177 protein-coding genes, 5 tRNA genes, 3 rRNA genes, 1 other RNA gene and 3 pseudogenes (1 of these 189 cut by a window edge) are annotated in these 230,686 nt (G+C 59.5%); 81 read left to right on the top strand and 108 right to left on the bottom strand.

Translation table 11 applies throughout. The annotated features are described in order from the left end of the window. Positions 1-2,340, bottom strand: partial view of a phosphoenolpyruvate--protein phosphotransferase gene (gene ptsP, locus LOY70_RS04185; protein WP_265033644.1) — the 5' portion only. The gene continues 525 nt to the left of window position 1, outside the view; only the first 2,340 of its 2,865 coding nucleotides appear in the window; it begins with the start codon at positions 2,338-2,340; the stop codon falls past the left edge of the window. Between the two features lie 288 nt (positions 2,341-2,628). On the opposite strand from ptsP, the gene cra reads away from it, so the two are divergent. Both cra and LOY70_RS04175 read left to right on the top strand, forming a co-directional pair. Beyond that, entirely contained in the window at positions 2,629-3,624 is a 996-nt protein-coding gene (gene cra, locus LOY70_RS04180; RefSeq protein WP_265033642.1) for a catabolite repressor/activator, read from the top strand. 3 nt (positions 3,625-3,627) lie between these two features. Next, a complete protein-coding gene (locus LOY70_RS04175) occupies positions 3,628-4,404 on the top strand; it encodes a TatD family hydrolase (protein ID WP_265033640.1) in 777 nt (258 codons plus the stop codon). 124 nt (positions 4,405-4,528) lie between these two features. Here LOY70_RS04175 and LOY70_RS30090 read toward each other — a convergent pair whose 3' ends face one another. From LOY70_RS30090 to LOY70_RS04155, 4 genes are all read right to left on the bottom strand, one after another. After that, positions 4,529-5,233 (bottom strand): methyl-accepting chemotaxis protein, encoded by a 705-nt coding sequence (locus tag LOY70_RS30090; RefSeq protein ID WP_405045652.1) that lies wholly within the window; start codon positions 5,231-5,233, stop codon positions 4,529-4,531. A 1,597-nt stretch (positions 5,234-6,830) separates the two neighbouring features. Further along, the gene (gene ampE / locus LOY70_RS04165) at positions 6,831-7,667 is read right to left on the bottom strand and encodes a regulatory signaling modulator protein AmpE (RefSeq protein ID WP_265033636.1); all 837 of its coding nucleotides are present in this window, start codon (positions 7,665-7,667) and stop codon (positions 6,831-6,833) included. Then, a complete protein-coding gene (ampD, locus tag LOY70_RS04160) occupies positions 7,664-8,224 on the bottom strand; it encodes a 1,6-anhydro-N-acetylmuramyl-L-alanine amidase AmpD (RefSeq protein ID WP_123342819.1) in 561 nt (186 codons plus the stop codon). Before ampD ends, ampE begins: the two co-directional genes overlap by 4 nt. Positions 8,225-8,288: 64 nt before the next feature. Continuing rightward, positions 8,289-10,502, bottom strand: a complete 2,214-nt coding sequence (locus LOY70_RS04155) for a DUF1631 domain-containing protein (protein ID WP_265033633.1) — start codon at positions 10,500-10,502, stop codon at positions 8,289-8,291. A gap of 269 nt (positions 10,503-10,771) precedes the next feature. Between LOY70_RS04155 and nadC the strand changes: the two genes are divergently transcribed. Beyond that, positions 10,772-11,620 carry a carboxylating nicotinate-nucleotide diphosphorylase gene (gene nadC / locus LOY70_RS04150; protein WP_265033632.1) on the top strand — a complete coding sequence of 283 codons (849 nt, stop codon included), beginning with the start codon at positions 10,772-10,774 and terminating at the stop codon, positions 11,618-11,620. Positions 11,621-11,774: 154 nt separating this feature from the next. Here the strand turns inward: nadC and LOY70_RS04145 are convergent, their stop codons facing one another. Further along, entirely contained in the window at positions 11,775-12,080 is a 306-nt protein-coding gene (locus LOY70_RS04145) for a DUF6388 family protein (protein WP_123416431.1), read from the bottom strand. A 370-nt stretch (positions 12,081-12,450) separates the two neighbouring features. Between LOY70_RS04145 and LOY70_RS04140 the strand changes: the two are divergent. Together LOY70_RS04140 and LOY70_RS04135 are read left to right on the top strand one after the other, a co-directional pair. Then, positions 12,451-12,675, top strand: a pseudogene (locus LOY70_RS04140) (type II toxin-antitoxin system HicA family toxin); the annotation flags it as partial. A gap of 15 nt (positions 12,676-12,690) precedes the next feature. After that, positions 12,691-13,032, top strand: coding sequence for a type II toxin-antitoxin system HicB family antitoxin (locus LOY70_RS04135; protein ID WP_265037966.1), 342 nt, complete (start codon positions 12,691-12,693; stop codon positions 13,030-13,032). Between the two features lie 24 nt (positions 13,033-13,056). Here the strand turns inward: LOY70_RS04135 and LOY70_RS04130 are convergent. From LOY70_RS04130 to rlmE, 16 genes and pseudogenes are all read right to left on the bottom strand, one after another. After that, a tRNA-Thr gene (locus tag LOY70_RS04130) sits at positions 13,057-13,129 on the bottom strand. Positions 13,130-13,233: 104 nt separating this feature from the next. Continuing rightward, a pseudogene (gene pnp, locus LOY70_RS04125) lies at positions 13,234-15,364 on the bottom strand (polyribonucleotide nucleotidyltransferase). 193 nt (positions 15,365-15,557) lie between these two features. Then, positions 15,558-15,827 carry a 30S ribosomal protein S15 gene (gene rpsO, locus LOY70_RS04120; protein ID WP_003177875.1) on the bottom strand — a complete coding sequence of 90 codons (270 nt, stop codon included), beginning with the start codon at positions 15,825-15,827 and terminating at the stop codon, positions 15,558-15,560. 139 nt (positions 15,828-15,966) lie between these two features. Then, complete coding sequence (gene truB, locus LOY70_RS04115; RefSeq protein ID WP_123342824.1) at positions 15,967-16,884, bottom strand: tRNA pseudouridine(55) synthase TruB; 918 nt, start codon at positions 16,882-16,884, stop codon at positions 15,967-15,969. A 4-nt stretch (positions 16,885-16,888) separates the two neighbouring features. Beyond that, positions 16,889-17,290 (bottom strand): 30S ribosome-binding factor RbfA, encoded by a 402-nt coding sequence (gene rbfA / locus LOY70_RS04110; RefSeq protein WP_003177871.1) that lies wholly within the window; start codon positions 17,288-17,290, stop codon positions 16,889-16,891. Positions 17,291-17,449: 159 nt separating this feature from the next. Next, positions 17,450-19,978, bottom strand: a complete 2,529-nt coding sequence (gene infB, locus LOY70_RS04105) for a translation initiation factor IF-2 (RefSeq protein ID WP_123342825.1) — start codon at positions 19,976-19,978, stop codon at positions 17,450-17,452. Positions 19,979-20,005: 27 nt separating this feature from the next. Beyond that, positions 20,006-21,487: a transcription termination factor NusA gene (nusA, locus tag LOY70_RS04100; RefSeq protein WP_003197716.1), complete on the bottom strand. Its 1,482-nt coding sequence runs from the start codon at positions 21,485-21,487 to the stop codon at positions 20,006-20,008. A gap of 59 nt (positions 21,488-21,546) precedes the next feature. Next, positions 21,547-22,005 carry a ribosome maturation factor RimP gene (gene rimP / locus LOY70_RS04095; protein ID WP_025211790.1) on the bottom strand — a complete coding sequence of 153 codons (459 nt, stop codon included), beginning with the start codon at positions 22,003-22,005 and terminating at the stop codon, positions 21,547-21,549. Positions 22,006-22,145: 140 nt separating this feature from the next. Further along, positions 22,146-22,222: transfer RNA gene (locus LOY70_RS04090), tRNA-Met, on the bottom strand. A 97-nt stretch (positions 22,223-22,319) separates the two neighbouring features. Continuing rightward, positions 22,320-22,405, bottom strand: a tRNA-Leu gene (locus LOY70_RS04085). A 21-nt stretch (positions 22,406-22,426) separates the two neighbouring features. After that, positions 22,427-22,810: a preprotein translocase subunit SecG gene (gene secG, locus LOY70_RS04080; protein ID WP_025211789.1), complete on the bottom strand. Its 384-nt coding sequence runs from the start codon at positions 22,808-22,810 to the stop codon at positions 22,427-22,429. Positions 22,811-22,814: 4 nt separating this feature from the next. Next, positions 22,815-23,570 carry a triose-phosphate isomerase gene (gene tpiA / locus LOY70_RS04075; RefSeq protein WP_265033604.1) on the bottom strand — a complete coding sequence of 252 codons (756 nt, stop codon included), beginning with the start codon at positions 23,568-23,570 and terminating at the stop codon, positions 22,815-22,817. Between the two features lie 66 nt (positions 23,571-23,636). Further along, positions 23,637-24,974, bottom strand: a complete 1,338-nt coding sequence (gene glmM, locus LOY70_RS04070) for a phosphoglucosamine mutase (RefSeq protein ID WP_265033603.1) — start codon at positions 24,972-24,974, stop codon at positions 23,637-23,639. A 16-nt stretch (positions 24,975-24,990) separates the two neighbouring features. Beyond that, on the bottom strand, positions 24,991-25,842 hold the full coding sequence (folP, locus tag LOY70_RS04065) for a dihydropteroate synthase (RefSeq protein WP_265033601.1): 852 nt from the start codon (positions 25,840-25,842) through the stop codon (positions 24,991-24,993). 8 nt (positions 25,843-25,850) lie between these two features. Continuing rightward, entirely contained in the window at positions 25,851-27,761 is a 1,911-nt protein-coding gene (gene ftsH / locus LOY70_RS04060; protein ID WP_123342829.1) for an ATP-dependent zinc metalloprotease FtsH, read from the bottom strand. A gap of 192 nt (positions 27,762-27,953) precedes the next feature. Next, a complete protein-coding gene (rlmE, locus tag LOY70_RS04055) occupies positions 27,954-28,604 on the bottom strand; it encodes a 23S rRNA (uridine(2552)-2'-O)-methyltransferase RlmE (protein ID WP_025211785.1) in 651 nt (216 codons plus the stop codon). A gap of 106 nt (positions 28,605-28,710) precedes the next feature. Between rlmE and LOY70_RS04050 the strand changes: the two genes are divergently transcribed. Continuing rightward, positions 28,711-29,019, top strand: coding sequence for a YhbY family RNA-binding protein (locus LOY70_RS04050; protein ID WP_003197704.1), 309 nt, complete (start codon positions 28,711-28,713; stop codon positions 29,017-29,019). A 10-nt stretch (positions 29,020-29,029) separates the two neighbouring features. Here the strand turns inward: LOY70_RS04050 and LOY70_RS04045 are convergent, their stop codons facing one another. The 8 genes from LOY70_RS04045 to grpE form a co-directional block, all read right to left on the bottom strand. Beyond that, on the bottom strand, positions 29,030-29,434 hold the full coding sequence (locus tag LOY70_RS04045) for an MFS transporter (RefSeq protein WP_265033596.1): 405 nt from the start codon (positions 29,432-29,434) through the stop codon (positions 29,030-29,032). A gap of 28 nt (positions 29,435-29,462) precedes the next feature. After that, complete coding sequence (greA, locus tag LOY70_RS04040; protein WP_033046390.1) at positions 29,463-29,939, bottom strand: transcription elongation factor GreA; 477 nt, start codon at positions 29,937-29,939, stop codon at positions 29,463-29,465. A gap of 2 nt (positions 29,940-29,941) precedes the next feature. Beyond that, positions 29,942-33,163, bottom strand: coding sequence for a carbamoyl-phosphate synthase large subunit (carB, locus tag LOY70_RS04035; RefSeq protein ID WP_123342831.1), 3,222 nt, complete (start codon positions 33,161-33,163; stop codon positions 29,942-29,944). A 105-nt stretch (positions 33,164-33,268) separates the two neighbouring features. After that, positions 33,269-34,405 (bottom strand): glutamine-hydrolyzing carbamoyl-phosphate synthase small subunit, encoded by a 1,137-nt coding sequence (gene carA, locus LOY70_RS04030; RefSeq protein ID WP_265033594.1) that lies wholly within the window; start codon positions 34,403-34,405, stop codon positions 33,269-33,271. Positions 34,406-34,661: 256 nt separating this feature from the next. Further along, positions 34,662-35,468, bottom strand: coding sequence for a 4-hydroxy-tetrahydrodipicolinate reductase (gene dapB, locus LOY70_RS04025; protein ID WP_265033592.1), 807 nt, complete (start codon positions 35,466-35,468; stop codon positions 34,662-34,664). Between the two features lie 9 nt (positions 35,469-35,477). Continuing rightward, a complete protein-coding gene (gene dnaJ / locus LOY70_RS04020) occupies positions 35,478-36,602 on the bottom strand; it encodes a molecular chaperone DnaJ (protein ID WP_003177841.1) in 1,125 nt (374 codons plus the stop codon). Positions 36,603-36,923: 321 nt separating this feature from the next. Next, on the bottom strand, positions 36,924-38,840 hold the full coding sequence (dnaK, locus tag LOY70_RS04015; protein ID WP_265033588.1) for a molecular chaperone DnaK: 1,917 nt from the start codon (positions 38,838-38,840) through the stop codon (positions 36,924-36,926). A 102-nt stretch (positions 38,841-38,942) separates the two neighbouring features. Beyond that, positions 38,943-39,509, bottom strand: coding sequence for a nucleotide exchange factor GrpE (gene grpE, locus LOY70_RS04010; RefSeq protein ID WP_025211777.1), 567 nt, complete (start codon positions 39,507-39,509; stop codon positions 38,943-38,945). Positions 39,510-39,749: 240 nt separating this feature from the next. Between grpE and recN the strand changes: the two genes are divergently transcribed. After that, positions 39,750-41,423, top strand: coding sequence for a DNA repair protein RecN (gene recN / locus LOY70_RS04005; protein ID WP_265033585.1), 1,674 nt, complete (start codon positions 39,750-39,752; stop codon positions 41,421-41,423). 75 nt (positions 41,424-41,498) lie between these two features. Here the strand turns inward: recN and fur are convergent, their stop codons facing one another. After that, positions 41,499-41,903, bottom strand: a complete 405-nt coding sequence (gene fur, locus LOY70_RS04000) for a ferric iron uptake transcriptional regulator (protein WP_003197684.1) — start codon at positions 41,901-41,903, stop codon at positions 41,499-41,501. Between the two features lie 97 nt (positions 41,904-42,000). On the opposite strand from fur, the gene LOY70_RS03995 reads away from it, so the two are divergent. After that, positions 42,001-42,528, top strand: a complete 528-nt coding sequence (locus LOY70_RS03995) for an outer membrane protein assembly factor BamE (protein ID WP_123342835.1) — start codon at positions 42,001-42,003, stop codon at positions 42,526-42,528. Between the two features lie 59 nt (positions 42,529-42,587). Here LOY70_RS03995 and LOY70_RS03990 read toward each other — a convergent pair whose 3' ends face one another. From LOY70_RS03990 to LOY70_RS03980, 3 genes are read right to left on the bottom strand one after another with little or no spacing between them, the layout of a single operon-like run. Continuing rightward, complete coding sequence (locus tag LOY70_RS03990; RefSeq protein WP_265033512.1) at positions 42,588-42,890, bottom strand: RnfH family protein; 303 nt, start codon at positions 42,888-42,890, stop codon at positions 42,588-42,590. Further along, the gene (locus LOY70_RS03985; protein ID WP_025211773.1) at positions 42,887-43,330 is read right to left on the bottom strand and encodes a type II toxin-antitoxin system RatA family toxin; all 444 of its coding nucleotides are present in this window, start codon (positions 43,328-43,330) and stop codon (positions 42,887-42,889) included. Before LOY70_RS03985 ends, LOY70_RS03990 begins: the two co-directional genes overlap by 4 nt. A gap of 7 nt (positions 43,331-43,337) precedes the next feature. Next, complete coding sequence (locus LOY70_RS03980) at positions 43,338-44,741, bottom strand: sodium-dependent transporter (RefSeq protein WP_265033510.1); 1,404 nt, start codon at positions 44,739-44,741, stop codon at positions 43,338-43,340. Between the two features lie 118 nt (positions 44,742-44,859). On the opposite strand from LOY70_RS03980, the gene smpB reads away from it, so the two are divergent. Then, positions 44,860-45,342, top strand: a complete 483-nt coding sequence (smpB, locus tag LOY70_RS03975; RefSeq protein WP_042730880.1) for an SsrA-binding protein SmpB — start codon at positions 44,860-44,862, stop codon at positions 45,340-45,342. 172 nt (positions 45,343-45,514) lie between these two features. Here the strand turns inward: smpB and LOY70_RS03970 are convergent, their stop codons facing one another. Then, positions 45,515-46,282 (bottom strand): FCD domain-containing protein, encoded by a 768-nt coding sequence (locus LOY70_RS03970; RefSeq protein WP_025211770.1) that lies wholly within the window; start codon positions 46,280-46,282, stop codon positions 45,515-45,517. Positions 46,283-46,545: 263 nt separating this feature from the next. On the opposite strand from LOY70_RS03970, the gene LOY70_RS03965 reads away from it, so the two are divergent. The 10 genes from LOY70_RS03965 (at position 46,546) to LOY70_RS03920 (ending at position 58,385) form a co-directional block, all read left to right on the top strand. Next, positions 46,546-48,240 (top strand): lactate permease LctP family transporter, encoded by a 1,695-nt coding sequence (locus LOY70_RS03965; protein WP_265037964.1) that lies wholly within the window; start codon positions 46,546-46,548, stop codon positions 48,238-48,240. Between the two features lie 150 nt (positions 48,241-48,390). Further along, positions 48,391-49,215, top strand: coding sequence for a (Fe-S)-binding protein (locus tag LOY70_RS03960; protein ID WP_265033505.1), 825 nt, complete (start codon positions 48,391-48,393; stop codon positions 49,213-49,215). After that, the gene (locus LOY70_RS03955; protein ID WP_265033503.1) at positions 49,212-50,681 is read left to right on the top strand and encodes a LutB/LldF family L-lactate oxidation iron-sulfur protein; all 1,470 of its coding nucleotides are present in this window, start codon (positions 49,212-49,214) and stop codon (positions 50,679-50,681) included. Before LOY70_RS03960 ends, LOY70_RS03955 begins: the two co-directional genes overlap by 4 nt. After that, a complete protein-coding gene (locus tag LOY70_RS03950; protein WP_265033501.1) occupies positions 50,678-51,349 on the top strand; it encodes a LutC/YkgG family protein in 672 nt (223 codons plus the stop codon). Before LOY70_RS03955 ends, LOY70_RS03950 begins: the two co-directional genes overlap by 4 nt. Continuing rightward, on the top strand, positions 51,346-54,156 hold the full coding sequence (locus tag LOY70_RS03945) for an FAD-binding and (Fe-S)-binding domain-containing protein (protein ID WP_265033499.1): 2,811 nt from the start codon (positions 51,346-51,348) through the stop codon (positions 54,154-54,156). Before LOY70_RS03950 ends, LOY70_RS03945 begins: the two co-directional genes overlap by 4 nt. Before the next feature lie 125 nt (positions 54,157-54,281). Continuing rightward, positions 54,282-54,572, top strand: a complete 291-nt coding sequence (locus tag LOY70_RS03940; RefSeq protein WP_265033497.1) for a hypothetical protein — start codon at positions 54,282-54,284, stop codon at positions 54,570-54,572. 94 nt (positions 54,573-54,666) lie between these two features. Beyond that, positions 54,667-55,064, top strand: a transfer-messenger RNA (tmRNA) gene (gene ssrA / locus LOY70_RS03935). A gap of 183 nt (positions 55,065-55,247) precedes the next feature. Next, positions 55,248-56,504 carry an integrase domain-containing protein gene (locus LOY70_RS03930; protein ID WP_265033495.1) on the top strand — a complete coding sequence of 419 codons (1,257 nt, stop codon included), beginning with the start codon at positions 55,248-55,250 and terminating at the stop codon, positions 56,502-56,504. A gap of 167 nt (positions 56,505-56,671) precedes the next feature. Further along, a complete protein-coding gene (locus tag LOY70_RS03925) occupies positions 56,672-57,832 on the top strand; it encodes an STY4528 family pathogenicity island replication protein (RefSeq protein WP_265033493.1) in 1,161 nt (386 codons plus the stop codon). Positions 57,833-58,139: 307 nt separating this feature from the next. Then, positions 58,140-58,385 (top strand): hypothetical protein, encoded by a 246-nt coding sequence (locus LOY70_RS03920; protein ID WP_265033491.1) that lies wholly within the window; start codon positions 58,140-58,142, stop codon positions 58,383-58,385. A gap of 189 nt (positions 58,386-58,574) precedes the next feature. Here LOY70_RS03920 and LOY70_RS03915 read toward each other — a convergent pair whose 3' ends face one another. After that, positions 58,575-59,441, bottom strand: coding sequence for a DUF5677 domain-containing protein (locus LOY70_RS03915; RefSeq protein ID WP_265033490.1), 867 nt, complete (start codon positions 59,439-59,441; stop codon positions 58,575-58,577). Between the two features lie 320 nt (positions 59,442-59,761). Between LOY70_RS03915 and LOY70_RS03910 the strand changes: the two genes are divergently transcribed. The 4 genes from LOY70_RS03910 to LOY70_RS03895 all read left to right on the top strand — a co-directional run bounded on the left by LOY70_RS03910 (position 59,762) and on the right by LOY70_RS03895 (position 62,609). Further along, positions 59,762-60,319, top strand: a complete 558-nt coding sequence (locus tag LOY70_RS03910) for a hypothetical protein (RefSeq protein ID WP_265033488.1) — start codon at positions 59,762-59,764, stop codon at positions 60,317-60,319. A 6-nt stretch (positions 60,320-60,325) separates the two neighbouring features. Beyond that, positions 60,326-60,766 (top strand): type II toxin-antitoxin system YafO family toxin, encoded by a 441-nt coding sequence (locus LOY70_RS03905; protein WP_072432035.1) that lies wholly within the window; start codon positions 60,326-60,328, stop codon positions 60,764-60,766. A gap of 58 nt (positions 60,767-60,824) precedes the next feature. After that, positions 60,825-61,046 carry a hypothetical protein gene (locus tag LOY70_RS03900; protein ID WP_265033485.1) on the top strand — a complete coding sequence of 74 codons (222 nt, stop codon included), beginning with the start codon at positions 60,825-60,827 and terminating at the stop codon, positions 61,044-61,046. Positions 61,047-61,535: 489 nt separating this feature from the next. Continuing rightward, positions 61,536-62,609 (top strand): DUF6516 family protein, encoded by a 1,074-nt coding sequence (locus tag LOY70_RS03895; RefSeq protein ID WP_265033483.1) that lies wholly within the window; start codon positions 61,536-61,538, stop codon positions 62,607-62,609. A 246-nt stretch (positions 62,610-62,855) separates the two neighbouring features. Here the strand turns inward: LOY70_RS03895 and LOY70_RS03890 are convergent, their stop codons facing one another. After that, the gene (locus LOY70_RS03890; RefSeq protein ID WP_265033481.1) at positions 62,856-64,778 is read right to left on the bottom strand and encodes an ATP-binding protein; all 1,923 of its coding nucleotides are present in this window, start codon (positions 64,776-64,778) and stop codon (positions 62,856-62,858) included. A 222-nt stretch (positions 64,779-65,000) separates the two neighbouring features. Further along, entirely contained in the window at positions 65,001-65,717 is a 717-nt protein-coding gene (locus tag LOY70_RS03885; RefSeq protein WP_265033479.1) for a hypothetical protein, read from the bottom strand. A gap of 1,057 nt (positions 65,718-66,774) precedes the next feature. Here LOY70_RS03885 and LOY70_RS03880 point away from each other — a divergent pair. The 4 genes from LOY70_RS03880 to LOY70_RS03865 all read left to right on the top strand — a co-directional run bounded on the left by LOY70_RS03880 (position 66,775) and on the right by LOY70_RS03865 (position 71,921). Then, positions 66,775-67,638 (top strand): integrase domain-containing protein, encoded by an 864-nt coding sequence (locus tag LOY70_RS03880; protein WP_265033477.1) that lies wholly within the window; start codon positions 66,775-66,777, stop codon positions 67,636-67,638. A 414-nt stretch (positions 67,639-68,052) separates the two neighbouring features. Continuing rightward, the gene (locus LOY70_RS03875; RefSeq protein ID WP_265033475.1) at positions 68,053-69,420 is read left to right on the top strand and encodes a TraI domain-containing protein; all 1,368 of its coding nucleotides are present in this window, start codon (positions 68,053-68,055) and stop codon (positions 69,418-69,420) included. Between the two features lie 244 nt (positions 69,421-69,664). Beyond that, entirely contained in the window at positions 69,665-69,982 is a 318-nt protein-coding gene (locus LOY70_RS03870) for a hypothetical protein (RefSeq protein ID WP_265033473.1), read from the top strand. 394 nt (positions 69,983-70,376) lie between these two features. Further along, positions 70,377-71,921, top strand: a complete 1,545-nt coding sequence (locus LOY70_RS03865; protein ID WP_265033471.1) for a hypothetical protein — start codon at positions 70,377-70,379, stop codon at positions 71,919-71,921. Between the two features lie 585 nt (positions 71,922-72,506). On the opposite strand, the gene LOY70_RS03860 is transcribed toward LOY70_RS03865, so the two are convergent. From LOY70_RS03860 to LOY70_RS03830, 7 genes are all read right to left on the bottom strand, one after another. Further along, complete coding sequence (locus tag LOY70_RS03860; RefSeq protein WP_265033469.1) at positions 72,507-74,660, bottom strand: SEC-C metal-binding domain-containing protein; 2,154 nt, start codon at positions 74,658-74,660, stop codon at positions 72,507-72,509. A 635-nt stretch (positions 74,661-75,295) separates the two neighbouring features. Continuing rightward, complete coding sequence (locus LOY70_RS03855; protein ID WP_265033467.1) at positions 75,296-76,618, bottom strand: purine-cytosine permease family protein; 1,323 nt, start codon at positions 76,616-76,618, stop codon at positions 75,296-75,298. Between the two features lie 111 nt (positions 76,619-76,729). Then, the gene (locus LOY70_RS03850; protein ID WP_265033465.1) at positions 76,730-77,704 is read right to left on the bottom strand and encodes a biotin-dependent carboxyltransferase family protein; all 975 of its coding nucleotides are present in this window, start codon (positions 77,702-77,704) and stop codon (positions 76,730-76,732) included. Further along, positions 77,701-78,573, bottom strand: a complete 873-nt coding sequence (locus LOY70_RS03845; protein ID WP_092173235.1) for a 5-oxoprolinase subunit B family protein — start codon at positions 78,571-78,573, stop codon at positions 77,701-77,703. The genes LOY70_RS03850 and LOY70_RS03845 overlap by 4 nt, the downstream gene beginning before the upstream one ends. Next, a complete protein-coding gene (locus LOY70_RS03840; protein WP_265033462.1) occupies positions 78,570-79,943 on the bottom strand; it encodes an acetyl-CoA carboxylase biotin carboxylase subunit in 1,374 nt (457 codons plus the stop codon). Before LOY70_RS03840 ends, LOY70_RS03845 begins: the two co-directional genes overlap by 4 nt. A gap of 10 nt (positions 79,944-79,953) precedes the next feature. After that, positions 79,954-80,199, bottom strand: coding sequence for an acetyl-CoA carboxylase (locus LOY70_RS03835; RefSeq protein ID WP_092474930.1), 246 nt, complete (start codon positions 80,197-80,199; stop codon positions 79,954-79,956). A gap of 94 nt (positions 80,200-80,293) precedes the next feature. Continuing rightward, positions 80,294-81,052 carry a 5-oxoprolinase subunit PxpA gene (locus LOY70_RS03830; protein ID WP_123342860.1) on the bottom strand — a complete coding sequence of 253 codons (759 nt, stop codon included), beginning with the start codon at positions 81,050-81,052 and terminating at the stop codon, positions 80,294-80,296. A 125-nt stretch (positions 81,053-81,177) separates the two neighbouring features. Between LOY70_RS03830 and LOY70_RS03825 the strand changes: the two genes are divergently transcribed. Continuing rightward, positions 81,178-82,095, top strand: coding sequence for a LysR family transcriptional regulator (locus LOY70_RS03825; protein ID WP_123416380.1), 918 nt, complete (start codon positions 81,178-81,180; stop codon positions 82,093-82,095). Positions 82,096-82,285: 190 nt separating this feature from the next. Here LOY70_RS03825 and LOY70_RS03820 read toward each other — a convergent pair whose 3' ends face one another. Then, on the bottom strand, positions 82,286-83,203 hold the full coding sequence (locus tag LOY70_RS03820) for a LysR family transcriptional regulator (RefSeq protein ID WP_265033457.1): 918 nt from the start codon (positions 83,201-83,203) through the stop codon (positions 82,286-82,288). Between the two features lie 186 nt (positions 83,204-83,389). Between LOY70_RS03820 and LOY70_RS03815 the strand changes: the two genes are divergently transcribed. From LOY70_RS03815 to LOY70_RS03785, 7 genes are all read left to right on the top strand, one after another. Next, positions 83,390-84,910, top strand: a complete 1,521-nt coding sequence (locus LOY70_RS03815; protein WP_265033455.1) for an ABC transporter substrate-binding protein — start codon at positions 83,390-83,392, stop codon at positions 84,908-84,910. Between the two features lie 104 nt (positions 84,911-85,014). After that, complete coding sequence (locus LOY70_RS03810) at positions 85,015-85,932, top strand: ABC transporter permease (protein WP_265033453.1); 918 nt, start codon at positions 85,015-85,017, stop codon at positions 85,930-85,932. 9 nt (positions 85,933-85,941) lie between these two features. Next, positions 85,942-86,844 carry an ABC transporter permease gene (locus LOY70_RS03805; RefSeq protein WP_092344584.1) on the top strand — a complete coding sequence of 301 codons (903 nt, stop codon included), beginning with the start codon at positions 85,942-85,944 and terminating at the stop codon, positions 86,842-86,844. A gap of 16 nt (positions 86,845-86,860) precedes the next feature. Continuing rightward, entirely contained in the window at positions 86,861-87,877 is a 1,017-nt protein-coding gene (locus LOY70_RS03800; protein ID WP_265033450.1) for an ABC transporter ATP-binding protein, read from the top strand. Next, a complete protein-coding gene (locus tag LOY70_RS03795; RefSeq protein ID WP_265033448.1) occupies positions 87,874-88,863 on the top strand; it encodes an ABC transporter ATP-binding protein in 990 nt (329 codons plus the stop codon). The genes LOY70_RS03800 and LOY70_RS03795 overlap by 4 nt, the downstream gene beginning before the upstream one ends. After that, complete coding sequence (locus tag LOY70_RS03790; protein WP_265033446.1) at positions 88,860-90,284, top strand: M20 family metallopeptidase; 1,425 nt, start codon at positions 88,860-88,862, stop codon at positions 90,282-90,284. Before LOY70_RS03795 ends, LOY70_RS03790 begins: the two co-directional genes overlap by 4 nt. Next, complete coding sequence (locus tag LOY70_RS03785; RefSeq protein ID WP_265033445.1) at positions 90,281-91,435, top strand: M20 family metallopeptidase; 1,155 nt, start codon at positions 90,281-90,283, stop codon at positions 91,433-91,435. The genes LOY70_RS03790 and LOY70_RS03785 overlap by 4 nt, the downstream gene beginning before the upstream one ends. Positions 91,436-91,682: 247 nt before the next feature. On the opposite strand, the gene mdeB is transcribed toward LOY70_RS03785, so the two are convergent. Then, positions 91,683-94,379 (bottom strand): alpha-ketoglutarate dehydrogenase, encoded by a 2,697-nt coding sequence (gene mdeB, locus LOY70_RS03780; RefSeq protein WP_265033443.1) that lies wholly within the window; start codon positions 94,377-94,379, stop codon positions 91,683-91,685. Positions 94,380-94,630: 251 nt separating this feature from the next. Further along, positions 94,631-95,647 carry a 1-aminocyclopropane-1-carboxylate deaminase gene (locus LOY70_RS03775; protein ID WP_123342874.1) on the bottom strand — a complete coding sequence of 339 codons (1,017 nt, stop codon included), beginning with the start codon at positions 95,645-95,647 and terminating at the stop codon, positions 94,631-94,633. Positions 95,648-95,847: 200 nt separating this feature from the next. On the opposite strand from LOY70_RS03775, the gene LOY70_RS03770 reads away from it, so the two are divergent. From LOY70_RS03770 to LOY70_RS03745, 6 genes are all read left to right on the top strand, one after another. Beyond that, on the top strand, positions 95,848-96,357 hold the full coding sequence (locus tag LOY70_RS03770; RefSeq protein ID WP_265033441.1) for an Lrp/AsnC family transcriptional regulator: 510 nt from the start codon (positions 95,848-95,850) through the stop codon (positions 96,355-96,357). Positions 96,358-96,541: 184 nt separating this feature from the next. Further along, positions 96,542-97,057 (top strand): sigma-70 family RNA polymerase sigma factor, encoded by a 516-nt coding sequence (locus tag LOY70_RS03765; RefSeq protein ID WP_025211730.1) that lies wholly within the window; start codon positions 96,542-96,544, stop codon positions 97,055-97,057. Further along, positions 97,044-98,027, top strand: coding sequence for a DUF4880 domain-containing protein (locus LOY70_RS03760; protein WP_265033438.1), 984 nt, complete (start codon positions 97,044-97,046; stop codon positions 98,025-98,027). Before LOY70_RS03765 ends, LOY70_RS03760 begins: the two co-directional genes overlap by 14 nt. A gap of 121 nt (positions 98,028-98,148) precedes the next feature. After that, on the top strand, positions 98,149-100,521 hold the full coding sequence (locus LOY70_RS03755) for a TonB-dependent siderophore receptor (RefSeq protein WP_265033436.1): 2,373 nt from the start codon (positions 98,149-98,151) through the stop codon (positions 100,519-100,521). Between the two features lie 268 nt (positions 100,522-100,789). Next, on the top strand, positions 100,790-101,068 hold the full coding sequence (locus tag LOY70_RS03750) for a type II toxin-antitoxin system RelE/ParE family toxin (RefSeq protein ID WP_092462993.1): 279 nt from the start codon (positions 100,790-100,792) through the stop codon (positions 101,066-101,068). Between the two features lie 8 nt (positions 101,069-101,076). Further along, positions 101,077-101,382, top strand: a complete 306-nt coding sequence (locus tag LOY70_RS03745; protein WP_025211727.1) for a HigA family addiction module antitoxin — start codon at positions 101,077-101,079, stop codon at positions 101,380-101,382. A 121-nt stretch (positions 101,383-101,503) separates the two neighbouring features. On the opposite strand, the gene LOY70_RS03740 is transcribed toward LOY70_RS03745, so the two are convergent. Further along, positions 101,504-102,985 carry a leucine-rich repeat domain-containing protein gene (locus LOY70_RS03740; protein WP_265033433.1) on the bottom strand — a complete coding sequence of 494 codons (1,482 nt, stop codon included), beginning with the start codon at positions 102,983-102,985 and terminating at the stop codon, positions 101,504-101,506. A 488-nt stretch (positions 102,986-103,473) separates the two neighbouring features. Here LOY70_RS03740 and LOY70_RS03735 point away from each other — a divergent pair, with 488 nt between their 5' ends. Next, entirely contained in the window at positions 103,474-103,746 is a 273-nt protein-coding gene (locus tag LOY70_RS03735; protein WP_265033431.1) for a hypothetical protein, read from the top strand. 102 nt (positions 103,747-103,848) lie between these two features. Here LOY70_RS03735 and LOY70_RS03730 read toward each other — a convergent pair whose 3' ends face one another. From LOY70_RS03730 to LOY70_RS03685, 11 genes are all read right to left on the bottom strand, one after another. Beyond that, positions 103,849-104,112, bottom strand: coding sequence for a hypothetical protein (locus LOY70_RS03730; protein ID WP_265033429.1), 264 nt, complete (start codon positions 104,110-104,112; stop codon positions 103,849-103,851). Positions 104,113-104,341: 229 nt separating this feature from the next. Beyond that, on the bottom strand, positions 104,342-104,644 hold the full coding sequence (locus tag LOY70_RS03725; protein ID WP_025211724.1) for a DUF600 family protein: 303 nt from the start codon (positions 104,642-104,644) through the stop codon (positions 104,342-104,344). 362 nt (positions 104,645-105,006) lie between these two features. After that, complete coding sequence (locus LOY70_RS03720; protein ID WP_265033425.1) at positions 105,007-105,477, bottom strand: hypothetical protein; 471 nt, start codon at positions 105,475-105,477, stop codon at positions 105,007-105,009. Between the two features lie 167 nt (positions 105,478-105,644). After that, a complete protein-coding gene (locus LOY70_RS03715) occupies positions 105,645-106,100 on the bottom strand; it encodes an SMI1/KNR4 family protein (protein WP_265033423.1) in 456 nt (151 codons plus the stop codon). A 13-nt stretch (positions 106,101-106,113) separates the two neighbouring features. Then, positions 106,114-106,323 carry an HNH endonuclease gene (locus LOY70_RS30085; protein ID WP_413776625.1) on the bottom strand — a complete coding sequence of 70 codons (210 nt, stop codon included), beginning with the start codon at positions 106,321-106,323 and terminating at the stop codon, positions 106,114-106,116. Positions 106,324-106,778: 455 nt separating this feature from the next. After that, positions 106,779-107,000 carry a hypothetical protein gene (locus tag LOY70_RS03710; protein WP_265033422.1) on the bottom strand — a complete coding sequence of 74 codons (222 nt, stop codon included), beginning with the start codon at positions 106,998-107,000 and terminating at the stop codon, positions 106,779-106,781. Beyond that, positions 106,997-107,221, bottom strand: a complete 225-nt coding sequence (locus tag LOY70_RS03705) for a hypothetical protein (RefSeq protein ID WP_265033420.1) — start codon at positions 107,219-107,221, stop codon at positions 106,997-106,999. The genes LOY70_RS03710 and LOY70_RS03705 overlap by 4 nt, the downstream gene beginning before the upstream one ends. Before the next feature lie 140 nt (positions 107,222-107,361). Then, the gene (locus LOY70_RS03700) at positions 107,362-107,652 is read right to left on the bottom strand and encodes a hypothetical protein (protein WP_265033418.1); all 291 of its coding nucleotides are present in this window, start codon (positions 107,650-107,652) and stop codon (positions 107,362-107,364) included. After that, entirely contained in the window at positions 107,649-117,179 is a 9,531-nt protein-coding gene (locus LOY70_RS03695; RefSeq protein ID WP_265033416.1) for a hemagglutinin repeat-containing protein, read from the bottom strand. The genes LOY70_RS03700 and LOY70_RS03695 overlap by 4 nt, the downstream gene beginning before the upstream one ends. Positions 117,180-117,218: 39 nt before the next feature. After that, a complete protein-coding gene (locus LOY70_RS03690) occupies positions 117,219-118,925 on the bottom strand; it encodes a ShlB/FhaC/HecB family hemolysin secretion/activation protein (protein ID WP_265033414.1) in 1,707 nt (568 codons plus the stop codon). Between the two features lie 292 nt (positions 118,926-119,217). Further along, the gene (locus LOY70_RS03685) at positions 119,218-119,808 is read right to left on the bottom strand and encodes a hypothetical protein (protein WP_265033412.1); all 591 of its coding nucleotides are present in this window, start codon (positions 119,806-119,808) and stop codon (positions 119,218-119,220) included. 368 nt (positions 119,809-120,176) lie between these two features. Between LOY70_RS03685 and katG the strand changes: the two genes are divergently transcribed. Continuing rightward, a complete protein-coding gene (gene katG / locus LOY70_RS03680; protein ID WP_265033410.1) occupies positions 120,177-122,441 on the top strand; it encodes a catalase/peroxidase HPI in 2,265 nt (754 codons plus the stop codon). 151 nt (positions 122,442-122,592) lie between these two features. Here katG and LOY70_RS03675 read toward each other — a convergent pair whose 3' ends face one another. Both LOY70_RS03675 and LOY70_RS03670 read right to left on the bottom strand, forming a co-directional pair. Then, entirely contained in the window at positions 122,593-123,441 is an 849-nt protein-coding gene (locus LOY70_RS03675) for a phosphatase PAP2 family protein (RefSeq protein WP_265033408.1), read from the bottom strand. 24 nt (positions 123,442-123,465) lie between these two features. Then, positions 123,466-124,137: a histidine phosphatase family protein gene (locus LOY70_RS03670; protein ID WP_265033406.1), complete on the bottom strand. Its 672-nt coding sequence runs from the start codon at positions 124,135-124,137 to the stop codon at positions 123,466-123,468. Positions 124,138-124,300: 163 nt separating this feature from the next. Between LOY70_RS03670 and LOY70_RS30080 the strand changes: the two are divergent. Together LOY70_RS30080 and LOY70_RS30075 are read left to right on the top strand one after the other, a co-directional pair. Next, positions 124,301-125,413, top strand: a pseudogene (locus tag LOY70_RS30080) (methyl-accepting chemotaxis protein); the annotation flags it as partial. Between the two features lie 42 nt (positions 125,414-125,455). After that, on the top strand, positions 125,456-126,319 hold the full coding sequence (locus LOY70_RS30075) for a methyl-accepting chemotaxis protein (RefSeq protein WP_371857826.1): 864 nt from the start codon (positions 125,456-125,458) through the stop codon (positions 126,317-126,319). A gap of 55 nt (positions 126,320-126,374) precedes the next feature. Here the strand turns inward: LOY70_RS30075 and LOY70_RS03660 are convergent, their stop codons facing one another. Continuing rightward, the gene (locus LOY70_RS03660; protein WP_265033403.1) at positions 126,375-126,794 is read right to left on the bottom strand and encodes a type II toxin-antitoxin system VapC family toxin; all 420 of its coding nucleotides are present in this window, start codon (positions 126,792-126,794) and stop codon (positions 126,375-126,377) included. Then, positions 126,791-127,036 carry a FitA-like ribbon-helix-helix domain-containing protein gene (locus LOY70_RS03655; RefSeq protein ID WP_092146225.1) on the bottom strand — a complete coding sequence of 82 codons (246 nt, stop codon included), beginning with the start codon at positions 127,034-127,036 and terminating at the stop codon, positions 126,791-126,793. Before LOY70_RS03655 ends, LOY70_RS03660 begins: the two co-directional genes overlap by 4 nt. Positions 127,037-127,277: 241 nt before the next feature. Between LOY70_RS03655 and LOY70_RS03650 the strand changes: the two genes are divergently transcribed. Genes LOY70_RS03650 through LOY70_RS03635 form a run of 4 tightly spaced genes read left to right on the top strand, consistent with a single transcriptional unit; the run spans position 127,278 to position 140,860 of the window. Continuing rightward, entirely contained in the window at positions 127,278-129,809 is a 2,532-nt protein-coding gene (locus tag LOY70_RS03650) for a Tc toxin subunit A (RefSeq protein ID WP_265033398.1), read from the top strand. 34 nt (positions 129,810-129,843) lie between these two features. Continuing rightward, entirely contained in the window at positions 129,844-133,602 is a 3,759-nt protein-coding gene (locus LOY70_RS03645) for a neuraminidase-like domain-containing protein (RefSeq protein ID WP_265033397.1), read from the top strand. Beyond that, complete coding sequence (locus LOY70_RS03640) at positions 133,599-138,074, top strand: SpvB/TcaC N-terminal domain-containing protein (protein WP_265033396.1); 4,476 nt, start codon at positions 133,599-133,601, stop codon at positions 138,072-138,074. Before LOY70_RS03645 ends, LOY70_RS03640 begins: the two co-directional genes overlap by 4 nt. Beyond that, positions 138,071-140,860: an RHS repeat-associated core domain-containing protein gene (locus LOY70_RS03635; protein WP_265033394.1), complete on the top strand. Its 2,790-nt coding sequence runs from the start codon at positions 138,071-138,073 to the stop codon at positions 140,858-140,860. The genes LOY70_RS03640 and LOY70_RS03635 overlap by 4 nt, the downstream gene beginning before the upstream one ends. A 6-nt stretch (positions 140,861-140,866) precedes the next feature. Here LOY70_RS03635 and LOY70_RS03630 read toward each other — a convergent pair whose 3' ends face one another. The 4 genes from LOY70_RS03630 to LOY70_RS03615 all read right to left on the bottom strand — a co-directional run bounded on the left by LOY70_RS03630 (position 140,867) and on the right by LOY70_RS03615 (position 145,080). After that, on the bottom strand, positions 140,867-141,235 hold the full coding sequence (locus tag LOY70_RS03630) for a glyoxalase superfamily protein (protein ID WP_123417347.1): 369 nt from the start codon (positions 141,233-141,235) through the stop codon (positions 140,867-140,869). Positions 141,236-141,368: 133 nt separating this feature from the next. Further along, positions 141,369-142,841, bottom strand: coding sequence for an N-acyl-D-amino-acid deacylase family protein (locus LOY70_RS03625; protein ID WP_265033391.1), 1,473 nt, complete (start codon positions 142,839-142,841; stop codon positions 141,369-141,371). 1 nt (position 142,842) lies between these two features. Next, positions 142,843-143,703 carry a MurR/RpiR family transcriptional regulator gene (locus LOY70_RS03620; protein WP_265033389.1) on the bottom strand — a complete coding sequence of 287 codons (861 nt, stop codon included), beginning with the start codon at positions 143,701-143,703 and terminating at the stop codon, positions 142,843-142,845. Between the two features lie 27 nt (positions 143,704-143,730). Continuing rightward, positions 143,731-145,080, bottom strand: a complete 1,350-nt coding sequence (locus LOY70_RS03615; protein ID WP_025211690.1) for a gluconate:H+ symporter — start codon at positions 145,078-145,080, stop codon at positions 143,731-143,733. Between the two features lie 399 nt (positions 145,081-145,479). Here LOY70_RS03615 and LOY70_RS03610 point away from each other — a divergent pair, with 399 nt between their 5' ends. Next, positions 145,480-146,925: a SulP family inorganic anion transporter gene (locus LOY70_RS03610; protein WP_265033386.1), complete on the top strand. Its 1,446-nt coding sequence runs from the start codon at positions 145,480-145,482 to the stop codon at positions 146,923-146,925. A gap of 123 nt (positions 146,926-147,048) precedes the next feature. On the opposite strand, the gene LOY70_RS03605 is transcribed toward LOY70_RS03610, so the two are convergent. The 3 genes from LOY70_RS03605 to LOY70_RS03595 all read right to left on the bottom strand — a co-directional run bounded on the left by LOY70_RS03605 (position 147,049) and on the right by LOY70_RS03595 (position 149,623). Then, entirely contained in the window at positions 147,049-147,942 is an 894-nt protein-coding gene (locus LOY70_RS03605) for an NAD-dependent epimerase/dehydratase family protein (RefSeq protein WP_265033384.1), read from the bottom strand. Between the two features lie 102 nt (positions 147,943-148,044). Beyond that, complete coding sequence (locus LOY70_RS03600) at positions 148,045-148,956, bottom strand: LysR family transcriptional regulator (RefSeq protein WP_265033382.1); 912 nt, start codon at positions 148,954-148,956, stop codon at positions 148,045-148,047. A gap of 76 nt (positions 148,957-149,032) precedes the next feature. Beyond that, a complete protein-coding gene (locus tag LOY70_RS03595; RefSeq protein ID WP_265033380.1) occupies positions 149,033-149,623 on the bottom strand; it encodes an NAD(P)H-dependent oxidoreductase in 591 nt (196 codons plus the stop codon). A 198-nt stretch (positions 149,624-149,821) separates the two neighbouring features. On the opposite strand from LOY70_RS03595, the gene LOY70_RS03590 reads away from it, so the two are divergent. After that, complete coding sequence (locus LOY70_RS03590) at positions 149,822-150,136, top strand: putative quinol monooxygenase (RefSeq protein ID WP_265033378.1); 315 nt, start codon at positions 149,822-149,824, stop codon at positions 150,134-150,136. Here the strand turns inward: LOY70_RS03590 and LOY70_RS03585 are convergent. Next, positions 150,126-150,890: a sulfite exporter TauE/SafE family protein gene (locus tag LOY70_RS03585; protein WP_265033376.1), complete on the bottom strand. Its 765-nt coding sequence runs from the start codon at positions 150,888-150,890 to the stop codon at positions 150,126-150,128. The genes LOY70_RS03590 and LOY70_RS03585 overlap by 11 nt on opposite strands. A gap of 205 nt (positions 150,891-151,095) precedes the next feature. Here LOY70_RS03585 and LOY70_RS03580 point away from each other — a divergent pair, with 205 nt between their 5' ends. Together LOY70_RS03580 and LOY70_RS03575 are read left to right on the top strand one after the other, a co-directional pair. Further along, entirely contained in the window at positions 151,096-151,977 is an 882-nt protein-coding gene (locus LOY70_RS03580) for a LysR substrate-binding domain-containing protein (protein ID WP_265033374.1), read from the top strand. Positions 151,978-152,075: 98 nt separating this feature from the next. After that, positions 152,076-152,420, top strand: a complete 345-nt coding sequence (locus LOY70_RS03575; RefSeq protein ID WP_024781087.1) for a cupin domain-containing protein — start codon at positions 152,076-152,078, stop codon at positions 152,418-152,420. 114 nt (positions 152,421-152,534) lie between these two features. Here LOY70_RS03575 and mmsB read toward each other — a convergent pair whose 3' ends face one another. Beyond that, positions 152,535-153,422: a 3-hydroxyisobutyrate dehydrogenase gene (gene mmsB, locus LOY70_RS03570; RefSeq protein WP_265033361.1), complete on the bottom strand. Its 888-nt coding sequence runs from the start codon at positions 153,420-153,422 to the stop codon at positions 152,535-152,537. A gap of 10 nt (positions 153,423-153,432) precedes the next feature. Beyond that, the gene (locus tag LOY70_RS03565) at positions 153,433-154,959 is read right to left on the bottom strand and encodes a CoA-acylating methylmalonate-semialdehyde dehydrogenase (protein WP_123417359.1); all 1,527 of its coding nucleotides are present in this window, start codon (positions 154,957-154,959) and stop codon (positions 153,433-153,435) included. A 139-nt stretch (positions 154,960-155,098) separates the two neighbouring features. On the opposite strand from LOY70_RS03565, the gene LOY70_RS03560 reads away from it, so the two are divergent. Then, positions 155,099-156,046 carry a LysR family transcriptional regulator gene (locus LOY70_RS03560; protein WP_265033359.1) on the top strand — a complete coding sequence of 316 codons (948 nt, stop codon included), beginning with the start codon at positions 155,099-155,101 and terminating at the stop codon, positions 156,044-156,046. Here LOY70_RS03560 and LOY70_RS03555 read toward each other — a convergent pair. From LOY70_RS03555 to LOY70_RS03495, 13 genes are all read right to left on the bottom strand, one after another. Then, the gene (locus tag LOY70_RS03555; RefSeq protein WP_265037962.1) at positions 156,043-156,495 is read right to left on the bottom strand and encodes an OmpA family protein; all 453 of its coding nucleotides are present in this window, start codon (positions 156,493-156,495) and stop codon (positions 156,043-156,045) included. The genes LOY70_RS03560 and LOY70_RS03555 overlap by 4 nt on opposite strands. 72 nt (positions 156,496-156,567) lie before the next feature. Beyond that, positions 156,568-157,818, bottom strand: coding sequence for a diguanylate cyclase domain-containing protein (locus LOY70_RS03550; protein WP_123342904.1), 1,251 nt, complete (start codon positions 157,816-157,818; stop codon positions 156,568-156,570). Further along, a complete protein-coding gene (locus tag LOY70_RS03545; protein WP_265033356.1) occupies positions 157,815-158,390 on the bottom strand; it encodes a YfiR family protein in 576 nt (191 codons plus the stop codon). The genes LOY70_RS03550 and LOY70_RS03545 overlap by 4 nt, the downstream gene beginning before the upstream one ends. Before the next feature lie 139 nt (positions 158,391-158,529). Further along, positions 158,530-160,620: an exodeoxyribonuclease V subunit alpha gene (recD, locus tag LOY70_RS03540; protein WP_265033354.1), complete on the bottom strand. Its 2,091-nt coding sequence runs from the start codon at positions 160,618-160,620 to the stop codon at positions 158,530-158,532. Further along, the gene (recB, locus tag LOY70_RS03535) at positions 160,617-164,306 is read right to left on the bottom strand and encodes an exodeoxyribonuclease V subunit beta (protein ID WP_265033352.1); all 3,690 of its coding nucleotides are present in this window, start codon (positions 164,304-164,306) and stop codon (positions 160,617-160,619) included. Before recB ends, recD begins: the two co-directional genes overlap by 4 nt. Then, the gene (recC, locus tag LOY70_RS03530) at positions 164,303-167,755 is read right to left on the bottom strand and encodes an exodeoxyribonuclease V subunit gamma (protein ID WP_265033350.1); all 3,453 of its coding nucleotides are present in this window, start codon (positions 167,753-167,755) and stop codon (positions 164,303-164,305) included. The genes recB and recC overlap by 4 nt, the downstream gene beginning before the upstream one ends. A 155-nt stretch (positions 167,756-167,910) precedes the next feature. Further along, positions 167,911-168,026: ribosomal RNA gene (gene rrf / locus LOY70_RS03525) — 5S ribosomal RNA — on the bottom strand. Positions 168,027-168,176: 150 nt separating this feature from the next. Beyond that, positions 168,177-171,068, bottom strand: a 23S ribosomal RNA gene (locus tag LOY70_RS03520). Between the two features lie 246 nt (positions 171,069-171,314). Then, positions 171,315-171,390 (bottom strand) — tRNA-Ala (locus LOY70_RS03515). A gap of 10 nt (positions 171,391-171,400) precedes the next feature. Further along, a tRNA-Ile gene (locus tag LOY70_RS03510) sits at positions 171,401-171,477 on the bottom strand. A 123-nt stretch (positions 171,478-171,600) separates the two neighbouring features. Continuing rightward, positions 171,601-173,137: ribosomal RNA gene (locus LOY70_RS03505) — 16S ribosomal RNA — on the bottom strand. Together the 16S, 23S and 5S rRNA genes with 2 tRNA genes alongside form the textbook arrangement of a ribosomal RNA operon. 604 nt (positions 173,138-173,741) lie before the next feature. After that, positions 173,742-175,235: a CoA-acylating methylmalonate-semialdehyde dehydrogenase gene (locus LOY70_RS03500; protein WP_025211667.1), complete on the bottom strand. Its 1,494-nt coding sequence runs from the start codon at positions 175,233-175,235 to the stop codon at positions 173,742-173,744. Positions 175,236-175,307: 72 nt separating this feature from the next. Then, positions 175,308-176,657, bottom strand: a complete 1,350-nt coding sequence (locus LOY70_RS03495; protein ID WP_265033348.1) for an aspartate aminotransferase family protein — start codon at positions 176,655-176,657, stop codon at positions 175,308-175,310. A 122-nt stretch (positions 176,658-176,779) separates the two neighbouring features. Between LOY70_RS03495 and LOY70_RS03490 the strand changes: the two genes are divergently transcribed. The 6 genes from LOY70_RS03490 (at position 176,780) to LOY70_RS03465 (ending at position 183,200) form a co-directional block, all read left to right on the top strand. Next, positions 176,780-177,700: a LysR family transcriptional regulator gene (locus LOY70_RS03490; RefSeq protein WP_025211665.1), complete on the top strand. Its 921-nt coding sequence runs from the start codon at positions 176,780-176,782 to the stop codon at positions 177,698-177,700. Positions 177,701-177,828: 128 nt separating this feature from the next. Beyond that, positions 177,829-178,479 (top strand): TetR/AcrR family transcriptional regulator, encoded by a 651-nt coding sequence (locus LOY70_RS03485; RefSeq protein ID WP_123345002.1) that lies wholly within the window; start codon positions 177,829-177,831, stop codon positions 178,477-178,479. A gap of 7 nt (positions 178,480-178,486) precedes the next feature. Beyond that, entirely contained in the window at positions 178,487-179,068 is a 582-nt protein-coding gene (locus tag LOY70_RS03480; RefSeq protein WP_265033345.1) for an IMPACT family protein, read from the top strand. A 533-nt stretch (positions 179,069-179,601) separates the two neighbouring features. After that, on the top strand, positions 179,602-181,155 hold the full coding sequence (locus LOY70_RS03475; RefSeq protein WP_265033343.1) for an ABC transporter ATP-binding protein: 1,554 nt from the start codon (positions 179,602-179,604) through the stop codon (positions 181,153-181,155). 12 nt (positions 181,156-181,167) lie between these two features. Next, a complete protein-coding gene (locus LOY70_RS03470) occupies positions 181,168-182,274 on the top strand; it encodes an ABC transporter permease (protein ID WP_265033341.1) in 1,107 nt (368 codons plus the stop codon). Then, the gene (locus LOY70_RS03465) at positions 182,274-183,200 is read left to right on the top strand and encodes an ABC transporter permease (protein ID WP_265033339.1); all 927 of its coding nucleotides are present in this window, start codon (positions 182,274-182,276) and stop codon (positions 183,198-183,200) included. The genes LOY70_RS03470 and LOY70_RS03465 overlap by 1 nt, the downstream gene beginning before the upstream one ends. Positions 183,201-183,276: 76 nt before the next feature. Here LOY70_RS03465 and LOY70_RS03460 read toward each other — a convergent pair whose 3' ends face one another. After that, on the bottom strand, positions 183,277-183,705 hold the full coding sequence (locus LOY70_RS03460) for a hypothetical protein (protein WP_265033337.1): 429 nt from the start codon (positions 183,703-183,705) through the stop codon (positions 183,277-183,279). A gap of 80 nt (positions 183,706-183,785) precedes the next feature. Between LOY70_RS03460 and LOY70_RS03455 the strand changes: the two genes are divergently transcribed. The 3 genes from LOY70_RS03455 to LOY70_RS03440 all read left to right on the top strand — a co-directional run bounded on the left by LOY70_RS03455 (position 183,786) and on the right by LOY70_RS03440 (position 186,455). Continuing rightward, positions 183,786-184,136, top strand: coding sequence for a MerR family transcriptional regulator (locus tag LOY70_RS03455; protein ID WP_123345008.1), 351 nt, complete (start codon positions 183,786-183,788; stop codon positions 184,134-184,136). 24 nt (positions 184,137-184,160) lie between these two features. After that, the gene (locus LOY70_RS03450; RefSeq protein WP_265033335.1) at positions 184,161-184,847 is read left to right on the top strand and encodes an SDR family oxidoreductase; all 687 of its coding nucleotides are present in this window, start codon (positions 184,161-184,163) and stop codon (positions 184,845-184,847) included. Between the two features lie 249 nt (positions 184,848-185,096). Beyond that, positions 185,097-186,455, top strand: a complete 1,359-nt coding sequence (locus LOY70_RS03440; RefSeq protein ID WP_265033334.1) for an 8-oxoguanine deaminase — start codon at positions 185,097-185,099, stop codon at positions 186,453-186,455. Between the two features lie 124 nt (positions 186,456-186,579). Here LOY70_RS03440 and LOY70_RS03435 read toward each other — a convergent pair whose 3' ends face one another. Beyond that, positions 186,580-187,671: a calcium:proton antiporter gene (locus LOY70_RS03435; RefSeq protein ID WP_265033332.1), complete on the bottom strand. Its 1,092-nt coding sequence runs from the start codon at positions 187,669-187,671 to the stop codon at positions 186,580-186,582. 290 nt (positions 187,672-187,961) lie between these two features. Between LOY70_RS03435 and LOY70_RS03430 the strand changes: the two genes are divergently transcribed. The 3 genes from LOY70_RS03430 to LOY70_RS03420 all read left to right on the top strand — a co-directional run bounded on the left by LOY70_RS03430 (position 187,962) and on the right by LOY70_RS03420 (position 191,192). After that, positions 187,962-189,044: a BMP family ABC transporter substrate-binding protein gene (locus LOY70_RS03430; RefSeq protein ID WP_265033330.1), complete on the top strand. Its 1,083-nt coding sequence runs from the start codon at positions 187,962-187,964 to the stop codon at positions 189,042-189,044. Positions 189,045-189,190: 146 nt separating this feature from the next. Next, entirely contained in the window at positions 189,191-190,156 is a 966-nt protein-coding gene (locus tag LOY70_RS03425) for a 2-oxoglutarate and iron-dependent oxygenase domain-containing protein (protein WP_265033329.1), read from the top strand. A gap of 82 nt (positions 190,157-190,238) precedes the next feature. Then, the gene (locus tag LOY70_RS03420; protein ID WP_003197486.1) at positions 190,239-191,192 is read left to right on the top strand and encodes an adenosine deaminase; all 954 of its coding nucleotides are present in this window, start codon (positions 190,239-190,241) and stop codon (positions 191,190-191,192) included. A 119-nt stretch (positions 191,193-191,311) separates the two neighbouring features. Here LOY70_RS03420 and LOY70_RS03415 read toward each other — a convergent pair whose 3' ends face one another. The 3 genes from LOY70_RS03415 to LOY70_RS03405 form a co-directional block, all read right to left on the bottom strand. After that, positions 191,312-192,694 (bottom strand): MFS transporter, encoded by a 1,383-nt coding sequence (locus LOY70_RS03415; RefSeq protein ID WP_265033325.1) that lies wholly within the window; start codon positions 192,692-192,694, stop codon positions 191,312-191,314. Positions 192,695-192,792: 98 nt separating this feature from the next. After that, on the bottom strand, positions 192,793-193,524 hold the full coding sequence (locus LOY70_RS03410; RefSeq protein ID WP_265033323.1) for an ArsR/SmtB family transcription factor: 732 nt from the start codon (positions 193,522-193,524) through the stop codon (positions 192,793-192,795). Between the two features lie 222 nt (positions 193,525-193,746). Further along, on the bottom strand, positions 193,747-194,676 hold the full coding sequence (locus LOY70_RS03405) for a LysR family transcriptional regulator (protein ID WP_265033321.1): 930 nt from the start codon (positions 194,674-194,676) through the stop codon (positions 193,747-193,749). 113 nt (positions 194,677-194,789) lie between these two features. On the opposite strand from LOY70_RS03405, the gene LOY70_RS03400 reads away from it, so the two are divergent. Together LOY70_RS03400 and LOY70_RS03395 are read left to right on the top strand one after the other, a co-directional pair. Continuing rightward, entirely contained in the window at positions 194,790-195,803 is a 1,014-nt protein-coding gene (locus tag LOY70_RS03400) for a zinc-binding alcohol dehydrogenase family protein (RefSeq protein WP_265033319.1), read from the top strand. 218 nt (positions 195,804-196,021) lie between these two features. After that, positions 196,022-196,192: a hypothetical protein gene (locus LOY70_RS03395; protein ID WP_185045991.1), complete on the top strand. Its 171-nt coding sequence runs from the start codon at positions 196,022-196,024 to the stop codon at positions 196,190-196,192. A 1-nt stretch (position 196,193) separates the two neighbouring features. Here the strand turns inward: LOY70_RS03395 and LOY70_RS03390 are convergent, their stop codons facing one another. Beyond that, entirely contained in the window at positions 196,194-197,384 is a 1,191-nt protein-coding gene (locus LOY70_RS03390; protein ID WP_265033317.1) for a multidrug effflux MFS transporter, read from the bottom strand. A 95-nt stretch (positions 197,385-197,479) separates the two neighbouring features. After that, positions 197,480-197,677 (bottom strand): heavy-metal-associated domain-containing protein, encoded by a 198-nt coding sequence (locus LOY70_RS03385; protein WP_265033315.1) that lies wholly within the window; start codon positions 197,675-197,677, stop codon positions 197,480-197,482. Between the two features lie 148 nt (positions 197,678-197,825). On the opposite strand from LOY70_RS03385, the gene LOY70_RS03380 reads away from it, so the two are divergent. From LOY70_RS03380 to cueR, 3 genes are all read left to right on the top strand, one after another. Beyond that, entirely contained in the window at positions 197,826-198,209 is a 384-nt protein-coding gene (locus LOY70_RS03380; RefSeq protein ID WP_265033313.1) for a hypothetical protein, read from the top strand. 109 nt (positions 198,210-198,318) lie between these two features. Continuing rightward, positions 198,319-200,712: a heavy metal translocating P-type ATPase gene (locus LOY70_RS03375; protein ID WP_265033311.1), complete on the top strand. Its 2,394-nt coding sequence runs from the start codon at positions 198,319-198,321 to the stop codon at positions 200,710-200,712. Further along, a complete protein-coding gene (gene cueR / locus LOY70_RS03370) occupies positions 200,709-201,122 on the top strand; it encodes a Cu(I)-responsive transcriptional regulator (RefSeq protein WP_265033309.1) in 414 nt (137 codons plus the stop codon). Before LOY70_RS03375 ends, cueR begins: the two co-directional genes overlap by 4 nt. 883 nt (positions 201,123-202,005) lie before the next feature. Here cueR and LOY70_RS03365 read toward each other — a convergent pair. Then, positions 202,006-202,899, bottom strand: coding sequence for a PA4780 family RIO1-like protein kinase (locus LOY70_RS03365; protein WP_123345023.1), 894 nt, complete (start codon positions 202,897-202,899; stop codon positions 202,006-202,008). 225 nt (positions 202,900-203,124) lie between these two features. Beyond that, entirely contained in the window at positions 203,125-203,916 is a 792-nt protein-coding gene (locus LOY70_RS03360; RefSeq protein ID WP_265033307.1) for an AraC family transcriptional regulator, read from the bottom strand. A gap of 79 nt (positions 203,917-203,995) precedes the next feature. Here LOY70_RS03360 and LOY70_RS03355 point away from each other — a divergent pair, with 79 nt between their 5' ends. Next, positions 203,996-205,024 (top strand): bile acid:sodium symporter family protein, encoded by a 1,029-nt coding sequence (locus LOY70_RS03355; RefSeq protein WP_265033306.1) that lies wholly within the window; start codon positions 203,996-203,998, stop codon positions 205,022-205,024. On the opposite strand, the gene LOY70_RS03350 is transcribed toward LOY70_RS03355, so the two are convergent. Beyond that, positions 205,011-206,288, bottom strand: a complete 1,278-nt coding sequence (locus tag LOY70_RS03350; RefSeq protein ID WP_265033304.1) for an acetyl-CoA C-acetyltransferase — start codon at positions 206,286-206,288, stop codon at positions 205,011-205,013. The two genes, LOY70_RS03355 and LOY70_RS03350, sit on opposite strands and share 14 nt — an antisense overlap. 143 nt (positions 206,289-206,431) lie before the next feature. Between LOY70_RS03350 and LOY70_RS03345 the strand changes: the two genes are divergently transcribed. Beyond that, positions 206,432-207,784: a 3-oxoacyl-ACP reductase gene (locus LOY70_RS03345; RefSeq protein ID WP_265033303.1), complete on the top strand. Its 1,353-nt coding sequence runs from the start codon at positions 206,432-206,434 to the stop codon at positions 207,782-207,784. A 2-nt stretch (positions 207,785-207,786) separates the two neighbouring features. Further along, positions 207,787-208,641 carry a MaoC family dehydratase gene (locus LOY70_RS03340; RefSeq protein WP_265033301.1) on the top strand — a complete coding sequence of 285 codons (855 nt, stop codon included), beginning with the start codon at positions 207,787-207,789 and terminating at the stop codon, positions 208,639-208,641. 398 nt (positions 208,642-209,039) lie between these two features. On the opposite strand, the gene LOY70_RS03335 is transcribed toward LOY70_RS03340, so the two are convergent. Genes LOY70_RS03335 through LOY70_RS03320 form a run of 4 tightly spaced genes read right to left on the bottom strand, consistent with a single transcriptional unit; the run spans position 209,040 to position 211,299 of the window. Then, positions 209,040-209,597, bottom strand: a complete 558-nt coding sequence (locus LOY70_RS03335) for a DUF4136 domain-containing protein (RefSeq protein WP_265033299.1) — start codon at positions 209,595-209,597, stop codon at positions 209,040-209,042. A 20-nt stretch (positions 209,598-209,617) separates the two neighbouring features. Next, positions 209,618-210,235: a DUF4136 domain-containing protein gene (locus LOY70_RS03330; RefSeq protein ID WP_025211635.1), complete on the bottom strand. Its 618-nt coding sequence runs from the start codon at positions 210,233-210,235 to the stop codon at positions 209,618-209,620. Between the two features lie 12 nt (positions 210,236-210,247). Further along, the gene (locus tag LOY70_RS03325; RefSeq protein WP_265033296.1) at positions 210,248-210,997 is read right to left on the bottom strand and encodes a methyltransferase; all 750 of its coding nucleotides are present in this window, start codon (positions 210,995-210,997) and stop codon (positions 210,248-210,250) included. Then, a complete protein-coding gene (locus LOY70_RS03320) occupies positions 210,994-211,299 on the bottom strand; it encodes a MazG-like family protein (RefSeq protein ID WP_058543880.1) in 306 nt (101 codons plus the stop codon). Before LOY70_RS03320 ends, LOY70_RS03325 begins: the two co-directional genes overlap by 4 nt. Before the next feature lie 165 nt (positions 211,300-211,464). Between LOY70_RS03320 and LOY70_RS03315 the strand changes: the two genes are divergently transcribed. Then, the gene (locus LOY70_RS03315) at positions 211,465-211,758 is read left to right on the top strand and encodes a hypothetical protein (protein ID WP_025211633.1); all 294 of its coding nucleotides are present in this window, start codon (positions 211,465-211,467) and stop codon (positions 211,756-211,758) included. A gap of 235 nt (positions 211,759-211,993) precedes the next feature. Then, positions 211,994-213,343 carry an MATE family efflux transporter gene (locus LOY70_RS03310; protein WP_265033292.1) on the top strand — a complete coding sequence of 450 codons (1,350 nt, stop codon included), beginning with the start codon at positions 211,994-211,996 and terminating at the stop codon, positions 213,341-213,343. Positions 213,344-213,347: 4 nt separating this feature from the next. On the opposite strand, the gene LOY70_RS03305 is transcribed toward LOY70_RS03310, so the two are convergent. From LOY70_RS03305 to LOY70_RS03280, 6 genes are all read right to left on the bottom strand, one after another. Continuing rightward, a complete protein-coding gene (locus LOY70_RS03305) occupies positions 213,348-214,145 on the bottom strand; it encodes a DUF4123 domain-containing protein (protein ID WP_265033290.1) in 798 nt (265 codons plus the stop codon). After that, positions 214,142-215,452: a type VI secretion system Vgr family protein gene (locus tag LOY70_RS03300; RefSeq protein WP_265033288.1), complete on the bottom strand. Its 1,311-nt coding sequence runs from the start codon at positions 215,450-215,452 to the stop codon at positions 214,142-214,144. Before LOY70_RS03300 ends, LOY70_RS03305 begins: the two co-directional genes overlap by 4 nt. Positions 215,453-215,713: 261 nt before the next feature. Further along, complete coding sequence (gene speA / locus LOY70_RS03295; protein ID WP_025211629.1) at positions 215,714-217,627, bottom strand: arginine decarboxylase; 1,914 nt, start codon at positions 217,625-217,627, stop codon at positions 215,714-215,716. Between the two features lie 211 nt (positions 217,628-217,838). Beyond that, on the bottom strand, positions 217,839-218,210 hold the full coding sequence (locus LOY70_RS03290; RefSeq protein ID WP_265033286.1) for a translation initiation factor Sui1: 372 nt from the start codon (positions 218,208-218,210) through the stop codon (positions 217,839-217,841). Positions 218,211-218,378: 168 nt separating this feature from the next. Then, a complete protein-coding gene (locus LOY70_RS03285) occupies positions 218,379-218,936 on the bottom strand; it encodes an NUDIX hydrolase (RefSeq protein ID WP_123345037.1) in 558 nt (185 codons plus the stop codon). A 3-nt stretch (positions 218,937-218,939) separates the two neighbouring features. Then, positions 218,940-220,007: a DUF2333 family protein gene (locus LOY70_RS03280; protein WP_025211626.1), complete on the bottom strand. Its 1,068-nt coding sequence runs from the start codon at positions 220,005-220,007 to the stop codon at positions 218,940-218,942. A gap of 286 nt (positions 220,008-220,293) precedes the next feature. Between LOY70_RS03280 and gcbA the strand changes: the two genes are divergently transcribed. From gcbA to accC, 5 genes are all read left to right on the top strand, one after another. Beyond that, on the top strand, positions 220,294-221,964 hold the full coding sequence (gene gcbA, locus LOY70_RS03275) for a diguanylate cyclase GcbA (protein ID WP_123345038.1): 1,671 nt from the start codon (positions 220,294-220,296) through the stop codon (positions 221,962-221,964). A gap of 1,450 nt (positions 221,965-223,414) precedes the next feature. Further along, on the top strand, positions 223,415-223,963 hold the full coding sequence (locus LOY70_RS30070; protein ID WP_413776636.1) for a methyl-accepting chemotaxis protein: 549 nt from the start codon (positions 223,415-223,417) through the stop codon (positions 223,961-223,963). 313 nt (positions 223,964-224,276) lie between these two features. Next, positions 224,277-224,729 (top strand): type II 3-dehydroquinate dehydratase, encoded by a 453-nt coding sequence (gene aroQ / locus LOY70_RS03265; protein ID WP_003197425.1) that lies wholly within the window; start codon positions 224,277-224,279, stop codon positions 224,727-224,729. A gap of 48 nt (positions 224,730-224,777) precedes the next feature. Then, positions 224,778-225,242, top strand: coding sequence for an acetyl-CoA carboxylase biotin carboxyl carrier protein (accB, locus tag LOY70_RS03260; protein WP_025211623.1), 465 nt, complete (start codon positions 224,778-224,780; stop codon positions 225,240-225,242). 17 nt (positions 225,243-225,259) lie between these two features. Next, positions 225,260-226,621, top strand: a complete 1,362-nt coding sequence (gene accC, locus LOY70_RS03255; protein WP_025211622.1) for an acetyl-CoA carboxylase biotin carboxylase subunit — start codon at positions 225,260-225,262, stop codon at positions 226,619-226,621. Positions 226,622-226,702: 81 nt separating this feature from the next. On the opposite strand, the gene LOY70_RS03250 is transcribed toward accC, so the two are convergent. Further along, complete coding sequence (locus tag LOY70_RS03250; protein WP_265033278.1) at positions 226,703-230,671, bottom strand: dermonecrotic toxin domain-containing protein; 3,969 nt, start codon at positions 230,669-230,671, stop codon at positions 226,703-226,705. Between the last annotated feature and the right edge of the window lie 15 nt (positions 230,672-230,686).

The following is a 230,686-nucleotide window of genomic DNA, read 5'->3' as shown; positions in this document are numbered from 1 at the left end:
GATTCGCAACGGACGGTTGTCCGCCGAACGCAACAGGGCACGCAATTGCGCTTCCATGACCTGCGGACGTTGCAACGTCAGGCGAATACCCCGCACGCCGAGGAATGGGTTTTCTTCTTTCGCGATCGGCCAGTACGGCAGCGGTTTGTCGCCGCCGACATCCAGGGTGCGCACCACCAGCGGCCGACCGCCCAGGCCATCGAGCACCTTGCGGTATTCGGCTTCCTGGGTCGCTTCGTCCGGCGCCTGGGTGTGGGCCATGAAAATCAGCTCGGTGCGCAACAGGCCGATGCCTTCAGCGCCCTGCTCCACCGCGCTGGTCACGCCGGCGCTCTCGCCAATGTTGGCAAACACCTCCACGGCGTGACCGTCACGGGTCAATGCCGGCTGGTGGCGCTGTTCGGCGGCAATCTTGAGGCGCTGCTCGCGGGTGTCGCGTTCTTCGGTGGCCCGTTGCAGGGTGGCGGCATCGGGGTCCACGTGCAGGCGACCGCGCTGGCCGTCCAGCAGCAAGGGCGTGCCCGGCGCCAGCAACAACACCGCCGGCCCCGCCCCCACCAACGCTGGAATGCCCAAGGCCCGGGCAACGATGGCGCTGTGGGCGGTGGCGCCGCCGCGGGCGGTCAGAATCCCGGCCACCCGGGCCGGGTCCAGGCGGGCCACGTCGGACGGGCCGACTTCGTCCATCACCAGGATGTAGGGTTGATCGGGTTCGCTCAGGGTTTCGACGCCACACAGCTGCGCCAGCACCCGACGGCCGACGTCTCGCAGATCGGCGGCCCGTTCGGCCAGCAAGGCATCCTGCAAGGCTTCCTGCTCTTTGGCGGCGGCTTCGATCACGCCCATCCACGCCGCTTGCGCACTCTCGCCCAGCTTCAAGCGAGTGTCGACTTCGTCGGTCAGTTCCGGGTCGTCGAGCATTTCCTGGTGGGTGATGAAGATTTCGCGGATGGCCTTGGCCTTGGCCCGTTCGACCAAGCCTTCGATATCGCGCCGTACCTGGTTCAAGGCATTTTGCAGGCGCTCGCGCTCGATGGCCGCGGACTCGCCGCGCAGCGGGTAATCAATGGCCTGCAGCACCTGAATGTGGGCCGGACCGATGGCAATGCCGGGCGCCGCGGCGACGGCCTGGATCAGGCTGCCGGATTCGGGGGCCAGCATGACGGTGGCGACTTCGGCCATCGCCGGTTCTCGCGGCGTACTTGGTGGTGGCAACGGTTCGACTTCTTCGCCAAGGCCTTCTTCGATGGCCGCCAGCAGCGCCGGCAATGCGTCGTTGGCAATGCTCGGTTCGGCGATGAACTCCAGGACCTGTCCACGCCGGGCGCCCAGACTCAGCAACTTGCTCAGGCTCTTGACCGACACGGCGCTGTCCTGACCGTCGACGATGCGCACGCGGATCTCGCCGTCGAAACTTTTCGCCAGTTGCGCGAGGATCTTCGCCGGCCGCGCGTGCAAGCCATGGGCGTTGGCCAGGCCGATGCGCGCGCTGGGCCAGTCGGCGGGCAGTTCGCCACCGAGCACTTCGAGAACCTTGCGGCTGCTGGTGGCGCGACCCAGTTCATGGCCGCGGCCCTCGATCAACAGCGCGCAGAGCCGTTCCAGCAAGCTCTGGTGAGCCTCGCCGAGGCTGGCGAGACAGAACAGGCCACTCAGGGGTTGACCGAGGTAGCGGATGGGTTTGTCCGGCGTGACGAAAGCCAATCCCGGGCGCTTGACGGTCTGTTCACTGTGCAGCCACCACAAGCCGTCGCCCAGGGGCAGCGCCTCGACTTGCTGCAAGACACCGGCAAAGCCGTTGCTCACGCAGTCGGCCTGGCGCAGCAGTCGGGCACCGCGCCACACCAGCTCTTCGAAATCGTCAGCCGACACGCCGAGACCGATCATTTGCGCATCCAGGGCCAGCTCCTGCGGCGCGCCTTGCAGCAGCTTCAACAGGGCTTCGGCGGAGCCGGCACGGCGCAGGGCCTCACCCAGGTCAGTCTCGCCGAGGGCGCGGGTCAGCAGTTGCAGCAGGCGCAGGTGTTCGTCGGACTTGGCCGCAATGCCGATGGCCAGGTAAACGATCTGGCCATCGCCCCAGTCCACACCTTCCGGGAATTGCAGCAGGCGTACGCCAGTGGAATAAACCAGGTCACGGGTTTGCGGCGTGCCGTGGGGAATGGCAATACCTTGGCCAAGAAAGGTCGAGCCCTGGGCTTCGCGGGCCTGCAAGCCAGCCAGGTAGCCGTCAGCCACCAGGCCATCGGCCACCAGTTTGTCAGCGAGCAGTTGCAGCGCAGCGTCTTTATCCACAGCGGTCTGAGCCATGGATATCTGCTCTAGAGTGAGCTCGAGCATGCTTTCTCCTTTTTGGCGTCCGGTTGGCGCCAGGTATTGTTTTGAATGAATCAGCTTAGCGTTGCAGGACGGTTTTTGGCGCTATCGCGGCAGACGGGCCAAAAATCCTGCTAACCTTGAAAATACGCTTGCTGAAACGTTTAATCTAGAAAGATTGGCACGTTACTCGATAATCTCTCATCCTTGAAGTGCAACTTGTCGTAAGCGCTTGGACGGTGACCATCAGCTTGAATCGGGTAGGATGGCCCTTATTGTCGGGGCGAACTCGAAAAAATAAGGAAAACCGGGTTGAAACTCAGTGATATTGCCCAACTGGCCGGTGTATCCGTGACCACCGCCAGCTATGTCATCAATGGCAAGGCCGAACAGCAACGCATCAGCAACGCCACCGTCGAGCGGGTGCGAGCGGTGGTCAAGGAACATGGCTTCACGCCCAATCCCCAGGCCGCCGGGCTGCGCAGCCGGCACACGCGTACCTTGGGGTTCATCCTGCCGGACCTGGAAAACCCCAGTTACGCGCGTATCGCCAAGCTGCTGGAACAAGGCGCACGGGCGCGGGGCTATCAGTTGCTGATTGCCAGTTCCGACGATGCGCCCGACAGCGAGCGACAACTGTTGCAGCTGTTCCGCGCGCGCCGCTGCGATGCGCTGATCGTTGCCAGTTGCCTGCCGACCGGGGACGACAGTTACCGCCAATTGCAGGCCAAGGGCATTCCGATCATCGCCATCGACCGGGTGATGGAGCCTGCGCATTTCTGTTCGGTGATCAGCGACGACCGTCAGGCCAGCCTGCAACTGACCCGCAGCCTGCTGGAGACCCATCCGCGGCAAATCGCGCTGATCAGCGCCCGCCCCGAGTTGAGCATCAGCCAGGAACGGACCGCCGGTTTTAACGAAGCGCTGGCCGGCTTCGAAGGCCAGGTGTTGATCGAGCATGGCGAATCGTTCAGCCGTGAATGTGGCCGCCAGTTGATGGATGAAATGCTTGCGCGCCTGGGGCACCTGCCCGATGCGCTGATCACCACCTCCTATGTCCTGCTGCAAGGGGTGTTCGATGCCCTGCACGATTTCCCGCTCAAATCGCGCCCGCTGCGCCTGGGCACGTTCGGTGACACGCAGTTGCTGGATTTCCTGCCGCTGCCGGTCAACGCCATGTCCCAGCAGCATCAACTGATCGCCGACAAAGCATTGGAACTGGCACTGGCGGCCATCGAAAACGATGACTACCAGCCTGGCGTCCAGGCCATCGCGCGGACGTTCAAGCAGCGCATTCACCAAGGCTGAAGCATGGAGTTGATCGACACCCACACCCACCTGGATTTCCCGGACTTCGACGCGGACCGCTCGGCCCTGCTGGCCGAGAGCCGCGCCTTGGGCGTCCGGCAGATGGTGGTGCTGGGGGTGTATCGAGATAACTGGCAGCGGGTCTGGGACCTGGTGCAAAGCGACCCGGACCTGCACGCTGCCTTGGGCCTGCATCCGGTGTACCTCGATCAGCATTGCCCCGAAGACCTGGCACAATTGCGCGAATGGCTGGCCCGCCTGGCCGGGCATCGGCAATTGTGTGCCGTAGGGGAAATCGGCCTCGACTACTACATCGAAACCCTCGACCGTGAGCGCCAGCAAACGCTGTTCGAGGCGCAACTGCAGTTGGCGGCGGAGTTCGAACTGCCGGCGCTGATCCACGTGCGCCGCAGCCATGCTGCCGTGATCGCGACCCTCAAGCGCTTCGGCCTGGGCCGCAAGGGGATCATCCACGCGTTCGCCGGCAGCCTTGAAGAGGCCCGCGAATACATCAAGCTCGGCTTCAAGCTCGGCCTGGGCGGCGCCGCGACCTGGCCCCAGGCCCTGCGCATGCACCGGGTGCTGGCGAAACTGCCGCTGGAAGCGGTGGTGCTGGAAACCGACTCACCGGACATGGCCCCGGCGATGTTCCCCGGCCAGCGCAACAGCCCAGCGCATTTGCCGGCCATTTGCGAGGCGCTGGCGCAGATCATGACGGTCAGTCCAGAACAACTGGCTGAGGCCAGCACCACCAACGCCCGCGATTTGTTCAACTGGTAAAAACCCTGTGGGAGCGAGCTTGCTCGCGATAGCGGAGTGTCAGTCGACAAAAGGCTGTCTGACACACTGCAATCGCGAGCAAGCTCGCTCCCACATTGGATCGGCGGCGAACGCCGTTCTGTAGCTACACCCGAAACGCATTGATCAACTGCTTGAGCTGCACCACCTGGGCGGACAGTTCGCGGCTGGCGTCTTCGGTCTGGTGCGCACCTTCGGCGGTGCGTTCGCCGGCACGGTTGATCTCGACGATGTTCTGGTCGATATCGTGGGCCACGGCCGTCTGCTGCTCCACGGCGGCGGCGATCTGCTGGTTCTGGTCGACGATCATGCCGACGGCGCCGAGGATATTTTCCAGTGCCTGCTGGACCTTTTCCGACTGACCGACCGTGCCGCTGGCCATCTCATGACTGCTGCCCATGGCCTTGACGGCGGCGCCCACGCCACCGTGCAGCCGGCTGATCATCGCTTCGATCTCTTCGGTCGATTGTTGGGTCCGCTTGGCCAGGGTCCGCACTTCGTCGGCCACCACCGCAAAACCGCGCCCTTGCTCGCCCGCCCGGGCCGCTTCGATGGCGGCGTTGAGGGCCAGCAGGTTGGTCTGCTCGGCGATGCTCTTGATCACATCCAGCACGCGGCTGATGGCCTGGCTGTCGATCGCCAGTTGATTGATCACCTGCACCGACTGATCGATCTCGCTGGCCAACCGGGCGATGCTACCCTGCTGGGACTCCACCAGCCCACGCCCGCTAAGGGTCTCGTCGTTGACGCTGTGAGCACTGCTGACCGCCGCGGCGGCACTGCGGGCGACCTCCTGGGCCGTCGCCGACATCTGGTTCATCGCCGTGGCCACCAGTTCGATCTGGCTGCGCTGGCCGGCGACGGCCTGGTTGCTCTGGGCCGATACCGCTTCCACCTGCCCGGCCTGGCGCTCGACTTCGGCGACGGTCCGGCCGACCTGTTCGATCAGGTCATGGATTTTCTTTACGGTGCCGTTGAACACTTCACCCAACTCGCCCAGCTCGTCCTTGCTGCGGGCCACGAAATTGACCGTCATGTCCCCCGCCGCCACCTTGTCCATCATCTGGCCCAGGTGCTGGAGCGTGGTGCGGGTCGACGCATAGAAGCCGGCGTACAGGTAAAAAATCAGCAGGAATACGGCCGCCAGGGCCACGGCTTGCAGCACCATGTGGCTGCGATTCTGCTCCAGGCGCTGTTGCAACTGGACACCCAGGAAGCCCTGGGTCGCTTCGTTCAGCCGGTAAGTCTGCTCCATCAGGCCGCTGACCTGGTCATAGAACGCCGGCCACGGCGCATCGAGGGTGTCGGCCATCACCACCTGCTCCTCGATCAGCTCCGAGACCTTCTTGAGGGTGCTCTTGCTGCCGTCGGCCTGAGCGGCAAGGGCTTGCCCGGCGGCCTTGCTGGAGCCCAGGGCATCCTGCAGTTTCACGTCGTATTCGCCCTGGAGCTTTTCGATCTGCGCCAGCAACTCGTCGAAGCGGGTACTCGAGGCTGAATTGAGAAAGCCCAGCCCCAACGATGACGCGCCCAGTGCCCGGCCTTCGCCGAGAGTCTGGGTGACCTTGGGGGTCATGCCGATGATCAATTCGCTGAGCTGACGGATGTCGCCCTGGTTGTCGCGGCTCAAGCCCGCCTGGCTCGCGATAATCTGACTGAACATCTGCGCGTTGTTGAGCAACTTGGCGATCGCCGCGCTTTTGCTTAGCAGGGAGTTTTCCGCCTGCTGCGCCTTGAATGCCGCAATCATTTCGTCGCGCTTGGCATCGAAGGCGCTGACCTGTTCGGCCTCGACAGCCATCGCGGTCATGCCCTGCAAGCGCGCCAGCACCTGCTGCTCAAGGCTGCCGATCTTCGCCTCCACGTCACCGGCCTTGCCGGACTGTCCGAGGCTGGCGTTGATCTGCACCAAATTATTCAGGGTTTCCAGGTCCCGGCGCAGGGTCAGGCTGCTGCCCAGCAGGTCGAGGCTTTGCAGCTCCACGTGGGTGCCCTGGAACTCTCGATAGGATTCGCGCACCAGAAAGAAATTGGTCACCAGCATCGGCAGCAGAAACAACACGCTGATCAGGCTGAACTTCATGCCGAAGCTCAGGCGGTTCATCAGCGCGACGGCGGGCCAGAGCAAACTCTTCACAAGGAAGCCTCCCGGTAAGTGTTCTTATTTTTATGAGTTCGCGCACGGAGACAGCAGAAAGCCACTATTGGGCGCGCTGCTTCTGTATAGCCTAAATCGAAGGGGAGATTTGTAACTTAAGGTTAACGAGCGACCTGCCCTTTGTGGCGCGGGGATTTATCCCCGCTGGGGCGCGGAGCGGCCCCTGGCATTTCTAAGTTGAATCAATGGGTCTGCTATGCAGCCCAGCGGGGATAAATCCCCTCACCACAATGGCATGACCTTGCTGTTCTTAAGCCAGCACCGTCCACAACGCAAATCCGGCATACCACAGCACCGCCGAGCGCAGCAGCAACTCCCAAAGCCTATCCAGGCTGTTGATGCCATCCGGCCCGGCCACGGGCTTGGGAATCTCGCCAGCCACCAGGCCTACCTTGTCGATCAGATGGGCCGCGCTGATGTTCCAGTTCAACAGCTCATGCAGCATGACTCGGCTGACCGCGACGAAATTGCCCACCAGGGCGAAGCTCGCCGCCAGCAGCCGCACCGGCACCCAGTCGAAGGCATGGCGCATCTGCGCGGCGCGCTCGACCACACCGGGGTTCTGGCTGTGCTCGGCGGCCAGTGCCAACAGGCGATAGCTCAGGGCCGCGACCGGCCCCAGCAGGAAGTACCAGAAAATCACCGCGAAAAAGCTCTGGTAAGCCTGCCACAGCAAATACCCCTGGACCCGCTCCAGCAACTTCTCGCCGTCATCGGCTTCGATGTCCAGGTCGCGCTTGGCCACATGGGCTGCCGCTTGCAGGTCTTCCCGACGCCACGCATCGCGAAAGGGCCCCAGGTCTGCCAGCAGATCGCCGCGCCCCAGGCTGTAAATCACCACCAACAGATGCACCGGCAAGGCCAGCAGACCATAGGCCACCGGCTCCAGTACCCACAGCAACAATGCCAGCAGGGCCACGGGCAGCAGGACCATCACCACCAGGACGAGCCAAGGCCGGTTGACCCAGCGTGGGCTCGCCTCGAGCTTGTTCAGTTCGCTCAACCACCCGCCGTCGCGCTGGACCCGCTGGCGCAAGGCCGAGAACTTCTCGATCCAGACCGCCAGCAGCAACACCAGAAAACTCATTGTCCTTCCCCTTCTGTCAGGGCCGCGCGATAGCGTGCCCAGTCGAATGCCGGTCCTGGATCGGTCTTGCGCCCCGGAGCGATGTCGCTATGCCCACAGATACGCTGCACCGTGATCGCCCTGAACGCCGCCTGCAACTGCCGGGTCAGCTCCACCAACGCGACATATTGCGCGTCGGCGAAAGGCAGATCATCGGTGCCCTCAAGCTCGATGCCTATGGAAAAATCGTTACACGTTTCCCGTCCTTCGAAGCACGAGACACCCGCATGCCAGGCGCGGTCCAGACAGGAGACAAACTGGGTGACGGCGCCGTCACGCTCGATCAGGAAATGCGCAGAGACGCGCAAGTCGGCGATACCGGCAAAATAGGGATGTTCCGTGACATCCAGACGATTCTGGAAGAATTCCTGCACCTTGCCCGTGGCGAATTGTGCCGGCGGCAGGCTGATGTTGTGGATCACCAGCAGGGAAATCTCGCCCTCGGGGCGCGCATTGAAATTGGGCGATGGGCAATGACGCACGCCATCGCACCAACCGCTCGCGGAGTCCAGCTGCATACAGGTTCCTTGGAAGACGACCGGGAATGTCGTCAGTATGCCGTGATCGGGCCAGGCTGCGCGATCACTTGCCGCGATTGAGCTGACGCAAATTGCCCAGCACCGACTCCAGTGCCCGGTCGAACAGCAGGGTGTCGTCCAACAGGCGCACCGCGCCCCGGCGAAACTCCAGGGCCAGGCTGGTGCGGCTGTGCTCCTGCACTTTCAGGCCGGTGCGGTTGACGAAGATGTACTTGCCGGTGGCCTCGATGATCGCCGCCAGTTTGCAACGCAGGCTGTTGTCATCGTCTTCCTGGAACTCCACCCAGCTTCCCAGGCGCAATTGGTCGACCTGCATCAGGCCCACGTCATCGGCCGGCAAGCGTACCTCTGCGTTATCCGCCGGCGCATGCTGGGCGGTGCGCAGGACAATTTTCTCGCGCACCTGGACCATGACCGGCGAATTGAGCGACTGAGCCGGGTCCGTTGCCTGCCCCACCTGCTCAAGGGCCCGAACATGCAAGGCTTCCAGCTCGCTGAAAAACTCGCTGGTGGCAAACGGGTCGAACGCCGAACGGTTCAGGCCGTCGCGCAAGGCCTTGAGCAGTTCCGGCACGATCGCCAGTAAACGCAGGCCGGCGTCTGGCTCGTCGTGATGCTGGACACTCCAGATCAGCTGCTCCAAGGTCGCTACGTCGGCCTGCCACTCGGCTGAATACTTGCCGTGCTTGAAACAGGTCAGTAACAACACCTGGCTCCAGGCCTGCTGCACGAACTCCACCACGGCGAGTGGCAACACCTTGCCCAGCATGACTTGGTTCAACGCCCCTTCGACGCGCAGGCGAGCCAGCTCGGCCTTGGCCCGTCCCTCTTCAGCGTCACGAATGCGCTGTTCAAGCAACTCACTGCGGCGCCGCTCGTCACTGGTGAAGGCCAGGAAGTCGGCGAGCAGTTCGGAGAAAATCGCCGGGTCATCGACGAAGTCATTCAACAGGCGCTGCACCACTTGCTCGATACGCAGATAAAGGCTATCGCGCTGATGATCGTCGCAAGCGCCCCAGCCCATGGCCGCCGCGGCGATTTCATTGAGCAGCCGTCGGGCCGGATGATTGCCGCGACTGAAGAAACTCTTGTCCTGCACCGCGACCTTGAGCATCGGGATCTGCAGACGGCCGATCAGGGCCTTGAGGGAGTCCGGCAGGTTATGGTCGTCGAGGATGAATTCGAACATCATCGAGATCAGATTAATGACGTCTTCGTCGGCGCCCTCGACCACCCGGGACTTGCCGCTCCTGACACTGACCCGGGTCAGCAGTTGTTCGAGCTGGCTACGCAAATCGAACTCGTCATGGACGGTGGGCGCGGGGACGTATTGTTGCAGGTGGGAGAGCAACCGCAGCAGGTCACGGGTCGAGATCGGCTGGGCCGCTGCGCTGGCCTCCAACGTAGGCGCCACGCTGCCACGCACCTGCAGCAAGAGTTTCTGCAACGCAGCGAACACCTCCTGCACGCTGTCATCGACCTCCGAAGCCTTGGGCCTGGGCGCGCTATCGACCTTGGGCGCAGGGTTATCGTCGATACGGTCCGAAGCACGTCGGGAAAGCGAAACCTTGAGGTCCGGCAAGATACCGGTGGCCGCCAGCAACTGATTGGCCTCGCCATAGAGCGGGTCGCATTCGCTGAGCACATAGCGCTCGAATAGTTTGAGCAGGATCAGCTTGACCTTGATCCCTACGCCCAGGTTGCGCCCGGCCTGTAGAAAATTCTCACACAGCCGCGCGGGGTTCAGGGGGTTCTGCTGATTCGTCAACGGCCGGTCCAGCAGCACGCTGAGGCGTGCCGTCAGTTGATCGAGCGACACGCCATCACGACCGAGTACTCGTGTGACCATGGCCTCAACGGCCAAATGGCGCTCCAGGTCGTCATGCGTTGCCTGAGCCTGGGGACCTGGCGCCAGCACGGGCACCAAGGCGGCTTGCGTCAGGTCGTATTGGACGAGGCTGACGAACGCCTCGAAAAACTGCTCGATAAACCCGCGTTCAATACTCTTGCGTTTCAGGCGCAGGTCCCGCATGGCTTCGAAGAACAGGTTCTGCTCGACATCATTGCGTGCCCGGTCGGCCATTTCGAACAGCGTATCGTCGGCGTTATCGAACAGCCCTTGCAAGCCAAAGCGCAACTGCTGGGCAGCCTTATCGCGAACCTGCAACAGAATCACAGGCAGGCGGGCGAGCGGCGAATGATTCGCCTGATCGGTAGAAGCCTTGTGCAAAGGCACTACATTCCCGTCGTTATGCATCCTGGCCCCCTGAAACGGCATTCTTCGGTTCGCTACGTCAAAGCTATGACGTCAATCGAAAGGCGGATTATCTGGCAAAGAATCCCGTCATACCAGCAGTACTCTGTGACCCAGCTCGAAATACTTCGCAATAAGTGACCGATCAATCGAGGAAATGTTGCGAGGATGCGACCAAATGCAGGTTTCGACGACGGCAGCAGACATCTGGCGCCTTGGGTTCGCTCGCAGCCTGGCCCTATAATCGGGCCACTTTGTTTGTGGAGCCCGTTATGCCGAACCTACGTCTTGCCGATCTGACCGCCGAAATCGAAGCCAACGTACGCCGTGCGTTGCTCGAAGACATCGGCAGCGGCGACATCACCGCACAACTGATCCCCGCCGAACGCCTGGCCAAGGCCACCATCATTACCCGCGAAGCCGCGACCATCAGCGGCACCGCCTGGGTCGATGCCGTGTTCCGGCAACTGGACCCGCGTGTCGCGGTGCATTGGCAAGTACATGACGGCGACCGGGTGAACCCCGATCAGGCGCTATTCCACCTCGAAGGTCCGGCCCGCTCGCTGCTGACCGGTGAACGCAGCGCGCTGAACTTCCTGCAAATGCTCTCGGGCGTTGCCACCCGGGCCCGCTACCTGGCCGACTTTGTCGCCGACACCCAGGTCAAGCTGCTGGACACCCGCAAGACCCTGCCTGGGCTGCGCCTGGCCCAGAAGTACGCCGTCACCTGCGGCGGTTGCCATAACCACCGCATCGGCCTTTACGATGCGTTCCTGATCAAGGAAAACCACATTGCTGCCTGCGGCGGCGTTGCCCAGGCCATTGCTGCCGCCCACAAGATCGCGCCGGGTAAACCGGTGGAAATCGAAGTGGAAAGCCTGGCGGAATTGAAAGAAGCGTTGGCGGCCAACGCCGACATCATCATGCTCGACGAGCTGAGCCTGGACGACATGCGTGAAGCCGTACGCCTGAACGGCGGCAAGGCGAAGCTGGAGGCCAGTGGCGGGATCAACGAAAGCACGTTGCGCCCGATTGCCGAGACCGGGGTGGACTACATTTCCATCGGGGCGATGACCAAGGATGTGAAGGCGGTGGACCTGTCGATGCGGCTCAGTATCTGAGGAGCAGTGGGGAGCTTCAAGCTGCAAGCTTCAAGCGGTTCGACGCTTGCCTTGCAGCTTGAAGCTTGTAGCTTGTAGCTTGTAGCTTGTAGCTTGTAGCTTGTAGCTTGTAGCTTGTAGCTTGTAGCTTGTAGCTTGTAGCTTGTAGCTGCTTCTAAACTACAAGATTATTCATCTCGCAGTATTCATCCCATTCCACACCCAACACCTCGGCCGCTTCCTTGTGCAACGCAAAGCGCTGCTCCTCGAACTCTTCAGGCGTGCTGGTGTACTTGAGCGTCAGCTCCCAGGGCTGCAGCCCCTGGGCTTCGGCTTCGTCCTCGAACGCCCACTGGATCTGGTCTTTCTGATCGTCGGCGGGCAAGTCCTTGATCTCTTCCAGCAACTGGGGCGCGTCCAGTACGTATTTTTTCAGCGCTTCTTCGTGCCTGGCTTCCTGGGTCAATTCTTTAACGGTCATGGCGTTCTCGCTGATCTGGGGAATGGAAGATGGATCTGGATCATCAAGGATCTCTCTGACGCAGAAAACCGTTTAAAAGCCCGGTTTATTTGGCCTTCAGAACCATTCGGGGATCATCTGAAAACAAAGGTGTTTGATTTTTTGGGACAAGGAATCCTAACAGAGACGCAAGCCAGTGCAACAACCGGAATCGAATAGAGGAACGAGGTATGCGCCCGGTTACAGTTTCTCGTTTCCATGGGCGGGGATTAACCCCTTATAAATATTCCATTACTTCGGCACTGAGGCTCGATGACCCAAGCCTTCTCATTGACCGCCCCGACGCCTGCAACTATATTCAGTCGCAACGAAAAGCGCTCATGTCAAAAAAATGAAAAAAAACCTCGCAAAGCTGCTCAATGAACAAAGCTCATTCACTTGGCCGCAACTCATCACCCTATTACGTCGCTTGGGTTACTCCCAACTGGAAGGCTCGGGCAGTCGAGTTAAATTCGATAATGGCGACCCAAGTGCAATGATCAACTTACACAAGCCGCAGCCAGGTAATGAGCTCAAAATGTATGTAAGACGCCAGATTATTGAACAATTGAAAAACAGGAGGCCTGATCCCATGAGCACCCAGCTACATTACAAGGGCTACGTGGGCTCAATTGAAGCGAGCACCGAAGATAAGTGCCTGTTCGGAAAGCTCTTATTCATTCGGGCGCTGGTGAGCTATGAGGGACAAACGGTGGCCGAACTAGAAACGGCTTTTCGCGAATCCGTAGATGATTATCTACAGACCTGCGAGCGGCTAGGTCAGAAGCCGGAAATACCCTGCAAGGGATCGTTCAATGTTCGCATCGGCCACGATCTGCATTTGGCAGCGGCTTTGGCTGCGACTCGTCAAAATGTGTCGCTGAATGACCTGACACGCCAAGCACTGAACGAATATCTACAGCATCACGCATAAAAAGCGCAGGCGAAAAAAGTTTTTTGCCCGAGACAGGAATCGAACCTGCGACCTTCGCGTTACGAGTGCGCTGCTCTACCGACTGAGCTACACGGGCGGTGGCTAAACCTAGCATCGTCCCCTGTGGCCAGGCAAACCCGCGACACAGGGATTTTCGCCACACAGCAAAAACGCCCCGAACCAGTCGGGGCGTTTGCTTGTTCAGCGGCTAAGCGAGGGGGTGATTAAAACGCCCGATGCCTTGGCTGCTGCGACGTCCTTGATGGACAGCTTGATACGGCCGCGGTTGTCCACGTCCAGTACCAGCACTTCCACTTCCTGGCCTTCTTTGAGGATGTCGGTCACTTTCTCGACGCGAGCATCGCTCAGCATGGAGATGTGAACCAGACCGTCCTTGCCCGGCAGGATGTTGACGAAGGCACCGAAGTCGACGATGCGCTCAACCTTGCCGACGTAGATCTTGCCGATCTCGGCTTCGGCGGTGATGCCCAGGACGCGCTGGCGTGCCGCTTCTGCCGCTTCCTTGGTTTCGCCGAAGATCTTGATCGAACCGTCGTCTTCGATGTCGATCGAAGCCTTGGTTTCTTCACAGATCGCACGGATGGTCGCGCCGCCTTTACCGATGACATCACGGATTTTGTCGGTGTCGATTTTTCATCGCGATCATGGTCGGAGCATTTTCCGACAGCTCGGTACGGGACTGACCGATGATCTGGTTCATCTGGCCGAGGATATTCAGGCGCGCTTCCAGGGCTTGGCCCAGGGCGATTTCCATGATCTCTTCGGTGATGCCCTTGATCTTGATGTCCATCTGCAGCGCGGTAACACCTTTGGCGGTACCGGCTACTTTGAAGTCCATGTCGCCGAGGTGATCTTCGTCGCCCAGGATGTCGGTCAGGACGGCGAATTTCTCGCCTTCTTTAACCAGACCCATGGCGATACCGGCAACCGGTGCCTTCATTGGCACACCAGCGTCCATCAGGGCCAGGGAAGCGCCGCAGACCGAAGCCATGGAGCTCGAACCGTTGGACTCGGTGATTTCCGATACCACACGAATGGTGTACGGGAACACGTCGGCAGCAGGCAGCATGGCCTGGACCGAACGACGGGCCAGACGGCCGTGACCGATTTCGCGGCGACCTGCGCCACCCATGCGACCACACTCGCCCACCGAGAACGGAGGGAAGTTGTAGTGCAGCATGAACGGGTCTTTCTTTTCGCCTTCCAGGGTGTCCAGCAGTTGCGCGTCACGGGCGGTGCCCAGCGTGGCAACGACCAGGGCCTGGGTTTCGCCACGGGTGAACAGTGCCGAACCGTGGGTCTTCGGCAGAACGCCGACTTCGATGTTCAGCGGACGTACGGTGCGGGTGTCGCGACCGTCGATACGCGGCTTGCCGTTGACGATGTTTTCGCGAACGGTGCGGTATTCGATTTCACCGAAAGCGGCTTTGACTTCAGCGGCAGATGGCTGGCCTTCTTCACCGGACAGTTTGGCAACCACCTGGTCTTTCAGCTCGCCCAGACGCGCATAACGGTCGGCCTTGACGGTGATGGTGTAGGCCTGGGAGATCGCTTCGCCGAACTCGGCACGGATAGCGCCCAGCAGTTCGGTGGCTTCGGCTTGCGGAGCCCAGGACCAGGTTGGCTTGGCGGCTTCGGCGGCCAGTTCCTTGACGGCGTTGATCACCACCTGGAACTCGTCGTGGGCGAACAGTACGGCGCCCAGCATCTGGTCTTCGGTCAGTTCCTTGGCTTCGGACTCAACCATCAGCACGGCTTCGGAAGTACCGGCCACGACCATGTCCAGGCTCGAGGCTTTCAGTTGCTCGTAGGTTGGGTTCAGCAGGTAGCCGGTGCTTTCGTGGAACGCCACGCGGGCAGCGCCGATCGGGCCATCGAAAGGAATGCCGGAGATGGCCAGGGCAGCCGAGGTACCGATCATCGCAGCGATGTCCGGATCGGTTTTCTTGCTGGTGGAGACGACGGTGCAGACAACCTGCACTTCGTTCATGAAGCCTTCTGGGAACAGCGGACGGATCGGACGGTCGATCAGTCGGGAAGTCAGGGTTTCTTTCTCGGAAGGACGGCCTTCGCGCTTGAAGAAACCGCCAGGGATCTTACCGGCAGCGTAAGTCTTTTCCTGGTAGTGAACAGACAGAGGGAAGAAACCCTTGCCTGGATCGGCTTGCTTGGCACCGACAACGGTCACCAATACGCTGACGTCGTCGTCAACGGTGACCAGCACTGCGCCGGAGGCCTGACGGGCGATACGGCCAGTCTCGAGGGTAACGGTCGACTGACCGAATTGGAATTTTTTGATTACCGGGTTCACGGTGTCCTACCTTCTTTGTGGCTCTTGGGGAACTTGTCTTCTTGCGAAATTCTTGGGCAATGTCGGGAGTCGGCCCAACCCTTGTCCAGGGTAAAACGTGTATCCAGATAAAACTTGAGGCTGGGAGCCTGCCATGGCCAGCGGGAATCCCACCGGCACACGGCAAACAACCAACCTCTAGCGCAATCGCTGATTAGCGACGCAGACCCAGGCGACCGATCAGAGTCTGATAGCGACCCAGATCCTTGCCTTTCAGGTAGTCCAGCAGCTTACGGCGCTGGTTTACCATGCGGATCAGACCACGACGGGAGTGGTGATCTTTACCGTTGGCCTTGAAGTGACCTTGCAGCTTGTTGATGTTGTGGGTCAGCAGTGCAACTTGCACTTCTGGCGAACCAGTGTCACCAACAGCTTGCTGGTAGTCAGCTACGATTTGTGCTTTTTCTTGAACGTCGAGAGCCATGAGGCAATCCTTTTATCAGGAAACCACCCAAGGGCGGTTTCAACAGGCCAGGGACAAATCCCTGTATCTATAAATGAGTAGTGACCGTGCCTGTTAACAGCCACACTCGCCAGCCTGTTGTTACGCAGGCTGGTTCCGGTCATTCCGACCGAATCAGTCGACGCGGCGCGATCCGCCCGTCTTCGCTCACTTCACCGATACCGATGAAGCGACCATTGTGATCCTGTACCCGTACCATGCCGAACTTCGGCGCATCCGGGGCGCGTACCGGCTGGCCGTTGAGCCAGTAGAACGCGCTGTGTTCCGAGAACTGCAACAGCGGCCAATCCAGCAACCCGCTGTCCGATGGCATCAGGAAACGGTCGACCGCTTCGTTGCCGCCTTCGGCATGTACCGCTTCGAGCTCTTCCAGGGTGACCGTCTGGGCCAGCGTGAAAGGCCCGGCCTGGGTCCGTCGCAATTCTGCCACGTACGCGCCACAGCCGAGCTGCTCACCGATATCCTCCACCAGGGTGCGGATATAGGTGCCTTTGCTGCAATCCACGGCGAGCCGTGCAGTATTACCGTCAAAGGCCAGCAATTCCAAGCGCGCAATAGTAACAGAACGCGGTTCGCGCTCCACTACTTCGCCTGCACGGGCCAGCTTGTACAACGGCTGGCCATCACGCTTGAGGGCGGAGTACATCGGCGGTATCTGACTGATTTGCCCGCGAAAATGCGGCAATACGGCCTCGACATCCGCCTGACCAACGGTCACCGGGCGCTCCAGCAGAACCTCACCTTCGGCGTCCGCCGTGGTGGTGGTCTTGCCCAGTTGCGCCAGGGTTTCATAACCCTTGTCGGAATCGAGCAGGTATTGAGAGAACTTGGTCGCTTCGCCGAAGCACAGCGGCAATACGCCAGTGGCCAGCGGATCGAGGCTACCGGTGTGCCCGGCCTTCTCGGCATTGAGCAGCCAGCGGACCTTCTGCAACGCGGCGTTGGAGGTGAACCCCAACGGCTTGTCGAGCAGGATGATGCCGCTGACGTTACGACGGATACGTTTGACCTGAGCCACCGAATTACTCCTTGGTGTCTTCAGGTTCAGCCGCAACCGGGTGCTGACTGTCTTCAGCCACGGCGCGTTCAATCAACGCCGACAGGTGCGCACCCCGCACGACGCTTTCGTCGTAGTGGAAGTGCAACTGTGGGACGCTGCGCAACTTCATCTCCCGGGCCAACTGCATGCGCAGGAAACCGGCGGCGGAGTTGAGCACCTTGATGCTTTGGGCGATTTCTTCGGCGCTGTCCTGGCCCATCACGGTGATGAAAATCTTCGCATGACCGACGTCACGGCTGACTTCCACTGCGGTAATGGTGACCAGGCCGACGCGCGGGTCTTTGACTTCGCGGCGGATCAGCTGGGCCAGCTCGCGCTGCATCTGATCACCGATTCGTTGGGTACGGCTATATTCTTTTGCCATGTCTTGTTACCTGTTACTGCCCCACGGTCAAACCCGTGAGGTCTGAAAGCGGCAAACGCCCGGCCTGACAAAAGCCAGACCGGGCGTTGCGTTTAGAGTCCACCCACGAGGCAGTGCGTATTCACGCGGCTGCCCGGTGTGGCTCTTGAAGTGCGCGAGTCAGAGGCTGCGAGCAACCTGGACCTTCTCGAAGACTTCGATCTTGTCGCCGACCTTGACGTCGTTGTAGCTCTTGACGCCAATACCGCATTCCATGCCGGCACGTACTTCGGAAGCGTCATCCTTGAAGCGGCGCAGGGATTCCAGCTCGCCTTCGAAGATAACGATGTCTTCACGCAGTACACGGATCGGACGGTTACGGTGAACGACACCCTCGATCACCATGCAACCGGCGATCGCGCCAAACTTCGGCGAACGGAACACGTCGCGAACTTCGGCCACGCCCAGGATGTTCTCGCGAACATCGCTGCCCAACATGCCGGTCAGGGCTTTCTTGACGTCTTCGATGATGTCGTAGATCACGTTGTAGTAACGCATATCCAGGCCTTCCTGCTCGACGATCTTGCGAGCGCCAGCATCGGCACGCACGTTGAAGCCGAACAGTACAGCGTTGGAGGCCAGTGCCAGGTTGGCGTCGGATTCGGTGATACCACCAACACCGCCACCGACCACGCGCACTTGCACTTCGTCGTTACCCAGGCCGTTCAAGGCGCCGTTCAACGCTTCCAGCGAACCACGGACGTCGGATTTGAGGACGATGTTGAGCGTCTTCTTCTCTTCCTGACCCATGTTCTCGAAGATGTTTTCCAGCTTGCCGGCGTGAGCGCGAGCCAGTTTGACTTCGCGGAACTTGCCTTGACGGAACAGAGCCACTTCACGGGCTTTCTTCTCGTCAGCCACAACGCTCATCTCGTCGCCAGCATCCGGGGTGCCGTCCAGGCCGAGGATCTCGACCGGAATCGCAGGACCCGCTTCCTTGATGGACTTGCCGTTCTCGTCGAGCATGGCGCGCACACGGCCATAGTTCGAGCCGACCAGCACCATGTCGCCTTGGCGCAGGGTACCGTCTTGAACCAGGACGGTCGCAACCGGGCCACGGCCCTTGTCGAGACGGGACTCAACGACCACACCACGGCCTGGGGCCGAAGGTGTAGCGGTCAGTTCCAGGACTTCGGCTTGCAACAGAACGGCTTCGAGCAGTTCGTCAACGCCGGTACCCATCTTCGCGGAGACCGGTACGAATGGAGTGTCGCCACCCCACTCTTCGGAAGTCACACCGTGCACCGACAGTTCGCTACGGATGCGATCGAGGTCGGCACCCGGCTTGTCGATCTTGTTCACCGCAACCACCAGAGGCACGCCAGCTGCCTTGGCATGCTGGACCGCTTCGATGGTTTGTGGCATCACGCCGTCGTCCGCCGCAACCACCAGGATCACAATGTCGGTCGCCTTGGCACCACGGGCACGCATCGCGGTAAACGCGGCGTGACCCGGGGTGTCGAGGAACGTCACCATGCCGCGGTCGGTTTCAACGTGGTAGGCGCCGATGTGCTGGGTAATGCCGCCAGCCTCACCTGCCGCAACCTTCGCACGACGGATATAGTCGAGCAGGGAGGTTTTACCGTGGTCAACGTGGCCCATTACGGTCACGACCGGTGCACGGGAAACCGCCTCACCTTCAAACTTCAGGGACTCGGCCAGGGAATCTTCCAGGGCCGTGTCGCTGACCAGGGTCACTTTGTGGCCCAGCTCTTCGGCAACCAGTTGGGCAGTTTCCTGATCCAGTACCTGGTTGATGGTGGCCGGCGTACCCAGCTTGAACATGAACTTGATGATTTCAGCAGCCTTGACCGACATCTGTTGGGCCAGATCGCCCACAGTGATGGTCTCGCCGATCTTCACTTCACGCACGACAGGGCCGGTAGGGCTCTGGAAACCGTGGGCGTTGCGTTTCTTCAGCTTGGCCTTGCCGCGACCGCCGCGACGGAAGCCATCGCTTTCTTCGTCGGTGGTACGTGGCGCAACGCGTGGTGCCGGCGCCTTTTCCTTGACCGAGGCACGATGAGGAGCGTTTTTGCGCTCGCCATCGCCACTGCCACGACGGTTGTCGTCGGCACGCGGTTTGTCCGGACGACGCTGTTCATCGCGCTTGCGGGTATCAGCCGCAGGTGCAGATGCAGGCGCTGCCGCCACGACCGGTGCGCTTTCACGCACAGGCTCGGCGACTGCGGCAGGCGCCGCAACGGCTTCGACCGGAGCGGATTGCGCAGCAGCAGGCTGGCGACGCGCTTCTTCTTCGGCGCGACGCTTGGCTTCTTCTTCAGCCTTCTGACGGGCAGCATTTTCTACTGCGCGACGTTCTTCCAGTTCGCGTTTGCGCTCGGCTTCGATTTCTTCCGGGCTGCGCTGTACGAAGACTTTCTTCTTGCGTACTTCAACGCTGATGCTTTTGCTACCGGCAACACGCAGGGTGCTGGTGGTTTTACGCTGCAGAGTGATCTTGCGCGGTTCTTCCACTTTCGCCTTGTGACTGCTCTTCAAGTGAGTCAGCAGGGACTGCTTCTCACTGTCGGTCACATGTTCCTCGGCGGCGGTGTGCGGCAGACCTGCCTCACGCATCTGCTGCAACAGGCGCTCTACCGGTGTTTTGACCTCATCGGCCAGTTGTTTCACCGTGACTTGCGTCATGCACTTCTCTCCTCAGGCCGCGCCTAATTACTCGAACCAGTGGGCTCGGGCGGCCATGATCAACTTGCCGGCACGATCATCGTCAATGCCGTCGATGTCGAGCAGATCGTCAATAGACTGCTCGGCCAGGTCTTCGCGGGTAATTACGCCGCGCACCGCCAGTTCCATCGCCAAATCCTTGTCCATGCCCTCAAGCGAGAGCAGGTCTTCGGCCGGATGGGCGTCTGCCAGCTTTTCCTCAGTAGCGATAGCTTTGGTCAACAAACGATCCTTGGCCCGAGCGCGAAGCTCGTTGACGATTTCCTCGTCAAAGCCGTCGATGTTGAGCATTTCTTCCACCGGTACGTAGGCAATCTCTTCCAGGCTGGTAAAGCCTTCATCCACCAGCACCTGTGCCAGCTCTTCGTCGACTTCCAGCTCGTCGATGAAGTTGCGCAGGATGTCGCCGGTTTCAGCTTGCTGCTTAGCCTGGATGTCCGATTCGGTCATCACGTTCAGGGTCCAGCCGGTCAACTGGCTGGCCAGACGCACGTTCTGACCACCGCGACCGATGGCCTGAGCGAGATTGTCTGCGCCAACGGCGATGTCCATGGCATGGGCATCTTCGTCAACGATAATTGCCGCCACTTCAGCTGGCGACATGGCATTGATCACGAACTGAGCCGGGTTGTCGTCCCACAGGACGATGTCCACGCGCTCGCCGCCCAACTCGCCGGATACGGCCTGGACACGCGAACCGCGCATGCCAATGCAGGCACCTTGCGGGTCGATGCGTTTGTCCTTGGAGCGGACCGCGATCTTGGCACGCGAACCCGGATCACGGGAGGCAGCCATTACTTCGATCAGGCCTTCAGCAATTTCCGGCACTTCGATGCGGAACAACTCGATCAGCATTTCCGGCGCAGTACGCGACAGGATCAACTGTGGGCCGCGGTTCTCGGTGCGGATTTCCTTGAGCAGCGCGCGCAGGCGCACGCCAACCCGGAAAGTTTCGCGAGAAATGATGTCTTCACGGGCCAGCAACGCTTCGGCGTTGTTGCCCAGGTCGACGATCACGTTGTCGCGGGTGACTTTTTTCACGGTGCCGGAGATGATTTCCCCCAGGCGCTCGCGATAGGCGTCGACGACTTGTGCACGCTCGGCTTCGCGAACTTTTTGCACAATGACCTGCTTGGCAGTCTGTGCAGCGATGCGACCGAACTCGATGGACTCGATCTTTTCTTCGACGACATCACCGACCTTGGCGCCAGGATGCGTTTCTGCAACCTTGCTTGGCCAGGTTTCGATAGCCGGATCGTCCAGGTCGGCTTCTTCGACCACCGTCCAGCGACGGAAGGTCTCATAGGCACCGGTGTGGCGATTGATTTCCACACGCAAATCAACTTCGTCTTCAAACCGCTTTTTAGTGGCAGTGGCCAGGGCCAACTCCAGCGCTTCAAAAATAACGTTAGCCGGTACGCCCTTTTCATTGGATACCGACTCAACAACCAGCAGTACTTCTTTGCTCATCGTACGCCTCGCCTTTCGCAAGCCATTGGATCCGCGGGATCCGCAGTATCTGGCACGTATCAGTCAAAACTGGGAATAATGTTGGCCTTGTCGATCATATCGATCGGCAACAGGAACTCATGGTCTTCTACCTGCACCACGACGTCCTGCTCTTCTACACCGCGCAGAAGGCCTTGAAAGTTGCGTCGGCCTTCGAAGGGCGAGCGCAGCTTGATTTTCACTTGTTCACCGGCAAACGAAGCGAACTGTTCAAGGGTGAACAGAGGGCGTTCCATGCCAGGCGAGGAAACTTCAAGGGTGTATTCGGAGGTGATTGGATCTTCGACATCCAATACACCGCTGATCTGACGGCTGACGATGGCGCAATCATCCACCAACACGCCGCCTTCCTTATCGATATAAACGCGCAACAGTGAGTGGCGACCTTGAGCCGAAAACTCAATACCCCAGCATTCATAGCCAAGGGCCACGACCACCGGGGCCAACAAGGCCTGCAACTGTTCTAGCTTGCTCGACACCTGAACCCCCTCGTGCATGTTTGTGCATGCTGTGCAAATAAAAAAAAATGGGCGAATCGCCCATCCCTGAAACGCCGTCGAACAGCGGCGTTATAAAGTGTCCAGCTAACAAAAAGCCCCTTGGAAGGGGCCCCTGAAACTGGTTGCGGGAGCCGGATTTGAACCGACGACCTTCGGGTTATGAGCCCGACGAGCTACCAGACTGCTCCATCCCGCGACAAAGCTGGGGCGGAAGTATACGACCGATCCCTTACAGGGTCAATGTAACCCTTCCACCTACAAGAAAGCCCGCAATCGCGGGCTCTCCTGATAATTGGTACCGAGAAGGGGACTCGAACCCCTACACCCTATGGGCACAACCACCTCAAGGTTGCGTGTCTACCAATTCCACCACCTCGGCAATACAGCGTTTGAAACCTTCTTACTTCTGCTCTTGAGCTGGAGGCACGTCAGTCGCCGGATTGGCCGACTTTTGCTCTTGAAGCACCGGGACATCATCAGAAGCCGGTTGTTGCTTTGGCGCTTCCAACACCGCTGGGTTTGGCAAACCTACTTGAGTCAGCTCATGAGCTTTCTCTTTAGCAAAGTAACCTAACCCCAAGCTGGTTATGAAGAAACCGGCGGCGAGTATAGCAGTAAACTTACTAAGAAAGGTAGAGGAACCTTGGCTTCCGAATACAGTATTTGAAGCACCTGCACCGAAAGACGCACCAGCATCCGCACCTTTACCCTGCTGCAGCAATACGAGAGCAACTACACCCAGCGCGCCCAGCAGATGAAAAACGACTACGACTGTTTCCAGCATTTTTTCAGTTTCCCGCGGCGCGACAGATCGCACCGAACTCATCTGCATTCAGGGACGCTCCACCAATGAGCCCCCCATCGATATCCGGCATGCCGAACAGTTCGACCGCATTGGCCGCCTTCACGCTGCCGCCGTATAGAAGTCGCACACCTCGTGCCACTTCAGAATTCTCTGCCGCCAACTGCGCGCGGATGGCGGCGTGCACATCCTGCGCTTGTTGCGGCGAAGCAGTCAGCCCGGTGCCAATGGCCCAGACTGGCTCGTAGGCAATGACTGCCTTTGCAAAAGCATCGACACCCAGCTCTTCGATGATGCCACCCAGCTGACGCCCGACAACTTCAAGAGTCTTTCCGGCCTCGCGCTGTTCCTGGGTTTCCCCTACGCACAGCACCGGGATCAGACCACAGGCCTGAGCCGCAGAAAATTTGCGAATCAGGGCCTTATCCTGCTCGCCCATGATCTGGCGACGCTCGGAGTGTCCAATCAGGACCAGGGAGCAACCTGCATCCACCAATTGACTCGGCGCAATCTCACCGGTCAACGCGCCTTGCATGGATTCCACCGCAGAGTTCTGCGCGCCGACCGAAATCGACTTACCCTTCAAGCCATCAATCACTTGATTGATATACAAGCAAGGCGGGAATACCGCGACATCAACACCGCTTGGCAAGGCCAGATGACGAAGGCCTTTGATCAGCTCAGCGACGCTGGCGCGGGTACCGTGCATCTTCCAGTTACCAGCTACCATAGGGCGACGCATGCTGTACCTCGTCGGTCAAAGTGGGCGCAGATGTTACCCAACCGATTCATGACTGGCAAGCCGAATTCAGGCAGAAACTTCAGTAACCAGTTTTGCCAGCTCTTCGGCGTAACCGCGAACTTGCGCTTCATCCTCACCTTCGACCATGACGCGCACCAAAGGCTCTGTGCCGGACTTGCGCAACAACACGCGCCCACGCCCGGCCATCGCCTCTGTCACACGCTCGCTGGCCTGCATGACCTCTGCATGTTCGAGAGGGTTTACACCGCCACCGAAACGCACGTTGATCAACACTTGCGGGCATTTACGCAATGCCTGGCGCGACTGTGCGAGCCCTTCGTTGCGCGCCTTGAGTGCCATCAGCACCTGCAGGGCCGCAATGATCGCATCACCGGTGGTGGTATGGTCGAAGCACACGATATGGCCGGAGTTCTCGCCGCCGATCAGCCAGTTGCGCTCCAGCAGCTCCGAGATCACATAGCGGTCGCCCACATTGGCTCGCACAAAGGGAATATCCAGGTCCGCCAAGGCCAGCTCGAGTCCGAGATTGCTCATCAGCGTACCGACCACTCCGCCCTGCAGCTTGCCGCGCGTGTGCAGATCGCGGGCGATGATAAATAGCAGCTCATCGCCATCGACGACCGTACCGGTGTGATCGACCATCAGGACCCGATCACCGTCGCCATCGAAAGCAATCCCCAGATCAGCGTGCTCAGCCAGCACCGCAGCCTGCAACGCCTCGGTATGGGTGGAACCACAGTTGTGGTTGATGTTCAGCCCGTTTGGCTGGGCGGAGAGCACGACCACTTCGGCCCCCAGCTCGCGAAATACGCTCGGCGCGACTTTATAGGTCGCGCCATGAGCACAATCGACGACGATTTTCAGCCCCGAAAAGCTGGTACCGGTCGGCACACTGCCTTTGCAGAACTCGATGTAGCGCCCCGACGCATCGTTGATCCGCGACACTTTACCGATCTTGCTCGACTCAACCACAGTCATCGGCGTATCCAGCAGCTCTTCGATCATCAGCTCGATTTCATCCGGCAGCTTGGTGCCCTGGCCGGAGAAGAACTTGATGCCGTTGTCATCATGGGGGTTGTGCGAGGCACTGATCACGATACCCGCCTGCGCCTGGAACGTGCGCGTCAGGTACGCGATGGCAGGCGTCGGCATCGGCCCCAGCAGCATTACATCGGCCCCCGCCGAAGTCAGGCCAGCCTCCAGAGCCGATTCGAACATATAACCGGAAATGCGCGTGTCCTTGCCAACCAGCACCTTGCAGGCGCCCATTTTGCGGAACGCCATACCAGCCGCCCAACCGAGCTTGAGCATGAAATCAGGGGTAATGGGGTATTCACCGACCCGACCACGGATACCGTCGGTGCCAAAATATTTCTTGCTCATAAGTGCTCCGTCATTCTTATTCGGCTGAATCCACTGCTGCGATCATCCGCACAACATCCATTGTTTCGGCCACATCATGCACCCGCAATATGCGCGCACCTTTTGCGATGGCCAAGGCAGCGAGCGCAAGACCACCATAAAGGCGTTCTCCCACCGGACGACCCAAGGCATTGCCTATCATGCTCTTTCGCGAAACCCCGACCAACAGGGGGCGCCCCAGGGCATGCAAGGCGTCCATGTGCTTGAACAGGCTTAGATTGTGAGCCAGCGTCTTGGCAAAGCCAAACCCTGGATCAAGAACGATCCGTTCGACGGGAATGCCCACCGCCACGCACTGATTCAAACGCTCCGCCAGAAACTCACCGACTTCCCTGGTCACGTCCTGATAGTGCGGGTCATTCTGCATGGTGCCGGGCTCGCCGAGCATATGCATCAGGCAAACCGGCAACCCGGTGGCCGCCGCGGCATCCAGGGCGCCATCGCGCTGCAGGGATCGCACATCGTTGATCAGGCCCGCACCCAGTCGCGCAGTCTCACGCATGACCGCCGGCGTGGATGTATCGACCGAGATAATGACATCGAGCTCGCGATGTATGCGCTCGACAATCGGCGCGACGCGTTCCAGCTCTTCGGTAGGCGAGACCGCTCGCGCGCCCGGACGGGTCGATTCGCCGCCGACGTCGATCAGCGTCGCACCGGCCGCCACCATCGCCTCGGCATGCCGCAGCGCAGCATCGAGCTGGCTGAACCGTCCACCATCGGAAAAGGAATCGGGCGTGACATTGAGAATGCCCATGACATGCGTATGGGCCAAATCAAGAACCCGGTTGCCGCAAGGCAACCGGGTCGAGGACTGAACAGAAGTCATTTCAAGCCTTAAACGTCAGCAGCCGGACCGCCGATCGGGGTTTCGGGCCGCTCGCCCTGCACTGCCGGAGGCGTACCCGAGGTACCGGTGCCGCCGGACCAATCGCGAGGTTCGCGAGGCACACGGCCCGCCATGATGTCGTCGATCTGCTCGGCATCAATGGTTTCGTACTTCATCAGGGCATCGGCCATGGCATCGAGCTTGTCACGGTTGTCCGTCAGGATCTGCCGGGCGGTGCCGTAACATTGGTCGATGATGCTGCGGACTTCAGAGTCGATCAGCTTGGCCGTCTCACCGGAGAAACTGGCATGCTGGCCACCGCCGCCACGACCCAGGAACACTTCGCCCTCTTCTTCGGCATACATCAGCGGCCCCAGCTTCTCGGACAGGCCCCACTTGGTGACCATGTTCCGGGCAATCTGGCTGGCACGCATGATGTCGTTGGATGCGCCAGTGGTCACACCGTCGAAGCCCAGCGTCATTTCCTCGGCAATACGGCCGCCGTACAGCGAGCAGATCTGGCTGATCAACGCGCGCTTGGACAGGCTGTAGCGATCTTCTTCCGGCAGGAACATGGTCACACCCAAGGCACGACCACGCGGGATGATCGAGACCTTATAGACAGGATCGTGCTCAGGCACCACGCGACCGACGATCGCATGACCCGCCTCGTGGTAGGCCGTGTTCTGCTTTTCTTTCTCCGACATGACCATGGATTTGCGCTCCGCGCCCATCATGATCTTGTCCTTGGCCAGTTCGAATTCTTTCATTTCAACGACGCGCTTGCCGGTACGAGCGGCAAACAGCGAAGCTTCGTTGACCAGGTTCGCCAGGTCGGCACCGGAGAAACCCGGCGTACCACGGGCAATAACGGCCGGAGCGACGTCGTCACCCATTGGCACTTTGCGCATGTGGACCTTGAGGATCTGTTCACGACCACGAATATCCGGCAACCCCACCACAACCTGGCGGTCGAAGCGACCAGGACGCAACAAGGCAGGGTCGAGCACGTCCGGACGGTTGGTGGCGGCAATCACGATGATGCCGTCATTCATTTCGAAACCGTCCATCTCGACCAGCAACTGGTTGAGGGTCTGTTCGCGCTCGTCGTGACCGCCACCCATGCCAGCGCCACGATGGCGACCCACGGCGTCGATTTCGTCGATGAAAATGATGCACGGTGCGTGCTTCTTGGCCTGCTCGAACATGTCACGAACACGGCTGGCACCCACGCCGACAAACATCTCAACGAAGTCGGAACCGGAAATCGTGAAGAACGGCACCTTGGCTTCGCCGGCAATCGCCTTGGCCAGCAGGGTTTTACCGGTACCCGGCGGGCCTACCATCAGCACGCCGCGTGGAATGCGGCCACCCAGGCGTTGGAACTTGCCTGGATCGCGCAGGAATTCGACCAGTTCACCGACCTCTTCCTTGGCTTCATCGCAACCCGCGACGTCGGCCAGGGTAGTTTTTACCTGATCTTCAGAGAGCAGCCGGGCCTTGCTTTTACCGAAGCTCATCGGTCCGCCCTTGCCGCCCGCACCACCCTGCATCTGGCGCATGAAGAACATGAACACCGCGATGATCACCAGGATCGGGAAGCTGGCAACCAGGAGCTGGGTCCAGATGCTTTGCTGCTCAGGCTGCTTGCCTTCGACCACGACATGATTGTCCACCAGGTCGCCGATCAGGCCGTTGTCCTGGATCGCCGGACGAATGGTCTTGAAGCTGTCACCGTCGGTGCGCTTGCCGGTAATCACATAGCCATCGACGGCTACGCGCTCGACCTTGCCATCCTTGACCTGCTGGATGAAGTCGGAATAGTTGAGGGTCTGCGGCTCGTTAGGGCTGGAGAAGTTGTTCATCACGGTCACAAGGACAGCGGCGATGATCAACCACAGGATCAGATTCTTTGCCATATCGTTCAATTAACTACCCTCTGAAGCAAGCTCCGCTATTGGCGCGCGCTTCGCATGATATTCACCGGCCTAACTTACTACATTACCTACGACTCTGGCAGGCGCCGTCTGTAACCCTTTGTGAAACTTTGACCGCGTAATTTTCGTTACACGACTTTCGCAATGCGAGACAAAAAAAACTATCGACCCGTATTAAAGACGCTCATCGCTGGCTGCGCCTTCAATTCCGCGAAAGCCCCGCGCCAGCAGATACTGCTCGCGAGAGCGGTCGCGCGACGACAATGGCTTGCGCATTTGCACCTTATCGAACAGTTTGCGCATGCCTTTGTGGTACTGGTCGAAGCCTTCCCCCTGGAAGACCTTGATCAAAAAATCGCCACCCGGTCGCAAAACCCGCCCGGCAAGATCCAGGGCCAGCTCGCTGAGGAACATCGCACGAGGCATGTCGACAGCCGCTAATCCACTCATATTGGGGGCCATATCGGAAATCACAAGGTCCACCTGCGTATTTCCGACAGCCTCCAGAATTTTTGCCAGCACGGCGTCTTCGGTGAAATCGCCCTGGATGAAGGTCACATCAGGGATGCTGTCCATTTCCAGGATATCGGAGGCGATCAACCGCCCCTGGCCGCCGATCAGACGACTGGTCACCTGGGACCATCCACCTGGCGCAGCGCCGAGGTCAATCACGGTCATGCCTGGACGGATCAGACGATCCTTTTCCTGGATCTCCAGCAATTTATAGCTGGCACGCGAACGATAGCCGTCTTTTTGCGCCATTTTGACGTACGGATCGTTGAAATGCTCTCTGAGCCAGTTCTGGCTAGTCTTGGAACGGGCCACGGGCCACCTCTAAAAATAAAACGGGTCGTGATTAAGTGGGCGGTCCCGGACTCGCTCGGGTAAACTGGCCGCCGCTTTTTACAAGATCAGACGCAGGGGTCAGATTATGCCGCTCACTCAAGAGCAGAAGAAACAATACAAATCCATTGGCCACCATCTGAAACCGGTTTTGACTGTGGCTGACAACGGTTTGACTGAAGGCGTACTCGCCGAACTGGAACGCGCATTGAGCGATCACGAGCTGATCAAGATCAAGCTCAACATCCTCGACCGCGAAGCCCGCCTGGCTGCCGTTGCCGAACTGTGCAAGACCGGCAAGGCAGACCTGGTACAGGTCATCGGCAAGATGGCGCTGATTTATCGCAAGAATTTCAGCGTCAACAAGCAACTGTCGAACGTTCACCGCTTCAAGTGACACCAAAGGGTCAAGGGTGTGCTTCGCGCACCCTGCCACCCCATCCGGGCACCGGCTGCATCACCAGCACCAAACCGGAAAAACCCAGCACCAGGTAACTGAATACCTGCCACTGGCTCGCTTCCGGCCAGCCGAGACGCACCGCAAAAAACATCCCACACGCGTACAGCGACATGAGCAGCAATTGCCCACGGATGTCACGCCATAGACTGGCAAGGCCCTCGGCCTGAACCAGCACCAACGCCTGAAACACCACACATGCCGCGGAAAACCCCACCAGCAGCGCCGTCAGCATGCCTGTGATTTCATCGATGAGCAGCGGTGCCAGGCCGATTCGACCCAATACCGGCATCAGACCGACGTGCAACAGCCAAAGACCGCCCACCCACAACATCTGGGTGAGCTGCCAAATCATGGCGCCGGCACGTAGCGGGCGCCTTCGTTCAGATATGACGGACTTCGACAATCTCATACTCGATGACGCCGCTCGGCGTCTTCACAGCCACCACATCACCCTCTTCCTTGGCAATCAAGGCGCGAGCGATAGGCGAACCAACGGAAATCTTGCCGAGCTTGATGTCTGCCTCGTCCTCGCCAACGATCTGGTAAGTGACGCTTTCATCGGTCTCGACGTTAGCGATTTCCACGGTGGTACCAAAGATCACCTTGCCGGTGTGCGGAATCGTCGTGACATCGATGACGACCGCGTTCTGCATGCGGCCTTCGATGTCACGGATACGCGCCTCGACCATACCCTGCTGCTCGCGAGCAGCGTGGTATTCGGCGTTTTCCTTCAGGTCACCCAGCTCCCGGGCCGTACCGATGTCCTGGCTGAGCTTTGGACGAACGACCTTGGTCAGGTGGGCGTGTTCTTCTTCCAGGGCCTTCGCGCCCTGAACAGTCATCGGGTACTTGGTTATGCTCATGCCTTCAATCCTGCATGTAGATCCTGCAAGCGACGTACGGTCTTCTCCGGACCGAACTTGAGCGCTTCGCAGATCGCTTCGCCCGCAGCAATGGTCGTGGTGCAGTAGATCTTGTGCTGCAGCGCATTGCGACGAATGGAATAGGAGTCGGCAATCGACTGACGACCTTCCGTGGTGTTGATGATCAGCGTGACTTCGTCATTCTTGATCATGTCGACCACGTGCGGACGCCCCTCGGTCACCTTGTTCACGCGGCGCACTTTCAGGCCAGCCGCTTCGATCAGCTTGGCGGTACCGGCCGTGGCGACCACTTCAAAGCCCAAGTTGATCAGATCACGAGCCACGCCTGCAACCAGTGGCTTGTCGTCATCACGCACGCTGATGAACGCCGTGCCGCCAGTCGGCAGCACTTCGCTGGCGCCCATCTGGGCCTTGGCGAAGGCTTCGCCGAAGGTATCACCCACGCCCATCACTTCACCGGTGGACTTCATTTCCGGGCCGAGGATCGGGTCTACTCCAGGGAACTTGGCGAATGGGAATACCGCCTCCTTCACGCTGTAGAAGTTCGGGATGATTTCCTTGGTGAAGTTCAGCTCTTTCAGGGTTTTGCCGGCCATGACCCGTGCAGCGATCATCGCCAGGGAAACACCGATGCACTTGGAGACGAACGGTACGGTACGGGAAGCGCGCGGGTTGACTTCGATGACGTAGATGTCCTCGCCCTGCAGGGCCAGTTGCACGTTCATCAGGCCGATGACACCCAGCTCCAGGGCCATTTTCTTGACCTGTTCGCGCATCTCGTCCTGGATGTGAGCCGGCAACGAGTAGGGTGGCAGGGAGCAAGCGGAGTCACCGGAGTGAACACCGGCCTGCTCGATGTGCTGCATGATCGCGCCGATCACCACGTCCTTGCCGTCGCTGACCGCATCCACGTCCATTTCGATGGCGCAGTTGAGGAAGTGATCCAGCAGCACCGGGCTGTCGTTGGACACCTGGACCGCTTCGCGCAGGTAGCGCTTGAGCTCGTCTTCCTGATAGACGATTTCCATCGCACGACCGCCCAGCACATAGGACGGACGCACCACCAGCGGGTAACCGATCTTGGCCGCGGCACGAATCGCTTCGTCCTCGCTGCGCACGGTGGCGTTTGGCGGCTGACGCAGGTTCAGGCGCTCGACCATCTGCTGGAAACGCTCACGGTCTTCGGCACGGTCGATCGCATCCGGGCTGGTACCGATGATCGGCACGCCGGCGGCTTCAAGGGCACGGGCCAGTTTCAGAGGCGTCTGGCCACCGTACTGGACGATCACGCCCTTGGGCTTCTCGACACGGACGATTTCCAGCACGTCTTCCAGGGTCACCGGCTCGAAGTACAGGCGATCAGAGGTGTCGTAGTCGGTGGACACGGTTTCCGGGTTGCAGTTGACCATGATGGTCTCGTACCCGTCATCGCGCAGGGCCAGTGCCGCGTGTACGCAGCAGTAGTCGAACTCGATACCCTGGCCGATCCGGTTAGGACCGCCGCCCAGGATCATGATCTTGTCGCGGGTCGATGGCGCGGCTTCGCACTCTTCTTCATACGTGGAGTACAGGTAAGCGGTGTCGGTGGCGAACTCGGCCGCGCAGGTGTCGACGCGCTTGTAGACCGGGAACACTTCCAGCTTGTGGCGATGGGCCCGCAGGCTCTTCTCGGTCACACCCAGCAGCTTGGCCAGGCGCATATCGGAGAAGCCCTTGCGCTTGAGGCGGAACATCGTGTCGTGATCGATGCTGGACATGCCCAGGGTCTTGACCTTCTCTTCTTCCTTGATCAGATCTTCGATCTGTACCAGGAACCAAGGGTCGATCATGTTCATGCCGAAGATCTGCTCGACGGTCATGCCGGCGCGGAAGGCATCGGCCACGTACCAGATGCGCTCAGCACCCGGCACGGTCAGCTCGCGCTTGAGCACGCTCATGCTTTCCGGGTCGTTCAGGTCCAGCTTCGGATCGAGGCCACAGACGCCCACTTCCAGGCCGCGCAGGGCTTTCTGCAGGGACTCCTGGAAGGTCCGGCCGATGGCCATGACTTCACCGACCGACTTCATCTGGGTGGTCAGGCGGGCGTCGGCCTTGGCGAATTTCTCGAAGGCGAAACGTGGCAGCTTGGTGACGACGTAGTCGATGGACGGTTCGAAGGACGCCGGGGTCTTGCCGCCGGTGATGTCGTTCGACAGCTCGTCCAGGGTGTAGCCCACGGCCAGCTTGGCGGCAACCTTGGCAATCGGGAAACCGGTGGCCTTGGAGGCCAGGGCCGAGGAACGGGATACCCGCGGGTTCATCTCGATGACCACCATGCGACCGGTGTTCGGGCAAATGCCGAACTGGACGTTGGAGCCACCGGTTTCCACGCCGATCTCACGCAATACCGCCAGGGAGGCGTTACGCAGGATCTGGTATTCCTTGTCAGTCAGGGTCTGGGCCGGCGCGACGGTAATCGAGTCGCCAGTGTGCACGCCCATCGGGTCGAAGTTTTCGATGGAGCAGACGATGATGCAGTTGTCCTTTTTGTCGCGGACAACTTCCATTTCATATTCTTTCCAGCCGATCAGGGATTCGTCGATCAGCAGTTCCTTGGTCGGTGACAAGTCGAGACCACGGGCGCAGATTTCTTCGAATTCTTCACGGTTGTAGGCGATACCACCACCGGTGCCGCCCATGGTGAAGGACGGACGGATGATGCAGGGGAAGCCGAGGCGTTCCAGGACGGCGTTGGCCTCTTCCATGCTGTGGGCGATGCCCGAGCGAGGGCAGTCCAGGCCAATGGATTTCATCGCCTTGTCGAAACGCGAACGGTCTTCAGCCTTGTCGATGGTGTCGGCGTTGGCGCCGATCATTTCCACACCGAACTTCTCCAGGACGCCTTCGCGTTCCAGGTCCAGGGCGCAGTTGAGCGCGGTCTGGCCACCCATGGTCGGCAGCAGCGCGTCCGGGCGCTCCTTCTCGATGATCTTGGCAACGGTCTGCCACTTGATCGGCTCGATGTAGGTAGCGTCGGCCATGGCCGGGTCGGTCATGATGGTGGCCGGGTTGGAGTTCACCAGGATGACGCGGTAACCCTCTTCGCGCAGGGCTTTACAGGCCTGGGCGCCGGAGTAGTCGAATTCGCAGGCCTGGCCGATCACGATCGGGCCAGCGCCGAGAATCAGGATGCTTTTTATGTCTGTACGTTTTGGCATGGGTTTGTCACTCAAATCCGCAGGTCAGTCGGCTAGGCCGTCGAACAATCTTTGAAGCGCCCGAAGGGGCCGCCGCGCTAGGGGCCGCCATCGGGCTTCACGCGGTCAGCGTCGCTTGGCCATCTCATTGATGAAGCGATCGAACAGCGGCGCCACATCGTTCGGGCCCGGGCTCGCTTCAGGGTGGCCCTGGAAGCTGAACGCGCTCTTGTCGGTACGCTCGATGCCTTGCAGCGTGCCGTCGAACAGCGACTTATGGATCGCACGCACGTTGGCCGGCAAGGTCGCTTCATCCACCGCAAAACCGTGGTTCTGGCTGGTGATCATCACCACGCCGGTGTCCAGGTCCTGCACCGGGTGGTTGGCACCGTGGTGGCCGTGCCCCATCTTCAAGGTCTTGGCGCCCGAAGCGAGGGCCAGCAACTGGTGACCGAGGCAGATGCCAAACACCGGGATCTCGGTTTCCAGCACGTCCTTGATCGCCTGGATCGCGTAGTCGCAAGGCTCAGGGTCACCAGGGCCGTTGGACAGGAACACGCCGTCGGGCTTGAGGGCCAGTACCTCGGCGGCCGGGGTTTGCGCAGGCACCACGGTCACGCGGCAACCACGCTCCACCAGCATGCGCAGGATGTTCAGCTTGACGCCGTAGTCGTACGCGACCACGTGGTACGGCAGCTCGGAGGCTTCGATCGTAGCGTGACTGTCGGTTTTCAAGTCCCAGACCGTGGAGCGCCACTCGTACGGCTTCTTGGTGCTGACGACTTTCGCCAGGTCCATGCCCTTGAGGCCTGGAAAACCTTGGGCTGCGGCGATGGCGGCTTCTTCGGAAATGTTGTCGCCGGCCATGATGCAGCCGTTCTGCGCGCCTTTTTCCCGCAGGATGCGGGTCAGGCGACGGGTGTCGATACCGGCGATCGCCACGACATTGTTGGCTTTCAGGTAGTCGGACAGGGACATCGTGTTACGCCAGTTGCTCGCTACCAGCGGCAAGTCACGGATGACCAGGCCGGCGGACCATACACGATCGGACTCGGCGTCTTCCGGCGTGGTGCCGGTGTTGCCGATGTGCGGGTAAGTCAGGGTAACGATTTGCTGGGCGTAGGAAGGATCGGTAAGAATTTCCTGATAGCCGGTCATTGCGGTGTTAAACACCACCTCACCAACGGTCTGACCGTCGGCTCCAATGGCTTCGCCGCGAAAAATGCTGCCATCAGCAAGGGCGAGTATGGCTGGCTTAGTCAAGAAGACCTCCCGTAAATAAAGCCTGAAAGGGCGATCGCAGGTTGTAAAAAAGCGGAGTGACGTATGGACACGTCACCCCGCTTCTTCACTGAATTATTCTGCGCGCTTTTAGTGGACACACTAAAGCTGTAGCTTACAGAAAAAGGCTTTTTTGGTCCACCGCTAATGAGCCTTAAAGGCAGGGGAATGCGACAGGCCGTCGCGAAGCGGTGTAAAACGGGGGCTCAGTATAACCTGAACCCCGCGCCCAATGACATCAGCGCAGGTCGAGAACGTCCTGCATGTCGTACAAACCAGGCTCGCGACCCTCCAGCCACAGCGCAGCGCGAACGGCACCCTTGGCAAAGGTCATCCGGCTCGACGCCTTGTGCGTGATCTCCAGGCGCTCGCCTTCAGTGGCGAACAGCACGGTGTGGTCACCCACTACGTCACCGCCGCGTACCGTGGCGAAACCAATGGTGTCTCGCGCACGGGCACCGGTGTGCCCCTGGCGTCCGTACACGGCCACTTCCTGCAGATCGCGCCCCAGCGCATCGGCAATCACTTCACCCATGCGCAAGGCCGTTCCCGAAGGCGCGTCGATCTTGTGGCGGTGATGCGCCTCGATGATTTCGATATCCGCATCGTCGCCCAAGACCCGGGCCGCCATGTCCAGCAACTTCAGCGACAGGTTGACCCCCACGCTGAAGTTCGCCGCGAACACGATCGGAATGTCTTTGCCAGCATCGGCCAGCAACTGCTTTTGCGCAGCGTCCAGGCCCGTGGTGCCGATGACCATCGCCTTGCCATTCTTACGGCAAATGGCAAGGTTCTTGAGCATCACGTCCGGCAGCGTGAAATCGATCAGGACATCAAACTCATCGAGCACCTTCTCCAGGCCGCCGGTCATCGGTACGCCGATACGCCCTAGCGAAGCCAGCTCGCCAGCATCGGCGCCGACCAAGGTACTGTCGGGCCGCACGATAGCCGCCGTCAGGCCTGAGAGTGGCGAGCGCTGCTGCACCGCCTCGACCAACGTCTTGCCCATGCGCCCCGCAGCGCCCATCACAGCTATACGTCGCATGCGACCTCCTTACAGATCGCCGAAGAAGCGCTTCACGCCTTCGAACCAACCGGTGGTTTTCGGAGAATGACTGTTGTCATCCGCCAGCGAGCTGCGGAATTCTTCCAGCAGTTCACGCTGGCGCCGACTCAGATTCACCGGAGTTTCCACCGCCACCCGACACATCAGGTCGCCCGCGCCACCGCCACGCACTGGCGCAACGCCCTTGCCGCGAATCCGGAACTGCTTGCCGGTCTGCGTGCCTTCAGGGATCTTCAGCTTGACGCGACCGTCGAGGGTCGGGATCTCAAGCTCGCCACCCAAGGCTGCATCGACAAAGCTGATCGGCACTTCGCAGAACAGATGCTTGCCGTCGCGCTGGAAAATCGCGTGTTCGCGCACATTGATGACGACGTACAGGTCGCCAGTCGGGCCACCCTGGGCACCCGCCTCGCCTTCGCCGGACAGACGAATGCGGTCACCGGTATCGACACCGGCCGGCACCTTCACCGATAGCGTCTTGTACTCTTCGACACGGCCTTCGCCATGGCAGGAGTCGCACGGGTCGGAAATGATCTTGCCTTGGCCATGGCAACGCGGGCAGGTCTGCTGCACCGAGAAGAAGCCCTGCTGCATGCGAACCTGACCAATGCCGCCACAGGTCGGGCAAGTGACGGGCGATGAGCCTTTCTTGGCGCCCGAGCCATCGCACGGCTTGCAATTGACCAGCGTCGGGACGCGGATGTTGACGGTAGTACCGCGCACCGCCTCTTCCAGGTTCAGTTCCAACGTATAGCGCAAGTCGCTGCCGCGCTGGGCGCCGCCACGGGCACCGCCGCGACCACCACCGAAGAAATCGCTGAACACGTCGCCGAAAATATCGGAGAAATTCTGCCCGCCAAAACCGGCACCGCCGCCACCCATGCTTGGGTCGACACCGGCATGACCGTATTGGTCGTAAGCCGCGCGCTTGCTCGAATCGGATAGGACTTCGTAGGCCTCGTTGGCCTCCTTGAACATTTCTTCCGACGCTTTGTCGCCGGGATTACGGTCCGGGTGGTGCTTCATCGCCAGGCGACGATAGGCCTTTTTCAGGTCTGCCTCGCTGGCCCCCCGCTCGACACCCAGTACTTCGTAAAAGTCACGCTTTGCCATTAGTCTTTGCACTCTTATAGGACGTCCGGCAAACCTCTCCTGAACCTTGCCAAACTCGTTGAGCCCCAATACAGGCCCGGACCCAACTCACGTCAATTCAACGATCCTGGTCTTAATTTTTCAGCCAGGGCCCCGGCCAAAACGCAGTGTCCGTCGTTCGGAAAGCAGGAGCATTCCCGATCACACCGCCAGCATCCGAGCGTTGTCGCATGCTGTAAAAATTCACTGGCTCCAGACACGCCAACGCGGGAGCAAGCTCCCGCGCGGCGACATCCTACCAGCCACCGCACAAATGCAGTCAACCGGCCGACCAACAAGCGATTACTTGTGGTCTTTCACTTCTTCGAACTCGGCATCCACGACGTCGTCGGCTTTTTCGGCCGATTCGCCCTGGGCAGCCGCGCCTTCAGCGGGCTGAGCCTGCTCGGCGTACATCTTCTGAGCCACTGGCGCGGAGACCTTGGACAGCTCTTCGATCTTCGCTTCGATGGCCGCCTTGTCGTCGCCTTTAACGGCAGCTTCCAGGGCAACCACGGCCGCTTCGATGGCGGTTTTCTCTTCCGCAGTCACTTTCTCGCCAGCATCAGCGACCATCTTGCGAGTCGAGTGCACCAGGGCATCGCCCTGGTTGCGGGCGCTGGCCAGCTCTTCGAACTTGCGGTCTTCCTCGGCGTTGACTTCAGCATCGCGAACCATCTGCTGAATTTCTTCCTCGGACAGACCGGAGTTGGCCTTGATCACGATCGACTGGGTCTTGCCGGTGGCCTTGTCTTTCGCGCCGACGTGCAGGATGCCGTTGGCGTCGATGTCGAAGGTCACTTCGATTTGTGGCACGCCACGTGGAGCCGGTGGAATCTCGGCCAGGTCGAACTTGCCCAGGGATTTGTTCTGGGCCGCTTGCTTACGCTCGCCTTGCAGCACGTGGATGGTCACGGCGCCCTGGTTGTCATCGGCCGTCGAGAACACTTGGGATTTCTTGGTAGGAATCGTGGTGTTCTTCTCGATCAGCGCGGTCATCACGCCGCCCATGGTTTCGATACCCAGGGTCAACGGGCTGACGTCGAGCAGCAGAACATCCTTCACATCACCGGCCAGAACGGCGCCCTGGATGGCAGCACCCATGGCAACGGCTTCGTCCGGGTTCACATCCTTACGCGCTTCTTTACCGAAGAAATCGGTCACCAGCTTCTGAACCAGCGGCATACGGGTCTGGCCGCCGACCAGGATCACGTCGTTGATCGCGCCAACGTCGATACCGGCGTCTTTCATCGCGATGCGGCAAGGCTCGATGGTGCGCTGAACCAGGTCTTCCACCAGCGCTTCAAGCTTGGCGCGGGAGATTTTCACGTTCAGGTGCTTCGGACCGGTGGCGTCTGCAGTGATGTACGGCAGGTTCACGTCGGTCGATTGGCTCGAGGACAGCTCGATCTTGGCTTTTTCAGCGGCTTCTTTCAGGCGCTGCATGGCCAGCGGGTCACCCTTGAGGTTCATGCCGCTTTCTTTCTTGAACTCATCGACGAGGTAGTCGATCAGGCGGATGTCAAAGTCTTCACCACCGAGGAAGGTGTCGCCGTTGGTCGCCAGTACTTCGAACTGGTGCTCGCCATCGACTTCAGCGATCTCGATCACGGAAACGTCGAAGGTACCGCCACCCAGGTCATAAACGATCACGGTGTGATCGCCCTTGGCCTTGTCCATACCGTAGGCCAAAGCAGCCGCGGTCGGTTCGTTGATGATACGTTTTACGTCCAGGCCCGCAATGCGGCCGGCGTCTTTGGTCGCCTGGCGCTGGCTATCGTTGAAGTAGGCAGGCACCGTGATGACCGCTTCAGTCACCGCTTCGCCGAGGTAGTCTTCGGCGGTTTTCTTCATTTTCTTCAGGATTTCAGCCGAGATTTGTGGCGGCGCCATTTTCTGGCCGTTCACTTCAACCCAGGCGTCGCCGTTGTCAGCCTTGGCGATCTTGTAAGGCACCATCTTGATGTCTTTCTGAACGACTTCTTCGTCGAACTTGCGACCGATCAGACGCTTCACCGCGTACAGGGTGTTATGCGGATTGGTCACTGCCTGACGCTTGGCCGACTGGCCAACCAGGATTTCGCCATCGTTGGCGTACGCAATGATCGACGGCGTGGTGCGCGCGCCTTCAGCGTTTTCAATTACTTTGGCCTTGCCGTTTTCCAGCACGGAGACGCACGAGTTGGTGGTCCCCAGGTCGATACCGATAATCTTGCCCATGTTAACTCTCCCGGAACTTGGATTTTGTTGCCGCAGCAGTGGTGGCTAACTGCGGTAGCACTTAAACGCTTGACTTCTTAATGGGGGCCGTTTTGCCCGATTTCAAGCCTGCTCATCAATAGAAGGCGAAACCGGTGCCGGCGTCTTGCTGACCACAACCATCGCCGGGCGCAACAGGCGACCATTGAGCAGATAGCCCTTCTGGAAAACCTTCAAGACACTGTTGGGCTCGACGTCTGCGCTTTCCTGCATCGCCATGGCCTGGTGGTGCTCGGCATTGAAGGGTTCGCCATGTGGATCAATGGCTTCGAGCTGATAACGCTTGAGGGTGTCCTGGAACATTTTCAGGGTCAGCTCAATGCCTTCACGCATCGGACGAATGTTTTCGTCGTCCGGATTGGACAGCTCCAGGCCGCGCTCCAGGCTGTCGATGATCGGCAGCAGGTCGCTGGCAAAACGTTCCAGGGCGAATTTATGAGCCTTTTCTACATCCTGCTCGGCGCGACGGCGGACATTCTGCAGGTCGGCTGCTACACGCAACGCCTGATCCTGCGCACCGGCCAGCTGCTCCTCGAGCACTTGTACACGTGCCGCCAGGTCGTCACCCGAATCCTGGGGAGCCTGATTGGCGTCTAGATTTTGCGTATCCTGCGTCTGTTCGTCAGCCATAGATTTCTCCTTTCAACTTCGTCCGCGAGCTCGACTCGCGCTTCTGCCCCGGTATATGGGGCCGGGTTTTTAAGCTTCAAGGGCCGTCCGACGAATTAACCTTACAAAAAACAGCTGCATTTCATTCCAGGCAGCGCTAAGAAATCCCTGCACCCAAGCAAATCGAGCTAAGCACAGGCATTGTCAGCCCGAAACAAAACACTGTATAAATAACCAGACCTAAAGCCTGGGAGCGGCCTTATGCTGGTGCACCTGTCCGTACATAACTACGCCATCGTCGAACACCTCGACCTCGAACTCGATCGAGGCATGAGCGTGATCACCGGTGAAACCGGTGCTGGCAAATCCATCATGCTCGACGCCCTGGGCCTGACGCTGGGTGATCGCGCCGACAGTGGCGTGGTGCGTCCCGGAGCGGACAAGGCCGACATCCTGGCCACCTTCGACCTGGTCGATATTCCCGAGGCCAGCACCTGGCTGGCCGAACGCGACCTGGACACCGACGGCTTGTGCATCCTTCGCCGGGTCATCACCGCCGAAGGCCGCTCCCGAGGCTACATCAACGGCACGCCCTGCCCCTTGGGCGACCTCAAGGCCCTCGGCGAACTGCTGATCGACATCCACAGCCAGCATGAACACCAGTCGCTGCTCAAGACCGATACCCATCGCCGCCTGCTGGACGAATACGCCGGCGCCACCGATCTGGCTCGCCAGGTGCAGCTAGCCGCCCAACGCTGGCGCCAGACTCGCCAGGAGCTGGACCGTCTCTCAAACTCCGGTGACGAACAGCGTGCCCGCCATCAGTTATTGAGCTATCAGCTTGAAGAACTGGAGAACCTGGCCCTGGGCGAACATGAACTGGAGGAACTGGAGCAGGAACACAAGAACCTGACCAACGCCGAAACCCTGCTGGGCATCTGCCGACAAGTGGTCGAGCAATGCAGCGAAAACGATTCAGGCAATGTGCTTAACGCGCTGACAGCGAGCCTGAACCGACTCTCCAGCGTCAACAATTCGGTGGGCGCCCTCAGCGAAGCGACCAACCTGCTGACGAGCGCGCAGATTCAGGTTGAAGAAGCGGTCGGGGAACTGAATCGGTTCCTTGATCATTTCGACGCCGACCCGGCACGCCTGCAATATCTGGAAGAGCGCCTGGACACTATCTATACGCTGGCACGCAAACACCGCGTCCAGCCAACCGATGTCGCCGAACTCCAGCAACGCTTGCTAGAAGAACTGGAAACCCTGAACGCCAACGATGAGTCCATCGAGCGGTTGGGGGACGAACTGGCCTCCTATGCCCGTCATTATCAGGAAAAAGCCAACGAGCTCAGCGAACTGCGCCGTCAAGCCGCGACTGGCCTGGCCAGCGCCGTGGAGCAGGAAATCCAGCGCCTGGGCATGCCCGGTGGCCGCTTCACCATCGAACTGCGCCCCAACGCCGGTGACGAGCTTCAACCCAACGGGATGGAGCAGGTGGAATTGCTGGTCAGCGCCAACCCCGGACAACCTCTCAAGGCACTGGCGAAAGTGGCGTCCGGCGGTGAACTGTCACGGATCAGCCTGGCCATCCAGGTCATCACGGCGCAGACCTCGCGCGTCCCGACGCTGGTATTCGACGAAGTGGACGTGGGCATTGGCGGGCCAACGGCGGAGATTGTCGGCCAGTTACTGCGCCGACTGGGGGAGCGCGGCCAGGTGCTGACGGTCACTCACCTGCCCCAGGTCGCCGCTCAGGGACACCAGCATTTATTCGTGCACAAGGTGCGCGGCCAGGACGCTACGCGTACCGCAGTGTCCAAACTCAACAAAAACGAGCGGGTGGAGGAAGTGGCGCGGATGCTGGGAGGCATCGATCTCACCAAGGAGTCCCTGGCCCACGCGAAAAAAATGGTCGTTACCGCGAAAATCTAAGAACGACAGACAGCACGAAGGCGACCCTGGGGTCGCCTTCGTTCGTTTCGCGAACCTTAAGTTCGCGCGACATGCTTACTTTTTCTTGCGTACGTACAGTACGAGATTGTGATCAACCATCTCGAAGCCATACTTGTCGACGATTGCTTTCTGCAGACGCTCGATTTCTTCATCGAAGAATTCGATCACTTCGCTGGTCTCGACGTTGACCATATGGTCGTGATGCTTGCCGTCGTCCAGCTCGAAGACCGCATGGCCTCCGTCGAAGTTGTGCCGCACCACAAGGCCAGCTGCCTCGAACTGGGTCAGGACACGGTAAACCGTGGCCAGACCGACGTCCTCACCAGCCTCCATCAGCGCCTTGTAGACATCCTCGGCACTCATGTGGCGTTGCTCGGCGGAATCGAGCATTTGTAGAATCTTGACCCGTGGAAGGGTCACTTTGAGGCCGGCTTTGCGTAGTTCGCTATTTTCAACCATGGTCAGCTTTCTCGCGATGCTGCTTCGCAGCTTCTCTTAATGCGGGTATGATCGGCGTTTACGTTGTCCCAGCCAAGATAGTGGAAGTCGCCCACCGATGCAAAACACCAAGCTCTTGCTAACCAGTTTCACCTTTGTGGGACTGCTCGCACTCGCCGGTTGTTCATTCCCCGGGGTTTACAAAATCGACATCCAGCAGGGCAATGTCGTCACGCAGGACATGATAGACCAGTTACGCCCGGGAATGACCCGTCGGCAAGTACGGTTTATCATGGGTAACCCCCTGCTGACCGACACGTTCCATGCCGATCGCTGGGATTATCTGTACAGCTTGCAGCCAGGCGGCGGTGAGCGCCAGCAGGAACGCATCAGCGTTATCTTTAACCCCAATGACCAACTCGTCAGCCTGTCGGGCGATTTCATGCCGGGCGTGAGCCGCGACGAGGCCATCATGGGCAAGGACAGCGGCACGACGGTCACCGACCCGACCCAGAATACCGAACAGCCAAAACCGGAAAAACCGGTCAAGCCAGGTTCGTTGCTGGACCAGATCCAGAAGGATGTGGACAACGTCGAGACCGTACCTGTCCCGACGCCAGAACCTCTGGATACCTCGCCGCAATAAGCAGCGACATTAAAAAACCCGGCATGCCGGGTTTTTTAACGCCTGTAATCCCGGCCGGGTTACTGCTCCGATTGTCGCGCCAGGGCAGCCTTGGCCGCACGCAGGCGACGAATTTCTTTCGGATCAGCCAGTAACGGTCGATAAATCTCCAGCCGATCAGCCGCCTGCACCACCTGGCGATCTGGATCAGCGACCACTTTGCCAAAAATCCCGACCGGGCAAGTCGCCAGATCCAGTTCCGGGAACGCATCCGTCATACCTGAAGCCAGCAACGCTGCGCGAACACTCGTGCCCTCCGGCACTGCAAATGTACGCAGGACCTGGCGCTCGACAGAGGCATACACCACTTCGACTTCAATCAACGCTTGAGCTCGGCATTCTGCTTGGCGCGCTGGCAGAACGCGTCGACCAGGGTATTGGCCGCCTGATTGAACAACGGCCCCAAGGTGGCTCGCACCAGCGGGCCGGCGTAATCGAATGACAGGTCGAGGCTGATCTTGCAGGCTTTTTCACCGAGCGGCTTGAATACCCAGACGCCGTGAAGTTGGTTGAAAGGCCCCTCTTCCAGGTTCATTTCGATGGACTGCCCCGGCACCAGGGTATTGCGGGTGACGAAGCGCTGACTCAATCCACCCTTGGCGATGTTAAGGCTGGCGCGCATGTGGGTTTCGGAACTCTCAAGCACCTCGGCAGAAGAACACCAAGGCAAGAATTGCGGATAACTCGCCACATCATTGACCAGGTCATAGAGCGCCTGCGCCGGGTAGGGCAGCAAGGCCGAGCGTTGAATATGTGTCGTCATGTAAGCGTCACTTCCACAGCTGGGCGGCAAACACTACGAGAATGCCGATGGGCGCCACATAGCGCATCAAGAACAGGCTCAAGGCGAACAATACAGGGTTGCGCAGCGACAACTCATCACGCACCGCTTCACGGCCCATGATCCATCCTGCAAACACTACGAAACACAAACCACCCAATGGCAGCATGATCCGTGATGTGAAGAAATCAATCACGCCGAAGAAATCCAGCCCTCCGGTTGCTCCCCACTGGTAGAGACGGAACAGCCCGTCTTCGTTCACGAAAAACTTCGCCTGCTTCCATATATTGAAGGAAAAAACCGTCCCCAGCCCCACGAACCAGCAGGTGAAAGCCAGCCAGAATGTCACCCAGGCGCGGCTGAGACGGGTTCGCTCAACCAGGTAAGCCACCATGGGCTCCAGCAGGGAAATGGCCGAACTCCAGGCCGCGATGGCCACCAGGACAAAAAACACCACACCCATCACTTGGCCGAACGCCATGCTGCCGAAAGCAAAGGGCAGGCTGACAAACATCAGCCCCGGCCCTTCACTGGGATTCAGGCCCGCGGCAAACACAATCGGAAACAATGCCACACCGGCCAGCAGCGAGACGAAGGTATCCAACAGCGCGACGCCGACGACGGTGCGGGTCAGCGACGCGCTCTTGGGCATGTAGGCGCCGTAGATCATGATCGAGCCGACCCCGACGCTCAGGGAGAAAAACGCATGCCCCATGGCCGGCAGCAAGCCGTCCAGGACTTTCTCCGGCTTGAAGTCGAACATGAAATGCACGCCTTCCATGAAATGTCCGGTGGTCATGCTGTATCCCAGCAGCACCAGGATCATCACGAACAGCAACGGCATCATGATCCGCAGGCTGCGCTCAAGCCCGGCAACCACGCCACGGGCGATCACCACGGCGGAGAGCACCATGAAAATCGTGTGCCAGAGGGTCAATCTCCAAGGGTCGGCGATGACGTTGCCGAAATAGGCGCCCACCTGGTCCGGCGTGGCGCCCTGAAAATCCCCACGTCCCATGTCGATGATGTAGTCCAGCGACCAGCCGCCGACCACACTATAGAAAGACAGGATCAACAGCGCCGTGATCATGCCGGCGAACGCGCCCCACGACCATTTGGGCGAATGTCCCGCCGCCACTGCCAACACCTTCAAGGCATTCGCCGGGCTCTGCCGGGCGCGACGACCGATCAGGGTTTCGGCCAGCATCACCGGTGCGCCGATGAGCGCGATGCACGCCAGGAACATCAATACGAAGGCGCCGCCGCCGTAGACGCCCACCATGTACGGAAACTTCCAGATACTACCCAGCCCCACGGCAGAACCGGTCGCCGCGAGTATGAAGACCCAGCGGCTAGCCCAACTGCCGTGGACAGAAACCTTGTCTGTCGACATCGTGATCACGCCCAAGCGTTCAAAAAAGAGGCCGCATTGTCCGGGATTCACTCAACGTGCTCAAGCACGCAGCTTCACCGTAGCCGACACGCACGCAACTGCCTATAATGCCGCCCCTATGGCTAAACAGAAGAAACACCCCACAGGGACCATCGCGCAAAATAAAAAGGCGCGACACGATTACTTCATCGAACAGCGTTTCGAGGCTGGCATGGTCCTGGCCGGCTGGGAAGTAAAGAGCTTGCGTGCCGGCAAGGCGCAACTGGTCGACAGCTATGTGCTGCTCAAGGACGGCGAAGCCTGGCTGCTGGGCAGTCACATCACGCCGCTGACCACCGCCAGCACCCACGTGATTGCCGACCCGGTGCGCTCGCGCAAGTTGCTGCTCAACAAGCGCGAGCTGGAAAAGCTCTTCGCCTCCGTGCAGCAGAAGGGCTACACCTGCGTCTGCACGTCGTTGTACTGGAGCAAGCACTTGATCAAGTGCGAGATTGCCCTGGGCAAGGGCAAGAAGGAATACGACAAGCGCGATACCGAACGCGAACGCGACGCCGGTCGCGAGCTGCAGCGCGCGGTGCGCAACAAGGGCAAGGAAGACTGATTCCTTCGCCCTTGGGGCCGCTATCGCGAGCAAGCTCGCTCCCACATCCGATCTCGGCGATACACAGCCTTGTGTTCACTGAGGATCCAATGTGGGAGCGAGCTTGCTCGCGATGACGGCGACACATTCAGCATTGATGGATCAGACTGACCGCTTTCGCGAGCAAGCTCGCTCACATCCCCTTGCGCCGCTCCGCCCGCGCCACCCGCTGCACTTCCTGACGCACCTCTTCCAAGACTTCCTGTACATACAAAATATGTCGGCTGGACACCTCCCGCGCCTGCTCGGCGTGCCCGTCCATAATGGCTTGGTACAATTCCCGGTGCTGACTGATCAGCATGTCGCGGGTTTCACTGCGCTGCTTGTACATGCCGCCGATGTTGGTCACCACGTTGCGCTTGAGCAGGTCGAACAACCCACGAATGGTGTGCAGCAACACTGCGTTATGGCTCGCCTCGGCGATTGCCAGATGGAACCGGGCATCCGCCGCGCCCTCCTCCGCCCGACTCACTTCTTCATGGCGTGAATAACAATCCTGCAGCTCTTCGAACGCCGCCGTCAGCCGTTCGCGATCCACGTCCGTGGCCCGTTGTGCCGCGTAATAAGCACAGGAAGCTTCCAGGGTGTGGCGAAACTCCAACAAGTCACGTTGCGCCTCGGGATTGCTTTCCAACAGTTGCAGCAGCGGATCGCTGAACGTCGAGCCCAGCGACTCCACGACATAGTTACCGCCGCCCTGGCGACTGACGAGCAAGCCCTTGGCGGCCAGTTTCTGGATCGCCTCGCGCAACGAAGGGCGCGATACGCCGAACTGCTCGGCCAGGGCCCGTTCGGCCGGCAGCCGTTCGCCAGACTTCAACGTGCCCTCAAGGATCATTCCTTCAAGCCGCTCGACAATATCGTCGGACAAACGGCGCTGACGAATCTGATCAAACCCCATAACTCGATTCTCCACGATCCCGACGGCTCGCCGGGCTCTCTATTCTGGCCCATCCGGGCGTTGTCCACACCCAGCAAAAGCCGTTTTTGCAAACAGATCAGATGCCTTCTGCACCGCTTATTCGACGAAAGTTTCAGAGCGGCAAATTGACACGCGACAACCAAGGCTTTTACCCTAGCCAACAGCGATTGTAAATTGGTATTACCAATTGCCCAAGACCGCTGACCAGTGCCTGACCAACAACAATTAGGGGCCCTCCCATGATGCAAACCTGGCAACAGCTCTACAGCCCACTCGGCAGCCTCGGCTTGTCCGCACTTGCGGCCGTCATTCCCATCGTATTTTTCTTCCTGGCCCTGGCGGTGTTTCGCCTCAAGGGGCACGTGGCTGGCAGCATCACCCTGGCGCTGGCGATTATCGTGGCGATCTTTGCCTTCCAGATGCCGGCAGACATGGCGTTCGCCGCCGCCGGCTATGGCTTTGCGTACGGCCTGTGGCCCATCGCCTGGATCATCGTCGCCGCAGTGTTCCTGTACAAACTGACGGTCAAGAGCGGCCAGTTCGAAGTGATCCGCAGCTCGGTGCTGTCGATTACCGATGACCAGCGCCTGCAAGTGCTGCTGATCGGCTTTTGCTTCGGTGCCTTCCTGGAAGGTGCCGCCGGCTTCGGCGCGCCGGTCGCGATCACGGCCGCGTTGCTGGTCGGCTTGGGCTTCAATCCCCTGTATGCCGCAGGCCTGTGCCTGATTGCCAACACCGCCCCGGTGGCGTTCGGCGCGTTGGGCATTCCGATTATCGTGGCCGGCCAGGTCACCGGGATCGATGCGTTCAAGATCGGCGCCATGACCGGTCGCCAGTTGCCATTGCTGTCGCTGTTCGTGCCGTTCTGGCTGGTGTTCATGATGGACGGCCTGCGCGGCGTGCGGGAAACCTGGCCGGCGGCGCTGGTGGCAGGCTTGAGCTTCGCCATTACCCAATACTTCACCTCTAACTTCATCGGCCCGGAACTGCCAGACATCACCTCGGCCCTGGCCAGCCTGATCTCTCTCACGCTGTTTCTGAAAATCTGGCAGCCCAAGCGCACCGCCGGTGCGCAGATTGCCGGCGCCACCTCCAGCGCAGCCGTTACCGCCAGCGTCGGCGGTTTCGGTCAGCCGCGCAGCACCGTGGCGTCGCCCTACAGCCTGGGGGAAATCATCAAGGCATGGTCGCCGTTCCTGATCCTCACCGTGCTGGTGACGATCTGGACCCTGAAGCCATTCAAGGCGATGTTCGCCGCGGGCGGCTCGATGTATGGCTGGGTGTTCAACTTCGCCATCCCGCACCTGGATCAGATGGTGATCAAGGTCGCGCCCATCGTGATCAACCCCACCGCCATTCCGGCCGTGTTCAAGCTTGATCCGGTTTCCGCCACCGGCACGGCGATTTTCTTCTCCGCATTGATCTCGATGCTGGTGCTGAAAATCAACGTCAAGACTGGTCTTACCACTTTCAAAGAGACACTTTTCGAACTGCGCTGGCCGATCCTGTCCATCGGCATGGTGTTGGCGTTCGCCTTCGTCACCAACTATTCGGGCATGTCGTCGACCATGGCCCTGGTATTGGCCGGTACGGGCGCAGCGTTCCCGTTCTTCTCACCGTTCCTGGGTTGGCTGGGCGTGTTCCTGACCGGTTCCGATACCTCATCCAACGCGCTGTTCAGCTCGCTGCAAGCCACCACCGCGCACCAGATCGGCGTCAACGACACCCTGCTCGTCGCGGCCAACACCAGCGGCGGCGTGACCGGCAAGATGATTTCGCCACAATCGATCGCGGTGGCCTGCGCGGCGACCGGGCTGGTGGGCAAGGAATCGGATCTGTTCCGTTTCACCCTCAAACACAGCCTATTCTTTGCAACGATTGTCGGCCTGATCACGTTGGCCCAGGCCTACTGGTTTACCGGCATGCTGGTTCATTAAGTCCTACGCGCAATACTGGAAAAACCGACGCCGAACCGTGATTCGGCGTCTGCTATTCACAACCGGGTCTGCAAGGCTGCTGAAAGATTTCCTGGCTATATTCAGCAGCCTCAGCGGACGGATAACCGGGACCACCCGGAGACACGCCTGATGAGCGAGCTTTTTTACAACGCCGTACCGAACGCGACCCGTGTCGCCCCACCCTTGCCCGAGCCTCGGCAGTACCCCAGCGAAAAACCGCCACGGGTCTACCTGTTCGGCACCTGCGTGGTAGACCTGTTCTATCCCGAGGCCGGGATGGATGCGATTCATCTGTTGGAGCGCGAAGGGATCCGGGTGGAGTACCCGCAAGGGCAAAGTTGCTGCGGCCAACCGGCCTACACCTCGGGCTACACCGAGCAGGCGCGGACGGTGGCACGGGCGCAACTGGCCTTGTTTGCCGAAGACTATCCGGTGGTGGTGCCCTCGGGCTCCTGCGCCGGCATGTTGCGCGAGCACTACGCCGATCTGTTCAAGGACGAGCCCGACACGCTCAAGCAAGTCCAGGCCCTGGCGGCCCGGACCTATGAACTGGCCGAATTCCTGCTGTTTGTCTGCAAGGTGCAGCTTCAGGACAGCGGTCAGCCGGTGAAAATCGCGTTGCACACGTCCTGCTCGGCACGACGTGAAATGAACACCCACCTGCATGGCCGTGCGTTGTTGGCGCAGCTGCGCAACGTGGAGCGTGTCGAACACAGCCATGAAAGCGAATGCTGTGGCTTTGGTGGGACGTTCAGCGTTCGCATGCCGGATATTTCCGGCGCGATGGTGGCCGACAAGACCCGAGCGCTGAAGGAATCCGGTGCACATAAGGTCGTCAGCGCCGATTGTGGCTGCCTGATGAACATCAATGGCTCACTGGAGAAACAGCGGGAGGCGTTACGGGGCCAGCACCTGGCGAGTTTCCTCTGGCAGCGTACCGGAGGTGTGGCATGAGCACGCCGACGCTGATTCCGACCGTTGAAGTGCCGAGTGAGGCGCAGGAAGATTTTCGCGCCCGGGCCCACAAGGCCCTGGATGACACGCAACTGCGAAACAACTTTCGCAGCGCGATGGATTCACTGATGACCAAGCGGGCAGCGTCCTTCAGCGATGCCCACGAAAGAGAACATCTGCGAGTGCTGGGCAATGCCATCCGCGCCCGTGCGTTATCCAAGCTGCCCGACCTGCTCGAGCAACTTGAAACCAACCTGACCCGCAACGGTGTGAACGTGCACTGGGCGGAGACGGTGGACGAAGCCAATGGCATCGTCCTCTCGATCATCCGCGCTCACGAGGCGCGGCAAGTGATCAAGGGCAAATCGATGGTCAGCGAAGAGATGGAGATGAACCATTTCCTCGAGGCCCGGGACATTGAATGTCTTGAGTCCGACATGGGGGAGTACATCGTCCAGCTCGACCACGAGAAGCCTTCACACATCATTATGCCGGCGATCCACAAGAACGCCGGTCAGGTCGCGTCCTTGTTCCACGACAAACTCGGCGTGGAGTACACCAAGGACGTTGACCAACTCATTCAGATCGGTCGCAAGGTATTGCGGCAGAAATTCTTCGAGGCCGACATCGGCGTCTCGGGCGTCAACTTCGCCGTCGCCGAAACCGGCACGCTGCTGCTGGTGGAAAACGAAGGCAACGGCCGGATGTCCACCACCGTGCCGCCAGTGCACATCGCCGTGACCGGCATCGAAAAAGTCGTGGAGAACCTGCGCGATGTCGTGCCGCTGCTCTCCCTGCTGACCCGCTCGGCCCTTGGCCAGCCGATCACCACCTACGTCAACATGATCTCCGGCCCGCGCAAGGCCGATGAGCTGGACGGCCCCGAGGAAGTCCACCTGGTGCTGCTGGACAACGGTCGCAGCCAGGCGTTTGCCGACAGTGAACTGCGCCAGACCCTGAACTGCATCCGCTGCGGCGCCTGTATGAATCATTGCCCGGTCTATACCCGAATCGGTGGTCACGCCTACGGCGAGGTTTACCCGGGACCTATCGGAAAAATCATCACGCCGCACATGGTCGGCCTGGCTAAAGTACCGGACCACCCGAGCGCGTCTTCGCTATGCGGCGCCTGCGGTGAAGTGTGTCCAGTGAAAATCCCGATCCCCGCGCTGCTGCGGCGGCTGCGGGAAGAAAACGTCAAGGCGCCGGACAGCCCGAACCCGGTGATGCGCGGCCAAGGCAGCAAATACTCGCCCAAGGAACGCTTCATCTGGAATGCCTGGGCCTGGCTCAACAGCTCACCGCGGCTGTATCGGCTGTTCGGCTTCCTCGCTACGCGCCTGCGCGCCCTGGTGCCCGACAACGTCGGCCCATGGACCCAGAACCACAGCGCCCCGAAACCCGCCGCCCGCTCATTGCATGACCTGGCTCGCGAACACCTGAACCAGCAGGGAGACCGCCGATGAGCGCCAAGGACAATATCCTCGCCAAGCTGCGCAAAAGTCTGACGGGCGCTACACCCGTTGCCGACAATTTCGATGTCGAACTGGTGACGCAAACCTACCGCTATGCGCCGGAGGAACGCATTCCCCAGTTGCGCAAGCTGATGGAAGCGGTGCACACCGAAATCCACCTGACCTCCGAGGAAGGTTGGCCAGCCCTGCTCGCACAATTGCTGCGCGACCGCCAGCTGCCGAGCCTACTCATTGCCCCGACCACGCCCCATGGGCAAAGAATCACACAGTTCTGGGCGAACAATCCGGACCTGCCGACCCTCAAGGCCTACAACCGTCCGATAGAAGAATGGAAAGCCGAACTGTTCAACGACACGCCTGCCAGCCTGACCGGGACCCTCGGCGCCATCGCCGCCACCGGTAGCCTGATTCTCTGGCCGACGCGGGAAGAACCGCGCCTGATGAGCCTGGTGCCGCCGGTGCATTTCGCCCTGCTCAAAGCCAGCGAGATCCGCGACAACTTCTATGAAGTGCAACAGGAGTTCGAATGGGCCCAAGGCATGCCCACCAACGCTCTGCTGGTGTCGGGTCCCTCGAAGACCGCCGACATCGAGCAAGTCCTGGCCTACGGCGCCCATGGTCCGAAGGATCTGGTGGTTTTGATTCTGGAGGACCAATGACCCTTCCGGCCTCTTTCCTGCGCGACGTAGAGCAACTGATCCCGCACAAGCGTCGTTTCGACGATCCCTTGTCGACCTTGGCCTTCGGCACCGACGCCAGTTTCTATCGGCTGATTCCAAAGCTGGTGGTGCGGGTCGAAACCGAAGACGAAGTGGTTGCACTGCTGCAATGGGCCCAGCGTGACCAGGTGCCTGTCACCTTCCGCGCCGCCGGCACCAGCCTGTCCGGGCAAGCCATCAGCGACTCGGTGCTGATTGTGCTGGGGGATAACTGGAACAGTCGCGAGATTCGCGAGCAAGGCATGCAAATTCGTTTGCAGCCCGGCGTGATCGGCGCCCAGGCCAACGCCTGGCTGGCACCGTTCGGGCGCAAGATCGGCCCTGATCCAGCGTCAATCAACGCCTGCAAGATCGGTGGCATCGTCGCCAACAACGCCAGCGGCATGTGCTGCGGCACGGCACAGAACACCTATCACACCCTGGCCGGTATCCGCCTGGTACTGGCCGATGGCACACGCCTGGACACCGAAGACGACAACAGCGTGGCGGCTTTTCGTACAAGCCATGGCGAACTGCTGGAACGCCTGGCGACCCTGGGTCGCGAAACCCGCGCCAACACCGAACTCGCTGCGCGAATTCGCCACAAATACCGTCTGAAAAATACCACTGGCCTGTCACTCAATGCCCTGGTGGATTTCGACGAGCCTGTGGATATCTTGAGCCACCTGCTGGTGGGCTCCGAAGGCACCCTCGGTTTCATCAGCGCGGTGACCTACAACACCGTCATCGACCATCCGAACAAGGCGTCGGCACTGATCGTCTTCCCGGACGTGGAAACCTGCTGCAACGCCGTCACCGTGCTGAAAAGCCAACCGGTGTCAGCCGTGGAGTTGCTGGACCGCCGCAGCCTGCGTTCGGTGCAGGACAAACCGGGCATGCCGGATTTCGTACAACACCTGTCGATCAATGCCTGCGCCCTGCTGATCGAATCCCGCGCCGCATCGTCTTCTTTGCTACAAGAGCAACTGACCCGGATCATGGCCTCGCTGGCCGGATTCCCGGTGGAGAAACAGGTCGACTTTACCGAAGACCCACGGGAAAACGCTCGGCTCTGGGCCATCCGCAAAGACACCTTTCCGGCAGTGGGCGCGGTGCGCAAAACCGGCACCACGGTGATCATCGAAGACGTGACCTTTCCGGTGGAGCAACTGGCCATCGGCGTGAATCGCCTGATCGACTTGTTCGACAAGCATCACTACGACGAAGCGATCCTTTTCGGACACGCGCTGGAAGGCAATCTGCACTTTGTCTTCACCCAAGGCTTCAATAACCCTGAAGAAGTCGCACGCTACCAGGCGTTCATGGATGACGTGGCGCACTTGGTGGCGGTGGAGTTCGGCGGTTCGCTGAAGGCCGAACACGGCACCGGCCGCAACATGGCGCCCTTCGTCGAACTGGAATGGGGCAGCGATGCCTATCAACTGATGTGGCAGCTCAAACGCTTGCTCGACCCCAACGGCATCCTCAACCCGGACGTAGTGCTCAGCGAGGATCCGCAGATCCACCTCAAGCACCTCAAACCGCTGCCGGCGGCCGATGAGATCGTGGACAAGTGCATTGAGTGCGGTTTCTGCGAGCCGGTGTGCCCGTCCAAAGACCTGACCTTGAGCCCGCGCCAACGCATCGTGATCTGGCGGGATATCCAGGCGAAGAAACGCGCCGGCACGGACACCACCGAACTGGAACGTGCCTACCAATACCAAGGCATCGACACCTGCGCCGCGACGGGCCTGTGCGCGCAACGCTGCCCGGTAGGCATCAATACCGGCGAACTGGTGAAAAAGCTCCGCAGCCGTGAAGCCACGAAGACGAAAACCGCCAACTGGATTGAAGGAAATTTCGCCACCACGTTGCAAGGCGCGCGCTTCGCCCTGCACGTGGCCAATGGTGCGCGGATGCTGCTCGGGGCTCCCCGCCTGGCGAAACTGTCGGCATCGTTGACGCGCCTGTCCAAGGGCCAGGTTCCGCAGTGGACCAGCGCCATGCCCCAGCCAGAAAAAGCCATCCGTTTCAGCCCCACCACACCGGACGAACGCCCGCGAGTGGTGTACCTGGCGGCCTGCGTGTCGCGAGTCATGGGCCCGGCGGCCGGGGATAAAGAGCAGATGTCGCTGTACGAAAAAACTCAGCAATTGCTGGAAAAGGCCGGCTATCAGGTCGTCTTTCCCGACAACGTGGACAGCCTCTGCTGCGGCCAGCCTTTTGCGTCCAAAGGCTATGTCGAACAAGCCGAGCACAAACGCCAGGAACTGATCGGCGCACTGCTGCATGCCAGTCGCGGCGGGCTTGATCCGATCTATTGCGACACCAGCCCCTGCACGTTGCGCCTGGTCCAGGACCTGGGGAATGTTCGACTGGACCTGTACGATCCGGTGCGCTTCATCCGTACGCATTTGATGGAGCGCCTCGAGTTCACTCTACAAGATGAGCCCATTGCGGTGCACGTCACCTGCAGCACCCAGCACCTGGGTGAAAGCCAGGCACTGATCGACCTGGCGCGCAAGTGCAGCAAGCACGTGGTGATCCCAGAAGGTATTCATTGCTGTGGTTTTGCCGGCGACAAGGGCTTTACCACGCCGGAGTTGAATGCCCATTCACTGCGCACACTCAAGGACGCGGTGCAGCATTGCAGCGAGGGGATTTCTACCAGCCGCACTTGTGAGATTGGTCTTACGCAGCACGGTGCAATCGACTACCACGGGCTGGTCTACCTCATCGATCGGGTCACGCAGGCCAGGGCGACCTGAAGAAAAATAGAACCCTGGCGCACGGTCGCAGTCCACTGATTAAGTCCTGCAACGCGGGACCTTCCCTAAAATGGTAGCCGTCCTGATGGCCAGCGATGCCTGAGCCACAGTTCAAGGAGAGACATATGAAACGCTCTGTACTGCTAGGTCTGTTCGTCACTGCCTCAATGCTGGCGTCCTCCTCGTTTGCCGCCGGCGGTTCCAACGATCTCTGTACGGCCAACCTGCAAAGCATCGAAAACTCCAAGGCCCAGATCCAGGCACCAGACCTCAAGGCTCGTGTTGAGGCTAGCGTCCAACAAGCCAAGGCCAACCATGCGCAGCAAACCGAAGATGGCACCAAGAAATGCATCTCCGAGACCACTCAGATCTTGCAAGAGATCCAGAATTCGACCAAAGGGGATAAAAATTCATAACCGTCCATGGCCAACCTTCGGGTTGGCCTCAGCCGCGTATTGGCGTACACTGCAGGTGCCTGCCGCTTCAATAGACCCACGAAGCGACAGGCTCGGGGCCGTTTAGGATTCGACGCCGGTTGCGAAACTTTAGGTGCATGCCGAGTTGGTAACAGAACTCGTAAATCCACTGTTGCAACTTCCTATAGTTGCCAATGACGAAACCTACGGCCAGGAATTCTCTCTCGCTGCGTAAGCAGCCTTAGATCCTGAGCTTCTGGTACCTTCGGGTCCAGCAATCACCAGGGGATGTCCGTAAACCCAAAGTGATTGTCATATAGAACGGAATCGCCGTGCAGTACGTTGTGGACGAAGCGGCTAAAACTTACACAACTCGCCCAAAGCACCCTGCCCGTCGGGTCGCTGAGGGTTAACTTAATAGACACGGCTACGCATGTAGTACCGACAGCGGAGTACTGGCGGACGGGGGTTCAAATCCCCCCGGCTCCACCATTTCATCATCTAAAGACGTCCACGGACGTCTTTTTTTGTGCCTGAAACCCAGTAAATACGGGGCTTTTAGCGCCATCAAGCTCCATAGCACTTCACGCAGATCCATTTTGAAATGTATTCCAAGGCGTATTCCAAGCCCGCGGCTGGTAAATTTTGGAATACACAAACAGCGTTGGAGTACCCATGGGCGCCCAAGCCACACGCCTTTCAGACCTGAAAATCAAAGCCGCCAAACCTAAAGCCAAGGACTACATACTGACCGATGGCAACGGCCTCCAGCTGCGAGTCCGAACCAATGGTTCAAGGCTATGGAATTTCAACTACGTCCATCCCGTGACGAAAAAACGGATCAACATGGGACTGGGAACATTCCCCGAGCTCAGCCTGGCTCAAGCGCGAAAACGCACCGTTGAGGCCAGGGAATTGGTCGCCCAGGGACTGGACCCGAAAGAGCAGCGCGATGCAGATCGCCAAGCGAAAAAAGCCGCGACAGAGCACACCTTTCAAAACGTGGCGACGGCCTGGTTTGAACTGAAGAAAGATTCCGTAACAACCGCCTACGCTGAAGACATTTGGCGCTCGCTCACGCTGCACATCTTCCCGGATTTACACGCGACCCCAATTTCCGAAATCAGCGCTCCCCAGGTCATCAAGCTGCTTAAGCCACTTGAGACCAAAGGCAGCTTGGAAACGGTCAAGCGCCTGACCCAACGCCTCAACGAAATCATGACCTACGGGGTGAACTACGGACTCATTCATGCCAACCCCCTGAGCGGAATTCGATCGGTCTTCAAAAAACCAAAGAAGAAAAACATGCCGGCATTGCCCCCCGATGAGCTCAATGAACTCATGGTGGCGATTGCCAACGCCAGCATCAAAAGAACCACCCGGTGCCTCATCGAGTGGCAACTCCACACGATGACTCGGCCGGCAGAAGCTGCGACCACCCGATGGGCTGACATCGACTTCAAGAAGAAGATCTGGACGATCCCAGCGGAGCGCATGAAGAAACGTCGCACACACATCATCCCGCTCACGGAGCAAGCTTTGGCGCTCCTGGAAGCCATCAAGCCCTACAGCGGACACAGGGAGTACGTGTTTCCCGCCGACCGTAATCCGCGCACCCATTGCAACAGCCAGACCGCGAACATGGCGCTGAAACGCATGGGCTTTGAGGGGCGACTCGTAAGCCACGGAATGCGCTCGATGGCGAGCACCATCCTCAATGAAAAGGGTTGGGACCCAGAGCTGATCGAAGTTGCGCTTGCCCACGTCGATAAGGACGAGGTACGTAGCGCCTATAACCGAGCGGACTACATTGAGCGCAGACGGCCGATGATGCAGTGGTGGAGTGAACACATCCAGGGAGCAGCTACCGGCAATCTCTCGGTATCAGCAACCATCGAAAGCAGTGATCGGAAAGTCGTCGCCATACGCTGATGAAGGACTGTCATCGGCTGATACGAAACAGCTTTCTTTCAATCGAATTACCAACCCACGGATAAACCCGGTGGTGATGCAAATCGTATTGTCGAGTTACACGAAGGTTGATCCGCGATGAGATGCAGAGGAACGGGCCGTCGTGGCCCATACCTCGGAGTCATCTCATGGCAGACCTACGCACTCACCAGAACTCACAAGACCAAGATGCTCTGAGCGCTACCTTGACGGCGCTCATGCTCGATCAGCGCCTTACCCCGTTGGAGCGCAATGGCTGGCAGGTCCTGCACATGCTTCGCACCGCTGATGGCCTCAGTCCGCTCGTGAACATGGGGCAACTGCGCCGCTATCTCACGTGTACTCCCTGTGGGCAGCGAGCGGGCGCTGCCACGGCTTGGCGCGCTTTAGCGGTACTGCGGCTTACAGGATGGATCAGCTTCGTAAGGCAACATTGCGATCTCCTGACTGGCAATGTTCAAAGCGTGCTGTATCGAGTCAACGAGCGCGCCCTAAGCTTCCATGAAGCTTGTGCTCTCGACGACAGCCTGGAGGAGCTTATGGCTACCTGCATCGGCCATGAAAACAAACAAATCAAGCATCTTGCCGAGCACGTTCTGGCGACTTCTGAGCACACGCCTGAACATCCCCCCATTGCCATTCGGGAGCAACGGAACAAAGACGATGAACCACCGCCTTCCGCGCCATCGCGAAAGCGCCCTAGGGTCAACCGAACATCCGCACCTACTGCTTCCGCAAACAGATCGACCGTTACACGGCAGACCAAACAGACCCGCCAGATACCTCAAGAGCAACACCGTACGTATAAGACGTATTTATACAAAGAAGAACGTACGTACCGCGCGCATACGCGTGAGGAAAGCGATTCATCGTCACTCCCCCTGGCCTTGCCGCCATGCCTGGTCAGCGCCAAAGCAGACCAGCAACGAGACGTGCTAGCGGCCTTGAAACGGCTGCCGTCACACCATCGCCAGGACGTGCTGGACGAACTACAGGCACGCAGCCAAAGCGGCACAGTACGCAATGTCGTCGCCTATTTCTTCGCCCTAGCGAAGCGTGTGTTGGCCGGCGAGTTTCACTTGTGGGCCGGCCGCAAAAAACAGAATCAAGCTGGCGACCCAGTTGCAATGCCGCCCGCACCCCGCGTTCGCACAGAAGCGCTCAAGAAGCCACCAGCACGCTCGGCATGGCGCGAAATTGGTCGGCCACACATTGCCAACATGCGAGAAATCCTGGCCGGTCCTAGGGGCGCTGGAGACTTGGCGGCACAGGTGATGAAAGACAAAGGGTGGCAGGCGTGTCCTGTCTAGGGGACGCGCATTCAACGTCTGTAAATCATTAAATGTCCGGCGCTATTACCCAACATCAGGGAACACTCGGTAACCGGTTTGTGAATTGACAGAAAATGTCCGTGGAAGCACTTTCACGAGTGCATACCAGCCGTCAGGATCATCAAGACGGCGCTGCGGTTTTCCGCAGGATCCGCCCAATGACCGCATCGCTTCCGGCAGCGCGGACAGTCGACTTGAGTGTCGAAGGAAGCAAGCTATCTCCACCCCACCCACGACGGGCCTCCCCCGTCCTGGGGCTGGCCTTTCTTTGTTTTTGGAGGCCTTAATGAAAAATCGACTGGCAATGTATAGAGCCCTGAAGGCTATCAACGTGCCTGAGCAGCAAATCGAAGCAGTTATCCAAGCCATGGACTCTCATGTGCATTTATCTTCTGCAGGTAAATCCGATCCCGACATAGCGCAATTTCGGGCAGAGCTATCCCGAGTTGAAGTAAGCCTCCTTATGAATATCGGCGTGATGCTCTTCGTCGCGATGGCGATTCTCTTCGCCGCGGTCGCGTTTATTTGCTAACGAGACCGCCTTTTCCGTTGGTACCAGGAGCCACCTGTTCTAGGACAGGTGGTTTTTTCTTGTGCGCAAGTCACTTGATTGCACAGGCCGTAAAGACATTTGACCAAGGGCATCTATCGGCCAAAAGAGGTCATTGTCCGAGCAGAGACAGCCCACTCAAAATCTTTGCTGGGATACGCCCACTCCGGCTCAATCCTGCTCTTTAGCTGACGATGAACTGTCCCGGCCGAAGCCTTCACTTTGGGCAGCTTTATACAAACGCTTGAACAGCTTACGTTCAACGTCGATCAGTGGCTGGCAGTTGTGAATCTGCGCGAACGCGGCGAGAAAGCCACTGGCCGCGTGGCTGACAGCAGAGAGAATGTCGACCACTTGGCTCTCTGTATTGGCAAGAAAGCCCTCGACGTTCATTTCGCCGGGGTTGTGTGCGCTCATGAAGTAGCTCATTCCGTACACTGATCCGTGGATGATCTCAGAAGAGATGGCATATATCAGTCCATAAGCGCCGAGCAAGGCCCCTCCAGCTGACCGGACTACTTTCCCTATGCGATCAATCTTCGATGGCGCATCCAGCATGCTCCATGAGCCCTGTCCTTTACCTGCAAACTCAGGAAACATCAGCGCTGCCAATGCCTTCGAATCGGGGCTTGTGCTCAATGTGAATGCGAACTCGCCGGTGCCAATCACGCGGTTCATATGCTTCCAAGCGGCATAGTCTTTATGCTTCAAAGCGCGTTGCGATACTTCGACTGGCTGAGTTACGAAGAAAGCAGCATTGATAAACCCCTCTATCACACCGCGGGCAATCGGGTAGAGATCACGAATGGGGATACCGACGGCGCTTGATCCTCTTAGGATTGTGTTGAGCGACTGACCAGCGCCAAGCGATGTGGCGCTCACTGCCCGCACCTGATCCCATTCGATGACGGATTTCAGCTTCTGCCCCTGAAAAACGATAGGCCCCTGCGACATCACCCACAAAATCAAGCGCAGAAGTTCCTGCTGCTCTTCAATGACGGCACGTAATTCTATTATTGCTAATGTGTTCTCGTTCATGTCCTTTCCTTAGGTTGCTGGCTCCTTCAAGAGCATCCGCCTTGGGTCGATCAAAGCCATCCTCGTGAACCCAAGAGCATCACATCTGCCGACCTCCCTGCATCGATCGAGGACTTGTAACGCGACGGCGGCACAGCTTGAAATGCGGAGTTGGCCCTGTTTTTGCATGACTGTTGCCGCCTGTCTGATATGTCTGGCCGTTACAAAAATGTGGTGACATAACGGTGGCACATTTGGTCAGACGATATAGAGTCACTTTTAAACACCGACCTGAAACGCAAGCAACAACAGACCAAAGCACGCCCAAGAGGGCAAAGACCATGAAGCGCGACCAACATCATCACCGTCAAGACCCTTATTCTAAAGAGGTCATGCTTTCCCTTACTTTGCGTGTGTCGCTGTATTGCGCACAGGTTGCGGCTGCCCCCAGTGCTGAGTCGAGCGCTCGCCTGGAAGTCGCACGTGAGAGAAATGTTGTTGAAGACGCAAAAATTCGTACCGCGATCAAAGAAGCTATTGTCAGCTTGAATGAGCTCAATGACTTTGTGTTTGACGCAGGTCGCTCCATGCTCACAAACATGCCCCCACGACACGTGATAGAAGATGAACGGTTTTCAGAGGTAGCGAGTACATTGCGCGAGTTGGAATTAGTGTTATCCACTAAGGCTGAGCTGTATTCGAACTTGCCAAGTATGAGCGACGAATACAATGCGCTTCGGCGCAATCTGGCTACTACGCGCTCGCGGACAGCACAGAACGCCATGATTCTTAAACAGATGTTTCACGTGCCCAAAAGCTACGAGAGCTCAATAGATATGAAAGGGCTGGAAGCCTTGGCTTCCATTTCGACAGAGCGCCTCCATCAGCTTGCGAACTGATGGCATATGACAATAATTGTCGAGTATAGCACCGACACATACGATGACCTTTTCAAAGATGTTTTGTCCAATCACCCTACAATCTTGAACTCTTTGCGCGACGACTTTTATACCTATATCGCGTCCAACAGAATGACGCTCCCGTCATATTTCGGTTGCGACGTGCCATACACTCATCCACATGAAGCTTATGTCGTGGGCTTGATGCACATTCACATCGCCATCCCGCCGTCAGTGTTCCCAACGAGTAAACCGCAGTTTGACCGAAAGTGTCCTCTAGGTGACCCCACCAAAGATGCTGCGTTGGTATATGCACAAGGGCTCTACGATGAAGATAGATACATTCTCATCGCCATGCTTCACCCCGGCGCCCACGACAAAGCCCGCACCGAAAAAATAATCAAGCGACTAGCGGGAGTGGCAAAGCGCTTTCGCGATATCTATTAATCTGACTTTCCGTTTCTTCGCTGCTACGCTTTCGGTTTTCTCGAATGGAGTCGAAGCCATGCCCACCGAATACTCGCTGCCTGACACCCTAGAACGTATGTACGAAAATCAGTTCGCACTTGAAGCGGCGTTGATGGAGGTTGTGCTTTGGGTCGAGCAGCGCGGATCAAGTGACGTTGGCGAGAACATGCGCAGTTCGCTGGACCTAATCGGCGAGAGCGCTGGGCACATCAAACAAGGCCTGGCCAAGTTGGCTCCACAACACTGTGGTGACGCCTGAAAGGCAGATGGAGAGACTGATGGCAAATCGATGGTTTTCGCTGCTGCGGCGAAGCCATACCCGCCGCAGAATGAAAAGATTCATCAAAACGGTTTTTTATGGATCTGCGGCAGTCAGGCCAGCTCACCGATAATTTTCCTCCCAGTCGCAGCTCCATCACCACAATGCTCATCAGTGGTGTGGTCTGGTCAGAAAGTATCTGAGGACCAAAGCGGTAAAGCATCAACGTCTGCCTTGTATTGTTTCTGCCTGTCGCAACTGGCTGAAATCGACCCGATGCTGCCGTTCGCTACCGGCAGTAGTCGGCCAAGAGCAGTCATCCTGTGCCTCCACCAGTTAGGGCGATTCACTTCCTTAAATAGGCGAATCACCAAATCCCATTTTTGGATTTGACCATTTTTAATCTGCTCTATTGCTATGGCTTATCATTTGAGTCATGTTTTCTGACACGTCTACACGACCTCAATGAAAACAAAACAGGTAAGCTACTTGAATCTCAACGATGTAATCAAAGACTGCATCCGTCTTAAATTGAATGGATGTGCAACCGATACTGCAATTCAGTGTTTCGGAGGAAATCTTCTTGAAGAAAAGAGACCCGTTTTGGCGATTGAGGTTTCAACTAAAGAAATCTTGCTTTGGATGATGCAGGAAGCAACGAATGTTCATATTTATATCAGTACAGGCGTTTTTCATATGAACGCACTGTATGAACCTAATGAACGTTTTCCTGCTGCAAGAATTTATTTCATGAAAACAGAAAACCTTCTTTTGGTTGGCAAGATTGGTGCTTATATCGAACAGTACGGAATCAAGCTCGGTCCGGTGAACGATGCCCGCTTCTCAAAACTCATTGATGACGCAGGGTATGCACAGCGCTACGAGGCATGGCATGAGAGATGGAAAGCCGACGCTAGGTCATTCGATGGCTTACTCGGAGGACGCCGCGAAAATACTGCCGTAGATCAGGGTATCTGGCTGTCTTCAGACGGGCAATGCTTGGTTTGTGGCGTAAAAACCGATCGCATGGCTACCAGTACTGTTTGGGGGGAGTCAGGAATGATGGTTGGTTTGCAGCTTTGTTTGACGCACCAGGCCGAATCTCAAAAGCAATCAACTCTGCTTGACTATCTCGCTAAACATTTAGGGGGAACGGCTATGTTCTCAAGTACGCGCACACGTACCGCTGAAGAAGCGCTTGAGCAAACCTGTGAAACTCTTAAAGTAAAACTCGAGTGCACTGTCATGAAGGTGGAAGATCAAACTGTAACCGCCCGTAGACCTTCCGGGATTACCGTAGTAGTAAGGCAACACTCTCCTTCAAATTATGCATATAACATCCTGAGCCCTGAAGGTAGACAGCTGTCCAGAGTCGACTCAGCCAATCATCACAAAGTGCCTTACGGCCCAGATCATGTACATTCCGATCTGAGTAAGTCTAAGAAAAATGTCGTCGAGGCAAGTTTCACATACGGCGACGTAGGATTGGATGTAAAATTACTTTTAAAATTAATCCAAGAGGCTGAGAGTAAATTTTCAAGCAATCAGGGAGCGACCGGTTGAATCCACATCCGTAAGCAGTCGCTCGCGAACGTCTGCTGTTGGCCTAGGCCGCGTAAAAGCGTTTTTCAGCGCGATTGGATCCCTGTGTTGGACTGAAAATCGCGTTTCTACGCAAAATTCAGATCGGCTGAGCAGCCGATATTTTTCAGATTTTACATAGCGGCGCGAGTTTCAGTTTTGAAGAAGCGTTTTTACACTCTGGGCCGCAAGCGGTCGTTAGGGCGATACGTCAAATAGCACCAAATTCTAAATTAAATCCTTCCGTATTTCGGTGATCCATAATGGATCTGGATGCAAAGCATCATCCTCATCCACAAGTGACGCATACACCTCTGCAAATCGGACCTTGAACCCATCCTCTTTAAATAAATTTTTCAAAGCGTCCCTCTCCTTTTTTCGCCAATTGAAAGCGGAAGCTGACGAGTATCCCAAGTCTAGTATCTCAATACAATCCAGTAATATAGCTACATCTTCGTACTCATCACCAAGCTCTCCCAAAGCTTGGAAAAAATATAATGCATCCAGACTATCTTCAATATCTGTTGATGGCGTTTTTTGATTATGTCCACCTTTTACAAGATTTGTGATATTATCAACATCAAGCAGGCGTCGAAACTTTAGATTGGGATAGTCTTTAAAGTCGCAGTCCATAAATTGAATATCCGTATCAATTAGGCAAAGGATTTTACCACCGACTTGTTTTTCGTCCTCTTTGATAGGTAGTTCCAAATATTCAAAGAGTCTTTTTACTTCTTTAGCTCCGCCCACCGGCAGAATTTTGAGCTTCTGTTTTTGAAGCTCACCTGCAAAATATTTCTCAAAATATATCCTCTCCGACGTCCCTTCACATATAATCCAACTATACGGAGAAGGCTTTCTGATTGAGGCGATGATTGTCTGCACAAGATCATTTCGACTTTTTAAGCTAATATCTGCCGGAAGCGCGCCTTTATGGCTCGCAATTTGTTGCTTCACAATCTCCCGATAGTAGGCAATATCAATTACGGAGTTCAAAATCTCGCCTTTTTCTTTGTAAATATTTGTAGCTGTACCGGTCGCTAAAATAGGTACAAAGCCGTACCAGTGAGTAGTTACGAGACATTGAACCCCTAACTTGGATATCTGATAAATCCGCTCAAACTGCTCGAAGATCGCCCCGGTATGTAGCGACGCCTCGGGCTCGTCCATGGCGAATACTAACTCACTATCTAGCTGATTATTTTTACTGAGAAAAGCATAGGAAATGTCAACAAGAGCCTTTTTCTTCTCGCCAGAGCTGAGCTGACTTACAGGGGTTCGCGTCCCCCCTTCGCTCTTATTTAAAACTCTTATAGAAAAATACGACTCTATAACCTTGTGACTAAGATCGGAAAAATTTAACTTTGACTGTCGCTGACTCGGCTTTTTATATTCATAACTAACCAAGGTCTTTTCGATATCAGCTATAAACTCTGCTAGCTTCTTATTAATTTCAACCAGAGACTTTTGAGTGATAATGTCTTTTAATATTGTCTCAATGTCTTTTCCAGATAATTTCTGAATGGCTTTGCTCTCGATCTTTGTATATCTTTGAACATCCACTTCCGCTGGAGTGTAAATATAATTGTAATTTGGAACAATAAATTTACTTATTTTAGATATCACCAATTCTAACTGTACCTCGTTACTTCTCGGCTTTGCGGGATCAGACGGAAGAAGCAACGTGAGCTGGCTAATTGTTGTCATTGAGCTAAATATTGAGAGAAACGACCTCTCCGGCGTTTCGTATTGTTGCCCTATTGCGCAGAGGTAGTGTGTATCTTTGTTTATGATTAAAGAATCTCTGTGCGCAATGAACTTTTTAGCCTCCTCTCTGTTTGCACTATTAAATGAATCCAGCCTAGCTTCCCACAATATACGACTTAGCCGATCTATAATTAACAGCTCATCCACGTTACCGCTTGACTTGGCTATCCTATCCCACTTATTTTTTTCCAAGGCCAAAATAACGCAAATATGCGGCGTCCTGGTGCTCAAGCCGTTGGCTACAGCATCGTTATTTACATTCCATTGCCCGCCATTAAAAAAAACCTCTAAAGCCTCAAGAACAGTACTTTTACCAGCCCCATTTTCCCCTATGTAAGCGTTAAAATTTGTTCCGTTGCTGACCGGGATGTAATTGATGCCCATGTAACATTTGTAATAACGTAAAAAAGTCCCGACTATCATCACTCATCCCTGGCTAGGTCAAAATGCCAGTATAGACGTTTTAACAATACACATTGTCGCAATATCCGGTAGCCGTCCGTGGAAGACGTTCGATTTTGGCCGCCCATTCACAAAGGTTTCTTTCGACCAATAGCCATCCCCACGCTAGCGTTAGCCAAAACGAAAACTAGTCGAACTAGAAGCTCACTCCAGCTCCACAGGCTCGCTCAAGAAGTCGATGAGCTTCGCCCCTAACTCCGTGGTCCTGCGGGCCAGAATGCCTTGGCGCGACATGGTTGTGCCAAGGCCATCTGTGTTGATAAGGCCGCGCTGATAAAGGTCTCCCCAGATGACTTTGTAGATCCGCTCTTTGCCTCGGAGATCTGGAAATGCATGCTCAATGGCTTGCGCTATGCCGCCCATGCTCCAGCTACTCGGAAACTCTACTCCATGCTTCTGACCCCATTCTTCAGGGCCGTTCATAAGGCTGAGTAGACGAATGTGGGTCACCGTGCAGACATCGATAAAATTGAGGAACAGCTGCCTCAGATCTTCTTCTGGGCCATGGCCGATTGCGACGTTCAGTACTGCGTTGCGGAGCGCCTCCAGCTTTTCTTGCTGATGACTACGTATTGCCAACATCGATGCTTGGGACACGGTGGTGATGAATGTTTCGTTGTGCTGCAAGTCTTGCTCGGTTAGCACACTCTTCTCGATCAGATCGTTCAACGCGTTGCCGACCTGATTCATCCACTGCATCTTTCGCTCATTCATTGGCGTGTCGATGATTGAATTGAAAATTTCAACCCCAGCACCGCCCAGGACGGGCACTGCGCCAATCATGATTCTGGCGATGCGGTGAGCTTTTTCGCCACCTGGCTCAATGATTGGGTCGATCAGCTCGTTGTCGATTTTGTCCATCTGGAGTTCCATTAGGTGGTGGATGGAGCAGACATACCTGATACCTCATCCTTAGCCAAGCGCAATGTGGCAGATGAGGCGGCGGCAGGTTTGACGTCCAGCTTAAAGGGCCGCTATTGGCCGATTTCTGCCTGTTGCGAAGGACAGCCTCTGACCGTGAGCCACCGTCTTCGAAGGGCCGCTATGGGTTCCAACTACCACGTTGTGACCGCTAGTTATCATCCGCCCCAGACCTTCGACAAAAAGCTCTCGGTCAACCTGCGTTGTCGATTTGCTCGTGCGATTCACGGCGTTGATCGGCAAGGCAGCTCCGTGCTCCGCCTTTTTCACAAGCTCCCCGCGCAGGCGTGGCATGGGAACCATGCCGCCCCTGCGCAGGGAGCCGACAAGGCCGAAGGCCGCGTCAGTACCACAGGCAATGAATAAATATGCACCTACCGCAGACGGCTTTTGCCCACGGACGCGCAACTCATGAACCGGGCCGTCACTGCAAACCGCAGTGACGGCCCAGCCGACGCCCCAACATCACGGGCAAATCCTGAACCCTAAAGAGTGCGGCATACATGATGATGCCCCCATACACTGACCCAGCAAAAACCTAAGACGACAGGTTCGAGAGTCGTCATCCCAACAGCGCGAAACTCCTGCAAGCGCTGATCCAGCAGGATGGAGTTAGCCAGGTATGTAAGGTTCCAAAAACATACCGACCCATACCCATGGGCGGAGCCGCTTTTGTCTACCGGATTTATTCCGTCATGTGCCACTACTGCACCGTCCAGGCAGCGGGCCTTTGCACAATGCCGACTGCTTCCACTTAACAATCCCATCCATTTCCCTGGAGTACTCATCAACACTAAAAACCAACTCATCCCGCTCCATCTCCGTCCGATCTTCCAGCAGGAAGCAAGACGGACGTCTCAGTCGAGACATCGGTGTTTCCTGAACACCATGCCCCTGCCCTTCGGGGATCTCGCCTAGCGAGTTGGCACCAACACTTACCAATGATTTTCAGGACAGGACAACAACACAAGTCAAAGTCTGTGAGCGTGGACGGTATATGGACGATTTAACCTACACCCTGCGGCAACTTTGCCGGCGCAATCGCGATGGCAGTCACAACACTCAGGCCGACCGTATCCGCTCATTGGGGCTGATCGCCCGCCAACTGCGCGAGTCTGGTTTCCGGCAGATGAAAGCCCCCTCGCTCAAGGGCAAACACGTACTGGCACTGCTGGATCGCTGGCAAGGGGAAGGCCTGTCACCTGGCACCATCAAAAATCGGCTGGCGCACCTTCGATGGTGGGCTGAAAAAATCGGCAAGGCCGGCATTCTCCCCGCGGACAACGCGCAACTGGGTGTGGCCGACCGGCGCTTCGTCACTAACGTCAGCAAAGCCCAGGAACTGGGAACGGACCTTAGCAAGATCACCGATGCCCATGTACACATGAGCCTCCAGCTTCAGTCGGCGTTTGGACTACGCCGTGAGGAAGCGATCAAATTTCAGCCCAAGTATGCGGATCAAGGAGATCACATTCTCCTCAAGGGCTCATGGACGAAGGGTGGGCGTGATCGCTCTGTGCCGATCACTACTTCGCTACAGCGCGAGGTGCTGAATGCGGCACATCAGCTAGCGGGAGCCGGATCACTAATCCCGGCTCAGAAAACGTATATCCAACAGAGAAACACCTACGATGGTCAGTGCAAGGCAGCAGGCCTGAGCCACATGCATGGGCTACGTCATCATTATGCACAAAGCCGTTACTTCGCTTTGACAGGGTGGAAGGCACCGGCGGCAGGAGGAATCTCCTCCAGGGAATTGACCCCAGCGCAGCGTTCTCAAGACCGTATTGCTCGACAAATTATCAGCCGTGAACTCGGGCATGAGAGAACACAAATTACTGCGACCTACCTCGGACGATAATTCAAGGCTTTCGACGTCAATGAGCCGTAAGAGTGCGCCCCCGCTCCGCGCCTCGTTGGCGCCTCGACTTGACCAAGCGTATTTCCAGCCAATACGGATATGCGTAGTGACGCATTTAATCTTTCTACGCTTGCCGGTTGCGTGTCCTATGGACACGAGGCATCGAATGCCTGCTCGGCGAGCATTCCCGGCCTCAGTCACCTGGACAACCCTGCAAGCGTGGATAACTGAGGGCGTCGCAAGAAGCCGCCCGCTGTCCCTAGGGAATGCCAACTAATCCGGCTCGCTCGCCTCATGCTTTGCCCACTGACAGGTCTGTATCGGCGCTTCGAAGCCAAGCACTCATCCATGTTCATGAGGGCTGCTTCATGTCGTCGCCAAGCGAATACCTCCCTTCCCTCGACAGGAGCAATTATGTTCTCACTGTTCCATCGCAAGCTGCGGCGTGCACTCGCCCCCACGGCTGCAGCTAGCCCAACATCACCCGCCGGCCTGACCACTCCCCAATCTGCGGAATCACTCTTGGCCGCTCCCAGCAGACAGAAGTTGCTAAGGCAGATCTGGCAGTGCACCGCCATGTCCCGCCCTCAATTCGATGAACTTTATCTCGACCCAATTAGACGATACGCCGAGCTGGTTCAACTTTTCCCTGCATCCGAAAGTCAGCCCCACGCTTACTCCGGTGGGATGCTGGACCATGGCCTGGAAGTAGTTACATGCGCTCTAAAAATTCGCCGATCACGATTACTGCCCCCAGGAGCTCCACCAGAAGTTCAGATCATCCAAACGGAAGCGTGGAATGCCGCACTGGCATACGCCATCCTGAGTGAAAACCTTGGCAAGATTGCGATTGATCTCCAGGTCGAATATTTGGATGGCTGCGCCTGGCACCCATGGCACGGACCGCTGACTCGACCTTACCGAGTTCGATACCGAAAAGACCTCGATTATCGACTGCGCGGCCCCGCATCCAGCCTGATGATCCACAAGCTATTAAGCAGCGAAATCCTAGACTGGCTTTCCGCTTTCCCTGAACTGTGGGCCTCGCTCATGGCCCGCTGGTCTGGCCATAGCGAACATACCGGCGCACTCGGCGCGATCATTATTCAAGCCGAACAAGCTTTAGTAGCCAAAGCCCCTGCACAGACCACCATGGCAGCTGAGAGCCATGAGCCAGCGACCATCGCCACACAATCAGATCCATCACTGCCAGATACACCATCAACCGACTATTTCGACTCATTAACGAATCAAATCGGCGAGCCTCCCAAATGGCCTGAAGATTCCGACTCCGCACCTATCACCGACTCTGCCTCCTCAGCAGAAGAAGCGCCTGTGCCAGAAAAGCATGCGAAGCCAAGCGGCGAACACTTCATGGAGTGGCTGATCGAAGGCGTACGCACTCACGAGATCATCATGAATGACGATCATGCGCTGGTGCACTCCGTCGAAGACACTCTCTTCTTGGTCACTCCTGGAATATTCCAACGCTACGCGAAAGCATTCCCTCATCCCGCCTCCATCTCGAAAAAACAGGGGCAGCCTGACTGGGAATGGGTTCAAAAGCGCTTTGGAAAAATGAAGCTGCACCGCATACAAGCGAACGGTCGTTGCATCTGGACGTGCGAGCTCAGCAGTGCACGCAGAACACGTTTTTTACACGGCTATCTCTTGAAAAAGCACTATGGCTTGATAAGCGACTCGTCCCTCAACAACCCGAATCTGAAGGTGGTGACGCCAGGCAGCGAGAAGCCTCACACAACATTAGGAAACACTCGTTAACCGGTTTCCTGATTGACAGCAAACGCCCTCAGCGGCATTTTTGCTATGCATCTTGCTGATTCGTTCAGCACCAGCCGCCAGGATCTTCAAGACGGCGCTGCGGTTCTCCGCAGGATCCTTCATATGACCGCATAGCTTCCGGCAGCGCGGACAGTCGACTTGATGTCGATGGAAGCATGACTTTCCCACCCACGACGGGCCTTTCCCGTCGTGGGGAAGGCCTTTTTTGTTTCAGGAGGCCTTAATGAAAATGGAACTGGCGATGTATCAGGCACTGCGCGCAATCGACGTGCCTGAGCTCAAAGCCGAAGCTGTTATCCAAGCATTGGAATCTGACATGCTCACACTACTCGCGACGAAAAGTGATCTCACCAATCTAGAGCAGCGACTGACTACTGAGTTGGCTAAAGCTGATCATCGGCTGACTTCCGAGATATCTAAAATTGATCACCGGCTGACTGCAGAGATCGCTAAATCTGATCTCAAGTTATCCATTCGCATGGCTTCCATGCTCGCAGTCACAATCGGCATCTTGATCGGAGCAATGAAAATTTTCTTGTAGTTTTCTCAGCGATTATTGAAACCATCGAAACCACCTGTCGTTCGACAGGTGGTTTTTTGCGACTTCTTCAGCGGTATATGGGTACGTGTAGTAAAAAGGCGGGCAGCATCAAACAGGGACTGACCAGGTTAAAGGAAGGAAGTCAGGCCTGGCCCCCTCCGCTGGGGCCGCGGATGGACAAAGGCTAGAGTCGCCGCCAGCGGCCCTTATGATTCTCGCAATAGCAGCTCTCGACCGTCCGAAGTCGGCCAAAAGCAGCCCTTCGATGTGTCTAGACACTTCGGGGCGATTCACTCACCCGGTGGCACTGAATAACTGCTGCTGGTTATAGGATGTCAATAACGCGGTGGATATGGAATTATTGGTCGCTCCGAATATATAAGGAAGAATGCTGTTGTCTGCTACCAAGGATCTCATTTCCCTGCACCTAGATAAGGCAGCGGCGCAACTGCGTGCCGAGGCGCTTGAGCAAAACCGGGCCCTCCACCTGGAATTGCAAGAGCTCAAGTCGTCCAGCGCTCTTCTGCTCCACGAAGTCCAGAGCCAGATCGGCAATGCCGAGGCTAAGATCTCCGAGCGGGCCATTGAGAAGACACTGTCGATTCTTCATCACATCAAGCAGTGGATACTCGCAGTCGGAACCTTCATCACCCTGGCATTGGCCGTGGGAGCATTCTTTGGCTACAAGAACCTTGCCGACAGTTTGACGAACACCTTCACGAACAAGGTTGATCGGTGGTTGCGCTTCGAGGACGGTGATAGCGATGAAAGCAAGGCGCTTGATGCAATGCGCACCCAAGCGCTGCTAGACGCCTACATGGTGCGTTTCGCCCGTGAGCGTGTGGGTGGGCGCAATGGTTCATTGTCTCTGACGGAAGCTGAGCGGCAGCGTCTACTCGCGATCCTTCAGGATCCCTCATCGGATGTCGGGCAGTTCTCCGACGCGTTGACCATCATTACCCGAAGTCGTGGGCTGTTCGCGCCGACCTGGATGGAGGATCCAACCGGTAAAGCCCTTGCCCAACTGGTGAACGAGTCGTCTTTGAGCCAGCACAAGCGGGTTTTGTTGCTGGAGCGCCTGAAATTCGACCGAGCTTTCCTACCGTTCTCGCGCACCCTCGTCGCTGACGTAGATAACGTTTGGTCTATGAAAATGCTGGCATTCGATAACCTCAGACTGTTCGAAGATCCTATGGCCTTGGAGTTCGCCCGAGCCAATGTGGGCAAGGTGGACCGTTATTATCGTTCCCAGCTGGCGCTCTATATCGCGCAGGAGACAGGGTCTTATGTGGCGGTGAACGAATATGCACAGTTCCTGCGCCAGACAAAGCCAGAGCTGTGGCAGTCCGATTTTTTGGGACTGGTGGCAGGCCTGGGTGAAATCTTGCCAAGCACCGGTGAGTTGCCGCTGGAGGATATCAGCGCCCTGATCGCTGATAGTGTGCTGCTGGGGGCAGGCATTCGCCTGACTGATCTGTTAGGTTCCAGACGCTTGGCGCTTGAGTTGGATGGAGGCTACGCAGCGCTGGTTGAGCCCGGCCGCTGGCTCAATGAGCCAAGCGTGATTGGTGCGATTATCCGACATCGGCCACTTTCACCTGATTGGTTGGCCAGGGTGGTCTCGTTCTTCCAGGTCAATGACCAAGGTTACGAACTGGTGACGCTGCAACTAACGCTTCGAGACAAGGACCGCCTGCTGACGCAACAGGGTGCCGTCGCCGCCAGCGACGTGCGTGGCCAGGTGTGGTTGAGGGTTGAAACTGTTCCAGGGGGACATCGGCTTAGCGCGACCTGGCGCGATGCGAACACAGGGCGGATATCGGCAAGCGTGATCGAGTCACCGCAGCGCTTGCCAAACAGCCTTTTCCAACTGTCGTTTGATCCTCAGTTGTTGAAAAGCCTGACCTATCAAACGCGCGTCTATGAAGACTACCTATGATTTGAAGAGGCGCTCAGCCTTGCTGGGTCTAGGGGGTGTAGAAGTTACTCAGTGAGTATCGCCAGCTGGGCATTCCAGCCCGGCCACACCTTCGCAAAGGCTTTTTGCAGGCTGCACTCTCCAGCATTCCACCATTGCACGAGGCCAGATAGAACCGGCGCGGCAACACGCTGAACATCGGCTACTAGTAGCCGCCTTGGCACACCATGGCAGCGCTGTCACGAGTCGCTGCAAGACTGAGCAGGGCGCTTAGCTGGTAATCGAAGGTGAGTAGAGGTGTTGGCTGCAAAACGACAACTCTCCGGAACAGGCGTTTAATACGCTGCGAATGTCCGCTTCTGACCGATTTCTGCCGTTCGTGGCGGGCAGCAATCGGCCAAGAGCACTCATGTGCTGCCAGCTGAGTCTGCCCTAGGATTAACACCGCCAGCATCAATACCGTGACCTGCCCCGATTATTCTAAGCCAGATTTCTTGTACAGGGTGGCGCACGCACCAGTGCCGGTAATTCCAAGTTGAAACTTGGATAGAGCATCTTGAATGGTGGCAATAGATGAATACATAGCTTTTATTGAACGGTTTAGAGTTAGAACATACAGCACTTTTTGAATTTCTTTCCGCTACCACATGAGCACGGATCATTACGGCCTAGCTTTTGTGGGCGGGTATTTTTCTTTAATATCTTTGTTGCTTGATTGATTGTGCCTGCAGATTTCATGCCTTGAACTAAAATATCCATATCTTCGGAGTGAGCCCAAGGGAAGTCCAGGGTCACACCAAATTGCAACTCTCCGCTCGGATCGACGGAAATCCCATACCAGCTCTGAGCTTTGAACGAATATTTGCGCTTGTGACAATGCGCATCAAGAGTTTTAACAGCTTGTAGGCTGGGCTTGTAATTGCAGTGAATGCATATGCCAGTAGTTTTTTCAGTTATCCCAAGTGCCACGTTATGATTGGCTCTATCTGCTTTCGTTTTGGTCGTGACATACTGCAGAGCTTCATGCACATTGCGACAGGAGTCTTCGTGTAGAGACAACAGTAAGAAGCCTAGAGCTAGGATCGCTGGTTCAGGGCGCTTCTCAATCTGTGAGATTAGCTTCTCGTAAAGCGACCCTTGCATCTTTGTCAGTATTCCAGAAGGTGTCGCAGCTCCAGGAAATCCTTCTCTCCTAACCGTCATGGCAGCATCTAGTTCACTAGCGATGTCATCGTGCAACATCATCATTGTCACATCTGGCTCCAGCAAAAGATTACGCTTAAGGTGAAATGCCAATGCTGTCAGCTCGTGACTAACCCAGATATTTTCTTTAACTGTCGCCCGATGACGGAGATAACTAAGCAGGTATAGAGGTGAGCTAAGCATTTCAGTAAGAACGTCTAGGAGAAAAACGTCCATTACAAGAGGTCGCTGAATAACATCGGTCGTTTGGTATTTTAAGAGCTCATTTGCTTGAAAGGCGAGTGCTGGATAGTGGTCAGACACTACGCAAAATGGAAATATCTCTTTGATTGATTTTGGTAGTGCGATTTCATGCCCTGTATCCACTTCAAGGATGCAGTCACCATCAACCATAGCAGTAGCACACTCCCAAGCTTGCTCATTTGCTTTTTCTATGGCTGCTGCAAAGTCTTTTTTCAGCTGACCGTCGCTGCCCTTTCTGGCTGCCAGCGTAAGCTTCTTGGATTTGGCTTGAACGATGATTAGTCGATCACCATAAATTACTAGGACATCGGCTTCCCCAATGACCTTTTTGCCTTTGAGTAAATTTACATTTTTATGAACATTTGCTTTGCCAAAAACTGATTGTAATCGGCGGTAAGAAAAGTTTTCAGTGAAGTCGCCGCGATGATCTAGCGCCGTTTGCTTGTACGTTTCGTCCGCTAACATCCAAAAGAAAGGAGACTCGTATAAGGCCTCATAGAGCGAATAGTGCAGAAATAGTAGTACCGTGCCGCGATCAGTGGGAATAAGCGGCGTGGCTGTTACTGCGTTAAAGTCTCCAATTTCCTGGAAGCTATGGTTGTTGCCTTGAAGCGTTAAGGCATTAAAAAAAGCATTGACTGTATCGATTGACTGCTTGCTGCGCTCTGAGACTTCGCGTGGTGTGAACTCAAACAAGGATAAGTATTTTTCAGGCTGCACTCTCGCTTCATGAATACTCCGATACAAAGCGGTAGCTCTGCTATCAATCATTGAGCACATTGAATTCGCGATAGTGCGCGCCTGGGTGCTATCGAATCCTTTGTGATTCAATAGCCACTCGTCGTCAGGAGCATGTTTCTCTAAAAAGAAATCTCGGTACTGAAAGCTATAAGCTGACTCGGCGCAATAAAAAATTGGCTCGCGCATAGCTGCACCATGCCAAAGTTTAGGAGTCTCGGTACCGCCTTTGGCTTCTTTTAGCATCGAATCAAGCATTGGGAAGGACATGCTGTTATGCAGCTCTTGCATGAGAGCATCAGTACGTGATATGTAATTAATCAAGGTTTCGTTATCGGGAATCGACAGTTCAAGAGGTTGGCGAACCATCAGACCTAGTAGTGTTGTGATTTCGTTTCTGTTGAGTCTGCTAGAAGAGTACAAGTGTTCCATGTCAGAGGCTTTGTACTCGTCTTGGAAGGCAACCCCTGTATCGCGATGACAGATTAATGCTAGCGCGTGTACGTAACCAGGTTGAGATGTGAGCTTAATAAGTTCAGCAATAACTTCAGACTCTGATTTAGCGGCGTTAAACATGCACTGCACTCCTTGCTCAGCCCGTAACTACACGGACTCAAAAACGAATTCTAGCTGCCATTTTGCATTTTGGCTCGAGCTCTACAGGGGAGCGATGAGTTTAGAGATGAAAAAAATGGAGCGATTTACTTATTAGTATCACTGTCCGCTTCTGGCCGTGAGCGGACGAAGTCGAACGTCGACGACTGTGCCATTTACGCTCTGTTACCCAATTGCCGTTGCGCAGGCCTATTCAGGCTACGGAGACACAAAACTAGTTTTTCACAAGGAATGCCATTCGAGTCATCATTGGTTACACAGATGTCCCCTTGAGCAAAGGTATTCCATAAAGTATTCCAACAAAAACAATCCAACTGAATTTATCTTGTGAAATCAGCTAGATACCCGATCAGTTCAGATTACCCCGGCACGTCCACGGACGTCTTTTTTTGTGCCTGAAATCCAGTGAATACGGGGGTTCAGCGCCATCGGCGCTCCATAGCACTTCGGCTCGGGTTGCGACAGGCCCACCCACCAACATCCCACCTCGCCCAGAAGCAGCCACTAGAAACCCATCACCGAATTCGCAATGAGCCTCCCATTACCCGCTCTACCTTGTTAGAGCGAGCAGGCATGGGATGAGTGACCGCAAAACTCTACTCTGCCAACCGCATCCGCAACCGGCTTCGATGGGACAAGCCTGCTTGCAAGGCAAACGCAACTATCACGGTGGATGGCGCGGAAAAGCTGCTCAGGCCGCCGCCGGAAAACATCAATGCAAGACCCAATGCGGTGGCGCCAAACCAGGCCGTCAAGCCCACCGGGTTAAACGCGACCATCCGCTCGAGCGCTGCCACGTCACTGCGTCCGTAGACAATCTGCGCCAACGCCACACCCACCCAGGCCACCACGAAGATCCCCTGATAGGCCAACGCCTTGAGGATGTAGGCAAACACGTCCGCGAGCATCAAACCGTAGACGATCACCCCCACCGCCACTGCCCACATCAGGTACGAACCGCGAAGGCCAAATCGACCGAAAAACGCCTGCATGTTCAGGGTCGCCAAATAATAGTTGGCGGTGTTGATCCGGGTTTGTGTGGCCCAGACAAACAGCAATCCCCACAGGCCCATCAACTGCAAAATCGCCATCACTACCGAGACTTCGTTCAGCGCGCCTTCGTGGGGAATGCTGCTGACCAGGTAAATGCCCGCCGCGCCGTTGAGCAGAAATGTCACTGCGTAGAACGGCATGCCGAAGTTCCAGCGACCGTGGTACTCGGCGTCTTCAGGCTTGCCGAAACGCGCATAGTCGAAGGTGAACAGCATCAACACCCAGACGCCCATGTAGGCGACAAAACAATCCCACCAGCCGAATGCATCAGGCGTTGCCGGGCCGAAATCCAGCCATTGCGGCTGGTAGCCATAACGGCTGATCGATAGGCCCACCGCCACCAGCAAACCACCGAGGTACACCGGCAGCAATACGCCATTGAGCTTGTCCAGCCAGTGCTGCACGCTGCCCAGGATCATTGGCACGCTGTAGAGCACCACTACCAATGCCGCCAGCGGATAGACCAGTTCCGGGTACAGGTGATTGAGCGCGACGGCGATCACCGAACCTTCGAACACTGCGTAATAGATCGCGGTCGAGAAGAAAATCAACGTCGCCAGGCACGCCCCGGTGCTGCCGAACAACAGCCGTGAAAACAACGCCACCGACAGACCGCTGCGAATCGCAAAGCGGCTGAGCACGCTGTTGACCAGTCCATAACTGATCACCGACAGGACCATGCCGATCAGCGCATTGCGCGCACCGAACGACAACGCCAATGAAGCACCCACCACGATGTAAAACATCGCACTGCACACCGCCCACCAGGCCATGGTCAGGGACAGTCGACCCATGCGCGCTTCGGTGGGAACAGGATGATGCACCGGGTCTTGCCCGGTTTGACTCGATTGCGATAAAGCAGCCATATGCGTGAACTCCAAAACCAGTCAAAGGTTGAAGCGCGGGCAGCCGTCACCGCACCGAAGTGCGGCGTTGGCGTACCGTTTGGCATGGCCCGCGCTAGACGGCGGGCAGAATCAGGAAGGGAACAGCTTGCTCAGGCAGCTGAGTTTTTTCTTATAGGAACGTCGCGCTTGCAGCGCCTCTTCGAGGGTTACCGCGACAAAGCGGGCCTTCTGGTTGGGTTGCATCTGGCCGATCAAATCGAGGTCGGCGCTGATTACCGTGCCAATCATCGCGTAGCCACCACCGGACACCGCATCACGGTGCAGCACGATGGGCTCGAGCCCGGCGGGCACCTGGATCGAGCCGATCGGGTAGCAACTGTCGACGATGTTCGACGGATCGGAACCGGCGCCAAACGGCTGCTCCCGGGGCTGGAAGCCCAGCGCGCTGCCACCCTTGAAGCGATAGCCGATGCGGTCGGCCTCCGAACCGACCGTCCACGGCTCGGCGAAGAAGCTCTTGGCCGCCGATTCGGTCAAGCGGTGGTAGTACAAACCGGGCACCACCCGCAGGGTGATTTCGCCCCCCAATGATTGCCGTAACGCCATGGGCAAACTGGCCCCGGCGCGGCTCTTGCCACTGGCGACGCCCACTGGCAATTCGTCGCCTGCCATCAGGCGTCGCCCCTGAAAACCGCCGAGTGCGCCGAGCGCATAGGTGGAGCGACTGCCGAGCACCACCGGCACATCAATGCCGCCCGCCACTGCCACATAAGCGCGGGCACCCGCCTTGGGAAAGTCAAAGCGCAGCACTTGCCCGGCCTTCACGGTGAACGCGGTGTCGTGGTGCATTTCCACGCCATCGACCCGTGGCGTCATGTGCGCGCCGCTGACCGCTACCAATGCATCCTGCTGAAACTCCAACTCAGGCCCGAGCAGCGTGCATTCCAGCGCCGCCGAACCTGCCGGGTTGCCGACCAATTGATTGGCCGCGCTCAAGGCGTATTGATCAAGCGCGCCGGACGGCGGAATGCCCAAGTGGTAATACCCTTCGCGGCCCAGGTCTTGTACCGAAGTGGCGAGGCCGGGTTTGAGGACCTTGATCATGCCAACACCTCCTGCAACGACTTGGGATAGCCAACGGGATCGGCGAGGAACGCGTCCAGCGAAAACTCCACCGGCCGAATCCGCAGATCAAAGCAACCGGCTTCCACTTCGGCCACTGCGTGGTCGTAGGCTTCACGGTCCATCGGTTTGAACTGCACGATGTCGCCTGGACGGAAAAACACCATGTGTTCTTTCAGGTACGCGAGGTTCTGTTGCGGGTCATAGATTGGCGCGGGGGTGACGCCAAACATCTGATAACCGCCGGCGCCACGCACCGAGTAAATGCAACCAAAGCAACCGCCGTGACCAAGGGTCAATTTCGGTGTGTCGGTGCGCGGGCGCAGGTACTTGGGCACCTGCAACTGGCGCTCGCGCTCGACCATCTGGAACATGAACGGCAGCCCGGCAACGAAGCCAACCATCGAGACAAACCACGGCGCGCCACTGTGGGCCGCGATGAATGCATCGACATCGGCCAGACCGTTGATTCGTGCGGCGTACTCCAGGTCCGTGGCGCTCGGGTCTTGATGGCGGTCGCGAAAACGCATCAGGGTTTCGTGGGTCCAGGGATCGTTGTAGAGCACCGGAATCTCGATAATCCGCGTCTGCAACGTGCGCTCGGCAACGGCCCCGGCCTCGGCGATTTTTACCGCTTCGAGCAAGGCGTGAGGGGCGATGCGATCCGGGTCGAAACGAATCTGGAATGACGCGTTGGCCAGGCAGATATCGAGCACGCCATCCAGCGCCTGCTGTTCCACGGCACGGGTGACGGCCAAGCCTTTGAAGAACGCGTCCAGGGACATGCTGTCGCTGACTTCGGCAAACAAATGCTCATCGGCGCCAAAGCTGTAGCGGATGGGAGTACTCATGCTTCACCTCCGCTGCGGCGCTCGGCCAGCCAGGTTTCCAGAGTGCCGGTGTGAAAGTCGGCGCTGTGCAGCCACGGTTGTTCCAGCAATTCACCGTGCAACGCCAAGGTGTTGGCCATGCCGGTGAGCGTGGTGTGCGCCACCGCCATTCGCGCTCGGGCCAGGGCTTCGGCGCGATCCGCACCGTGGATAATCAGTTTGGCCAGCAGCGAGTCATAGTACGGCGGCACACGGTAGCCTTGATACAGATGCGTATCGACGCGAATGCCCTCGCCGTTCGGCCAGATCAGTTTCTCGACCAGGCCTGGACTCGGGAAGAAATCCCGCGCCGGGTCCTCAGCGTTCAGGCGCATTTGCAGGGCGGCGCCGTTGAGTCGGATGTCACTTTGCTTGAAGCCCAGCGGCTCGCCGCCAGCGATGCGCAACATGGCCTGGACCAGGTCGATGCCGGTGATCAGTTCGCTGACCGGATGCTCCACCTGAATCCGCGTGTTCATCTCGATAAAGAAGAACTCGCCAGTGGCGTCGTCATACAGGTATTCCAGGGTGCCGGCGCCCTTGTAGCCCAACGATTCGGTCAGGCGCACGGCGCTTTCGCAGAGGGTTTCCCGTTGCAGTTGGCTGAGGACTGGCGACGGCGCTTCTTCGAAGATTTTCTGTCGGCGCCGTTGCAGCGAACATTCGCGCTCAAACAAATGCACCGCGTGCTGACCGTCGCCCAACACCTGCACTTCAATATGCCGAGCCCGACTGATAAATCGCTCCAGATACACCGCGCCATTGCCAAACGCCGCTTGAGCTTCGCGCTGGGAACGGGGAAATTCTTCGCTCAGTTGCTCGGCGTTTTCCGCCAGTCGAATACCGCGCCCGCCGCCACCGGCCGAAGCTTTGATCAACAACGGGAAGCCAACGGATTGAGCGGCCTGCAGCGCCGACTCGAGGTCGAACAGTTCACCCGGCGAACCCGGCACCACCGGCACGCCATTGGCTTGTGCGGTACGCCGTGCCTCGGCTTTATCGCCCATGCGCCGGATGGTCTCCGCGCTCGGGCCGACGAATATGGCGCCGGCAGCCACCACCGCTTCGGCGAAATCGGCGTTCTCCGACAGAAAGCCGTAACCGGGATGCACCGCGTTGGCGCCCGTGGCTTTCAAGGCGCCGAGCAAGGCCTCGACGTTCAGGTAACTTTTGTCGGTACGGGCCGGGCCAAGAATGTGCACCTCATCGGCCATGCGCGCGGCCTGGGAATCGACGTCCGCCGTGCTGCACGCAGCAACGGTGGGAATGCCCAGTTCTTTGGCGGCGCGGATAATCCGCACGGCAATCTCGCCACGGTTGGCGACCAGCAGTTTATGAATGGCTTGGGTCATGATCGCCCCCTCACTCGTCGTCGAGTGTTGCGACGACTTGACCCGGCTCCACCGGATCACCGTCTTCCACCAAGAAGGCACTGAGGCGACCAGCCGTCCCGGCGGTCAGTTCGGAGAACTGCTTCATGACCTCGATCAGGCCAATGACCGTGTCGGCGCTGACCTGCGCGCCGACCTCGACAAAGTTCGCCGATTCCGGAGAGGCTTTGCGGTAGAAGGTCCCCGGCAATGGGGTGATTACAGTGTGTTCAGCCATGTCTGTTCCTCTTGGAATAGTTATAGAAAGGCAGGCAAAAAGTGAATCGGTGGGCAAACCCTGGCGTCTGTGTGCCAGGTGTTTTCGTTCGCTCTCAGCGCGGTGCTCGGACCTCTATGCCCGCGCCACCCAGTGCATCACGCGTGGCTTCGACCAACGCCAGGGCGCCCGGCGTGTCGCTGTGCAAACAGATCGAATCGAACTCAATCGCCAGGTCTTCGCCCTCGACGGTGCGCACTACGCCTTGTTGGCAAGCACGCAGCACTCGCTCGGCGACGTGGGCCGGGTCGTAGGCCCGCACGTTGCGGGTGAAGACGATGGAGCCGCTGAGGTCGTATTCGCGATCGGCGTAGAACTCGCGGATCACCGGTTGGCCAAGTTCCGTGGCAACCCGCCAGATCACCGAATCGGGCATGCAATACAACAGCAACTCCGGCTCCAGGCGCTGGAGGTTTTCCACCAGCAAACGCGCGGCCTCTTCGTCTCGGGCCAGGTGCATGTAGAGCGCGCCGTGGGGTTTGATGTGTTGCAGGGCCACGCCTTGAACCCGGGCGAGTTCACGCAGGGCGCCCAACTGATAGAGCATGTCGTCGACCAGTTCCTGGGCCGGCGCATTGATGTGCCGACGGCCAAAACCAACCAGGTCGCGAAACCCCGGATGCGCGCCGATAGCCACGCCCAGGCGCTTGGCCTGCTCGACGGTACGGCGCATGGTGCTGGGGTCGCCGGCATGAAAACCGGTGGCGATGTTGGCCGAACTGATAAAGCCCATCAGCTCATTGTCGACGCCATCGCCGATGGTCCAGGGGCCAAAGCCTTCGCCCATGTCCGAGTTGAAGTCTACTGCCTGCATGACACTTGCTCCCAACGCTTGTGACTTCGTGAAAGCCAAGTTAGATTCCTCCCAACCCCTTGGGAAGATCTATTATCAGATAGGCCATCTTCTGAAAAACAGATACCTCGTCACCTGGAGTGCTCGTGTCCCTGACCCTTCGCCAAGTCCGCTATTTCGTCGCCACCGCCGAGATCGGGCAAATCTCTCAAGCCGCGATTCATCTGAATATTTCCCAGTCGGCGGTGACCACGGCGATCAAGGAACTGGAAGGCATCCTTGGCACGCTGTTGTTCCAGCGCTCGGCCCAGGGCATGAGCCTGACCGACGCCGGACGGCACTTTTTGAATCGGGCCTACGTGATTTTGCGCAGCGTCGATGACGCGTTGAACAGCCCGTTGCCGGACATCCGCGCCAGCGGCGTGTTGCGCTTGGCGGCGAGCTACACCGTGATCGGCTATTTCCTCCCGCACCACTTGCAGCGCCTGGAACACTGGCATCCGGACGTGGCGATTGAAGTCCATGAACAGGAACGGCAAGCCATTGAGCAAGGCTTGTTGGAAGGTCGTTTCGATATGGCCGTGGTGCTCACCGCCAACCTCACGCACCCGGACATCGTTTCAGAGATTCTCTTCAACTCCGAACGGCGGTTATGGCTGCCCAGCCGCCATCCGTTGTGCGAACGCTCGGCGGTCAGCCTGGCCGACGTCGCGAAAGAACCCTACATCCTGCTGACCGTCGACGAAGCCGAACAAAGCGCCATGCGCTACTGGGAACATGCGCATCAACAGCCAAACGTGCGGGTGCGTACCAGTTCAGTCGAAGCGGTGCGCAGCATGGTCGCCAATGGCAGCGGCGTGGCAATTCTCTCGGACTTGGTGCACCGCCCCTGGTCATTGGAAGGAAAACGCATCGAAACCCTGACAGTCACCGACGAAGTGACGCCGATGAGTGTCGGACTGGCCTGGCATCGCGAGCGCGAATTCAGCCCGGCGATGCAGGCGTTTCGTAACTATTTCCACGATGCGTTTTTGGCGCCACAACAGCTGTCTGCGCGACGCTGAAAACAGCGAAACCATGCCCTTTACAACGAGTGCTGACGTGCACTCGTCGTCGCCATCGGCAGCATTACGGGGGGTCGTAGCTTTTTTAAAGACTGCGCATTTTGGCGATGCTTCCAACTGAGCTCCAACCGTTATCGATATTCCAAACCCAAGAAACCCAAAATGCAAAACGTCGAGTGACCTCGTCTTTTCAACGACGCTTCGCTTTCGCCAACCCAGCAATCAAAAAATCCCTGAACGCAGAAACCGCCGCCGGTAAATTGCGTCCCGCCATGCTTTGCAGTTCGATGCGCCGTGCCTGCATGCCTTCATCGAGGATCGGCAAGCATTGCAGTGCCTTGTCCGCCACCTGCTTGTGCAAGGTCATTTCGCTGGCCAGGCTGATACCGCCCTCTTCGCGGACGAAGCTGTAGAGCGAGGCAACATAATTCGTGGTCAACACCGGGTCGAACAACAAGCCTTGTACACCGCAACAGATGTCGAACAGTTGTCGTATCGTGGTGTCGGCCTTGGGCAGCGCAATGGGCCAGGGTTGCAACTCGGCGAGGCTGACCGCTTCACGCCCGGCCAAGGGATGGGCATTGGAGACCACGGCAAAAATCGCCCCGCCCAGGACATGTTCGACCTTGATTTCCTTTTGCGGCGTCAGGCTGAAGGTCATCGCCAGATCGGCTTCGCCGGAGCGCACCTTCTCAGTCGCCTCCGCAGGCGCACAGACCTCCAATGTGAAATGAATGCCCTGATACTCACGCCGGAACGCGCTAATGCTGCTGGGCATGTATTCCAGTGCAAATCCTTCCGAGCAGGCCACATGCACATGACCGCGTTGCAAGCCATGCAGCTCGGTAATTTCCAGCACCACCTGCTCGGCCTCAAGCTGCGACTTGCGCGCATAAGCCGCCAGTCGCGTCCCCGCCTCGCTCAGCACCATGCCCCGGGCACGGCGCTCGAACAGGCTGGCATCCAAGGCCAATTCAAGCTTGGCAATCTGTCGGCTCACCGCTGACGCCGCAACATTCAGCCGTACCGAGGCTTCGCTGATCGATCCGCATCGCGCTACTTCAAGAAAATAGCGCAGTGCCGTGGACTGCACACCATACAGCTGCATCGGCGCCCCCCAGGTTTGCCTTTTCGGCAAAGAAAGTATCGAAATATTATTCTTGTGGCATTGATAGCCTTTCCCTACATTCGAGTCCAGATCAAAAAAAATACCGCCTGATTTTTTTCTTCTCCTTTGCGCGTTTGCGATTCGCTGCCCTTTGATTCAACCACTCTCGCCAACGGAGACGACGGCATGGGCATCAAAGGTTTCGCCTGCAGTATTGCGCTGATGGGCCTCATCAGCAGTTTTCCGGCTCATGCCGGTAAAGCCAACGACACCCTGGTTTACGCTTCCGACAGCGAGCCTGAAAACATCAGCCCCTATCACAACGATTTACGCGAAGGCGTGATTCTCGGCCGGCTGATCTGGGACAACCTGGTCTATCGCGATCCCAAAAGCGGCCAATACCAACCCATGTTGGCCACTGGCTGGAAACAGGTCGACGACACCACCATCGACTTTGAGCTGCGCAAAGGCGTCAAATTTCACAACGGCGACGCCTTCACCGCCGACGACGTGGTGTTCACCCTCAACTACGTGGTGTCGCCCGAAGCGAAAGTCGTTACCGTGCAAAACGTAGACTGGATCAAGAGCGCCGAGAAAACCGGTGACTACAGCGTCCGCCTGCATTTGAAGAAGCCTTTCCCTCCGGCACTGGAATACCTGTCCAACGCCGTTCCGATGTTCCCCAAGCAGTATTTCGAGAAGGTCGGCCTCGCCGAATTCAGTCGCAAGCCAATCGGGACCGGGCCGTATAAAGCCGTGTCGGTGGTGGCTGGCGAAGGCGTGACCATGGAAATCAACAAGGACTACTTCCCGGACAGCCCACAAGGCAAGCCCCATATCGGCCATCTCAAGTTCCGGGTGATCCCGGATGCAGAAACCCGCCTGGCCGAGTTGATGACCGACGGTGTCGACTGGACTTGGCGTGTGACCCCGGATCAGGCAGTCGACCTTAAAGGCATGCAGAGCCTGACCGTGACCAGCGGTGAAACCATGCGCATCGGCTTCCTGATTCTTGATGCCCGGGGCACCTCCACTGAAAACTCGCCAATGAAGAACCTCAAGGTGCGTCAGGCCATCAACCATGCGATCAACCGCAATGCGCTGGCCACGCAATTGGTGGGTGGCGAAGCCAAACCCTTGCAGGTTGCCTGCTATCCAGGCCAGTTCGGCTGCGATACCAGCGCGGCGACGGTCTACGACTATGACCCGGCCAAGGCCAGGGCGCTGCTTGCCGAAGCCGGTTACCCAAATGGCTTCGAGACCGAAATCTTCGCTTATCGCGACCGTGACTACGTCGAAGCCATCATCGGCAACCTGCGCGCCGTGGGCATCAACGCCAAGCTGCGCGTCTTGAAGTACGCCGCCCTGCGCGATCAGCAACGTGGCGGCAAGGTGCCCATGTCGTTTCAGGCCTGGGGCTCGTTCTCGATCCTCGACACCTCGGCGTCGGCCGGCACCTGGTTCAAGGGCAATCCGGACGACAACATCAAGGATCCGCAAGTCCAGGGCTGGCTGCAGACCGCTGACAACGCCCTCGACCCGCAAGTGCGCCAGGACAACTACCGCAAGGCGTTGCAGCGCATCAGCGAACAGGCGTACTGGGCGCCGCTGTTCAACTACTCGATGAACTACGCCTACACCGCCGACCTCGCGTTCACGCCGTACCCGGACGAGCTGCCGCGTTTCGTTCAGTCCAGTTGGAAATAATCCGCACCGAGCGGATTGATCCAGAGGTGCCGTGGCTTGCGGGCTAAGCCGCACCACGGACACCACCTGACACCTGTCATCCATTGGATATGAGGAAACTTGCCATGCTTGGATTCCTTCTGCGCCGTCTGGGCATCGCTATTTGCGTGGCCATTACCGTGTCGGTGATCAGCTTCTCTCTGTTGCACCTGTCCGGCGACCTGGCCACGGCCATTGGCGGACCGGAAGCCACCAGCGAACAGATCGAACAGATCCGCGTGCAATACGGTTTGAACAAACCGCTACCGACCCAGTACTTCAACTGGCTGGGCGATTTACTGCGGCTGGACCTGGGTAACTCGTTTTTCTTTCAGGAGTCGGTCTACAACCTCGTCGTCAGCCGCTTGCCGATTACCCTCGGGTTAGGTGCCCTGGCGCTGGGCATCGCTTTGCTGGTGGCGATTCCACTGGGGGTGCTGGCGGCGGTCAAGCGCGACACCTGGGTTGACCGACTGGCCTTGAGCATCGCGGTGCTGGGTCAGGCCATGCCCAGTTTCTGGTTTGCGCTGATGTTGATCGTGGTGTTCGCGGTGACGCTCAAGTGGCTGCCGGTGTCCGGCAACTCGACCCTGCTGCACTTCGTCATGCCGGCCATCGCCTTGGGCTACTACGCGACGCCGGCCATCATGCGCCTGACCCGCGCCGGCATGCTTGACGTGCTCAATTCCGATTACATCCGCACCGCCCGCGCCAAGGGCCTGCGCCCTGCCCGCGTGCTGTTCAAGCACGCACTGCGCAACGCCTTGATTCCGGTCGTCGCGCTGGCGGCGGTGGAGTTCGGCTTCATGCTCGGCGGTTCGGTGGTGATCGAAACCGTGTTCTCCCTGCAAGGCATCGGACAACTCGCCTGGGGCGCCATCGCCCGTGACGACTTTCCGGTGGTACAGGCCGTGGTCCTGCTGATTGCGGTGATCTACATCATCCTCACCTTGCTGGCCGATGTGCTCAACGCACTGCTCGACCCGCGCATCCGCGTGCGCTAGGAGGCTTACATGAGCACCCCCACGACCCTCGCGATCAATGACTACCTGCCACCCCCGAGCAGCCTGAGCCGAGTCCTTGGCAAGAGCTTTCGTCACCGTGGTTTCGCCATCGGCGCGGTGTTGTTGCTGATCATCTTCGCCGGTGCACTGTTCGCCCCGTGGCTGGCCCCCTACGACCCTTATGCGCAAGACGTGATGCTGCGCATGAAACCGCCGGTATGGATGGCCAACGGCACCTGGGAATACATCCTCGGCACCGACAAGCTGGGCCGTGACTACCTGTCGCGCTTGCTCTACGGCGCACGGATTTCGCTGTTCATCGGCATCGCGGCGGCGCTGATTTCCGGCTTTATCGGCACCGTCATGGGGCTGTTGGCGGGTTATTACGGCGGCAAGGTCGATGCGTTTATCAGCTACCTGATCACCACCCGGCTGGCGATGCCGGTGGTGATGGTCGCGCTGGCCTCGGCCTCGCTGATGGGTGGTTCACTGAAAGTGGTCATCGTGCTGCTGGGTTGCCTGTTATGGGATCGCTTCGCAGTGGTGGTCAGGGCTTCGGTGCAACAGATTCGCGATGCTGAATATGTCGCGTCGGCCCAGGCGCTTGGCTGCTCGACCCTGAGGATTCTGGTCAGTGAAATCCTGCCCAATCTGGTCGGCGCGCTGATCGTCGTCGCGACCCTGGAAATGGCCCACGCGATCCTGCTGGAGTCGGCCCTGTCGTTCCTCGGCGTTGGCGTGCAACCGCCGACGCCGTCCTGGGGTTTGATGATCGCCGAAGGCAAACCCTACATGTTCTTTTCCCCGTGGGTCATCGCCATTCCCGGCGTCGCCCTGATGATTCTGGTGCTGGGCATCAACCTGGTCGGCGACGGCCTGCGCGATCTGATCCTGCCCGACGGCCGCAACTGATTAGAGGAGTCCGGACATGGCACTACTCCATGTTGAAAACCTGCGCGTGGACATCCCCATGGGCAACAGTCCGACGCCGGATGACATGCTGCATGCCGTGCGCGGTCTGAATTTTGAAGTCGAGCGCGGTGAAATGCTGTGTATCGTCGGCGAATCCGGCTGCGGTAAATCCCTGACCTCGCTGGCGCTGATGGACCTGTTGCCACGCAAGGCCAAACGCACCGCGTCCCGGCTGACGCTGGACGGCATCGACATGCTCGGCCAGAGCGAGCGGCGCATGTGCGACCTGCGCGGCAACCGTCTGGCGATGATCTTCCAGGAACCGATGACCTCGCTGAACCCGGCGTACAGCATTGGCGATCAGCTCAGCGAAGTGCTGACTCAGCATCGCAAGGTGTCACGCAAGGATGCCCTGGCGCGCGCCGCGCAGATGCTGGAGAAAGTCGGTATCAGCAATGCCACCGAACGCTTGCGCCAGTACCCGCATCAACTGTCTGGCGGTTTGCGTCAGCGGGTGATCATCGCCATGGCGTTGATGTGCGAGCCGGACCTGATCATCGCCGATGAACCCACCACGGCACTGGACGTGACCATCCAGGCGCAGATCCTGCGCTTGATCCGCGACATCCAGAAAGAGTTCGGCCTGGCGGTGATCTTCATCACCCACGACCTTGGGCTGGTGGCACGGATCGCCGATCGAGTCGCGGTGATGTATGCCGGGGAAATCGTCGAAACCGCCCCTGCCCTGCAACTGTTCGAGAACCCACAGCATCCGTACACCCGTGGTCTGCTGACCAGTATTCCAATCCCTGGCCGGACCAAGCCGGGTGAGGCGCTGGGTTCGATTCCAGGCCTGGTGCCGAGCCTGGTGGGCGAACAGCAAGGTTGTGCGTTCCGCAATCGTTGCGCCCAGGCGATAGCGGCCTGCGCGCAAGACATCCCCGAAATCGAACAGGACGGCCACATGGCCCGCTGCCTGTTCGCCACACCGGCCCCGGCACCGATTCGCCTTCAAGAGAGGGCACGCTCATGAAAAAAGACATTGCATTGGAGCTGTGCGACATCCGTCGCGAGTTTCGGATCAACAAGGGTTTCTTCAAACCCGCCGCCACCCTGAAAGCCGTGGATGGAGTTTCCCTGCGCCTGATGCGTGGCGAGACCCTCGGCTTGGTAGGTGAGTCCGGTTGCGGAAAAAGTACCCTGGCCAAGATGCTGCTCGGTCTGTTGCCGCCAACCAGCGGCGATGTGCTGGTCAATGGCAAACATCTGGCGGCGACGGATCGCAAGGAAATGTCCCGGCACATCCAACCGATATTCCAGGACCCGTATTCCTCGCTGAACCCACGCAAGACGCTGCGGGAAATCGTGACCCTGCCGCTGATCGTGCATGACATTGGCAGCACCGCCGAGCGGCGCAAGAAGACCGAAGCGATGCTCGATGTGGTCGGCCTGCCCAAGCGGGTCATCGACAGCTATCCGAGCCAACTGTCCGGCGGCCAGCGGCAACGGGTGGCCATTGCCCGGGCGTTGATCATGCGCCCTGACGTGTTGATCTGCGACGAACCTACATCGGCGCTGGACGTTTCGGTGCAGGCGCAGATTCTCAACCTGCTGCAAGACCTCAAGCGCGAATTTGGCCTGACCTATCTACTGATCAGCCACAACCTGGCGGTCATCGAACACCTCGCCGACCGGGTCGCGGTGATGTACCTGGGGCGCATCGTCGAGGAACGCACGCGCGAATCGTTGTTCGCCAAACCCGGCCATCCTTATACCCGTGCCTTGCTGGATTCGGTGCTCACGCCCGATCCGCGCCTGGGCATTCCCGAAATCGGCCTGCGCGGCTCCTTCCCCAATCCGATGTCACCGCCCTCCGGTTGTGCCTTCCATCCACGCTGCCCGAGCTGCTTCGCCCCCTGCAAAACGGCCTACCCGGCCAATGATTCGATTATCGGCGGCAACGTGCGTTGCCACCTTCACGACAATCCCGCCCAAACACTGGAGCTTGTCCACTCATGAGTCGTTCACTGGCCATCAGCAACACCACCGAGCAATTTGATAACGGCGCATTTTTCAATCTGCTCGAACGTAGCGTCGCCTTGCACACCGAAAGCCAGGCAACGGACAGCCGGCCCGAGTTGTATCGCTACCTCCATGACTTCATCACCCCGCATGTCGAGGCGATGGGCTTCAGCGTCAAGATCTATGACAACCCGGTGGCAGAGCGCGGCCCGTTCATGATCGCCACACGCATCGAACATCCGGAACTGCCGACCGTGCTCAGCTACGGCCACGGTGATGTGGTGCGCGGCTATGAAGCGCAATGGCGTGAAGGGCTGTCGCCGTGGCAGGTCATTGCCGAGGGCGATCGCTGGTACGGCCGCGGCACGGCGGATAACAAGGGCCAGCACCTGATCAACCTGACCGCGCTGGAGCAAACCCTCAAGGCTCGCGACGGCAAGCTGGGGTTCAACGTCAAACTGCTGCTGGAAATGGGCGAAGAAGAAGGCTCGCCGGGCTTGAATGCATTCTGTGCCGCCCACAGTAAAGAGCTCGCCGCGGATGTTTTCATCGCCTCGGACGGCCCGCGCCTGGCGGCGTCACGACCGACGATTTTTCTCGGTTCACGCGGGGTGTTCAACTTCGAGCTGGTGGTCAATCTGCGTGAAGGCGCTCATCACTCTGGCAACTGGGGCGGGTTGCTGGCCAACCCTGGCATCATCCTGGCCAATGCCATCGCGAGCATGGTCGATGAACACGGTCGGGTGAAAGTGGCGGGCCTGATGCCCGCGACGCTGCCTGAGCCGGTTCGCCAGGCGCTGGCCGATATTGACGTCGGTGGCGGACCGGGCGACCCGGAAATCGACGCCAACTGGGGTAACCCAGAGCTTTCGCTGAGCGAAAAAGTGTTCGGCTGGAACACCCTCGACGTCATTGCCTTCAAGACCGGCAACCCGGACGCCCCCGTGCATGCGATCCCCGGCAAGGCCAACGCCCACTGCCATATCCGCTTCGTGGTGAACAGCGACTACACGACCTTTATCCCGGCGGTGCGCGCCCACCTGGATGCCCATGGCTTCAGCAATGTCGAGGTCAAGCAAAGTCGCATCGATGTGATGCATGCCACGCGGCTGGACCCGCAAAGCCCGTGGGTCAACTGGGCGCTCAGTTCCTTGACGCAGACCACCGGCAAAAAACCTGCGCTGCTGCCAAACCTCGGCGGCTCGCTGCCCAACGATGTGTTCGCGGACGTGCTCGGCCTGCCAACCTTGTGGGTGCCGCACTCGTACCCGGCCTGCTCGCAACATGCGCCGAACGAGCATTTACTGGCACCGGTGGTCAAGGAAAGCCTGCAAATCATGGCCGGGCTGTTCTGGGACCTGGGCAACGACGCGGCACGCCTGACCCAGGAACATCAGTTGCGGGAGCAGGCGCAATGAATGCCACGGCACAACAGGCGCTGGACTGGCTTGCTGACCAGCGCCAAGCCATGGAAACGCTGCTGCAGCGTATCGTCGACACCGACTCCAACAGCTATGACAAGGCGGGCGTCGACGCGGTGGGGGCGCTGCTCGCGGCTGAACTGGAAGCCGACGGCATCCTGCTCAAGCGCATGCCGGTCGATGGTTTTGGCGACGTGATGCTCGCCGAAGTGCCAGGCGAACCGGGAAAGCCGGTGTTGCTGCTGGGCCATCGCGACACGGTGTTCCCCAAAGGCACCACCGCGACGCGCAGCTACAGCCGCGATGGCAACCTCGCCCATGGCCCCGGCGTCGCCGACATGAAAGGCGGCCTGGTGCTCAATTGCTTTGCGCTCAAGGCACTCAAGCGCGCCGGCCAGTTGCCCTATCCGGTGCAGGTCCTGTACACCGGTGACGAAGAAATCGGCTCCGGCAGCGCCAGGCCCCATATCGAACAGGCAGCCCGTGCCGCCCGCGCCGTGCTCAATACCGAACCCGGCCGGGCCAGCGGTAACGTGGTCAGCGCACGCAAAGGCGGTGCCACGCTGGTCGTCGAAGTCTTCGGTCGCGCGGCGCATGCCGGGGTCAACCATGCCGACGGCGCCAGCGCCATCGAGGCCCTGGCACGCAAGATCATCAAGTTCCATGCCTTGACCGACTACCCGGCAGGCATCACGACTAATGTGGGCCTGATGTCCGGGGGCACCTCCAGCAACACCGTCGCGCCGAGCGCATCCGCGCGGCTGGACGTGCGCTTCATCGAACTCAAGCACTGGGACCGGATCTTCAGCACAATCCAGGCCATCGTCGCCGAAGAAGAACTGATCGGCACCCACGCCATCCTCAAGGAAGCGACGACCTTTCTACCGATGGAAGCCCATCACAGCGAACGGCTGTTGCACATCTACCAACAAAAAGCGCTGGCGCTGGGTTTCAGCGTCGAAGGCGAGTTCACCGGCGGTTGTGCCGACTCCGGATTCACCGCCAGCCTGGGCATTCCGACCCTGTGTGGCCTCGGGCCGGTGGGTGGCAAAGTCCATACTGATCGTGAATATCTGGAACTGGACACGCTGGTGCCTCGCGCACAGGCGTTGGTGGCGACCATCCTGGCTGTTGGCGAGAGCAGTTGAGATAACGGGGCGTCGAGATCAAAGTCCAAAGCAAGAGCAGGACACACGTCCAGCCTCTATGTAGCTGAACCACCGCTATCGCGAGCAAGCTCGCTCCCACAGGGGTTTACGGATGTTCACCGCATCTGCACACGACACAAAAACCTGTGGGAGCGAGCTTGCTCGCGATGGGGCCAGCAAGCCGACATCCCTGTGACTGACCCACCGCCTTCGCGAGCAAGCTCGCACCCACAGGATGAAGCCGACCTCAAGCGTCCCAAGGGGCCATCGAGTCAACGTCAATGGCGTAGCGTCCAATGGCCTCGGCACAGACGCTGACGTCCAGACGTCCCTCATGCACCAGCGAGGTCAGTGCACTCAGGACGATCTGGTGGCGGTCCACTTCGAAGAACCTGCGCAGTTGGTTGCGGGTATCGCTGCGGCCAAACCCGTCGGTGCCGAGCACGGTGTAATGGCCATCGAGGTAGCTGGCGATCAACTGCGGCAAGGCGCGAACGTAGTCGGTACAAGCGATGATTGGCGTCGAGTCGTGGAGGCGTTCCTGAACATGACTGCGCTTGGCAGGTTGTCCAGGATGCAGTCGATTCCAGCGCTCCACTTCACGAGCATCACGTGCCAACTCAGTGAAGCTGGTAACGCTCCAGACCTGGCTGTCGATCCCCCAATCGCTCGCCAGCAACTCGGCGGCGGCAATCACTTCGCGCAGGATGGCGCCGGAACCCAACAACTGAACACGTCCACGCGCATCCTCGACTTCATGCCGGGCAAACAGGTACATGCCCTTGATAACGGCCTGTTCTACACCGTCAGGAAGATTGGGCTGCGGGTAGTTTTCGTTCATCAAGGTGACGTAATAAAACTCGTCCACCTGGCGCTCCAGCATCTGGCGCATGCCGTGATCCAGGATCACCGCAAATTCACCCGCGAACGCGGGATCATAGGCGCGACAGTTCGGCACCATCGACGCCATCACGTGACTGTTACCGTCCTGGTGCTGCAAGCCTTCGCCACCCAGGGTTGTGCGCCCCGCGGTGGCCCCCAACAGGAACCCGCGAGCGCGCTGGTCCGCCGCGGCCCAAATCAGGTCGCCGATGCGCTGGAAACCGAACATCGAGTAATAGATGTAGAACGGCAGCATCGGCAGGCCATGCACCGAATAGCTGGTCGCCGCTGCGACCCAGGAACTGATGGCGCCGGCCTCGCTGATGCCCTCTTCGAGAATCTGCCCGTCCCGGGCTTCCCGATAACTGAGGATCGAACCAATGTCTTCCGGCTCATAACGCTGCCCCACGCTGGAGTAGATGCCGATCTGCTTGAACAGGCTGGCCATGCCGAACGTACGCGCCTCATCCGCCACGATCGGTACGATGCGTGGCCCCAGTTGCTTGTCCCGGAGCAAGCCGCTGAGCATCCGCACGAAGGCCATGGTGGTGGACATTTCCTTGCCTTGGGCGGCGATGGCAAACCCGGCGTAGCTGTCTATGTCGGGCACGGCCAATGACGCGCAGGCCGAAGGTCGCGCCGGCATGTAGCCGCCCAACGCCTGGCGCCGTGCATGCAGGTAGCGCATTTCCGCGCTGTCGTCGCTCGGTTTGAAGAAGCTCAGTGAGGTGGCCTGTTCATCGGTCAATGGCAGGTTGAAACGGTTGCGGAACGCGATCAATGCCTCACTGTCGAGTTTCTTCTGTTGGTGCACGGTCATCTTGCCCTGCCCGGCGTCGCCCATGCCGAAGCCCTTCTTGGTCTGGGCCAGGATGACCGTAGGTTTCTTGCCCTCGAGCATTGCGCTTTGATACGCGGCAAAGATTTTCACCAGGTCATGACCACCGCGTTTGAGCCGGTCGATCTGCTCGTCGGTCAGGTCTTGGGCCAAATGCGCCAGGGCTTCGTCCTGGCCGAAGAAATGCTCGCGGTTGAAGCGCCCATCCTTGGCCGCGAACGTCTGGAACTGGCCATCGACCGTGGCCGACAAGGTCCGGACCAACGCGCCGTCTTTATCCCGGGCAAATAACCTGTCCCAGTCGGAACCCCACACCAACTTGATCACGTTCCAGCCCGCACCGCCGAACAACGCCTCGAGCTCGTCGATGATGCGACCGTTGCCACGCACCGGGCCGTCCAGGCGCTGGAGGTTGCAGTTGATCACCCAGACCAGGTTATCCAGCCCTTCGCGCGCCGCCAGGGTCAACGCCGACATGCTTTCCGGCTCATCCATTTCACCGTCGCCAAACACGCCCCAGACGGTTCGCCCCGAGGTCTCTTGCAGGCCGCGGTGCTCCAGGTACCGCATGAAACGCGCCTGGTAGATCGAGCTGATCGGACCGATCCCCATGGAGCCCGTGGGGAACTGCCAGAAGTCCGGCATCAACCAGGGGTGCGGATAACTCGACAACCCCCGGGCGCCATTGGCGCGCGCGCCGATCTCTTGCCGATAGTGCTGCAGATCCTTTTCTTCCAGGCGTCCCTCGAGGAACGCCCGGGCATAGACGCCTGGCGCCGAGTGCGGTTGGTAGAACACCAGGTCACCGCCGCCGGTTTGAGTGCGCGCCTTGAAGAAATGGTTGAAGCCCACTTCAAACAAATCCGCCGCGCTGGCATAACTGGCGATGTGTCCACCCAATTCGCCGTAGGCGTGATTGGCCCGGGCAACCATCGCCAGGGCATTCCAGCGCATGATCGATGCCAGACGCTCCTCGATGGCCAGATCGCCGGGAAACACCGGTTGCTGCTCAACGCTGATGGTATTGATGTATGGGGTGCCATGGCTCGGCCGCCAGCCGATGTCCGGAGTGCTTGCCACGGCCAACAGCATGTCGAGGATCTGTTTGGCTCGGCCCGTGCCGCCATGGGCTGCGACCGAGAGCAACGCCTCACGCCACTCGGCCAGTTCTTCATCCTCGGCAGCCTGGACCGGCCATTGGGCATGGAGATCGGACAGGTTCATAGGCAACTCCTGCAGGTGTCGGGTATCACTTCAAGGTGACGCGAATGGCTCACTCGGGCGAGGCTTTTGACCTGCTCTACCGCCGCAATGACGGAGCGTCGATACGGCACGCATGGCGGTACTCCCGGCGATCGGGTTGCAGCAGCTTGCTCCGAGCGGCGATCCGAGGATGAGGCAGTGACATCCAACAGTAATGCCGACTAACCCACCGCCTCGTGAGCAAGCGCTCGCCTACAGGTCATTGGCGTGAATCAGCCGTTGCGGAACAGGAAGCTGTAGGCATTCAACGCCGGCGCCCCGCCCAAGTGCGCGTAAAGCACCTTCGAGCCTTCGGGGAACTCGCCGCGGCGGACCATTTCAATCATCCCGTGCATGGATTTCCCCTCGTACACCGGATCGGTCAACACACCTTCCAGACTGCCGCACAGGCGAATGGCTTCCAGCGTACCGTCGTTAGGCAAACCGTATTCCGGATAGGCAAACCGGGTATCGAGCACCACGTCCTCTTCGGTAATTTCGCGGCCCAACTCCACCAGTTCCGCGGTATGCCGGGCGATACGCAGGATCTGTGCCTTGGTTTTCTCTGGCTTGGCCGAGGCATCAATGCCGATCACGTTCTTCGAACGGCCGTCCGCGGCGAAACCGACGACCATGCCGGCCTGGGTACTGCCGGTCACAGAGCAGACCACGATGTAGTCGAACTTGAACCCCAGTTGTTTTTCCTGCTCGCGCACCTCCTCGGCAAAGCCGACGAACCCGAGGCCGCCATAGGGATGCTCGGAACAACCCGCCGGGATCGGGAACGGCTTGCCGCCGCGCGCAACCACGTCTTCCATGGCCTTCTCCCAGCTGGGCCGAATGCCGATGTCGAACCCTGCGGCATCCAGTCGTACGTCTGCCCCCATGATGCGCGACATCTCGATGTTGCCCACCCGGTCATACACGGCATCGGAATAATTCACCCAGTTTTCCTGCACCAGCACACACTTCATGCCCAGGTGAGCGGCCACGGCGGCCACTTGGCGGGTCTGGTTCGACTGGATGCCACCGATGGAGACCAGGGTATCGCAGCCTTGCTCGAGCGCTTCGGGAACCAGGTATTCGAGCTTGCGTGTCTTGTTCCCGCCGAAGGCCAGGCCACTGTTGCAATCTTCACGCTTGGCATACAGCTCGACCTTGCCCCCCAGATGTTCACTGAGACGCTTCAAGGGCGTGATGGGAGAAGGACCGAAGGTCAACGGATAACGTTTAAAACGATTCAGGTTCATGACTCTGCTCCTCGATTATTGAATATCCAAGCGCCGGGCCGAAAAACAAAGGCTGCATTTTCCAGGCTCTTTCAGGGGGGCTTCGATGAGTTCAATACTAAGAAGAAATCGAAAAATATGTATTGCAAATTATTAGCAATTAAAGAAACATAATTTTTAGATAAAATCATAAAACACACCTTTACTGCGTAGAAACTCATATGAACGCAATAAATACTCGCAAGAAGCCAACCGAACCAGTGTCAGTGCCGCAGCCGCTGGATCGAACCGACCGCGCCATTCTCAAGACCCTGCAGCGAGATGCTTCCATCTCCAACGTGGCGCTTGCGGAGAAGGTGAAATTGAGCGCACCGGCTTGCCTGAGACGCGTCGAACGGCTCAAGCAGGCCGGCCTGATCAAGGACATCGTCGCACTGCTGGACAATGAAGCGCTGGATGCGGGGATGGTGGTCTTGATCGGCGTGGTGCTGGACCGCTCCACACCGGAGTCCTTCGCCGCATTCGAGGCGGCCGCCCAAAAAGTCTCCGGCTGCATGGAGTGCCATGTGGTGACGGGGGAATTCGACTACTTCATGTTGATACGAACCAAGGACAGCAACAGCTTCAACCGGCTCCATGCGGAGCAATTGCTTTACCTGCCTGGGGTTCGTCAGATTCGCTCGTTCATGGGGTTGCGCCAGGTCTTGTCGACCACCCACATTCCCCTTTGAGGCTCAATTTGGCCCGATGGGTGAGGGTGCCCCATGGAGGTGATAGCGAGGAGACCGGTACATCGAGCGGGGCCGCGCACAGTACCGATCATACGATGGCCCGCCGCAAGAGGGCATTTGCTCTAACGTCCTCGGCCTGAATATAATGCGATTCATTATCAATTATGTATTTTCCGAGATGCTGATGCGCAGCAACGACACTCTGGGCAATGCCGATCTCGCGCTGCTCTATCGCAGCCACCATTCCTGGTTGCACAGCTGGCTGAGCCGGCGCATCGGCTGTCACGAAAGCGCAGCGGACCTGGCGCAGGACACCTTTGTACGTCTGCTCAAATCGCGTCAATTGAGCCCTTTGCGCGAACCCCGGGCTTATCTGAGCAGTATTGCCCGGGGACTGATGATCGATCGGTATCGCCGTCGCGAGCTCGAACGCGCCTACTTCGAGAGCCTCGCGCTGCTCCCTCCACAAGCGGCCCCCTCTGAAGAAGAACGCTTGCTGATTCTTGACAGCCTCGAGCGGATCGACCGCCTGCTGGACCTGCTTAAACCGAGAGTTCGCGAGGCCTTTCTACTCGCTCAGCTGGACGGCCTGACCTGCCTGCAAATAGCCGAAAAACTCTGCGTTTCCCGCTCTACGGTGGAACGCGACTTGGCCAAGGCCCTGCAACACTGCTATCGCTTGCGTTATGCCGAACAGTGAAGCGCAAGCGCTGGATCCGGCGGTGGTCGACCAAGCGATCCACTGGCTGGTGCGCCTGCGCTTCAATCCTGCCGATGAGCAAACCCAGCGCACGTTCGAGCACTGGCTGCAGCAGCGTGCGGAACATCGGTTAGCGTGGCAGCGTGTGGAAGCGCTTGGCGATGACTTCGCGGGCGTGCCACCTGATTTGGCCCGGCACACCCTCAAGGGCGCCCGCTCAGGCCTGCATCGGCGCCAAAGCCTGAAGCTACTGGGTGCATTGGCCACGTTGGGTGGCGCGGCCTGGCTGGGCCGCGACTACACGCCGCTGCCGGCCATGCTGGCCCAGCAGCACAGCAAGACCGGCGAACAGAAGCGCTTCCAACTCGATGATGGCAGCCTTATCCAGCTCAACAGCGACAGTGCGGTCGACAGCTATTTCAACGAACAGCGGCGCCTGATCGTTCTGCGGCGCGGCGAAATCATCGTGAACACCGGTGCGGACGCAGGCTCGGCTCAACCGCGTCCTTTCTGGGTACAAACCCGCGACGGATTGATAAGCACGCTGAATGCCCGGTTCCTCGCGTATGAGCGTGACGACGGGACCCTCATCTCGGTGCAGCGCGGCGCAGTCAGCGTATTTCCTGGATCCACTCAAACCCTTGCGGATAACAACACGGTCCAGGCCGATAATCAGCGGCTGTTCACCTCAAATGGCGTTCGTGAGTTCAAGGATAACGGCCTGGATGTATGGAGCTGGAGCGATGGGGTGATCAGCGCACGCCATATGCGCCTCGGTGATTTCATTGGGGCCTTGTCGCGCTATCGCCCCGGCCTGTTGCGCTGCGCCGAGGAAGTCTCGGGCCTGCGGGTTTCCGGCACCTTTCAGCTCGCCGACACCGACCAGGTATTGGCATTGGTTGCGCAGTCACTGCACCTGCGGATCGACTATCGAACCCAATATTGGGTGACGTTGAGCGCCGCCAGCTAAGGGTTTTCTTCGTCGCACTCAACATCAAATAAAAATGAGGTGATTTCTCATTCTCGTTCGGCATGTAAGAAAAGGCCGACCTACAGGCCGATCTGCCGATCCCCTTTTACGGAGCGAGTCAATGAGTGCGTCCCCGGTTCCCCAGCGTCATCTACTGAATCGTGCCATCCACGGTGCGATCTTCGGCGTCATCGTCAGCAGCTATGCGCTACCCACCCTGGCGCAGCCCTCGACCGTTGAGCAGACCCACCAGGTGCACCCGTGGAACATTCCCGCCGGGCCCCTGGCACCGGCGCTTGACCGCTTTGCCCGCGAGGCGGGTATCAGCCTTTCCTTCGACGCTTCAAGCGTAGCGAACCGCAATACCCGGGGCGTGAGCGGCACACTCGATACGTCCGAAGCGCTGTCATCGTTGTTGCAGGGGAGCGACATAGCGATACAGCAGCAAGGTCCGAACGCTTACTTACTGACGCCGCAAACCAAGGCAGATGCCGAACTCGAGGAGTATCGCCTTGCGCCTATCCTCGTCAATGCCAAGGCCAGGGCCGATGGCACCGAAGACCCCAACTCGGTGGTGGCCCAGGAACTCTGGGTCGGCGGCAAGGTGGCCACCAGCATCCTCAACACGCCCGCCTCGGTTTCCGTGGTCACCGACAAGGAAATGAAGCAACGCAGCGCGAGCACGACCGAAGAGCTGCTGCAATACACGCCCGGGGTCATCACCGACTATTACGGCACTGACGACCGCAACGATTATTTCCAGATCCGCGGCTTCCAGGCCACGACCTATCGGGACGGCCTGACCCTGGGTTCGATGCGCGGTGTGCGCGAGGAGCCTTTCGCCTATGAGCGCGTTGAAGTAATACGCGGCGCCAACTCGACGCTGTTCGGCCCGGCTGACCCGGGCGGCTCGGTGAACTTTGTCAGCAAGAAGCCGCGCTTCGACAAGTTCGGCCAGGGCTACGTCACCTACGGTTCTTTCGACCATGTCGAAACCGGGATCGATGTCGGCGACTCGCTGAACGAAGAAAAAACCGTGGCCGGTCGCTTCACGGCAAAGATGCAAGACAGCGATCGCGAGTACGACCACTCACGGGACGACAACAAGTTCCTGATGGGCGGCCTGACCTGGTCCCCCACGGACTTCACCTCGGCCTCGGTGATCGTGGATTACCTGAAAACCCAAAGTTCGCCCAACAGCGGTGGCTACCCGCTGGACAAGGAATACGACCGTGACAAGTTCTACGGCGAGCCCAGCTACAACTTCCACGATGTCGAACGCACCAACATCAGCGGCACCTTCAGTCATGATTTCGACAATGGCTTCGTGTTGCGCAGCAACCTGCGCTACAGCGAACTGACCGATGATTTCGGCTATGTGTTCCTCAGCGACTCCCCTACCCGCACCGGCACCACAGTCCCGCGTTATATCTTCGGCACTGACAGCGACGCCGAGCAACTGAACGGCAACTTGATGCTGCAATACGATGCCCGCTTCGAAAACATCGACAGCAGTACGTTGGTGGGCGTGGAGTACGGTGATTCTTCGACCGAGGAACGCTCCGTATATGCCACGACAGGCTCCATCGACCTGGCCAACCCGGTGTTCACGGGTGTGCCTAGCGGCGTAGCGCCTTATAGCAACGACAAGCTCGACACAAAAACCAAGGCCGTGTTCCTGCAGCAGAACCTGTCCTTCTATGAGCGCTTCATCGTCACCGCCGGTGTGCGCAACGACTCGCTGGATCTGTCCAGTACCGACATCAACAACGTAAAAGCGTCGGATAACTTCTCCGAAACGTCCTATCGCGGCGCGCTGACCTATATCGTCAACGACGAAGTGTCCACCTACGTCAGCATGGTCGAGTCGGTCTCACCACCCACGGTCGGCGTGGTCCCCAAGACAGGCAGGCAATATGAAGTGGGGGTGAAATATGCGCCCATCGGCATGGACGCGCTGTTCTCAGCGGCCGTCTACGACCTGACCCAGGAAAATGTCAGCATCGCCGTCGTACTGCCCAGCGGTGTCATCGAGCAGCAAACCGTTGGCGAATCACGGGTACGCGGCCTGGACCTGGAAGCCAAGGCTGAGCTCACCCCTAACCTGAGCCTGGTGGGTGGCTACTCCTACATGGAGTCCGAAGTGTTGCGCGGTACTTTGTACGACGGCAGTTCCCTCAAAGGGAATGAGTTCGCCACGGCCCCCAAACACTCGGCGTCGCTGTGGAGCTATTACAACATCCCCGACACCGATGTCAGCGTTGGCCTGGGTGCACGTTATGTGGGCTCCTATTACTTCGACGCCGCCAACACCGGCACCAGCGATGGCACGACGCTCTTCGATGCGGCCTTCAACTACAAACTCTTCAAAGGCACTGACCTGGCGATTAACGTCAGTAACCTGCTGGATGAGCAACATGTGGTTGGTTCGGGGACTGCGAACTACTACAACCCGGGTCGAGAAGTGACCGCTAAGTTGAGTTACAACTGGTAAAGAGCTGGCCGTTCATGATGGGGCTCGGCTTGATGCGGGTCAGTCATCGAACGGCGTAAACCGTCGGAGGGGTTAAAACCCTCCGACTTCAAAAAATTAATCATCGAAAATCATGCACTTAGAGAATATTCAACTGCCACTTTGTATCTGAATAGTTGGTTCTGAAGCGCAAGGGGCTGAGCCTGCTGACAGAAGGTCCCAACAACCAGTTGAGTATCCCAGCAAACGATGTAGACTCGCTTTAACGCATAACGTTAAGCATTAAGAGATGATAAGAAGCTTCAGATGCGCCGACACCCAAGCTCTTTTTGAAACCGGCAAAACCCGGCGCTGGGCAGCCGTCCTTTCAGTGGCAGAACGAAAGCTGGGCATGCTCGATGCTGCGGTCGATCTCAACGACCTGCGCTCTCCTCCTGGAAACAGGTTGGAGCAGCTGTATGGCGACAGGGAAGGCCAGCACAGCATCCGGGTTAACGGTCAGTACCGGATCTGTTTTGTCTGGGGCGCCAACGGCCCCGAAAATGTAGAAATCGTAGATTATCACTGAGGTGAATCATGTTTAAGAATGGCATGAGACCCGTACACCCTGGAGAAATTCTCAAAGAAGAGTATCTGGAACCGCTTGGCCTTACCGCGGCTGCGCTTGCGAGGGCTTTGCACGTTTCTGCCCCCACCGTAAATGACATTGTCTTGATGCGCCGTAGCATCAGCGCCGATGTTGCTTTGCGCCTGGCCGCCGCATTGGAAACGTCAGCGCAGTTTTGGCTGAATCTGCAGACTGCGTATGATTTACGTACAGCTGAGATTGCTAAAGGGGAACAGATTCACAGGGAAGTGGAAAAGGTTCCTCACTGCGCATAACCAGCACAAAACAGAAATTTGAGCCCAGCAAAATAGCTGGGCTTTTTGTTGGGCATACAAAGACACCACGCGTTTGCCGCAAGCGCTTTTTGCGCCAGGACGATGAGTGACTAGCGTCAGCCTATATACCTGGCCCCATCACGCGAGCTGGCAACCTGGCCAGCCGATCCCAACCCTCGGCACTGATCCCGGAACAGTTCAGCAACGCCAATGTGTGCAGCGGCAGTTGCTCCAACAGCGGCACTGCGGCTGACGTAATCCGCGACTCCCCGGGATCTGCCGAGATCGTCAGATCACTCAACGGCAGCCGAACAAGGTGGGCCACTCCGGCGTCGGTGAGCCAAGGGCTGTCATACAAACCCAGGCGCCGCAGCGGCAGATCGCGCAGGCAGGTCAGGTCAGCATCGCGCAGGTCCAGGCCGCTTATTTCAAGTTGCTCCAACGGCAAGCCCAGCTCGACGAGCTTGCGCAGAACCTTGCCATCCACGCCGCGACAAAAGCTGAGCTTCAGTCGCTTCAGTGGCAGGCCGGCGAGTTGTTTCAGTTCCTTCCAAGTGAGGTCGTTCAATGACAGGTCCAGGGACTCCAACTCCAAACCACGCAGATCGCTCAACGTATCTGCATCGATGCCTTGCACATCGGAAAGCCCCAGGCGCTTCAGTGGAAAACAGTGCAGCACATCGAGCCGCTCGATCACTTGCCGTGAAGATTTGAGATCCAGGTCGGCGAGCGGCATGCCTTCCAAGGCCTCAAGGTCATCCTCACCAACATACGAAGATGAGAGCGAAAGCCGTTCGATGGGCAGATCCGCAATGGCGTGCAGCGTGGCGTCCGTTGCGTAACATTGATCCAGGCTCAGGGAGCGCAATGCGCTCAGGTGGGAGAGGCATGCAGGGGCCTCCAGAATTGCACCGTTCCAGCCAAGGGACAGTTGCTCGAGAGGGTGACGGCATAAGTGCGCCATCCCACGGGAAGTCAACTCGCCGACGCGTTCCAACGTGAGTGATCGCAACCTGAGGTTTGACAGCCCGAGAAGGCCATCGTCGGTGACGTCATCGCAACGGTTCAGCGACAGTTCTTGCAGCGGGCTATTGCCGAGTTGCTCGAAGAATTTGTCGTCGAAGTCTTCACCGTAGGTGCTTAACGTCAGCCGGCGCAGCCGTTCGAGGGAAGGCAGGCTGGTGGCGTTATCGGCGCGGGAAAATCCGCTGATTTCCAGGCGCTCGAGAGCGAGGTCTGGCAAGCGTTGCCATACACTTGGATCGCAACTGAAACGTGGGCTGTTGAGCACCAGTGTGCGTAAGGGCAGCCCAGCCAGGGCATCGCACCACGCCGGCTCGGCGTTATCCAACTCCAGATGATCGACCGGCAAGTTGCGAAGCTGCGCCAGCAATGGTCCGGGGCGATTGGTATGTGCCGTGGTGTTCAATTGAGCAATCACGACGTTAGCCGCCGGATCGCACAGCCCTGCCGCAACGCGTACACCCTCCACTGACGCCTCTCCGGCGTCGAGCAGATCGCGATAGAGCGACGCTCGCGCGGCAATGTCATCGGGGTTATCGGCGAGTTGGGCGATCAGCGCATTGCGGGTGGGGTTGTGCACGGTCTGTGAGTCCGAAGTGGGCGAGCGCTGGGCAGGCTGCGAAAGAGAAAAGTGGCCATAAGGGAAGCACAAAAAAGAGCCTTGCTGAAGAGGATGTTGAGACGGAAAACGAGGTACCCCGGCCTTGTTCCGAATTACAGATTTCTAGCAGGAGATCAACGACGGCGCCCCTCTGGACAGCTCACCCACCTAAAGGCTGTTCAAATCCCCTGTGGCGAGGGAGCTTGCTCCCGCTGGGCCGCGCAGCAGCCCCTTCTGTGAACGCTCCGCACCCAAGCGGAAGCAAACCCTAGCCACCGTTGGCAGCCCAAAACCAACGTAACGAAATACCACCGCTGACAGGCTAAACGTCCTACATCAAGCTCGGAAAGCGGCGTCTTGTAGCACCCGGACAAGGCGGCCTATATTCCGTCGTCGTCCTAATGGCGACTCGGGTTTGGCGACCCTATTAACGAGGTAGCTCCTTTCAATTGAATGAGGTACTACCCATGAACCGATACATGCCCATCACCGGCATCGACTGCACTCCCGCCACCCTGCTCATCGACACCGAAGCCCCGCTCGACGTCCTCTTCGAAACCGCCGACTACCGCATCCGCACCGTGACTCAACTGCTGGAAAACATCGCATTCCGCTCGGAAATCAGCTCCGACACGCTGGTGCTCTCCGACTTTTGCAAAATGCTGACGATATCGCTGCGCGATGGGTGTGATGTGATGGATGTGATTGGGAGACGGTTGCGGGCACAGGCGGCTGAGTAAATGAAAACGGGCGACCTTTGGGGTCGCCCGTTTCACGATCCGTTAGAGACACTGCCACTGCTGTCATCGATGATGTGGTGAAGGACTGGAAGCGCTGGGGAGTCAACCTGCCAGGTTGGTCGAATAACCCAATGCCTCCCATTTAAACGGGGCAGCATTGGTTTTATTTGTGGCCATGACGTAGCCCCGATCGTCGGGAGCGACTCCATCCTTCTGCTGCGAAGAGCTGTGGCGCAGTTCGTCAAGAACTGCGCCACAATTGCGCAAAATCTCCTCAAACAGCGCCAACACAACCATGCCTTCGCCACGACCGGAATCGATCACGGTTCCCAAGACCTCGGCACCCCGATCAAAAAAAGGGGACACTCTGCATCTCATAAAATAAATCTGTCCCCTTTTCCTTACTTTTTCCGCCATACGTAGGCCTGCAATATGTACATCTCGCGGCACCTCTACAGCAGTAGATTTGGTAGAGGGGAAAAGGGGGAAAAGGGGGAAAAGGGGGATTTATTTTAGAACACCGAGCAAGCCAATGAATCGACTCTCTGCACCTTATAAAATAAATCCCCTTTTCGCGGCACTGTGCATTTGAACGTCAGTAATTAAACTTCGTTTTCACCTCACCCTCACGTCGATAGGATATTGAAAAAGAAAGCCATTCCTCACCTCGAGCCTTGCCCTCTGCCTTCAATTCCTTTATCAACCTGTATAGTTTGGAGCTATTAAAATCAGTATCAGCATCGGTTACTTCAACACCATCCTTCTCAACAGTCAGCACCGACTCCATGTACCCTTCACCCACCTCAACCTCATAACAGAAAGAGTCATAACCCAAAACTATTCCAGAATCAATTAAAGAAAATATTTCCTTCACAATTTCTAAATCTTTAGTAACCATTACTCACCTCTGGAATTTTACCAGCTTCATTTTCAAAGGAGACCGTTCGAGTTATACCATCGATAGTATAGGTCAACTCCATAGTATCCGGCCTTATCGAATCTGAATTTTCACGCTTAAATTTTACAGTCGTAGACCCTATAGTTCTCGACGGATCATTCAACGCCTCACGCATTCTATTCTCATAATAAACCTTATACGCCGAACTGTTAAAGTTTCTATCTTGACAACAAAAAGGGGGCAGATCTATTTTAGAACACCGAACAAGCCAACAAGTCTGCTCGCTCTGCATCTCATAAAATAAATCTGTCCCCTTTTCGTTCGTCCCCTTTTCGTTCTCTTTTCGTTCCTTAACCTGTTGTTCAGCCCAGAGCAATACTTGACATAAGCGTTGCTTTCCACAAGTGGCCATTTTCCGAAAACTCCATGCGTAGCGCGTGTGTTTCAAAATCGTACTTTAGCCATTTCTGCACATAACCGATTAACATATCAACTCTACCTAGTGCCTCTTTACCAGGCGGGCCTAACTCTGCAATAACATCTTGAAAACGCCATGTTTGAGCTTTACGACCAAGCACATCTGCCTTGTATGGAGAATACCCCTCATGGCGCTGCACAAAAAAATGAATGTGGTTTAACTTCCCCGAGCGAAATCCTAGCTCCAAGCCGGACTTAATAAACTTATAAAATCTTGTCTTCCCTTCGGGATCATTATAGCTATCCGGGGTCTCTGAAATAGCTGGAGGCTCTCCTACCTTCCGATACAACTCAGTCACCATTGGCCCACCTTCATCTTGGCCAAGAGCCCGAACAAAATCCGACCACGTATTCATTATTTAATAACCCCTATCGTGCGATTTCTTTCCACTATTTTTTGAACAGTTTCATCCACAAGCTTAGAATCACGCCCGAAAAGGGGACAGATTTATTTTAGAATACACCGAGCAAGCTAATAAGCCTGCCCTCTCTGCATCTCATAAAATAAATCTGCCCCCTTTTTCTATAAGTCAAGCTCATATAGCCCATTCAAAAAATCAGAAAAATTACTCGACACCAGCGTCATATTTGAATCATCAGACTCTGTCCCATCACACTTTTCTAATTCATGATCCCAAAAATACACCTTGCCTCTGACCTCCCCTTTAATACCCAAGCAAATTTGGTTACCTCCAGGGTCACATGCAATTGCTATAAATCCTTCGGGGATACGCTCTCTATATAAGTTAAGATTCCTGACAAAATCATATGTATCACTCCTATTCAAACCGTAAAACCGTTGAACAGATGACCCATCCTCATTATCCACAAAACGGAAACTATCTGGCTCAGGATAACCTCCTCCTTTACTAGATAAGAATTGGTAATATTCTCTAGGCAACGTCACCCCAATAAAGCTCTCTAGCAATTTCATTGCGTCATCTGAGATGGAATTTCCAGGCTCTATTATTTCAATCATATCAACAAACCTCCTATTTATACGGTTTTATTCCAGAAGTTGCCACACCACCAGTATGGCGTACAGCATCATGTAAATCTGAAGGAATTAATTGCATCAAGCCAGACTCCTGATGATGATGCCAAGTAAAATTATCAGGTGTACGTTTATAACCGGAAGATTGATTAGCCAACTTAAAGTCTCGATCGCGGTTCCCCGTCAATTCGATTCGTACTTTCTTCACGAAAAAGGGGACAGATCCTGAGGGATCCCCACAAATCTATTCCAATGCCTGCGTCTCTTGATGTACCTCTAGTCTCTCCAAAGTTTTTCGAGAGTTTGAGCCGCGTCCGCTACGCCAGTATTCCAGGCCCAGCCGCCATAGCGATAACACTCGTCGGCGTTTAAGGCTATGCTTTGGGAAAAAAGGGGACAGATTTATTTTAGAACACCGAGCAAGCCAATGAATCGACTCTCTCTGCACATTATAAAATAAATCTGTCCCCTTTTTCCTCACGAATTCACTTCAAATATGTCGATATAGCAACCACTCAAAGTTGTTGGCCCCTCTACAACTCCGCTCCTGATCACGTAGCGCACGCCGGGTCGAACTGGCTGATAAATCCAAGGAGGAGATCAGAAAGAATGGCCCCCAAAGAAGGTTAAGTAATTGCCATTCCAGTCAGTCTTCGTACTCTTTTAAGCATGATTCAAATGCTTAGCCGCCTGATTCAAAAGGGACATGAACTCTTCTAATTCAAAACTCCAACTCCCGCCTTCAACAGGGGGATAAATTTCGATCTCGACTGATCTGCCAGGCTCACAGGATACTTCAGCCAGTTGGTCAGTTCCCGCCCATATCTCAAATACCAAATTTTCACGATCTGATGGGCTAGTTATCATTGAAGATAAATGATTCATGGTTTTGGCGGCTCCAATAGACCAATAAATTTCCCATTAGCATCATAACGTAGCCACCGACCGTCGGGAGCGATCATATCCATTACCTTCCCAAATCTCCCCGTATCCTTATAGGTTACAGTTGTCGCAGGATTGCTCAAAATTTCATCAGCTATTTTTTTGACCTTGAGCGTTAATTTCGGAAGGACTTCCTTTAACGCCTGGGAACGCACCGCCTTCACGGCTACCGTATTTCTGAAGAGCTCGGCCAGCTAACGAAAGCTGTCCAGACTTATCCGCTGGATCCAACAGTTTTCCCGCATTCGACAAATCTTCGATGCTCTTCCCTGCAAACGTGCCTTTTGCACCAACTAATTATCGGTTATGGACAATACTCCACCGAATAACTGCCTTGTAACTCTTGTTGTATCATTTTAGCCAGTTGCTCCCCCTCCGCTGCATGCTGAAGCTCTGCCTCAGGCGAGGAAAAACCAGAGTCGGGTGGATAATCACTGTTGAACGTTGATTGGTACTTACGGTCCCACTCGCTGACCTTTGTCTTTAGTTCTTGAGAAAGGGGCAGACCTTCAACATCAACGTGCCCCATTTTATCCGGTTCTGGACAGAATATTGGTCCAGCCAAATACTCGCTCGTTAGTCTTAACCTGATCATGGCAATGGCTTCCAAGAGCTGACGGGATTAGCTCGAACTACGAAGCCGTTTGAGCCAACCCCGACTGCGATGTTTTGCTCAGTACCATTGTACGTGACGCGATAAACATTAGCCGAACCATTGGTCCCGACAACCTGCCCACGCTCAAGAGCATTCATTACGACATTTGGAATGTCATCCCGTGAGATGCCTTTACTCACAAAGTCGGCCTCGTGTCGTTTGTAGATGTGTTGCAATCCTGCGGCATCCGTACCCTTTTCCAACCAGACGGTTCGACCATCTGGCAACCTACGGATATCAACCACATTTTCTGGCGTAATTTTAGTACCTGCTGGCAAGCCCGAAATCAAATCGTCTCTGGTTAGTGACGAACCTGACACTCCTTTTGGACCGCCTATACCACCGCTCCTCTCCGGCAGATCACAAGGCCCAGTGTTATGCACCCAAGTCTTGAGCTCTCCCACATAGAACGTGTGGCCGATGTCGACTGTCAGGTTATACGTTTTGCCGACTGGCGCGTAAAGCTCCAGGGACTCGACTTCCGACGACGTATCTTCCGTCTCGCCGTCGGCCAGCGATTGCAGCAAGTCGCCAGGCTTCAGGTCGATAACAGGGATGAAGTCGCGCTTGGCCGGTACGTAAAACGGATGGCTTGGCGTAACCAGCAGTGTTTCGCCTTGCACGGCGCCATCGTGACGCACGCTTTTGAGTTTGAGGCGGTAAATTGGCTGGCCGCTGCGCTGGTGAGTAGCGAGGACCGCTGCCGCAAAGGGCTTGCCGCCTTTTTCCGGCTTGCTCCATACCACGTCGCCGACTTGCAATGTTTCGATAGCTCGGTCGCCCTGTGGCGTCGAGACCATCGTACCGGCCGCAAAGCAGCAGGGCCCTTTGTTTCCTGTAGCTGGGCTAGTAACAAGCGGACCTTTTGACCCCTTCCCATCCGCTATCACAACAGACGTAGGCTCTTTCGAACCTCTATTTTTCGAAAGTACCCCCGTCAACACCGAGGCCATGAACTGACCGCCGCCGATCAGGTATTCATCCGTCTCGAAAATTGGATCATTTTCTATTTCATCCGCGATTTTTTTCCCTATGGCTTTGCTAGCTTGTTCGGTTTTTTCAAGCAGTGCCTTACCCGCCTCAGTTTCAGAGGCCGCGTTGATGACAACCAGTTGCACCAAGCCTTTAGGGCCTTGTGCCATCGCGATAACCATCGAGATGGCTTGCTTCTCGTCCTCATGCTCTGCGATGTACTCATTGATCGCAGAGGATTTACGTAGAATGACTTGGGCTAGGCTGTGGTTCTGTTCATTGCCCACTACGTCAGTGGGGGGGAGAACCATGCCTGAGTTATCCTTGGCTTCTGCAGCGGACGAAGACGCCTGGATTTCATTGCTGATGTCCTCGACCCGCTTCACGTCCACCCCAGCCAGCTCGCCTACCTCAGCCAGCACCCGCTCCTGGAAATTTGGATCCCCCATGGTCTTCATGGCCTGAGCACGCGTCAGACCACCGATGATCAACGCCTCCATAGTCGCTTCGGCGAAATCGACGCCCACCATCGCCGAGGCACCCGCATCCATTTTTCGCCCCAACCCTGCCTCGATCTTGTTGACCGCCGCATTGAAGTCGTTACCGGCTTGCTGGAAGTTCTGCTTGGCAGTTTCGTCGTAACTGCGGAGTTGCTTGGTCCACTCCTTGGCGGTTTCAATCGGCGTAAGAACTGCCGTCACGGAAGACTTGGTCACGTACAGGTCTGTACGGTGTTCATCATCCCGGGTGATTTCGTAGGCTTTGTCGACGTCGCGGTTCAGGCCTTTGGTCGAATCGGCTCCGGTCCCGGCGTCATTGCGCACCACGACGTCGCCCGCCCCCACGGTGGCGCGTACGAGCTGTTGGCGGTCCTTCTCATAGTTCCAGCCTTCGACACTCCAGCCGTTCTTGTCCTTTTCGCCCTTGCCGACCTGACTACTGTCCTGGGCTCCGCCGCCCCCCTTGGAGTAGCTGCCACCGACGTTCAGGTAATAGCCATGCTCCTTGTCTTTGCCAGCGATGTCGCTGAAGCCCAGCGTGCCGGTGTCGAGTTTGAGCTTGCCGGTATCCGAAGCGATAAGCGCCCCGTCGAGCTGGGTGTGGTTTTCGGTACGGATGTCGACCTTGTCCTGCCCGGTGATGCGGGTCTGTTGCTCGACCCATTCGGTCGAGCCAGTGGTCTGGCCATAGCCGACCGAACCACTGACACCTGCTCCCGGCCCCACGGTCACTGTCACGCTGAGGTCGAATTCCTTGCCTTCGACCTTGCCCGTATCAGGCACCGACGAAACATTGAGGTCGCGGCCAACCCGGCCGATGACTTCATTGCCACGCAGGTCCGCACCGGCGATATTCGTGTCTTTGCCGCTGGTGAAGCCCAGGCGATTACCTGCGTACAGATAGGCCTGTTGTTGCCGCTGGGCTTCACGCTCCAGGTTGCCTCTGCCCAGATTGACGCTGGCGTAGATGCCGACGCCTTCAGAGCCGACGCTGAGGCCTACCTCACCGCCGCCGCTCTTGCGGGTGTTGTCGCTGCCGCTGTCGTTCTGGGCGGCGCGAATGTTCAGGTTGTTGGTGGCGCGCAGGTCGATATCACGCTGAGCCTTGACCTGAGTTCCAATCAGGTTCAGGTCATTGCTCGCCTGCAGGTTGACGTCCCGCGCCGCATCCAGGGAAGTGACCGTCGACGTTTGCTGTTCGCTGTCGCCGCTGGCAATACCATTGCTGCCACCGACGCCAAGCTTGAAGCCGCCGCTGGTTCCACCATGGATACCGCCCCAACTTTGTCGCTCACGAGTCTCTTCGGCGTAGCTGCCTTTGGCGGCATCGAGGGTGACATCGCGTCCCTTGACATTGATATCGCGACCGGAGATCAATTGGCTGCCGCTGATCTGAACATCGTTGTTGGCAGCCATGTTCAGATCGTTGCCTGCGTTCAGCGTCGACGAGCGACGGGTCTGTTCAATGACCTGCTGACTGGTGCTCTGCTTGCTGTTACCAATCTTGGCGTCGAACGTAGGGCCTGAAACGAATTGGGAAACGCCGTCCACCGCCTTCAACGTACTGGAAGCCTTGCTGACACCGTCTTCGCCCTGGCCGGCACCTTTGACGGCATCGCGGGTTCGGCCGTAGTTGTGGTTCATGCTCAGGCTGGCGCCGTTTCGTTCGCTCTCGCGTTGATGCTCGATCAGTTGCATTTCGCGGGCAGCGTCGATCTTGATATTGCGACCGGCCGTCAAGTCGATATCGTTGAACGCCTCAAGGTCTGAGCCGATCTGGGTGATATCTCGCTTGGCGTTGACGGCCAGGTTTTGACCGGCACTGATCTGGCTGGCGGCAGCGGTTTGCTGTTCCAGCCGGTTTTTCTCTTTGGTACGGTCCACGCCGGCGAAGAAATTGATGCCGTTGGCATCCGAAGACACACCGATCCCGGCTTGTTTGTTCTTTTCCCAGTCCTGCTCGGAACGGCTGTTCTGCGCGGCCAGGACATTCACATCGCGTCCGGCGTCCAGGCTGACGTTGCCGCCGGCCTTGATGCTGCTACCAATGACGTTGATGTCGCGCTCGGCCTGCAAAGCGGCGTCGCGTTCAGCCTTCACTTGGCTACCCACGCTAGTGCTGCTTTGGGCTTCGCGTCCGGCCTTCTTGGCTGAAGCGAAGGACAGGAAACCACCCGACACCGAAAGCCCAGTTTTCTTCTTGTACTCCTCACTCCGGCTATAAGCCGTATCGTTGGCCGAGACGAGGTTAATGTCACCACTGTCATTGACCAGACCCGCACGCAGTTCCACATCATTGCCAGCAGAGGTCTCACTGGCCCGCACGCGCAAGTCGTTGCCCGCCGCGATGACCACGTCGTTGCCGGCCTCCAGCTCACTGGCTACCTGGGAGGCCGTGGTCTTCAACTCGCTCTTGCCGCTCTTGGACAAGCCAAGGAAACCCGATTTGGTTTTCTTGCTGTAGGAGCCGTGCTCTTCAACACCCGAGAGCACTGCCACATCACCCGTGGCACCGACGACCAGGTCATTGCTGGCCTTCAACTGACTGCCGATCACGGTGACGTTACGACCGCCATCCAGCGTGACACCGCCAGCGGCGGCTTGGCTGGTATTGACCGTCAGGTCCTGCCCCGCCTCCACCACGGATGCGATGTTGGTGCTGTGATAACTTTCCCGTTGTTCGCTTTTACTGCGCCCAAAGGAGCCTTTGCTTTTCTTCGAATAGAACTCAGCGGCTTCGTCCGTTGCGGACAACAGATTGATATCGCGCGTGGCGTCAAGGGCAACATCCTTGGCGCCTTTCATCTGGCTGGCCACCAGGCTCAGGTCTTGTCCCGCCTTGGCGCTAAGGTCGCCTCCCGACTGGACAAGCGACGACTGCTGGCGAACCAGATCGCTGCTGCTTTTGACTTTTTTGCTTTGGGATGCGCGATGGCTTTCGTTGGCCGCGGACTCGATGGCGATATCGCGCCCGGCTGTCAGCGCCAGGCGGGTCTGGGCGATGACGTTGCTCGCAACGACCCTCAGGTCCTGCCCGGCCGTGACCGTCAGCTCGCGGTCAGCCGTTACGCTGGAACCATTCTGGGTAATGGTCTGGTCCCGGTGTTTACTGCCCTGCGTATGGCTGTCCACCTGCTCGGCGGAAGTGATGTTCACATCACGCATCGCCTGCAAGTTCGTGTCGTTACCACTCTTGAGCACGCCCCCAACATTGGCGATATCCCGCCCAGCGCCCGCGCTCAGATCATGACTCGCCTCAATCCGCGCCGCGCTGTCGGCAAAGCCACGTTGTTCGGTCTTGTACCCGGTGCTGCTGGCATGGGTGGTGATAGTTCGTTCGTTGGTCAAATCACCGGCCACGGCCACGACACTGACATCCCGCCCAGCAATAACCCCGCCCGCCCTGTTAGTCAGGTCATTACTCGCCAACGCATCCAGCCGGCCACCCGTTTCCATCAACCCACTGTTGACCAAGCTGTCGCCAGCCGTCGCCCTCAGGTTGCTGGATGCACGCAAGGTGCCCGCGTTGTTCAGGTTTTTACCCGCGATCAGGCTGACGTCGGCGCCCTGGATCAGCGCGCCATTGGCCGCGAGGCGGTTGTTGGCCTGGGCCAGGTAGAGCACCGGCACCAGCACCTGCTCGTTGTTCACCGTCCGGGTTTCCATCCAGACGATGTCGTGGGTCAGGGCCGCGACTTGTTCGGCGGTGAGGCTCACGCCCAGGGACAGGTTCAGTGCGTCCTTGCTGGCGATGGCGTTGTTCATCAGGTACTTGAACATGCCGTCATCGGAGGTCTGGCCGTCGAGGAAGCGTTGGCCGGTGCGGGCGATGACGGCTTGCTGGATCAGGCGTTGTTCGTAGAAACCATCGCCCAGGCGCTTGGCGGCGACGTCCGGGTCGTAGCCCAGGTTCGCCAGCAGGTAGTCCGAGCTCATGAAGCGGCGCATGTCAGTCAGCGCTGGGTTGGTCTCGATCAGGTACTTTTGCGGATTGGTCCGGAACGAGCTGTCCGGCAGGCCGCGCACTTGGGTCAGGCCTGAGCCTTGGGTCGGCGTGGTCGAGGCGTCGCCGCTCATGCGGAACAGGCCGTTTTGCCCGGTTGGCAAATCAAAACCTGGCAGGGCCAGCGGATCGACCTGTTGCTGGGTCAGGTTCGGGGGCAGTTGCCGATTGACGCTGACGCGGGTGGAGAAAACGTTGTCAGCCTGGGTATCGGTGCGCGGGCCGGCGCCGACGTAGTTGTAGCCGCCACGCACGACGCTGTTGTCGGTGTTGCCCGAGGTGCGGACATCGACTGCGCCGCCGGCCTGGATAATCGCGGCGTAGGTCTGGTTATCGGTAGTACTTGTCTGGGTGCGGAACCGCGGGACCTCACGTTCGGTCATGCCGATGAAGCGGCTCATCGCTGCTTCGAGGCCACCCAGGTTATCGGCGTTGTAGCCTGGGCTCTGCAACCAGTATTTGTTGGTGAAGTCATTGGCGGCGGCGCGCCAGCCACCTGGGCTGCGCGTACGCTCGGACATGAAAGTGCGCGAGGTTTCGGTCTCGCCGGTTTCGATGCCGATGTTGTTCAGGCTGACGAGGTTGGCAGTCAATGCACCGCCAACGCCGATGCTGCTGCTCCGGTTGGTCAGGGTGTCGCCCTGGATATTCAGGTTGCCGCCGGTGGTGATGCTGGAGGCGGCGCTGGCCGCGGTGACTTCGAACTTGTCGCGCTGGATGATCTGCCAGACGTGGTTTTCCTTGCCGCCGCTGCAGTCGCCGGCGTTGACCCCTTCGATACAGGCCACTTCCCTGATCGAGGCGGTGTAGATGCCTGCATCGTGGGTGGCCAAGACCTCGCGGACGTTGTCGATCGTGCTGGCCGCCAGGCGCATGTCGCCGTCGCTCTGCAGCGTGCCGGAGCTGTTGAGGATGCGACTGGCACGGGTGCCGAGGCCGTCGCGATCGATGCTCAGATCACCGAGGCTGTAGATATCGGCATAGCGGTTGGTCAGGCTGTTGACGCGCAGGCTGGTATTGCCGCCGCTGAAAATCAACCCGTGCTCGTTGAGCAGGTCGCCGGTCGATACGCCGAGCGCGCCGGCACTGCCGAGGGTGCCGTAGTTGTTGATCGTGGCGGCAGTGACGCTCATGTCCGCCGCCGAGGTCAGGCGACCGTAACTGTTGAGGACACCATCGACCACGACGCTTGTGCTGCCGCCACCGACGATGCTGCCGTTTTGCTCCAGGTTGATCAGCGCGGCCTTGAGGCCCAAGGTGCCGAGACTGCTCAAGCGGCCGTTGCCGGCATAGGCGCCGGTCAGTTGCAGGTCGATCGCCCCATCGCTGCCGATCAGGCCGTCGACGCGCCAGTTGCTGCCACGACCTTCCATGCTGTTGGCGCTGAGCAACTGGCCGGTGGACATCTGGGTCAACTGGTCGACATGAACCACCAGGTGCCCGGCCTGGATCGCGGTGCTGTTGGTCCAGCTGTCGGCCGTCACCGTCAGGTTGCCGTAGGTCACCAGTTGCCCACCCGCCTGCCCCAGGTTGGCTTGGCTGATGCCAAACAGTCCCAGGCCGGTGTGCAGCAGCTTGCCACCCACGTTCTGGACACTGGCGGTGTCGAAGCCCACATCTTGACTGGCGGTTTCAAGGGTGCCGTCGCTGTTATCGAACAAACCACCGATGTTGAACGCCGTGGTGCTGTTCTGGCCCAGGGTGCGCAGTTGGCCTTTCTGGTTGCTCAGGCTGGCGGCCAGAATATCCAGGCTGTCCTGGCTTTCGATAATGCCCGCGTTGTTGTTCAGCGCGCCCGAAAGGTCAAGGTCGATACGACTGGCGCTGATCTGCCCTCCGCCGCTGTTGTCCAGATCCCGGCCAATGACCCAGACCTTGCCGGAGGCATACATCCCGCCGCTGCGATTGTCGATATCCGCGCCCGCGTTGCTGATCACGATATCGCCCGCTTGCGCGGCCATGCGCCCGCCATCGTTGAACAGCCCGGCCAAGGCTTGGATGTTCAGTCCTTGGGCCTGGATCGTGCCGCCCTGGCGGTTCACGTCATAGCCATTTTTCAACACGCCGGTGGTGCGCGCCTCCAGTGCGGCCTTGACGCTGGACAGCACGCCGCCACGGTTGTCCAGGTTGGTCGCGAAGACACCCAGGTTGGCGTCCTGGGCGATGATGCTGCCGCCCTGGTTGTCGATATCGCCCGCGACATCCACGGTCACCAGGCCCTTGCCTTGCAGCGTGCCCTTGGCGTTGTCCAGGCTGGCGGCATCGAGTTCGAGCGTGCCCTCACGGCTGGCGATCAGGCCCTTGTCGGTGTTTTTTACTGCGCCGGTCGCGCTGACCAGCAACTTGCCATTGGCGGCAACCGTACCTTTGTTGCGGTTATCCAGGCTGCCGGTGCGCACGGTCACAACGCCTTGGCTGGACAGTTCACCGCCCTGGTTGTTGATCGCGCCGGTGTTGGTGATGTCGAGGCTTTTGCCGGTCATGACCAGGCCGGTCAGGTTGTCCAGGCTGCCGAGGATCAGCGTCGCGCTGTTCAGGCTCGATAATTCACCGGCATTGTTTTCCAGATGGCCCAGGTTGGCCGTCAGCAGGCCCTGGCTATTGATCAGGCCGCCCTGGCTGTTGAGGACTTGACCGGCGTTCAGGTGCAGTTCGGTGTTGCCGAGGATGCGGCCTTTGTTGCGGTTATCCACCACGTTGCCGGTGACGGAGGTCTTGCGCTGCCCACTGAGCGTACCGCCCTGGTTGTTCAGCGCCGCAGTGGTCGTGACGTTCAAGTCGCGGCTGGCGATGACGGTTTTGCCGCCGTTGTTCAGTTGCTTGGCAGTGAGGGTGACGTCCGCCGTGGTATTGCGGCTGTTATCGGCATTGACCCCGGCTTCGATGATGCCGTTGTTGCTGAGCGTACCGCCGCTGTCCAGGCGAATGCTGTCGCGCGCCACCAGGTTTTTCTGGCTGGTCAGGTCGCCCTGGGTTTTCACGTCCAGGCGACTGCCGGCATACACCTGACCGCCGGCCTCCAGACTCTTGGCCTGGATGTTGATAGCACCGGCTGCTGCGGTCTCCGCCAGGCTCAATCGCCCATTGGCATCGAGCTGGATATCACCGCCGCTGGCGATCAGCTTGCCATCCAGCTTCACCCCAACCCCGGCCTCGGTGCCCACCAACTTGATGGCGCCGGCATACATGCCGCCCAGGGCCGAAGAATCGATAGCCAGCTCGGGTTTAGTGCTGCCGTCATCGGCACGGGCGGTGGCGCTCAAGGTGTCGGCATTGACGTCATTGCGCCCGGCGACGATGGTCAGGTTTTTCGCCTGGATCTCGGCGTTGATCTTGGCGCTGCGGGTGATGATTTCGAAACGATCAACGTTGTTGGCGTTAAGACCCGCGCCTTCGATGGAGACGCTGCCCTGATCCACTTGGTAGCGGTTCAATTGGCCGTTTTCGATGATCGGCTTACCTGTGCTCAGGGTCGCCCTGGGCGTGTTGATAAAACCGCAACCATTGCAGGTAATGCCATGGGGGTTGGCGACGATGACATGGGCCGATTGCCCGGCCACTTCGGTGTAGCCCCGCAGTTGGCTGGGGTTGCCGCCGTTGACTTCGTTGAGGATGACGCTGGCCGCCGTGCCATTGAGGTTCGGGTTGCCGAGGATGATCCCGCCCAGTTGTGTAGCCTGGGCGGGGTTGGTGGCGTTGTTGAGAATCACGCCGTTGCTGCCGACGTTGTAATCCTTGAACTGGTTGTGGGACAGACCGCTGCCGTTGGGCTGGGCGATGTTGACGATGGGCACGCCGTTGCCCGCCTGACCGAGGCTGGTGCCCGGCGCGCTGACCACGATCCCGTCCGCCTGGGCCCACATCGGTTGCCAGAACATGACGTTGGCCAACAGGAACGCCAGGCCGCGCTTGGGCATGCCCCAGAAGGCGTCGCGGGTTTGCAGGGCAGCGGCAGGTTGGCGGGCCGGAGGGGTGTATTGGCGGTCGTCCATGATCAAGTCTCGGTACAGCAGCGGTTAAAGAGGCAGTGCTTAAAAAAAGGCATCCACGCGGAAGTAGATCGGCGCTTCGCGCTCGGTCAGGGCATCCGGGCGTTCCAGAGAGTGGGCAAAGGTGACGCTGGCGTTCAGGTGTTCACCGCGGGCGAACAGCTCCACCGAGTTGCTCGACATGCGCCCGTGCTGGTCGCCGTTGTAGCGGTCGCCACGAATCACGCCCTGGTCATAACCGAGGCTGGTGCCATATTCGGCGAACACCGGGCGCAGCCACGGCAGGGTCACCGGGCGGCTCCAGCGCAGGTCATTGCGCCAATAGCCGCCGCTGTCGCCAGACAGCGTCTGATCCTTGTAGCCACGAATCGACGACAGTCCACCCAGGCTCATGCGCTGCGGGCTGAACAGCGGATCTTCACTGCGCTGGCCGGTCATCAGGCTGCTGAAACTGAAGGACTCGCCGCCCAACATGAAAGGCTGCAGGTAGCTAAGGGTGGCGGTGTATTTGCGATAGCGCGCATCCGGCAGCCCCCGGCCTGGGTCATGGTCGCCCTGGGCATCGAGGGCACCGATACCGTCTTGCATGCCCAGGTCGAGGTTGACGAAGGCACTGCCGATTCGCCGGCCATGGTTGATGCCGAACTGCGCCTCGGTGATGCGATTGCTGCTCTCGCGGAGCTTGCTGTCTTCGATGAAGTTATTGGTACGCAGGTAAGCCAGGCCAGTGTTGAGCGAGGTCTTGCTCACGGCGTCGCGGTGGACCACCCGCTCCAGGCGCAATTGGTGGTTCTGGCTGTCACCGGTCTGTTTGAAATTGAAACCGTTGGCCGCTATCTGCGAGCGGTACTCGCTCTGGCTGTAGGTGTAACTGACATTCCACCAACCAAACGGCAGGTTGTAATAGAGCATGGCATTGCGCGAAGTTTTCTGATGATCGCTAACGGCATCGTGACCGCCGCGCAAGGCCAATTGATCGGCCAGGCCCAGGGGACTGTCCCAGTCCAGGGACGTCCCCCATTGTTGTTCGCCGGTACTCTTCTGGCCGTCGTTGTGCCGCGAAAGGCCGACGCGCCAAGGTTTCTGCGGGGTGTTCTTGACCAGCACTTCGCTGCCGCCGATGTTCTGGCCGGGGGTCAGTTCCATCGTCGCCTGGTTCGATGGCAGGCGATTGAGCTGATCGACCATCTGCTCGATCTCCCGCAGGTTGAGCAAATCACCCGACTTTCCGGGAAAGCTCATGGCCAGTTCCCGTTCGGACAGGCCGCTGCCCTCGGCGCCCTTCAGGCCTTCCAGGCGACCTTCGACGACCAACACTTGCAGGTGGCCGCTGGACAGGTCCTGTTGCGGCAAGTAAGCACGACTGGTGACCAGGCCTTTTTCCAGGTAGTAATCGGTGATCACCTTGAGCAACTGGTTAAGCTGCGGCACGCCCAGGCATTGGTTGGTATAAGGTTTGAGCAGGCGTTGACGCTCGCCTTCGGACAACGCGTCGGCGCCCTTGAGCTCGATGGTCTTGATCGGGAAACAACGGGTATCGACTGGCGCGGTAGGGCCTTGGGGGGCTGCGGATTTTCCGGGCAGGTCCTTGAGCTGTTCAAGGCGCCGACGCTGCTCTTCAAGCAAGCGATCCTGCCGCTCACGGATCAGGTCCGTGTCACCGGGGGTAGGTGCGGCGTAAGCGAGCGTTAGCGGAGAAAGGCACAGAAAAGCCAGGCATAACCTCGCCCAACGGGCGGGTGCAAACATGTTCGATCCCTCGATACGGAAATGACAGCAAGCTCGCGAGCAGACCAAGAACCGAACACCGGTCTTTAACCTGATCCGGGCAGCACTTGAAGACCCAGGGCTGCCCCGACAACACTCACGCTGCTGATGCGCAAAACTACGCGCACACCAGACCCTGCATATCCCTTTCGGTTCAAGAGAGCGGGAAATTTCCACTCAAAAAAGAGACGTATCTCACACAGAGCGTCGGCAATCGCCGCGAAAATATCTTTTTTGAGACGCCAAACAGGTCAGATTCCCTGCCGCGTCTCGGTCACGAATCCAGGCTTTTCACGCCATTGCCGAGCAAGATGGGCGACTCCCCGGTGATTTCACACAGCAGCGTCGTGACGGCTTTGCCCTCTACCACGCCTTGCTCTTGTAGAAGCCCCGCCACAGCGCTGACAGCCGTCCAGTAACGATGCACCAGACAGCTGCAGCGAGCGATGGCCTGGGATTGGGCCACAAGTAGCTTGCGCGGCGGCAGCAAGCTGATCAGTTCGTGCCCCCGATCCAAATCGCCGCGACCGCTGCCCCTGATCAACCGATCGGACCTGCGGTGTCGGTAGACCGCTTCGGCCACGGGCCCGGCGAAGCAATGGAGCAGGTCGCGTTCAATGAAATCAACCATCGAGGGCAAATACTCAGCGATCCCCCTGGCGTCAAAAGCCGGGCGTGGGACAAGGTAATCCGCTTCGACCAGCCCTTCTGCGTATAGGGGGTTGCCAGACAAGTCGAACATAGGGCCCATGCAGGCTTCGGCCTTGGTACGCACAGTGATGCGTTTTATCTGTTGGCCGTTCCACCAAAAGGCCAGGGCGTGACCCGCTTCATGGAAGGCCGTGCTGCGCGGGCATTTGTTCATGGTCGGGTCCGTCACGGCAGGCGCCGTTCATATCATCTGCCCCACTTGCGGCCCCCGATAAAAGATTATTCCTATCACCCGTTAACAGTGTGCCTATTAGCTATCTGGCAAAGGAGGACTAGCCTGAATTCAGGCTGGTGTAATCCGGCCCGTTGAAACCTGATAAGAGATAGGAAGCGTTCGGAAACGTATTGGGCTTGCCGTGGGCCACCGTACTGGCAACTAGACTGCTCTCTAATGTTGCCGTGTGGTCATGACAATCAGCTGAGCAACTGTGAGCCCTGCACCTACGTCATTGATTTCGCCTACCGCTATGAAGCCCTACCGGGCTGGATAGCTGGATGAATACGACCAAAGGTAGCTCCCTCATGGCAAACGAATCGAAATGCCCGTTCAATCACGCCGCTGGCGGTGGCACGACCAACCGCGACTGGTGGCCGAATCAACTGAATCTGAAGATCCTGCACCAGCACTCCTCGCTGTCCGACCCCATGGGCGAGGATTTCAACTATGCCGAAGCGTTCAAGCGCCTGGACTTCCAGGCCCTGAAACAAGACCTGAATGCACTGATGACCGATTCGCAAGACTGGTGGCCGGCGGACTTCGGCCACTACGGGCCGCTCTTTGTCCGCATGGCCTGGCACAGTGCAGGCACCTACCGCACCGGTGACGGGCGCGGTGGCGCAGGCTCCGGCCAGCAGCGGTTTGCACCGCTCAACAGCTGGCCCGACAACGTCAGCCTCGACAAGGCCCGTCGGCTGCTCTGGCCGATCAAGCAGAAGTATGGCCGTAACATTTCCTGGGCCGACCTGATCGTCCTCACCGGCAACGTCGCGCTGGAGTCCATGGGCTTCAAGACCTTCGGTTTTTCCGGTGGTCGCGCGGACGTCTGGGAACCGGATGAAGATGTCTATTGGGGTTCCGAAAACAAATGGTTGGGGGGCGATGTTCGCTACGGCAAGCCCGACAAAGCCGCCATGCAAGATCCCGGCGAAGGCCAATTGGTGGCCGAGCCTGGCAACGAAGAAAGCCGCACTGACGAAGGACGCAACCTGGAGAACCCGCTGGCCGCGGTGCAGATGGGGTTGATTTACGTCAACCCGGAAGGTCCCGAGGGTCAACCGGACCCGGTCGCCGCCGGGCTGGATATCCGCGAAACCTTCGCCCGCATGGCGATGAACGATGAAGAAACCGTGGCCCTGATCGCTGGCGGCCATGCCTTCGGCAAGACCCACGGTGCCGGCCCCGCGGACAATGTCGGCGCCGAGCCAGAAGCCGCAGGCCTGGAAATGCAGGGCCTGGGCTGGAAGAACACATTCGGCACGGGCAAAGGCGCCGACACCATCACCAGTGGCCTGGAAGTGACCTGGACCACCACGCCCACCCGCTGGAGCAACAACTACCTGGAAAACCTGTTCGGTTTCGAGTGGGAACTGACCAAGAGTCCGGCCGGTGCGCACCAGTGGACGCCGAAAAACGGCGCCGGCGCCGGCATCATTCCGGATGCCCATGACCCGTCCAAGCGGCGCAACCCCACGATGTTGACCACCGACCTGGCGCTGCGCTTCGACCCGATCTACGAAAAAATCTCGCGGCGTTTCCTGGAGAACCCGGACCAATTGTCCGACGCCTTCGCCCGCGCCTGGTTCAAGCTGATCCACCGCGACATGGGCCCGCTCTCGCGCTACCTGGGGCCGGAATTACCCAATGAGGAACTGCTGTGGCAAGACCCTATCCCGGCGGTCGACCATCCGTTGGTCAACGACAGTGACATCGCCGCTCTCAAGGGCAAGTTGCTGGCCTCGGGCCTGTCGGTTTCACAGCTTGTGTCTACGGCGTGGGCGGCAGCCTCCACCTTCCGTGGCTCGGACAAACGCGGCGGCGCCAACGGTGGGCGTCTGCGCCTGGCCCCGCAGAGGGATTGGGCGGCCAACCAGCCAGAACAATTGGCCAAGGTGCTGGCAACCCTGGAAACGGTCCGGAGCGAGTTCAACAACGCCCAGCCCGACGGCAAAAAGATCTCGCTGGCGGACCTGATCGTGCTGGCCGGCAGCGCAGGCGTCGAACAAGCGGCAAAAAATGCCGGGCTCAGCGTGACAGTGCCTTTCTCACCGGGGCGTATGGACGCAAGCCAGGAGCAGACGGACGTGGAGTCGTTCGGTTTTCTCGAACCCATCGCCGATGGCTTTCGCAACTACCTCAAGGGCAGATACCGCGTATCCGCCGAGGCGCTGCTGATCGACAAGGCACAACTGTTGACCCTCAGCGCACCGGAAATGACGGCACTGATCGGTGGCCTGCGGGTGTTGAACACCAATGTCGGCCAGACGGCCCACGGGGTCTTCACCCAACGACCAGAAGCGCTGACCAACGACTTCTTCGTCAACCTGCTCGACATGGGCGTGGAATGGAAACCAAGCTCCGATACCCAGGAAACCTTCGAAGCCCGCGACCGCAAGACCGGCCAGGTCAAATGGACCGGCACGCGTGTCGATCTGGTCTTCGGCTCGAATGCACAGCTGCGGGCCTTGGCCGAGGTCTACGCCAGCTCGGATGCCCAGGCGCAGTTCGTCAAAGACTTCGTCGCGGCTTGGGTCAAGGTGATGAATCTGGACCGGTTTGATCTCAAGTGAGAAGCATCCGAGGGCATGGGGTCTCGCAAGGAGGCGGCCTCATGAACTTTTCTTCACCCCACGCCCCCGCGTGATTGGGTAAAGTCCCCTCGCTCATTCAAGAAACTAAGGTTTTAGCCCGCCCCCCCGCGGGCTTTTTTTTACCTGCCATTCAAGCCGGCGATTGAGCGTTACCCTGCGCAGACACAGCTCGCGCGAGCGTGGTGTGATGCCGTTTCAACACAGGCTGCTCCAGGGCCGCTCGCCCATAGAACAGCAACGCCATCAGCCAACAACTCAACCAGACAAAAATCCCCGCCCAGAACGTGTGTGACATGTAATGCCACCCCTGCAGGACCCGCGTCGTGCCGTAGACAAATCCCAGGGCCAGCGCCCCATACATCAAGGCCTTCGAATGGCGCCAGCGATAGCGGCGCGCAACGAAATACAGCGCCAGCATCGTGAACCCGCCCGACGCATGGCCCCCGGGCCAGCAACGGCCGTCACCGGCGACTTTCAACAGGTTGAAATTCTGGAACCATTCCTTGTGCTCGATCTTGCCAGCGTATTGGGTGGTTTCCACCGGGCAATACACGCTGGTATGGCCCTTGAGGTAGTGGATAACACCCGTGCTGAGGGAAAAGGCGAAGACCACATAGAGAAAGTCGCGACGGTGCTTGTGGGCAAAACGTAGCGGCTTGGTCAGCCTGAGTTTATCCAACACGCGAAGTAATCCTGTACGCTTTTCCGGCTTGAAGATCGGCCAGACAAACGACAACAGCGCCCCGATAATCGCCACCTCGCCGGTCCAGTTCGGGATGATCCGGGCCCACTTATGGGTGATTTTCTCGAACAGCCGCACATGCTCCAACGGAAAAACCTGATGCAGCGGGTCGTAGAATAAATCGCTGAAGGCGATGTCGATGCGAGTCATGTCGAACAGCAGGAACACCACCGCGGCGCAGAGCAGGGGAATTCCAAGATTGAGCCCATAGAAACGGGCGCGAGCTGACGTCAGCATGGGCGGTCCTGATTGTGGGAAAAATTACTGAAATGCCACCGAGCGCCAGTCAGAAGCATCGATAAAACCGAGCAGCTGTGGCGCTTGTGGCTGGGCGGTGGAGACGAACAGCGAAGCACCGTAGCCAAACGTCGAGGTGGGGCGTTTGAGTGTGGTTTCCAGTGCCTGCATGCATTCGCTGTGGGTGACCAGAATCAGATTGCGTCCGGCCACCTTGTGGGCCATGGCATTGCGCAACAGGTCATGTCGGCAATTGATCAGCCAGTCGTCGCCAGTACTCACCTTGTTGAACATGTAGCCCGCCGTCTGGGCAGCGCGCACCAGCGGGCTGTTGTAGAGGTCGGCGTTGTCCAGGCCCAACTGCTCGAACCGGGCACCGAGGCCCACCGCAACGGCGCGGGCGCGGTCAGTGATGCCGTCGCGATCATTCAGGCACGCGGCCTTGGAGTGGTCGCAGCGTTCGACATGGCGTACCAGCACGATCACCTCACCCTTGGCCCAGCCTTCGGCCAAGGCCCGGGCGCCGGCGATGTTGCCATGGGCCAGGTCCGGCACCGCGGCCGGGCTCAGTAGCCAGAGGGTCAACGGAATCACCAGCAGCGCCGAAGCCAGGACGACCATGGCGTTTTGGTAACGGGCAAACCGACGCGTGTCGATCAAACGCGTCACGCCGAAAAGGCTCAGTCTCAGTTCCACATCAAGCCGCCCCGACGGCATCCACCCTGTCATTCGATGGCGCGACAGTAGAGAGGTCGACGTAGGCAGGCAGTGAAACCGATGTGAAAAAAAGCTTGGAGAGCGTGCTCTGGATATCCAGGAATGCCGAGGCCTGGAAAAAAACCTTTCAGATCTGGGCAGGATGGCCGATACAACCCTCTTACACGTTCTTGCTGGCTCAACAACAACAATCTTCCAGCCAATCGATGATCAAGCAGCACAACGTTCCTGGAGGAATTTGATGAATAGCTGGTTTGGCAACATTAGCGTCAATATGAAATTGGGCCTGGGCTTCGGCCTAGTGCTGGTCCTGACCTGCCTGCTGGCGCTGACCAGTTGGACCAGCCTGGGTGGCCTGATCCAGCGCAGCAACTGGATGAGCGACATCACGCAGCTCAACGCCGGCCTGACCAAACTTCGCGTCACCCGCCTGCAATACATGCTGACCAATGGCGACGAAACCGCCGCACAAAACGTACAGACCACCCTCGATGGTTTCGTGGCGCAACAAAACGCGCTGCTCAACAGCTTCAAGAGCCCGGAAAACGTCAAGCTGCTCAAGGAGCAGAGCGCGGTCATCAGTGCCTATCAGGTTTCCCTGAACAAAATGCGCGGCGCCTACCGCACCGGCAACACTGCCCGCGACGCCATGGGCGCGAACGCCGAGGTCGCCTACAAGCTGATCGAGGCCATCGATTCCGACGTACGGCAAATGGCCCTCAGCGATGAGCGTTTCGCCCAGTTCCAGGCCATCACCCAGGCCAAGCAGGCTTTCATGCTGGCCCGCTATGAAGTGCGCGGCTACACCGCCAACAGCAACGCCGACACCGAGCGCAAGGCGCTCACCCAACTGGACGACGCCATCGCTTCGCTCAAACCGCTGAATGAGCATTTCTCCAGCACCCGCCAGGATGAACTGCGGCAGCTGGAAAACGCCCTGACCCAATACCGCAGCGCCGTGCAGGCCTTCAAGCTGGCCACCGCCGACGTGGTGCAGGCACGCAAGGAAATGACCGACCAGGGCGCGACCATCGTGACCCTGAGCGAGCAGCTGTACCAGATCCAACTCGACCGCCGCGACGCCGAAAGCGCCCAGGCGCGCACCCTGCAACTGGTCAGCACCTTGCTGGCATTGCTGGTCGGCATCATTGCCGCCGTGATCATCACTCGCCAGATCACCGGCCCGCTGCGTGAAACCCTGACCGTGGTCGAACGCATTGCCAGCGGCGACCTGTCGCACAACGTCATCGTGACCCGTCGCGATGAGCTGGGCGTGCTGCAACAAGGCATCGCGCGCATGGGCGTGACCCTGCGCGACCTGATCAGCGGCATCCGCGATGGCGTGACCCAGATCGCCAGCGCCGCCGAAGAGCTGTCCGCCGTGACCGAGCAAACCAGCGCCGGGGTCAACAGCCAGAAAGTCGAGACCGACCAGGTCGCGACCGCCATGCACGAGATGACCGCCACGGTCCAGGAAGTGGCACGCAACGCCGAAGAAGCCTCCCAGGCAGCCGCCGCCGCTGATGGCGAAGCCCGTGCCGGTGACAAGGTGGTCAGCGAAGCCATCGCCCAGATCGAACGCCTGGCCAGCGAGGTGGTTCGTTCCACTGACGCCATGACCGTGCTGCAACAGGAAAGCGACAAGATCGGCAGCGTCATGGACGTGATCAAGGCCGTGGCCGAGCAGACCAACCTGCTGGCCCTCAACGCGGCTATCGAAGCGGCCCGCGCCGGTGAAGCCGGCCGTGGTTTCGCCGTGGTGGCCGACGAAGTCCGTGGCCTGGCCCAGCGCACGCAGAAATCCACCGAGGAAATCGAAGGCCTGGTGGCCGGCTTGCAGAATGGCACCCAGCAAGTGGCGGCCGTGATGAACAACAGCCGCAGCCTCACCGACAGCAGCGTCGCCCTGACTCGCAAGGCTGGGGAATCACTGGGCAACATCACCCGCACGGTGTCGAACATCCAGTCGATGAACCAGCAGATCGCCGCTGCCGCCGAACAGCAAAGCGCCGTCGCCGAGGAAATCAGCCGCAGCATCATCAACGTGCGCGACGTGTCCGAACAGACCGCCGCCGCCAGCGAAGAAACCGCCGCTTCCAGTGTGGAACTGGCACGGCTGGGTAATCAGTTGCAAATGATGGTGAGTCACTTCAGGGTTTGATCATGAGAAACGCCCGTTTCCAATTGGCAATGGGCGTTTCGCGTGAAGGCTTTGCTCAAGGGTTCCAGGGGTTGATGACTTCAACGCCTGGGAACTTGAAGTCTTTGGTATTGCGGGTTGCGATCAGAGCGCCGTGCGCTCGGCAAATGGCTGCGATTTGCGCATCGGCCATACCTGCCGCCCGCCCCTTAGCTTCGCATGACGCAACCAGGGCCGCGTACTCGACAGCTGCGTGGGCATCAAAGGGCAGGATCCTGTCGACAAAATCCTCTTCAAACATTGCCATGGCATGGGACTCGAGCTTTTGCTTGCGCTTGCCGAAAGGCAGCCGAGCGATACCATGAAGAATCTCCGCAACTGTAATAGCGCAAATAACCAGGTCCATTGCCGGCTGTGAATCGACCCACGCCAGGACGGTTGCGTTCGGCTCGGCGCGCATGAACTCTGAAATGACATTGGTATCGAGCACTATCATTCAGAAAGATCCACCGCCGTTGCTTTCTCGTCACGCGAAGGCAGATCCAGATCAACTCCACCCAAGGAGCTGAACCTGTTTCGGATACGACTTCCTAATCCTCCCGCCGGGCTGACTGTCGCCAAAGCACGCCCCAAGATCAGCCTTGCTTCTTCCTCCATGGAGTGACCGTTGTGGGCGGCGGCGATACGCAGTTGTTCCTTGATCTGATCATCAAGGTTTCGAATCGTGATGCTGGCCATAATCCTCTCGAAATCAATGAAATCATTGATTTCAAACTTAGGTTAATCTCTCCTGCTTGTCCAGCTACCGTTACACACTCATCCATAACGACTGTATCAACTCCCGCTCAACCAAGATCCAGACAACGCATCGCCCTTTCGTACAAAACCCACCCCCTCTCGTCCTACCGCCTTTTGTCCCACGCTCCTGTACGGTTTCCCCTGGACCGCACATTCCGTTCGAACAGGAGATGGACAACTCATGGACGCAAGCAACGACTCACTGTTGCACCGGCTCATCGACGCCCCAATCGGCGTGGACAACGCCCAAGCCGATTTCAGGGCAGCCCTGCAGCGCATGGGATTGACGTCGGTCTTCGACGTCATGCGCATGGGCAAGGCGCAGTTCGTCCTTGAGCTGGGCAAGTACACCGACGTGGATGCCGGGCAGGTCTATGACCACGCCGCGAGCTATGCCCGACAGGTCAGTCGCCTGTATCAGGAGCACCTGATATCGCCCAGCGATACCCGGCGACGTGCCCGGCGCAGCCTGGGTTCGGACTCAACCTCGGCGCCCGTCAGCTATCAAGCGCTGTTCAACGAGCATTGGGATCAGTTCTGCAAGGAAGGTGACATCGCTGCCATCGACTCGCCCGTGGCCTATCTGCGGGCGCTGTATCTGTTTGCCGGCCAGCTGGAAAACGCCTCCCCATCAACCGACAAAATCACCCTGGAGCAACGGCGACCGGACCTCAAGGGGCTGATGCTCGATCAACAAAGTGCCTTCGTTGCGCGGCCAATGCTGGACATCGTCAATGACACCTTGCGCAGCGCGATCAAAGCCCATCTGGCAACGAGCGACAAGACCGTCCACCAGGTCCTGGCCAGCGAACACTACCCTTTCTCACTGCCCTACGACCTGCATCATCACCAGTGCCTGTTGGGGCTAGGCGCAAACAAACCGGTGCTGGGCGAACTGAATTATCGGGTGAGCCTGAAACTCCCGTTTTCACCAGGGGACTCACCTTACGGGCATGTTTCGCAATCCCATGTCGAGGCGCAAAGATTGTTGTCCGGGCTCAGTCCTGAGCAACAGAAAATCCTGCTCGCGCCAGCCAGTTCAGACCTGGACCTTGGCGTCCTGAAGAAAAACTACGGCACTGAAAATATCAATCGCCTGCACGACCTTTCGTTCTTCAAGGAGCGCACCGGGCTGACCACGGAACAGGTCGAGCAGTTGCTGGCACAAGGTGCATACAGCCCACGAACCTCGACCAGCAGTCCGTGTTCCACTTTTCCCCGCCATGGCGCCGCTTACATCAATGGGCCGGAATCGGAACCAGCCCTGGCGATCACCAAAGAGTTGAATGCCTTTGCCTACGCATCCCGCGAACGGTTCGCCCGCATGCAGCGAATGATCCGATTGCAGCGCTGGACCGATATTCCCGTTGCCGAACTGGACACGCTGATCGTCAGTGCCTTGCGCTCGGAAGGCAGCACGACGATGACGCTCAACACCAATACCTTGCGCACCCTGGGGGTCTATCGTTACCTGAACCAACGCCACGGCATCGCGCCGCAAGAGTTTGCGTCGTTACTGCACGACATGCCGATTGCTGCTTGCGGCCAGCAGGTGCCCTTGTTTGACCAGGTGTTCAATCGAACCCAATTGCTCGAACACCCGCAGGTGGAAGACCTGGTCACGACGGACCTGAAAACCTTCAGCTATCTCAGTGCTGGCCTCGGACTTCCCATGACGCAGGATTCGCTGTTGTTGCTGACGAAGCAGAGCGAGCGATACCTGTCTTCGTTTAAACATGATTTATCCACAGTCTCGTCACTCTACCGCCAGGCCCGTATCGCCCGAATGTTCGGGCTCTCTCCCTCCGAGTGCACGGCGCTGGCCCATTTATTGGGCGGGGAGGATTTCTGCAAAGCGTTGGTGACAGGGGCATTGAGTACTTCGCACGCCTCTGAGCCCAACATTCTCGATGTACTGATGGCGCTGGATTGGGCGGTCGACTGGCTCAAGCAGGACAACCGCGATGTCGCGTCATGGTGTCGTCTGTTCGATGTTATCGAAGACGACGTGCCGATGAACAAGAGCCTGGAAAAACGACTGTCGCTACTGCTGGCGGAAGATCCCCAGCCGAGCGGAGACCGGCATGTGGTGGAGACCCTGTTGCACGACCTCGCCGACTTGTCCGCGGAGTACTTCCCCTGTGTGATGCAAATGGCCGACGCCCATGCAACGACGATTGTCGCGGCCATCGAGAGCGCCCCAGGGAAAATGCCTGCATTGCTGGCGACGGTATTGCGCACGGCCCAAGCGTGCAAGGAATTGCACCTGAGCGGCAGCACCCTGCAGCAATTGATGAACAACCCGACCTGGCTGGCCACAAGCAGCACGGGAACGCTGACGCCTCAAACCCTGTATCTGCTCGAACGCTTCAGTCACTGTGCCCAGCATCAGGCCCGGTCAGAAGAGCATCTGCTGCATTACTTGCAGCTTGCCAACCAGGACACGCCGCAAGGCGCAGGCGAAGAAGCCAATAACCTGCTGGCCAACCTGCTGGACTGGAGCACTGACGAAGTCAGCTACCTGACCGCACACCTGGAACACAAACGCGCCCAGTCCATGGAAGCCGTGGATTGGGTCATGCGTTGCCAGGCGTGCTGCCAGCGCACCGGGCTGTCGGCCAGCCTGCTGCTCAAGGCAACCGCCCTCAACAGCGACAGCGAGACATCGGACTGGAGGACCGTCGGTGAAGCGCTAATCGCGGCCTGCCACTGACACGTCCTCCTTCCCCAACATTCAAGGATTGAATATGACCGTTGCCATAAAAAAGCAGCTTGATGAAAGCCTGCGCGATGCACAGTTAGCGCTCTATTTGCACAAGGTCGCACCCAACACCCTCAAGACGAAAAACCTGAAGCTCAAGACGGCCGAGGCGCTTTATGAATACTGGTTGCTCGATGTGCTGGTCAGCCAGGACGTGCCCACCACACCCGTGGCGTGTGCCATCGCCAGCCTGCAGCAATACGTCCATCGCATCCTGATGAACCTGGAACCCGGCTACGACTCGGCAAGCCTGGGTGCCGAGCACCTGGAGACCTGGCGCAACGAGCTGCATCAATACCCCACCTGGGCCGCCCATCAAAAGTTGCTCTATTTCCCGGCGATTTATCTGGACCCACTGCTGAGGGCCAACAAGAGCGACAACTTCCGGCAGCTGGAAAACGACCTCAATCAGAACCAGATTCAACCCGATGCGGTCCAGTCCGCGGTCACGGCATACCTGACCCGGTTCGAAGAAGTCGCCAACCTGAACATTCTCACTGGCTACATCGATGGCGAGGACTTTGCCAACAGCACTTACTATTTCATTGCCAAATCACGCTCCGAGAATAGCTATTTCTGGCGTTCGCTGAACATGGCTCAACGCCCAATCAACGGCACGCCACCGCTCTCGCCTGCCACCCCGCCGAAACTTGACCAGCCGGACCCTTACGCCTGGTCGGATTGGGAAAAAGCCAATGTGCCGATTTCCGAGAGCGCGGTCGAGCATTCGATAAGGCCGGTCTGGTTCAACAATCGTCTGTTCATCGTATGGGCCGAATGCATCCACCAGGACCCGGCAGCCATCCGTAACGCCTCTTCAACCTCACAATCGGCGGGCAACCATCCGCTATTGCGCTTGAGCCTTTGTTTCAAAAAAACGGATGGAAGCTGGAGCAGCCCGCGCGTTTGCCTGCAAGGTTATTGCGAGGACAACGCGCTTCGCAGCATGGAGCTGGATGCGATCAAGACATTGGTCGGCACTGTTGCTGTGCATTACCCCCAAGACTCACATGATTTGCTTTTTCTCGCTTTATGCGTCAGAGCGTCCCAAGCAAACTCATCTAACAACTTCATTTTCAAGAAAACGACTTACGTCGATAAAAATCTCGGCTTTGAACCCGGAGACACAGACACAACCAAAGAAAAGCCGGCAGAAAAACACCTTCCACACTTAAGCCACTATCGCATTCAAATAAAGGTTCCTCTCCACACGGAAGGCGAGCTCCCTTTAGCAGGGGTCTTCCTCGGTCAGAAGCTGACACCTGAGACCGCGCCTCCCGACATTACCGTCAAGAAGTCCAGCCTGGGCACCACCCAATTTCTCGATTTCGCCAACTCCGCTATCAGCGAAAACGATACCAAGGACAAAACGCGCCAGCCCATCAGGTTGAACACCGTATTCGCCGCAGAACTGATCCGTCGTACCGAAAACAGCCTGGATGCGCTATTTGATCAACAGACCCAACATCTATCGGAACCCGTCTTGCCAGGCGACGCCAACAAGATCGATTTCCACGGCCCATACGGACGTTACTTCACGGAGCTGTTCCTCTACGTACCGTGGCTGATCGCCCACCGGCTAAACACCGAACAACGATACGAGGAAGCCGAACGCTGGCTCAGACATGTCTTCGACCCCGGTCGCGGGCATGAGGGTTGTTGGAAGAGCGTGCCCCTGGTCGACAGCAATATGACGGCCTATCACGACCAGGCGCCCCACGACCCACATCAGATTGCCCTCAGCCATCCGGTGCACTTTCGCAAAGCGCTGTATTTCCTGTACCTCGACATCCTGATCAACCGAGGCGACGCCGCGTATCGTGCGCTGACACCCGATAGCCTCAGTGAGGCCAAGCTATGGTACGTGCGGGCGCTGGAGCTATTAGGTCCGCGGGCGGTCGTTCAGACGCTCGAACAATGGACGAGCATCAGCCTGCAAGCGTTGAGCGAAAGCCCCCATGAAAACCTGCGCTATTTCGAACGATCCCTGACCCGGTCCAGCGCCAGCCCCTCATTGCGCCTTCGTGAAAACCGTTCGCAATCGTCCTTGCCCACGATCGATACCCCGCATCTGCGCGTGCCATTCAACCCGGAGCTGCTCAAGCGCTGGGACATCACCGAAAGTCGCCTGTACAACCTGCGGCATAACCTCGACATCGTCGGCAAGCCGCTGCATTTGCCGCTGTTCGCTCCGCCGCTGGATCCTCGCGCCTTGCCCGGCGCCAACGCCCTGAACATTGCCGACAGTGCCGCGCCGGGTTTATCGCTCCCACACTTGCCGAACTATCGCTTCATGGTCATGCACAGCCAGGCACAGAGTGCCGTTGAAAGCCTCAGCCAGTTCGGCGCCACGCTGCTATCGCTGATCGAGCGCAAAGAGCAGGCTCAAGTGCAGGAGCTGCAACAACAGCAAGCCTGGGACCTGGCGAAAATCGCCGTCGACCTGCAACGCCAGGCACTGAAAATCGACCGCCACAACCGCCAGGCGCTGCTGGCCAGCCGCTCTATCGTCGAGGGACGAGCCCATCACTACCAGCATCTGCTGGACAAAGGCGTCAGTGAAGCCGAGCGGCAGGCCTGTCGGTTGTACTTGAGCAGTGGCGCAGCCGAACAGGTTGCGTCCGACTCCCAGGTCGTAGCAGGCAGCCTGATGATGACCCCTAACATTTTTGGCTTCAGCAATGGCGGCTCCCGTTGGGAAGGTGCGCTGCACGCTGCCGCAGCGATCGCCCAAGGCACCGCCATCAGCGACCGCACGACAGCGGCCCATCTCGAGCGGACGGCACAGTTCCATCGTCGTCGGCAGGAATGGACCCAGGCCCGTGACCAGGCACAGCTCGAACTGCTCCAGCTCGACGCACAACTGGCGCATGTTACCGAGCAGGAAACGGCCACGCGCCTGCAACTTCGCCTGGCGGAATCAAGCCTGGGCCAAGCCAAGACCAACTACGATTTTTTCCGCAAGCGCTTCACCAAAGCGCAACTGTACCAATGGCTGAACAGCCAGTTTGCCGCGCTCTACCGTCAGGCCTACGACGCAACAGTGAGTCTTTGCCTGGCTGCTGAAGCCTGTTGGCAGTATGAACTGGCGGATTTGAACAGACGTTTCATCCAACCCGGCACCTGGAATGCGACCTATCGAGGCCTCGCCATGGGCGAGCAGCTGAAGCTGAGTCTGTTGAACATGCAGGCCGAATACTTGCGCCGCAACGAGCGGGACCTGGAAATTCGTAAAACGGTATCGCTGCGTCAACTCAAGAGCAAAACCGCAACCAGCACCCTCAACAAGGAATGGGCGCAGATCCACGCCGACCTGCTGCAAGGCCAGTGCGAATTCGAGCTGACGCACGAGCTGTTCGAAGACGATTACAAAGACCAGCAGCATTACCTGCGGCGCATCAAAACCATCAGCGTCTCCTTGCCAGCCCTCGTCGGCCCCTATGAAAACATTCGGGCCACGCTGACCCAGACCGCCAGCAAGGTGTTCATGTCTCCCGGTGGCCGGTCCGTGGAAAGCCGCTACGCCCACCAGCAGATCGCTCTTTCCACGGGGGTCGACGATAGCGGTCTGTTCACCCTCAATTTCAACGATGAGCGCTACCTGCCCTTCGAGTACACCGGTGCGGTCTCCACGTGGTGCCTGACGTTCCCCAACCCCGAAGCCCAAAGGGACATGCTGGAATCACTGACCGACATCATCGTGCAAGTGAGCTACACGGCCCGGGCCGGCGGAGGTTCGCGATGAGTGAACACAGCACAATGCCTGTCAACGCGCCGTCATTGCCCAAGGGCGGCGGCGCCATCCAGAGCCTAGGCAAAGGATGGAGCGCCATCGGCGTCCACGGCACGGCGTCTTATGAAATCGCCCTGCCGATTTCCCCGGGGCGCGGCTTCGCCCCATCCTTGTCCCTGGGTTATGCCAGCTCGGTCGGCAACGGCGTGTTCGGTATCGGCTGGGGGCTGTCGCTGCCGTGCGTGGCGCGACGTACCAGCCACGGTGTACCGGCCTATACCGAGGAAGACGAGATCATCGGCCCCGGCGCCGTGGTGTGGTTGCCCGAGCGAGATCCGCAAGGCGCCATCCGCTCGACGCGCATCGAGCGCTACAACCGCCTGGCGCTGAACAAGACCTACGCGGTGATCCGCTACTTTCCGCGAATCGAAAGCCGCTTCGAGCGGATCGAGTATTGGTTGTCGGACAAGGAAAAACCGGGTTTCTGGCTCGTACACGATGCCGATGGCAGCCTCCATGTATTCGGAAAAAGCCCTTTGGCGCGTCGAGCAGACCCCCTGGATACCAGGCGTGTGGGCGAATGGCTGCTGGAAGAAAGCCTGAACGCCCACGGCGAGCACATCCTTTACCAATACAAGGCCGACGTAACGGCCCAGCGCTACCTGAGCCGGGTGTGCTATGGCAATTTCAAGGCCGATGCGGACCTCTACCTGTGGGGAGCGGACCGGCTGAAGGCTGTGCAATGGCACTTCGAATTGGTGTTCGACTACGGTGAACGGAGCACCGAATACCAACAAAAGCCGCATTATCAAGGCCACCAATGGCTGGCCCGTGACGATGCGTTTTCCAGCTTCGCCTACGGTTTTGAATTACGCACCGAACGATTGTGCCGCCAGGTCCTGATGTACCATCGTTTTCCGGGTGAATGGGGCCCTGCCCCTGTCCTGGTGCGACGCTTGCTGCTCGATTACCGGCAGACGGCCCTGGGTTATCACCAACTGAGCGCCGCCCACGACCAGGCATTCGGCGACTCGTCGACGATTGATAACCGCCCTCCTGTCGAGTTCAGCTATAGCGAGTTCACGCTTTCCAGTGTCTCCTCCTGGCAACAGATACAGACGCTCAACGAAGGCCCTGCTCATCAATGGGTGGACTTGTACGGCGAAGGCTTGCCCGGGTTGCTCTATCGAGGCGACGACGGCTGGTATTACCGCGAACCCATGCGGGCCAAGGCCAACAGCAACGAAGTGATTTATGGCCGACGGCAGGCGCTGCCCCGCATTCCCGTTGCCGATGCTGCAAAACCGTTGCATCAAACACTGATCGACCTCACGGGCGACGGCCGATTGGACTGGTTCATCGCCCAGCCGGGGTGGAGCGGTTTTTTCTCCCTCGGTCCCGAGCGGAACTGGTCACAGTTCGCCACGTTCAACGCGTTCCCCGCGGAGTTTTTCAATCCACAAGGGCAGTTGGCCGACCTGATGGGCGCAGGCCTCAGCGACCTGGCGTTGATCGGCCCACGCAGCGTGCGCGTGTACGCCAATCAACAGGAGAATGGTTTTGCGCCAGCTCGCCAAGTGTCCCGCGACGAGGAGCACGATGCGCTCCCACTCATCAGCGCGTCGCCCTCCGAGTTGGTGGCCTTCAGCGACATGCTCGGCAGTGGCCAGCAGCACCTGGTACGCATTCGTCACAACGAAGTGAAGTGCTGGCCAAACCTGGGTCATGGACGTTTTGGCAACGGCATCGTGCTGGGCTCGCCTGGCCTGGCATACGAAACCTTCGACGCCTCGCATATTCGCTTGGCGGACCTGGATGGCTCCGGCGCCACCGATCTGATCTATCTGCAAGCGGACCAGGCGCTGATCTTCATGAACCGCGCTGGCAATGGCTTCAATTCTCCCGTTGCGCTGCCCTGGCCCCAAGGCCTGCGCTACGACCCTCTGTGCCAGGTGAACCTCGTTGACCTGCAAGGCCTCGGTTGTTCAAGCCTGGTTCTGAGCCTGCCCCACAGAGGAAACCAACATTGGCGCTACGATTTCGTCAGCGCGAAACCGTACTTACTCACCGACACTGACAACAATATGGGTGCCGCCAACAGCATCCGCTACCGCAGTTCGGCGCAGGAATGGCTGGATGAAAAAGCCGAAAGAGTGGACGCCGACAGGCCCCGTGCCTGTCATCTGCCATTGGTCGTGCACGTGGTATCGAATCAAACCCAGTTGGACGAGATAACGGGCAATCGGCTGCTCCAGTCCTTTACCTATCGCCAAGGTTATTACGACGGTATCGAACGGGAATTTCGCGGCTTTGGCCTGCTGCTGAAAACCGACGAGCAGACCAACCCCGGTGATACCGAATCGCCAGGCTTCACGACGCCGTGCCTGACCAAGAACTGGTTTCACACCGGCCAGGCAGTGGATCTGCCCCGTATTGGTTATAGCCACGCGGATCCGCTCGCCGTGGCACCGGGCAAGACCTTGCTGAGCCAATACCAGCCTGAGATCGGGAGCGACACCCTCATTGCCTCGCCCACCACGGCGACCATCCTGGAAATGTCTCGCGCCCTCAGTGGCTATCTACTGCGAAGCGAGGTATTCGGAGTCGATGCACGCCAGGGCCGCAGAACGTTGTATTCGGTCCAGGAAAATCGCTATCGCATACGCCTGCTCCAAGCCCCCGAGGGCAACCGGCGCCATGCCCGGATGTTGCCGCTGCTGCTGGAGTCCATCCACTATCAGTACGAAGGCCTGACCGACGATCCGCAATGCCAGCACACCTTCAATCTGCAGTACGACGCCTACGGCTCGCTGACTCACAGCGTAAACGTCCATTACGCCCGACGTAAAACCCTCGACGATACTCCGCCGTTCAGTGACGCCGATCAGCAACGCTGGTGGCGCGATGCGCATGATCCGGCGCAACAGTTCCATTACCTGACGGAAACCTGCGCCGAGTACATCCATCTGCCAGCGCCCCAGGGCTGGCGACTGGGCCTGCCTTATCGCCAGCGGACCCACGCGCTGAAAAAGCCCAAGGCACCCGAGACCGGCGGGCTGAGCACACGGAACATGACCTATGAAAGGTTCATCGAACTCACCGGGGAAACCGCCTGGATAACCCAAAGCGTTCTGACTGGCCTGTCGGTGCAACGCTACAAGGACGCCAACACCGCAGAAACCTTGCCGGACGGCGTCGCCCACTTCGAAGCCCTGGGCGACCACATGGAAACTGCCGAGCTGGACGAAACCGCCTTGAAAGCGTTCCACCTATTGCCGCAAAGCTCCCGTCCGAAAGGAAAGTTGCTGGAACGAATCGGCTATCACCGCATGGAGGCCTTTGCGCCGACGGCGCCACTGCTCGACAAACTCTGGTCAGTCAAAAGTGGCTTTGCGACCTACGCGCCACTGGAAGGCTTCTACAAAATCCAGACCCAACAGGCGAGTGAAAGCCATGGCGTGACCACGTTCAGCTACGACAACTACCACTGCTTTATCACCGCGTTCAAACTGCCCGATGGCTGTAGCACCCAGGCACTCTACGATTACCGCTCGCTGCTGCCACGGCGCCTTACCGATCCCAACGGCAACATCCAGGAAAGCCTGGTTGATGCCTTCGGCCAAGTATTGGCCACGACGCTCTACGGTAACGAGAACAACATACCCGTGGGTTTCAAACCCATCGCGCAGTTCAAGCGGCCGCGTTTCAACAGTCCGACAGAAGCGATCGAACAGTGCCAGGACGCCTTGCAGGATGCCGCAACAGCACTCTATTACGCGCCCTTCAGCTGGATGGGTTGCGTGTCGAACGCCGCACTGGCGGACAGCGACTGGCTGGCGCGATGCGTGCTCAACCGAGACCTGCTGCCCAGCGGACATATCTGCGCGTCGGCCCGAACGCGCCTGGCGGATCTTCAAACACTCTGCGCCGACGACCTGAAACTGAAGAACGAAATGGATGCCGCAACGCGTGAGCCGGTGCACATCGCCGTACTGGAGGCCGACCGTTACCCCGATGACGACCAGCAACAAATCCGCCTCGCCATCACCTGCTTCGACGGCTTCGGTCGAACCCTGCAAAGCAAGCAACGGGTCGAGCCGGGCATGGCCTACGTCGTCACATCCCAGGGAGCACTGGCGCTCAAGGACAAAAAGCCCATGGAGCAAACAACGGCAACACGCTGGCGTGTCAGCGAACGAGTGGAATACAACAACAAGGGATTGCCGATCCGCCTCTACCGCCCTTACTTCGCCGATCAGCATCGCTACATCAACGATGCGTCCTTGCGGCAGTTCGGTCATTGCGACCAGCAGTTCTACGACGCGTTGGGCCGCCCCACCCGCAGGCGCCTGGCCAAGCAGGCCGGCCTCTCCTATATGCGGCGGCATACCCGCCATGCCTGGTACACCCTGGACGAGGACGAGAACGACACCCTGGAAGAGGTCATGGCCGAACAAACCTCGACGACCGGAGGTGAGGCATGAACCCAGGCATTCACCGCAGGACACCGACGCTCAAAGCTGTCGACAGCCGCGGCCTGCCCGTGCGGCAGGTCGCTTACTGGCGGGGCGACACAGAAGAACAATCCCAAGCGCGCATCACCCGCCAACACTACGACACGGCCGGACGACAGATTGCACAGTGGGACCCTCGACTGTTTGGCACGGCCCCCGAAGCCAACCTGACAACCGTCTACAGCCTTTCCGGCAAGCCGCTGTTGGTGAACAGCGTCGACGCCGGCTGGCACCTGAATCTCCCTGGCGCTGCCGGACAGATCGTGCACAGTTGGGACCAACGAGGAAACCATTGGCGCACGACCTACGATCACCAGCTAAGGCCGACCGCCATCCACGAGCAAGCACCCGATCAAGCGATGCGCCGAGTCGAATGCCTGCACTACGGCGACAGTTCGACAGAGTCCGCGGCGCGCAATCTCTGTGGTGCATTGGCCCGCCACGATGACAGCGCGGGCAGCCTGTTCATCCATGCCTATGCACTCTGCGCCAAACCGCTCAGCCAGACCCGGCACTTTCTTGTCGATGCCACGCAACCGGACTGGCCAGCCGAAGAAAAAGACCGCGATGCCCTGCTTGAAAAAGGCAATGGCTACGCAACGAGTTGGCGCTACGACGCACTGGCGCAACCCATCCAGCTGTCGGACGCAGCCCGGCATCAACAGCGCTACACCTTTGATATCGCCGGTCAACTCAAGTCCGTGGGGCTGAAAATACAAGGAGCCACGACCGAGAAAGCCATCGTGAAGGATCTCGTCTACAACGCGTCTGGCCAGGTCGAATCCCAGGTTGCCGGCAATGGCGTCATCAGTCGCGCCGCGTTCGATCCGGCCAGCGGCCGACTTCTCTCACTCAGCGCGGCGGTGTCTGGCAACACCTTGCAGGATCTGCACTACACCTACGACGCGGTGGGTAACGTGACACACATTGAGGACCGGGCCCAACCAGTGCAGTTCGGCAGCAACCAGCGGGTCGACGCCACCTGCACGTTCACCTACGACAGCCTCTACCAGTTGAGCAGCGCGACGGGCCGTGAAACGGCGGGGCTGACCAGCAATCCCGAACTCCCCGCCTTCAGCAGGACGCCGTTCGACGCCCGACAACTGTTCCCGTTTACCGAGCGCTACAAATACGACGCCGGCGGCAACCTGATCGAACTGCGCCATGTCCGCGACCGCAACAACTACACCCGGAAGCTGGAGATCGCCGCCTCCAGCAATCGCCGGCTGTCCTGGAACAAGGCTGAACACTACGATGCCAACGGTAACCCGCAGGTGCTCCATCCGGGCCGGGCGCTGGAATGGAATGCCCGCAATCAACTCGCCAGCGTGACGTTGGTGCAGCGCGCAGACGGCCGCCACGACCTTGAGCGCTATGGCTACGACAGCACGGGGCAACGGGTGCGCAAGGTCCAGGTCACCTATGCTTCGGCTGTGACCCATACCCGGGAAGTCCGTTACCTGCCGGGTCTCGAAATCCACACCCGCCAGCACGAACGCCTGGAAGTCATCACCCTGCAGGCCGGCCGTTGCGGCGTGCGGTACTTGCACTGGACCGAAGGTCGCCCGGCGGGCATCGCCGCCAACCAGACGCGCTACAGCCTGGACGATCACCTGGGTTCCAGCTCGCTGGAACTCGACGATGAAGGCTGGCTGATCAGCCAGGAAAGCTATCTCCCCTACGGCGGAACCGCTTGGGCTGCTTCCCGCTCAGCCGTGGAAGCCGACTACCGGACCCTTCGCTATTCCGGCAAGGAGCGTGACGCCAGCGGCCTGTATTACTACGGGCACCGGTACTACGCACCGTGGTTGCAACGCTGGATCAGTCCCGATCCGGCGGGGGCGGTTGACGGACTGAACCTGTATTGCATGGTGGGGAACAACCCGATGAGATTTACCGACCCTTCGGGCCTGATGAGGGACGAGGACTTCAGGGAATTCGAAACCTGGGGCCGGGCCCGTTCGAAGGAAATCATGGATTCGGCAAAAGGTAAGTATTCCTATCGCTTGATGCCGGATGACTACGATAAGACGTCCGATCAGTTTCTCAATCGCGGACTTCTGCGTCAGGAGTTTCTCGCCCACTCTTATGGCTACATCAAGACGGAAGAAGTCGGGCTCAGCGACTTCTTCAACCTGCCAAAACCTAAAGGCAGCATGAGGGGATACAAAGGCGTGGACCGCCGCTATGACGGCCGGGCCAGCACCCGCATACCCCAGCAATACTACTTGAACTACGGCACCTATCGGATCGGCAATACTGCTGAATACCTGGCCGATTTATCCAGCCGATACGCCGCCGCCAAAAATGACCTGTTCCACAATGTGGCCATAGACGAGGATGTTCTGAAGGACGCACCGACCCTGAGCCGGCTGAGCGATCAAGTCCATGAACTGCAACAACCGACACGGGACTGGATCGAAACCCATATCGCAAATATGGCTGGGATCATGCCGATACGTGCCGGAGGCCCCGGGGCTCATGCCGAAGTCCGGCTGGCGAATTCCGTGGTAGCGCTCTACCCGGACAGGGCGGAAAGGATGCTTTCCGACACCGCGATATTCACCGACACCCTGTTCAGGGGTAAAGCCCCGGAACCGTTTCCAGCCTGTATCAATTGCAGCGGCATTCTTCCAGCGCAAATCACGGTGCCGACCGGACGCACCCCCGTCGACTACGCGGGCTACAACGCTCGCGTCCAGCAGATAAACGCGGCACCACGTCCCAGCCCACGAGGCCGCCGGACCAGAAGATAATGTCAGTCAAACACTGATTGCATTGGTGAACACCAGGCGATTGCCGAACGGATCGACCACCGCCATGTCCTGGCTCCCCCAGGGCATGGCCTGGATGTGCGGGCGGGCGAAGGGGTATTGCTTAGCCAGCAATTGCGCCTGGAAGGCTTCCAACTCATCGGTCTCGATCCGCAGCGCCGAGCCTGGCGTGCAGTCGCCATGATGTTCGGACAGGTGCAGCACGCAATCGCCACGGGAGACTTGCAGGTACAGCGGGAAGTCGTCACCGAAACGATGTTGCCAGTCGACGGTAAAGCCGAGGAAGTCGACATAAAACGCCAACGCCTTGGCTTCATCGAAGATCCGCAGGATCGGAGTGGTTTTACCGAAGCTCATGGGTGACTCCCTGACTGAAAAGACCCAGTTTAGACGGGTTGAACCCATTGCTTCGGCCTTGGCCTCAGCTTCTTTAATGTCGCAGTGCCACCATCGAGGCGCAGATCCAGGAATAACTGGCTTGGCGGAGCTCTCACGCGCCACGCGACGAACTGAAGCCAAGGCGCAGATTCCCTTCCCGCGCCAGAAAACGCCCTTGCCTGCGCCCATTCGCCTGCCCCTCGCGATAACTCAGGACGCCGTTGATCCACACCCCATCGATGCCTTCGGCGGCCCGTTGTGGCGTGTTGAAATCGGCCACGTCGCGAATGGTTTGCGGGTTGAACAACACCAGGTCCGCCCAGTGTCCTTCACGAATTTCGCCACGTTCCTTCAGACCGAAGCGCGCCGCCGACAGACCGGTCATTTTGTGCACGGCGGTGTGCAACGGAAAAAGCCCGACGTCACGACTGAAATGTCCCAGCACCCGTGGGAAAGCGCCCCACAAGCGCGGGTGGGGGAACGGGTCTTCGGGCAAACCGTCGGAGCCGACCATGGACAGCGGGTGGGCGAGGATCCGTCTAACGTCGCCTTCGTCCATGCCGTAGTACACCGCCCCAGCCGGTTGCAGGCGACGTGCCGCCTCCAGCAAAGAGACGTCCCATTCGACGGCGATGTCGGCGAGGTCGCGACCGCCCATGCCCGGATGGGCGGTCGACCAGGTGATGGTGATGCGATGGGCATCGGTCACTTGCTTGAGATCCAGGGTCGAGGAGCTTGCCGCGTAGGGATAGCAGTCACAGCCGACAGGATGGGTTTTTGCGGCGTTTTCCAACGCCGCAAGCACCTGCGGACTACGCCCCCAGTTACCGGCGCCCGCGCACTTGAGGTGAGAAATAATCACCGGGCTCTGAGCGTGACGGCCAATCTGGAACGCCTCGTCCATGGCTTCGAGCACCGGTTCGAATTCGCTGCGCAGGTGGGTGGTGTAGACCGCACCGAACGCACTCAATTCTTCGGTCAGTTGCATGACTTCGTCGGTGGACGCCGAAAAGGCATTGGCGTAGGCCAGGCCGGTGGACAAGCCGAGCGCCCCCGCCTCCAGGCTTTCGCGCAGTTGCCCACGCATGGCCGCGATTTCCCCCGCGCTGGCGGTGCGCAACAAATCCTCCATGTGGTTGCTGCGCAGGGCCGTGTGGCCCACCAGTGCGGCGACGTTGACGGCGGGAATCGCCGCTTCCACCGCCGTCCGATAATCGGCGAAGCGTGGGTAGGCGAACGCCTGGGCGGTGCCGAGCAGGTTCATCGGATCCGGCGGATCGCCCCGCAGGCTGACCGGTGCAGCGCTGATGCCGCAATTGCCGACGATCACCGTGGTCACCCCCTGGCTGAGCTTGGGCAGCATCTGCGGTTGGCGGATGACCACAGTGTCGTCGTGGGTGTGCACATCGATGAAGCCCGGCGCCAGCACACGGCCAGCGGCGTCGATTTCTTCAATCGCCCGGGCATCGTCCAGGTTGCCGATGCGCTCGATGCGCCCGGCGCGAATCCCTACGTCGGCGTTGTAGCCGGGGGTATCGCGACCATCAATGACCAACGCGTTGCGAATAAGGGTGTCGTACTGCATGTCAGTCTCCCAACGGCAGGTGATCATCACCGCCGCGGTAATCGTCCAGGGCGAGCTTGACCCGCCGCAGGCGTTCTTGATTGTCTTCGGGGTGGGCCAATGCGAGCTCGGTGGCGAGCACGTCGATGGCCAGCAGCATGCCGTAGCGCGCCGCCGTGGGTTTGTAGATGAACGAGGTTTCGGCGCCTTGCAGGGGCAGCACCACATCGGCCAGTCGGGCCAAAGGCGAGTCGACCCGGGTGATGGCCAGGATCGGCGCACCGTAGCTGCGGGCCAGCTCAACCGCGCCCAACAATTCCGGGGTGATACCGGTGAGTGAGCAGGCGATGACCAGATGTTCTTCACTCAACGAAGTGGCGGTGATGCGCATCATCACCGGGTCGCGGCAGGCGGCAATCGGGTAGCCAAAACGCACCAGCCGTACCTGCAACTCTTCACCGCACAACGCCGACCAGCCACCCAACCCAAATGCATGAACCATCCGCGCCTTGCCGATCATCCGCACGGCATCGCTGAACCGTGATTCTTCGAACCCCGACAGATGCTGACGCAGGGTCGCCTCGATATCGCCGACGATCTGCCCATAAAACGCCGATTGCTCGGGCGCCCCGGCCGGGTCAAGAAAGCGGCTGCCGACACCGCTGGCCTGGGCCAGTTGCAAGCGCAGGTCGCGCAGATCGCGGCAACCGACAGTGCGGGCGAAGCGCGACAGTGTGGCGCTGCTGACTTCGGCGCGCTGGGCCAGTTCATCCAGGCTGGCGGAAGCGGCAAAGCCGACATCGTCGAGCATCAGCCGGGCGATTCTGCCTTCGCCGGCGCTGAAGGAATCCTGGCGGGAGCGGATCTGGTAAAGGATGTCCATGACGGCTCCTGTGAAATTGCGTTGCGCTCAGAGCAAGCGCGAAAGGCCGAGGGTCAGGCCGAACGCGACCACGGAGATCAGCGTTTCGAGCACGGTCCAGGTCTTGAAGGTTTGGGCAACAGTCATATTGAAGTATTCCTTGATCAGCCAGAAGCCGCCGTCGTTGACGTGGGAAAAGATAACCGACCCGGCTCCCGTGGCCAGCACCAGCAGTTCTGGATGGGGATAACCCAGGCCGATCGCCACGGGCGCGACGATGCCCGAAGCCGTGGTCATCGCCACTGTGGCCGAGCCCGTGGCGACGCGCATCAGTGCAGCGAACAGCCAGCCCATGACCAGCGGCGACAACTGGAATTCCTGGGCCAGGCCGACAATCTGCTGCGTGACCCCGGCGTCCACCAGGATCCGGTTCAAACCACCGCCTGCACCCACCAATAAGGTGATGCTGGCCGTCGGTGCCAGGCATTCGTTGGTGAACTTGAGGATCGACTCACGGTTGAAGCCCTGGGCCAGGCCGAGGGTCCAGAAGCTGAGGATGGTGGCCAGCAGCAAGGCAATCACCGAGTTGCCGATGAACAGCAGGAACTGGTTGAAACCGCTGCCGGGAGTGGAAATCAGGTTGGCCCAGCCGCCGATCAACATCAGCACCACCGGCAGGAGAATAGTCCCCAGGGTGATGCCGAAACCCGGCAGCCTGGCACGCGGCTCACGGTCGAGAAATTGCCGCTCCAGCGGGTTTTCGGCCGGCAGCTGGATGCGCGGCACGATGAATTTGGCGTACAGCGGACCGGCGATGATCGCGGTGGGGATGCCGATCAGGATCGCGTACAGCAAGGTCTGCCCCACCGAGGCCTGGAATGCCTGCACCGCCAGCATCGCCGCCGGATGAGGCGGCACCAGGGCATGGACCACCGAAAGCCCGGCGACCATCGGCAGCCCCACCATCAGGATCGACACGCCGACACGCCGGGCGATGGTGAACGCGATGGGCACCAGCAATACAAACCCGACTTCGAAGAACAACGGCAACCCGACCAGAAAGGCGATGCACACCATCGCCCAGTGGGCGTTGCGCTCGCCGAAGCGTTCGATCAGCGTCTGCGCCATCCGCTCCGCCCCGCCGGACTCGGCCATCATCTTGCCGAGCATCGTCCCCAGGGCGACCACCAGCGCGATGTGCCCCAGCGTCTTGCCGACACCCGCCTCGTACGCCCCCACCACGCCTGACGGCGGCATCCCGGCCAGCAACGCCAGGCCGATGGAGACCAGCGTAATCACGATGAACGGATTGAGCCGGTAACGGGCGATCAGAACGATCAGCGCAATGATGGCGATGGCCGCGTAGACCAACAGCCAATAACCGAAAGCAGGTGCCATGCGTTACTCCTCGAATGGGGTCACGTCGATGTGTTGTGAAACTCATAAATCATTTCGACGAGGAATCTTCAAACCCACTGAAAGTAATTTTCGTGCACAGACAAGAAATGTCGCTGACGGACATCGCGATGTAGCAGCCATGAAAATCCCGCCCAGGACTTTCATCCCCTGTGGCGAGGGGATTTATCCCCGTTGGGCTGCGCAGCAGCCCTAAGGCATTAGGCTCAATCTTACTGGCACACCGAGTTGCCTGGTTTGGGGCCGCTTCGCAGCCCAACGGGGATAAATCCCCTCGCCACAGACGGGTGGCCGCCTCGCACTCAATTCCGTACCATCCGCAGCTGTTTTTGCATCACGTCCCGGCAGCCAACGCTCAACCGGTGCCCAGTCAGGTAAACCATGAAACCAGCACGCCTTCGCGCCGACGTCCTCGCCGGCCTCACCACGTCCTTCGCCTTGCTTCCCGAGTGCATCGCCTTCGCCCTGGTGGCCCACCTCAACCCGCTGATGGGGTTGTACGGCGCCTTCATCCTCTGCACCCTCACCGCCCTGTTCGGCGGACGCCCGGGCATGGTGTCGGGCGCGGCGGGTTCGATGGCGGTGGTGATCATCGCGCTGGTGGTGCAGCACGGCGTGCAGTACCTGCTGGCCACCGTGTTGTTGGGCGGGCTGATCATGCTGGCGTTCGGGCTGTTGCGGCTGGGCAAGCTGGTGCGGATGGTGCCGCACCCGGTGATGCTCGGCTTCGTCAACGGCCTGGCGATTGTCATTGCGCTGGCCCAGCTGGAGCATTTCAAGATTGACCAGACTTGGCTGAGCGGCGACCCGCTGTACCTGATGGTCGGCCTGGTGGCGCTGACCATGGCCATCGTCTACCTGCTGCCGCGCCTGACCCGTAGCGTGCCGCCGGCCCTGGTGGCGATCCTCGGCGTCGGCCTGGCGGTCTACCTGCTCGGCCTGCCGACCCGGACATTGGGCGACATGGCCCACATCGCCGGCGGCTTGCCGGCCTTTGCCTGGCCGGACATTCCCTGGAACCTGAAAACCCTGCAGATCGTGGCGCCCTATGCGGTGATCATGGCGATGGTCGGCCTGTTGGAAACCCTGCTGACCCTGAACCTGACCGATGAAATCACCCAAAGCCGCGGTTATCCAGACCGTGAATGCGTGGCTCTGGGCGCGGCCAACATGGTCTCCGGGCTGTTCGGCGGCATGGGCGGGTGCGCCATGATCGGCCAGACGATGATCAACCTCAGCTCGGGCGGGCGCGGGCGATTATCGGGTGTCGTGGCCGGGGTGATGGTGTTGCTGTTCGTGTTGTTCCTGTCGCCGCTGATCGAGCGGATCCCGCTCGCCGCACTGGTGGGGGTGATGTTCGTGGTGTCGCAGCAGACGTTTGCCTGGGCCTCTCTGCGGGTGATCAACAAGGTGCCGGTGAACGATGTGCTGGTGATCATCGCGGTGACGGTCATCACGGTGTTCACCGACCTGGCCATCGCCGTGCTCTGCGGCATCGTCATTGCGGCGCTCAACTTCGCCTGGCAACAAGCCCGGGAGCTGTACGCCGACACGCACCTGGAGGCCGACGGCAGCAAACTCTATCGCCTGCACGGCACGCTGTTCTTCGCCTCGACGACGCCGTTCCTCAACCAGTTCGACCCGGCCAACGACCCCGCCCAGGTGACTCTGGACTGCCGTCACCTGAGCTTTGTCGATTACTCGGCCATCGCCGCGCTCAAGACCTTGCGTGAACGCTACGGCAAAGCCGGCAAGCATCTGCGGGTGTATCACCTGTCCGAGCGCTGCCGGCAGATGCTCAAGCGGGCGGGCGAGCAGCACGACTGAAGCAACACCTGTGGGAGCGAGCTTGCTCGCGATAGCGGTGGTTCAGCTAACTTCACGACTGACTGACCCGGCGCCAATCGCGAGCAAGCTCGCTCCCACAGGTCCTCGACCCACCGATGGCACTCACACCATCTCAGCAAGAATCCACTCCACCACCGAGGTCCGCTTCGGTGTCCAGCCGAGCAGCTCACGGGCATTTTTACCCCGCACGCGGCTGTTGGAGCCCAGGCCATAATTGGCCATTTCGTAGCCCCACTCGGCCTCGGCATCGGCCAGCGGCCAATCTTGCGGTTCACCAAGCTTCAGTGCACGGGCCATGGCGGTGGTCATGTCGATGAACGAAGCCTCGCCGCTTTCGACAAAGTAGAACGTGCCAGGCTGGTTACGGGTCAGGGCCAGTTTGTATAACTCGACCACGTCCTCGATATGCACGTTGGACCAGATGTTCTGCCCCGGCCCGACATGCCGTACCACCCCACTTTTACGCGCCTGTTTGAGCAGCCGCGGCAATTGCACGCTGTCACGCTTCACGCCCAGGCTGTGGCCATAGATCAAGGTGTTGCAGATCACCGCCGAGTTCACACCTTGCTTGGCGGCATCCAGGACCAGATTGTCGATGGCGACACGGGCCGCTTTGTCGATGGTGGGTTGCGGCAGCTTGCCTTCGTAGTAGATATCCTCGCTGGAGCGACCGCCCGAAGCATCGCCGACGATGCTCGAACCGCTGGTGTGCAGCAGCACTTTGTTCGAACCCTTGAGCCCTTCGATCAAGGCCTCTACCGCACCGCGATGATCGCTGCTGGCGGCATTGATCACCGCGTCGGCAGCACGTGCCTGTTCGGTGAGCAGCTTGCTGTCTTCGAGGGTGCCGATGACCGGCTTGATGCCCAGTGCAGTCAGCTCGCCCGCCTGTTCGGCGCTGCGCACCAGACCGGTGACTTGATGCCCGGCACGTACCAGGCCGGTGGCGATGGAACCGCCGATAAAACCGGCAGCGCCGGTGACGAATACGTTCATGGACGAACTCCTTGGCAAATCAGTGATGGGACGAGTATCGGGGACCGATCCTTGGCGAAACAGTCCACATTGCCCAAATCACTCTTGCCTGGAAGTCACGAATCAGCCCTTGAATTCCCGCGAGGCGTATTCAGCGAGCTTGCCCTGGATGAAGTCCAGGAAGCACTGGATCCGCAACGCCAATTGCGAGTTGCGGTAGTACACCGCATTGATCGGCTGGCGGTATCCGCTGTTGGCGTCGGCCAGCAACACCTTCAGCCGACCGGCCTGGATGTCGTCACGGGTCATGAAATCCGACAGGCAAGCGATGCCCTGCCCTTGCAACGCCAGGTGGCGCACGGTTTCGCCACTGGAGGCGCTGATGGCGGGCTGGATCGGCCAGCGATCGCCGTGTACATGGCGCAGCGGCCACTGATTGAGCCCCTCGTTCTGGGCAAAGCCCAACAGCGCATGACCTGCCAGCTCGGCGACGCTCGAAGGCGTGCCGTGTTGCTTCAGATAAGTTGGACTGGCCAGGATGTGCAAGGGACTGCACCCCAGGGACCGGGCATGCAGCGTCGAGTCAGTGAGGGTGCCGATACGAATGGCGATGTCGGTGCTTTGCTCCAGCAAATCGATGATCAAGTCGTTGCTGTTGAGTTCGAGCTGGATGTCCGGGTAGAGCCGGCGAAACTCTTCGATGTGCGGGACGATGGCGTGCAGCATGAACGGTGACGCCGCGTTGATCCGCAGGCGCCCCGCAGGATTTTTCTGGCGGGACGACAAGCGCTCTTCCAGCTCGTCCATCTGGTCGAGGATGCCCTTGGCCTGCTCGAAGAAATACTTGCCCTCTTCGGTCAGGTCCATGCGCCGGGTCGTGCGGTTGATCAACGTGGTATCGAGCTTGGCCTCCAGGCGCGACAAGGTGCGACTGACCGCCGACGGCGTCTGCCCGACCTGCTCGGCGGCGGCGGAGATGGATCCGCACTCGATCACGCAGACGAAAATCTGCAATTCGTCGGATCTGGCTTTCACGGGTGTCCTCTCATGGAATGCAACTCAATGCCACAGATGCATCACTGTCTTCAGGTAGGCCCCGATACTAGCCGGATTACCGCGAAAGGCCGAACACCTCACGCAAATGCTGCTCATAGCGCACCACATCAGCCTCGATGTTCGGACGCTTCATCACGTCCACACACAGGAAAGTCGGCAGGCCGGTCATGCCCAGGAACTGGTTGGCTTTGTGAAATGGAAAATACACAGCGTCCACGCCCGTGGCTTCGAAAAAGTCGGTCGGGTCGTCGAAAGCTTGCTGCGGGGCGTTCCAGGTCAGCGACAACATGTATTGCTTGCCCTGCAACAGACCACCGCTGCCGTACTTCTGCGACGCGTCGGAGCGGGTGCGGCCGTCGCTGGCGTAGAGGCTGCCGTGACCTTCGGTGAAGACTTCGTCGATGTACTTCTTGACGGTCCACGGCGCGCCCATCCACCAGCCGGGCATTTGATAAATGATCACGTCGGCCCAGAGGAACTTGGCGACCTCTTCCTTGATGTCGTAGCCGCCGTCGATGAACGTGGTTTTCACGTCAAGACCGCCTCGGTCCAGGACGCTGAGGGCAGTGTCGTGGAGTGTCGCGTTATAGCGACCGTCGGAATGAGCGAATTGTTTACCGCCGTTGAGCAGCAGGATTTTTTTCATGGGGAGCCTCATCGGGTTCCACGGATGGGCCACTGCATGGCCGCCAGGTGGAAAGGTTGAAAACGATGGCGGCAGAGTACCGATGAGCCTCGCGCGGAGTAAGCGTCGGCACGGCAAAACTGATTTGACCAAAACGCACGAATCAACGGCTGATTGTTGCCGTAGGATTCAGCCGAATTTCATTTCAGGAGACGCCCAATGAGCCAAATGCACGGATTCATCCTGCACGCCAAGACCCGTCCGGAAAAAGCCGAAGCCTTCGAAGCGCTGTTTCGTGCCTATGTCGAGCCAAGCCGCGCCGAGCCCGGCTGCATCGAATATCACATGCTGCGGGACCAGCAAGACCCGACGCTGTTTATCTTCTATGAGATCTGGGCCTCCCAGGCGCACCTGGACGTGCACTCGAATCTGCCGCACATGAAGCAGTTCCTTGAGCAGCGCATGGATTACCTGGAGCGCGACTTCGAAATCCGCCGCGTCGACATGCTCAGCCCGTCCTCGGCTAGCCGCTGATCAGCAGATGCCCGCCGAGCACGCCGAGGCCAATGAAAAATACCCGCTTGAACAGCACGGCGCTGATTCGCTGACGCAGCCATTGTCCCAGCCACATCCCCAGCAGCGCCGGCACCAGCGTCAGCACTGAAGCGCTCAATTCGCCACCACCCAAGGCGCCGCGCCACAGCAGGCCAGCCGCCAGCGCCAGTGTCGAAACGGTGAATGACAGGCCCAGGGCTTGCACCAGTTCATCCTTGCTCAAGCCCAGCGCTTGCAGATAGGGCACCGCCGGAATGACGAACACGCCGGTGGCGGAAGTGATGATGCCGGTGAGCACTCCGCAGAGCGGGGCCAGCCAGGCCTCTGCATGGGCGTCGACTCGCAACGTAGGCAGACACAACCCACTCAGCGCATACAGCAACAACGCCCCGCCCAAGGCCCGCACCACCCAGGCCCCTCCTGCCATGCCGATCCACAGCGTACCGAGGCCGGTGCCGACGAAAATCGCCAGCAGCAGCGGCCACAGGCGCCGGACCAGCGCTTGCAAGTGGCCGCCAAAAGCCAGTTGCCAGACGTTGGTCAGGGTCGCCGGAATGATCAGCAACGCCGCAGCCTGCGCAGGAGCCATAGCCAGCCCGAGCAACCCCATGGAAATGGTCGGCAGGCCCAGGCCGATCACCCCCTTGACGGTGCCGGCCAGTAGGAAGGTGCCGATGACCAATAGGGAAAGGGCCAGGCCGAGGTTTTGATAGAACGCGATGAGTGTATTCATGGGCCTATCGTGAGTGTTGGGTGGCGGTTTGAAAATCTGCCATATACTGAGGGTGCCTCTCTCCCAGCAAGAGGCTGAGAACTTGTCGATGCTATCGCGAGCAAGCTCGCTCCCACAGGAGATCGCATTTCAAATGTGGGAGCGAGCTTGCTCGCGATAGCGATGCATCAGTCCCCACAGAAAACCGGCACAGGATCACCTGCCCATGCACTTCGACCTCACCGACCTGCGCCTTTACCTGAACATCCTCGACACCGGCAACATCACTGCCGGTGCGACTCGCAGCCATTTGTCCCTGGCAGCGGCCAGTGCGCGAATCCGCGCCATGGAGGCGTCCCTGGGCATCGGCTTGCTCGAACGCGGCCGACGCGGTGTCACCCCCACGCCAGCCGGCAAGGCCCTGGCGCAACATGCCCGGGTGTTGCTGCAACACGCCGAACACTTGCAACAGGATCTGGCCGAGTACGCCCAAGGCGTCAAAGGCCAGGTACGGCTGTTGTGCAACACCAGCGCCATGACCGAATACCTGCCCGAACTGCTGGCCGGTTTCCTCAAGGGCCATGCCAACCTCGATATCGATCTACAGGAATTGCCCAGTTCACGAATCACCCATGCGCTGCGTCAGGGCACGGCGGACCTGGGGATCGTTTCCGACGCGGTGGATACCGATGGCCTTCAGACCTGGCCGTTTCGCGACGATCCACTGGTCTTGATCCTACCGTCCGGACATCCCTTGGCTGACGGCCGAGCGCTGAGTTTCAGCGAAACCCTGAGCCATGATTATGTCGGCCTGAACGCTTCCAGTGCCTTGGCCATCTACCTCGAAGAGCAGGCACTGCACACCGGCCTGCGCATGCAAATCCGCATTCGCGCCGACGGTTTCGATGGGGTGATTCGCATGGTGGCCCACGGCGCCGGTATCGCCATCGTGCCGAAAGCAGCCATCGCCCGGCGCCCACCCGAGCCTGCGTATCAATGCGTCCCGCTGCGGGAGGCCTGGGCGCACCGGGCGTTGCTGCTGTGCGCGCGGAACTTCGAAGGTTTGCCGGCCTACGCCAAGGCCCTGGCGCGGCATCTGGCCGAGTGATGCGCGCTTCTGGATAGCCGAGTGTCGAGTACAGACATCTATCCGCTCGTGCGGCGCGTTAGGGTGCCTGTTCTCTTCTGCCCCCTTTCGGAGTTCACATGACCGCACCCATCACCGTCCTGCGCGATACCCACCCGCTGCCCGTACTCGACGCCTGCAAATGGGAAAAACTCGAAGGCGACCCGCACACCGTTAATCTCAACGCCTACACCAGCGAAGACGGCAGCAAGATCATGGGCACCTGGATCTGCACACCCGGCAAATGGTATGTGGAGTATGTGAAGTGGGAATACTGCCATTTCCAGGAAGGCTACTGCATCATCACTCCGGAAGGCATGGAACCGATCCACCTGCGTGCCGGTGACATTTTCGTCATCGAGCCGGGCATGAAAGGTACTTGGGAAGTGGTCGAGACCGTACGCAAATATTTCGTCTTTGCCTGATGCAAAAAACCGAGAGACCACCCGACATGGTCTCTCGGAAAGCAACTGTCAGATTGCACCAACTTCCGTGGCAAGGGAGCTTGTTCCCTCGCCACAAAGCTCTGAAATCAGTCCTTACTGCGGCTTGCGATAGCTGTTAACGATCGCAGAAAAATCCTTGCCGCCCTCGCCCCGCTGGCTCATCGCCTGATACAACTGCTGCGCCACCGCCCCCAGCACCACCGGCTGATGGGCCTGCCGCGCGGCTTCGGTGGCCAAGCCCAAATCCTTGAGCATCAGGTCCGCGCCGAAACCACCGGTATAGCCGCGGGACGCCGGCGCCGTTTCGATCACGCCGGGCCATGGGTTGTAGGTGTCCGAACTCCAGCAACGGCCCGTCGAGCTGTTGATGATGCCCGCCAACACCTGGGTGTCGATCCCCAGGGCATCGCCCAGGGCCATGGCTTCGCTGACGCCCACCATGGAAATCCCCAGCAGCAGGTTGTTACAGATCTTGGCGATCTGCCCGGTGCCGACTTCCCCGCAATGCACGATGTTACGGCCCATTTGCGCCAGTACCGGTTGCAAGGTGGCGAACAGCTCGGCCGTGGCACCGACCATGAAGGTCAACGTGCCGACCGCCGCACCGCCGGTGCCGCCCGAGACGGGGGCGTCGGCCATCGCCACTCCTTGTTTCGCAGCGGCAGCCGCCACGTCGCGAGCGGTCTGTGGGTCGATGGTGCTGCAATCCACCGCTGGCGTGCCGGCGGCAAGGCCCGCCAGCACGCCGTCTTCCCCCAGCCAGACACTGCGCACATGGGCGGCGGCTGGCAGCATGGTGATCACCAGCCCGGCGCCCTGGGCCGCATCACGAGGCGAGGCGCTGATGGTGCCGCCTAAAGCGGCCAACTCGGCCAACACCGTCTGGTTCAGGTCGAACAAATTCAGCGAATGGCCGGCCTTGAGCAGGTTGCGCGCCATGGGGGCGCCCATGTTGCCCAGGCCGATAAATGCGATGTTCATGTCCGGCTCCTTAACGCAGATTGATGGTGGTGTTCACACCGTCGTTGACGCTGTCATCGTCGAACCAGCGCGCGGTCACGGTCTTGGTTTGAGTGTAGAACTGCACCACTTGTTTGCCGTACGGGCCGAGGTCGCCGAGTTTCGAACCCCGGGAGCCGGTGAAACTGAAAAACGGCACCGGCACTGGAATCGGAATGTTGATCCCCACTTGGCCGACATCGATTTCGCTCTGGAACTTACGCGCCGCCGCACCGCTCTGGGTGAACAGGCCAGTACCGTTGCCGAATGGGTTGGCGTTGACCAGGGCAATCGCCTGATCCAGGGTGTCGACTTCCAGCACCACCAGCACCGGGCCGAAGATTTCTTCGTTGTAGATACGCATCTCGGTGGTCACGCCGGAAAACAGGGTCGGACCGACGAAGTTGCCCTGCTCGAAGCCCGGCACGCTGATGCCACGGCCATCGAGTTCCAGCTTCGCGCCTTCCTTCACGCCGCTCTCGATCAACTCGAGAATCCGCGCCTTGGCCCGCTTGGAAATCACCGGGCCGACGTCGGTGCCCGGCTCGCTGCCAGCGTTGACCTTGAGCTTCTGGGCCAGGGCCTTGAGCTCCGGCAGCCATTGCTTGGCCGCGCCCACCAGCACCACCACGGAGGTGGCCATGCAACGCTGGCCCGCCGCGCCGAAACCGGCCCCGACCAAGGCGTTGAGAGTTTGTTCACGATTGGCGTCCGGTAATACCACCGCGTGGTTCTTGGCGCCCATCATCGACTGCACGCGCTTGCCATGGCGACCCGCCAGTTCATACACGTGGGTGCCGACGGCTGTCGAGCCGACGAAGGAAACCGCCTTGATGTCCTTGTGAGTGCACAGCGCATCCACCACGTCCTTGCCGCCATGCACCACATTGAGCACGCCCGCAGGCACGCCAGCCTCAATGGCCAGCTCCACCAGCAACATGGTCGACAACGGGTCCTGTTCCGACGGCTTGAGCACGAAGGTGTTGCCGCAGGCGATGGCCATCGGGAACATCCACAGCGGAATCATCGCCGGGAAGTTGAACGGGGTAATGCCCGCGCACACACCAATCGGCTGACGCAATGTGTAGGTATCCACGCCACCGGCAACGTTCTCGGCAAACTCGCCCATTTGCAGGGTGCCGATGGAGCAAGCGTGCTCGACCACTTCCAACCCACGGAAAATATCGCCTTCGGCGTCAGCGATGGTTTTGCCCTGTTCGGCGCTGAGCACGACGGCGATGCGTTTGGAATGCTCGCGGATCAAGGCCTGGAGCTTGAGCATGATGCGCATCCGCGCGCCGATGGGCGTCAGTTTCCAGGTCTGGAAAGCTCGCTGGGCGGCGGCGATGGCGGCATCGACTTCCGATGCCGTGGCGAACGGGACCTTCGCCAACACCTGCTGGGTGGCCGGGTTGACGATGTCCTGCCATTCGCTGGACTGGGACTCAACCCACTCGCCGTCGATCAACAGTTTGACGGTTTGCAGGGTGGTGTCACTGGGCGTAAGGGAAACGTTCATGCTGGCCTCCGGGAATTGTTCTTATAGAGCGCGCTGGTTCAGCAGAGACCAAGGCGCATAGACACCTTGGTGATGAGACGGTTTTTGGAGTATAGATGTGCAAACTTCTAATAAGAACGCACATAAAAACCGGTCCATCATGCAAAAAAACATCACCTCCCTGGGGTCGCTGAATTGGGACGACCTCAAGTTCTTCCTCGAAGTGGCCCGCACCCGCAAGGCCAGCACCGCAGCCAAACGCCTGGCCGTCGACTACACCACGGTGTCGCGACGCATCAGCTCGCTGGAAGCTTCGTTGGGCACGCTGCTGTTCGAAAAATCCCGGACCAACGGTTTTATCCTCACCGCCGAAGGCCAGCGCCTGCTGGGTTACGCCGAGTCGATCGAAAGTACCCTGCACATGGCCTGCGAACAGGTGTCAGGATCGGGCGTCGCACTGTCCGGCCACGTGCGCATGGGCTGTACCGAAGGTTTCGGCAGTTTCTTCATCACCCCGCAATTGAGTCACTTCGTCGATGCCTACCCGGCCATTTCGGTGGACATCCTACCGCTGCCGCACTTCATCAGCCTCTCCAAGCGCGAAGCCGACATCGTCATCGCCCTCGAACGCCCCGAACATGGCCCGTATGTGTGCTGCAAATTGTGCGACTACCGGCTGCAGCTCTATGCCACCCAGCACTACCTGGACAGCCACCCACCCATCCAGCGACCGGCAGACCTGAGCAAGCATTCGTTCATCAGCTATGTGGATGACCTGGCGTTCAGCTCCGAGCTGCTCTACCTGGCTAACGTACTGCCCGGCGCCAATGCGCATCTGCGCAGCACCAGCGTGATCGCTCAATTCGTAGCGGCGCAGCAAGGGCGGTCACTGGCCATCCTGCCGTGCTTCCTCGCCGCCCAGGATCCCCGCCTGCTACCGGTGTTGCCGGAGGTGATCACCGTCACCCGGCAGTTCTGGATGTACTGCCGGGAGGACCTGAGGAAACTCAAGCGCATTACGTTGTTGTGGGATTACATCCGCCAGGTGACTGAACAGAACCAGCCGTTGCTGATGGGCGAGAGCCGGGAGATGGTGTTCGCCGATTAGTCGGCGATGACCACGATGGCGACGCGACGGTTCTCGGTACGCCCGTCGACCGTGTCGTTGGAGGCGACCGGCCTGCTGCTGCCGAGGCCGCGCGATTGAACGTTTTCCTGGCGCATGCCTACACCGATCAAGACCTTGCTCACACTGTTGGCCCGACGTATCGACAGTTGTTCGTTATAGGCTTGGGAGCCCGACGCGTCGGTATGTCCATCGATCCGCACTCGCTCGATGCCGGCCAGCAACAGCGCCTTGCCGATTCGCTCGACGATCTCGGTGCTGGCTGTGTTGAGGCTTTCCACGTCGCTGCCAAACAGTACTTTGCCCGACAGACCGAAAGCCCAGCCTTCGTCGGTCAATTTAAACCCTTGCTGTTTGAGCACCGCAATTTGTGCCGGAGTCAGCCCTTTCGGCGGCGCGGTCTGGCAGCCGCTCAAGACCAGGACCGCCATGAACACCAATGCGATGAAGCGTTGCAAACCGGGTTGAGAATGTGAACGCACGAATCAGCTCCTTGTTTGAAGTCAAGCGACGGGGTGCTCCGCCTCCGACGTTTGCTGGCCGCCTCGGGAGAGGCGTTTGGCTTGGTACATCGCCGCATCGGCGGCATTGAGCAAGGCGCCAGGCGTGGCGCCATGATCAGGGAAAACGGCAATACCGATACTGAGGGAGGTCAGCACCGAGGCATTGCCGGGCAATTGAATCGGCATTTCCATGCTGGCGATGATTTTTTCGGCGATCCGTTCGGCGTCCTCGATCTTGTGCAAAGGCGAGAGCAGCACAGCAAACTCGTCTCCCCCCAGACGCGCCACCAGGTCATCCTCGCGCAACTGTGCCCGGACCCGCGTCGCCACCGCCGTCAGCACCGCATCACCGGCCGCGTGGCCGAAATTATCATTGATGCCTTTGAACCGATCGCTGTCCAGGTACAGCACCGCCACTTGTTCGTCGAGCTTGCTGGCATTGCGCAAGGCACGGATCAATCGGCCTTCGAAGAACGCCCGGTTCGGCAACCCGGTCAGGCTGTCGTGACTGGCTTGGTGGGCCAGGGTTTCGTTCTCGCTTTGCAGGTGGGTCTGCCAGGACTCCAACTCGTCGAGCAGTGCGTTGAAGTCATTGCCCAGGTTATCCAGTTCGGCGATGGCAGCCGGCGGCACGCGTCGGTCCAGGGCCCGCTCGCTGCGTGCCGCGTGGGCCACTTCCGCCAGGCTGCGCAGCGGCCCGGTGATCGCCCGCAATTGGCGCCGCGCCAGATACAACGCCACCCAGGCGCTCACCGCCGTGCACAAAATGATCCCCGCCAGACCGCTGAGCAAAAAGCGAAACAGGCTACCGCCATGTCCCGCCAGCACAATGCTGCCGATGTTCTCCCCTTGATGCACGATCGGCAGGCTGATGGGTTTTTCCAAAAACGCCTTGGCGATGTGCATTTCCAGTTCCGACAATAAACCGGTTTCCGGACGCTGCCAGCGCGCCAACAGACGGCCGTGCTCATTGAATACCTGGGCATCGGCGACTTCCTCGGTGGAGGCAATCAGGGCCAGCGCCTCGGTGGCTGCCGCCGCGTCATCGAACACCACGGCCGCTTCCACGGTGTAGTTGATCGAACGGGCGATCAGGTGCAGGTTGTGATCGGCGTAGACCCGCAACGCAAGCACGCCGAGCAGGGTCAGGGAAACACTGGCCATGGTGATTGCCACCAACGCGACGATCAGGTGGCCGCGACCGATGACCGAGCCCAGGGTGGGACGGATCCGTGGTTTGGACAGGCTCATGGTGCTGGCGACCTGCGACGGGAAAGTTGCAGGACGCTCGGATGGATACGCACTCCGCTGCGCGCCACTGAGTCGAGATTGACCTCGAACGAAACCTGTTCATCGCCCACTCGCAGACAGAACAGGCTACCCACGGTGCACTGGTCGCCGCCTTCGCTGATGCTCAACACGGGTTGGCCGATCAGGGAGGCGAACAGCCGGGAGCGCTCGTCGCTGGTCAGCCTGCCGATGTAGACGGCGTTACAGTCAGTGGCGATGTCAGGGTGATCGGCCAATAGCCGCTGCACGCTCACCGGTCGTCCAGTGGCCTGGGTTGTGCCTTTGACCAGGTCGTCGGTGTATTGGGTCGGCCCGACGATGCACAGTTGCAGTTGTGCCGGCTCCACAGGCCAGCGCGCGTAGCTAAGAATGCCCAGTACCACTTGAGTCACCGCTTCAGCGCGCTGCTCGGCCTGGGTTGTGGATGCCTGATCCTGGGCAACGACGAGGGGCGACAGTAAACACAGAAGGCCGGCAAGCAGAAAATGCCTCCAGCCCTTGCTGCGCACTGCCTCCCGTACAGGCACTTCCATGGAAATCTCTTGATCCAAGCGTTAAGTGCGGAACGATAGCACAGTGCCAAAAAGCCAGCGATACACCAAGTTACACAGACTGGCGAGCGAAACAGGCAAAAATTGAGACCAGGGCAATGAATCACCCAACACCGCTGATTCAATCGGCCTGTTCCAGCTCCAGCATCAACCCACTCAAGCGCTTGACCTTGCGCTGGACGGCTTCCTCGAACACTCCCGCTCGCGGCTCTATCAGGCTGAACCACTGCTTGCCCCGGGTAATGGCGGTATACACCAGCTCCTTGGTCAACACGGGATTCAACGCATCCGGAAGGATCAACGCCGTATGGGTGAATTCCGAGCCCTGGGACTTGTGTACGGTCATGGCATACACGGTTTCCACATCCGTCAGGCGGCTGGGCAGGACGAAACGCACACCACCCTGGCCGTCGTTGCGAGGGAAGGCGACCCGCAACACCTGTTTGCCGGCATTCGGCCCTTCCCGTTCGGGCAACTTGAGGGCAATCCCGATATCGCCGTTCATCAACCCCAACCCGTAGTCGTTGCGGGTCATCAAGACCGGGCGCCCTTCGTACCACAGATGATCGCTATCGATCAGGCGGGCCTTGAGCAGCGCGGCGGTGATTCGCTGGTTCAGCCCCTCGACGCCCCAGGGGCCTTTGCGAACGGCGCAGAGCAATTGGAATTCGTCGAATGCCGACAGGACCTCCCGAGCCCAATCGGCCCAGCAGCTGTCCTCCAGTGGACGCGATATCGCCGGGCGTCGTTGCCGAAGCAGGTTCAAGTAATGCCCATACCCCAGAGGCCCTTGTGGCTGCCCCTCAAGCACCAAACGCTCCAGTGCCCCGTCATGCTCGCCCTTCAATGCCAGGCAAAACAGGTCGGCATGTTGGCCGTCCGCCAGTAAGCGGCGGGCCTTTTCCGGCTGCTGCTGGTTGACCCAGCGGGCCAGCTGGCCGATACCACTGCCCTCGCCGAAGCGTCGGGAATGCCTGAGCATGACCACTTGCTGGGCCAAGGGATGCGTGCCGTCGAGATCTTGTTGCAGATCACTGGCTGCCAGGTTTTCGCCGCTGACCGACTCAAGCCAGGCTCGAGTCTGGGGGTTGTACCAGCCCTCCTCGGCGTCTCGACACAGATCCCCCAGCACCGCGCCCGCTTCCACAGACGCCAACTGGTCCTTATCCCCCAGCAACACCAGTCGGGCATGCGCCGGCAGCGCATCCAGCAGATTGGCCATCATCTCCAGATCGATCATCGATGCTTCATCGACCACCAGCACATCCAGGGGCAGCCGATTGCCCGCATGGTGGCGAAAATGGCGCGTACCGGGCCGACTGCCCAACAAACGATGGACCGTGGTCACCTCGCAGGGAATCCGTTCGCGCACAGCGGCGACCACATCCAGGGTCCGGACCTGCTGGCTGATGGACTCGGTCAGGCGCGCCGCCGCCTTGCCCGTGGGCGCGGCCAGGCGAATTCGCAGCGGCTTGCCGGCCTCGACGGCGGGTGCCTGAAGCAAGGCCAGCAGACGTACAACGGTGGTGGTCTTGCCGGTGCCCGGGCCACCGGTGACGATGCTGAAGCCCGCCCGGGTCGCCAGGGCACAGGCGAGTTTCTGCCAATCGATGGGGCCGGCGCCGCTGGCCGGTCCGAACAGACCGTCCAAACGGTCGCGCAAGTCCCCGGCCCCGGCTTCGTGCCTGGCAAGCCGTTGGCGCAACGCCTCATCGATCCGCCGCTCATAAGCCCAATAACGACGCAGGTAAAGACGCTTGCCGGACAGCACCAACGGACGCTGCCGCGCCTGCTCGCTGTCATCGACCGCCAAGGCCACCAGACGGCTGGAAGCCAGGGCCTTGCACCAGTGAGCGCCGTCCAGGCTCCGCAGTATTTGCGACGGCAATACGCCGGTTTGCAAATCCCCCTCAGGGGGCAGCGACAGGGCAAAGTCCGGTTCCTTGAGAGTTTCGAACAAATCCAGGCAAACATGCCCGTGGCCCAACTGATGACTGGTCAGCGCTGCGGCGAGCAGCACCAATGGATCATCGTCAGGTGCCAGCTCATGGAGGAAGGCGACAAATGCCTTGTCCAAGGCGCGCAACCATCCACGCTCGACCCAACGCGTCAGCAACAACAGCAGGTCATCTGCACGGCTCAACGGCGCCAAGTCACCCAGGCCCTCATCATCGGACGAGAGGGGGAGCAGGTCGGCAAAAGAACGACTCATAGCAACTCTCCCTGCACCCATGCCGGTTCAGCCTTGGGCTCGGGTGCCCCTTGGAACAGACGATCCAGTTGCTCGATCAACGCCCGTGGAGGCTTGGTGAAAAACACACCCTGACTGGCTGCACGGGTACCACGAAGGAACAGATACAAGGCGCCGCCGACATGCCGGTCGTAGTCATAATCGGGCAGGCGCGCCTTGAGCTGACGATGCAACGCCAACAGGTACAACACATATTGCAGGTCGTAGCGATTTTCCAGGATCGACTGTTCCATGGCCTGCGCGGTATAGGCCATGTCATCGACACCCAGCCAGTTGGACTTGTAATCGGCCACGTAGTAGCGGCCGCCGTGCTCGAACGTCAAATCGATGAACCCCTTGAACATGCCGTTGAGCAACACCGGTTCGGCCGCAACACGCGCGACACCGCCATGGGTGAACCGGCATACGAGCTGATCGAGCTTGAGCACATCGACTTTGTGGCTGGCGAACCAGAATTCCATTTCGACCTGAAACTGGGTCAAGTGCTCGAGCACCACCGGCGCCTGGCCGTTACCGATGTGCAAAGGTACTTTGACCAGGTGCTGCAGCCAGTCGCTGAGCGTGGCGATCCAGCCCTTCCAGCCTCTACGGTTGCAACGTCGGGCAATGGCATCCTCGATGGCCGACGGCGTAGCCGCAAAGCCTTCACCGGCGGCCCACTCCAGGAGGCCATGGAGGAACGTCCCGGGATTGGGACCGCGGGGAAAACGATGAATGTCACCGCCAACGGCAATGACTTCCCGGGGAGCGTCCGGGTCAAGTCGCTCATCGTCGAACAGCTTCTGGGCCTGGGGATTCTCTGGCGCGGCATCGCTGCCTTCACTCAGGCTTTCCCCAATGCGCAGCGCGCTGTAGGACGCAATCCACCAGTTTTCGCTGGCTTTTCGTACGGGCATCAGGGGCTCGAGCAATACCGCTTCGTTGCGCGGAGGCTGGTAGCGCTCGTCGGTGGCCTGGGGCATCTCCTGGCAACTCACTGCGACGCTGCCTTGCTGCAGATCTTCCAACCAGCGCCGCAGCTCTACCGATTCGGTCAACGGCGCACCGCCGCCCAACAGATACCCCAACGCAGATAAATGCAGGATCGACCCGTTGTTGTTGCCCCGCTTGAGATCGGCGACACCCAGCCAGCAGGCATGCTGTGCACGGGTCAGTGCCACATAGAGAAGTCGTAGATCCTCGGCCAGACGCTCGTCATCGGCCTTGGCAATCAACTCGGCGGTGGGCCTGAGACTGATCTGCGCCTTGTTGGCCTCGTCGTGGTAATGCAACGGCAGTCGGCTGCCGTCCACTGGTTTCGTCGAACAGATGAAAGGCAGGAACACCAACGGATACTCAAGCCCCTTGGACTTGTGGATCGTGACCACTTTGACCAGTTGCTCATCGCTTTCCAGCCGCAGGATCTGTTCCTCTCCCGCCTGCCCGGACAAGGCCAGGTGCTCGGACAGATGTCGAATCAAGGCTTGCTCGCCATCCAGCTCACCGGCGGCCTGCTGCAATAATTCGCAAAGATGCAGCAAGTTGGTCAATACCCGTTCGCCATCGCTGCGCGCCATCAAGGCCTGGGGCAATTCAAAATCATGCAACAGGCGCCGCAACATGGGCAGCACCCCCTGGGTGCGCCAAACCGTGCGATAACCCCGGAACTGCATGACGCGCGCTTCCCAGGCCAGCTCATCCTGATTGAGACGTTCCAGTTCGGTCAGCGGCAGATTCAAGGTAATGCTGGCCAGCGCCGCTCGCAGCGGTCGCTCGACGTCCGGCTCGGCGCAGGCCCGGAGCCAGGTCAGCAAGTCGCGGGCCTCTTGCGAGGCAAAGACCGAATCCTTGTCGGACAGATAGACACTGCGCACGCCCCGTGCGGACAACTCATCTCTCACGGCCTGCGCTTCTTTACCGTCGCGCACCAGGATGGCGATGTCCGCCGGGCGTAGTCCGCGAAGCGTTTGCTCATCGATTGCAAAACCGTCGCGTCCCGACTGGCCACCGTTGAGCAACGCGGTGATCTCACTGGCGCAGGCAGCCGCCATGTGTTTGCGATACACCGCCCCGGAGAGGGGTTGATCCGATGGCAAGTGCCAGATATTCAATGCAGCAACGGCTTGCCCTGCGATCCGCAAGGACTCCTTACGACCCTGGGACTCAACAGGCAAGAACGGCACCGGGTTCTCACCCGATGGTTCACGGAACAGAAAGGCCCCTCGCCCTTTCGGACGAGATTCGGCGTATTGGAAAATATGGTTCACGGCGCCAACCATGGCGTGGCTGGAACGGAAATTGGTCCCCAGCGTATGCAGCCGGCCCGTGGAGGCTTCGCGAGCTCGCAGGTAGGTATAGATGTCAGCACCGCGAAAAGCGTAAATCGCCTGCTTCGGATCACCAATCAGGAACAGCCCGGTGTCAGGGTTGTTCTCTTCAATGCGATAGATGCTTTCGAAGATTCGGTATTGAACCGGGTCGGTGTCCTGGAACTCATCGATCAGCGCCACCGGAAACTGCTCGCGGATCAGGCTCGCCAGACGCTCTCCCCCGTCGGCCTGCAAAGCCGTGTCGAGACGCAGCAGCATGTCGTCGAAACCCATCTCTGCGCGGCGCCGCTTCTCGGCCTCGAAGCGTGCCCCGACCCATTGCGCGGCATGTTGCAGTACGGCGGCGTCTGGAGTGGGCAGCGCATCCAGGCTGGCCTTGAGACCGGCCATGGCGTCCAACCCGGGATGGTTGGGCACTTCGCCTTTCCAGGCTTCGGCCATGCCTTCGGGAGTCAGCCGAGTGAACCCGGTGCCGATGTCCAACAACTCGAGGCTTTCGTCCTCCACCCAAGCCGTGATTTTCTGAAACCACGGCTCGAAGTAGCGCGCCTGCATCTTGCGCCCGTCGACACACTTGCTGGCGACGCCTTGCTGGCAGATCTCCAGCAGCTCCACGGCCCATTGCCGCCACGGTGCCTTAAGGTCGAGCAAGGCGGCACTGCGCTCCTGGAGGGAGGCTGCGATGAGTTCGGCCGGCTCAAGCCCCTCACCGTCATCACGCTCGCAGGAGAACAACCCTCTCACTCGCGGCAACAGCGCAGCCGGCCCTCCCCAATGAGCACGGACCCAATTCAGCGCTTCGCCTTGCATCGAATAGCAGAACAGCCGCCAGTAGTCGCGCAGCACCTCGCCGAGCAATTCGCTGTGGTCGGTTTCCAGGGTTTGGGTAAAGAGGCTGCCGCTGTCGAAAGCATGCTCACGCAGCATGCGCTGACACCAGCTATGGATGGTCGAGACGGCCGCTTCGTCCATCCATTGCGCGGCGATGTCGAGCCGGTTCGCGCAGCCAGGCCATTGCTCAGCATCGAATTCATCACGTAACGCTGCGATCAGCGAATCCGGGGCGAGAATCTCGTCACGAAAGAAACGCGCGGCTTCGGCCAGGCGCGTGCGAATCCGTTCACGCAACTCTTTGGTGGCCGCGTCCGTAAACGTCACCACCAGGATTTGCGGAGGAAGCAGCTCGCGGCCAAACCCGGTCGCCGGATCGCCATGCCCCAGCACCAGGCGCAGGTACAGCGCGGAAATGGTAAAGGTCTTGCCGGTCCCGGCGCTGGCCTCGATCAATTGGCTGCCGCGCAACGGGAAAGCCAGGGCCAGTGGTGTCTGCCGACTCATGAACGCGCCTCCCCTTCAGCCGATGAACGCCATGGAGCTTCGAGCAGCGGGCGGTAAAGCGCATCGCACCAATCGGGAAATGTTTCGTCAGCGGTCAAGGCATCGAAATCAGCAAACTGCCGAGCCAAGGCCGGACTTTCCCGGCGTTCGCCTTCAGTCGTTTGCCCATCGCCTTCGTAGGCTTTTCGAGCAGCCGCATCGGCTTTGACCGGATCACTCTGGCCAAGCCAGGCGAAGGCTGTCTTCACCGCGACCGGTAGCGGCTGGCGCATACCGGTCTGCCAGGCTTGCAACAGATCGCCGAGGAGCCTTTGCGCTACAGCCTCCTCAAAAGGTACCAGCAGCAAACTGTCATCACTGGCCACCAGTGCCGTCGTCATTGAAAGACCGTTGGCGCAGGCCACCAGATGGTTGACCCAGGGCCGTATCAGCCGATGCCATTTACGGGTCTTGGTGGAGCCGATGCTGTTGGGTATGGCCGTGATAGCGAGGACTGCACCATCAGAGCGCTGATGCAGGCCACTGAGCCAACCTTCGACACTCACACCCTGCAACTGCAGGCTGACTGGCACAGCGCTGACCAACGGTGTGGGCCATAACGCCAGAAGCTGTTGGTAACGCTGGAGCAGATCAGGCAAGGGCTCGATCAATTCACGCTGCATGCACTCGCCGAAACCGGCCATGGGTAACAGACCGCTGTTCTGGAGCCTCTTGGCGTGGGCGGCCAGGGCAAGGTCCGGCTGGTCCAGGCGAACCAGGGCAGCCTCGAGCAGGCTGTCGCTCAGGCTGTAACGCTCAAGCGCATCGAGAACGAACGGCTCGTCATCAGCCAGGGGGGCTTCGATGGCTTCGAAAAATACTTTGAGTCGCTGGCTGAAGAAATGGCGGACGGGATTGCGCAGGAAGTCCTGCAACTGACCGAGGCCCAAGGGTTCTTCCTGGACGTAGGGTTCCAGCACCTGGGATTGGGAGGCCTGGTCCTGGGTATCGTGAAGCATCCGCCACTCGCTGGCGTAACTGAACAGCTCATCGCCCTGATGAAAATAGCGAGCGCTGAACGGCTGCAGGGGATGCTCCTGGGTGAGTGCATCGAGAAGCGCCTTGCTGTCATCTGCCGATCGCCATCCACTGGCGAGATGATCGCGCAGTTGCCCGATCAGCACCGAAGCGGGTCGGTCACTGTTGTCGCGGATGCTGCGCCCGACCCAACTGATATAGAGTTTTTCCCGGGCCGACAGCAGCGCCTCCAAGAGCAGATAACGGTCATCCTCACGCCGTGAGCGATCACCCGGGCGATAATCGCTGCCCATGAGGTCGAAATCCAGGGGCGGCTGGGCTCGCGGGTAATCACCGTCATTCATACCCAGTAAGCACACCAGCTTGAAGGGAATCGCGCGCATCGGCATCAAGGTACAGAAGTTGACCGCTCCGGCCAGGAATCGCTGGGACAACCGCCCCTGATCCAATCCAGCCAGCCAGGCTTCGCGCACTACCGTCAGCGGCAGTTCATCCTGTAGACCAACCGACTCACAGGTTTCCAACCAGGTTTCACGCAGGTCTTCGAGTTGGGCCAGCAGATAGTCGTCATGCTCGTTGCTTGCCAGGAAAAACAGCTGCGTCAGATCGTGCAGACGCGAGCCCCATTCCTGCGGTGATGCTGGCTGGGTCAGTTCTTGATGGGCGACTTCCAGCGCATCCAGCAAGGCAACCAGGGGACCGATCAATGCCGCATCCAGACCGCCGATTTCATCATAGGGTTCGATGCCCTCATAGGCATCCGAACGGCCGACGGCATACCCCAGCAACATCCGACGCAGGCCGAAATGCCAGCTGTTCTGCTCAAGCTCTGCGGGCAATCCCAGCCCGGCGCGATGTTCGGCGCTCATACCCCAGCGAATGCCAGCGCCCTCGATCCAACGATGCAACGTAGGCAAGTCTGCCTCATTGATGCCGAAACGCTCACGCAAAGCAGGGACATCCAGCAGATCGAGGATTTCGCTGACTGGGAAACGACTGTCAGGCAGCTTGAGCAGGTGCTCGACGGCGATCAGCAACGGATCACGTCCGCGCTGGCCCTGGTCGGTCAGCGTGAATGGAATGAAGCGGGGGTCCGTTCTATCAAGCTGGCCGAACACCGCACGAATGTGCGGCGCGTAACTGTCGATATCCGGGACCATGACGATGATATCCCGAGGGCGTAAGCTCGGATCGGCACTGAAATGGGCCAGCAACTGGTCATGGAGAATTTCGACTTCGCGCTGAGCGCTGTGGGCAATATGGAAACGGATTGACCCATCTCGCGCCGTATCGACGGCAGGCCAGTGTTCCCGGGTTTCGTTCAGAGGGCGCAGCTCGAGGATGTCATCTTGCAACTGACTGAGGAGGGTCGTGGGACTTGCGTCACTGAACAGGTCGATTCGTCCATCGCGAAATACCGAGCGATAGCTGTTGGGGTCATCGTAGCTGTCGAGCAGGTTGATATAGTCGCGCCCCTGCTTGCCCCAGGCGGCCAATAACGGATGAGCGTGCTGATGCAAGGTTTGCGGGTCGAGGACGACGGGCGTGCCAGCCTTGCGTGCCTGACGCTTGTATTGATGGCGCAATAGATCCTTGTCGGCCACGATGTCCGCCCAGTGGTGACGGCATGGGTTATGGACGCACAGCAGCACCTGGCTAAACCGCGACAGGCCGGCAAGCGCTTCAAGGGCTTGGGCCGGTAGCGAAGAAATGCCGAACACAATCACTCGCGCGGGCAAGCCTTTCGGAGCGCTTTCCAGGCTATTGATCCGCTCGAGGTAGCGCTGGTGAACGCCTGCACGGCTTTGGGCCATGCCTTTCTCTCCGACGTCCAGCAACAAGGCTCGCCAAAGCTCGGCCTGCCAGCAATTTGCCGGCGCAAGCGCCTTGATTTCGCCGCGGACATTTCTGGTCTGGTGTCGACCTTCCGCCCAGTCCTCAAGCCAGTCGGCCCGGTATACCTGGTATTGGTCGAATAGATCGGCAAGGCGCTCGGACAATTGATAGCGCTTGCGTAAGTCAGTGTCGTGGGTGAGGAATCGTCGTAGAGGCTCGAAATGAGGCTGCTCGATCAACTGCGGCAGCAGGCGCATCAGTCGCCAGGTCAGCGGGGCTTTATCCAGCAGGGACTTGGCCGGAATCTCGTCACGCCCCAGGACCGTTCGATAAAGTTGCCACATGAAGCTGCCTGGCAACTGCACATCAATGGCCGCCGCAATACCGCAGCCACCGGAATCATCGTCTTCCGGATCTTCAGCCAGTGCCAGCTTGAGCCATTGGGCAATACCGTTGCTCTGTACCAACGCGATTTCATTTTCAAGAGGGGCCAGCGGATAGCGCCGCATCAAGCTGATCACCAGGCTGCGCAATTCATCAAGGCGATTCCCGTGAACCACCATGAAAGCTGGGCTGAGGGACGTTGCGTCCGGCATGAAAGGCATCCTTGAAAATGCAAAAGCTAGGGCCGAACCTTAGCACTGTCGGGGGGTTGTGACAGCTGGGACCTGTCCGCGCTTATCGTAAGAACTTTCCTGCGGGCAAAACAAAACCCCTACCTGCGTCAGCAGATAGGGGTTTTGGAATTTAATCTTGACGATGACCTACTCTCACATGGGGAAACCCCACACTACCATCGGCGATGCATCGTTTCACTTCTGAGTTCGGGATGGGATCAGGTGGTTCCAATGCTCTATGGTCGTCAAGAAATTCGGTAGCCAGCGCGTGCCTTGCGGTCACGTTCCAGCGAATGGGTATGCGATAGGTGGGTGTCTTGTGAGCAGCGTTGAACTTTCGGTTCATCTCGTCTTCACACACCGCAATCTGGCCTTTCGACTCAAATTGCTTGGGTGTTATATGGTCAAGCCTCACGGGCAATTAGTACAGGTTAGCTCAACGCCTCACAGCGCTTACACACCCTGCCTATCAACGTCGTAGTCTTCGACGGCCCTTCAGGGGACTCAAGGTCCCAGTGAGATCTCATCTTGAGGCAAGTTTCCCGCTTAGATGCTTTCAGCGGTTATCTTTCCCGAACATAGCTACCCGGCAATGCCACTGGCGTGACAACCGGAACACCAGAGGTTCGTCCACTCCGGTCCTCTCGTACTAGGAGCAGCCCCTCTCAAATCTCAAACGTCCACGGCAGATAGGGACCGAACTGTCTCACGACGTTCTAAACCCAGCTCGCGTACCACTTTAAATGGCGAACAGCCATACCCTTGGGACCGGCTTCAGCCCCAGGATGTGATGAGCCGACATCGAGGTGCCAAACACCGCCGTCGATATGAACTCTTGGGCGGTATCAGCCTGTTATCCCCGGAGTACCTTTTATCCGTTGAGCGATGGCCCTTCCATACAGAACCACCGGATCACTAAGACCTACTTTCGTACCTGCTCGACGTGTCTGTCTCGCAGTCAAGCGCGCTTTTGCCTTTATACTCTACGACCGATTTCCGACCGGTCTGAGCGCACCTTCGTACTCCTCCGTTACTCTTTAGGAGGAGACCGCCCCAGTCAAACTACCCACCATACACTGTCCTCGATCCGGATAACGGACCTGAGTTAGAACCTCAAAGTTGCCAGGGTGGTATTTCAAGGTTGGCTCCACGCGAACTGGCGTCCACGCTTCAAAGCCTCCCACCTATCCTACACAAGCAAATTCAAAGTCCAGTGCAAAGCTATAGTAAAGGTTCACGGGGTCTTTCCGTCTAGCCGCGGATACACTGCATCTTCACAGCGATTTCAATTTCACTGAGTCTCGGGTGGAGACAGCGCCGCCATCGTTACGCCATTCGTGCAGGTCGGAACTTACCCGACAAGGAATTTCGCTACCTTAGGACCGTTATAGTTACGGCCGCCGTTTACCGGGGCTTCGATCAAGAGCTTCGCGTTAGCTAACCCCATCAATTAACCTTCCGGCACCGGGCAGGCGTCACACCCTATACGTCCACTTTCGTGTTTGCAGAGTGCTGTGTTTTTAATAAACAGTCGCAGCGGCCTGGTATCTTCGACCGGCGTGGGCTTACGCAGTAAATGCTTCACCCTCACCGGCGCACCTTCTCCCGAAGTTACGGTGCCATTTTGCCTAGTTCCTTCACCCGAGTTCTCTCAAGCGCCTTGGTATTCTCTACCCAACCACCTGTGTCGGTTTGGGGTACGGTTCCTGGTTACCTGAAGCTTAGAAGCTTTTCTTGGAAGCATGGCATCAACCACTTCGTCACCCAGAGGGTAACTCGTCATCAGCTCTCGGCCTTAGAATCCCGGATTTACCTAAGATTCCAGCCTACCACCTTAAACTTGGACAACCAACGCCAAGCTGGCCTAGCCTTCTCCGTCCCTCCATCGCAATAACCAGAAGTACAGGAATATTAACCTGTTTTCCATCGACTACGCTTTTCAGCCTCGCCTTAGGGACCGACTAACCCTGCGTCGATTAACGTTGCGCAGGAAACCTTGGTCTTTCGGCGTGGGTGTTTTTCACACCCATTGTCGTTACTCATGTCAGCATTCGCACTTCTGATACCTCCAGCAAGCTTCTCAACTCACCTTCACAGGCTTACAGAACGCTCCTCTACCGCATCACCTAAGTGATACCCGTAGCTTCGGTGTATGGTTTGAGCCCCGTTACATCTTCCGCGCAGGCCGACTCGACTAGTGAGCTATTACGCTTTCTTTAAAGGGTGGCTGCTTCTAAGCCAACCTCCTAGCTGTCTAAGCCTTCCCACATCGTTTCCCACTTAACCATAACTTTGGGACCTTAGCTGACGGTCTGGGTTGTTTCCCTTTTCACGACGGACGTTAGCACCCGCCGTGTGTCTCCCATGCTCGGCACTTGTAGGTATTCGGAGTTTGCATCGGTTTGGTAAGTCGGGATGACCCCCTAGCCGAAACAGTGCTCTACCCCCTACAGTGATACATGAGGCGCTACCTAAATAGCTTTCGAGGAGAACCAGCTATCTCCGAGCTTGATTAGCCTTTCACTCCGATCCACAGGTCATCCGCTAACTTTTCAACGGTAGTCGGTTCGGTCCTCCAGTTAGTGTTACCCAACCTTCAACCTGCCCATGGATAGATCGCCCGGTTTCGGGTCTATTCCCAGCGACTAGACGCCCTATTAAGACTCGCTTTCGCTACGCCTCCCCTATTCGGTTAAGCTCGCCACTGAAAATAAGTCGCTGACCCATTATACAAAAGGTACGCAGTCACCCAACAAAGTGGGCTCCCACTGCTTGTACGCATACGGTTTCAGGATCTATTTCACTCCCCTCTCCGGGGTTCTTTTCGCCTTTCCCTCACGGTACTAGTTCACTATCGGTCAGTCAGTAGTATTTAGCCTTGGAGGATGGTCCCCCCATATTCAGACAAAGTTTCTCGTGCTCCGTCCTACTCGATTTCACTTCTAAGATCCTTTCGCGTACAGGGCTATCACCCACTATGGCCGCACTTTCCAGAGCGTTCCGCTAAAATCAAAGAAGCTTAAGGGCTAGTCCCCGTTCGCTCGCCACTACTAAGGGAATCTCGGTTGATTTCTTTTCCTCAGGGTACTTAGATGTTTCAGTTCCCCTGGTTCGCCTCTTGCACCTATGTATTCAGTACAAGATAACCATCTTATGATGGCTGGGTTCCCCCATTCAGACATCTCCGGATCAAAGTCTGTTTGCCGACTCCCCGAAGCTTTTCGCAGGCTACCACGTCTTTCATCGCCTCTGACTGCCAAGGCATCCACCGTATGCGCTTCTTCACTTGACCATATAACCCCAAGCAATCTGGTTATACTGTGAAGACGACATTCGCCGAAAATTCGTACGCTTGCTCACTTAAGAGCAACTCACAAATTTTACCTTAGCCTGATCCGTTACCAGTGAAAGTAACGTCCAGTCTATGTTTCTATCACATACCCAAATTTTTAAAGAACGATCTAATCAAAAGACTAGAAATCAACATTCACCATCACCTTGATGGAATGCTCATTTCTAAGCTTTCAGAAGCAGTTTATGGTGGAGCCAAGCGGGATCGAACCGCTGACCTCCTGCGTGCAAGGCAGGCGCTCTCCCAGCTGAGCTATGGCCCCATAACAAAATTGGTGGGTCTGGGCAGATTCGAACTGCCGACCTCACCCTTATCAGGGGTGCGCTCTAACCAACTGAGCTACAGACCCAATTTCGAGCTTGTAACTGTTAGCTATGAGCTATCAGCTTGGAGCTTAAAGCTGCTTCTATCGTCTTCTTCAATGAATCAAGCAATTCGTGTGGGAGCTCATGGAGCAGCTGCGGTCGTCGATTAAGGAGGTGATCCAGCCGCAGGTTCCCCTACGGCTACCTTGTTACGACTTCACCCCAGTCATGAATCACACCGTGGTAACCGTCCTCCCGAAGGTTAGACTAGCTACTTCTGGTGCAACCCACTCCCATGGTGTGACGGGCGGTGTGTACAAGGCCCGGGAACGTATTCACCGCGACATTCTGATTCGCGATTACTAGCGATTCCGACTTCACGCAGTCGAGTTGCAGACTGCGATCCGGACTACGATCGGTTTTGTGGGATTAGCTCCACCTCGCGGCTTGGCAACCCTCTGTACCGACCATTGTAGCACGTGTGTAGCCCAGGCCGTAAGGGCCATGATGACTTGACGTCATCCCCACCTTCCTCCGGTTTGTCACCGGCAGTCTCCTTAGAGTGCCCACCATAACGTGCTGGTAACTAAGGACAAGGGTTGCGCTCGTTACGGGACTTAACCCAACATCTCACGACACGAGCTGACGACAGCCATGCAGCACCTGTCTCAATGTTCCCGAAGGCACCAATCTATCTCTAGAAAGTTCATTGGATGTCAAGGCCTGGTAAGGTTCTTCGCGTTGCTTCGAATTAAACCACATGCTCCACCGCTTGTGCGGGCCCCCGTCAATTCATTTGAGTTTTAACCTTGCGGCCGTACTCCCCAGGCGGTCAACTTAATGCGTTAGCTGCGCCACTAAGAGCTCAAGGCTCCCAACGGCTAGTTGACATCGTTTACGGCGTGGACTACCAGGGTATCTAATCCTGTTTGCTCCCCACGCTTTCGCACCTCAGTGTCAGTATCAGTCCAGGTGGTCGCCTTCGCCACTGGTGTTCCTTCCTATATCTACGCATTTCACCGCTACACAGGAAATTCCACCACCCTCTACCATACTCTAGCTTGTCAGTTTTGAATGCAGTTCCCAGGTTGAGCCCGGGGATTTCACATCCAACTTAACAAACCACCTACGCGCGCTTTACGCCCAGTAATTCCGATTAACGCTTGCACCCTCTGTATTACCGCGGCTGCTGGCACAGAGTTAGCCGGTGCTTATTCTGTCGGTAACGTCAAGACAGTTACGTATTAAGCAACTGCCCTTCCTCCCAACTTAAAGTGCTTTACAATCCGAAGACCTTCTTCACACACGCGGCATGGCTGGATCAGGCTTTCGCCCATTGTCCAATATTCCCCACTGCTGCCTCCCGTAGGAGTCTGGACCGTGTCTCAGTTCCAGTGTGACTGATCATCCTCTCAGACCAGTTACGGATCGTCGCCTTGGTGAGCCATTACCCCACCAACTAGCTAATCCGACCTAGGCTCATCTGATAGCGCAAGGCCCGAAGGTCCCCTGCTTTCTCCCGTAGGACGTATGCGGTATTAGCGTCCGTTTCCGAGCGTTATCCCCCACTACCAGGCAGATTCCTAGGTATTACTCACCCGTCCGCCGCTCTCAAGAGAAGCAAGCTTCTCTCTACCGCTCGACTTGCATGTGTTAGGCCTGCCGCCAGCGTTCAATCTGAGCCATGATCAAACTCTTCAGTTCAAACATCTTTGGGTTTTGAGAAAACCCTAAACTTGGCTCAGCAATCGTTGGTTACATCTTTGATTTCTCGCGGAGTAACTTGTGATGCTGATAATCTGTTGACTAGCAGTCTGACTCCACAAGCACCCACACGAATTGCTTGATTCAGTTGTTAAAGAGCGGTGGGTTGAGCCTTTCGTCTCAACCGAGGCGCGCATTCTACAGCGCCCGGTGTATCTGTCAAGCGGTTATTTTCAACAACTTCAACCACTTGCGCTTCCGAACTCTCGTTAGCGGGAGGCGAATTCTACAGCGTTACTCGCTGCTGTCAACACCTCTTTTTCTCCGCTTTCGACCGAGAAGATCGAATCGTCAATAAGGCCAAACAAACCACCTTATCAACTGCTTCCCAGGCTTCGATGAACTGAAGCCCGACACTTTCAAAACAAGGATAACTCATTGAATATCAAGGAGTTTTCCGTTTCGACTGCGCCGGAAGTGGGGCGAATTATAGACGTCCAGAATCTGCCGTCAACAGCTATTTTCATAATTCTGTCACATCGATCAAAAAGCCCCGCAAACATAGAGGCCGGCACCTGACGGCGCCGGCCTCTTCTCTGACCGATTACAAGCTGGGGAACGCGAACTGTGAAGCCTCATGGCTGGCACGCTGCGGCCAGCGCTGGGTAATCGCCTTGCGCCGAGTATAGAAACGCACACCGTCCGGGCCATAGGCGTGCAGGTCGCCGAACAGCGAACGCTTCCAGCCGCCAAAGCTGTGATAGGCCACAGGCACCGGCAATGGAACGTTGACGCCCACCATGCCAACCTCGATCTCATCGCAGAACAACCGCGCCGCTTCGCCATCACGAGTGAAGATGCAGGTGCCGTTGCCGTACTCGTGATCGTTGATCAGTTGCATCGCCTCTTCCAGGCTGTTGACCCGAACGATGCACAGTACCGGCCCAAAGATCTCTTCTTTATAGATGCGCATCTCGGGTGTCACGCGATCGAACAGGCAACCACCAAGGAAGAAGCCCTCTTCATGCCCCGCGACACTCAAGCCGCGACCATCGACCACCAGCGAAGCCCCCGCCGCGACACCGTCTTCTATATAGCCACTGACCTTGTCCCGATGCTGCCCCGTCACGAGCGGTCCCATATCCAGCCCGCAAGACGTACCGGCACCGATCTTCAGCGCCTTGATCTGCGGCACCAACTTGGCCACCAACGCGTCCGCCACTTGGTCGCCGACACACACCGCCACGGAAATCGCCATGCAACGCTCACCGCACGAACCGTACGCCGCGCCCATCAGTGCGCTGACAGCATTGTCCAGGTCCGCATCGGGCATCAGCACCGCATGGTTCTTCGCCCCACCGAGTGCCTGGACGCGTTTGCCGCGCCGGGTGCCCTCGGCATAGATGTATTCGGCAATCGGCGTCGAACCGACAAAACTCAGTGCCTTCACTTCCGGCGCTTCGATCAGCGCGTCCACGGCCGCCTTGTCGCCATGCACCACACTCAACACGCCCTTGGGCAAGCCGGCTTCCAGCAGCAATTGGGCGATCAGCAGTGTCGAACTCGGGTCGCGCTCGGACGGTTTGAGAATGAAGCAGTTACCGCAGACGATCGCCAGCGGATACATCCACAGCGGAACCATCGCCGGGAAGTTGAACGGTGTGATGCCCGCCACCACGCCCAAGGGTTGAAAGTCTGACCAGGCGTCGATGTTCGGTCCGACGTTGCGGCTGTACTCGCCCTTCAGAATCTCCGGCGCTGCACAGGCGAACTCGACATTTTCGATCCCGCGCTTGAGTTCACCCGCTGCGTCTTCCAGCGTCTTGCCGTGTTCTTCGCTGATCAATTGGGCGATGCGCGACTCGTTCTGCTCCAGCAATTGCTTGAAACGAAACATCACCTGCGCACGCTTGGCCGCCGGTGTGTTGCGCCAGGCCGGGAAAGCCGCCTTCGCCGCGTCGATGGCCTGCTGGATGGTCGCCCGATCAGCCAACGGCACCTTATGAATGGCTTGGCCAGTGGACGGGTTGAACACGTCAGCCGTGCGCGCGCTGTCGCTCAGCAGTTCGCCGTTGATCAAATGCGGAATGAGGCTCATGGGGACTCCAGAATTTATCCACAGGCGCCCATGACCGGACGCCCGTTATTGAAAGCTATATAGAGGAACGCGTCAGTCGAGCTTGTTCAGCACTTCACCAACTGCGTCGAACAGACGATCCAGATCCTGCGGCTTGCTGTTGAACGTCGGCCCGAACTGCAAGGTGTCGCCGCCAAACCGCACATAGAACCCGGCTTTCCACAACGCCATGCCGGCCTCGAACGGGCGCACGATGGCGTCACCGTCCCGCCCAGCGATCTGGATCGCCCCGGCCAGGCCATAGTTGCGAATGTCGATGACGTTCTTTGAGCCCTTCAAGCCGTGCAATGCATTCTCAAAATGTGGCGCGACCTCAGCCACGCTCTGCACCAGGTTTTCCTTTTGCAGCAAATCCAGCGCCGCCAGGCCAGCCGCGCACGCCACCGGGTGCGCCGAGTAGGTATAGCCATGGGGAAACTCAACTGCATACTCGGGTGTCGGCTGGTTCATGAACGTCTGGTAGATCTCGCTGCTGGCAATCACCGCGCCCATGGGGATCGCGCCATTGGTGACTTGCTTGGCAATGCACATCAGGTCCGGGATCACGCCAAAACTGTCGGCACCGAACATCGAACCGGTGCGACCGAAACCGGTGATCACTTCGTCGAACACCAGCAGGATGTTGTGCAGGTCGCAGATTTCCCGCAGGCGCTTGAGGTAACCCTCAGGCGGCACCAGCACACCGGCCGAGCCGGCCATCGGTTCGACGAATACGGCGGCGATGTTGGAGGCATCGTGCAGCTCGATCAGCTTCAGCAACTCATCGGCCAAGGCAATGCCACCCTCCTTCGGCATGCCACGGGAATAGGCATTGCTGGCCAGCAAGGTGTGAGGCAAGTGATCGACGTCCATCATCGCCTGGCCGAACAACTTGCGGTTACCGTTGACCCCGCCGAGGCTGGTGCCGGCAATGTTCACCCCGTGATAACCACGGGCACGGCCGATCATCTTGGTCTTGGTCGCCTGGCCCTTGAGGCGCCAGTAGGCGCGGACCATTTTCACCGCGGTATCGGCGCACTCGGAACCGGAGTCGGTGAAGAACACGTGATTGAGGTTGCCTGGGGTCAGGTCGGTGATTTTCTCCGCCAGTTGGAACGACAGCGGATGGCCATACTGGAAACCCGGCGAGTAATCGAGGGTACCCAGTTGCTTGGCGACCGCTTCCTGGATTTCCTTGCGGGTGTGCCCGGCGCCGCATGTCCACAAGCCCGAGAGCGAGTCGTATACCTTGCGCCCCTTGTCATCCACCAGCCAACTGCCTTCGGCGGCGACGATCAGGCGCGGGTCGCGCTGGAAGTTGCGGTTGGCGGTATAGGGCATCCAGTGGGCGTCCAGCTTGAGCTGGCTGGCCAGGGAACCGGCGGCGTGTTCGGGCATGTTCATCGACAAAACCTCGCAGGACATAAGCGACAGGGAATCGAAAGCGTTCTTGCAGCTAAGTTGCCACGGCGATAAAGTCGATGAAATCCAACTTTTCTAACCTTCAGTCAGCGGATCACTAAACTATGAGCGCTCGTCGTCCCGATCCGCTGGCCCAGGTCAGCGACTTTGATATCCGCTTGCTACGCATTTTCCGCAGCGTGGTGGAGTGCGGTGGATTCTCCGCCGCCGAAACAGTGCTCGGCATCGGTCGCTCGGCCATCAGCCAGCAGATGAGCGACCTCGAACAGCGCCTTGGCCTGCGTCTGTGCCAGCGCGGACGGGCGGGGTTTTCCTTGACCGAAGAAGGGCGAGAGGTTTATCAATCGGCCTTGCAGCTATTGAGTGCGCTGGAAAGCTTTCGTACCGAGGTCAACGGCCTGCACCAGCATTTGCGCGGTGAACTGACCATCGGCCTGACCGACAATCTGGTCACCCTGCCTCACATGCGCATCACCCATGCACTGGCTCAATTGAAGGAGCGCGGACCCGACGTACAGATTCAGATCCGCATGATCGCCCCCAACGAAGTCGAGCAAGGCGTGCTCGACGGTCGCCTGCATGTCGGCGTGGTCCCTCAGGCCAGCGCTCTTTCCGGACTGGAATATCAGCCGCTCTACAGCGAGCGGTCGCTGCTGTATTGCGCGGTAGGGCACCCGTTGTTTTACGTGGATGACCAGCAACTCGACGACGCGCGCCTCAATAGCCAGGACGCGATCGCGCCAACCTTCCGCCTGCCGGCCGACATCCAGGCCCACTACCAGGCACTCAATTGCACCGCCAGCGCCTCGGACCGCGAAGGCATGGCGTTCCTGATTCTCACCGGGCGCTACATTGGTTACCTGCCCGATCACTACGCCAGTCTCTGGGTCCAGCAAGGCCGGTTGCGCGCCTTGAAACCCACGGTGCGCTTCTATGACCTGAGCCTGGCCTCGGTCACCCGCAAGGGACGTCGGCCTCACCTGGTGCTGGAAAGTTTTCTCGAGAGCCTGGCGGCCACCCGCTGATCCCACATTGGTCGAGGTTGGCCTGGTCATCGGCGGAGGTCTTTTTAGTGTGATGGCACTTGTCGGATTGATGCCGGTGCGCTATCAACGCAGTTGCTTGCCCCACAGACCCAGCCCCGGAAACGTCCATGACCTTTGAAGTCCCAGCCCACGGTGGCAAGCCCACCAGTCGCATTCGTCAAAAGAACGAAGAGACCATCCTCAAGGCCGCCGAAGACGAGTTCGCCCGTCATGGGTTCAAAGGCACCAGCATGAATGCCATCGCCCTGAAGGCCGGGCTGCCCAAGGCGAACCTGCACTATTACTTCACCAACAAGCTCGGGTTGTATGTGGCGGTGCTGAGCAACATCATCGAATTGTGGGACAGCACCTTCAATACCCTCACCGCCGAGGATGATCCGGCCGAAGCCCTGACCCGCTACATCCGCGCCAAGATGGAGTTTTCCCGTCGCCAGCCCCAGGCGTCGCGGCTGTTCGCCATGGAGGTGATCAGCGGTGGCGAATGCCTGACCGAGTACTTCAACCAGGACTATCGCGCCTGGTTCAATGGCCGTGCCGCCGTGTTCCAGGCCTGGATCGACGCGGGCAAGATGGACCCGGTCGACCCGGTGCATCTCATCTTCCTGCTCTGGGGCAGTACCCAGCATTACGCCGACTTCGCCACCCAGATCTGTCGCGTGACCGGTCGCAGCAAGTTGACCAAGCAGGACATGATCGATGCCGGCGACAACCTGACCCACATCATCCTCAAGGGCTGCGGCCTGACACCTGCTTTCTAAGACGCCCATGCCCTTTACCCTTGCCGGCTTTTGCGAATACCGTGAAGACATTCGCAAAAGCCGCTTCATCACCTTCGCCGCCCCCATCACCAGCGCCGCCGATGCCCAGGCTTTTATCGAACAGCACAGCGACCTGAATGCCTCGCACAATTGCTGGGCCTGGAAACTCGGCGATCAATACCGCAGCAACGACGATGGCGAGCCGGGCGGCACCGCCGGACGCCCGATCCTGGCAGCCATCGAAGCACAAGCCTGCGATCAGGTCGCGGTACTGGTGATCCGCTGGTACGGCGGCATTCAACTGGGCACCGGCGGGCTGGCCCGGGCCTATGGTGGCGGCGCGAACAAGTGCCTGCAAAACGCCGACAAAATTGAATTGATCAGCCGCGTGGCGCTGCGCTGTACCTGCGCGTTCGCGGAACTGCCACTGGTGAAATTGCGGGTCGCTGAATGCGGCGGCCTGGTGAATGAAGAGCGCTTTACCGCCAATGGCGTCGACTTGCAGATCGCCGTGGGCGAGGCGCAGATCGAAACACTACGAAAGCAATTGGCCGACCTGAGCCGCGGACGGATTCTGTTAGCGCGTTGAGTCGAAGGCCTGCAACCTTTGAGAGCACGCGCAAACGTGCAACTTGCCCACATCCACTGTGCACCTGCTTGTGGATAACCTGAGCACATCCCTCTGTAACCCTTCTGTCATGCGGGTTTGGGAGGGTTGCTCATTTTTCAGCCAACCGCGCATCCAACCGATAAATCCATCAACAAAACAATCGCTTGGACGGTTTATCACCTTTAGAAGAAAGCCACCCAGTGCTTATGCCCGAGTGTTCAGCTTGCGCACAATAACTGTGGAGCAATCTGTGGATAACCCGTTCATGGCTCTCGCGGCCCTAAGAAGGGCATGGCTCGCAGCTGCTTGCTCATTTTTTAACCACCTATTTCAGGGCAAGCCAGAGCCTCGATGACCGCGCGCGCCCCAAGCTGGTGCAGGATGACGCCTAGGTGAAAGTGCCCAGGCTACATGCCGAGGGCCTGACATTCGGGGTTTACGCAAAATCCTGACCTAGTGGCCAGGAAATTGCTTTATCCACCGGCACTCCTGTTCATCGACCCGAGTCCGTCATGTCCGACCCCGATTCCGTCCCACGCCTGCAGTTGCGCAAGATCAGCAAACGCTACCCAGGCTGCCTGGCCAACGACGCCATCGACCTGAGCATCCAGCCCGGAGAGATCCACGCCCTGCTCGGGGAAAACGGTGCGGGCAAAAGCACCCTGATGAAGATTATCTACGGCGTCACCCCGGCTGATTCGGGCGAAGTGATCTGGCAGGGTCAGCGGATCAGCCTTCGCAATCCAGCCCAGGCCCGCAGCCTGGGGATCGGCATGGTGTTCCAGCATTTCTCGTTGTTCGAAACCCTAACCGTTGCGCAGAACATTGCCCTGGCGATGGGTGCGGCGGCCGGTACGCCGGCTCACCTGGAACCCAGGATCCGTGAAGTTTCCCGCCGCTACGGCATGGCGCTGGAACCGCAGCGGTTGGTCCACAGCCTGTCGATTGGCGAGCGGCAGCGGGTCGAGATCATTCGCTGCCTGATGCAAGACATTCGACTGCTGATTCTTGATGAACCCACCTCGGTGCTCACCCCCCAGGAAGCCGACGACCTGTTCGTGACCCTGCGCCGCCTGGCAAGCGAAGGCTGCAGTATTTTGTTTATCAGCCACAAGTTGGCCGAGGTTCGGGCGTTGTGTCACAGCGCCACGGTGCTGCGTGGCGGGCGGGTGTCGGGGCACTGCACACCGGCACAATGCTCGGACCGAGAATTGGCGCAGTTGATGGTCGGTGAGACCGCGGGACTGATCACCGACTATCCCAAGGTCAGCGCAGACAAAGCGTTCCTGCAGATCAACAAACTGTCATGGCACAACCCGGACCCGTTCGGCTGCTCGCTGCGGGATATCGACCTGGAGGTGCGCAGCGGCGAAATCGTCGGCGTCGCCGGCGTGGCGGGTAACGGCCAGGACGAGTGGCTGGCGTTGCTCAGCGGAGAAACGCAACTTCCCCGCCAGCAAGGCGAAACCATCCGATTCGACGGGCAACCGGTGGCTCATCTGCGCCCCGATGCCCGTCGCCGGCTCGGGCTGGCCTTCGTACCCGCCGAACGCCTGGGTCACGGTGCCGTGCCGCAATTGAGCCTGGCGGACAATGCCTTGCTCAGTGCCTTCCAGCAGTGTCTGGTCAGCCATGGATTGATTCGACGCCGTAAAGTCGAGCGCCTGGCCGAAGAGATCATCCGCCGCTTTGGCGTGAAGACACCGGACACCCAAACCCCGGCGCGCAGCCTTTCGGGGGGCAACCTGCAGAAATTCATTCTCGGCCGGGAGATCCTTCAGCAACCGAAGCTGCTGGTGGCTGCCCACCCGACCTGGGGCGTGGATGTCGGCGCGGCGGCGACCATTCATCGCGCCTTGATCGCCCTGCGCGATGCCGGCGCGGCGATCCTGGTGATCTCCGAAGACCTCGACGAACTGTTCCAAATCAGCGACCGCCTCGCAGCGTTGTGCGCTGGGCGGCTGTCGGTCTTGAAACCCACGGTCGAGACCCGACTCAGTGACGTTGGCGGCTGGATGGCCGGCCAGTTCGACACACCCCCATCCCCCGCCCCCGCATCGGTTTAACGGAGTTCTTTCATGCTGCTTTCTCTCGAACCTCGTGGCCAGCAATCACGCCTGATGCTCTGGTGCTCACCACTGCTGGCGGCGGTATTGACCCTGGGCTGCGGCTCGCTGCTCTTTATCGCCTTGGGTCATGACCCGTTGCAAACGTTGTACACCTTGTTGATCGCGCCGATCAGCGACCTGTACGGGGTGTCCGAGTGGCTGGTCAAGACCTTGCCGATCCTGCTCTGCGCCCTCGGTCTGGCCGTGGCCTATCAGGCGCGAATCTGGAACATCGGCGCCGAAGGCCAACTGCTGTTGGGTGCCCTGGCCGGCAGCGCTCTCGCCGTGAACATCATCGGTGTGCAAAGCCGCTGGGCGCTGGTCCTGATCCTGCTGACCGGGACCCTGGCCGGTGCGGCCTGGGCCGGACTCACGGCGTGGCTACGCACGCGCTTCAATGCCAATGAAATCCTCACCAGCATCATGCTCAACTACATCGCCCTGAACTTGCTGCTGTTTTGCGTTCATGGGCCGTTGAAGGACCCGGCGGGTTTCAACTTTCCGGAATCGGCGATGTTCGGCGAGGCCAGTCGCCTGCCGTTGCTGCTGGAAGATGGGCGGGTCCATGCGGGGCTGTACTTCGCCTTGCTGGCGCTGGTAGCGGTGTGGGTCTTGCTGCAGAAAAGTTTTGTCGGTTTTCAAATCAAAGTGCTGGGCCTGGATGCACGCGCCGCCGGTTTCGCCGGGTTTCGCCAGAAGCCGCTGGTATGGTTGGCGCTGTTGATCAGCGGGGCGCTGGCCGGGCTGGCCGGCGTCTGCGAAGTGACCGGGCCGATCGGCCAACTGGTGCCGCAGGTGTCGCCGGGCTATGGCTATGCGGCGATAACCGTGGCGTTCCTGGGCCGCCTCAATCCCATCGGCATTCTGTTTTCCAGCCTATTGATGGCGTTGCTGTACATCGGCGGCGAGAGCGCGCAGATGTCGCTGAACCTGCCCCAGGCGATCACCCAACTGTTCCAGGGAATGATGCTGTTTTTCCTGCTGGCCTGCGACGTACTGATCCTGTACCGGCCACGCCTGAACCTGCGCTGGACCCGGCGCACCCGGACCACCGCCGTACAGGCAGGAGCGCTGTAATGGATATCGACTTGTTGAGTAACATTTTCTACGCCATGGTCCGCTGCGGCACACCCCTGCTGCTGGTGGCCCTGGGTGAATTGGTCTGCGAGAAAAGCGGCGTCCTGAACCTGGGCCAGGAAGGCATGATGCTGTTCGGCGCGGTGATCGGTTTTATCGTCGCGTTCAACAGCGGCAACCTGTGGCTGGGGGTGCTGTTGGCAATGGCCGCCGGGATGCTGCTGTCGGCGCTGTTCGCATTGGTGGCGCTGGTGTTCAACGCCAATCAGGTGGCCACCGGGTTGGCCCTGACGATTTTCGGCGTGGGCCTGTCGAGCTTTGTCGGGGCGCCCTGGGTCGGCAAGCCGCTGGCGGGGTTCGAGCCGCTGGCGATTCCCTACTTGAGTGACATCCCGCTGATCGGGCGGATGCTGTTTGCCCAGGACTTGCTGGTTTACCTGTCCTTCGCGCTGTTTGCCCTGGTGGCGTGGGTGATCATGAAAAGCCGCGCCGGGCTGATCATCCAGGCCGTCGGCGAAAACCCCGACGCCGCCAGTGCCATGGGCCTGCCGGTGTTACGGGTGCGAACCCTAGCGGTGCTGTTCGGCGGCGCCATGGCCGGGTTGGCCGGTGCTTACCTGTCGTTGGCCTACACGCCGATGTGGGCCGAGAACATGAGCGCCGGGCGCGGCTGGATCGCCCTGGCCCTGGTGGTGTTCGCCAGTTGGCGGGTCTGGCGCCTGCTGCTGGGCGCCTACCTGTTCGGCCTCGCCAGCATCCTGCACCTGGTGGCCCAGGGCTTGGGGCTGGCGATTCCATCGAGTTTGCTGGCAATGCTGCCGTATGCCGCGACCATCGTGGTGCTGGTGCTGCTGTCCCGGGATGCCGTGCGCACCCGGTTGTATGCGCCGGTGTCACTGGGGCAGCCTTGGCAGGCGGGGCATTGAGATAGACCGTGGCGCACCTATCGCGAGCAAGCTCGCTCCCACACTAGACCAGGTGAACACTGAGTTCAGGTTTGACTCAGGCCCCTAGTGGGAGCGAGCGTGCTCGCGATGAGGCCCGGACAGGCAGCACCTGAACCAACCCCCACACCACCTCCAAAAACAGGAACACCCACAACACCGCACTGGCCCCATGAAGCAGCGCATACAGCTGCCAGGCCGCAAACAGAAACCGCCCCACCGCGTCATACCGTCCGTACAGCGGTTGTGGATCACGAATCCGCAGCACCGCCCACACGCAGACAATCGAACCCAGCAAATTCACCATCAGCAGATGCGCCGGCGCAAACGGCGGCAGTTCTCCGGGCAGGTCAAATAGCTGAGTCAGGCTCACCAACACACCGTGCAACGCCGCAAAGCTCCACGGCGTGGCCAGCACGGCCGACACGATAAGGTCGTACCAGGCGCTGCCGAGCACCACCCGGCGATATTGCATCGAAGTCCACATACACGTTGCTCCAGATAATTGGGGAGCGAAAAGGCTAAAGCCTGGGGTATGCTCCAAGGTCAAGCCCTCCGGAGTCGTCCATGCGTATCGGTGAATTAGCCCAAGCCTGCGCCGTCAGTCGAGACACCCTGCGCTTCTACGAGCAGCGGGGCCTGATCGCGGCAACGCGCAGTGCCAATGGCTATCGCGACTACCCCGCCGACGTGGTCCAACTGGTGCTCTATATCAAGACCGCCCAGCGCCTGGGCTTTACCCTGGGCGAGATCGGCGCGAGCGTCGCCGCCCTGTGGAACGCCCCCGACCCCGACTGCGCGGTGACGCAATTGCTGCAAGACAAGTTGAACCTGATCGAAACCCGCATGAGCGAACTCGACGCGTTGCGTCACGAGCTGAAACAACGGCTCGGGCAACGTTGTCCATTAAATCCGTGACCTTTTTCACTCAAGGATGCCTTCATGAACTCGGCAAAAAACGCATTGATCATCGGCGCCTCCCGGGGCTTGGGCCTCGGTCTGGTAAAGACCCTGCTCAGCGACGGCTGGAACGTGACCGCCACCGTGCGCAATCCGCAGAACGCAGAGGCGTTGAAAACGCTGGGCCCGGTGCGGATCGAAAAGCTCGACATGGATGACCAGCAAGCTGTCATCGCCCTGAGCCAGCAGCTCAAGGGTGAGACCTTCGACCTGCTGTTCGTCAATGCCGGCGTCAAAGGCCCGGACAACCAGAGCCCGGGTGGCGCGACGCTGGCCGAGGTCGGCCAGTTGTTCTTCACCAACGCCGTGGCCCCGATCAACCTGGCCCAGCGCTTCGTCGGCCAGATCCGCGATGGCAGCGGCGTGCTGGCGTTCATGAGCTCGGTGCTCGGCAGCGTGACCATGCCCGACGCCCCGGAACTCGCGCTGTACAAGGCAAGCAAGGCTGCGCTCAACTCCATGACCAACAGTTTCGTCAGCCAACTGGACGGGCAGACGTTGACAGTACTGTCGCTGCACCCGGGCTGGGTCAAGACGGACATGGGCGGTGAAGGGGCGGACATTGATGTCGAGACCAGTACCCGTGGGTTGATTGACCAGGTCAACGCCTTCGCCGGCAAGGGCGGGCATCACTTCGTCAACTACAAAGGCGAAACGATTCCCTGGTAAAGCACCATTGCTCCTGTGGGAGCGGGCTTGCTCGCGAAAGCGGTATATCAGTCGACATCAATGTTGAATGACAGTCCGCCTTCGCGAGCAAGCCCGCTCCCACATTTGGATCTCGGCAGCCCCTGGAAATCTGCAACACAACCTGAGTAAACTCCATCCCTCGCCCTATCCAACGGGCGACCCTGGATCAGCAGACAGGGCATCACTGAGCTGGCTAACCTGAACCCACTTTCAGAGGAGCCGGCCACCATGCCTGCGACCCGTACCTGGTTAAAAAATCCCCTCGCCATTTTCACCGCCAACGACCTCGATGCCCGTGGTGGTCTCGTCCTGCAGGACGGTGTGATCGTCGAACTGCTGAGCGCCGGCCAACAACCCGCCCAGCCCTGCGACCACATCTTCGACGCGCGCGAACATGTGATCCTGCCGGGGTTGATCAACACCCACCATCACTTTTATCAAACCCTGACCCGGGCCTGGGCACCGGTGGTGAACCAGCCGCTGTTTCCGTGGCTGAAAACCCTCTACCCGGTCTGGGCACGACTGACCCCGGAAAAGCTCGCCCTGGCGAGCAAAGTGGCGCTGGCCGAGCTGCTGCTATCGGGTTGCACCACGGCGGCCGACCATCATTACCTGTTTCCCGAAGGCCTGGAAAATGCCATCGACGTGCAGGTGCACAGCGTTCGTGAGCTAGGCATGCGCGCGATGCTGACCCGCGGTTCCATGAGCCTGGGCGAAGCCGACGGAGGCTTGCCGCCACAGCAGACCGTGCAGCAGGGCCAAGTGATTCTCGACGACAGCCAGCGCTTGATCAGCCAGTACCACGAGCGCGGTGACGGCGCCCGGATCCAGATTGCCCTGGCGCCCTGCTCACCTTTTTCGGTCACGCCCGAGATCATGCAGGCCAGCGCCGAGCTGGCGGAGCAACTCGACGTGCGCCTGCACACGCACCTGGCCGAAACCCTCGATGAAGAGGACTTTTGCCTGCAACGCTTCGGCCTGCGCACTGTGGATTACCTGGACAGCGTCGGCTGGCTCGGCCCACGCACCTGGCTGGCCCATGGGATTCATTTCAACCCGGATGAAATCGCCCGCCTCGGCGCCGCCGGCACCGGCATTTGCCATTGCCCCAGCTCCAACATGCGCCTGGCCTCGGGTATCTGCCCGACCCTGGACCTGACCGCCGCCGGCGCACCGCTGGGCTTGGGCGTGGACGGTTCGGCCTCCAACGACGCCTCGAACATGATCCTCGAAACCCGCCAGGCGCTGTACATTCAACGCCTGCGCTATGGCGCGCAAGCGATCACGCCGGAGCGCGTACTGGGCTGGGCGACCCGGGGTTCGGCACAGTTGCTGGGGCGCAACGACATCGGTGAGCTGGCAGTGGGCAAGCAGGCTGACCTGGCGCTGTTCAAGCTCGATGAGCTGCGCTTCTCCGGCAGCCACGACCCGATCTCGGCCCTGCTGTTGTGCGGCGCGGACCGGGCGGATCGGGTGATGATCGGCGGGCAATGGCGAGTGATCGACGGGCAGGTCGAGGGGTTGGACTTGAAAGGTCTGATTGCCAATCACAGCCAGGCGGCGCGGGAATTGATCGCCGGAGCCTGATCCAACCCAAATCCCCTGTGGGAGCGAGCTTGCTCGCGATAGCGCCAGATCAGTCAACATTGATGTTGAATGGCTGGCCGCCATCGCGAGCAAGCTCGCTCCCACAATGGTTGTTGTATTGGGCCTAGAGTCCCAGCAACGACAACATGATAAACGTCGCGAACAACACAAAGTGGGTCATGCCTTCGATGGCGTTGGTTTCGCCATCGTTAAGGTTAATGGCGCTGACGATCAGGGTGATGAAGATCATCACCGTCTGCACCGGGGTCATTGCCATCTGGAACGGCTGGCCAGTGTAGAGGGCCATGGCTTCCATCACCGGCACCGTCAGGATCACGGTCGATAGCGAAGCCCCCAGCGCGATGTTCACCACCGACTGCATGCGATTGGCCAGGGCGGCGCGCAGGGCGGTGAGGATTTCCGGGGCGGCAGAGATGGCGGCCACCAGGATCGCCGTGACCACCGGCGGCGCCCCCGAGCCTTCCAGGCCCAGGTCGATGGCCTTGGACATGACCTCGGCCAGGGCACCGATCACCACCACGCCAAACACCAGCGCACTGATTGAGAACGTCAGGCTGATGGGTTTCGGCTCGTTTTCCACCGGTTCTTTCTTGCGGCGTTTTTCCGGGTAGCTGTAGCTGAAAAAATAGCTGTGAGGCCCTACCTGCATGCGCAGGAACAAGGTGTACAACACGATCATCGCGCCGATGGTAAAGGCCGAATACATTTTCCAGTTCTGCTGGGGGATGAACTCCGGCACCACCATCGATACACCCATGGCGGTGAGGATCATCACGCTGTAGGTGCGCGCCGAATCGTCGTTGTAGGCCTGCTCGCCATGCTTGATCCCGCCCATCAGCGCCGCCAGCCCGAGGATGCCGTTGATGTCAAGCATCACCGCCGAGTAGATCGTGTCCCGCACCAGTGTCGACGACGCTTCGTTGCTCATCATGATCGCCAGGATCACCACTTCCACCAGCACCGCCGACAGGGTCAGGATCATCGTGCCGTAGGGGTCACCGACCTTTTCCGCCAACAACTCGGCGTGATGGGCCACGCGCATGGAGGCCGCGACGATGAAGCCGATCAGCACCAAGCCGCTGACCAACGCCACCCACTGCCCATTGCCTAACAGCCAGTGTTCCAGCGGGTAGGCAATAAATGCGGCGATCAGCGCCAGCAACAGCAGTTTTTCTTGCTTGATCAAATTGAGCATCGCGGGCCTGTCACCGTGGGCGGGGTCATGAGCTACAGACTGTAGGAGGTGGCGAACGTTTCGTTCGGTGTGATGCACCAGACGGCGGCGAGTGGGTGGCAGGCGCACCTTAATCGATCTCAGGGGCCTCATCGCGAGCTAGCTCGCTCCACAGGTTGTGCATTCCTTTGTGGGAGCGAGCTTGCTCGCGATGGCTGTCCCGAAAAGATCGCAGATTTTGTTGTCCTGTTGGTCAGCATTTTGCATCAGTGCCGTACAGCCAACCTCACAACAAAATGGAGTTCGAGTTCATGCACAAACGCCCCTTGAAGAAGTTGCTTTGCGCCGTCGTCGCAGCCGTCGGCCTGGGTGCCGGCCTGAATGCAAGTGCCGCCGACCCGCTGAAGGTCGGCTTCGTCTACATCGGCCCGATCGGCGACCACGGCTGGACCTATCAGCACGAACAGGGGCGCAAGGAACTGACGGCGAAACTCGGCGACCGGATCACCACCAACTACGTGGAAAACGTGCCAGAAGGGGCGGACGCCGAGCGAGTGATCCGCAACATGGCCAAGGACAACTACGACCTGATCTTCACCACCTCCTTCGGCTACATGAACCCCACGCTGAAAGTCGCCAAGCAATTTCCCAAGGTGACTTTCGAACACGCCACCGGCTACAAACAGGACAAGAACCTGGGCACCTACCTGGCTCGCACCTACGAGGGCCGTTACGTTGGCGGTTTCCTCGCGGCCAAGATGACCAAGACCAAGAAGATCGGCTACGTCGCGTCTTTCCCGATCCCTGAAGTCATCCGCGACATCAACGCCATCCAACTGGCCCTGAACAAGTACAACCCAGGCACTGAGATCAAAGTGGTGTGGGTCAACTCCTGGTTCGACCCGGGCAAGGAAGCCGACGCCGCCAATGCGCTGATCGACCAAGGCGTAGACGTGGTGTTCCAGCACACTGACAGCCCGGCGCCGATCCAGGCCGCCGAGCGACGCGGCGTCTACGCGGTCGGCTACGCTTCGGACATGGCCCACTTCGGTCCCAAGGCCGTGCTGACGTCCATCGTCAATGACTGGGGCCCGCATTACATCCAAGCGACCCAAAGCGTGCTCGACCACAACTGGAAATCCCAGGATTACTGGGGCGGCCTGAAGGAAGGCACGGTGAAACTGCCGATCAGCGACCTGGTGCCAGCAGCGGTCAAGGGCGAAGCCGAGCAGATCATCGCCGACATCGAGAGCGGCGCGTTCCATCCGTTCACCGGGCCGATCAAGGACCAGGCCGGGGTCGAGAAAATTCCGGCGGGCACGAGCGCCACCAACGCGGAACTGGCGTCGATGAATTACTACGTCGAAGGCATGAAGGCTGAGATTCCCAAATAGTCCCCATACCCAACCCAAAACCTATTGTGGGAGCGAGCTTGCTCGCGATTGCGGACTGACATTCAATATCTGTATTGGCTGACCCACCGCGATCGCGAGCAAGCTCGCTCCCACATGGGGCGCCTATTTCAAGCCAGGAAAGCCACATGAACAGCCTGCCCATCATCGACATCAGCCCCCTCTACACCGAGGATTCCAACGCCTGGCAAGCCGTCGCCGAGCAGATCGACCATGCCTGCCGCCAATGGGGCTTTTTCTACATCAAAGGTCATCCCATCAACGCCGCGCGTATCGCCGAAGTCCTGGACTACGCCCAACGCTTCTTCGCCCTGCCCGCCGAAGCGAAACTCAAGATCGACATCACCCAAACCCGCCACCACCGCGGCTACGGCGCCGTCGCCACTGAACAACTGGACCCGACCAAGCCCAGCGATCTGAAGGAAACCTTCGACATGGGCCTGCACCTGCCGGCCGATCATCCCGAAGTACTCGCGGAAAAACCGCTGCGCGGCCCTAACCGGCACCCGAACCTGAGCGGCTGGGAAAGCTTGATGGAGCAGCACTACCGCGACATGCAGGCACTTGCCCAAACCCTGCTACGCGCCATGACATTGGCCCTTGGCATCGAACCAGACTTTTTCGACACCCGCTTCAACGAGCCGGTCAGCGTGCTGCGCCTGATCCACTACCCGCCACGCCAGACCGCCAGTAGCGCCGAGCAGCAAGGGGCTGGCGCCCACACGGATTACGGTTGCATCACCCTGCTCTACCAGGACGCCGCCGGTGGTTTGCAAGTGCGCAACGTCAACGGCCAATGGATCGATGCGCCGCCCATCGACGGCACATTCGTGGTCAATCTTGGCGACATGATGGCGCGCTGGAGCAACGACCGTTACCTGTCCACGCCGCATCGGGTGATCAGCCCGTTGGGAGTGGACCGTTATTCGATGCCATTCTTTGCCGAGCCGCACCCCGACACGCTGATCGAGTGCCTGCCCGGTTGCCAGGATGAGCGCCATCCGCCGAAGTATCCGACCACCACGTGCGCCGAATTCCTGCTGTCACGCTTCGCCGACACCTATGCTTACCGGCGGGAGCCGCAAGCGCTGTAGTGGATCAGCCGGTCAGGTTTTACCAGACATTGCGGCCAGCCCCTGTAGAATGCCGTCATTGATTCGCTGATGAGAAAAGACCATGTACGACTGGCTGAACGCCCTGCCCAAGGCTGAATTGCACCTGCACCTGGAAGGTTCGCTGGAGCCCGAGCTGCTGTTCGCCCTGGCCGAACGCAACAAGATCGCCCTGCCATGGAGCGATGTGGACACCCTGCGCAAGGCCTATGCCTTCAACAATCTGCAGGAGTTCCTCGACCTGTATTACCAGGGCGCCGATGTACTGCGCACCTCGCAGGATTTCTACGACCTGACCTGGGCCTACCTGTTGCGTTGCAAGGCGCAGAACGTGATCCACACCGAGCCGTTCTTCGATCCGCAGACCCACACCGACCGTGGCATCCCGTTCGAAGTGGTGCTCAACGGCATCGCCGCCGCCCTCAAGGACGGTGAGCAGCAACTGGGTATCACCAGTGGCCTGATCCTGAGTTTCCTGCGCCACCTGAGCGAAGAACAGGCCGAGAAAACCCTCGACCAGGCGCTGCCGTTCCGCGAAGCCTTCGTGGCCGTGGGCCTGGACAGTTCGGAGATGGGCCATCCACCGAGCAAGTTCCAGCGGGTCTTCGACCGCGCGCGCAACGAAGGCTTCCTGACCGTCGCCCACGCCGGTGAAGAAGGTCCACCCGAGTACATTTGGGAGGCCCTGGACCTGCTGAAAATCCAGCGCATCGACCACGGCGTGCGGGCCATCGAAGATGAGCGGCTGATGCAACGGATCATCGACGAGCAGATTCCGTTGACGGTCTGCCCATTGTCCAACACCAAGCTGTGCGTGTTCGACGACATGTCACAGCACAACATCCTCGACATGCTCGAGCGCGGCGTGAAAGTGACGGTGAATTCCGATGACCCGGCGTACTTCGGCGGCTACGTCACCGAAAACTTCCACGCGCTGTACACCCACCTGGGCATGACCCAGGACCAGGCCAAGCGTCTGGCGCAGAACAGCCTGGATGCGCGGCTGGTAAAACCTTAAGCCTGATGACCAACCCTGTGGGAGCGAGCTTGCTCGCGATGGCGGTGTATCAGTCGACATTAATGTTGGATGCCGGACCGCTATCGCGAGCAAGCTCGCTCCCACAAGGGGGATAGTGTCTAGTCGGCAGCGTTCGCTTCGCTCAACTCCTCCAGCGTCTTGCCCCGGGTTTCCATCCCGAACAACCACACCACCCCCGCCGCCACAGCGAAGCACAGCGCGCCCAGGGCAAATACGCCGCCCTGCCCGGTGATGGGGAACACCAGCCCGGTCACCAATGGCCCGAGCAGCGAACCGATGCGACCAACCGCCGAGGCAAAACCAGAGCCCGTGGCGCGTGCCGAGGTGGGGTACAGCTCCGGCGTGTAGGTGTAGAGCACCGCCCACATGCCGAACAGGAAAAACTGCATCAGCAACCCGCTGCCAATCAGCAGGCTGACGTTGCCACCAAACACCGCGCTCTGACCATAAAGAAACGCCATCACCCCGCCGCCCAGCAGCGTGATAATGCACACCGGCTTACGCCCCCAACGCTCCACCAACCAGGCCGCCATCAGGAAACCGGGAATTCCGCCCAAGGAAATCAGCACGGTGTAATACACCGACTGAGTCACGGCGAACCCCGACTGCTGCAACAACGCGCTGAGCCAGGACGTCAGGCCATAGAACCCGAGCAAGGCAAAGAACCAGACACTCCAGATCATCATCGTGCGCTGGCGATACAGCGGCGACCAGATTTGCGCCAAGGCCGAAAAGAAGCTGCCCGGCGTACTCGCCACCCTCGGCAGGCGGATCGGCTCCGGCAGGTCTCGACGCCCCAGCGAGGCCCGGACCTTGTCTTCGATTCGCGTGAGCACCGCATCCGCTTCGTCACCTCGTCCGGCTTGTTCCAGCCAGCGCGGCGACTCGGGGATAAAGAAACGAATCGCCAGGACAAACACCGCCGGCACCGCCAGCACCAAAAAGATGTCACGCCAGCCAATCACCGGCAGCAGGAAATACGACAAGATGCCCGCCGCCACGAACCCCAGGGGCCAGAAGCCGTCCATCAGCGCAATGTAGCGACCTCGACGCTTGGCCGGGATCAGCTCCGAGAGCATCGACTGGGCAATCGGAAACTCCATGCCCATGCCAATACCCAACAGGATGCGAAACAGCGTCAACGTCTCGACGTCCTGGGCGGTGGAGCACAAGTAACTGGCGATGCCCCACAACACGATGCTCCACTGGAACACCGGTTTGCGCCCGAAGCGATCAGCCAGCATGCCCGACAGCGACGCGCCCACCACCATGCCAAAGAAACTGGAGCTGGCGAGCAAACCGGCCTGGGCTGTGCTCAGGCCAAACTCGGTTTTGATCGACCCCAGCAGGAACGTCATCATCGCCAGGTCCATGGAGTCGAAGAAAAACGCCAGGGCAATGATGATAAAAATGACCCGGTGATAGCCGCTGATGGGCAGCCGCTCCAAACGTTCCGCCGCGCTGTAGCCTTGAATGTTCATGCCGCATCCCCCCCGATCCGATTAATTCCCCCGGCCGAGTGTGCGCGAACCTTGCAGGTGGCTATTGCTGGATACGACCTGGCGAAAGCCCTGAGCGACTAGGCCATCTCCAAAGCATCCGCCCTGGCGAACCGATGGATTTCCTGCTGGCCGAGTACCGTCACTTGCAAGGCCCGCGAGTCGTTGGGCAGGCTCAGCCAACCGGACTGCATGAACAGTTGCAACAACGCCGCCCCCAGCGCCCCGCCCATGTGTGGACGACGCTCGCTCCAGTCTGGACAGGCGCAGGCAATGCGGGCGTTGCGATGGGCCAACGCCTGGATGAACAGACCGTGTCCGGCCAACTGGTTAGCGCCTTTATGGGTGACGACCACCCGCTGGTCGCACTGTTCGATCCACCCGGCATCCAGCAGTCGCTGATACAGATCAGCCGCCAGGGTACCGCCCAGGTGGTCATCGCAGAGCCTGGCCCGCATCAATGAGGCGGGGGCCGACGGCGCCTTGGCAGGCAGGATGCCGCGCTTGAAAACCTCCGGAATCTGCCGGGGCGTGCTGACCAGGGTCGCGCTGGCCAGCGCCTCGACAGCGGCACCGATCTCGGGCGCGGCCAGGCGGAAAAACCGTTTGCGGCCCCGGGCTTCGACTTTCAACAGGCCTCCGGCGGACAGGCGTCCCAGATGAGCACTGGCCGAGGACGGCGACAGCCCGGCCAGTAACGCCAACTCTTCAGCCTGCCGGGCCGTGCCGTCCATCAAGGCCCACATCATTGCGCTACGCTTGGGGTCGGCCAGCAGCGTGGCGATCTGGCTGATGCAAGGTGCATGTTCCATGTATTCACTCCCTGTTGAATCATTCGTCTACTGCTCTGGCGCGTATTGACCCGCAAGGGGGTCGCCCAAAGCGGCCCAACCGCTGCAAATCGCGCGACGCCGCGCTCGATGCCGCGCCGATTCAGGCGGCCGCTAGTATAAGCGCGGCGATCAAGGTTTCCTGTCCTCCGGAAACCTTTGGAGGCGATTGTTCGTGAGGGAAAAGTCTCTATTTGCCCGCGACTAATGGCCAGCGCCTGTCGAGAGCGGAAATTGAGCCGTCAACTGACCGCAACGGGCCTGGAGCATCTCCCGCAAAAGGTTGATGGGTTTGCTCAATTGCGCCCGGTGTGCACACAGCAGATTGAGCGGCGCGCGTTCGCAGCGCAGGTGCGGCAAAAGGATTTTCAGACGCCCGGCCAGCACATCGCTGGAGACATCCAGCCATGATTTATAAGCGACGCCGGCGCCTGCCACCGCCCAGCGCCGCACCACATCGGCGTCGTCACTGAAGCGGTCACCGCTGACGGTGAGGCTCACTTCCCGCTTGCCGTCATGAAAGCACCAACGGTCATGAACCCGAGTGCCGAGCATGTACAGCAGGCAGTTGTGCTGGGCCAGTTGTTCCAATTGATGGGGCTCGCCATGACGTGCCAGGTAATCCGGCGACGCGCACAGCACCCGGTAGTTATCTGGCGCGACAGGCAAGGCCACCAGGCTCGAGTCCTCCGGCGCGCCATAACGCAACGCGATGTCCACCGGCTGCTTGAACAGGTCGGCAATGCGATCGCCCAGCAGCAGTCGCACCGTCAGCCCAGGATGCTCGCACTGGAATGCATCCAGCCAGGGCAGCAGCAAGTTGCGCCCCAGGTCCGACGGGGCGGACAACTGCAACACGCCGCTGACCTGGTCCTGGCCGCTGGTCAACAACCGTCGCCCCTCCTCGAGACTGCCCAGCGCAGCGCGGGCATATTCAAGGAAACCCTCACCCTCGGCCGTCAGGCGCAAACTGCGGGTGGAGCGGGCCAATAACCGGGCGCCCAAGTGTTGCTCGATCCGCTTCAACGCGGCGCTGGCCACCGCCGCCGACAGATCCATGACCCTGGCCGCGGCAGAAAGACTGCCCAGGTCCGCCGCCCGGACAAACAACTGCAAGTCATCGAATCGAAGCATGACGGCCCCATTATCAAAAAATTATTGAAAGACCCTGTTGTTTTAGCCGGTTTTATCTCGCCGATAAATAACTAAACATTGGCTTCATCCAATTCACCTCACGGAGCCGCTTCATGAAAGCCATCGCCTACTACCATTCGCTGCCCATCACCGACCCGCAATCGCTGCAAGACGTTGAGCTGCCAGAACCGGTCGCCGGCCCACGGGACTTGCTGGTGGAGGTCAAAGCCATCTCGGTCAACCCGGTGGACACCAAGGTCCGCCAGAACGTCCAGCCCGAAGGTGGCGCCGCCAAAGTACTGGGCTGGGACGTGGCGGGCGTGGTCAAGGCAGTGGGCAGCGAAGTCACGCTGTTCAAGGCCGGGGACAAGGTCTTCTACGCCGGCTCCATCGCCCGGGCCGGTGGCAACAGCGAGTTGCATGTGGTGGATGAGCGCATCGTCGGCCACATGCCCAAGACCCTCGGTTTTGCCGAAGCGGCGGCGCTGCCGTTGACGGCCATTACCGCGTGGGAGCTGCTGTTCGAACGGTTGCACATTCAGGAAAGCAATGACGACCAAGGCCAGAGCTTGTTGATTGTCGGTGCCGCAGGGGGCGTGGGTTCGATCCTGACGCAACTGGCCCGCCAGCTCACCGGGCTGAAGGTGATTGGTACCGCGTCCCGTGCGCAGACGCAGGATTGGGTGCGCGGGCTGGGTGCCGACCTGGTGATCGACCACAGCCGGCCATTGAGCGAAGTATTGAAAGAAGCAGGCCAGCCTCAGGTGACCCACGTCGCCAGCCTGACCCAGACCGACCAGCACCTGGATCAGTTGGTCGAAGCCCTGGCGCCCCAGGGCAAACTGGCGCTGATCGACGATCCCAAGGCGTTGGACGTGACCAAGCTCAAGCGCAAGAGTCTGTCGCTGCATTGGGAATTCATGTACACCCGCTCGCTGTTCGAAACCGCCGACATGATTGAACAGCACAACCTGCTCAACCGCGTAGCCGAGCTGATCGACGCCGGCACGCTGAAGACGACGGTTGGCGAACACTTCGGCACCATCAATGCCGAGAACCTGCGCCGGGCGCATGGCTTGCTGGAAAGCGGCAAGTCCAAGGGCAAGATTGTGCTTGAAGGCTTCTGACTATTCCCTAGGCTTCGATCGTTCCCACGCTCCCGCGTGGGAACGCCGCCAGGGACGCTCCGCGTTCCGCTTCTGGAGAGTGACGCAGAGCGTCACGGGATCGCATTAACTTGGAATTGCACCGTCAGTCCGAGAATTGACCGTTGTCACAATTGCGATCGCATTCCGGTCTACACTCGAGGCCTTTGCAACGCAATCTTTTCGTGAGGAGGTCAGCAATGAAGATCCTGATAAAAGAAGTGGCAAAATCCCAATGGCAAGTACGCCTTGACCAACACGTCGTGACCTTCCGCACCGAGGCCGAGGCCCAGGCCTTTGCCACCACCCTGCAAGCACGACTACACGCGCCCCATCATTTCCCCGAACAGCAGCAGCGCGCGGCCGGCTGAATCAGCCCTCGGCCAGTGCCCGGGCATTTTGCAGGCGGCGGGTCAGCATCGCTGCAGCCACCACTAACAGCCCGCACAGGCTGATGACCAGCGCCATCGGCACGGCGGTGCCGTCATGCAGCGCCGCCACCAACGCGGCGGCCCCAGCGGCCACGGAAAACTGCAGGCACCCCAGCATCGCCGATGCGCTGCCGGCCCGGGCACCTTGCCCGTTCATGGCACAGGCCGATGCGTTGGGCAGGATGCAACCCAGGCTGGCAATGCAGATAAACAGCGGAATCAGCAGCGGCCACAAAGACGTCGGCCGCAAGGCGCTGATGGCCAGCAGGCCCAGCCCGGCGAACAGATAGATCCATACCGCGCGACTCAGCAGGAACGCCGGGCCACGCTTGGCCAACAACCGCGCATTGACCTGCGCTACCAGAATGAAGCCTGCGGCGTTGGTACCGAACAGCCAGCCGAAGTGTTCGGCTGGCACACCGTAGAGCTTGATGAAGACGAAAGGCGAACCGGCGATGTAGGCAAACATCCCGGCGATAGCGATACCCCCCGTCAGTGCATGACCGAGGAAGACCGTGTCGGTCAATAGACGACCGTATTGGCGCAGCGCACCTGACAACGGTTGCCGAGGCACATGATCCGGCAAGCTTTCCGGCAGCCACAAGGCCACGGCCGTCGATGCCAATGCGCTGAACAGGGTCAGGCCAATGAAAATCGATTGCCAGCCATACAGGTTCACCAGCAACCCACCGAGCATCGGCGCGAGGATCGGCGCCAGGCCCATCACCAGCATCAATTGCGAGAACACCTTGGCCGAGCCCACCGCGTCGCATTTATCGCTGACCACCGCCCGGGAAATCACCATCCCGGCGCATCCACCCAGGGCCTGGACGAAACGCGCACAGATCAGCCATTCGAGATTGGGTGCGTAGGCACAGGCCACGGACGCCAAGGTGAACAAGCCGACGCCGACCAGCAACGGAATGCGCCGCCCGAAGCGATCCGCCACCGGCCCATAGGCCAGTTGCCCGATGGACAAGCCGAGAAAATACGCCGCCAGGGTCAACTGGATGTGCTTCTCGTCGGTACCGAAGGCGGTTGCCATCGCCGGAAAGGCGGGCAAGTAAAAGTCGATCGCCAAGGGACCGAAAGCGCTCAAGGCGCCAAGAATCAGAATGGTACGAAGGTTCATCGGGCGTCCAGCTCAGGCGTCAGTCGGCAGCCCGACAGTCTAGCCGTGCCGGGCGCTCTTGAACATTCCGATAGGTCGCTAACTATTAAAACTTTTCAGGCGAGACTCACCTCATACCCTTCCTCCTTGATGGCCTCGACCACGGCATCGGCCGCCAGCGAACTCTGGACCTGGACGGTCTTGGCGCTCAGGTCGACATGCACATCGGCGGCTGGGTCCTTGGCCTGGAGCGCCTGGGTGATGGCCTTGACACAGTGGCCGCAGGACATGCCCTGGACATTGAAGGTTTGCATGGGATAACTCCTTGGGACTGAGGTTGCTGCCAGTCTCAAGCTTGCCATCATGGCAAGGTCAAGTTCTGACAAAAACTGCCGGGCTGGCAATCGGCATCGCCCTCAGCCAAGCTGCACACATCAAGGATTTCATACCGGAGGTTCAGCCATGCGCTGGTCAGCGTTCAGCCTGTTTTGCATGCTCGGTTTTTCAGCGGTGGTTCCCCAGGCCTTCGCCGCTGGCGAAGATTATGGCGTGCTGATCATTTCCCGCGAGCGCCTGGAAGTGGCGACTTCCTGCGAAATCGGCATTTATATCCACGATCAGCTCTCGGCTCGATTGTTCCAGGAGCAGAGCACCTCCTTCAACTTGCCGGCCGGCACGATCTCCCTGCGCTTGAAGCTGCTGCCGGGCCAGGCGCCGGGGTGCAGCCCGGGCATGCTTGCGCCGGGTTCACAGGAAATCATCCTCAAGGCCGGCGATATCCTGAAGTTCCGCATCGCCATGACCGAACAAGGCATGTACCTCAAGCAGGCTGCGCTCGGTTATTGACCCCCTGTATTGAATGTAGGGGGCCAGGGCAAATCTTCTGGATTGGCGCTTGACCTTGCCAGCATGGCAAGGTTGATCCTGTGGTCATTCACTACAGGGAGCTTGAGCGATGTCCGAATCCACCACTTTCGACCTGCCGATTGCCGGCATGACCTGTGCCAGCTGCGCCGGGCGGGTCGAGCGGGCCTTGAGCAAAGTCACCGGGGCTAGCGCCGTCAGCGTCAACCTGGCAACCGAACAGGCGCGGGTCCAGGCGCCCGAGGGCAGCCTGCCCGCTCTGATGCAGGCTGTCGAACAGGCCGGCTATAGCGTTCCCGCTCAAACCCTGGAGTTGAGCATCGAGGGCATGACCTGCGCATCCTGCGTCGGTCGGGTCGAACGCGCCCTGAGCAAAGTCGCCGGGGTGAACAGCGTCAGCGTCAATCTCGCCAACGAGCGAGCCCACCTTGAATTGCTCGGCCAGGTCGATCCGCAAACCCTGATCGATGCGATCAAGCGCGCCGGCTATGACGCCAATGTCTGGCAAGCCGAGCAGCCCCATGACGCACAAACCAGCCGTCTGAACCGTGAACGCCTGGCCTTGGTGCTGGCGATTTTACTGGCCATACCCTTGGTATTGCCGATGTTGTTGCAGCCATTCGGCGTGTCCTGGATGCTGCCGGCCTGGGTGCAGTTCGCCCTGGCGACACCGGTGCAATTCATCTTCGGCGCGCGCTTTTATGTCGCCGCCTTCAAGGCCGTGCGTGCCGGTGCCGGAAATATGGACTTGCTGGTGGCCCTGGGCACCAGCGCCGGCTACGGCTTGAGCGTTTATGAATGGGCCAGCGCCCACCACGGCAGCATGCCGCATCTGTATTTTGAAGCCTCGGCCGTGGTGATTGCCCTAGTCCTGCTGGGCAAGTACCTGGAAAGCCGCGCCAAGCGCCAGACCGCCAGCGCCATCCGCGCCCTCGAAGCCTTGCGCCCGGAACGGGCGATCCAGGTGATCGATGGCCAGGAGCGGGACGTGGCCATCAGCGCCCTGCGCTTGAATGACCTGGTGCTGGTCAAGCCTGGCGAACGCTTCCCCGTGGACGGTGAGGTACTGGAAGGCCAGAGCCATGCCGACGAGGCGCTGATCAACGGCGAAAGCCTGCCGGTGCCCAAGCAGCCCGGCGACAAGGTTACCGGCGGCGCCATCAACGGCGAAGGCCGGCTGCTGGTGCGCACGCTAGCCTTGGGCACCGAAACCGTCCTGGCGCGCATCATCCGCCTGGTGGAAGACGCCCAGGCGGCCAAGGCCCCGATTCAGAAACTGGTGGATAAAGTCAGCCAGGTCTTCGTGCCGGTGGTGCTGGTGCTGGCCCTGGCAACGCTGATCGGCTGGTGGCTGTACGGTGCGCCGCTGGAAATCGCGCTGATCAACGCCGTTGCCGTGCTGGTGATCGCCTGCCCCTGTGCCCTGGGCTTGGCGACGCCCACGGCGATCATGGCCGGCACGGGTGTGGCCGCGCGCCACGGGATTCTGATCAAGGACGCCGAGGCCTTGGAGCGCGCCCATGAAGTCGACACGGTGGTGTTCGACAAAACCGGCACCCTGACCTCTGGCACACCGCGCATCGCTCACTTGAGCGCCCTCGAGGGTGACGAAGACACGCTGCTGAAAATGGCCGGTGCACTGCAACGCGGCAGCGAACATCCCCTTGCCAAAGCGGTGCTGGACGCCTGCGCCGAGCGCGGTTTGCTCGTGCCGGACATCAGCGACAGCCAATCCCTGGCCGGACGAGGCATTGCCGGCAGCCTCGACGGTCGCCGCCTGGCCCTGGGTAATCGGCGCCTGTTGGACGAGTTGGGCCTGAGCCCCGGCTCGCTGGCCGAATCGGCGCAGGCGTGGGAAACCGAAGGTCGGACCCTGTCCTGGCTGATCGATCAAGACGCGACGCCTCGGGTGTTGGGCCTGTTCGCCTTTGGTGACACCCTCAAGCCCGGCGCGCTCGCCGCCGTACATGCCTTGAATGAGCGCCACATTGCCAGTCACTTGCTCACGGGCGATAACCGGGGTAGTGCCCGGGTGGTGGCCGAAGCGCTGGGCATCAGCCAGGTCCATGCCGAGGTGCTGCCGGCGGATAAGTCCGCCATCGTCCAGCAATTGAAAACACACTCGGTGGTGGCGATGGTCGGCGATGGCATCAACGACGCCCCGGCCCTGGCCGCCGCCGACATCGGCATCGCCATGGGCGGTGGCACCGACGTGGCGATGCACGCTGCCGGGATCACCCTCATGCGTGGCGATCCACGGTTGGTACCGGCGGCCCTGGACATCAGCCGCAAGACCTACGCCAAGATCCGCCAGAATCTGTTTTGGGCATTCGTCTATAACCTGATTGGCATTCCCCTGGCGGCGTTCGGCTTCCTCAACCCAGTGCTGGCCGGCGCGGCCATGGCGCTGTCGAGCGTCAGCGTGGTGAGCAATGCGTTACTGTTGAAATTCTGGACACCCAAGCGGTTGGAGGACAAACGATGAACATCGGCCAAGCGGCCCGCCAGAGTGGCCTGAGCGCAAAGATGATTCGCTATTACGAATCCATCGGCCTGCTCAAGGCAGCCCATCGCACCGACAGCGGCTACCGGATCTATGGTGCCGAGGACTTGCATACCCTGGCCTTCATCAAGCGCTCCCGGGATCTTGGGTTTTCATTGGAAGAAGTCGGGAAGCTGCTGACTCTTTGGCAGGATCGCCAACGGGCCAGCGCCGATGTCAAGGCCTTGGCTCGGCAGCACATTGATGAACTGAACCAGAAAATCCGTGAGCTGGGTGAACTGCGTGACACCCTTCAGGATCTGGTGGAGCACTGTCATGGTGATCATCGTCCGGATTGTCCGATTCTCAAGGAGTTGGCTTCGGGGTGTTGTCAGGAGGTTGTAGCCGGCTGACGGGCATCCCTGCTGAGTTTTTTGGGGGGCCGTAGTTCGTGTGTATATCCGTTTTTTTTGTAACGGCTACTGGCGGTTCCGCCCTTACGGCGGCTCACTTTTGTGAAGCGCAAAAGTAAGCAAAACGCTCATACCCCACCACTCGGTGCCTCGCCTAGGCTCGGCATGCCCTCTCTCCGGCATTGCTCCGTGGGCCGCCGCGAAGGGCCATCCATGGCCCAGCGCGGCTATCCCGGCATCCATGCCGGGATGCCCACTCCACAATACCTGCGTTCGGCCAGCGTGGTTTAACGGGGCGCCTAAGATCAAAAGCCGGGCGAGGCGGCCTGATAGCCGACCTGGTTCAGGTGGGACCGCGTTTCTCCTGTGGGAGTGGGCTTGCTCGCGAAAGCGGAGGGTCAGTTTGTGATGAGGTTGGATGTGCCGACGCCTTCGCGAGCAAGCTCGCTCCCACAGTTTTTTGTGTCGTATGCAGAGGCTGTGACACCCACAATCCCATGTGGGAGCGAGCTTGCTCGCGATAGCGATGGATCAGCCACATAGATGCTGGACATACCCTGCGCTCTGCTTTGCTTTAGATCTTGATCTTGCTTTTGATCTTGATCTGGACGCCCCATAAACCACGCTGGCCGAACGCAGGCATTGCGTAGTGGGCATCCCGGCATGGATGCCGGGATAGCTGCGCTGGGCCATGGATGGCCCTTCGCAGCGGGCCCACGGAGCAATGCCGGAGAGAGGGCATGCCGAGCCTAGGCGAGGCACCGAGTGGTGGGGCAAAGCGCTTTTGGTTACTTTTGGCGCTCTTCCAAAAGTGACCCGCCGTAAGGGCGGAACCGCCAGCAGCCGTTACAAAAAAAACGGATATACACAAAATCCATACCAATCATTGCATCCAAGGCGGAGGCGGCTCCTCAGCTTTACCAGGAGGAGCATCGTCAGCAGCCCGTACAGCCTGACGACGCTCCTCATCCAAGCGAGCAGCCTCGATCTCACGCATGATCCCCCCGACATCCGCCAACTCTTCCGGCTCGTCGAACTCACCCGTCAGCACACTGGCCGGATGCAAGGTGCCCGCTTCATACAGCGCCCACATTTCCTTGGCGTACTTGGTGCGCCTGAGCTCCGGCGCAAACCGGCCGAAGTAGGACGCCATGTTGCCCACATCCCGCTCCAGCATGCTGAAGGCGTGGTTGTTACCCGCAGCGTCCACGGCTTGCGGCAGATCGATGATCACCGGTCCTGTCGGCGTGAGCAGTACGTTGAACTCCGACAGGTCACCGTGCACCAGACCGGTACACAGCATCAGCACAATCTGGGAAATCAGGAACGCATGATATTCACGAGCCTGATCCGGCTCCAGCACCACATCGTTCAGGCGCGGTGCCGCATCACCGTATTCGTCGGCCACCAGTTCCATCAGCAGCACGCCTTCAAGGAAGTCGTACGGCTTGGGCACTCGCACACCCGCGCTTGCCAACCGGAACAGCGCCGCCACTTCGGCGTTCTGCCAGGCGTCTTCGGTTTCCTTGCGTCCGAACTTCGAGCCCTTGGCCATGGCCCGGGCCTGACGGCTATTACGGACCTTGCGACCCTCCTGATACTCGGCCGCCTGACGAAAACTTCGCTTGTTCGCCTCCTTGTAGACCTTGGCGCAACGTAGCTCGTTGCCGCAGCGCACCACATAAACAGCTGCTTCTTTACCACTCATGAGTGGGCGCAGCACCTCGTCGACCAGACCGTCCTCGATCAGGGGTTCAATGCGTTTTGGAGTCTTCATCAGCTTTTATTGTGGGTCCTTTATTACCGAACACGCGAATGACAGTCGTTATACGGCAATCTTTCCTCCACGGGGAGGGGTTGCCGACCTATGAACCTTACGATGCACACAATGTGCCGGATTAAATCGACCGCGCCGAATCATAGCCGAGACCGGGTGTGGCGTTGGCAACTGAATGCGAAGGCATTTGCGACAAGGGCTGACAGCAACATCCGCAGCCAATGCTTAGGATTTAAACAACTCCCCCGGGGTGTACCCAAACATTCCCTTGAACGCCGCGATAAAAGCGGATGTTGAATCATACCCACAGGACAGCGCCGCACTGGTCACACTGTCGCCCTGCTCCAACGATCCCAGGGACGACAGCAAGCGCACGCGCTGGCGCCAGGCGCGAAAGCTCAGGCCGGTCTCGCGCTGGAACAGGCGCATCAGGGTTTTTTCCGACGTCCCCAGGCGTTCAGCCCAGGCTTGCAGGGTGACGCTCTGGTCGGGCTGTTCGATCAGTTCGTTGCACAGCGTCAGCAAACGCGCATGCCGGGGCAACGGCAGGGAGAACCCCACTTCCGGCAGGGTTGCCAACTGGTCCAGCAGCACCTGAACCAATCGCTCTTCCTGACTGTCGCCCTGGGGATACTCGGCCGGGAGCTGACAGAAAACCTTGATCAACTCCCGCGCCAGCGGCGTGACTTCCAACACCCGGCAACGCTCATCCGCCCATGGGCAGGCCTGGCGATGGACATAAAGACTGCGCATTTCCGCCCGGGTGGAGGTCACCACGTGATGCTCCAGGTCGGCCGGGATCCAGATACCCCGTTGGGGCGGGGCGAAGAAGCTGCCCTCGGCGGTGTGAACGCCGAGAACACCGCTGATGGCATAGGAGAATTGCACCCAGTCATGGCGATGGGCTTGGGTCCAGGATCCGGCGCTCAAGCTTTCGACGCGGGCGTAAAGCGGCCTCGGCAATTGCGTCAGGTCGGGAATGCGTCTTTCCAGCTGCTGGTGTCCGTTAGTCGGCATTGATTGGCCTTATGTCGCAAGACGGTTGTATGCACCGACGTTAGGCTAAGTCGACTTTTCTTACAACTCGCGGTGCCCTATGCACATCTTCCGCCACCTCAAACGCATAATGACCGACTGGTTCCTCTGCGGCATGCTGCTCGCCACGTTGCTGGCGTACTTCTTTCCGACCTTTGGCGCCAGCGGCGGCGCCATGCACGCCGAGTGGGTCGTCAATATCGGCATCTTCGTGGTGTTTTTCCTGCATGGGGTCAACCTGTCCGGCGAGCAGATTCGCCACGGCCTGAAAAACACGCGGCTGCACCTGATGGTGCAAGGCTTCACCTTTGGCGTGTTTCCGCTGATCTGGTTGCTGTGCAACTGGCTGCTGGGCAGCCATGTGCCGTCGTTGCTGATGCTGGGGTTCTTTTACCTGTGCGCCCTGCCCTCGACCATTTCCTCCTCGGTGGCCCTGACCGGTAGCGCTGGCGGCAACGTGCCGGCGGCGATTCTCAACGCGAGCCTGTCGAGTGTGCTGGGGGTGGTCCTGACACCGCTGCTGGTCAGCTTCGTGGTCGGCAGCGGCGCCGGTGGCATCGACCTGGGTTCAACCTTGCTCGACCTGTGCCTGATGTTGCTGCTGCCGCTGGTGCTGGGGCAGTTCCTGCGGCGTTGGCTGGCGGGTTTTTTCGGTCGGTACAAGCGCTACACGAGCATCATCGACAAACTGGTGATCCTGCTGCTGGTCTACGCGGCGTTCTGCAACTCGATGGTGTCCGGGATCTGGCAGCAGCAAGGCCACGGCGTGCTGCTCAGCGCGGTGATTGGCAGTGCCGTGCTGCTGGCCGTCATCCTGTGGACAACCACCCGCGTTGCTCGGGCCCTGCAATTCAGCAGTGCCGACGAGGTCGCCGCGGTGTTCTGCGCCAGCAAGAAATCCCTTGCCGCCGGGGTACCAATGGCCGCGTTGATTTTTGGCAATCACCCCGGCCTGGGCCTGATTCTGCTGCCGATCATGATCTATCACCCACTGCAGTTGATCGTCTGCTCGATCCTGGCAGAGCGTTACTCCAGCCACCATCGAGCGCTGGCCGCGCAACAGAACGAGGCGCTCCTCAACGCTCGATAATCACCGTCACGCCTTGGCCGGCGGCCGCACAGATCGAAATCAGCCCCCGGCCTCGTCCCGCGGCATCCAGCAACTTGGCGAGGTTGGCGACAATGCGCCCGCCCGTGGCGGCAAACGGGTGCCCGGCAGCCAGGGAACTGCCCTTCACGTTCAACCGACTGCGGTCTATGGCGCCCAGCGGCGCGTCGAGCCCCAGGCGGGTCTTGCAGTAGTCCGGGTCTTCCCAGGCTTTCAGCGTGCATAACACCTGGGCGGCGAACGCTTCGTGGATCTCGTAGTAATCGAAGTCCTGCAAGGTCAGGCCGTTGCGCGCCAGCAGTCGCGGCACGGCGTAGACCGGCGCCATCAGCAACCCCTCGGCGCCATTGACGAAGTCCACCGCCGCCGTTTCGCCATCCCGCAGATACGCCAGGATCGGCAGGCCACGAGCCTTGGCCCACTCTTCGCTGCCCAGCAACACCAACGAAGCACCATCGGTCAGTGGCGTAGAGTTGCCCGCCGTCATGGTGCCCTTGGCGCTTTTTTCGAAGGCAGGCTTGAGGGACGCGAGTTTTTCCAGGGTCAGGTCTGGGCGCAAATTGTTGTCCCGGGTCAGGCCAAGGAACGGCGTCATCAGATCGTTCTGCCAGCCTTCGGCGTAGGACGCCGCCATTTTCTGATGACTTTCCAGGGCCAACTGATCCTGTTCTTCCCGGGGAATCTGCCAGGTCTGGGCCATCAACTCACAGTGCTGGCCCATGTTCAGCCCGGTGCGCGGCTCGTTGATGCGCGGCAGGTCGGGCACCAGGTGCTGGGGACGCAGTTGCAGGAACGTCTTGATCTTATCGGCGGTGGTCTTGGCGCGGTTGGCTTGCAGCAGAATCCTGCGCAGCCCTTCATTGACTGCAATAGGCGCGTCCGAGGTGGTATCAACCCCACCGGCAATGCCGCTGTCGATCTGGCCCAGGGCGATCTTGTTGGCGACCAGCAGCACCGTCTCCAATCCCGTGCCGCAGGCCTGTTGTACGTCGTAAGCCGGCGTCATCGGTGACAGCCGCGAACCGAGCACGCATTCACGGGTCATGTTCATGTCCCGGGAGTGCTTGAGCACCGCACCGGCAGCCATTTCGCCGATGTGCAGGCCGTGCAGGTTGTAACGCTCGATCAGCCCTTCAAGGGCAGCCGTCAGCATCGCTTGGTTGCTGGCGGTGGCATAGGGCCCGTTGGAACGGGCGAAGGGAATGCGGTTACCGCCGATAATCGCGACGCGGCGTAGCTGTGTCATGAAGAACTCCCTGTGTATCCGGATGCGCTAATGGTCCTGCGGGAACTCCGCTCCCGCTCAAGCTTAGGCTTTATCTGGCCAATCGAACGACTGATTGCAAATCATGGTCCACACTTGGAACCTCATCAGCCGGAGTGTGTTCCATGTCTGACCGTTATATCGACTTCGCCAATTCAGCCATCGGCCTGCGTCTGGTCGGGGCTTTGGGCCTGCCATCGCCGGTACGCCTGGAACGCTGGCAGGCTGGGCGGTTGCGGCCAATCGAGGGGGCGTTGCTGCTGGGTGGTGGGCCGCTGACCGAACAGGTTGGCTCGTTCGCCAAGCGTCTGACCGACGCCATTTTCGTCTACGGCGCCGAACCGACCCTGGCCACTGAGTGGATTCCCGGCCACGGTCCGAAAATCAAGGCCGTGGTGTACGACGCCAGCCATTTGGTGCAGGTCGATCAGCTCAAACAGTTGCGGGAATTTTTCCAGCCCCTGATGAAAAACCTCGACCACAGCGCCCATGTCGTCATCCTCGGCCAGGCCCCGGAAAGCCTCGACGATCCTTTTGCCGCCAGTGCCCAGCGGGCGCTGGAGGGTTTCAGCCGTTCCCTGGCCAAAGAGTTGCGCCATGGCGGGACGCTGCAACTGCTGTATGTCGGCGACGGCGCCGAAACACAGCTGGAAGGCGCGCTGCGGTTTTTCCTGTCGCCCAAGAGCGCTTTCGTTTCCGGGCAGGTGATTCGCCTCAATGCCTGCGACAGCCAGGTCCAGGATTGGACCCGCCCACTCACGGGTCTCAAGGCCCTGGTCACCGGCGCGGCCCGCGGGATCGGTGCCTCCATCGCCGAAACCCTGGCCCGGGACGGCGCCGATGTGATCTTGCTGGACGTCCCGCCGGCCAAGGCCGACCTCGATGCCTTGGCGGCACGCTTGAGTGGCCGTAGCGTAACCCTGGACATCTGCGCCGAAGACGCTGCCGCACAGCTGATCGAGCACCTGCCCGATGGCGTCGACATCGTGGTGCACAACGCCGGCATCACTCGGGACAAGACCCTCGCCAACATGACCCCGGAGTTCTGGGACGCCGTGCTGGCGGTCAACCTCAACGCGCCGCAAGTGCTGACCAAGGCCCTGCTCGACAGCGGTACCCTGCGGGACAATGGCCGGGTGATTCTGCTGGCGTCCATCAGCGGCATTGCCGGCAACCGTGGGCAAACCAACTACGCCGCGAGCAAGGCCGGGTTGATCGGCCTGGCCCAGGCCTGGGCGCCGACGCTGCAGCCACGGGGCATCAGCATCAACGCGGTGGCGCCGGGTTTCATTGAGACCCGCATGACCGCCGACATCCCCTTCGCCCTGCGCGAAGCCGGGCGGCGCATGAGTTCCCTGGGCCAGGGTGGCCTGCCCCAGGACGTCGCCGAAGCCGTGGCATGGCTGGCGCAACCGGGCACGGGCGCAGTGACCGGACAGGCGCTGCGGGTGTGTGGGCAAAGCCTTTTGGGAGCATGACCATGACGATCCAATGGCACGAGGTAAGCGCCGCGCCGAACATGTCCGGGCTCTACGCGAAAGCCGCGACACGCCGCAAGGTTACCGGCAAGACGTTGCCGGAGGACGGATTGCGCCAAGTGATACAGGTCGATCAGCAACGCCTGGCGGCCTATCGCAAGGTCTGCGGTTTCAGCGAAAACGGGCTACTGCCGCCGACCTATCCCCACGTACTGGCGTTCGCCCTGCAAATGCAATTGCTCACCGTTCGGGATTTTCCGTTCCCGCTGCTGGGGCTGATCCACTTGAGCAACCGCATCCGCGTGCTGCGGCCCATGGGCGGGGTCAGCCAGGTGCGGGCCAGCGTCAATGTCGAGAACCTGCAAGCCCACCCCAAGGGCGCGGTGTTCAATCTCGTGACCCGCATCGATGATCAACTGGGGCCGTTGTGGGAGGCCGAGAGCCAGATGCTGTGCAGAGGCGTCCAACTTGACGGCACGCTGGTGGAGGAGCCGCCACAGACCCCGCTGGCGTTGACTGAAGTGGCACACTGGACGGCACCGGCGGACATCGGTCGGCAGTACGCCAAGGTGTCCGGCGACTACAACCCGATTCACCTCAGCGGTATCAGCGCCCGCCTATTCGGCTTCCCCACCGCCATCGCCCACGGCCTGTGGAACAAGGCCAGAACCCTCGCGGCGCTGGACGACCACCTGCCCGAGGCCAACCTCGAGATCGAAGTGACCTTCAAGAAACCCGTGCGCCTGCCCAGTGAGGTGACCCTGCTGGCCAGCGCGGCGGGGTCCAGTGGAAACCTGCGGTTGGTGGGAGCTGGGGATCTGGAGCATATGGTGGGGAGTTGGGGGCCGGTGGCCTGAGCGATGACAGGGTTTATCCCTGTGGGAGCGAGCTTGCTCAGGAAAGCGGTGGGTCAGTTTGCATTGATGTTGGATGTACCGCCGTCATCGCGAGCAAGCTCGCTCCCACATTTGTTCTCGGGCGTTCACAGATTCAGTGTCCACCGCCAATCCCCCTGTGGGAGCGAGCTTGCTCAGGAAAGCGGTGGGTCAGTTTGCATTGAGGTCGGATGTACCGCCGTCATCGCGAGCAAGCTCGCTCCCACATTTGTTCTCCGGCGTTCACAGATTCAGTGTCCACCGCCAATCCCCTGTGGGAGCGAGCATGCTGGCGAAAGCGGTGGGTCAGTTTGCATTGATGTTGAATGTACCGCCGCCTTCGCGGGCAAGCTCGCTCCCACATTTGTTCTCGGCCAGGGCTAGCGGGGCGGGTAGTTGGTCAGGATCCGCCCCACCGTCTCACGCACGGCCATGCTACGGTCAGTCGGATTGGGCGAGTTGCTGAGCATTCGCTCGTCACTGCCACGCCACACCAGCTTCCCGTCCTTGCCATCGAGCAAGTCGATCTGCAGCGTGGCGACTTTGTAGCTGATGTTGCGGGTTTCGTTGTACATCGGGCCGCCCCAATAGCCGTTCCAAGGCCCGCCCCAACCGCCACCGTAATTAGTCGTGACCTGTTGTTGACGATCCTCGACGATCAAATAGGCCTGGACCTGCACGTCGCCTCGCCCGCCAGCCGGCGCCTGGCGCAGACCGCGTTGGTCGAGTTGATCGGTAACGGCCTGGCGGATCCGTTGCTCCGTCAGGTCGCTCTTGATCCGCGGATCATCGGGGCGATATTGCAGCGCCGGTTCTTTCCAGCTCCAACTGCGATACGCCGCAAAATCACGACCAGGGTCGAAGTCGTGGTTGGCCTGGTTGGCGGCGCAGGCGCTGAGCAGCAGGGCAAAGGCCAGTAGAGCAAGACGGCGAAACATGGTTTTTCTCCGTTGCGTAATCAACTTGGCGGATAAGCCGACATGGCTTTTTCCACCGCTTCACGAATGGCATCGGTGCGCTCACTCTGGCTGCCCCGCTGGCCGGTCTCGGCACTGGCGCTCCACACCGGCTGACCATTGCGCGCATCGAACAGATTCACCCGAACCACCACGACCTGTTCCTGATACGTGCGCACCATCGGCACCGTGTGATACGCCCCATAGCCAGGCCCATAACGGTCATAACGGTTATAGCCACCGTAGTAACCCGTATCGTAGTCATCGCGAACCTGACGCACACGGGTCTCCAGGCGCAGATCGGCGCTGACGAACAGGTCGGCCGGCCGGTTGTCATGCAACGGGCGCAGGCCACGCTGGTCCAGGGCATTGCTTACCGCCTCGGCCACCTGGGCCGAGTCCGCCCAGGCCGTGCCTGGAGGCAGCTGCCCGTTGAGCCAGGCCCAACTGCGATAGCGCCCGTAGTCACGGGGCGGTGCGGGGTACGCACTGCGATCGAACACCGTGGCGGCTTCGGGCGGCGCTGGTGGCAGCGGATTGGAAGTGGCGACATAGGGGTTGCTGCCCTGGCAAGCCGCCAGTCCCAGGCACAGCATCAACAACCCTGAACGACCTTTCATTTCGCTCTCCGGTCACACTGGACGGCAGATCCAGTGCAGATAACGTCCCAACCCGGCAAACGCCGGATGGCGACGGTGGGCCAGTTCCATTTCCAGCAACTGCGCAAGCTCCACGCGCGCCTGGAACTCCACCGGCATGTAGTCATGGAAAACTCGCACGCCACTCTGGCTTTCGACCTGCCACACGCCTTCAAGTTGCGCCGCCAATTCCCGTGGATCAAGGGGTTGTTGCGGCGTCAGGCTCTGTTTTTCACCGGCCATGTCGTTTTTGCGCAACTTACGGAAATGCCCCTTGAGCAGGTTGCGATAGACCAGCGCGTCGCGGTTGTAGAACGCCAGGGACAGCCAGCCACCGGGCCCCGTGAGTTGATGCAGCACTGGCAGGATCGCGTGGGGTTCGGCCAGCCATTCCAGCACCGCGTGGCACAGCACCAGATCGTACGGTTCCGTGAGCTGGCCGAGCAGGTCCTGCCATGGCGCCTGGATGAACGTGGCGCTCTGTCCGGCATCGGCAAAACGCTGGCGGGCGCCTTCGAGCATGGGCTCGGCCGGCTCGGCCAAAGTCACCTGATGACCGCGCTCGGCCAGCCACAACGACATATGACCCAGGCCGGCGCCGATGTCCAGCACGCGTAATGGCCGCTGCGGCAAGATTTCCAGCAGATCGGCCTGAAGCACCGCCAGGCGGATCGCGCCCTTGGCCCCCCCGTAGATTTTTTCGGCAAACCGGGTCGCGAGCTGATCGAAATGACGGTCGCTCATTGGCCGAACCGCCGCTCGCTGTCCGCCAACTTGCTGCGCACCACGGCGTCCATGTCCAGCCCCAGCTCGCTGCACAACAGCAGCAGGTACAACACGATGTCACCGACCTCCTGCCCGGCGTGGGCCAATGTGTCCGCCGGCAGTTGGCGCGACTGGTCCTCGGTCAGCCACTGGAAAATCTCCACCAGTTCGGCCATCTCCACACTGGCGGCCATGGCGAGGTTTTTCGGGCTGTGGAATTGCCGCCAGTCGTTACGGTCACGAATGGCGTGCAGGCGTTCGGTCAGTTCAACAAGGTTCATCGGGCTCTCCTGAATGCCCATAGCTTCCGGGGGATAACGGGGGAAGGCAAGAGTCTCGATACGAAGCGGCGGTTTGCCCCATAATCGAACGATCTCGACCGCCACAGCTCCTACAATCAGGAGCCAAGGGCTCAACGTAGATTTCCCTCCCATCAGGATGCACATATGCAGGTAGAAAGCTTTTTCGAATGGCTCGGCCAGGCACTCGGTTCGGTGATCCGTTTCATCGTCGACCTGCTCAGCGGCCTGTTCAACACCCTGGCCAACGCCGGCGGCAACTTCGTCGATGGCCTGTCGCGCACCCTGGGCATGGACGCCTCGATCATCAGCATTCTCGCGCTGATCCTCGGGCTGATGTTGCTGTACTCGGCGATCCGCGCGTTCATGCGGGCGTCGATCGTCATGGGCATTATCTGGTTGGTGCTGGGGTTGTGGTTGTTGAGTTGGATCATTCACTAAAGCACCCAGCGATCCCAAGCCGAACACAACCTTGTGGCGAGGGGATTTATCCCCGCGGGGCTGCAAAGCAGCCCCAAAACCAGACACTGCAGTGTGTCAGATTCATTGAATCCAACCTTCAAGGGGCTGCTGCGCAGCCCCGCGGGGATAAATCCCCTCGCCACAATGAATCCAAGTTCCGCAGGGAACGATCAGGCTAGAACCCGCTACAATCGCGCTCCATCAAGGAGCCCGCATGTCCAACCTGATCACCGACTGGCGCGACCGCCTGACCCATCGCCGGGTCTGGGCGTTGGCTGCGCCGATGATTCTTTCGAATATTTCCGTGCCGCTGGTGGCGTTGGTGGACAGCACCGTCATCGGCCATTTGCCCCATGCCCATCAGTTGGGCGCGGTGGCGGTCGGGGCGAGTTTGTATACGGTGTTGGCGTGGGCCATGGGTTTCTTGCGCATGGGTTCCACCGGCTTCGCGGCCCAGGCCGCTGGGCGTGGGGATGGAACGGCGTTGCGGCAGGTGTTGTTGCAAGGCCTGCTGCTGGCGATGGGCTTGGCGGTGGTGCTGGGCGCCGTCGGCGTGCCGTTGAGTGGCGTGGCATTGCACTTCATGCAGCCCTCCGCCGAGCTCAACCAGTTGACCCAGGATTTCTTTCACACTCGGCTGTTCGGCCTGCCGGCGGCGCTGGCCAGTTATGCGCTGGTGGGCTGGTTTCTCGGTGCCCAGAATGCCCGGGCACCGTTGGCAATCCTGTTGGTGACCAACCTGGTCAACATCGCCCTCAACCTGTGGTTCGTGATTGGCCTGGATTGGGGCGTGACCGGTTCGGCCCGAGCGTCGGTAATCGCCGAGTGGACGGGGGCGCTGGTCGGCCTGGCCCTGGCTCGTCACACACTCCGCGCCTGGCCTGGACAGATTGCCTGGGCCGCCCTGGGGGTGTGGCAGAGCTGGCGTCCGCTGCTGGCGGTGAACCGCGACATTTTCATCCGCAGCCTGGTGCTGCAAGCTGTGTTTTTCCTGATCACGGTGCAAGGCGCACGCCTGGGGGATGCGACCGTGGCCGCCAATGCCCTGCTGCTCAATGGCCTGCTGCTGACCGCCCACGCCCTGGATGGCTTGGCCCATGCCGTCGAAGCACTGTGTGGTCACGCCATCGGCGCCCGCGACCGGCTGGCCCTGCGCCGCTCGCTGGTGGTGGCCGGCGGTTGGTCACTGATCGCCAGTGTCGGCTTTGCGCTGCTGTTCCTGCTCGCCGGCCACGGGTTCATCGCGATGCAAACCAACATCCCCGACGTGCGCGACACGGCTGATCGCTATCTGCCTTACCTGGCGACCCTGCCGCTGATTGCGGTCTGGAGCTATCTGCTCGATGGCCTGTTCATCGGCGCCACCCGCGCACGGGAGATGCGCAACGGCATGTTGCTGACCTTGGTGCTGACGTTGCCTGTCGCCTGGGCGCTGCAAGGGTTGGGTAACCACGGGTTGTGGATCACTTTCCTGCTGTTCATGGCCTTGCGCAGCCTGACCCTCGGTGTCATCGCCTGGCGCTTGCAGCGACGCGACCGCTGGCTCGGCGCCCATGCCCTATAACGTTTCACTCCGGGTGGTCCTGCCACAGCTTGCGCAGATGATCGAGCCGCTCACGCTGCGAATCGCCCACCAGCCCCGACACTGGCCGGGCGTTGGGGTACTGCAGGCGCAACCATAACCAGTCGTCGAGCACCGGTCGCTCGGTAAACCCCAGCGCCAGTCCCTGCTGCAAGTCGCCCCAGAGCAAGCGGTAGTCCCGCCCGGTGGAACGAGACCATTGCCAGGCATGATGCTCCAGCACGCACCGCTGCAACTGGCTTTGTTGCCGGTCGCTGAGGCCGTGCTCTTTCTCCAGTGCCGTCACCGGCAACCCGGGGTTGGCCAGTTGTTGCCAACCCTGGCTGCCGATCGCCCGGTCGGCCCAAGTGCCTCCGAACCAGCGCAACAGGCTGATCGGACCCAGCCAGCAACTGAGTTCCTGAGGGTCGCAGCCGTCGAAGAAATAGCTGGCGGTGTGCGGGTTGTAATAGCTCAGCAAGGCCTTGTGGTGCAGGCCCAGCGTTACCGTGAGCATGCGACGCAGATGCGCCAGCAGTTGCGCGGCGGGCGCCGGGCTGACCACTAGCAGCCCCGGCCAGGAACGTGCATCCAGGTGACAGAGGCTGGCCAGCGCGGGCGATTGCCGCAGGTCCATCAGCAGCGGACTGTGCTCCCGAAGCCCGTGCAACTCGGTGTCTTCGAACAAGACAAACCGCCGGACCTCGGTGAATTGCTCTCGCACAAGCCGCGTCGCCTCGGGTGCTCCCGGTACGTCGAGCAGCAGCCAATGCGACGATGGTCCAGACAGGGCGGCAGCGCTCATGGAGCAACGCCTGGGCTATGCCGCGTGAGCAAGCGGCAAGTACACACCGGCTGAGCACAGGGGCTGAAGCTCCCGCCACCGGGCAGCAGGCACAACAACACCAACGGCTCGGCATTCCGGAGCGCCGACACCAGGACCGGGTCGGCTGTGGACGGCCAGGGCGCGTCCTGGGGGTTCACGCTTGCGCAGGCCTCATCCATCGAGTCCGAGGCGGCGGGACCGTCGAGCAAAGCACTGATCAACGGCCGATCCGGGTCGCCTTCGATAAAACTCACCAGCACCTCGGTACCGTCACGCAAGCCACCCGCCCCATCAACGGCCAGTTCCGGCGCCAATGGCAACCAACAATGACTGGGGCTCGCGCCCTCCCCCTGATAAACCCAGTCGAACTGCACCGCCACTCGCCCCGCCCGTTGCACCGCCGGTTCATCCACTTCCACCACCCAGCCGCGTTGCCGGCTGACCATGCGCGGCTTGGCGGGAACCCGGGACGCCATGAACCGAACGCCCCAAGGGATGGCCTTGAAATGATTGTCATACCCGCCCGCCTGTGCGCGATGCTCGACCTTCGTCAAGAGCCAGCGCTGATTCCAGCCTTCAAAAGGATGGGCCGTCAGTGATAACACCCGACCAGAGTGCAAGTGCATCAGATGGCTGTGGCCCTGGGCAATGTGCTCCCCCAACACATCGGTCTGCACGCTGAAGGTCCGCACCTGCCTGTCGCCCCCATAAATCGCCTCGCCAGCGGGGGGGAAAGTGCCCGCACTGTCCGCGAACACCAGGCAATGCCCATCCCGGGCGTGCTCGAAATGGAAATGAATGCCCGCCTCGGCGCACACGCGCTGAAGAAACTGCAGGTCCGACTCCCGATATTGGGTGCAGAAATCCCGCAGCGGATAATCACCGCTCAAGTCCAGGCACAGGCTGCGCCCGCTGATGCCATGGGCCTTGAGCACCTGGCGGAGAATCTGTGGCACCGAACGGGCACTGAATACCCGTTGATTGAACCGCTGCGCCAGGCAAGCCAGCTTCGGCCCGATGCGCACCCGGCAACCGGCATCGTGACGGTGCTGGACCAACTCATGAAGCTGCCCATGCACGCCCCGGCCCGAGGCCCCGAAACTCAACCAGACACTGCGGTACAGCAGGCCCGCCAAGTCCAGCGTCGGGTCGCTGTTCAACAACTCCACTTCATAGACGAAGGGCTCGCTGATGGCTTCGCTACCCGTGAAGGCCACGACGACAAAGGGTTCGGGCAGACCGGCTATCTCCAGACGAAAGACTGGCTCGCAGGCTGGATCGGACATCGGCGTTTCTCTACAGGAGGGGCGGCCGGGGATTCTCGCTGAGAGCCATGGCCGAGTAGAGGGCCCAAGTACAAGTTAGGAAAGGGACTACATGAAATAAGGACATCGCCGGTTAAATGCACCAAGGTGCGGAAATAACGACGGCACAAATAAAAACGCCCTTCAGGACTGTCCGAAAAATCCCGCAATATGCGGTGTAGTTTCTGACAGCCCTGGAGGGCGGTGTTAATCAGCCGAAAGTGGTGAAGCAGACGCGGCCGATCACGACGACAGATAGGACGAGCGAGTCAGCCCCAGGCGCAACGCATCCAGGAACTGGGTGCGCTCGGCGGCGCTGATGCGGGCGCTGGCGCATTTGTCGCGGTAATGAGTCATCAACTCCTCCGGCGACAAGTGCACGTAGCGCAGCATGTCTTCGATGGTGTCGTGGGTTTCGATACCGGCGTGGTACACGCTGCCGTCGGCGTTCTGGTAGATGTTCACCGAGTCGGTGTCGCCGAACAGGTTGTGCATGTCGCCGAGGATTTCCTGGTAGGCGCCCACCAGGAAGATGCCCAGCAGATAGTCTTCGCCTGGATTGAGGGAATGGACCGGCAGGCTGGTCTCGATGCTCTGCTCATCGACGTATTGCTTGATCTTGCCGTCGGAGTCACAGGTCAGGTCTTGCAGCACGGCGCGGCGCAGCGGCTCTTCGTCCAGGCGATGCAACGGCAGGATCGGCAACACCTGGCCGATGGCCCAGGTATCCGGCAGGCTCTGGAACACCGAGAAGTTGCAGATGTACTTGTCGGCGAGCTTGTCGTTGAGCTCATCGAGCACCTGGCGATGGGAACGCTGGCGGGCCTTCAACGAGTTGTGCAGGCGCCGGCACACGGCGAAATAGCACTGCTCGGCCAAGGCTTTTTCCGCCAGGGTCAGCTTGCCGTCGGCATACTGGGAGGCCACGTCGCTCATGTAGTGAGTGGCGCGCCAGTAGGTCTCGGTGACCATTTCGATATCGGTCGGGCCCAGCAGGTCAACCAGCCATTGCACGGTTTCCGGCAGTTCCTGTTTGTTGTCGATAACAGGCACGTCGTCGTGGTGTTTCTCGACGTCGGTCACCTGCACCACCAGCATCGCGTGGTGGGCGGTCAGGGAGCGGCCGCTTTCGGAGAAGATATGCGGATGCGGCAAGCTCTGGGCATCGCAGAACTCCTTGAGCATGCCCACCACGACACCGGCGTAATCGTCCATGTCGTAGTTGATCGAACTGGCATTGCGCGAGTGCGTACCGTCGTAGTCCACGCCCAGGCCACCACCGACGTCGATGTGATCCACCGGCAGGCCGAGGTTGCGCAGTTCACCGTAGTAACGGATCGCTTCCTTGAAGCCGTGCTGGTAGTCCGCCAGGTTGGCGATCTGCGAGCCCATGTGGAAGTGCAGCAGGCGGATGCCCTGGTCCAGGCCGGCGGCGCGGAAACGCTCGACCACCGACAGCAGCTGCGCGGCCGACAAACCGAACTTGGACTTCTCGCCACCGGTATCGGCCCACTTGCTCGAGGCCAGGGACGACAGGCGCACCCGCAGGCCGACCTGTGGCTTGACCTTCAGGGCGGCGGCCTCTTCGATCACCAGGCCGACTTCGGACTCTTTCTCGATGACGATGAACACGTTGTGACCCAACTTCTGCCCCATCAGCGCCAGGCGGATGAACTCGCGGTCCTTGTAACCGTTGCAGACGATGGTCCCGCCCTTCGGCGCCAGGGCCAACACGGCCAACAGTTCAGGCTTGGAACCGGCTTCCAGGCCGATGGAGACGTTCTGGGTGGCGATGATGTTTTCGATCACCGCTTCCTGCTGGTTAACCTTGATCGGATAGAGCGCGGTGTACTGGCTCTGGTATTCCAGGCGCGCGATGTTGCTGTCGAACGCGCCAGTGAGCTGACGCACACGGTCTTGCAGGATGTCGGGGAAGCGCACCAACAGGGGCAGCGACAGGCCGCTCTGGCGCAACTGGTCGACTTGCTCGAAGAGGTCGATGGGCGAGCTGTCGGGGCCGTTCGGACGAACTTCGACGCGACCGGCGTCATTGATCGCGAAATACCCGGCCCCCCAATGGCGAATCCCGTAAACACTGCGGCTGTCCGCAACTGTCCATTGGCTGCCATCGTCTTTGCGTGTGCGTCGTACGGACATCGAAGTCCCCTATAAAGAAGTCAAAATGCACCATCCGGTCGGAGGCTGGCGCAGTCTAAAGAATGAAAATGACGAATTGTCTGTCAGCAGGGTAGACCCTGCTCGCAGCGCTGAGTTTAGAACCCCGTTCAGAACAGGCTCTGTGAAAACCATGTGGGCGACCTCGAACGCTGGGTTCGAATCAAGCCGAGGGTGGTTTTCACAGAGGCTGCTAGCCGCCGGATTTCTTTGCCTTGAAGCCGTGTTTGGTCAGTTCCGCCAGCAACAGCTCGACGTGATCGCCCTGGATCTCGATGATGCCGTCTTTCAACGCACCACCCGTGCCACAGCGTTTCTTCAACGTGGTAGCCAGCTCCTTGAGCGCGTCTTCGGCCAACGGCACGCCGGTGATCGTGGTCACCGTCTTGCCGCCACGGCCTTTGCTTTCACGGCGCACACGAGCGATGCCGTCACCTTCGGGGATGACGGTCTGTTTGCAGATGCAGGCATCCACCGGTTGACGGCAATCAGGGCAATGACGACCGGCGTCGGTAGAAAATACCAGGCCGCCCAGGGCGGCGAAGGATGCGGCTTTTTTGGCCACCGGCAATCCTCTTGGGAGGACAAAGACTGGTCGAGGAGCACAGGCCTCGACCGCGAAGCCCCACTCAGGCAGGGGCAGCGCTACTGGACCGCAGACGCCGGTTCAGCTTGAAAAGTCGCGCAGTGTAACGGCAAAAAGCCAACTTGCTAAGGGCCAATCGGCGCCAATTTATAGCTTCTTTGCGACGCCATCGCCATGGCTACGCAAATAGCGCTCAAGCGCCGCCAGAGAGTCCGGGCAGTAAGGCTTGCGCTGGATTTCATCGAGCACCTGTTCGACCGGCAGGAAACGCGCCTCGAGGACTTCTTCGGGTTGCAGGATCAGCGGGCCGTCCCACACGGCCGAGAAGGCCGAGCACCACAGGCGACTGCCGGGGTCTTCGAAGTAAAAATGGTCATGGGCCGTCAGTTCGACACCGCTCACGCCCAATTCCTCGGCCAGCTCACGGGCGGCTGATTCAGCGTAGGTCTCGTCCGCCTGCACCATGCCGCCCGCCGCCACGTCCCAGAACCCGGGGTAGATCGCCTTGCTCAAGGTCCGCCGATGCACGCACAGCTCACCGGCGGAGTTGAACAGCATGATGTAGGTGCCGCGTCCGATCAGGCCGCGCTCACGCAGATCGGAACGCACCAGGCTACCGAGCAGGTTGTCGTGCTCGTCGACCCAAGCGATCAGTTCGGCATCCGAGGCCACCCGGTGGGCGACCTCCCGGGGACTTTCGCTCATGGATCAGCCCTGGTTCAGCAATTGCCGCAAGTCGATCACCGCCGCGTTGGCGCGGGAGATGTAGTTGGCCATCACCAGCGAGTGGTTCGCCAATACACCGAAGCCGCTGCCATTGAGGATCATCGGGCTCCAGACCGGCTCCTGGGAGGCTTCCAGCTCCCGAATGATCTGCCGCACGCTGACCGTGGCGTTCTTTTTCGCCAGCACATCGGCGAAGTCCACCTCGATGGCGCGCAGCAAGTGCGACAGTGCCCAGGCCTGACCGCGGGCTTCATAGAACACGTTGTCGATCTGCAACCACGGGGTCTCGACCACCTCTTCATCCACCTGCGGCACCTGGCCCGGGGCCGGGACTTCGGTTTTCAGCGAGGTGTTGAGCTTGACCCGGCCGACACTGGCCGACAGGCGCTGGGACAGCGAACCCAGGCGGGTGCCGACATCGCCCAACCAGTTGTTCAGGTTGTCGGCGCGCGCGTAGAACAAGGCGTTTTTCTGGGTCGGGTCGGACAACCGGGCCTGATAACGGCTCAGGGAATTGATGCCTTCCTGGTATTCCGACTCACTGGAAGGCAGCACCCAACTGCGGTTATCGAAGTTGAAACGCGGCTCGGCCTTGGCCAGGTCGGCATCCTCGGCGGACTGGGACTGGGAGCGGGCGAAGTCCTTGCGCAAGGCGCGGCTCAGGTCGCGGACCTGCACCAGCACGCCGTATTCCCAGCTCGGCATGTTGTCCATCCACAGCCCTGGCGGGAAGCGATCATTGGAAATGTAGCCGCCGGGCTTGGTCAGCAGCGTCCCTGCCACGGTCTTGAGGGTCTCGACGGTGGTGTAGCCGACCACCATTTGCCGGCCGTCCTTCTCGGCTGCCGCCTGGGCATTTTGCTGCACGGGGAACAGGGCGGGTTCCTGGCTCCAGTACCAGCCAACGGCAACGGCCACCAGCAGGTACAGGCCGATCAGCGAGGCCAGCGCCCGGCTGAAAAACAGCCCACCCAGGTAGCTGCGGGTGGCCGATTTCGGTTCGGCGGCACGTTCAGGCGCGCTGCCCGCGCGGTTTTTCCAGTCCAGCATGGCGATGTCCCTTCAATCACTTGAGTTCACGGTTCGACCACAACCCTACGCCATCGTGCCTGATTTGAAACGCGATAATGCGGCGCCAATCATGCCGGCCACGACAGGGCAATCGATCCGCCACTATAAAGGAAGCGTCGCCATCGGCCTACGAGACTGACCGGTCACAAACTGAATTTCGTCACGAGACATAATATTGACGTATGACACTCATGGCGGAGAGAAAGAGGTGATAGCATAGAGCCACCAGTCGATCTCAGCATGCACCCTAACTAGTAGTCAGGATATGACCGAGCCAGAAGACCCCAGCCGTGAGCGCCTCAAGCACCACTTTGCCCAGCGGGTAATTCATCAGGCTCGTCAGATCCTGGAGATCTGGCAGCGCCTGCAGCGCTCGGAATGGTCAAGCACCGATCTGTCCGAGCTTAGCGAAGCCAATCTGCGCCTGCTGCGCTTTGCCGAGCGCTTCGAACAGCCGGAGCATTCCCAGCTTGCCGAGGGCATCAGTCAGTCGTTGCAAGCGGTGGACGCCAATCGCGGGCGCCTGAGCAGTCACCTGATCACCGAAATCAATCGCCTGATGCAGCGCCTGTCCCGCACCGGCCTGCGCCATGGCGACCAGCTCGAACAAACCTTCCTGCCACCGCTGCGCAAGCCCATCTACGTGATGCTGCAGGACCATGACCGCGCCGAGCGGCTGGCCAAGCAGTTGGAGTTCTTCGGCCTCAGCGCCCTGGCCCTGGACAGTGTCGCGGCGTTTCGCGCCTCGATGGTCGAGCGCTTGCCGGCGGCGATTGTCATGGACGTGGACTTCAGCGGCCCCGGCATCGGCCTGAAGCTGGCAGCCGAAGCCCAGGAAGGCCTTGAGCAGCCATTACCGCTGTTGTTTTTCAGCCTGCTGGAAACCGACACCCCGACACGCCTGGCGGCCGTGCGCGCCGGTGGCCAGGAGTTCCTCACCGGCACCCTCGAAGCCTCGAGCCTGCTGGAAAAGATCGAAGTGCTGACCTGCGTCGCCCAGTACGAACCCTACAAAGTGCTGATCATCGACGACTCTCGCGCCCAGGCCCTGCACACCGAGCGCCTGCTCAACAGCGCCGGCATCGTCACCCGCACGTTGATCGAGCCGATCCAGGCCATGGCCGAGCTGGCGGATTTCCAGCCCGACCTGATCATCCTCGACATGTACATGCCGGCCTGCACCGGCACGGAACTGGCGAAGGTGATCCGCCACAATGACCGCTACGTCAGTGTGCCGATCATTTACCTGTCCGCCGAAGACGACCTGGACAAACAGCTCGACGCCATGAGCGAAGGTGGCGATGACTTCCTGACCAAACCGATCAAGCCCCGGCATCTGATCACCACGGTGCGCAACCGCGCCGCCCGCGCCCGCAACCTCAAGGCGCGGATGGTGCGCGACAGCCTCACCGGGCTCTACAACCACACCCATATCCTGCAACTGCTGGAAGATTGCAGCTTCCGCGCCCGCCGTGAAGGCAAGCCCCTGAGCTTTGCCATGCTCGACATCGACCATTTCAAGCGGGTCAATGACAGCCACGGCCACCCCATGGGCGACCGGGTGATCAAGAGCCTCGCGCTGTTTCTCAAGCAGCGCCTGCGCAAGACCGACTTCATTGGCCGCTACGGTGGTGAAGAGTTCGCCATCGTCATGCCCGACACCGACATCGACGCCGCCTACAAGGTGCTGGATGAAATCCGCCAGCGCTTTGCCGAGATCCACTACCCGGCCCAGCCCCAGGATCTGTGGTGCACCTTCAGCGCCGGCGTGGTGGAGATGAGCGATGACTGCGACAGCCTGATGATGGCCAGCCAGGCGGACGAAGCGCTGTACCGCGCCAAGCACGCCGGACGCAACCGGGTACAAAGCGCCCGACAATCAAAGCAAAGTGCCACCTTTTCATCGGAATCGACCGATTCGGTCATAAACCTGTAACTCAAACGCAATAACTTCAGGCACTTACGATTCTGCCCCCGGTAGACACTTGATGCGCCTGAAGCTGCTGACCAATCTCAATACCCTTCTTTTAGTTGCCGTGTGCCTTGGCCTCGGCGCCACGTTGTGGTGGTCGCAAATCGCCCTGGAGCGCCCCTATCTGCTGATGGAGCGCTACCTGGGCCTGTCGCGGCAGTTCCAGGGCGACGTGGCGCGCAACATAGAAGACTATCTGGCCAGCGGCGATGCCCTGCGCTTGAGCGCTGCCACCCAGGCGTTGGAAACCCTGCAAAAAGAGCTGGATCAGTTCCCGCCGGAACTGGCCAAGACCCTGCGCCCGAGCCTGTCGAACCTCGACGGCTTCAGCAAGACCGACCTGCTGGCGGCCGGCAAACTGGCGGGCGATCCACAAGCCTTGCTGTTGCAGGCCGAACGTGAACTGAGCGCCAGCCTCGATCAACTGGCCCACTACGCCGATGGGGCCCCGGCCTACCTGCCACCGTTGTTCGCCGCATCGCAACATCTGGGTCGGTTGTCCCTTGCGCGGGACAAACTGGTCAGCAGCGGCCGCAGCGAATTGGCCGCCGATGTCGAACGAGAGCTGGCCAGTATCCGAGCGCAAGCCAAACGCCTGGACGGCCTGCAGCTACTCGGTGTCACGGCCAACAGCGAATCCGGCAGCGATGACTTTGCCGCGCTGATGGGTTTGCAAACCGAGGAAAAAACCGCCGCCGAAGACGCTGGCATCGCCCTCAAGCGTGAGCTCAACAGCCTGCTCGGCCGCTATCCCGCGGAACTGGAACGGACCCGCGAACTGATCCAGAAACGCACTGAGCTGAGCAATGCCACGCATCTGAAAACCGCTGACGTGCAACAGGCGATCGATGCCATGGAGCCCGCGGTTCGCGCCCAACATGGACAGATCCAGGGAGAGGTGCGCTTGATCCAGGGCGTGATGATTGGCCTGATCCTGCTGATCGCCCTGCTCATCGATACCTTGCAGCGACGCCTGGCGCGGACCTTGACGCACCTGGCGCCGGCCCTGTCGACCTGGGCCGAAGGGGACTTCAGCCGCGACATCCGCGTGGGCGCCAGCAACCGCGAACTGCAAGACATCGAAGCCTCGCTCAATCGCCTGCGGGCTTATCTGGTGGATCTGGTGGGCACCATTCGCCTGAACGCCGAACAGGTCGCCGGCAGCAGCCGGGCCCTGGCCGAGCTGAGTGGCGAACTGCACAGCAGCGCCGAGGATCAGGCCGGTGATACGGCGCTGATCCGCGATTCTCTCAGCGAGCTGGAAGCGACGATCCAGCAGGTAGCCGGTGATGCCAGCCAGGCCGCAGACGCCAGCCGCAGCGCCGGGCATGCCGTTGAGCATGGGCAGAAAGTCATTGGCCTGAGCCTCACAGGCCTGCATGCACTGGTGGGCGAGGTACAGGGCAACGCGCAAATGATCGAACAACTGGCCGAGGAATCGGCCACCATCGGCGGTGTGCTGACGGTCATTCGCTCGATTGCCGACCAGACCAACCTGCTGGCCCTCAACGCAGCCATCGAAGCGGCTCGAGCCGGCGAAATGGGCCGGGGCTTTGCCGTAGTGGCCGAGGAAGTCCGCTCCCTGGCCCAACGCACGGCCGGTGCCACCGCCGAAATCCAGACACTGATCGCCCGCCTGCAACAGGCCGCACGCCAATCGGTGGACGGCATGCGCGCCCAGGTCGAACACGCCGAAGCCACCGCCAACCAGGCGCAAGCGGCCGACGGCGCGCTGGATGAGATCGTCGGCGCCATCCAGACCATCTCCGACACGGCGGTACGCATCGCCGATGTCACCGCCCAACAAAGCGGCGCCGTCAGCGAAATCCGCGACCACAGCGAGCGGATTCACCAACTGGGCGGCGACAACCTGCTGCGCATCGGCCAGGGCCGGGAACAGGGCGACAATCTCCAGGTGCTGGGCGGACGTTTACACACCGCCGTGCAGGCATTTCGGGTTTAACGCCACAGACTGCATCAAACACTGTGGGAGCGAGCTTGCTCGCGATAGCGGTGGATCAGCTTGTATCGATGCTGGATGTGCCGCCGTCATCGCGAGCAAGCTCGCTCCCACATTGATTCGAGGGGACCCGGGAATTGATGCTCCCACAAGGGTGCGGTTTCCAACCGTATGACTGGATCGGAGACCTGGGTCACAAATTTCGCGCAAACATCGGTCATCGTGCTGGCTATTGCAGAGAACTGGACAGTCATAAAGGCTTTGCGGCATAGTCGCCGGGTTCTGACACCTGCTCACAGATAACAAGGAACAGCAGATGGCGACCCTATTGGTCCTGCACGGACCCAACCTAAACCTGCTGGGCACCCGTGAACCGGGCGTCTACGGGGCCGTGACCCTGGCCCAGATCAACCAGGACCTGGAACAACGGGCCCGCACCGCCGGCCATCATTTGCTCTACCTGCAAAGCAATGCCGAATATGAATTGATCGACCGCATCCATGCCGCGCGTGGCGAAGGCGTGGATTTCATTTTGATCAATCCAGCAGCTTTTACGCACACAAGTGTCGCATTACGTGACGCGCTGCTGGCGGTGAGCATCCCATTCATCGAAGTGCATTTGTCTAACGTGCACAAACGCGAACCTTTCCGCCATCACTCCTACTTCTCCGATGTAGCGGTGGGAGTGATCTGCGGCCTTGGCGCCAGCGGTTACCGACTGGCCCTGGAGGCCGCCCTGGAACAGCTTGAAAAACAGGCAACAGCTTGAACAACAAGCGTTAAACGCCCCTGACCGACCCTTGGGAGTTGATGATTCATGGATATCCGTAAAGTTAAGAAACTGATCGAATTGCTGGAAGAGTCCGGCATCGACGAGCTCGAGATCAAGGAAGGCGAAGAGTCCGTACGCATCAGCCGTCACAGCAAGACCCCGGCCCAGCAGTTCTACGCACCGGCGCCGATGCACGCTCCGGCCGCTGCACCTGCTCCGGCAGCAGCGCCCGTTGCCGCCGCGGCCCCGGCAGCACCTGCCGCGCCAACCCTCAACGGCACCGTCGCCCGGTCGCCAATGGTGGGCACGTTCTATCGCAAGTCTTCCCCATCCTCGCCGTCCTTCGTTGAAGTCGGCCAGACCGTGAAGAAAGGCGACACCCTGTGCATCGTCGAAGCCATGAAGATGATGAACCACATCGAAGCTGAAACCAGCGGTGTGATCGAGTCCATCCTCGTTGAAGACGGCCAGCCGGTTGAGTACGACCAACCGCTGTTCACCATCGTTTGAACCGCGGAGAGCTTTCGATGTTGAAACCTGCGAAGTTGGAAAAAGTACTGATCGCCAACCGCGGTGAAATTGCCCTGCGGATTCTGCGTGCCTGCAAAGAGATGGGCATCAAGACCGTCGCCGTTTACTCCAAGGCCGACAAAGAACTGATGCACCTGGGCCTGGCAGACGAATCCGTCTGCATCGGTCCGGCGTCGGCTGCGCACTCTTACCTGCACATCCCGGCGATCATCGCCGCTGCCGAAGTGACCGGCGCCACCGCCATTCACCCGGGCTACGGTTTCCTGGCGGAAAACGCCGACTTCGCCGAACAGGTCGAAAACTCCGGTTTTGCCTTCATTGGTCCGAAAGCCGACACCATCCGCCTGATGGGCGACAAGGTTTCGGCCAAGCACGCCATGATTGCCGCCGGTGTACCTACCGTTCCGGGTTCCGACGGCCCGCTGCCTGAAGACGAAGAAACCGCCTTGCGCATCGGTCGTGAAGTCGGTTATCCGGTGATCATCAAGGCCGCTGGCGGCGGCGGTGGTCGCGGCATGCGCGTGGTGCACAAGGAAGAAGACCTGATTTCCTCGGCGAAACTGACCCGCTCCGAAGCGGGCGCGGCGTTCGGCAACCCGATGGTCTACCTGGAAAAATTCCTGACCAACCCGCGTCACGTCGAAGTCCAGGTGCTGTCCGACGGCCAAGGCCAGGCCATCCATCTGGGCGACCGCGATTGCTCGCTGCAACGTCGTCACCAGAAGGTTCTCGAAGAAGCGCCGGCACCGGGCATCGACGAGAAAGCACGCGAGGAAGTCCTGGCACGCTGCGTCAAGGCTTGCATCGACATCGGCTACCGTGGCGCCGGCACTTTCGAGTTCCTGTACGAGAACGGTCGTTTCTACTTCATCGAAATGAACACCCGTGTCCAGGTGGAGCACCCGGTTTCGGAAATGGTCACCGGGATCGACATCGTCAAGGAGATGCTCAGCATCGCCGCTGGCAACAAGCTGTCGTTCACCCAGGAAGACGTGGTCATCCGCGGCCACTCGCTGGAATGCCGGATCAACGCCGAAGACCCGAAAACCTTCATGCCAAGCCCAGGCACGGTCAAGCATTTCCATGCTCCGGGCGGCAATGGCGTTCGCGTCGATTCGCACCTGTACAGCGGCTATGCGGTTCCGCCGAACTACGACTCGTTGATCGGCAAACTGATCACCTACGGGGCGACCCGCGAGGAAGCCATGGCGCGCATGCGCAATGCGCTGGATGAAATCGTCGTGGACGGGATCAAGACCAACATCCCGCTGCACCGCGATCTGGTCCGTGACGAAGGCTTCTGCAAAGGCGGCGTCAACATCCATTACCTGGAACACAAGCTGGGCAACCAGCACTGATGTTTCAAGTGATGTAAAAAGACCCCGGTCCATTGGCCGGGGTCTTTTTTTGCCTGCTTTTCAAGATGGCGGCCAAATGGATCAGCTCAGCGCCACCGTAGGGAACGCGTGGGCTTCGATCTGCTTCGCAGTTGCTGGCCGCCCCTGCGGGGTGAGCACGGCACCACTGGCATTGGCTACCAGCGGTTCGCTGCGTACGCGCGTCATGAACCCGCGAGCCCGCACCGACACTGGATCAGAACCTTGTTTCGCCCGTGCCAGCACCGGTATGTAGTAGCGTTCGACCTGACTGGCCGATGTCTTGAATACCGTCGTGACGCCACTGCGCAGATCCAGTGAAACACCGTAGGTATTGCCGAAGCAGGACGAATACGACCAATGATCCCAGGTGGGTCGCAGCCCCTGGCGCCGCATCGCCGACCTGACCCGCCCGCCAATGTCAGCCCCCGTCAGCCAGTCGCCACCCACCAGGGTCGCACGAATATCCTTTGCATTTGCGCCCAGGTGTCGCGTCACGTCCCGCAGACTGCGCTCAATCAGCGCGCGGATATTGTGATCGAAATGGATAACGGCCCCAGCCTTGGTGGTCGGGTTATACAACGACGCAATCACGCACGTCTGCGCGTTCAGGGAGAACAGATAGTTATCCGCCGCGGCCTCGCTGAACCTCGCCACCACAGCCTCGCCCTGCAACGCGCCCCTTGAGACATCCGGGAAGACATGACCGGGAAACGCCTCCCGCAGATCGTTCACTCGTCCGAGGACAAGCATCTGATCATTGCCCCCTTTCAGCCCGACCTCGTTGTGTACCCACTTGCCCTTCCCCACTCTGCGGATGGGCAGGTTGTACAAGGCACCGGGGCGACTGGCATCCACCAGGCACAAACCACCGAAGTAAGGGTCCTCCTTCACTTGGTAGTACTTGCCTTTACGGCGGATGTAATAAGTAGCGTGCGGCTGCGATGCGCTGGACGGGCTGCGATAGGTGCCCTGGAAGATGCCCTCCCCAGTTACCAGCTCCAGATTCTCAGGCGCTTTGCCGACCGCCTGTTTCGGCTTGAAACGTATGGGCTGGATCAGCGGCCCGGTCTCTTTGGCAATCAGCGGCGTCATGCTGCCCAAACGCTGCTCGGACAGTGACATGGGCTTCACGACAAGCTTCAGGCTTCTGGCCGCCCGTCCCAATAGCGGAGCAAGGGTCCCGCCCCCCAAGGCAGCGAACAACAAGCCCCAGGAGGCCATCAGCCAGTGGCCCAGCGCACGATCCGTATCGCCCTGCCCATGCGCCTCGGCGGCCTGTTTGACGCTGACGGCAATAAAGGCGACATCCAGCAGTAAGGCGAAGGGCGGATAAACCAGGCACACGGGAGCCGACGCAAACAGCAGCCCCTTGATGACCTGCTGCCTGATCACCTCGGCGCGACTCTTGGTGACGTCTTCCACATCGCTGATAGCGCGCTCGATGTAGGCGTCGAACTCTGCCTGGATATCGTTCACCCGATTGAATTCACGCAGTGTGTCGACGCCAATGCTCGCCGCCGCCAGCGCCGCCAACGAACGCCTGACGGCCGCGCGGGCGCCGAGCGCGACCCGCTGTAGCACGTAGTCATGCAGGCGCGTGGCGACCGCCCCGGGAAAGTCCTGGTATCGGCGAAACGTGACACCGTCCGGAGCATCCGGCGTGTACAGCCAATAAGCGCCCTTCGGATCGAAGTAGGCGAAGACGTAGACGCCCATCACGACGTGGCCGCCGACGGAAAACCTGATCACCCCTTCGCGCTGCACGACGGTCCCCGAATACACCGGACCGGACACCGGCACCGACTCACCCAGAAGGGTGACTTGGCGGGTAAGCCACCAGAACTCATTCGCGCTCAACTGGGATTTGCCCGTTGCGACACGCAGGTCACGGTCCATCCGGGTCAGCAACAGGCTGCGGTAGGCATTGCGCCGCGTGGTGTATTCAGGGGCGCTGGCATCGAGGAACCTGGCACGGACCTCCCGCGCATATTGCTCGCCCACGTATGCGCGCCGGATATAGGAGGCAAGCTCCGCACTGCGGACCTGCCCCAGGTCCTGCCCCACCGATGAGCGCACACCTTTTCTGGGATTGTCGATACCCGAGTTGTCGTCATACCCATGGATGACGAGCTCCAGCAGGCTGGCGACCTTCGTCTTGCCGTCCGCCAACCCTGGGTTGTAGTCGATGAGCACCGTTGCGGGATCGACCGGTTCCCGCACACCCTTGCTGCGCATGTAAGGAGCAATCGCTTGCGTGACGATACGCTTGGCGAAATCCACGAAGACTTCGTAGCCCTCCAGCTGCTTACTGAACACCTGCTGATGGACCAGAAGTTCCTGGCTCAAGCTGCTGATGGTTCGTCGCGTTTCTATCGGCAGGGCGCAGTACCAGCGAGGCGACTCGTCCAGCGCCACCTGTGCCAGGTTGTTGTCCAGGCCCATTGCAACGATGTCTTCAAGGCAAGCCTTGAAACCCGCCACGGCGCCTCTGGGATCCCGGCTTGTATCCCACGTCATCGGCTTGTCTGCCACACGGGCAAAGTATTCCCGGGCCACGCCTCGATCACCTGGAGAGATCCGCTGCAGCAGGTACTCGCGACCGGCTTCGCTGCGGGTCCAGGCGCCTATTTCCACGCTCACGGCCCACAGCGAGGGCAATTCGATCCACTCCTGGCCATCCGGTTTGTCGGGGGCATACAACAGCAGGTCGCCTTGCAGATCCTCGCGATAGAACAAGAGTAAATCGGCACACTTCAAGGTGTTTGGAAGCACCAGACAGCTAACCTGCAGGACGCTGGCGGACTGCACCGAAGCTTCGCCCTCCCACAGAGCCTTGAGGGCCTCATGGTGGGTCACCTTCAGATGACCCGCACAACGGGCAATGAACGCACTTTGTTGCAAGCGTGCCGTGAGCCAATCGAGCATGGCGTCTTTCAGATCCCTTCGGCCATACAGGCCGACCAGTGCCTGCAAGTACCCGGCCGGGGCATCGACGTCGGCCAGCAATTGGCTAATGAACGCTGGGGAAAGCGGCTGGCTGCGCAGCATGGCGCCGTTTTCCACCAAGAACACCGACACGGCGTCCGGCCTGACGGGACCGGCCGCCAGCAACTCGCTCAAGCTGCGGGTTTGCACCGGCTGCCCCATCACACTTCGCCACTGCAACTGCACTCGAATGCTGTCCGGCTCGACCTCCATGTCCCGTTCACGCCGAACATAGTCCTTGGCCAGGTGCCGGGCAAAAGCCTGCAGCGAACCCAGGCCATCGAGCAGCCCATCCAGCAACGCCTGGGCCTGGGTAGTCTGGTCCTGGAAAGCCTTCAGCTTTTTACGATCAGCTTCACCTAGCCCTCGCAACCAATCAGGCAATTGCAAACGCGCGACGGCCTCAAGGTCTTGACGCTCCTGCGTCGTCGCCAGCGCGGTCAATTGACTCATCTGCCGCCAGCGGTCCTGGAGTGCTTCGATTTTCTCCCTGAACTCATCGACCCCCAGGCCCTCCAGCGGACCGGGCTGGAAAAGCAGGTCGACTGCAGTCATGTGCTCATCGAGCTTGTGCCTGAGCAGCGCTTCAAGCGAGGCGTCGCGCTCCACCATTCGCCAATGACGTCGCAGATAGTCCTTGTAGTGATGAATAAAACCCGAGGCGACGCCCTCCACCGCCTGGACGATCACCGCCTGGCGCTCAGCCGGAAAACCCAGGTCAGCCCCGTCCGGCCAGCGGTGGGGCGCATCCTGTTCTTCATCGCCAGCCAGCGGTTTCTGATCGATGATGCGTTGCAGCACCGTGTCGAGCAGGGTGCCAATGAAATGCGGATCGATGTTGCCGTGGTAATAGTGGTTGCGCAGCTCGACCAACACATACTCTTCCAGCACCTCCAGCAAGGTCATCTGGCTGCGCAGCCGTGCGTCGATAGCCGCCTGCCACCGAGACAATTTCTCCAAGATGGTGTGTGCGATTGCCACTTGCGGGGAAGATACCGGCCCCGTGCCGTTCACGTTAGTTTGCCGCTCGGCAGTGTTGTCCATCACATTCCTCCCTGT

The organism is Pseudomonas sp. B21-054 (assembly GCF_026016345.1).
GTDB lineage: Bacteria > Pseudomonadota > Gammaproteobacteria > Pseudomonadales > Pseudomonadaceae > Aquipseudomonas.
Note: the sequence above shows the minus strand (reverse complement) of the source record. Positions and strands in the feature narration are given on the sequence as shown.

What these genes read in the sequence shown, in the direction of transcription:
- LOY70_RS04175 (WP_265033640.1), top strand. Translation starts at nt 3,628, where the DNA reads ATGGAGTTGATCGACACCCACACCCACCTGGATTTCCCGGACTTCGAC.
- LOY70_RS30090 (WP_405045652.1), bottom strand. Translation starts at nt 5,233, where the DNA reads ATGTCGGCGACGGCCCAGGAGGTCGCCCGCAGTGCCGCCGCGGCGGTC.
- ampE (WP_265033636.1), bottom strand. Translation starts at nt 7,667, where the DNA reads ATGAGTTTTCTGGTGTTGCTGCTGGCGGTCTGGATCGAGAAGTTCTCG.
- ampD (WP_123342819.1), bottom strand. Translation starts at nt 8,224, where the DNA reads ATGCAGCTGGACTCCGCGAGCGGTTGGTGCGATGGCGTGCGTCATTGC.
- LOY70_RS04155 (WP_265033633.1), bottom strand. Translation starts at nt 10,502, where the DNA reads ATGCATAACGACGGGAATGTAGTGCCTTTGCACAAGGCTTCTACCGAT.
- nadC (WP_265033632.1), top strand. Translation starts at nt 10,772, where the DNA reads ATGCCGAACCTACGTCTTGCCGATCTGACCGCCGAAATCGAAGCCAAC.
- LOY70_RS04145 (WP_123416431.1), bottom strand. Translation starts at nt 12,080, where the DNA reads ATGACCGTTAAAGAATTGACCCAGGAAGCCAGGCACGAAGAAGCGCTG.
- LOY70_RS04135 (WP_265037966.1), top strand. Translation starts at nt 12,691, where the DNA reads ATGAGCACCCAGCTACATTACAAGGGCTACGTGGGCTCAATTGAAGCG.
- rpsO (WP_003177875.1), bottom strand. Translation starts at nt 15,827, where the DNA reads ATGGCTCTCGACGTTCAAGAAAAAGCACAAATCGTAGCTGACTACCAG.
- rbfA (WP_003177871.1), bottom strand. Translation starts at nt 17,290, where the DNA reads ATGGCAAAAGAATATAGCCGTACCCAACGAATCGGTGATCAGATGCAG.
- infB (WP_123342825.1), bottom strand. Translation starts at nt 19,978, where the DNA reads ATGACGCAAGTCACGGTGAAACAACTGGCCGATGAGGTCAAAACACCG.
- nusA (WP_003197716.1), bottom strand. Translation starts at nt 21,487, where the DNA reads ATGAGCAAAGAAGTACTGCTGGTTGTTGAGTCGGTATCCAATGAAAAG.
- secG (WP_025211789.1), bottom strand. Translation starts at nt 22,810, where the DNA reads ATGCTGGAAACAGTCGTAGTCGTTTTTCATCTGCTGGGCGCGCTGGGT.
- tpiA (WP_265033604.1), bottom strand. Translation starts at nt 23,570, where the DNA reads ATGCGTCGCCCTATGGTAGCTGGTAACTGGAAGATGCACGGTACCCGC.
- glmM (WP_265033603.1), bottom strand. Translation starts at nt 24,974, where the DNA reads ATGAGCAAGAAATATTTTGGCACCGACGGTATCCGTGGTCGGGTCGGT.
- folP (WP_265033601.1), bottom strand. Translation starts at nt 25,842, where the DNA reads ATGACTTCTGTTCAGTCCTCGACCCGGTTGCCTTGCGGCAACCGGGTT.
- ftsH (WP_123342829.1), bottom strand. Translation starts at nt 27,761, where the DNA reads ATGGCAAAGAATCTGATCCTGTGGTTGATCATCGCCGCTGTCCTTGTG.
- LOY70_RS04050 (WP_003197704.1), top strand. Translation starts at nt 28,711, where the DNA reads ATGCCGCTCACTCAAGAGCAGAAGAAACAATACAAATCCATTGGCCAC.
- LOY70_RS04045 (WP_265033596.1), bottom strand. Translation starts at nt 29,434, where the DNA reads ATGATTTGGCAGCTCACCCAGATGTTGTGGGTGGGCGGTCTTTGGCTG.
- carB (WP_123342831.1), bottom strand. Translation starts at nt 33,163, where the DNA reads ATGCCAAAACGTACAGACATAAAAAGCATCCTGATTCTCGGCGCTGGC.
- dapB (WP_265033592.1), bottom strand. Translation starts at nt 35,468, where the DNA reads ATGCGACGTATAGCTGTGATGGGCGCTGCGGGGCGCATGGGCAAGACG.
- dnaJ (WP_003177841.1), bottom strand. Translation starts at nt 36,602, where the DNA reads ATGGCAAAGCGTGACTTTTACGAAGTACTGGGTGTCGAGCGGGGGGCC.
- dnaK (WP_265033588.1), bottom strand. Translation starts at nt 38,840, where the DNA reads ATGGGCAAGATTATCGGTATCGACCTGGGGACCACCAACTCGTGCGTC.
- grpE (WP_025211777.1), bottom strand. Translation starts at nt 39,509, where the DNA reads ATGGCTGACGAACAGACGCAGGATACGCAAAATCTAGACGCCAATCAG.
- recN (WP_265033585.1), top strand. Translation starts at nt 39,750, where the DNA reads ATGCTGGTGCACCTGTCCGTACATAACTACGCCATCGTCGAACACCTC.
- fur (WP_003197684.1), bottom strand. Translation starts at nt 41,903, where the DNA reads ATGGTTGAAAATAGCGAACTACGCAAAGCCGGCCTCAAAGTGACCCTT.
- LOY70_RS03995 (WP_123342835.1), top strand. Translation starts at nt 42,001, where the DNA reads ATGCAAAACACCAAGCTCTTGCTAACCAGTTTCACCTTTGTGGGACTG.
- LOY70_RS03985 (WP_025211773.1), bottom strand. Translation starts at nt 43,330, where the DNA reads ATGACGACACATATTCAACGCTCGGCCTTGCTGCCCTACCCGGCGCAG.
- LOY70_RS03980 (WP_265033510.1), bottom strand. Translation starts at nt 44,741, where the DNA reads ATGTCGACAGACAAGGTTTCTGTCCACGGCAGTTGGGCTAGCCGCTGG.
- smpB (WP_042730880.1), top strand. Translation starts at nt 44,860, where the DNA reads ATGGCTAAACAGAAGAAACACCCCACAGGGACCATCGCGCAAAATAAA.
- LOY70_RS03970 (WP_025211770.1), bottom strand. Translation starts at nt 46,282, where the DNA reads ATGGGGTTTGATCAGATTCGTCAGCGCCGTTTGTCCGACGATATTGTC.
- LOY70_RS03965 (WP_265037964.1), top strand. Translation starts at nt 46,546, where the DNA reads ATGCAAACCTGGCAACAGCTCTACAGCCCACTCGGCAGCCTCGGCTTG.
- LOY70_RS03960 (WP_265033505.1), top strand. Translation starts at nt 48,391, where the DNA reads ATGAGCGAGCTTTTTTACAACGCCGTACCGAACGCGACCCGTGTCGCC.
- LOY70_RS03955 (WP_265033503.1), top strand. Translation starts at nt 49,212, where the DNA reads ATGAGCACGCCGACGCTGATTCCGACCGTTGAAGTGCCGAGTGAGGCG.
- LOY70_RS03950 (WP_265033501.1), top strand. Translation starts at nt 50,678, where the DNA reads ATGAGCGCCAAGGACAATATCCTCGCCAAGCTGCGCAAAAGTCTGACG.
- LOY70_RS03945 (WP_265033499.1), top strand. Translation starts at nt 51,346, where the DNA reads ATGACCCTTCCGGCCTCTTTCCTGCGCGACGTAGAGCAACTGATCCCG.
- LOY70_RS03940 (WP_265033497.1), top strand. Translation starts at nt 54,282, where the DNA reads ATGAAACGCTCTGTACTGCTAGGTCTGTTCGTCACTGCCTCAATGCTG.
- LOY70_RS03930 (WP_265033495.1), top strand. Translation starts at nt 55,248, where the DNA reads ATGGGCGCCCAAGCCACACGCCTTTCAGACCTGAAAATCAAAGCCGCC.
- LOY70_RS03925 (WP_265033493.1), top strand. Translation starts at nt 56,672, where the DNA reads ATGGCAGACCTACGCACTCACCAGAACTCACAAGACCAAGATGCTCTG.
- LOY70_RS03920 (WP_265033491.1), top strand. Translation starts at nt 58,140, where the DNA reads ATGAAAAATCGACTGGCAATGTATAGAGCCCTGAAGGCTATCAACGTG.
- LOY70_RS03915 (WP_265033490.1), bottom strand. Translation starts at nt 59,441, where the DNA reads ATGAACGAGAACACATTAGCAATAATAGAATTACGTGCCGTCATTGAA.
- LOY70_RS03910 (WP_265033488.1), top strand. Translation starts at nt 59,762, where the DNA reads ATGAAGCGCGACCAACATCATCACCGTCAAGACCCTTATTCTAAAGAG.
- LOY70_RS03905 (WP_072432035.1), top strand. Translation starts at nt 60,326, where the DNA reads ATGACAATAATTGTCGAGTATAGCACCGACACATACGATGACCTTTTC.
- LOY70_RS03900 (WP_265033485.1), top strand. Translation starts at nt 60,825, where the DNA reads ATGCCCACCGAATACTCGCTGCCTGACACCCTAGAACGTATGTACGAA.
- LOY70_RS03890 (WP_265033481.1), bottom strand. Translation starts at nt 64,778, where the DNA reads ATGGGCATCAATTACATCCCGGTCAGCAACGGAACAAATTTTAACGCT.
- LOY70_RS03885 (WP_265033479.1), bottom strand. Translation starts at nt 65,717, where the DNA reads ATGGACAAAATCGACAACGAGCTGATCGACCCAATCATTGAGCCAGGT.
- LOY70_RS03880 (WP_265033477.1), top strand. Translation starts at nt 66,775, where the DNA reads ATGGACGATTTAACCTACACCCTGCGGCAACTTTGCCGGCGCAATCGC.
- LOY70_RS03875 (WP_265033475.1), top strand. Translation starts at nt 68,053, where the DNA reads ATGTTCTCACTGTTCCATCGCAAGCTGCGGCGTGCACTCGCCCCCACG.
- LOY70_RS03870 (WP_265033473.1), top strand. Translation starts at nt 69,665, where the DNA reads ATGAAAATGGAACTGGCGATGTATCAGGCACTGCGCGCAATCGACGTG.
- LOY70_RS03860 (WP_265033469.1), bottom strand. Translation starts at nt 74,660, where the DNA reads ATGTTTAACGCCGCTAAATCAGAGTCTGAAGTTATTGCTGAACTTATT.
- LOY70_RS03855 (WP_265033467.1), bottom strand. Translation starts at nt 76,618, where the DNA reads ATGGCTGCTTTATCGCAATCGAGTCAAACCGGGCAAGACCCGGTGCAT.
- LOY70_RS03850 (WP_265033465.1), bottom strand. Translation starts at nt 77,704, where the DNA reads ATGATCAAGGTCCTCAAACCCGGCCTCGCCACTTCGGTACAAGACCTG.
- LOY70_RS03845 (WP_092173235.1), bottom strand. Translation starts at nt 78,573, where the DNA reads ATGAGTACTCCCATCCGCTACAGCTTTGGCGCCGATGAGCATTTGTTT.
- LOY70_RS03840 (WP_265033462.1), bottom strand. Translation starts at nt 79,943, where the DNA reads ATGACCCAAGCCATTCATAAACTGCTGGTCGCCAACCGTGGCGAGATT.
- LOY70_RS03835 (WP_092474930.1), bottom strand. Translation starts at nt 80,199, where the DNA reads ATGGCTGAACACACTGTAATCACCCCATTGCCGGGGACCTTCTACCGC.
- LOY70_RS03830 (WP_123342860.1), bottom strand. Translation starts at nt 81,052, where the DNA reads ATGCAGGCAGTAGACTTCAACTCGGACATGGGCGAAGGCTTTGGCCCC.
- LOY70_RS03820 (WP_265033457.1), bottom strand. Translation starts at nt 83,203, where the DNA reads ATGCAGCTGTATGGTGTGCAGTCCACGGCACTGCGCTATTTTCTTGAA.
- LOY70_RS03815 (WP_265033455.1), top strand. Translation starts at nt 83,390, where the DNA reads ATGGGCATCAAAGGTTTCGCCTGCAGTATTGCGCTGATGGGCCTCATC.
- LOY70_RS03810 (WP_265033453.1), top strand. Translation starts at nt 85,015, where the DNA reads ATGCTTGGATTCCTTCTGCGCCGTCTGGGCATCGCTATTTGCGTGGCC.
- LOY70_RS03805 (WP_092344584.1), top strand. Translation starts at nt 85,942, where the DNA reads ATGAGCACCCCCACGACCCTCGCGATCAATGACTACCTGCCACCCCCG.
- LOY70_RS03800 (WP_265033450.1), top strand. Translation starts at nt 86,861, where the DNA reads ATGGCACTACTCCATGTTGAAAACCTGCGCGTGGACATCCCCATGGGC.
- LOY70_RS03795 (WP_265033448.1), top strand. Translation starts at nt 87,874, where the DNA reads ATGAAAAAAGACATTGCATTGGAGCTGTGCGACATCCGTCGCGAGTTT.
- LOY70_RS03790 (WP_265033446.1), top strand. Translation starts at nt 88,860, where the DNA reads ATGAGTCGTTCACTGGCCATCAGCAACACCACCGAGCAATTTGATAAC.
- LOY70_RS03785 (WP_265033445.1), top strand. Translation starts at nt 90,281, where the DNA reads ATGAATGCCACGGCACAACAGGCGCTGGACTGGCTTGCTGACCAGCGC.
- mdeB (WP_265033443.1), bottom strand. Translation starts at nt 94,379, where the DNA reads ATGAACCTGTCCGATCTCCATGCCCAATGGCCGGTCCAGGCTGCCGAG.
- LOY70_RS03775 (WP_123342874.1), bottom strand. Translation starts at nt 95,647, where the DNA reads ATGAACCTGAATCGTTTTAAACGTTATCCGTTGACCTTCGGTCCTTCT.
- LOY70_RS03770 (WP_265033441.1), top strand. Translation starts at nt 95,848, where the DNA reads ATGAACGCAATAAATACTCGCAAGAAGCCAACCGAACCAGTGTCAGTG.
- LOY70_RS03765 (WP_025211730.1), top strand. Translation starts at nt 96,542, where the DNA reads ATGCGCAGCAACGACACTCTGGGCAATGCCGATCTCGCGCTGCTCTAT.
- LOY70_RS03760 (WP_265033438.1), top strand. Translation starts at nt 97,044, where the DNA reads ATGCCGAACAGTGAAGCGCAAGCGCTGGATCCGGCGGTGGTCGACCAA.
- LOY70_RS03755 (WP_265033436.1), top strand. Translation starts at nt 98,149, where the DNA reads ATGAGTGCGTCCCCGGTTCCCCAGCGTCATCTACTGAATCGTGCCATC.
- LOY70_RS03750 (WP_092462993.1), top strand. Translation starts at nt 100,790, where the DNA reads ATGATAAGAAGCTTCAGATGCGCCGACACCCAAGCTCTTTTTGAAACC.
- LOY70_RS03745 (WP_025211727.1), top strand. Translation starts at nt 101,077, where the DNA reads ATGTTTAAGAATGGCATGAGACCCGTACACCCTGGAGAAATTCTCAAA.
- LOY70_RS03735 (WP_265033431.1), top strand. Translation starts at nt 103,474, where the DNA reads ATGAACCGATACATGCCCATCACCGGCATCGACTGCACTCCCGCCACC.
- LOY70_RS03725 (WP_025211724.1), bottom strand. Translation starts at nt 104,644, where the DNA reads ATGGTTACTAAAGATTTAGAAATTGTGAAGGAAATATTTTCTTTAATT.
- LOY70_RS03720 (WP_265033425.1), bottom strand. Translation starts at nt 105,477, where the DNA reads ATGAATACGTGGTCGGATTTTGTTCGGGCTCTTGGCCAAGATGAAGGT.
- LOY70_RS03715 (WP_265033423.1), bottom strand. Translation starts at nt 106,100, where the DNA reads ATGATTGAAATAATAGAGCCTGGAAATTCCATCTCAGATGACGCAATG.
- LOY70_RS03710 (WP_265033422.1), bottom strand. Translation starts at nt 107,000, where the DNA reads ATGAATCATTTATCTTCAATGATAACTAGCCCATCAGATCGTGAAAAT.
- LOY70_RS03700 (WP_265033418.1), bottom strand. Translation starts at nt 107,652, where the DNA reads ATGATCAGGTTAAGACTAACGAGCGAGTATTTGGCTGGACCAATATTC.
- LOY70_RS03695 (WP_265033416.1), bottom strand. Translation starts at nt 117,179, where the DNA reads ATGGACGACCGCCAATACACCCCTCCGGCCCGCCAACCTGCCGCTGCC.
- LOY70_RS03690 (WP_265033414.1), bottom strand. Translation starts at nt 118,925, where the DNA reads ATGTTTGCACCCGCCCGTTGGGCGAGGTTATGCCTGGCTTTTCTGTGC.
- LOY70_RS03685 (WP_265033412.1), bottom strand. Translation starts at nt 119,808, where the DNA reads ATGAACAAATGCCCGCGCAGCACGGCCTTCCATGAAGCGGGTCACGCC.
- katG (WP_265033410.1), top strand. Translation starts at nt 120,177, where the DNA reads ATGGCAAACGAATCGAAATGCCCGTTCAATCACGCCGCTGGCGGTGGC.
- LOY70_RS03675 (WP_265033408.1), bottom strand. Translation starts at nt 123,441, where the DNA reads ATGCTGACGTCAGCTCGCGCCCGTTTCTATGGGCTCAATCTTGGAATT.
- LOY70_RS30075 (WP_371857826.1), top strand. Translation starts at nt 125,456, where the DNA reads ATGGGCGTGACCCTGCGCGACCTGATCAGCGGCATCCGCGATGGCGTG.
- LOY70_RS03660 (WP_265033403.1), bottom strand. Translation starts at nt 126,794, where the DNA reads ATGATAGTGCTCGATACCAATGTCATTTCAGAGTTCATGCGCGCCGAG.
- LOY70_RS03655 (WP_092146225.1), bottom strand. Translation starts at nt 127,036, where the DNA reads ATGGCCAGCATCACGATTCGAAACCTTGATGATCAGATCAAGGAACAA.
- LOY70_RS03650 (WP_265033398.1), top strand. Translation starts at nt 127,278, where the DNA reads ATGGACGCAAGCAACGACTCACTGTTGCACCGGCTCATCGACGCCCCA.
- LOY70_RS03645 (WP_265033397.1), top strand. Translation starts at nt 129,844, where the DNA reads ATGACCGTTGCCATAAAAAAGCAGCTTGATGAAAGCCTGCGCGATGCA.
- LOY70_RS03640 (WP_265033396.1), top strand. Translation starts at nt 133,599, where the DNA reads ATGAGTGAACACAGCACAATGCCTGTCAACGCGCCGTCATTGCCCAAG.
- LOY70_RS03635 (WP_265033394.1), top strand. Translation starts at nt 138,071, where the DNA reads ATGAACCCAGGCATTCACCGCAGGACACCGACGCTCAAAGCTGTCGAC.
- LOY70_RS03630 (WP_123417347.1), bottom strand. Translation starts at nt 141,235, where the DNA reads ATGAGCTTCGGTAAAACCACTCCGATCCTGCGGATCTTCGATGAAGCC.
- LOY70_RS03625 (WP_265033391.1), bottom strand. Translation starts at nt 142,841, where the DNA reads ATGCAGTACGACACCCTTATTCGCAACGCGTTGGTCATTGATGGTCGC.
- LOY70_RS03620 (WP_265033389.1), bottom strand. Translation starts at nt 143,703, where the DNA reads ATGGACATCCTTTACCAGATCCGCTCCCGCCAGGATTCCTTCAGCGCC.
- LOY70_RS03615 (WP_025211690.1), bottom strand. Translation starts at nt 145,080, where the DNA reads ATGGCACCTGCTTTCGGTTATTGGCTGTTGGTCTACGCGGCCATCGCC.
- LOY70_RS03610 (WP_265033386.1), top strand. Translation starts at nt 145,480, where the DNA reads ATGAAACCAGCACGCCTTCGCGCCGACGTCCTCGCCGGCCTCACCACG.
- LOY70_RS03605 (WP_265033384.1), bottom strand. Translation starts at nt 147,942, where the DNA reads ATGAACGTATTCGTCACCGGCGCTGCCGGTTTTATCGGCGGTTCCATC.
- LOY70_RS03595 (WP_265033380.1), bottom strand. Translation starts at nt 149,623, where the DNA reads ATGAAAAAAATCCTGCTGCTCAACGGCGGTAAACAATTCGCTCATTCC.
- LOY70_RS03590 (WP_265033378.1), top strand. Translation starts at nt 149,822, where the DNA reads ATGAGCCAAATGCACGGATTCATCCTGCACGCCAAGACCCGTCCGGAA.
- LOY70_RS03585 (WP_265033376.1), bottom strand. Translation starts at nt 150,890, where the DNA reads ATGAATACACTCATCGCGTTCTATCAAAACCTCGGCCTGGCCCTTTCC.
- LOY70_RS03580 (WP_265033374.1), top strand. Translation starts at nt 151,096, where the DNA reads ATGCACTTCGACCTCACCGACCTGCGCCTTTACCTGAACATCCTCGAC.
- LOY70_RS03575 (WP_024781087.1), top strand. Translation starts at nt 152,076, where the DNA reads ATGACCGCACCCATCACCGTCCTGCGCGATACCCACCCGCTGCCCGTA.
- mmsB (WP_265033361.1), bottom strand. Translation starts at nt 153,422, where the DNA reads ATGAACATCGCATTTATCGGCCTGGGCAACATGGGCGCCCCCATGGCG.
- LOY70_RS03565 (WP_123417359.1), bottom strand. Translation starts at nt 154,959, where the DNA reads ATGAACGTTTCCCTTACGCCCAGTGACACCACCCTGCAAACCGTCAAA.
- LOY70_RS03560 (WP_265033359.1), top strand. Translation starts at nt 155,099, where the DNA reads ATGCAAAAAAACATCACCTCCCTGGGGTCGCTGAATTGGGACGACCTC.
- LOY70_RS03555 (WP_265037962.1), bottom strand. Translation starts at nt 156,495, where the DNA reads ATGGCGGTCCTGGTCTTGAGCGGCTGCCAGACCGCGCCGCCGAAAGGG.
- LOY70_RS03550 (WP_123342904.1), bottom strand. Translation starts at nt 157,818, where the DNA reads ATGAGCCTGTCCAAACCACGGATCCGTCCCACCCTGGGCTCGGTCATC.
- LOY70_RS03545 (WP_265033356.1), bottom strand. Translation starts at nt 158,390, where the DNA reads ATGGAAGTGCCTGTACGGGAGGCAGTGCGCAGCAAGGGCTGGAGGCAT.
- recD (WP_265033354.1), bottom strand. Translation starts at nt 160,620, where the DNA reads ATGAGTCGTTCTTTTGCCGACCTGCTCCCCCTCTCGTCCGATGATGAG.
- recB (WP_265033352.1), bottom strand. Translation starts at nt 164,306, where the DNA reads ATGAGTCGGCAGACACCACTGGCCCTGGCTTTCCCGTTGCGCGGCAGC.
- recC (WP_265033350.1), bottom strand. Translation starts at nt 167,755, where the DNA reads ATGCCGGACGCAACGTCCCTCAGCCCAGCTTTCATGGTGGTTCACGGG.
- LOY70_RS03500 (WP_025211667.1), bottom strand. Translation starts at nt 175,235, where the DNA reads ATGAGCCTCATTCCGCATTTGATCAACGGCGAACTGCTGAGCGACAGC.
- LOY70_RS03495 (WP_265033348.1), bottom strand. Translation starts at nt 176,657, where the DNA reads ATGAACATGCCCGAACACGCCGCCGGTTCCCTGGCCAGCCAGCTCAAG.
- LOY70_RS03490 (WP_025211665.1), top strand. Translation starts at nt 176,780, where the DNA reads ATGAGCGCTCGTCGTCCCGATCCGCTGGCCCAGGTCAGCGACTTTGAT.
- LOY70_RS03485 (WP_123345002.1), top strand. Translation starts at nt 177,829, where the DNA reads ATGACCTTTGAAGTCCCAGCCCACGGTGGCAAGCCCACCAGTCGCATT.
- LOY70_RS03480 (WP_265033345.1), top strand. Translation starts at nt 178,487, where the DNA reads ATGCCCTTTACCCTTGCCGGCTTTTGCGAATACCGTGAAGACATTCGC.
- LOY70_RS03475 (WP_265033343.1), top strand. Translation starts at nt 179,602, where the DNA reads ATGTCCGACCCCGATTCCGTCCCACGCCTGCAGTTGCGCAAGATCAGC.
- LOY70_RS03470 (WP_265033341.1), top strand. Translation starts at nt 181,168, where the DNA reads ATGCTGCTTTCTCTCGAACCTCGTGGCCAGCAATCACGCCTGATGCTC.
- LOY70_RS03465 (WP_265033339.1), top strand. Translation starts at nt 182,274, where the DNA reads ATGGATATCGACTTGTTGAGTAACATTTTCTACGCCATGGTCCGCTGC.
- LOY70_RS03460 (WP_265033337.1), bottom strand. Translation starts at nt 183,705, where the DNA reads ATGTGGACTTCGATGCAATATCGCCGGGTGGTGCTCGGCAGCGCCTGG.
- LOY70_RS03455 (WP_123345008.1), top strand. Translation starts at nt 183,786, where the DNA reads ATGCGTATCGGTGAATTAGCCCAAGCCTGCGCCGTCAGTCGAGACACC.
- LOY70_RS03450 (WP_265033335.1), top strand. Translation starts at nt 184,161, where the DNA reads ATGAACTCGGCAAAAAACGCATTGATCATCGGCGCCTCCCGGGGCTTG.
- LOY70_RS03440 (WP_265033334.1), top strand. Translation starts at nt 185,097, where the DNA reads ATGCCTGCGACCCGTACCTGGTTAAAAAATCCCCTCGCCATTTTCACC.
- LOY70_RS03435 (WP_265033332.1), bottom strand. Translation starts at nt 187,671, where the DNA reads ATGCTCAATTTGATCAAGCAAGAAAAACTGCTGTTGCTGGCGCTGATC.
- LOY70_RS03430 (WP_265033330.1), top strand. Translation starts at nt 187,962, where the DNA reads ATGCACAAACGCCCCTTGAAGAAGTTGCTTTGCGCCGTCGTCGCAGCC.
- LOY70_RS03425 (WP_265033329.1), top strand. Translation starts at nt 189,191, where the DNA reads ATGAACAGCCTGCCCATCATCGACATCAGCCCCCTCTACACCGAGGAT.
- LOY70_RS03420 (WP_003197486.1), top strand. Translation starts at nt 190,239, where the DNA reads ATGTACGACTGGCTGAACGCCCTGCCCAAGGCTGAATTGCACCTGCAC.
- LOY70_RS03415 (WP_265033325.1), bottom strand. Translation starts at nt 192,694, where the DNA reads ATGAACATTCAAGGCTACAGCGCGGCGGAACGTTTGGAGCGGCTGCCC.
- LOY70_RS03410 (WP_265033323.1), bottom strand. Translation starts at nt 193,524, where the DNA reads ATGGAACATGCACCTTGCATCAGCCAGATCGCCACGCTGCTGGCCGAC.
- LOY70_RS03405 (WP_265033321.1), bottom strand. Translation starts at nt 194,676, where the DNA reads ATGCTTCGATTCGATGACTTGCAGTTGTTTGTCCGGGCGGCGGACCTG.
- LOY70_RS03400 (WP_265033319.1), top strand. Translation starts at nt 194,790, where the DNA reads ATGAAAGCCATCGCCTACTACCATTCGCTGCCCATCACCGACCCGCAA.
- LOY70_RS03395 (WP_185045991.1), top strand. Translation starts at nt 196,022, where the DNA reads ATGAAGATCCTGATAAAAGAAGTGGCAAAATCCCAATGGCAAGTACGC.
- LOY70_RS03390 (WP_265033317.1), bottom strand. Translation starts at nt 197,384, where the DNA reads ATGAACCTTCGTACCATTCTGATTCTTGGCGCCTTGAGCGCTTTCGGT.
- LOY70_RS03385 (WP_265033315.1), bottom strand. Translation starts at nt 197,677, where the DNA reads ATGCAAACCTTCAATGTCCAGGGCATGTCCTGCGGCCACTGTGTCAAG.
- LOY70_RS03380 (WP_265033313.1), top strand. Translation starts at nt 197,826, where the DNA reads ATGCGCTGGTCAGCGTTCAGCCTGTTTTGCATGCTCGGTTTTTCAGCG.
- LOY70_RS03375 (WP_265033311.1), top strand. Translation starts at nt 198,319, where the DNA reads ATGTCCGAATCCACCACTTTCGACCTGCCGATTGCCGGCATGACCTGT.
- cueR (WP_265033309.1), top strand. Translation starts at nt 200,709, where the DNA reads ATGAACATCGGCCAAGCGGCCCGCCAGAGTGGCCTGAGCGCAAAGATG.
- LOY70_RS03365 (WP_123345023.1), bottom strand. Translation starts at nt 202,899, where the DNA reads ATGAAGACTCCAAAACGCATTGAACCCCTGATCGAGGACGGTCTGGTC.
- LOY70_RS03360 (WP_265033307.1), bottom strand. Translation starts at nt 203,916, where the DNA reads ATGCCGACTAACGGACACCAGCAGCTGGAAAGACGCATTCCCGACCTG.
- LOY70_RS03355 (WP_265033306.1), top strand. Translation starts at nt 203,996, where the DNA reads ATGCACATCTTCCGCCACCTCAAACGCATAATGACCGACTGGTTCCTC.
- LOY70_RS03350 (WP_265033304.1), bottom strand. Translation starts at nt 206,288, where the DNA reads ATGACACAGCTACGCCGCGTCGCGATTATCGGCGGTAACCGCATTCCC.
- LOY70_RS03345 (WP_265033303.1), top strand. Translation starts at nt 206,432, where the DNA reads ATGTCTGACCGTTATATCGACTTCGCCAATTCAGCCATCGGCCTGCGT.
- LOY70_RS03340 (WP_265033301.1), top strand. Translation starts at nt 207,787, where the DNA reads ATGACGATCCAATGGCACGAGGTAAGCGCCGCGCCGAACATGTCCGGG.
- LOY70_RS03335 (WP_265033299.1), bottom strand. Translation starts at nt 209,597, where the DNA reads ATGTTTCGCCGTCTTGCTCTACTGGCCTTTGCCCTGCTGCTCAGCGCC.
- LOY70_RS03330 (WP_025211635.1), bottom strand. Translation starts at nt 210,235, where the DNA reads ATGAAAGGTCGTTCAGGGTTGTTGATGCTGTGCCTGGGACTGGCGGCT.
- LOY70_RS03325 (WP_265033296.1), bottom strand. Translation starts at nt 210,997, where the DNA reads ATGAGCGACCGTCATTTCGATCAGCTCGCGACCCGGTTTGCCGAAAAA.
- LOY70_RS03320 (WP_058543880.1), bottom strand. Translation starts at nt 211,299, where the DNA reads ATGAACCTTGTTGAACTGACCGAACGCCTGCACGCCATTCGTGACCGT.
- LOY70_RS03315 (WP_025211633.1), top strand. Translation starts at nt 211,465, where the DNA reads ATGCAGGTAGAAAGCTTTTTCGAATGGCTCGGCCAGGCACTCGGTTCG.
- LOY70_RS03310 (WP_265033292.1), top strand. Translation starts at nt 211,994, where the DNA reads ATGTCCAACCTGATCACCGACTGGCGCGACCGCCTGACCCATCGCCGG.
- LOY70_RS03305 (WP_265033290.1), bottom strand. Translation starts at nt 214,145, where the DNA reads ATGAGCGCTGCCGCCCTGTCTGGACCATCGTCGCATTGGCTGCTGCTC.
- LOY70_RS03300 (WP_265033288.1), bottom strand. Translation starts at nt 215,452, where the DNA reads ATGTCCGATCCAGCCTGCGAGCCAGTCTTTCGTCTGGAGATAGCCGGT.
- speA (WP_025211629.1), bottom strand. Translation starts at nt 217,627, where the DNA reads ATGTCCGTACGACGCACACGCAAAGACGATGGCAGCCAATGGACAGTT.
- LOY70_RS03285 (WP_123345037.1), bottom strand. Translation starts at nt 218,936, where the DNA reads ATGAGCGAAAGTCCCCGGGAGGTCGCCCACCGGGTGGCCTCGGATGCC.
- LOY70_RS03280 (WP_025211626.1), bottom strand. Translation starts at nt 220,007, where the DNA reads ATGCTGGACTGGAAAAACCGCGCGGGCAGCGCGCCTGAACGTGCCGCC.
- gcbA (WP_123345038.1), top strand. Translation starts at nt 220,294, where the DNA reads ATGACCGAGCCAGAAGACCCCAGCCGTGAGCGCCTCAAGCACCACTTT.
- LOY70_RS30070 (WP_413776636.1), top strand. Translation starts at nt 223,415, where the DNA reads ATGATCGAACAACTGGCCGAGGAATCGGCCACCATCGGCGGTGTGCTG.
- aroQ (WP_003197425.1), top strand. Translation starts at nt 224,277, where the DNA reads ATGGCGACCCTATTGGTCCTGCACGGACCCAACCTAAACCTGCTGGGC.
- accB (WP_025211623.1), top strand. Translation starts at nt 224,778, where the DNA reads ATGGATATCCGTAAAGTTAAGAAACTGATCGAATTGCTGGAAGAGTCC.
- accC (WP_025211622.1), top strand. Translation starts at nt 225,260, where the DNA reads ATGTTGAAACCTGCGAAGTTGGAAAAAGTACTGATCGCCAACCGCGGT.
- LOY70_RS03250 (WP_265033278.1), bottom strand. Translation starts at nt 230,671, where the DNA reads ATGGACAACACTGCCGAGCGGCAAACTAACGTGAACGGCACGGGGCCG.